The 230686-nt window shown below is 69.6% G+C and carries 206 protein-coding genes, 1 tRNA gene and 10 pseudogenes (2 of these 217 cut by a window edge); 129 read left to right on the top strand and 88 right to left on the bottom strand.

What is annotated here, in order from left to right; genetic code table 11:
• A protein-coding gene (locus OG746_RS35835) for a COG4315 family predicted lipoprotein (RefSeq protein ID WP_266722391.1) crosses the window boundary here: on the top strand, positions 1–137 show its end. 397 nt of this gene lie to the left of the window's left edge; only the last 137 of its 534 coding nucleotides appear in the window; its start codon lies off the left edge, out of view; the stop codon is at positions 135–137.
• A 59-nt stretch (positions 138–196) separates the two neighbouring features.
• Here the strand turns inward: OG746_RS35835 and OG746_RS35840 are convergent, their stop codons facing one another.
• Both OG746_RS35840 and OG746_RS35845 read right to left on the bottom strand, forming a co-directional pair.
• Complete coding sequence (locus OG746_RS35840) at positions 197–1996, bottom strand: ABC transporter ATP-binding protein (RefSeq protein ID WP_266722393.1); 1800 nt, start codon at positions 1994–1996, stop codon at positions 197–199.
• Complete coding sequence (locus tag OG746_RS35845; RefSeq protein WP_266722395.1) at positions 1993–3903, bottom strand: ABC transporter transmembrane domain-containing protein; 1911 nt, start codon at positions 3901–3903, stop codon at positions 1993–1995. The genes OG746_RS35840 and OG746_RS35845 overlap by 4 nt, the downstream gene beginning before the upstream one ends.
• Positions 3904–4093: 190 nt before the next feature.
• On the opposite strand from OG746_RS35845, the gene OG746_RS35850 reads away from it, so the two are divergent.
• Positions 4094–4855 (top strand): L,D-transpeptidase family protein, encoded by a 762-nt coding sequence (locus OG746_RS35850; RefSeq protein WP_266722397.1) that lies wholly within the window; start codon positions 4094–4096, stop codon positions 4853–4855.
• A 201-nt stretch (positions 4856–5056) separates the two neighbouring features.
• Here OG746_RS35850 and OG746_RS35855 read toward each other — a convergent pair whose 3' ends face one another.
• The 3 genes from OG746_RS35855 to OG746_RS35865 form a co-directional block, all read right to left on the bottom strand.
• On the bottom strand, positions 5057–6505 hold the full coding sequence (locus tag OG746_RS35855) for a Gfo/Idh/MocA family protein (RefSeq protein ID WP_266722399.1): 1449 nt from the start codon (positions 6503–6505) through the stop codon (positions 5057–5059).
• Between the two features lie 149 nt (positions 6506–6654).
• Complete coding sequence (locus OG746_RS35860) at positions 6655–9588, bottom strand: FAD-binding and (Fe-S)-binding domain-containing protein (RefSeq protein ID WP_266722401.1); 2934 nt, start codon at positions 9586–9588, stop codon at positions 6655–6657.
• Between the two features lie 104 nt (positions 9589–9692).
• The gene (locus tag OG746_RS35865; RefSeq protein ID WP_266722403.1) at positions 9693–10136 is read right to left on the bottom strand and encodes a MarR family winged helix-turn-helix transcriptional regulator; all 444 of its coding nucleotides are present in this window, start codon (positions 10134–10136) and stop codon (positions 9693–9695) included.
• Positions 10137–10274: 138 nt separating this feature from the next.
• Here OG746_RS35865 and OG746_RS35870 point away from each other — a divergent pair, with 138 nt between their 5' ends.
• Both OG746_RS35870 and mltG read left to right on the top strand, forming a co-directional pair.
• Entirely contained in the window at positions 10275–12089 is a 1815-nt protein-coding gene (locus tag OG746_RS35870; protein ID WP_266722405.1) for an ABC transporter ATP-binding protein, read from the top strand.
• A gap of 120 nt (positions 12090–12209) precedes the next feature.
• Positions 12210–13058 (top strand): endolytic transglycosylase MltG, encoded by an 849-nt coding sequence (gene mltG, locus OG746_RS35875; RefSeq protein ID WP_266722407.1) that lies wholly within the window; start codon positions 12210–12212, stop codon positions 13056–13058.
• A 105-nt stretch (positions 13059–13163) separates the two neighbouring features.
• On the opposite strand, the gene OG746_RS35880 is transcribed toward mltG, so the two are convergent.
• From OG746_RS35880 to OG746_RS45575, 6 genes are all read right to left on the bottom strand, one after another.
• Positions 13164–14303, bottom strand: a complete 1140-nt coding sequence (locus OG746_RS35880; RefSeq protein WP_266722409.1) for an NAD(P)-binding domain-containing protein — start codon at positions 14301–14303, stop codon at positions 13164–13166.
• An 88-nt stretch (positions 14304–14391) separates the two neighbouring features.
• Positions 14392–15561, bottom strand: a complete 1170-nt coding sequence (locus tag OG746_RS35885) for an LLM class flavin-dependent oxidoreductase (protein ID WP_266722411.1) — start codon at positions 15559–15561, stop codon at positions 14392–14394.
• A gap of 4 nt (positions 15562–15565) precedes the next feature.
• Positions 15566–16612 (bottom strand): ABC transporter substrate-binding protein, encoded by a 1047-nt coding sequence (locus OG746_RS35890; RefSeq protein ID WP_266722413.1) that lies wholly within the window; start codon positions 16610–16612, stop codon positions 15566–15568.
• Positions 16613–16714: 102 nt separating this feature from the next.
• Positions 16715–17473, bottom strand: a complete 759-nt coding sequence (locus tag OG746_RS35895; protein ID WP_266722414.1) for an ABC transporter ATP-binding protein — start codon at positions 17471–17473, stop codon at positions 16715–16717.
• A complete protein-coding gene (locus OG746_RS35900; protein ID WP_266722415.1) occupies positions 17446–18354 on the bottom strand; it encodes an ABC transporter permease in 909 nt (302 codons plus the stop codon). Before OG746_RS35900 ends, OG746_RS35895 begins: the two co-directional genes overlap by 28 nt.
• A gap of 143 nt (positions 18355–18497) precedes the next feature.
• Complete coding sequence (locus tag OG746_RS45575) at positions 18498–18581, bottom strand: putative leader peptide (protein WP_351276907.1); 84 nt, start codon at positions 18579–18581, stop codon at positions 18498–18500.
• 121 nt (positions 18582–18702) lie between these two features.
• Here OG746_RS45575 and OG746_RS35905 point away from each other — a divergent pair, with 121 nt between their 5' ends.
• Positions 18703–19125, top strand: coding sequence for a YjbQ family protein (locus OG746_RS35905; RefSeq protein WP_266722416.1), 423 nt, complete (start codon positions 18703–18705; stop codon positions 19123–19125).
• 108 nt (positions 19126–19233) lie between these two features.
• Here the strand turns inward: OG746_RS35905 and OG746_RS35910 are convergent, their stop codons facing one another.
• A complete protein-coding gene (locus OG746_RS35910) occupies positions 19234–20388 on the bottom strand; it encodes a PP2C family protein-serine/threonine phosphatase (protein ID WP_266722417.1) in 1155 nt (384 codons plus the stop codon).
• A 288-nt stretch (positions 20389–20676) separates the two neighbouring features.
• On the opposite strand from OG746_RS35910, the gene OG746_RS35915 reads away from it, so the two are divergent.
• The 3 genes from OG746_RS35915 (at position 20677) to OG746_RS35925 (ending at position 25508) form a co-directional block, all read left to right on the top strand.
• The gene (locus OG746_RS35915; RefSeq protein WP_266722418.1) at positions 20677–22278 is read left to right on the top strand and encodes an MFS transporter; all 1602 of its coding nucleotides are present in this window, start codon (positions 20677–20679) and stop codon (positions 22276–22278) included.
• Between the two features lie 84 nt (positions 22279–22362).
• Positions 22363–23976: an amidohydrolase gene (locus tag OG746_RS35920; protein WP_266722419.1), complete on the top strand. Its 1614-nt coding sequence runs from the start codon at positions 22363–22365 to the stop codon at positions 23974–23976.
• Positions 23973–25508, top strand: coding sequence for an MFS transporter (locus OG746_RS35925; RefSeq protein WP_266722420.1), 1536 nt, complete (start codon positions 23973–23975; stop codon positions 25506–25508). The genes OG746_RS35920 and OG746_RS35925 overlap by 4 nt, the downstream gene beginning before the upstream one ends.
• A gap of 178 nt (positions 25509–25686) precedes the next feature.
• Here OG746_RS35925 and nadC read toward each other — a convergent pair whose 3' ends face one another.
• Positions 25687–26562 carry a carboxylating nicotinate-nucleotide diphosphorylase gene (gene nadC, locus OG746_RS35930; RefSeq protein WP_266722421.1) on the bottom strand — a complete coding sequence of 292 codons (876 nt, stop codon included), beginning with the start codon at positions 26560–26562 and terminating at the stop codon, positions 25687–25689.
• Between the two features lie 39 nt (positions 26563–26601).
• Complete coding sequence (locus tag OG746_RS35935; RefSeq protein ID WP_266722423.1) at positions 26602–26961, bottom strand: winged helix-turn-helix transcriptional regulator; 360 nt, start codon at positions 26959–26961, stop codon at positions 26602–26604.
• A gap of 103 nt (positions 26962–27064) precedes the next feature.
• Here OG746_RS35935 and OG746_RS35940 point away from each other — a divergent pair, with 103 nt between their 5' ends.
• Complete coding sequence (locus OG746_RS35940) at positions 27065–27655, top strand: carboxymuconolactone decarboxylase family protein (protein WP_266722425.1); 591 nt, start codon at positions 27065–27067, stop codon at positions 27653–27655.
• A 126-nt stretch (positions 27656–27781) separates the two neighbouring features.
• Here the strand turns inward: OG746_RS35940 and OG746_RS35945 are convergent, their stop codons facing one another.
• Positions 27782–28441, bottom strand: a complete 660-nt coding sequence (locus OG746_RS35945) for a class I SAM-dependent methyltransferase (RefSeq protein ID WP_266722426.1) — start codon at positions 28439–28441, stop codon at positions 27782–27784.
• Between the two features lie 65 nt (positions 28442–28506).
• On the opposite strand from OG746_RS35945, the gene OG746_RS35950 reads away from it, so the two are divergent.
• The 8 genes and pseudogenes from OG746_RS35950 (at position 28507) to OG746_RS35985 (ending at position 35082) form a co-directional block, all read left to right on the top strand.
• Positions 28507–29193: a TetR/AcrR family transcriptional regulator gene (locus tag OG746_RS35950; protein WP_266722427.1), complete on the top strand. Its 687-nt coding sequence runs from the start codon at positions 28507–28509 to the stop codon at positions 29191–29193.
• 61 nt (positions 29194–29254) lie between these two features.
• Positions 29255–30072, top strand: a protein-coding gene (locus OG746_RS35955; RefSeq protein WP_443059774.1) for an IS5 family transposase whose coding sequence is annotated in 2 segments (ribosomal slippage) — positions 29255–29584 and positions 29587–30072 — 816 coding nt in all. Because the reading frame shifts where the segments join, the coding sequence is not laid out codon by codon here.
• Positions 30073–30263: 191 nt separating this feature from the next.
• Positions 30264–30500 (top strand): annotated as a pseudogene (locus OG746_RS35960) (cupin domain-containing protein); the annotation flags it as partial.
• Positions 30501–30757: 257 nt separating this feature from the next.
• Positions 30758–32938 (top strand): ATP-binding protein, encoded by a 2181-nt coding sequence (locus tag OG746_RS35965; protein ID WP_266722428.1) that lies wholly within the window; start codon positions 30758–30760, stop codon positions 32936–32938.
• A 165-nt stretch (positions 32939–33103) separates the two neighbouring features.
• Positions 33104–33538 (top strand): roadblock/LC7 domain-containing protein, encoded by a 435-nt coding sequence (locus OG746_RS35970; RefSeq protein ID WP_266722430.1) that lies wholly within the window; start codon positions 33104–33106, stop codon positions 33536–33538.
• Between the two features lie 2 nt (positions 33539–33540).
• Positions 33541–33912 (top strand): DUF742 domain-containing protein, encoded by a 372-nt coding sequence (locus tag OG746_RS35975; protein ID WP_266722432.1) that lies wholly within the window; start codon positions 33541–33543, stop codon positions 33910–33912.
• A complete protein-coding gene (locus OG746_RS35980) occupies positions 33890–34489 on the top strand; it encodes a GTP-binding protein (RefSeq protein WP_266722434.1) in 600 nt (199 codons plus the stop codon). Before OG746_RS35975 ends, OG746_RS35980 begins: the two co-directional genes overlap by 23 nt.
• Positions 34486–35082 (top strand): GAF domain-containing protein, encoded by a 597-nt coding sequence (locus tag OG746_RS35985; protein WP_266722435.1) that lies wholly within the window; start codon positions 34486–34488, stop codon positions 35080–35082. The genes OG746_RS35980 and OG746_RS35985 overlap by 4 nt, the downstream gene beginning before the upstream one ends.
• A gap of 20 nt (positions 35083–35102) precedes the next feature.
• Here OG746_RS35985 and OG746_RS35990 read toward each other — a convergent pair whose 3' ends face one another.
• A complete protein-coding gene (locus tag OG746_RS35990) occupies positions 35103–36539 on the bottom strand; it encodes an amino acid permease (protein ID WP_524540518.1) in 1437 nt (478 codons plus the stop codon).
• Positions 36540–36723: 184 nt separating this feature from the next.
• Entirely contained in the window at positions 36724–37344 is a 621-nt protein-coding gene (locus OG746_RS35995; RefSeq protein ID WP_266722436.1) for a hypothetical protein, read from the bottom strand.
• A gap of 312 nt (positions 37345–37656) precedes the next feature.
• Between OG746_RS35995 and tdh the strand changes: the two genes are divergently transcribed.
• The 8 genes from tdh (at position 37657) to OG746_RS36035 (ending at position 45127) form a co-directional block, all read left to right on the top strand.
• Positions 37657–38685 (top strand): L-threonine 3-dehydrogenase, zinc-binding type, encoded by a 1029-nt coding sequence (gene tdh / locus OG746_RS36000; RefSeq protein ID WP_266722437.1) that lies wholly within the window; start codon positions 37657–37659, stop codon positions 38683–38685.
• A gap of 72 nt (positions 38686–38757) precedes the next feature.
• Positions 38758–39948 (top strand): glycine C-acetyltransferase, encoded by a 1191-nt coding sequence (kbl, locus tag OG746_RS36005; RefSeq protein WP_266722438.1) that lies wholly within the window; start codon positions 38758–38760, stop codon positions 39946–39948.
• Positions 39949–39994: 46 nt separating this feature from the next.
• Entirely contained in the window at positions 39995–40897 is a 903-nt protein-coding gene (locus tag OG746_RS36010) for a LysR family transcriptional regulator (RefSeq protein ID WP_266722440.1), read from the top strand.
• 91 nt (positions 40898–40988) lie between these two features.
• Positions 40989–41594 carry a helix-turn-helix domain-containing protein gene (locus tag OG746_RS36015; RefSeq protein WP_266722442.1) on the top strand — a complete coding sequence of 202 codons (606 nt, stop codon included), beginning with the start codon at positions 40989–40991 and terminating at the stop codon, positions 41592–41594.
• The gene (locus tag OG746_RS36020) at positions 41591–42169 is read left to right on the top strand and encodes a GNAT family N-acetyltransferase (RefSeq protein WP_266722444.1); all 579 of its coding nucleotides are present in this window, start codon (positions 41591–41593) and stop codon (positions 42167–42169) included. The genes OG746_RS36015 and OG746_RS36020 overlap by 4 nt, the downstream gene beginning before the upstream one ends.
• A gap of 114 nt (positions 42170–42283) precedes the next feature.
• Positions 42284–43240, top strand: a complete 957-nt coding sequence (locus OG746_RS36025) for an alpha/beta fold hydrolase (RefSeq protein WP_266722446.1) — start codon at positions 42284–42286, stop codon at positions 43238–43240.
• 66 nt (positions 43241–43306) lie between these two features.
• Positions 43307–43666, top strand: a complete 360-nt coding sequence (locus OG746_RS36030) for an MmcQ/YjbR family DNA-binding protein (RefSeq protein ID WP_266722448.1) — start codon at positions 43307–43309, stop codon at positions 43664–43666.
• A 99-nt stretch (positions 43667–43765) separates the two neighbouring features.
• Positions 43766–45127 carry an MFS transporter gene (locus tag OG746_RS36035; protein WP_266722450.1) on the top strand — a complete coding sequence of 454 codons (1362 nt, stop codon included), beginning with the start codon at positions 43766–43768 and terminating at the stop codon, positions 45125–45127.
• Here the strand turns inward: OG746_RS36035 and OG746_RS36040 are convergent.
• Together OG746_RS36040 and OG746_RS36045 are read right to left on the bottom strand one after the other, a co-directional pair.
• Complete coding sequence (locus tag OG746_RS36040) at positions 45072–46121, bottom strand: transketolase family protein (RefSeq protein ID WP_266722452.1); 1050 nt, start codon at positions 46119–46121, stop codon at positions 45072–45074. The genes OG746_RS36035 and OG746_RS36040 overlap by 56 nt on opposite strands.
• Before the next feature lie 67 nt (positions 46122–46188).
• Positions 46189–46839, bottom strand: coding sequence for a thiamine pyrophosphate-binding protein (locus OG746_RS36045; RefSeq protein WP_266725638.1), 651 nt, complete (start codon positions 46837–46839; stop codon positions 46189–46191).
• 275 nt (positions 46840–47114) lie between these two features.
• Between OG746_RS36045 and OG746_RS36050 the strand changes: the two genes are divergently transcribed.
• Positions 47115–47188 (top strand) — tRNA-Pro (locus tag OG746_RS36050).
• Positions 47189–48263: 1075 nt separating this feature from the next.
• On the opposite strand, the gene OG746_RS36055 is transcribed toward OG746_RS36050, so the two are convergent.
• The 3 genes and pseudogenes from OG746_RS36055 to OG746_RS36065 form a co-directional block, all read right to left on the bottom strand.
• A complete protein-coding gene (locus tag OG746_RS36055; RefSeq protein ID WP_266722454.1) occupies positions 48264–51710 on the bottom strand; it encodes an nSTAND1 domain-containing NTPase in 3447 nt (1148 codons plus the stop codon).
• 71 nt (positions 51711–51781) lie between these two features.
• A pseudogene (locus OG746_RS36060) lies at positions 51782–52230 on the bottom strand (integrase); the annotation flags it as partial.
• Positions 52231–52404: 174 nt separating this feature from the next.
• Positions 52405–52688: pseudogene (locus OG746_RS36065) on the bottom strand (transposase); the annotation flags it as partial.
• A 97-nt stretch (positions 52689–52785) separates the two neighbouring features.
• Here OG746_RS36065 and OG746_RS36070 point away from each other — a divergent pair.
• Together OG746_RS36070 and OG746_RS36075 are read left to right on the top strand one after the other, a co-directional pair.
• A complete protein-coding gene (locus tag OG746_RS36070) occupies positions 52786–55797 on the top strand; it encodes an AfsR/SARP family transcriptional regulator (protein ID WP_266722456.1) in 3012 nt (1003 codons plus the stop codon).
• Positions 55798–55988: 191 nt separating this feature from the next.
• On the top strand, positions 55989–56594 hold the full coding sequence (locus tag OG746_RS36075) for a hypothetical protein (RefSeq protein ID WP_266725640.1): 606 nt from the start codon (positions 55989–55991) through the stop codon (positions 56592–56594).
• 254 nt (positions 56595–56848) lie between these two features.
• Here OG746_RS36075 and OG746_RS36080 read toward each other — a convergent pair whose 3' ends face one another.
• From OG746_RS36080 to OG746_RS36090, 3 genes are all read right to left on the bottom strand, one after another.
• Positions 56849–57994 (bottom strand): PP2C family protein-serine/threonine phosphatase, encoded by a 1146-nt coding sequence (locus tag OG746_RS36080; RefSeq protein ID WP_266722458.1) that lies wholly within the window; start codon positions 57992–57994, stop codon positions 56849–56851.
• 195 nt (positions 57995–58189) lie between these two features.
• Entirely contained in the window at positions 58190–58549 is a 360-nt protein-coding gene (locus OG746_RS36085) for a hypothetical protein (protein WP_266722460.1), read from the bottom strand.
• Positions 58546–59055: a nitroreductase family deazaflavin-dependent oxidoreductase gene (locus tag OG746_RS36090; protein WP_266722461.1), complete on the bottom strand. Its 510-nt coding sequence runs from the start codon at positions 59053–59055 to the stop codon at positions 58546–58548. The genes OG746_RS36085 and OG746_RS36090 overlap by 4 nt, the downstream gene beginning before the upstream one ends.
• A 155-nt stretch (positions 59056–59210) precedes the next feature.
• On the opposite strand from OG746_RS36090, the gene OG746_RS36095 reads away from it, so the two are divergent.
• The 9 genes from OG746_RS36095 to OG746_RS36135 all read left to right on the top strand — a co-directional run bounded on the left by OG746_RS36095 (position 59211) and on the right by OG746_RS36135 (position 72077).
• Complete coding sequence (locus OG746_RS36095; RefSeq protein ID WP_266722463.1) at positions 59211–60278, top strand: PP2C family protein-serine/threonine phosphatase; 1068 nt, start codon at positions 59211–59213, stop codon at positions 60276–60278.
• Positions 60279–60336: 58 nt separating this feature from the next.
• Complete coding sequence (locus OG746_RS36100) at positions 60337–60867, top strand: MarR family winged helix-turn-helix transcriptional regulator (protein WP_371591080.1); 531 nt, start codon at positions 60337–60339, stop codon at positions 60865–60867.
• A 357-nt stretch (positions 60868–61224) separates the two neighbouring features.
• On the top strand, positions 61225–61887 hold the full coding sequence (locus OG746_RS36105) for a hypothetical protein (RefSeq protein ID WP_266722465.1): 663 nt from the start codon (positions 61225–61227) through the stop codon (positions 61885–61887).
• Positions 61888–62222: 335 nt separating this feature from the next.
• Positions 62223–62372, top strand: coding sequence for a hypothetical protein (locus tag OG746_RS36110; RefSeq protein WP_266722467.1), 150 nt, complete (start codon positions 62223–62225; stop codon positions 62370–62372).
• Positions 62373–62572: 200 nt separating this feature from the next.
• The gene (locus OG746_RS36115) at positions 62573–62986 is read left to right on the top strand and encodes a hypothetical protein (RefSeq protein ID WP_266722469.1); all 414 of its coding nucleotides are present in this window, start codon (positions 62573–62575) and stop codon (positions 62984–62986) included.
• A gap of 86 nt (positions 62987–63072) precedes the next feature.
• Positions 63073–65121, top strand: a complete 2049-nt coding sequence (locus OG746_RS36120; protein ID WP_266722470.1) for a flotillin family protein — start codon at positions 63073–63075, stop codon at positions 65119–65121.
• Between the two features lie 95 nt (positions 65122–65216).
• On the top strand, positions 65217–70073 hold the full coding sequence (locus OG746_RS36125) for a DNA repair ATPase (RefSeq protein WP_266722471.1): 4857 nt from the start codon (positions 65217–65219) through the stop codon (positions 70071–70073).
• A 110-nt stretch (positions 70074–70183) separates the two neighbouring features.
• Positions 70184–71248: a PucR family transcriptional regulator gene (locus OG746_RS36130; protein WP_266722473.1), complete on the top strand. Its 1065-nt coding sequence runs from the start codon at positions 70184–70186 to the stop codon at positions 71246–71248.
• Positions 71249–71519: 271 nt separating this feature from the next.
• Positions 71520–72077: a GrpB family protein gene (locus OG746_RS36135; protein WP_266722474.1), complete on the top strand. Its 558-nt coding sequence runs from the start codon at positions 71520–71522 to the stop codon at positions 72075–72077.
• Positions 72078–72547: 470 nt separating this feature from the next.
• Here OG746_RS36135 and OG746_RS36140 read toward each other — a convergent pair whose 3' ends face one another.
• Together OG746_RS36140 and OG746_RS36145 are read right to left on the bottom strand one after the other, a co-directional pair.
• The gene (locus OG746_RS36140) at positions 72548–72886 is read right to left on the bottom strand and encodes an ArsR/SmtB family transcription factor (RefSeq protein WP_266722475.1); all 339 of its coding nucleotides are present in this window, start codon (positions 72884–72886) and stop codon (positions 72548–72550) included.
• Positions 72887–73499: 613 nt separating this feature from the next.
• Positions 73500–74951: an MFS transporter gene (locus OG746_RS36145; protein WP_266722477.1), complete on the bottom strand. Its 1452-nt coding sequence runs from the start codon at positions 74949–74951 to the stop codon at positions 73500–73502.
• A gap of 145 nt (positions 74952–75096) precedes the next feature.
• Here OG746_RS36145 and OG746_RS36150 point away from each other — a divergent pair, with 145 nt between their 5' ends.
• Positions 75097–76068, top strand: coding sequence for a LysR family transcriptional regulator (locus OG746_RS36150; protein WP_266725643.1), 972 nt, complete (start codon positions 75097–75099; stop codon positions 76066–76068).
• Positions 76069–76104: 36 nt separating this feature from the next.
• Here the strand turns inward: OG746_RS36150 and OG746_RS36155 are convergent.
• The 3 genes and pseudogenes from OG746_RS36155 to OG746_RS36165 all read right to left on the bottom strand — a co-directional run.
• A pseudogene (locus tag OG746_RS36155) lies at positions 76105–76897 on the bottom strand (transposase); the annotation flags it as partial.
• Positions 76898–76984: 87 nt separating this feature from the next.
• Positions 76985–77980, bottom strand: a complete 996-nt coding sequence (locus OG746_RS36160; RefSeq protein ID WP_266722479.1) for an ABC-2 membrane transporter-related protein — start codon at positions 77978–77980, stop codon at positions 76985–76987.
• Positions 77977–78915: an ABC transporter ATP-binding protein gene (locus OG746_RS36165; RefSeq protein ID WP_266722481.1), complete on the bottom strand. Its 939-nt coding sequence runs from the start codon at positions 78913–78915 to the stop codon at positions 77977–77979. Before OG746_RS36165 ends, OG746_RS36160 begins: the two co-directional genes overlap by 4 nt.
• Before the next feature lie 222 nt (positions 78916–79137).
• Between OG746_RS36165 and OG746_RS36170 the strand changes: the two genes are divergently transcribed.
• On the top strand, positions 79138–80427 hold the full coding sequence (locus tag OG746_RS36170; protein WP_266722483.1) for a sensor histidine kinase: 1290 nt from the start codon (positions 79138–79140) through the stop codon (positions 80425–80427).
• Entirely contained in the window at positions 80424–81134 is a 711-nt protein-coding gene (locus tag OG746_RS36175) for a response regulator (protein ID WP_266722485.1), read from the top strand. The genes OG746_RS36170 and OG746_RS36175 overlap by 4 nt, the downstream gene beginning before the upstream one ends.
• A 13-nt stretch (positions 81135–81147) precedes the next feature.
• On the opposite strand, the gene OG746_RS36180 is transcribed toward OG746_RS36175, so the two are convergent.
• Entirely contained in the window at positions 81148–81378 is a 231-nt protein-coding gene (locus OG746_RS36180; protein WP_266722487.1) for a twin-arginine translocase TatA/TatE family subunit, read from the bottom strand.
• A 2-nt stretch (positions 81379–81380) separates the two neighbouring features.
• Positions 81381–82397, bottom strand: coding sequence for a sporulation protein (locus tag OG746_RS36185; RefSeq protein WP_266722489.1), 1017 nt, complete (start codon positions 82395–82397; stop codon positions 81381–81383).
• A 389-nt stretch (positions 82398–82786) separates the two neighbouring features.
• Between OG746_RS36185 and OG746_RS36190 the strand changes: the two genes are divergently transcribed.
• From OG746_RS36190 to OG746_RS36200, 3 genes are all read left to right on the top strand, one after another.
• Positions 82787–84127, top strand: coding sequence for a hemolysin family protein (locus OG746_RS36190; protein WP_266722491.1), 1341 nt, complete (start codon positions 82787–82789; stop codon positions 84125–84127).
• Positions 84124–85152: a hemolysin family protein gene (locus tag OG746_RS36195; protein WP_266722493.1), complete on the top strand. Its 1029-nt coding sequence runs from the start codon at positions 84124–84126 to the stop codon at positions 85150–85152. Before OG746_RS36190 ends, OG746_RS36195 begins: the two co-directional genes overlap by 4 nt.
• A gap of 96 nt (positions 85153–85248) precedes the next feature.
• On the top strand, positions 85249–85704 hold the full coding sequence (locus OG746_RS36200) for a tellurite resistance TerB family protein (protein WP_266722495.1): 456 nt from the start codon (positions 85249–85251) through the stop codon (positions 85702–85704).
• Between the two features lie 52 nt (positions 85705–85756).
• Here OG746_RS36200 and OG746_RS36205 read toward each other — a convergent pair whose 3' ends face one another.
• The 3 genes from OG746_RS36205 to OG746_RS36215 all read right to left on the bottom strand — a co-directional run bounded on the left by OG746_RS36205 (position 85757) and on the right by OG746_RS36215 (position 88017).
• Positions 85757–86695: a M56 family metallopeptidase gene (locus tag OG746_RS36205; protein WP_266722497.1), complete on the bottom strand. Its 939-nt coding sequence runs from the start codon at positions 86693–86695 to the stop codon at positions 85757–85759.
• Positions 86696–86699: 4 nt separating this feature from the next.
• Positions 86700–87116 (bottom strand): BlaI/MecI/CopY family transcriptional regulator, encoded by a 417-nt coding sequence (locus tag OG746_RS36210; protein ID WP_266722499.1) that lies wholly within the window; start codon positions 87114–87116, stop codon positions 86700–86702.
• 634 nt (positions 87117–87750) lie between these two features.
• Positions 87751–88017, bottom strand: coding sequence for a GlsB/YeaQ/YmgE family stress response membrane protein (locus tag OG746_RS36215; protein WP_266725644.1), 267 nt, complete (start codon positions 88015–88017; stop codon positions 87751–87753).
• Between the two features lie 119 nt (positions 88018–88136).
• On the opposite strand from OG746_RS36215, the pseudogene OG746_RS36220 reads away from it, so the two are divergent.
• From OG746_RS36220 to OG746_RS36255, 8 genes and pseudogenes are all read left to right on the top strand, one after another.
• Positions 88137–88334, top strand: a pseudogene (locus OG746_RS36220) (TerD family protein); the annotation flags it as partial.
• A gap of 198 nt (positions 88335–88532) precedes the next feature.
• Positions 88533–89642, top strand: coding sequence for an acyltransferase family protein (locus OG746_RS36225; protein ID WP_266722500.1), 1110 nt, complete (start codon positions 88533–88535; stop codon positions 89640–89642).
• A 615-nt stretch (positions 89643–90257) separates the two neighbouring features.
• Positions 90258–91598, top strand: coding sequence for a hemolysin family protein (locus OG746_RS36230; RefSeq protein ID WP_266725646.1), 1341 nt, complete (start codon positions 90258–90260; stop codon positions 91596–91598).
• Positions 91595–92620: a hemolysin family protein gene (locus OG746_RS36235; protein ID WP_266722501.1), complete on the top strand. Its 1026-nt coding sequence runs from the start codon at positions 91595–91597 to the stop codon at positions 92618–92620. Before OG746_RS36230 ends, OG746_RS36235 begins: the two co-directional genes overlap by 4 nt.
• A gap of 95 nt (positions 92621–92715) precedes the next feature.
• Positions 92716–93639: an ion transporter gene (locus tag OG746_RS36240; RefSeq protein ID WP_266722502.1), complete on the top strand. Its 924-nt coding sequence runs from the start codon at positions 92716–92718 to the stop codon at positions 93637–93639.
• Between the two features lie 46 nt (positions 93640–93685).
• Positions 93686–93949: a GlsB/YeaQ/YmgE family stress response membrane protein gene (locus OG746_RS36245; RefSeq protein ID WP_266722503.1), complete on the top strand. Its 264-nt coding sequence runs from the start codon at positions 93686–93688 to the stop codon at positions 93947–93949.
• A 22-nt stretch (positions 93950–93971) separates the two neighbouring features.
• A complete protein-coding gene (locus tag OG746_RS36250; RefSeq protein ID WP_266722505.1) occupies positions 93972–94145 on the top strand; it encodes a TetR family transcriptional regulator in 174 nt (57 codons plus the stop codon).
• 124 nt (positions 94146–94269) lie between these two features.
• Positions 94270–94875 (top strand): response regulator transcription factor, encoded by a 606-nt coding sequence (locus tag OG746_RS36255; protein WP_266722506.1) that lies wholly within the window; start codon positions 94270–94272, stop codon positions 94873–94875.
• Between the two features lie 163 nt (positions 94876–95038).
• On the opposite strand, the gene OG746_RS36260 is transcribed toward OG746_RS36255, so the two are convergent.
• Genes OG746_RS36260 through OG746_RS36270 form a run of 3 tightly spaced genes read right to left on the bottom strand, consistent with a single transcriptional unit; the run spans position 95039 to position 98557 of the window.
• Entirely contained in the window at positions 95039–96148 is a 1110-nt protein-coding gene (locus OG746_RS36260; protein ID WP_266722507.1) for a 3-dehydroquinate synthase II, read from the bottom strand.
• Positions 96120–97001 carry a 2-amino-3,7-dideoxy-D-threo-hept-6-ulosonate synthase gene (locus tag OG746_RS36265; protein ID WP_266722508.1) on the bottom strand — a complete coding sequence of 294 codons (882 nt, stop codon included), beginning with the start codon at positions 96999–97001 and terminating at the stop codon, positions 96120–96122. The genes OG746_RS36260 and OG746_RS36265 overlap by 29 nt, the downstream gene beginning before the upstream one ends.
• A complete protein-coding gene (locus OG746_RS36270; protein ID WP_266722509.1) occupies positions 96998–98557 on the bottom strand; it encodes a class I adenylate-forming enzyme family protein in 1560 nt (519 codons plus the stop codon). The genes OG746_RS36265 and OG746_RS36270 overlap by 4 nt, the downstream gene beginning before the upstream one ends.
• A gap of 277 nt (positions 98558–98834) precedes the next feature.
• On the opposite strand from OG746_RS36270, the gene OG746_RS36275 reads away from it, so the two are divergent.
• Positions 98835–100367, top strand: coding sequence for a SagB/ThcOx family dehydrogenase (locus OG746_RS36275; RefSeq protein ID WP_266722510.1), 1533 nt, complete (start codon positions 98835–98837; stop codon positions 100365–100367).
• Between the two features lie 238 nt (positions 100368–100605).
• A complete protein-coding gene (locus tag OG746_RS36280) occupies positions 100606–100779 on the top strand; it encodes a thiazolylpeptide-type bacteriocin (RefSeq protein ID WP_266722512.1) in 174 nt (57 codons plus the stop codon).
• 97 nt (positions 100780–100876) lie between these two features.
• Here OG746_RS36280 and OG746_RS36285 read toward each other — a convergent pair whose 3' ends face one another.
• Positions 100877–101440, bottom strand: a complete 564-nt coding sequence (locus OG746_RS36285) for a hypothetical protein (RefSeq protein ID WP_266722513.1) — start codon at positions 101438–101440, stop codon at positions 100877–100879.
• A gap of 163 nt (positions 101441–101603) precedes the next feature.
• Between OG746_RS36285 and OG746_RS36290 the strand changes: the two genes are divergently transcribed.
• The 8 genes from OG746_RS36290 to OG746_RS36325 are packed head-to-tail and all read left to right on the top strand — an operon-like array spanning position 101604 to position 113786.
• Positions 101604–102725 (top strand): hypothetical protein, encoded by a 1122-nt coding sequence (locus OG746_RS36290; protein ID WP_266722515.1) that lies wholly within the window; start codon positions 101604–101606, stop codon positions 102723–102725.
• On the top strand, positions 102722–105325 hold the full coding sequence (locus OG746_RS36295) for a lantibiotic dehydratase family protein (RefSeq protein ID WP_266722516.1): 2604 nt from the start codon (positions 102722–102724) through the stop codon (positions 105323–105325). The genes OG746_RS36290 and OG746_RS36295 overlap by 4 nt, the downstream gene beginning before the upstream one ends.
• 2 nt (positions 105326–105327) lie before the next feature.
• Complete coding sequence (locus tag OG746_RS36300) at positions 105328–106989, top strand: hypothetical protein (RefSeq protein WP_266722518.1); 1662 nt, start codon at positions 105328–105330, stop codon at positions 106987–106989.
• Positions 106979–108928, top strand: coding sequence for a TOMM precursor leader peptide-binding protein (locus OG746_RS36305; protein ID WP_266722519.1), 1950 nt, complete (start codon positions 106979–106981; stop codon positions 108926–108928). Before OG746_RS36300 ends, OG746_RS36305 begins: the two co-directional genes overlap by 11 nt.
• Complete coding sequence (locus tag OG746_RS36310) at positions 108906–110438, top strand: nitroreductase family protein (protein WP_266722520.1); 1533 nt, start codon at positions 108906–108908, stop codon at positions 110436–110438. Before OG746_RS36305 ends, OG746_RS36310 begins: the two co-directional genes overlap by 23 nt.
• 14 nt (positions 110439–110452) lie before the next feature.
• A complete protein-coding gene (locus OG746_RS36315; RefSeq protein ID WP_266722522.1) occupies positions 110453–111379 on the top strand; it encodes a thiopeptide-type bacteriocin biosynthesis protein in 927 nt (308 codons plus the stop codon).
• The gene (locus OG746_RS36320; RefSeq protein WP_266722524.1) at positions 111376–112599 is read left to right on the top strand and encodes an FAD-dependent monooxygenase; all 1224 of its coding nucleotides are present in this window, start codon (positions 111376–111378) and stop codon (positions 112597–112599) included. Before OG746_RS36315 ends, OG746_RS36320 begins: the two co-directional genes overlap by 4 nt.
• The gene (locus OG746_RS36325; RefSeq protein WP_266722525.1) at positions 112596–113786 is read left to right on the top strand and encodes an FAD-dependent monooxygenase; all 1191 of its coding nucleotides are present in this window, start codon (positions 112596–112598) and stop codon (positions 113784–113786) included. The genes OG746_RS36320 and OG746_RS36325 overlap by 4 nt, the downstream gene beginning before the upstream one ends.
• A 74-nt stretch (positions 113787–113860) precedes the next feature.
• Here the strand turns inward: OG746_RS36325 and OG746_RS36330 are convergent, their stop codons facing one another.
• Both OG746_RS36330 and OG746_RS36335 read right to left on the bottom strand, forming a co-directional pair.
• On the bottom strand, positions 113861–114679 hold the full coding sequence (locus OG746_RS36330) for an ABC transporter permease (protein ID WP_443063170.1): 819 nt from the start codon (positions 114677–114679) through the stop codon (positions 113861–113863).
• Positions 114676–115665, bottom strand: coding sequence for an ABC transporter ATP-binding protein (locus OG746_RS36335; protein ID WP_266722527.1), 990 nt, complete (start codon positions 115663–115665; stop codon positions 114676–114678). Before OG746_RS36335 ends, OG746_RS36330 begins: the two co-directional genes overlap by 4 nt.
• Positions 115666–115949: 284 nt before the next feature.
• Here OG746_RS36335 and OG746_RS36340 point away from each other — a divergent pair.
• Positions 115950–116146: pseudogene (locus tag OG746_RS36340) on the top strand (transposase family protein); the annotation flags it as partial.
• Positions 116147–116175: 29 nt separating this feature from the next.
• Here OG746_RS36340 and OG746_RS36345 read toward each other — a convergent pair.
• The 7 genes from OG746_RS36345 to OG746_RS36375 all read right to left on the bottom strand — a co-directional run bounded on the left by OG746_RS36345 (position 116176) and on the right by OG746_RS36375 (position 120698).
• Entirely contained in the window at positions 116176–116604 is a 429-nt protein-coding gene (locus tag OG746_RS36345; protein ID WP_266722528.1) for an NUDIX hydrolase, read from the bottom strand.
• Positions 116605–116622: 18 nt separating this feature from the next.
• Entirely contained in the window at positions 116623–117420 is a 798-nt protein-coding gene (locus OG746_RS36350; RefSeq protein ID WP_266722530.1) for an STM4013/SEN3800 family hydrolase, read from the bottom strand.
• A 5-nt stretch (positions 117421–117425) separates the two neighbouring features.
• A complete protein-coding gene (locus tag OG746_RS36355; RefSeq protein WP_266722532.1) occupies positions 117426–117905 on the bottom strand; it encodes a hypothetical protein in 480 nt (159 codons plus the stop codon).
• Complete coding sequence (locus OG746_RS36360; RefSeq protein ID WP_266722533.1) at positions 117898–118533, bottom strand: dTMP kinase; 636 nt, start codon at positions 118531–118533, stop codon at positions 117898–117900. The genes OG746_RS36355 and OG746_RS36360 overlap by 8 nt, the downstream gene beginning before the upstream one ends.
• Complete coding sequence (locus OG746_RS36365) at positions 118530–119567, bottom strand: radical SAM protein (protein WP_266722535.1); 1038 nt, start codon at positions 119565–119567, stop codon at positions 118530–118532. Before OG746_RS36365 ends, OG746_RS36360 begins: the two co-directional genes overlap by 4 nt.
• A gap of 155 nt (positions 119568–119722) precedes the next feature.
• Complete coding sequence (locus OG746_RS36370; RefSeq protein ID WP_266722537.1) at positions 119723–120205, bottom strand: ATP-binding protein; 483 nt, start codon at positions 120203–120205, stop codon at positions 119723–119725.
• A 64-nt stretch (positions 120206–120269) separates the two neighbouring features.
• Positions 120270–120698, bottom strand: a complete 429-nt coding sequence (locus OG746_RS36375) for an ATP-binding protein (protein WP_266722539.1) — start codon at positions 120696–120698, stop codon at positions 120270–120272.
• A 219-nt stretch (positions 120699–120917) separates the two neighbouring features.
• Between OG746_RS36375 and OG746_RS36380 the strand changes: the two genes are divergently transcribed.
• Positions 120918–122213 (top strand): helix-turn-helix domain-containing protein, encoded by a 1296-nt coding sequence (locus OG746_RS36380; protein ID WP_266722541.1) that lies wholly within the window; start codon positions 120918–120920, stop codon positions 122211–122213.
• On the opposite strand, the gene cutA is transcribed toward OG746_RS36380, so the two are convergent.
• Positions 122210–122527, bottom strand: a complete 318-nt coding sequence (cutA, locus tag OG746_RS36385) for a divalent-cation tolerance protein CutA (RefSeq protein WP_266722543.1) — start codon at positions 122525–122527, stop codon at positions 122210–122212. The genes OG746_RS36380 and cutA overlap by 4 nt on opposite strands.
• A gap of 391 nt (positions 122528–122918) precedes the next feature.
• Here cutA and OG746_RS36390 point away from each other — a divergent pair, with 391 nt between their 5' ends.
• The 14 genes from OG746_RS36390 (at position 122919) to OG746_RS36455 (ending at position 137081) form a co-directional block, all read left to right on the top strand.
• Entirely contained in the window at positions 122919–123296 is a 378-nt protein-coding gene (locus OG746_RS36390) for a DUF6907 domain-containing protein (protein WP_266722545.1), read from the top strand.
• Between the two features lie 782 nt (positions 123297–124078).
• Positions 124079–124588: an ATP-binding protein gene (locus OG746_RS36395; RefSeq protein ID WP_266722547.1), complete on the top strand. Its 510-nt coding sequence runs from the start codon at positions 124079–124081 to the stop codon at positions 124586–124588.
• A gap of 1345 nt (positions 124589–125933) precedes the next feature.
• The gene (locus OG746_RS36400) at positions 125934–126503 is read left to right on the top strand and encodes a hypothetical protein (protein WP_266722549.1); all 570 of its coding nucleotides are present in this window, start codon (positions 125934–125936) and stop codon (positions 126501–126503) included.
• Positions 126504–126767: 264 nt separating this feature from the next.
• Complete coding sequence (locus OG746_RS36405) at positions 126768–127355, top strand: SAF domain-containing protein (RefSeq protein WP_266722551.1); 588 nt, start codon at positions 126768–126770, stop codon at positions 127353–127355.
• Entirely contained in the window at positions 127355–128170 is an 816-nt protein-coding gene (locus tag OG746_RS36410; protein ID WP_266722553.1) for a MinD/ParA family ATP-binding protein, read from the top strand. Before OG746_RS36405 ends, OG746_RS36410 begins: the two co-directional genes overlap by 1 nt.
• A gap of 50 nt (positions 128171–128220) precedes the next feature.
• The gene (locus OG746_RS36415; RefSeq protein ID WP_266725650.1) at positions 128221–129510 is read left to right on the top strand and encodes a TadA family conjugal transfer-associated ATPase; all 1290 of its coding nucleotides are present in this window, start codon (positions 128221–128223) and stop codon (positions 129508–129510) included.
• Complete coding sequence (locus tag OG746_RS36420) at positions 129507–130385, top strand: type II secretion system F family protein (RefSeq protein ID WP_266722555.1); 879 nt, start codon at positions 129507–129509, stop codon at positions 130383–130385. Before OG746_RS36415 ends, OG746_RS36420 begins: the two co-directional genes overlap by 4 nt.
• Positions 130382–131284, top strand: a complete 903-nt coding sequence (locus tag OG746_RS36425; protein ID WP_266722557.1) for a type II secretion system F family protein — start codon at positions 130382–130384, stop codon at positions 131282–131284. The genes OG746_RS36420 and OG746_RS36425 overlap by 4 nt, the downstream gene beginning before the upstream one ends.
• A gap of 66 nt (positions 131285–131350) precedes the next feature.
• Complete coding sequence (locus OG746_RS36430; RefSeq protein ID WP_266722559.1) at positions 131351–131548, top strand: hypothetical protein; 198 nt, start codon at positions 131351–131353, stop codon at positions 131546–131548.
• Positions 131549–131648: 100 nt separating this feature from the next.
• A complete protein-coding gene (locus tag OG746_RS36435; protein ID WP_266722561.1) occupies positions 131649–132008 on the top strand; it encodes a TadE/TadG family type IV pilus assembly protein in 360 nt (119 codons plus the stop codon).
• A 4-nt stretch (positions 132009–132012) separates the two neighbouring features.
• On the top strand, positions 132013–132447 hold the full coding sequence (locus OG746_RS36440; protein WP_266722563.1) for a TadE/TadG family type IV pilus assembly protein: 435 nt from the start codon (positions 132013–132015) through the stop codon (positions 132445–132447).
• Positions 132444–132917 carry a TadE/TadG family type IV pilus assembly protein gene (locus OG746_RS36445; protein WP_266722565.1) on the top strand — a complete coding sequence of 158 codons (474 nt, stop codon included), beginning with the start codon at positions 132444–132446 and terminating at the stop codon, positions 132915–132917. The genes OG746_RS36440 and OG746_RS36445 overlap by 4 nt, the downstream gene beginning before the upstream one ends.
• Complete coding sequence (locus OG746_RS36450) at positions 132914–135655, top strand: AfsR/SARP family transcriptional regulator (protein WP_266722567.1); 2742 nt, start codon at positions 132914–132916, stop codon at positions 135653–135655. The genes OG746_RS36445 and OG746_RS36450 overlap by 4 nt, the downstream gene beginning before the upstream one ends.
• 436 nt (positions 135656–136091) lie before the next feature.
• Positions 136092–137081 (top strand): ArsR/SmtB family transcription factor, encoded by a 990-nt coding sequence (locus tag OG746_RS36455; RefSeq protein WP_266722569.1) that lies wholly within the window; start codon positions 136092–136094, stop codon positions 137079–137081.
• A gap of 35 nt (positions 137082–137116) precedes the next feature.
• Here the strand turns inward: OG746_RS36455 and OG746_RS36460 are convergent, their stop codons facing one another.
• Complete coding sequence (locus tag OG746_RS36460; RefSeq protein WP_266722571.1) at positions 137117–137569, bottom strand: VOC family protein; 453 nt, start codon at positions 137567–137569, stop codon at positions 137117–137119.
• Between the two features lie 350 nt (positions 137570–137919).
• On the opposite strand from OG746_RS36460, the pseudogene OG746_RS36465 reads away from it, so the two are divergent.
• The 4 genes and pseudogenes from OG746_RS36465 to OG746_RS36480 form a co-directional block, all read left to right on the top strand.
• Positions 137920–138189 (top strand): annotated as a pseudogene (locus OG746_RS36465) (transposase); the annotation flags it as partial.
• A gap of 223 nt (positions 138190–138412) precedes the next feature.
• Positions 138413–138589 (top strand): hypothetical protein, encoded by a 177-nt coding sequence (locus tag OG746_RS36470; protein WP_266722573.1) that lies wholly within the window; start codon positions 138413–138415, stop codon positions 138587–138589.
• Positions 138582–138773: a hypothetical protein gene (locus tag OG746_RS36475; protein WP_266722575.1), complete on the top strand. Its 192-nt coding sequence runs from the start codon at positions 138582–138584 to the stop codon at positions 138771–138773. The genes OG746_RS36470 and OG746_RS36475 overlap by 8 nt, the downstream gene beginning before the upstream one ends.
• Positions 138770–139120, top strand: coding sequence for a hypothetical protein (locus OG746_RS36480; protein WP_266722577.1), 351 nt, complete (start codon positions 138770–138772; stop codon positions 139118–139120). The genes OG746_RS36475 and OG746_RS36480 overlap by 4 nt, the downstream gene beginning before the upstream one ends.
• Positions 139121–139220: 100 nt before the next feature.
• On the opposite strand, the gene OG746_RS36485 is transcribed toward OG746_RS36480, so the two are convergent.
• A complete protein-coding gene (locus OG746_RS36485; RefSeq protein WP_266722579.1) occupies positions 139221–139946 on the bottom strand; it encodes a transporter substrate-binding domain-containing protein in 726 nt (241 codons plus the stop codon).
• 1137 nt (positions 139947–141083) lie between these two features.
• Here OG746_RS36485 and OG746_RS36490 point away from each other — a divergent pair.
• The 5 genes and pseudogenes from OG746_RS36490 (at position 141084) to OG746_RS36510 (ending at position 145796) form a co-directional block, all read left to right on the top strand.
• Positions 141084–141377, top strand: coding sequence for a hypothetical protein (locus OG746_RS36490; protein WP_266722581.1), 294 nt, complete (start codon positions 141084–141086; stop codon positions 141375–141377).
• A 331-nt stretch (positions 141378–141708) separates the two neighbouring features.
• A pseudogene (locus OG746_RS36495) lies at positions 141709–142769 on the top strand (AAA family ATPase).
• 86 nt (positions 142770–142855) lie between these two features.
• Positions 142856–144688, top strand: coding sequence for a hypothetical protein (locus OG746_RS36500; protein WP_266722583.1), 1833 nt, complete (start codon positions 142856–142858; stop codon positions 144686–144688).
• Between the two features lie 96 nt (positions 144689–144784).
• Positions 144785–145258 carry a hypothetical protein gene (locus OG746_RS36505; protein ID WP_266722585.1) on the top strand — a complete coding sequence of 158 codons (474 nt, stop codon included), beginning with the start codon at positions 144785–144787 and terminating at the stop codon, positions 145256–145258.
• A 121-nt stretch (positions 145259–145379) separates the two neighbouring features.
• On the top strand, positions 145380–145796 hold the full coding sequence (locus OG746_RS36510; RefSeq protein ID WP_266722587.1) for a hypothetical protein: 417 nt from the start codon (positions 145380–145382) through the stop codon (positions 145794–145796).
• 542 nt (positions 145797–146338) lie between these two features.
• Here the strand turns inward: OG746_RS36510 and OG746_RS36515 are convergent.
• Positions 146339–146488, bottom strand: coding sequence for a hypothetical protein (locus OG746_RS36515; RefSeq protein ID WP_266722589.1), 150 nt, complete (start codon positions 146486–146488; stop codon positions 146339–146341).
• Between OG746_RS36515 and OG746_RS36520 the strand changes: the two genes are divergently transcribed.
• On the top strand, positions 146483–146824 hold the full coding sequence (locus OG746_RS36520) for a hypothetical protein (RefSeq protein WP_266722591.1): 342 nt from the start codon (positions 146483–146485) through the stop codon (positions 146822–146824). The two genes, OG746_RS36515 and OG746_RS36520, sit on opposite strands and share 6 nt — an antisense overlap.
• A 57-nt stretch (positions 146825–146881) precedes the next feature.
• Positions 146882–147532, top strand: coding sequence for a prepilin peptidase (locus OG746_RS36525; protein WP_266722593.1), 651 nt, complete (start codon positions 146882–146884; stop codon positions 147530–147532).
• 60 nt (positions 147533–147592) lie between these two features.
• On the opposite strand, the gene OG746_RS36530 is transcribed toward OG746_RS36525, so the two are convergent.
• Positions 147593–148234: an SMI1/KNR4 family protein gene (locus OG746_RS36530; RefSeq protein WP_266722595.1), complete on the bottom strand. Its 642-nt coding sequence runs from the start codon at positions 148232–148234 to the stop codon at positions 147593–147595.
• 516 nt (positions 148235–148750) lie between these two features.
• Here OG746_RS36530 and OG746_RS36535 point away from each other — a divergent pair.
• From OG746_RS36535 to OG746_RS36550, 4 genes are all read left to right on the top strand, one after another.
• On the top strand, positions 148751–149518 hold the full coding sequence (locus tag OG746_RS36535) for a hypothetical protein (RefSeq protein WP_266722597.1): 768 nt from the start codon (positions 148751–148753) through the stop codon (positions 149516–149518).
• A gap of 243 nt (positions 149519–149761) precedes the next feature.
• Positions 149762–150259: a MarR family winged helix-turn-helix transcriptional regulator gene (locus OG746_RS36540; protein ID WP_266722599.1), complete on the top strand. Its 498-nt coding sequence runs from the start codon at positions 149762–149764 to the stop codon at positions 150257–150259.
• On the top strand, positions 150256–150714 hold the full coding sequence (locus OG746_RS36545; protein ID WP_266722601.1) for a winged helix DNA-binding protein: 459 nt from the start codon (positions 150256–150258) through the stop codon (positions 150712–150714). Before OG746_RS36540 ends, OG746_RS36545 begins: the two co-directional genes overlap by 4 nt.
• A gap of 346 nt (positions 150715–151060) precedes the next feature.
• A complete protein-coding gene (locus OG746_RS36550) occupies positions 151061–151501 on the top strand; it encodes a hypothetical protein (RefSeq protein ID WP_266722603.1) in 441 nt (146 codons plus the stop codon).
• 93 nt (positions 151502–151594) lie between these two features.
• On the opposite strand, the gene OG746_RS36555 is transcribed toward OG746_RS36550, so the two are convergent.
• Complete coding sequence (locus tag OG746_RS36555; protein ID WP_266716961.1) at positions 151595–152683, bottom strand: IS630 family transposase; 1089 nt, start codon at positions 152681–152683, stop codon at positions 151595–151597.
• 72 nt (positions 152684–152755) lie between these two features.
• On the opposite strand from OG746_RS36555, the pseudogene OG746_RS36560 reads away from it, so the two are divergent.
• Together OG746_RS36560 and OG746_RS36565 are read left to right on the top strand one after the other, a co-directional pair.
• Positions 152756–153525 (top strand): annotated as a pseudogene (locus OG746_RS36560) (transposase family protein).
• Positions 153526–153751: 226 nt separating this feature from the next.
• The gene (locus OG746_RS36565) at positions 153752–154120 is read left to right on the top strand and encodes a hypothetical protein (RefSeq protein WP_266722605.1); all 369 of its coding nucleotides are present in this window, start codon (positions 153752–153754) and stop codon (positions 154118–154120) included.
• Between the two features lie 175 nt (positions 154121–154295).
• On the opposite strand, the gene OG746_RS36570 is transcribed toward OG746_RS36565, so the two are convergent.
• Positions 154296–155105 (bottom strand): hypothetical protein, encoded by an 810-nt coding sequence (locus OG746_RS36570; RefSeq protein WP_266722607.1) that lies wholly within the window; start codon positions 155103–155105, stop codon positions 154296–154298.
• Positions 155106–155525: 420 nt separating this feature from the next.
• Between OG746_RS36570 and OG746_RS36575 the strand changes: the two genes are divergently transcribed.
• On the top strand, positions 155526–156731 hold the full coding sequence (locus OG746_RS36575; protein WP_266722609.1) for an IS110 family RNA-guided transposase: 1206 nt from the start codon (positions 155526–155528) through the stop codon (positions 156729–156731).
• Positions 156732–156972: 241 nt separating this feature from the next.
• A complete protein-coding gene (locus OG746_RS36580; protein WP_266722611.1) occupies positions 156973–157440 on the top strand; it encodes a Pycsar system effector family protein in 468 nt (155 codons plus the stop codon).
• A 211-nt stretch (positions 157441–157651) separates the two neighbouring features.
• Here OG746_RS36580 and OG746_RS36585 read toward each other — a convergent pair whose 3' ends face one another.
• The 9 genes from OG746_RS36585 to OG746_RS36625 all read right to left on the bottom strand — a co-directional run bounded on the left by OG746_RS36585 (position 157652) and on the right by OG746_RS36625 (position 169057).
• A complete protein-coding gene (locus tag OG746_RS36585) occupies positions 157652–158467 on the bottom strand; it encodes an extensin (protein WP_266722613.1) in 816 nt (271 codons plus the stop codon).
• Positions 158464–159411, bottom strand: coding sequence for a C40 family peptidase (locus OG746_RS36590; protein ID WP_266722615.1), 948 nt, complete (start codon positions 159409–159411; stop codon positions 158464–158466). The genes OG746_RS36585 and OG746_RS36590 overlap by 4 nt, the downstream gene beginning before the upstream one ends.
• Positions 159408–160406, bottom strand: coding sequence for a replication-relaxation family protein (locus tag OG746_RS36595; RefSeq protein ID WP_266722617.1), 999 nt, complete (start codon positions 160404–160406; stop codon positions 159408–159410). The genes OG746_RS36590 and OG746_RS36595 overlap by 4 nt, the downstream gene beginning before the upstream one ends.
• Before the next feature lie 30 nt (positions 160407–160436).
• Positions 160437–162839 (bottom strand): type IV secretory system conjugative DNA transfer family protein, encoded by a 2403-nt coding sequence (locus OG746_RS36600; RefSeq protein WP_266722619.1) that lies wholly within the window; start codon positions 162837–162839, stop codon positions 160437–160439.
• A complete protein-coding gene (locus OG746_RS36605) occupies positions 162836–164689 on the bottom strand; it encodes a VirB4 family type IV secretion system protein (RefSeq protein ID WP_266722621.1) in 1854 nt (617 codons plus the stop codon). Before OG746_RS36605 ends, OG746_RS36600 begins: the two co-directional genes overlap by 4 nt.
• A gap of 1 nt (position 164690) precedes the next feature.
• A complete protein-coding gene (locus OG746_RS36610) occupies positions 164691–165593 on the bottom strand; it encodes a PrgI family protein (RefSeq protein ID WP_266722623.1) in 903 nt (300 codons plus the stop codon).
• Positions 165594–165598: 5 nt separating this feature from the next.
• Entirely contained in the window at positions 165599–167218 is a 1620-nt protein-coding gene (locus tag OG746_RS36615; RefSeq protein ID WP_266725652.1) for a TrbL/VirB6 family protein, read from the bottom strand.
• Positions 167219–167616: 398 nt separating this feature from the next.
• Positions 167617–167922 (bottom strand): pilin, encoded by a 306-nt coding sequence (locus OG746_RS36620; protein ID WP_266725654.1) that lies wholly within the window; start codon positions 167920–167922, stop codon positions 167617–167619.
• A 397-nt stretch (positions 167923–168319) separates the two neighbouring features.
• Entirely contained in the window at positions 168320–169057 is a 738-nt protein-coding gene (locus OG746_RS36625; RefSeq protein ID WP_266722625.1) for a hypothetical protein, read from the bottom strand.
• A 773-nt stretch (positions 169058–169830) separates the two neighbouring features.
• Here OG746_RS36625 and OG746_RS36630 point away from each other — a divergent pair.
• The 3 genes from OG746_RS36630 to OG746_RS36640 all read left to right on the top strand — a co-directional run bounded on the left by OG746_RS36630 (position 169831) and on the right by OG746_RS36640 (position 171775).
• Positions 169831–170556 (top strand): alpha/beta fold hydrolase, encoded by a 726-nt coding sequence (locus tag OG746_RS36630; RefSeq protein WP_266722627.1) that lies wholly within the window; start codon positions 169831–169833, stop codon positions 170554–170556.
• A gap of 130 nt (positions 170557–170686) precedes the next feature.
• A complete protein-coding gene (locus OG746_RS36635) occupies positions 170687–170812 on the top strand; it encodes a hypothetical protein (protein WP_266722629.1) in 126 nt (41 codons plus the stop codon).
• 414 nt (positions 170813–171226) lie between these two features.
• Positions 171227–171775 carry a chloramphenicol phosphotransferase CPT family protein gene (locus OG746_RS36640; protein WP_266722631.1) on the top strand — a complete coding sequence of 183 codons (549 nt, stop codon included), beginning with the start codon at positions 171227–171229 and terminating at the stop codon, positions 171773–171775.
• Between the two features lie 7 nt (positions 171776–171782).
• On the opposite strand, the gene OG746_RS36645 is transcribed toward OG746_RS36640, so the two are convergent.
• The 3 genes from OG746_RS36645 to OG746_RS36655 all read right to left on the bottom strand — a co-directional run bounded on the left by OG746_RS36645 (position 171783) and on the right by OG746_RS36655 (position 174721).
• Positions 171783–173312: an ISKra4 family transposase gene (locus OG746_RS36645; RefSeq protein ID WP_266722633.1), complete on the bottom strand. Its 1530-nt coding sequence runs from the start codon at positions 173310–173312 to the stop codon at positions 171783–171785.
• Positions 173313–173375: 63 nt separating this feature from the next.
• On the bottom strand, positions 173376–173906 hold the full coding sequence (locus OG746_RS36650; protein WP_266725803.1) for a hypothetical protein: 531 nt from the start codon (positions 173904–173906) through the stop codon (positions 173376–173378).
• The gene (locus OG746_RS36655) at positions 173828–174721 is read right to left on the bottom strand and encodes a pentapeptide repeat-containing protein (protein WP_323179731.1); all 894 of its coding nucleotides are present in this window, start codon (positions 174719–174721) and stop codon (positions 173828–173830) included. Before OG746_RS36655 ends, OG746_RS36650 begins: the two co-directional genes overlap by 79 nt.
• A 589-nt stretch (positions 174722–175310) precedes the next feature.
• Between OG746_RS36655 and OG746_RS36660 the strand changes: the two genes are divergently transcribed.
• The 7 genes from OG746_RS36660 (at position 175311) to OG746_RS36690 (ending at position 182541) form a co-directional block, all read left to right on the top strand.
• A complete protein-coding gene (locus OG746_RS36660; RefSeq protein WP_266722635.1) occupies positions 175311–176429 on the top strand; it encodes an IS630 family transposase in 1119 nt (372 codons plus the stop codon).
• A 46-nt stretch (positions 176430–176475) separates the two neighbouring features.
• A complete protein-coding gene (locus OG746_RS36665; RefSeq protein ID WP_266722637.1) occupies positions 176476–176934 on the top strand; it encodes a GNAT family N-acetyltransferase in 459 nt (152 codons plus the stop codon).
• 167 nt (positions 176935–177101) lie between these two features.
• Positions 177102–178048, top strand: a protein-coding gene (locus tag OG746_RS36670) for an IS5 family transposase (RefSeq protein ID WP_443063169.1) whose coding sequence is annotated in 2 segments (ribosomal slippage) — positions 177102–177501 and positions 177501–178048 — 948 coding nt in all. Because the reading frame shifts where the segments join, the coding sequence is not laid out codon by codon here.
• Between the two features lie 417 nt (positions 178049–178465).
• Entirely contained in the window at positions 178466–179125 is a 660-nt protein-coding gene (locus OG746_RS36675; protein ID WP_266722639.1) for a hypothetical protein, read from the top strand.
• Positions 179122–180111: a TRM11 family SAM-dependent methyltransferase gene (locus OG746_RS36680; protein WP_266722641.1), complete on the top strand. Its 990-nt coding sequence runs from the start codon at positions 179122–179124 to the stop codon at positions 180109–180111. Before OG746_RS36675 ends, OG746_RS36680 begins: the two co-directional genes overlap by 4 nt.
• A 97-nt stretch (positions 180112–180208) precedes the next feature.
• A complete protein-coding gene (locus OG746_RS36685; RefSeq protein ID WP_266722643.1) occupies positions 180209–180676 on the top strand; it encodes a helix-turn-helix domain-containing protein in 468 nt (155 codons plus the stop codon).
• Positions 180677–180867: 191 nt separating this feature from the next.
• Positions 180868–182541 carry a tyrosine-type recombinase/integrase gene (locus tag OG746_RS36690; protein ID WP_266722645.1) on the top strand — a complete coding sequence of 558 codons (1674 nt, stop codon included), beginning with the start codon at positions 180868–180870 and terminating at the stop codon, positions 182539–182541.
• A 167-nt stretch (positions 182542–182708) separates the two neighbouring features.
• Here the strand turns inward: OG746_RS36690 and OG746_RS36695 are convergent, their stop codons facing one another.
• The 6 genes from OG746_RS36695 to OG746_RS36720 form a co-directional block, all read right to left on the bottom strand.
• On the bottom strand, positions 182709–184028 hold the full coding sequence (locus tag OG746_RS36695; RefSeq protein WP_266722647.1) for a metallophosphoesterase: 1320 nt from the start codon (positions 184026–184028) through the stop codon (positions 182709–182711).
• Positions 184029–184122: 94 nt separating this feature from the next.
• A complete protein-coding gene (locus OG746_RS36700) occupies positions 184123–185271 on the bottom strand; it encodes an XdhC family protein (RefSeq protein WP_266722649.1) in 1149 nt (382 codons plus the stop codon).
• Between the two features lie 82 nt (positions 185272–185353).
• On the bottom strand, positions 185354–187549 hold the full coding sequence (locus OG746_RS36705; RefSeq protein ID WP_266722651.1) for a xanthine dehydrogenase family protein molybdopterin-binding subunit: 2196 nt from the start codon (positions 187547–187549) through the stop codon (positions 185354–185356).
• Entirely contained in the window at positions 187546–188526 is a 981-nt protein-coding gene (locus OG746_RS36710; protein ID WP_266722653.1) for an FAD binding domain-containing protein, read from the bottom strand. Before OG746_RS36710 ends, OG746_RS36705 begins: the two co-directional genes overlap by 4 nt.
• Positions 188527–188538: 12 nt before the next feature.
• Positions 188539–189177: a (2Fe-2S)-binding protein gene (locus OG746_RS36715; protein ID WP_266722655.1), complete on the bottom strand. Its 639-nt coding sequence runs from the start codon at positions 189175–189177 to the stop codon at positions 188539–188541.
• 256 nt (positions 189178–189433) lie between these two features.
• A complete protein-coding gene (locus tag OG746_RS36720; protein WP_266722657.1) occupies positions 189434–190315 on the bottom strand; it encodes a helix-turn-helix domain-containing protein in 882 nt (293 codons plus the stop codon).
• 216 nt (positions 190316–190531) lie between these two features.
• Between OG746_RS36720 and OG746_RS36725 the strand changes: the two genes are divergently transcribed.
• Positions 190532–191812 carry a multidrug effflux MFS transporter gene (locus OG746_RS36725; protein WP_266722659.1) on the top strand — a complete coding sequence of 427 codons (1281 nt, stop codon included), beginning with the start codon at positions 190532–190534 and terminating at the stop codon, positions 191810–191812.
• A gap of 33 nt (positions 191813–191845) precedes the next feature.
• Entirely contained in the window at positions 191846–192538 is a 693-nt protein-coding gene (locus OG746_RS36730; RefSeq protein ID WP_327657288.1) for an N-acetylmuramoyl-L-alanine amidase, read from the top strand.
• Positions 192539–192575: 37 nt separating this feature from the next.
• Here OG746_RS36730 and OG746_RS36735 read toward each other — a convergent pair whose 3' ends face one another.
• The 4 genes and pseudogenes from OG746_RS36735 to OG746_RS36750 all read right to left on the bottom strand — a co-directional run bounded on the left by OG746_RS36735 (position 192576) and on the right by OG746_RS36750 (position 196046).
• On the bottom strand, positions 192576–193526 hold the full coding sequence (locus tag OG746_RS36735; protein WP_266722661.1) for an aldo/keto reductase: 951 nt from the start codon (positions 193524–193526) through the stop codon (positions 192576–192578).
• A gap of 46 nt (positions 193527–193572) precedes the next feature.
• Positions 193573–194186: pseudogene (locus tag OG746_RS36740) on the bottom strand (SDR family NAD(P)-dependent oxidoreductase).
• A gap of 2 nt (positions 194187–194188) precedes the next feature.
• Positions 194189–194956, bottom strand: a complete 768-nt coding sequence (locus OG746_RS36745; RefSeq protein ID WP_266722663.1) for a glucose 1-dehydrogenase — start codon at positions 194954–194956, stop codon at positions 194189–194191.
• 73 nt (positions 194957–195029) lie between these two features.
• Positions 195030–196046, bottom strand: a complete 1017-nt coding sequence (locus OG746_RS36750; protein WP_266722665.1) for a zinc-dependent alcohol dehydrogenase family protein — start codon at positions 196044–196046, stop codon at positions 195030–195032.
• A 287-nt stretch (positions 196047–196333) separates the two neighbouring features.
• On the opposite strand from OG746_RS36750, the gene OG746_RS36755 reads away from it, so the two are divergent.
• Complete coding sequence (locus OG746_RS36755; RefSeq protein WP_266722667.1) at positions 196334–197218, top strand: helix-turn-helix transcriptional regulator; 885 nt, start codon at positions 196334–196336, stop codon at positions 197216–197218.
• 68 nt (positions 197219–197286) lie between these two features.
• On the opposite strand, the gene OG746_RS36760 is transcribed toward OG746_RS36755, so the two are convergent.
• On the bottom strand, positions 197287–198492 hold the full coding sequence (locus OG746_RS36760; protein ID WP_266722669.1) for an MFS transporter: 1206 nt from the start codon (positions 198490–198492) through the stop codon (positions 197287–197289).
• A 239-nt stretch (positions 198493–198731) separates the two neighbouring features.
• Between OG746_RS36760 and OG746_RS36765 the strand changes: the two genes are divergently transcribed.
• Together OG746_RS36765 and OG746_RS36770 are read left to right on the top strand one after the other, a co-directional pair.
• Positions 198732–199397 (top strand): SDR family NAD(P)-dependent oxidoreductase, encoded by a 666-nt coding sequence (locus tag OG746_RS36765; protein WP_266722671.1) that lies wholly within the window; start codon positions 198732–198734, stop codon positions 199395–199397.
• A gap of 64 nt (positions 199398–199461) precedes the next feature.
• Positions 199462–199929 (top strand): cyclophilin-like fold protein, encoded by a 468-nt coding sequence (locus OG746_RS36770; RefSeq protein WP_266722673.1) that lies wholly within the window; start codon positions 199462–199464, stop codon positions 199927–199929.
• A 57-nt stretch (positions 199930–199986) separates the two neighbouring features.
• On the opposite strand, the gene OG746_RS36775 is transcribed toward OG746_RS36770, so the two are convergent.
• The 6 genes from OG746_RS36775 to OG746_RS36800 form a co-directional block, all read right to left on the bottom strand.
• A complete protein-coding gene (locus tag OG746_RS36775) occupies positions 199987–200763 on the bottom strand; it encodes an IclR family transcriptional regulator (protein ID WP_266722675.1) in 777 nt (258 codons plus the stop codon).
• A gap of 108 nt (positions 200764–200871) precedes the next feature.
• Entirely contained in the window at positions 200872–202362 is a 1491-nt protein-coding gene (locus OG746_RS36780; RefSeq protein ID WP_266722677.1) for an NAD-dependent succinate-semialdehyde dehydrogenase, read from the bottom strand.
• Positions 202363–202522: 160 nt separating this feature from the next.
• A complete protein-coding gene (locus OG746_RS36785) occupies positions 202523–203206 on the bottom strand; it encodes an aspartate/glutamate racemase family protein (RefSeq protein ID WP_266722679.1) in 684 nt (227 codons plus the stop codon).
• 95 nt (positions 203207–203301) lie between these two features.
• Positions 203302–204150, bottom strand: coding sequence for a class II fructose-bisphosphate aldolase (locus tag OG746_RS36790; RefSeq protein WP_266722681.1), 849 nt, complete (start codon positions 204148–204150; stop codon positions 203302–203304).
• Entirely contained in the window at positions 204150–205598 is a 1449-nt protein-coding gene (locus OG746_RS36795) for a four-carbon acid sugar kinase family protein (RefSeq protein WP_266722683.1), read from the bottom strand. The genes OG746_RS36790 and OG746_RS36795 overlap by 1 nt, the downstream gene beginning before the upstream one ends.
• A gap of 156 nt (positions 205599–205754) precedes the next feature.
• Complete coding sequence (locus tag OG746_RS36800; RefSeq protein ID WP_266722685.1) at positions 205755–206594, bottom strand: hypothetical protein; 840 nt, start codon at positions 206592–206594, stop codon at positions 205755–205757.
• Between the two features lie 298 nt (positions 206595–206892).
• On the opposite strand from OG746_RS36800, the gene OG746_RS36805 reads away from it, so the two are divergent.
• The 10 genes from OG746_RS36805 (at position 206893) to OG746_RS36850 (ending at position 218379) form a co-directional block, all read left to right on the top strand.
• Complete coding sequence (locus tag OG746_RS36805; protein WP_266722687.1) at positions 206893–207717, top strand: SDR family NAD(P)-dependent oxidoreductase; 825 nt, start codon at positions 206893–206895, stop codon at positions 207715–207717.
• Between the two features lie 78 nt (positions 207718–207795).
• Positions 207796–209247 (top strand): aldehyde dehydrogenase family protein, encoded by a 1452-nt coding sequence (locus OG746_RS36810; protein WP_266722689.1) that lies wholly within the window; start codon positions 207796–207798, stop codon positions 209245–209247.
• 71 nt (positions 209248–209318) lie between these two features.
• Complete coding sequence (locus OG746_RS36815) at positions 209319–210110, top strand: HpcH/HpaI aldolase family protein (protein ID WP_266722691.1); 792 nt, start codon at positions 209319–209321, stop codon at positions 210108–210110.
• A gap of 39 nt (positions 210111–210149) precedes the next feature.
• A complete protein-coding gene (locus OG746_RS36820; protein ID WP_266722692.1) occupies positions 210150–211136 on the top strand; it encodes a ketopantoate reductase family protein in 987 nt (328 codons plus the stop codon).
• Between the two features lie 401 nt (positions 211137–211537).
• Positions 211538–212962, top strand: a complete 1425-nt coding sequence (locus tag OG746_RS36825; RefSeq protein WP_266722694.1) for an MFS transporter — start codon at positions 211538–211540, stop codon at positions 212960–212962.
• A gap of 18 nt (positions 212963–212980) precedes the next feature.
• The gene (locus tag OG746_RS36830; RefSeq protein WP_266722696.1) at positions 212981–214009 is read left to right on the top strand and encodes a zinc-dependent alcohol dehydrogenase family protein; all 1029 of its coding nucleotides are present in this window, start codon (positions 212981–212983) and stop codon (positions 214007–214009) included.
• Between the two features lie 62 nt (positions 214010–214071).
• Positions 214072–215571, top strand: a complete 1500-nt coding sequence (locus OG746_RS36835; RefSeq protein WP_266722698.1) for an aldehyde dehydrogenase family protein — start codon at positions 214072–214074, stop codon at positions 215569–215571.
• A 25-nt stretch (positions 215572–215596) separates the two neighbouring features.
• On the top strand, positions 215597–216469 hold the full coding sequence (locus tag OG746_RS36840; RefSeq protein WP_266722699.1) for a LysR family transcriptional regulator: 873 nt from the start codon (positions 215597–215599) through the stop codon (positions 216467–216469).
• 61 nt (positions 216470–216530) lie between these two features.
• A complete protein-coding gene (locus OG746_RS36845; protein WP_266722701.1) occupies positions 216531–217325 on the top strand; it encodes an MBL fold metallo-hydrolase in 795 nt (264 codons plus the stop codon).
• 175 nt (positions 217326–217500) lie between these two features.
• Entirely contained in the window at positions 217501–218379 is an 879-nt protein-coding gene (locus OG746_RS36850; RefSeq protein ID WP_266722703.1) for a hypothetical protein, read from the top strand.
• A 15-nt stretch (positions 218380–218394) separates the two neighbouring features.
• Here OG746_RS36850 and OG746_RS36855 read toward each other — a convergent pair whose 3' ends face one another.
• The 4 genes from OG746_RS36855 to OG746_RS36870 all read right to left on the bottom strand — a co-directional run bounded on the left by OG746_RS36855 (position 218395) and on the right by OG746_RS36870 (position 221766).
• Positions 218395–218877 (bottom strand): cupin domain-containing protein, encoded by a 483-nt coding sequence (locus OG746_RS36855; RefSeq protein ID WP_266722705.1) that lies wholly within the window; start codon positions 218875–218877, stop codon positions 218395–218397.
• A gap of 26 nt (positions 218878–218903) precedes the next feature.
• Positions 218904–219431 (bottom strand): cupin domain-containing protein, encoded by a 528-nt coding sequence (locus OG746_RS36860; RefSeq protein ID WP_266722707.1) that lies wholly within the window; start codon positions 219429–219431, stop codon positions 218904–218906.
• A gap of 72 nt (positions 219432–219503) precedes the next feature.
• The gene (locus OG746_RS36865; protein WP_266722709.1) at positions 219504–220271 is read right to left on the bottom strand and encodes a glucose 1-dehydrogenase; all 768 of its coding nucleotides are present in this window, start codon (positions 220269–220271) and stop codon (positions 219504–219506) included.
• 49 nt (positions 220272–220320) lie between these two features.
• The gene (locus tag OG746_RS36870) at positions 220321–221766 is read right to left on the bottom strand and encodes a sugar porter family MFS transporter (protein WP_266722711.1); all 1446 of its coding nucleotides are present in this window, start codon (positions 221764–221766) and stop codon (positions 220321–220323) included.
• A gap of 308 nt (positions 221767–222074) precedes the next feature.
• Here OG746_RS36870 and OG746_RS36875 point away from each other — a divergent pair, with 308 nt between their 5' ends.
• The 8 genes from OG746_RS36875 to OG746_RS36910 form a co-directional block, all read left to right on the top strand.
• Positions 222075–222470, top strand: coding sequence for a nuclear transport factor 2 family protein (locus OG746_RS36875; protein WP_266722712.1), 396 nt, complete (start codon positions 222075–222077; stop codon positions 222468–222470).
• Between the two features lie 169 nt (positions 222471–222639).
• A complete protein-coding gene (locus OG746_RS36880; RefSeq protein ID WP_266722713.1) occupies positions 222640–223722 on the top strand; it encodes a tartrate dehydrogenase in 1083 nt (360 codons plus the stop codon).
• 44 nt (positions 223723–223766) lie between these two features.
• A complete protein-coding gene (locus tag OG746_RS36885) occupies positions 223767–225173 on the top strand; it encodes an MFS transporter (RefSeq protein WP_266722714.1) in 1407 nt (468 codons plus the stop codon).
• A gap of 25 nt (positions 225174–225198) precedes the next feature.
• Entirely contained in the window at positions 225199–226680 is a 1482-nt protein-coding gene (locus OG746_RS36890; RefSeq protein ID WP_266722716.1) for an aldehyde dehydrogenase, read from the top strand.
• Between the two features lie 72 nt (positions 226681–226752).
• Entirely contained in the window at positions 226753–227505 is a 753-nt protein-coding gene (locus OG746_RS36895; RefSeq protein WP_266722718.1) for an SDR family NAD(P)-dependent oxidoreductase, read from the top strand.
• 255 nt (positions 227506–227760) lie between these two features.
• Positions 227761–228540, top strand: coding sequence for an SDR family NAD(P)-dependent oxidoreductase (locus tag OG746_RS36900; protein ID WP_266722720.1), 780 nt, complete (start codon positions 227761–227763; stop codon positions 228538–228540).
• A gap of 85 nt (positions 228541–228625) precedes the next feature.
• Entirely contained in the window at positions 228626–230047 is a 1422-nt protein-coding gene (locus OG746_RS36905) for an MmgE/PrpD family protein (RefSeq protein WP_266722721.1), read from the top strand.
• 127 nt (positions 230048–230174) lie between these two features.
• On the top strand, positions 230175–230686 hold the 5' portion of the coding sequence (locus tag OG746_RS36910; protein ID WP_266722723.1) for an MFS transporter. It continues 778 nt past the right edge of the window; the window shows 512 of its 1290 coding nt (coding positions 1–512); it begins with the start codon at positions 230175–230177; its stop codon lies off the right edge, out of view.

Here is a 230686-nt window from a genome sequence, read left to right on the forward strand (position 1 = left end):
AGGCGGGGGACACGAAGGGGCAGGGCATCGACCAGATCTGGTACGTCCTCGACTCCCACGGCAATGCGATCAAGAAGGCCGCGCCCGCGGGCGGCGGGGACGACGGCGACAACGACAGTGGTGGCTACGGCTACTGAGGCGACGCGGGGCGGGAGCCATCCCGAAGAGCGGGCTCCCGACCGCCGCCGTCGGCACATCAGCCGTGCCAGGACCGCCACAGCGCCGCGTACGCGCCGTCGGCCGCGACCAGGTCGTCGTGGCTGCCGAGTTCGCAGATCCGGCCGTCCTCGACCACGGCGATCACGTCCGCGTCGTGCGCGGTGTGCAGCCGGTGCGCGATGGCCACGACCGTGCGGCCGTCGAGCACCCGGCCGAGCGAGCGCTCCAGGTTGCGGGCCGCGCGCGGGTCGAGCAGCGAGGTCGCCTCGTCGAGGACCAGCGTGTGCGGGTCGGCCAGGACCAGCCGGGCCAGCGCGATCTGCTGCGCCTGCGCCGGGGTGAGGGCCACCCCGCCCGAGCCGACCTCCGTGTCGAGGCCGTCGGCGAGGCCACCGGCCCACCCCTCGGCGTCGACCGCACCGAGGGCGGCCCACAGCTCCGCGTCCTCTGCGCCCGTGCGGGCCAGGCGGAGGTTGTCGCGCAGGGAGCCCACGAAGACGTGGTGCTCCTGGTTGACCAGGGCCACGTGGGAGCGGACCCGCTCGGCCTCCATCCGGGAGAGTTCCGCGCCGCCCAGCGTGACCTGCCCGGTGCGCGGCGCATAGATCCCGGCGAGCAGCCGCCCGAGCGTCGACTTGCCCGCGCCCGAGGGGCCGACCAGGGCGAGCCGCGTGCCGGGCGCGACCTCCAGGGACACCTTGCGCAGTACGTCGACGCCCTCGCGGTAGCCGAAGTGCACCGCGTCGGCCTGGACATCGCGGCCGTCGGGCCGCACGGAGGCATCGCCCGCGTCCGGCTCGATGTCCCGCACACCGACGAGCCGGGCCAGCGACACCTGGGCGACCTGAAGCTCGTCGTACCAGCGCAGGATCATCCCGATCGGGTCCACCAGCATCTGCGCGATGAGGGCGCTCGTGGTCAGCTGCCCCACGCCGATCCAGCCCTGGAGGACGAAGACACCGCCGACCACCAGCACCGACAGCAGCACGAGGACGTGCACGGTGTTGATCACCGGGAAGAGCACGGAGCGCAGGTAGAGGGTGTACCGCTCCCAGGCGGTCCACTCCTTGACGCGCCGCTCCGACAGGTCGATGCGGCGGTCGCCGAGCCGGTGCGCCTCGATGGTGCGCCCGGCGTCCACGGTCTCGGCGAGCGCGGCGGCGACGGCCGCGTACCCGGCGGCCTCCGAGCGGTACGCGGACGGCGCCCGCTTGAAGTACCAGCGGCAGCCGAGCACCAGAACCGGCACCGCGATGAGCAGCGCGGGCGCCAGCGGCGGCGCGGTCACCGCGAGCCCGCCGATGAGCAGCGCCGCCCACACGACACCGATGGACAGCTGGGGCACGGCCTCCCGCATCGCGTTCGCGAGCCGGTCGATGTCCGTGGTGATCCGGGACAGCAGGTCGCCCGTTCCCGCCCGCTCCAGAACGCCGGGCGGCAGGCCCACGGACCGCACCAGGAAGTCCTCCCGCAGGTCCGCCAGCATCCGCTCGCCGAGCATCGCCCCGCGCAGCCGGACCTGCCGGATGAACACGGCCTGAACCACCAGGGCGAGCGCGAACAGGCCGATGGTGCGCGCCAGTTGGGGCCCTTCGAGGGAGTCGACGCCGCCCGGGTTCTCGGAGACGTCCTGGATCAGTCCACCCAGCAGGTACGGGCCGGCCATCGACGCGATGACGGCGACCGTGTTCACGCCGATGAGCAGGAGGAACTCGCGCCGGTGACGCTGGTACAGCTCCCGCACATAGGCGCGGACCGTGGCCGGGGCGCCGGCCGGCAGGGTGTGCGCCGTGGTGGGGGCCGCCGGGTCGTAGGCCGGGGGCGCTACGCCGATCATGCCGTCTCCTCGATGTCGATCTCGATATCGGTGTTGATGCCAACGGCTGCGCCGCCTGCGCCTGCGCCTGCGCCCGCGCCCGCCTCCGCGCCGGATCCGGTGTCCGTGCCGTCCTCGTCGGGCCGTGGCTCGGCGCCGGGGGAGGACTTCTCCTCGTCGGTCTCGCGGGTGACGACCGCGCGGTACCGGGGCTCGGTGCGCACCAGTTCACGGTGCTCGCCGACCGCCGCGACCACGCCCTCGTGGACGAACACCACGCGGTCCGCGCGGTCGAGGACCAGCGGTGACGAGGTCAGCACCACGGTCGTGCGGCCGCGCCGCAGCGCGCGCACGCCCTGGGCGATCCGGACCTCGGTGTGCGAGTCGACGGCGGACGTCGGCTCGTCGAGCACCAGCGTCTCCGGGTCGGTGACCAGCGAGCGGGCCAGCGCGAGGCGCTGGCGCTGGCCGCCGGAGAGGGACCGGCCGCGTTCGGTGATGCGGGCGGTCATCGGGTTCTCGTCCAGGGAGCCCTGGGTGAGAGCGTCCAGCACGTCGGAGCACTGGGCCGCGGCCAGCGCGTCGTCGGGTGCGACGCCTCCGGAGGCCGGTACGTCGAGGAGTTCGGCGAGGGTGCCGGAGAGCAGCACCGGGTCCTTGTCCTGGACGAGCACGGCCGTCCGCGCGACATCCAGCGGCAGTTCGTCGAGCGGCACACCGTCGAGCAGGGCGGACGGCGCCACCTCGCCCGCGTCGTCGTCGGCCGCGGAAGCGGGGTGTCCGCCGAGCCGGTCGGCGAGGCGCCCCGCCAGGTCCGGGTCGCCGCAGACCACGGCGGTGAGCCGCCCCGCGGACGCCAGCACGCCGGTCGCCGGGTCGTACAGGTCGCCGGTCGGTGCCTTGGCGTCGCGCAGCCCGCCCTCCGGTTCGGTGACGCGCTCCAGCGCCAGCACCCTGGAGGCGCGCTGCGCGGACGGCCGGGAGAACGAGTACGCCATGGCGATCTCTTCGAAGTGGCGCAGCGGGTAATTGAGGAGCATCACCCCGCTGTAGACGGTGACCAGTTCACCGACGGTGATCCGGCCCTCGCGCGCGAGGGTGACGCCGTGCCAGACGAGCACGATCGTCAGCAGGCCGGGAAGGAGGACCTGGATCGCCGAGATCAGCGCCCACATGCGCGCGCTGCGCACGGCGGCCCGGCGCACGTCCTGCGAGGCGCGGCGGTAGCGGTCGAGGAACAGCTCCTCACCGCCGATGCCGCGCAGCACGCGCAGGCCCGCGACGGTGTCCGAGGCGAGTTCGGTGGCATGGCCCGCTTTCTCCCGCTGATGGTCCGCCCGCCGGGTGGCGCGGGGGAGCAGGGGCAGCACGGCGAGCGCCAGGACCGGCATGCCGAGCGCGACGACGACACCGAGCGCGGGCTGGTAGATCAGGAGCCCCACGGCGGCGATGACGATGGTGAGCGCGGCGGCGGTGAAGCGGGAGAGCGCCTCGACGAACCAGCCGATCTTCTCCACGTCGCCGGTGGACACCGCGACGACCTCGCCCGCGGCGACCCGCCGGGTGAGGGCGGCGCCGAGCGTCGCGGTCTTGCGGGCCAGCAGCTGCTGGACACGGGCGGCGGCGGTGATCCAGTTCGTGACGGACGTGCGGTGCAGCATCGTGTCGCCGACCGCGACGCCGATGCCGAGCAGCACGATCAGCGCGCCGGCCTTGGCGAGACCGGTGCCGGAGCGGTCGACGACCGCCTGCACCGCGTAGCCGACGCCGTACGCGAGACCGGCGACGGAGACGAAGTGGATCAGGCCCCAGGCAAGGGACTTGGCCTGCCCACCGAGCTGGTTCCGGCCGAGCCAGAGCAGGAACCGGGGGCCCGAGCGTGCGTCCGGCGCACCGGGGTCCGGATACGGAAGGTCGGAGATCTGCATGACGTCCCAGGGCTCGAAGCGGGGTGGATCGAAGAAGCGGACTCAAAGGCAGCAAACCGTGAAAGGTTCGCGTCCCGCGGCGAGCCGAGGCAAACGGTTTTCCGGCGCCGGGCAAAGAATCGGGCCGGATCGACCGTCATGATCGGAGTCGATCCCGCGGTTTTTGACCGGTGGTGCGACCATGGAACGCATGCGGAGTGCGGGTGTGATCAGGGCGGGCGTCGCGATGGCGGCGTGCGGTGTCCTGCTGACGACGGTGGCCGCCTGCGGCGCCGACGGCGGCGACGGCGGCGACGGCGGGAAGAAGGCCACGGCGGGGGCGAACTCCTTGGGCGGCGAGTCCGGGGGCGCCGAGGCGCGCGCGGCGGATCTCAAGCGCATCCCAGGTGTGGGCGACCGCTACCAGAAGCAGATCCCGGCGAACGCCCGGCAGGTCGTCGCCGTGTACGGAGACGGCAAGGACGCGGCGGGCTCCACCATTGCCCTCTACACCAAGTCCGGTGACACCTGGAAGAAGCAGCGCGGCTGGTCCGGGCACAACGGCAAGAAGGGCTGGACGACGAGCCACCACGAGGGCGACAACCGCAGCCCTGTCGGTGTCTTCACGCTCAGCGACGCCGGCGGGGTCCTGGCCGACCCGGGCGCGAAGCTGCCGTACACGCAGTCCGCGTCGTTCCAGGCCCCGCACTACTGGTCGAAGTCGCACTGGCACGACTTCGACTACGTCATCGCCATCGACTACAACCGCGCCAAGGGCACCTCGCCCAACGACCCGACCCGGCCGCAGGGCCAGTCCAAGGGCGGCAGCATCTGGCTGCACATGGACCACGGCAGCGGCACCTCGGCGTGCGTGAGCCAGTCGAAGGGCGACATGGAGTACCTGCTCAAGACGCTCGACCCGAAGCAGCACCCGGTGGTCGTGATGGGCGACAAGGCCGAGCTCAAGGCGTGAGCCGCGCGGGCCCCCGCCCTGTGCTCGGGTCTGTCAGGCCTAGGGTCTGTCGTTTGGATCAGGCCGGGCTCGCGGGGTCCGGCACGCACGCTCGCGGCGTTGTCGTCGGTCGACGACGCTCCGCGTCGACTCCCTCCTCCGCCTTGCGATCGCACGCACCGGACCCCGCTCCCTGATCCGACCTGATCCAAACGACAGACCCTAGCTCGGCTTCTCCGAGTCGACACCGCCGCGCGCCTTGCGCCAGCCGCCGCGCGTGAAGTCGGGGATCTGCTGCGGCGCGCCCTTCGCCTTGATCGAGAGATGGCTCAGCGGAACCGGTGAGGTCCAGGTGGCGGCGTCGTACACGTCGAAGTCCGGGACGAGCCCGAGGCGTATCGTCTGCATCAGGCGGAACACCATGATGTAGTCCATCCCGCCGTGCCCGCCCGGCGGGTTCGAGTGCTCCTTCCACAGCCAGTGGTCCCAGTCGGCGTACTTCGCGAAGTCGCCCCAGGCGTCGTCCGTGTGGTCGGGCTCGATGTAGATCCGCTCCGGGTAGTCCTCGAAGACGCCCTTCGTTCCGCCGAGTTGATTGATCCGCGAGTACGGGTGCGGGGTGCTGACGTCGTGCTCCAGACGGATCACCCGGCCCTTCGCCGTCTGGACCAGGCTGATCGTGCGGTCCGACTCGATGTACGACTCCTTCCAACTCGGGTCGTCCTTGGGCATATTGGCCGCGCGGTACTCGGCGAGGCCCAGGGACGGTGTGCCGAAGCTGGAGATGTGGGTGACGCGGTCGCCGCGATTGACGTCCATGTAGTTCGCGACCGGACCGAAGCCGTGGTTCGGGTACAGGTCGCCGCGCAGCCGTGTGTGCCACAGCCGGCGCCACGGGCCCTCGTAGTAGTCCGGGTCGAACATGAGGCCGCGCAGGTCGTGGTTGTACGCGCCGGCGCCGTGCAGCAGCTCACCGAACTTGCCCGCGTGGGCCATCCGCAGGACGCGCATTTCATTGCGTCCGTAGCAGCAGTTCTCCAGCTGCATACAGTGTCTTCGGGTGCGCTCGGAGAGGTTCACCAGCTCCCACAGCTGGTCCAGCTGGAGCGAGATGGGACACTCGACGCCGACGTGCTTGCCGTTCAGCATCGCCGTCTTCGCCATCTCGAAGTGCCAGTCCCACGGCGTCGCCACGTAGACGAAGTCGATGTCCCCGCGCTTGCACAGGTTCTCGAAGTCGTGGTCGCCCTTGGCGTAGATGGCGGGCGCGGGCTGACCCGCTGCTGTCACCTTCGCCGCCGCCTTGGCGGTCTTCTCCTTGACCGGATCGCACAGGGCGACGACCCGGACGCCCTGGATCGCAAGGAAGAGGTCGATCATGCTGCCGCCGCGGTTGCCGAGGCCGACGATGCCGACCCGAACCGTGGAGCGCCGCTCGAACGGTACGCCGATCATGGTGTCGCCCTGCCGGGCCGGTGCCGCCGCAGTGGTGGCCTCGGCCGCCCCGGAGCCACCGGCGTCGGAAGTCTCCGCGGCCTGTGCAGTCGAGCTCGAACCCAGTGCGATGAACCCGAGTCCGGCGCCGGTGGCGCCCGCGGTGCGCAGCACCTCGCGGCGGGACCGGCCATCGGGCTCGGGGTTGTCGAGGGGGCTGCGCTCGTTGTCGTGCATCGGACCTCCAACAGGGTGGGTGCGGTGCCGGGGCAAGCGCAAGCCACCCTGCTGGGAGTGAGAGCAGGGGCGCAAGAGGTCGAATCGGACGGGTGGTTGGACTTATGTCATCGGGCTTTTGGACTCATGTGACGCGCCCTCACGCGCCCTCACACGCGGGCTGCACCGCGCCGCGTCGCCCGCTCCAGCTCGACCAGTACGGAGTAGTACGAGCGGCCCGTCGCATGGTCCATGCCGACCTCGCACATCCGGTTCGCCGACAGATGGGCGTCGTATGTGCGGGACGTGACCTCCGCGGCCTCCTTCGCCGTGGCGGACTCGGTCAGCTCCTTGTGGAGCATGCCTCGGTCGCCCGCGAAGCCGCAGCAACCCGCGTCGTCCGGCAGCACCACCTCGTCGGCGCAGGCCTCGGCCAGGGCTCTCAACTGGCCGACGTCGCCCAGGTGTTCCATGGAGCACGTCGGGTGCAGCACGGCCGAGCCGATCGTGCGCTCGATGGTGAGTCGCGGCAGCAGTTCCTCCGCGGCCCAGACCAGGGAGTCCACGATGGTCAGCTCCGCGTGCAACTCCCTGTTGTCGTCGGTGAGATACGGCACCACCTCGTGCGCGATGCCCAGCGTGCACGAGGAGGCGTCCACCACGAGGGGAAGCCGGCCGCCCCCGGTCCAGGCCCAGGCCGCCTCGACGATCCGGTTCGCCATCACCGTGTTGCCCTCGTCGTAGCCCTTGGAGTGCCAGATCGTGGCGCAGCACGTCCCGGCCACATCGTTCGGGATCCACACCGGCTTGCCCGCGCGCGCGGAGACCGCGACAACGGCCTGAGGCAGCGATACGTCGCCGGGGGTGCCGAAAATGCGGTTCACGCACGCCGGGTAGTAGACGGCCGTGGCCCCCACGCGCGCGGTACGCGGTAGCTTCCGGGCCGCCGCGGCAGGTACCTCCGGCAGCCATTCCGGCACCAGGTCCGGCCGAACGGCCTTGCGCGCGGCGCCCGTCACGGCACTCAGGAGGCGGTCACCGATCTTGTCGGCGGCCGCCACGGCGAGCCGGGCCGAGGTCTCCACGGCCTTGAAGTTCTTCGCGACGAGCGCGGCCGTCCGCTCTTCGCGCGGCGAGTGACGGGCGTGCCGGAAGGTCTTCATGAACGCCCCCGTGTCGATGCCGACCGGGCAGGCCAGCTTGCACGTGGAGTCGCCGGCGCAGGTGTCCACGGCGTCGTACCCGTAGGCGTCGATCAGCTCGTCCTCCACCGGTGAACCGGACGGCTGGCGCATCATCTCGCGGCGCAGCACGATCCGCTGACGCGGCGTGGTCGTCAAGTCCTCGCTGGGGCACGTGGGTTCGCAGAAGCCGCACTCGATGCACGGGTCGGCGATCAGCTCCACCTTTGGGATCGTCTTGAGGCCCCGCAGATGGGCCTTCGGGTCGCGGTCCAGCACGATGCGCGGCGCGAGCACCCCGTCCGGGTCGATGACCTGCTTGGTGCGCCACATCAACTCCGTTGCCTTGGAGCCCCATTCGAGCTCCAGGAAGGGGGCGATATTGCGGCCCGTCGCGTGCTCCGCCTTCAGGGAGCCGTCGAACCGGTCGACCGTGAGGCGGCAGAACTCGTCCATGAACGCCGCGTACCGCTCCACGTCCTCCGGCTTCGCCGCGTCGAACGCCAGCAGGAAGTGCAGATTGCCGTGCGCCGCGTGCCCCGCCACCGCCGCGTCGAAGCCGTGCCGTGTCTGCAGTTCGAGCAGCGCCTCGCACGCCTCCGCGAGCCGCGAGGGCGGCACCGCGAAGTCCTCCGTGATGAGCGTGGTGCCCGAAGGGCGCGAGCCGCCGACCGCCGTCACGAACGCCTTGCGCGCCTTCCAGTAGCCCCCGATGGTCTTCGCGTCCCGCGTGAACTCATTGGTCACCGAGGTCACGGGCGAGACGAGTTCGAGACCTTCGAGGGCCTTCGCCGCCGCCTTCTCGTAGGTGGCCTGGGTCTTCTCGTCCGGGGCGCGGAACTCCACCAGCAGCGCCGTCGTCTCCTTGGGCAGCTCGGCCCAGTCCTGCGGCACACCCTGCACGCTGACCGAGGCGCGCAACGTATTGCCGTCCACCAGCTCCACGGCCAGGGCGCCCGCCTCGTTGAACACCGGCACCGCCGCCGCGGCCGCGGTCAGGGAGGGGAAGAACAGCAGCGCCGTCGACACCTTCCGGTCCAACGGCAGGGTGTCGAAGACGACTTCGGAGATGAACCCGAAGGTGCCCTCCGAGCCCACCATGAGGCCGCGCATGATCTGCACCGGGGTCTCGCCGTCCAGGAAGGCGTCCAGCCGGTAGCCGTTCGTGTTCTTGATCTCGTACTTGGCGCGGATCCTGCGGGTGAGCTCGGCGTCCTCCTCGATCTCTCGCTTGATCGCCAACAGGGCCTCGCAGAGCGCCGGTTCGGCGTGCGCCAGATCCTCATTTGCGCGCGGGTCGCCCGTGTCGACGACCGTGCCGGACGGCAGCACAAAGGTGAGGGAGGAGACCATCCGGTACGAATTCCGGGTCGTGCCCGCCGTCATCCCCGACGCGTTGTTCGCCACCACTCCGCCCACCGTGCAGGCGATCGCGCTCGCCGGGTCGGGGCCGAGTACGCGCCCGTGCCGCGCAAGCGTCGCGTTCGCCCGCACGATGGTGGTGCCGGGGCCGATCCGCGCGCGCGAACCGTCGCCGAGCACCTCGATGCCCGCCCAGAACCTGCGGACGTCCACGAGGATGTCCTCGCCCTGCGCCTGCCCGTTCAGCGACGTGCCCGCCGCGCGGAAGACGACCTCGCGGCCCTTGCCGTGCGCGTAGGAGAGCACCGCCGACACGTCGTCGATGTCCTCGGCGACCACCACGACCTGCGGCACGAAGCGGTACGGGCTGGCGTCCGACGCGTAGCGCACCAGGTCCGAGATCTTGGTGAGCACCTTGTCCGCGCCGAGCAGCCGCGTCAGCTCCGAGCGCAACGGCTCGGGCGTGCCACCGGACTGCCGGTCCGCGACCCGGTCGGGCGCAGGCCCCGACGGACGGGCTCCGGGACGCAGGGCTTCCGGCTTCGGCTCCAGCAGCGGCATGGCCTCTCCTCGATCGCTATCAGTACTCCGGCGCTGTCAGTACCCCGGCAATGTCAGTACCCCGGCTCTGTCAGTGCAGCGGCACTGTCAGTGCTGCGGCGCGGTCAGCACTCCGGTGTGCGCGGGGGCTCGAACAGCGCGTTCAGCAAGACCGTCAGCTGCGCGCGCTGCTCTTTGTCCAACGGTGCCAGGATCTCCTCTGCCGCCGCGCGGCGCGCGCTGCGCAGCTCCCGCAGGGCGGCCCGGCCCTTGTCGGTGAGCTCGATGCGGATCACCCGGCGGTTCGTGGGATCCGGCGCACGGCGCACCAGATCGGCCGCCTCCAGGCCGTCCACCGTCGTCGTCACGGCGCGCGGGACCACCTCGAGCCGCTGCGCGAGATCGGCCATGCGCGGCGGCGTCTCGTAGTGCACCAGCGTGCGCAGCAGCCGGGACTGCGCGGGCGTGATCCCGACCGGCTCCAGCTGGCGCCGCTGTATCCGCTGCAGGCGGCGGGTCAGCCGCAGCAGCTGCTCGGCGAGGAAACCGTCGGCGTCCGGTGTCTTCATGCCGGGAACATTAGCAGGACCTTGTGCATTGTGAATAGAGGTAACAATGCATTATGCTCCTCGAGTCGAACTCGACTGCTGCCCCGTCGGTACCCGATGAGTGGCGCGTGCCGAGTTCCCTCTATGCCTAGGAGGCCCATGCCCCGCGACGAAATCCGCTGGACGCCGCCCCCCGATGCCGACGCATCGGGGCAGCCGCGGCAGATCCGCCGCATCCTGTCCCTGTTCCGCCCCTACCGCGGCCGCCTCGCCCTCGTCGGGCTGCTCGTCGGCGCCGCCTCGCTGGTCACGGTCGCGACACCGTTCCTGCTCAAGGAGATCCTCGACGTCGCCATCCCGCAGGGTCGCACCGGGCTGCTCAGCCTGCTCGCCCTCGGCATGATCGTCAGCGCCGTCGTGACGAGCGTCTTCGGCGTCCTGCAGACGCTGATCTCGACGACGGTCGGCCAGCGCGTCATGCACGATCTGCGCACCGCCGTCTACGGCCGGCTGCAGAGCATGTCCCTCGCCTTCTTCACCAAGACCCGCACCGGCGAGGTCCAGTCCCGCATCGCCAACGACATCGGCGGCATGCAGGCGACCGTGACCTCCACCGCGACCTCCCTCGTCTCGAACCTGACGAGCGTCGTCGCCACGGTCATCGCGATGATCGCCCTGGACTGGCGCCTGACGATCGTCTCCCTGCTCCTGCTGCCGATCTTCGTGTGGATCAGCCGCCGGGTCGGCCGCGAGCGCAAGAAGATCGCCACACAGCGCCAGAAGCAGATGGCCGCGATGGCCGCCACGGTCACCGAGTCGCTCTCCGTCAGCGGCATCCTGCTCGGCCGCACCATGGGCCGAGCCGACTCCCTCACCAAGTCCTTCGCCGACGAGTCGGACGAACTGGTCGGCCTGGAGGTCAGGTCGAACATGGCGGGGCGCTGGCGGATGGCCGTCATCAGCATCGTCATGGCCGCCATGCCCGCGGTCATCTACTGGGCGGCCGGCATCGCCCTGCACTTCGGCGGCCCCACCGTCTCCATCGGCACGCTCGTCGCGTTCGTCTCGCTGCAGCAGGGCCTGTTCCGGCCGACCGTGAGCCTGCTGCAGACCGGCGTCCAGATCCAGACCTCGCTCGCCCTGTTCCAGCGCATCTTCGAGTACCTGGACCTGCCGGTCGACATCACCGAGCGCGAGGACCCGGTCCGCCTCGACACCGTCAAGGGCGAGGTCCGCTTCGAGAACGTCGAGTTCCGCTACGACAGCGACGACGAGCGGCAGAGCGCGATCCTCGACGGCATCGACCTCACCGTCCCCGCAGGCGGCAGCCTCGCCGTGGTCGGCCCCACCGGCTCCGGCAAGTCCACGCTCAGCTATCTGGTGCCGCGGCTCTACGACGTCACGGGCGGGCGCGTGACGCTCGACGGGGTCGACGTCCGCGACCTGGACTTCGACACCCTCGCGCGCGCGATCGGCGTGGTCTCCCAGGAGACGTATCTGTTCCATGCCTCGGTGGCCGAGAACCTGCGGTTCGCCAAGCCCGACGCGACCGACGAGGAGCTGTACGCGGCGGCCCGCGCGGCCCAGATCCACGAGCACATAGCCGCTCTCCCGGACGGCTACGACACCGTGGTCGGCGAGCGCGGCCACCGCTTCTCCGGAGGCGAGAAGCAGCGCCTGGCGATCGCCCGCACCATTCTGCGGGACCCGCCGGTGCTCATCCTCGACGAGGCGACCAGTGCGCTCGACACCCGCACCGAGCACGCCGTACAGGAAGCCATCGACGCGCTCTCGGCCAACCGCACGACGCTCACGATCGCGCACCGTCTCTCCACGGTCCGCGGCGCCGAGCAGATCGTGGTCCTGGACTCCGGGCGAATAGCCGAGCGCGGCACGCACGAGGAACTGCTCGGCCAGGAGGGCCGCTACGCGGCGCTCGTGCGGCGGGACGCGCGCGTGGAAGCGGCCGCGTGACGGGAGTTGTGCCCGGGCCGCCATGACATCGGCGCGAACAGTGGGGAGAGAGTCCGTGAGGGAGTCAAGGAGGGCAGAGATATGTCAGGGATGTTCTGACGCAGGGGTTACCGTTCCGGCATGCAGACCGAGACTCCGCGACGGAGCACGACGCGAATCACGCGCCGAGGACGCGTCGCCATGACGGTGACCGGGGCCGTCGTGGCGGCAACCGCCGTCGCGGTGTCATTGGCCCTGGCGGGCGGGGACGAGTCGAACCGGGTTCTGACCATCCCGGAGGGCTGGCGTTCGGGCCAGGTGTACGAGGCCGTCGACAAGGCGCTCGACGTCCCGGCCGGCACCACGAAGAAGGCCGCGCCCAAGGCCCACCTCAAGCTTCCGGGCGACGCGGGTGGCAACGCCGAGGGCTACCTCTTCCCGGCGACGTATCCCTTGAACGACAAGTCGACCCCGCAGTCGGTCCTTTCGTACATGGTCGACACGGCGAACAAGAGGTTCGGCGGCGGCAGCGGCAGCGGTAGCGGAACGACCGCGGGCGCCGAGCGCAACGCCGTCAACCCGTACCAGCGCGTCATCATCGCGAGCATCGTGCAGGCCGAGGCGGACAACAAGGAGGACATGGACAGGGTCGCCCGCGTCATATACAACCGGCTCGATCACGACATGCCGCTGCAGATGGACTCCACCATCAACTACGCGCTCGGCCGCTCCACGTTGGACACCACCCACGACGACACGAAGATCAACAACCCGTACAACACCTACGCGCGCAAGGGGCTGCCGCCCACCCCGATCGGCAATCCGGGGGAGCAGGCGATGGAGGCGGCCACCAGCCCGGCGTCGGGTGACTGGCTGTACTTCGTGACGGTCAAGCCGGGGGACACGCGCTTCACCGCGGACCTGGGCGAGCAGGAGAAGAACGTGGCGGAGTTCAACGAGAACCAGGCGAAGGCCAAGAAGGACGGTTGACGGGCCCCGTCCTGGTGCCGGGATGCCGGGGTGCCGGCGGCGGGGGACCGCGGTGCCGAGGGGCTTGGGTGCTTAACCGGCAGGTGAGCGCCGACCCGCGTCGCCTCACACCGCGACCGACGTCCTGCGCCCCAGTAGCCGCTGAATGTCCCGGACCGCGGACCGCCCCGCGCGGTTCGCACCGATCGTGCTCGCCGACGGGCCGTAGCCGACCAGGTGGATGCGGGGATCGAGGGCCGCGCGCGTGCCCTCCATCCGGATCCCGCCGCCCGCTTCGCGCAGCTTCAGCGGCGCCAGATGCTCGATGGAGGCGCGGAACCCGGTGGCCCAGAGGATCACGTCGGCCGCCACCTCGTGCCCGTCGTCCCAGGCCACACCGGTCGGCGTGATCCGGTCGAACATGGGGTGCCGGTCGAGGACACCGTTCGCGCGGGCCGCGCGGATCGCGTCGTTCACCGGAAGCCCGGTCACCGACACCACACTCAGCGGCGCGAGCCCCTGACGTACCCGCTCCTCGACCGCCGCCACGGCGGCCCGCCCCGCCTCCTCGCCGAAGGGGCCCTCGCGGAAGACGGGCGGCCGGCGGGTGACCCAGGTTGTCGAGGCGGCGCCCGGAGCGATCTCCATCAGGTGCTGCGTCCCTGAGGCCCCGCCGCCCACCACCACGACGCGCTGACCTGCGAACTCCTCCGGCCCTTGGTACTGCGCGGTGTGCAACTGCCGCCCGCGGAAGGTCTCCTGCCCCGGATAACGCGGCCAGAACGGCCGGTCCCAGGTGCCCGTCGCATTGATCAGGGCGCGTGTCGACCACACCCCGTCGGAGGTCTCGACGAGCAGCCGACCGTCCTCCCCTTCGCGCCCTTCGCGCCCCTCGCTTTCCTCGCGCACCGACCGCACGTCGACCGGGCGCCGTACGCGCAGATCGAAGGTCTCCTCGTACGAGGTGAAGTACCCGGAGATGACCTCCGAGGAGGGTCGCGCGGGGTCGGCGCCGGTCAGTTCCATGCCGGGCAGCGCGTGCATGCCGTGCACCTTGCCGTAGGTGAGCGAGGGCCACCGGAACTGCCAGGCGCCGCCGGGGCGGGGCGCGTGGTCGAGGACGACGAAGTCCCGCTCGGGCTCGAAGCCCACGCGGCGCAGGTGATAGGCGGCGGAAAGCCCTGCCTGGCCGGCGCCGATGACGACGACGTCGACTCGGCGCGGACCATCGGCGGAGGCGGCGTCTCGTACCCCGATGTCGTTCACGTTTCTACTAACTCCATCGGAGCGCGAGATCTTCCCGCGTGCGCCGACCAGGAAACGAGCGCCCCCCGTCAGCGCTCGCCCGCGACCATCAGCGCCCGCCCGCAACCGCCAGCGGCACACCGGACCGGCGCGCGACCGGCTCCACGAGCCCGCGTGCGGCCAGTTCGGGAATGACACCCTCCCCGAACCAGTACGCCTCCTCCAGATGCGGATACCCGGACAGCACGAAGTGCTCGATGCCGAGCGCGTGGTACTCCTCGATCCGGTCGGCGACATCGGCGTGGCTGCCGACGAGCGCCGTCCCGGCGCCACCGCGCACGAGACCGATCCCGGCCCACAGATTGGGCGAGATCTCCAGGCTCTTACGCTCACCGCCGTGCAGCGCCAGCATCCGCTGCTGCCCGACCGACTCGCTGCGCCCGAGCGCGGCCTGCGCGGCGGCGACGGCCTCGGGGGAGAGGTCGTCGAGCAGCCGGTCCGCCGTGGCCCACGCGTCCCGCGCGGAGTCGCGCGAGATCGAGTGCAGCCGGATCCCGAACCGCACGGTGCGCCCCTCGTGCTCGGCGAGCGAACGGATCCAGTCGATCTTCTCCTTCACCTGCTGCGGTGGCTCGCCCCACGTCAGATACACATCGGAGTGCCGCGCCGCGACCGGCCCCGCGGCGGCCGACGAGCCACCGAAGAAGATCTCCGGCCGCGGATCCGGCGGAAGCGCCGTGTAGCCGCCGTCGACCCGGTAGTGCTCCCCGGCGAAGTCGAACGGCTCCTGCGAGCTGCCGCCCCACACGCCACGCACCACCGAAAGGAACTCGTCGGTGCGTGCATAGCGCTGATCGTGGTCGAGATGGTCGCCGAAGCGCCGCTGCTCGGCCGAGTCACCACCGGTGACGACATTGAGCAAGAGCCTTCCGTTCGTGAGGCGTTGATACGTCGACGCCATCTGCGCGGCGAGCGTCGGCGAGATCACCCCGGGCCGGAACGCCACGAGGAACTTCAGGCGCTCGGTGTGCTGGGCGAGCGCGACCGTCGTCAGCCACGCGTCCTCGCACCACGTCCCGGTCGGAGTGAGCACGGCCTTGAAGCCCAACTGCTCGGCCGCCTTGGCGATTTGAACGAGATAGTCGAGGTCGGGCGCGCGCACTCCGGAGATCGGCCCGCCCGGCGAACGCTCAAGTGCCCCGCCGCTGAAGGCGTGCCGGTCGACGAGGGTGCGTCCGTCGCCGCCGGTCGGCAGGAACCAGTGCAGATGAACGTTCATGGGTTCAGGACTCCTTGCCGTATGTGCGCGGGGCGGTGGTGGAGGGCGGCAGCTTGTCGTTGAAGCGCGTGTCGACGTACTTCGAGAAGTCGACCTTGCGCGGAATCAACTTCAACTCAGTGAAGGAGTCGGCGATTTGCTGCTCAGAGGCGATCACGTTCTTGTCGACGGCGACCGTGACGCGTGTGCCGTTCGTACGCTTCACGGCGTCGTACGCCGCCCCGTACGGCAGTCCGGTGTCCTTGGCCCACACCTTCGCCCACGCCTGCGGGTGCTTGTAGACCCAGTTCTGGGCGCGCCGCAGCCGATCGAGATAGTCCTTGATGGCGGCGGACTTCTTCTTGTCGGCGAGGGCGATGGGGGAGGCGACCTGGAAGGCGAGCCCGTTGGTGACCCCGTCGCCGTCGGTGAGCACGCGACCGAGCTTCGCGCGCAACGCCTGCGAGGTGTACGGGTCCCAGACGGCCCACGCGTCGACCTTGCCCGCGGTGAACGCGGCCAGCGCGTCGGCCGGTTGAAGGTACTTGACCTTCACGTCCTTCAGCGCGAGCCCGACCTTCTTGAGCGAGGCGACGAGCTGGTAGTGCGCCGATGACCCCTGGGCCACCGCGATCGACTTGCCCTTGAGCCCCGCAGGACTCTTCAGTTTCGAGCCCTTCGGGACAAGGATCGTGTCCCCCTTGGCGGTCCCGTGGCTGGCGGACACCACCTTGATCTTCGAGTCGGCACCGGCCGCGAAGACGGGCGGTGTGTTGCCGACGCCGCCGATGTCCACGGCCTTGGCGTTGATGGCTTCGAGGAGCGGCGGCCCCGAGGTGAACGTGGACCAGCGAATCTTGTAGTCCAGGTCGTCAAGTTCACCGGCGGCCCTGAGTACGGCCTCCGAACCACCCTTCTGGTCACCGACGTTGAGGGTGAGTGACCCCTTCCCGTCGACGCCGCCACTGCCACCGCTGCCGGTGGATGTGCTGGCGGTGGTGGCGCCGGAGCAGGCGGCGAGCAGGAGGGCGAGGGGGGTGACGAGGGCGCCGGCTATGAGAGGGCGTCGCATGACAAGTCCGTTCAAAAATAGGGGGGCGATGAGAGAAGCGCGAGAAGGGGAGCGGAGATGGGGCGCGGAGATGGGGCGTGAAGATGGGGCGTGGAGATCGGGTCAGTGGGAGGACTCGTCCACACCCAGCCGGTTCAGCAGCTCGGCGCGCAGTTCGGCGAAGCGCGGATCGGTGAGATCGCGCGGCCGCTCCAGATCGATACGGGTCTCGTGGGCTATGACACCGTCGTCCATGACCAGCACCCGATCGGCGAGCAGTACCGCCTCCTCGACATCGTGGGTCACCAACAGCACGGCGCAGCCCCGCCGTTGCCACAACTCGCCGACCAGGCGCTGGGCCTTGATCCGGGTCAGCGCGTCGAGCGCGCCGAACGGCTCGTCGAGCAGCAGCAGATCGGGCTCGCGCACGAGGGCACGGGCGAGCGAGGCACGCTGGGCCTCGCCACCGGAGAGGGTCTTGGGCCAGGCGTCCGTACGGTGCCCGAGCCCCACCTCGTCCAACGCCCGCTCGGCGACGCCGCGTTCGGGCTTGCCCGGCAGGCCGAGCAGGACGTTGCGCCACACCCGCTTCCACGGCATGAGCCGCGGCGCCTGGAACGCGACGGCCTTGCGCCGAGGTACGAGTACGGTGCCTTCGATGTCGCGGTCGAGCCCGGCGAGGATGCGCAGCAGCGTGGACTTGCCGCACCCGCTGCGCCCGAGCAGGGCGACGAACTCCCCTGGCTTTACGTCGAGTTGAAGGTCATCGATGACGGCGCGCCCGTCAAAGGAACGGGAGAGACCTTCGACGCGCACGGCGGAACCGGCACCGATGGTGGTCTCGGGGGAAGGGGTCACCGGCCGGTGAACGTCGGTCGCCATTGCAGCAGCAGCCTTTCGAGGGAACGGACGACGAAGTCGGCGAGCAGGCCGAGGAACGCGTAGACGATCAGGCAGACGACGATGACGTCGGTGCGCAGGAAGTCCCGCGCCTGCACCATCAGGAATCCGATGCCGGCGTCGGCGTTGATCTGCTCGGCGAAGACGAGCGCCAGCCACGAGATGCCGAGCGAGTACCGCAACCCGGTCATGGCGCCAGGCAGCGCGCCCGGCAGCACGACATGACGCACGAGCCCCCATCGGCTCAGCCCCAACGACTCCCCGGCCTCGATGAGTTGGGAGTCGACACCACGAATCCCGGCATACACATTCAGGTACAGCGGAAAGGACACACCAAGGGTGATGATGGCTACCTTCGGCGCCTCACCGATGCCGAACCAGATGATGAACAGCGGAATCAGCCCGACGAACGGCACGGTCCGCAGCATCTGCACACTCGCGTCGACGAGATCCTCGCCGATCCGGAAGAGACCCGACACCAGCGCGAGCCCGGTCCCGACGACGACACCACACAGCAGCCCGACGGCGACGCGCTGCAGCGAGACACCCATGGCCGCGGGCAGCGACCCGTCGGACACGAGATCCGCACCGACCCGCGCGATGGTGCCCGGCGACGCCAACACCTCGGGCGTCAACACCCCTACAGACGTGAGGACTTGCCACAGTGCGAGAAGCAGCAACGGCCCACTGGTACGGCGCAGCCAACGGGGAACGCGGGTGCGTCGGGTGGAGGAAGGGACAAGGGGAACGAGCTCGGGCGACTGGCCAACTGCTTGGCCTTCGGACGCCTTGTCGGCGGCCTGCCCGGGTTCCTCCTCGGGCGACCGGGCAGACGAAACGGGCGGGGCATGACTGGTGCTCATGGCACTCCATGGCAGGCGAGGGCACGCCTCGGCGTCAGCGGGCGCGCGTCAGCGGCGCGCCGTCACGGCCGAACACCGAAGCGGCAACGAGAAGAGGGTGAGCGCAGAAGAGTGAAGAAGCGCAGAAGAAGCGAGAAAAGGCGTCAGCAGCCGCGGCGACACGCGGCAGAGGCCACCCGCAGCAGGTCGATGTGACCGCGCGTGGTGAGCATGGCTGAACGCAACATGCGGCAGAACGTATCCAGCTGTCGACGTACGGTCAATATCGTCTCAGCGGGTGGACCATGCGTACCGGCAGCCGGTCGCCCGAGCAGGCGCTCCGCAGTTCATCCGGGCGACAATGTCCCTATGTCAGACGTCTTCACGACCCGAGTCCTGGACATCACCACAGGCTCCACCGAGCGCATCGCCGACCTCACCCGCGACTGCGAGTCCTTCCTGCGCGAGGTCGCCCAAGGCCGCGACGGCCTCCTCAACCTCTTCGTCCCGCACGCCACGGCAGGCATCGCCATCATCGAAACGGGCGCCGGCAGCGACGACGACCTCCTCGCCGCCCTCCACACCCTCCTCCCCGCGGACGACCGCTGGCAGCACAGCCACGGCTCCCCGGGCCACGGCCGCGACCACGTCCTCCCGGCGATCGTGCCGCCGCATGCGACGTTGCCGGTGGTGCGGGGTGGGCTGGAGCTGGGGACGTGGCAGTCGGTGTGTTTGGTGGATACGAACAGGGACAATCCGCGGCGGCAGGTTCGCCTGTCGTTTCTCGGGTGACGGGGGCGTCGACTGTAGGCCTGAAGTTCGGCCGTACCAAGTGCACCTGAGATCGAACGGTGCCACTGCATAGGCGTTCTCGCACAGCAGCGCGTCGGCGCCCTTCTGCTATCGGGCCCTCCGATCATCGGGATTGGGCCGGGTGACGGCCAACATCGCCGCGTCGTCCTCCTGGTGGCCGCGGGTGTGCCGGACGACGGCCGAGCGGACTTCCCGGAGCAGCTCGGCGGGGCTGGTGAAGGTGCGGCCTCGGAGGGCGGTGGCCGGATCGTAGAAGGCTCCCCGGCGGTCGCGGGCCTCGGTCACCCCGTCGGTGACGAGCAGCAGGGTGGAGCCGGGCGGGAACGGGTGCTCGACCACCTCGTCCGCCTCGGGGGCGAGGTCGCCCAGGCCGAGCGGGAGGGACCACGTCGTCGGTTCCAGTACGTCCACCCCGCCGTCGGGGGTGAGTAGCAGCGCGGACGGGTGGCCGCGGCTGACCAGCCGCAGGGTACCGGTGTCGGTGGCGACCTCGGCGAAGACGGCGGTGACGAACGTTTCTTCGGACATCAGCCCGTGGTGGGCGGTGACGCCGCGGCGCACGGTGCCGTCCAACCGGTCGGCGACGGCGGCCAGGTCGGGCTCGTGCGTGGCGATCTCCCGGAAGGAGCCGACCACCAGGGATACGGTCTGCACCATCTGGAGGCCTTTGCCCCGTACATCGCCGACCACGAACCGGACTCCGTACGGGGTCTCCTGCGCGGCGTAGAGGTCGCCGCCGATGCGTGCCTCTGTGTCCGCCGCCCGGTAGCTCGCGGCCAGTCGCAGCCCGCCCACCTCCTCGGGCGGCGTAGGCAGCGCGGCCTGCGTGGTGACCGCCGCGATCGCCCTGGCCGAGGCAAGGCGCCGGGACTGACCGGCGGCGAGGCGGTTGATGGCGACGGCCGCCACGCAGACCGTGAACTGGCCGACCAGTTCCGCCACCGAAGCCGCGGAACCCACGTCCCCCGTGTCGTACTCGAGCCAGAACTGCACCACCATGCTGAGCGCGGCCGTCGCCAACGTGGCCCGCAGTGACTGCAGCGCAGCGGCCATCAGTACGGCGATCTCGAGAAAGTCCTGCGAGGAGATCTCGTCCGGGGCGCACTGGATGAAGAGCGCGCCTGCCAGGATCAGCAGCACCGGCACCAGGTCCACACCGCGCCTGGCGTACCGGGCGAGGCGTCCCGGCTTGCCGGTTCGAGCGTCCGCGATGGCGTCGAGGTCGATGGCAGGCTCTGGCAACTTTTCACCTTATGCGTGTTTCGCGATGAAACGGATCGTATGAGACGCCGTTCGGGACTGCCAGCCGGGCGCCGGCTGCCCATCTCAGGCTGTCCGGCGACGAACACCACCGGCCGCTCATGCGCACCCCGCGACAGTCGGCACGATCCGCCGCAGTCTCCCGGACCCCGCAGTGACGAGCTCCTCGGTATATGGGGTAAGTGGCATGCATCGAGCGAAAAGCGACTTACTGTCACATAATGGTGCCCGTCTCTGGATCAAGATCTCCGCTCGTGAGAGAGGGCTGCGATGGCAACGCCGAGCGCGACACGCAAGGGGACGACGGCGGCGCTCATCGCGCTGACCGCCGCGTCCTGCCTGCAGGTCGTGGACCCCACCGCCAACAACATCGCCATCGTCGGGGCGGGCAGCGATCTGGACATGTCCAGTTCGGGCCGCGCGTTCGCCGCCAGTGTCGGAACGCTGGCGCTGGCCGCGTTCATTCTGACGACGGGTTCGCTCGGCGACCGTCTGGGCCGCCGGAAGATCATGCGGCTCGGCCTGCTCACCGCGATCGTCGGCGGGGTGATCACGGCGATCGCGCCGACCACCGGCATCTTCATTCTGGGGCGCGCCGTGACCGGCCTCGGCATCGCCGCCTCGTTCGGCCTGAGCTTCGCGCTGCTGCGCGAGGTGGCGCCCGACGCGATCCCGAAGGCCGTGGCGTTCTGGCTCGCCGGGCAGACCGCCGCCGCGCTGGTGCTCGGTGTTGTCGCCGGGTGGATGGCCGGGTTCGGCTGGCGGCTCGGCTATCTGACGATGCCGATCATCGCGCTCGTTGCCTTCGTGATGTGTCTGCGCGGGCTGCCGGAAGCCAAGTCCGACGACGTCGGGCGCTTCGACTACGTGGGTCTCGGCTCGATCGCGATCTCACTGATCGGCCTCATCTACGGCCTGTCGAACTCTTCGACCTACGGCTGGGGCGCGGCGCAGGTGCTGGTTCCGCTGATCATCGGCGTCGTGTGCATGGTGGTGTTCATCTGGTGGGAGGCGCGGGTCAGCCATCCCGCGTTCCCGGTCAAGCTGTTCAAGGACCCCGAGTTGGCCGGCTCGGTCGCCACCGGGTTCTCGTTCAACATGTGGCAGGCCGTGGTGATGATTCAGCTGTCCATGCTGTGGCAGTACGTCTACCGCTACGAACCGGTCCAGGTCAGCCTCGGCCAACTCCCCATGAACCTCGCCATGGTGGTCGGGGCCATGGTCGCGGGGCGGCTGCTGTCCAAGGGCGTGCCCGCCTCCGTGAACCTGATCGTCGGTCACGTCCTGCTGATCGGGACGATGCTGGTGTTCGGCTTCTCCACGACCACGTCGCCGTACATCTTCTTCGCGATCCCGATGATCATCGGTGGCTTCGCGCGCATGCTCAACGAGACCACCATGGGCCAGTTCTTCGTGGCGAAGCCGCCGCCCGCGCTCACCGGCGCGATGGCCTCGTCCAAGACCGCCATCGGGCAGACCAGCTTCGCGCTGGGCACCGCGCTGTCCTCGACGTTCCTGTTCGGCCAGTACGGCCGCGGCATCGCCGACGCCCTGGAGAAGGCCAACGTGGAACCGTCCCAGCAGGGCTACTACACCGGAATGATCAACCAGTACGTGTCCGGCGGTGACATGTCCGACTACGACCCGGCCCTCGTGCACAAGGCCGTCGACCAGGCCTCGAAGGTCTTCGTGGACTCCCTCAGCGGCACGATGTTCATCATCGCGGGCTTCCTCGCCTTCTTCGCCGTGATCAGCACGCTGTTCTTCGCCAAGGCGAACCGCGACCGCAAGGCCGGCCGCCTCGTCGACGGCCCGCTCACCCTGGACGGCCGCCCCGCCGCTCTCGCCGACCAGACCACCGACCGGGCCTGACCCCCACCACACATCCGCCTGCCAGGAGCCACACCGCGCGGCGCCGCACAGCCCGGACGCCGCGCTCGAACACCGGGAGCACCGATGGGGACGCCAGACCTGATCCTCGCCCACGCCACCGTTCTGACCGTCGACGCGTCCGACACGGTCGCCGAGGCCGTCGCCGTCACCGACGGAAGGATCACGGCGGTCGGCAGTACGGCCGACGTCACCGCACTCGCGGGGCCCGCCACGGAGGTGATCGACCTGGAGGGCCGCACCGTCGTGCCGGGCTTCGTCGACGCCCACAGCCATGTGTCGATGGGCGCCCCGTACATCAAGCACGCCGCCCTGCACACACCACCGGTCGGCGACACCCGCACGGTGGCCGACATCCTCCGCAAGCTCCACGAGGCCAAGGAACGCAACCAACCGGGCCCCGACGACTACATCGTCGGATGGGCCCACTACCCGGACGCGATGGACGACGGCGGGGAGCTGACCGCCGAGATCCTCGACCGCGAGTTCCCCGACCACAAGGTCGCCGTCGTCCACATCTCCGCGCACGGCGGCACCGTCAACTCCCGCGTCCTCGCCGAACTCGGCTTCACCGCCGACACCCCGGACCCCGAGGGCGGCACGATCGTGCGCCGCCCGGGCACGAACGAACCCAACGGCATCCTGTGGGAGCAGGCCTGGATCCCGCTGGTGTTCAGCCTGATGGACTACGGTCGCGAAGAGTTCGACGCCATGCTCGCCGAGTACGCGCGCTGGGGCGTGACCACCGCCCAGGACGGCGCGGCCACCCAGGCCCAGATCGCCAAGGTGCGCGGTTACGCAGAACAGGCGCCGCTCCACATCGACGTACGGTCCCTGATCATCTACTCGGACCTCGCCAAGGCCCTGGAGTCCGGGCTCGTCGACACCACCGTCGACGGGCACACCGTGCAGGGCGTCAAGCTCATCATCGACGGGTCCCCGCAGGGCCGCACCGCGTTCGTCACCGAGGAGTACAAGACCGGTGGACCGGGCGGCGAGCAGTGCTGGCACGGCCTGGCCAACATGGACCAGGCGGAGACCGACGCCGTCGTCACCAAGGCGTACGAGAACGGTGTGCAGGTCTTCGCGCACTGCAACGGCGACGCCGCCATCGACCGGCTGCTCGCCGCACACCGCGCGGCGAAAACCGCGGGGGCCACCCCGCCGGGACGCACCGTCCCCATCCACTCGCAGGTCATGCGCCGCGAACAGCTCGACGAGTACGTCGCCGAGGGCTTCGAGCCGTCGATGTTCACCATCCACACCCTCCTCTTCGGTGACACGCACATCCGCAACTTCGGCGAGGAGCGTGCCTTCGGCATCTCCCCGATGCGCTCGGCGATCGACCGGGGACTGAAACCCACGAACCACTCGGACTACCCGGTCACCCCGATCAACCCCCTTGTGTTGCTGTGGAGTTCGGTCGCGCGGACCTCCACCGGCGGTGTCGTGCTCGGCGAGAACGAGCGCGTCACACCACTGGAGGGCCTGCGCGCGCTGACCATCAACGCTGCGTACGAACACCGCACCGAGGACGACCGCGGCTCCATCGAGACCGGCAAACTCGCCGACCTCGTCGTCCTCGACGCCAATCCGCTGGAGGTCGAGGTGGACGCGATCCGCGACATCGAGGTCCTGCGCACCATCAAGCGCGGCGTCACGGTGTACGAGGGGCGGTGAGCACCTCGGCCGGCGACACGACGGTCGCCGACGGCGTCGCACGGCGCCCCGGCGCGGCGATCCTCGCCCTCACCGTGGCGGGCGTGGCGCAGGCGGCGGACGTGTCGCTGCACAACACGGCCCTCGCGTCGGCCGCCGCCGAGTTCGGGATGTCCGCGACCCAGCGTTCCGTCGCCGCGTCCGCCGCTACTCTGGCGCTCGCCGCGTCCATCCTCGCGATCGGCACCGTCGGCGATCGTTACGGCCGCCGCCTGACGCTGCTGTGGTGCGCGGGAGCGCTGGTTGTAGGCGGTCTCGTCACCGCCGCGGCGCCGGACCTCACCGTTTACCTGATCGGGCGCGTGATCACCGGCATCGGCCTGGCAGGCACCCTCGCGCTGTCCATGGCCCTGATCCGCACGGTCGCTCCCGACCGCGTCCCCAAGGCCATGTCTCTGTACTTCACCGGCCAGGTGGGCATCGCGCTGCCGCTGACGGTGATCGGTGGCGGCCTCATCGGGGCGAACTGGCGGCTCGGCTACCTGGTGGTGCCCGTCGTCGCCGCGCTCGCCCTGATCCTCAACAAGGTCTACGTGCCCCGCTCCAAGGCCGTGCACCGCCGCAAGGCCGACCCGGTGGGCCTGGTGCTCGTCGCCCTCGGCCTGACGGGCCTCATCTGGGGCGTCAGCAACGCCTCCCACGGCTGGCTGACCGCACGGGTCCTCGTCCCGGTGGTGCTCGGCGTGGTGGCCCTCGTCGCGTTCGTATGGTGGGAGATCCGCTACGACGAACCCGCCCTGCCCGTCCACCTGTTCAAGAACCGCGGCCTCGCGGGTGCCCTCGTCGCCGACGTGTCCTTCAACATGTGGCAGGCCGTCATGGCACTCCAACTGGCACTGCTGTGGCAGTACGTCTACGCGTACAGCCCGCTCGGCGTGACACTCGGCCAGCTCCCCGCGACCCTCGCCATGGTGATCGGCGCGTTCGCGGCGGGCCGGCTCGCCGCGCGCGGGCGGAGGCCCGAGAGCCTGGTGCTGCTCGGCCTCGCCGGGGTGGCGCTCGCGATGTTCCTGCTCGCGGTGGCCGGCGCCTCGACACCGTACTGGGTGTTCGCCCTCGCTCTCGTCGTCGGCGGCTTCTCGCGGATGCTCACGGAGACCGCGGCGGGCGGCTTCTACGTCGAGGTACCACCGCCCGACCTCGTGGGCGTCACGGTGGCCAGCAAACCGGCGGTCGGCCAGGCATCCTTCGCCCTCGGCTCAGCGATCAGCTCGACCCTGCTCTACGGGGGCCTGGGCCGCGGCCTGCCGGACAAGCTGGCCGACCTCGGCCTGACACCGTCGGAGCAGACCACGGTCGCCGGCTGGTTCCAGGACGGCAAGGTGCCCGAGTGGGCGAAGGGCACCGACCTCATGAAGCAGGTCGTCGCCGCTTCCACCGACACCTACATCACCGCCTACCGGACCACGATGCTCGTCTTCGCCGTCGTCTTCACCTTCCTGTTCGGACTCGCCTGGCATTTTCTGCGACGGCGCCCACCGGAGCGCCCTTGACTGCACAACGGCAATACCGCACTGAAGCTCCCCCATGGCCGTGGACAGCGGGTACTTACGCTGCGGTGGTGAAGTCGTGTTGCCATCGGACTCGGGTTTCGAGTGGGGTGGCGGACACCAACAGGGACAATCCTCGCCGGCAGGTTCGACTGTCGTTTCTCGGGTGACGAGGCAGCCGTTAAGCGCCCGTCGCGCTCGTCAGCAGCATGCTGAGGTCGAGCGCCGGTGCGCTGTGGGTGAGTGTTCCTACGGAGATCTTGTCCACTCCGGATTCGGCGATCGGCCTGAGGCGTTCGAGGGTGATCCCTCCGGATGCCTCCAGGACGACTCGTCGGCCTGGGGCGATGTCGTCCCGGGCCCGAACGACCTCTCCGATTTCGGTGACGGACATGTCGTCGAGCATGATCCAGGAAGCGCCCGCGTGGAGGGCTTCAACTGCTTGAGACACGTTCTCGACCTCGACGTCGATGAGTGTCTCGCGGCCCTCATCGGCCATGCCCGCGCGGACGGCGTCGATCGCCGGGGTGATGCCGCCGGCGGCCGCTATGTGGTTCTCCTTCAGCAGCACCATGGCCGAGAGGTCGAGCCGATGGCTGCTCACACCGCCTGACGCGGCAGCGTACTTGTCGATGGCACGCAGGCCGGGGGCTGTCTTGCGGGTGTCGAGCACTTGCACGCCCAGGTCGGCGACCACGTCGACGTATGCCTTGGCGAGGGTGGCGATGCCGCACATGCGTTGGAGAAAGTTGAGGACGGTGCGTTCGCCCGTCAGGAGGCTGCGGGTTCTGCCGCTGAGTCGGACCACTGCCTGGCCCTGGTGGGCGAAGCTCCCCTCCGGTACGAGCTCCTTCACGAAGACCTCGGTGTCGATCTGACGGAACACCTCGGAGACCGTTTGCAGGCCGCAGACGGTGCCGGGCTGCTTGGCGATGATCTCGGCCTCGTCGTGAAGTTTCGCGGGGACGGCCCAGCGGGTGGTGATGTCGTCGTTCGCGTGATCCTCTGCCAGTGCCCGGGTGACGGCTTGGCGTACCGCTGAGGCGGGGTAGTCCATAGGGTCCTCACTTGTCACGTAAGGCCGGGGCGGTGAACGTCACCGCTCCTGGTCCGTGGAACGTCCTGTTTCGAGTTCGGCGGCCCAGCGTTCCGCCCACGAGTGCAGGCCGAGCAGCTCCTCGTACGCCTCTCGCCCCAGTTTTGTGAGGCGGTAGCTCTCCTGGCCGCCGCGCTCCACCAGTTGGGCGTCCTGCAGCTCAACCAGGCGCTGGCGCAACACACTTGAGGACATGCCGTCGCACTGCTGCTGCAGTGCCCGGAAGCCCAGCGGGTCGTCGCGCAGTTCCCACAGCACCCGCAGGGTCCAGCGGCGGCCGAACAGGTCGAGTGCCGCCATCAAGGGGCGGCCTGTGGTCGAGCCGCGCACCGGGTGTCCCGGCTTCGGGGGCGAAGGCATCGTCCGAGCCTCCTCTCTGTGCAGTCCGAGAAGCCTGGCGCTTCGGTTTTAGAAACACTACGCTCCCGGTATTGCTTTGAAAAGAGAAGCGCTGGGAGGTTCCATGCCCGAACGCATCACGCCCCTGGAAGCGCCCTACGAACCGGAGACCGCGGCGCTGCTACGCCGGATGATGGCGACCGACGAGGAGCCCATCGCCCTGTTCCGTCTGTACGCGCACCACCAACAGCTTGCCGAGGCACTGCACGGCTGGGGTTCCTATCAGCTCAGTCGCCGCCTCGGCCTGGGGCTGCGCGACCGGGAAATCGTGATCGACCGCACCTGTGCCCGCTGCGGCTGCGAGTACGAATGGGGTGTGCACGTCGCACGCTTCGCGGCACGCGCCGGACTCACCGATGACCAGGTCGCGTCCTTGACCCATGGCGCGAGCGCGGATCCGTGCTGGACGGCGGAGCGCGACCGCCTGCTGCTCGACGCCACGGACGCACTCCACGACCACCACGACATCGACGACCTGCTCTGGGCGCGCCTCGACGCGGAGTTCGCCCCCGAGCAGCTCCTGGATCTGTTCATGCTGTGCGGTTGGTACCACGCCGTCAGCTACACCGCCCGGGCCACCAGACTCACTCCCGAGCCCGGGACACCGCGGTTCCACGACGTCCGCCCTGCGGGGTGCGGCCGAGGTCCCGTGTGAACCTGCAACGACGCACGGCCCCACGCACCGTCATGCTGCTCGGCGGCATCGGCATGTACCTCCTGGTCACCCGCTATGTACTCACGCTTCGGCCATCGCCTCGTTCGGCACGGGGTGATGTGTCGGTCAGCGAGGACCATGCGGCGACGCCACCTCGCTGACCAACACCTGGGGCAGCAGGTGCAAGGTGAACCAGAACGTCGGGAACGGGTTCGTGCCGGGGGTCGCGTCGGTCAGGCGCCACCCGGTGAACCTGGAACGGAGTTCGTCCGCGGTGACCCCGGAGAACCGGTCGTCGAGCACCCCGGGGCCGTAGCCGAACATCAGCAACCGTGCTCCCGGTGCGGCCCGCGCCGTGAGACCGGCCGCATAGGCGTCGCGGCGATGTGTCGGAATGCCGCAGTAGCAGCTCAGGTCGAAGAACAGGTCGTACGGGCCGGGCACGCCCGCCTCGTCAAGGCGCGTGGCGTCCCCGCACAGCACCGTGACGTCCACTTCCGCCGCGTCGGCCTTCTCCCGGGCCCGCAGGACCGCACGGTCGACCAGGTCCACGGCCGCCACCCGCCAGCCGTGCCGGGCCAGGTACACGGAGTTGGTCCCGGTGCCGCAGCCGAGTTCGAGGGCGCGGCCGGGTGGCAGCGCACCGGGTCCCTCCACCACGTCCACCAGTTCGGGCGGTGTGACGCCGCTGTCCCACGGCGGCTTGCCGTCCCGGTAGTAGTCCTCCAACGCGCGGCGCACCGCCGCCTCTTGGTCGAGCTCCGCAGCCGTTCGTGTCTCTTGCATCGCTGCCCCCGTCCAAGAAGTTAGAGTTGAACTCTAGTGCCTGACTCTAGAGATAGACTCCGGGCATGGCGGCGGTCAAGGGATCCGACACAGGTACCGGCAAACACATCGATAAGCGCATCGACAAGCGGCCCGACAAGAGGGCCGAGCGTTCGCGGCGCACCCGTGAGAAGGTCGTCGCGGCCGCGCGGGACCTCTTCGTCGCGCAGGGGTATGGGGCGACGAGTCTCCAGGAGGTCGCGGACCGCGCGGGCGTGGCCGTGCAGACGGTGTACTTCGTGTTCCGCAACAAGCGCGCGCTGTTCAAGGACGTCGTCGACACGTCCATCGCCGGTGACGTCGAACCGGTCGCGACGATGGAGCGGGACTGGTTCCGCGACGCGTGCGCCGAGCCCACCGCGGCCGGCCAACTCCGCGCCCACGTGCGGGGGGTGCGCGAAATCCTCGGCCGGGTCGCCCCGATCATGCCGCTCATCGCGGCCGCCGCGGCCACGGATCCGGAGATCGCCGCGCAGTGGCCCGCGAGCCCGGACCCGCGCTACACCGTCCAGTACGCCGCGGCCGAAGCGCTGGTCACCAAGCCCGACGCCCGCGCCGACGTCGATGTCGCCCGCGCCGCCGATCTGCTGTACGGGCTGCTCAGCCCCGAGCTGTACCTGGTCCTCGTCCGTGACCGCGGCTGGTCCCCGGACGCCTGGGAGGAATGGGCCTGCGCGGCCCTGACCGCCGACCTCTGCGCCGACCACGAGTAAAAGGCTCTAACAAAAGCTGCTGATCATGAGTGTTTCGGTCTGTCTGTCCGTAGGTCTGGTCATGGGAGAGCGTCAGTCGCGGCCATGGATCGTGTCGGACGAACTGTGGTCGATGATCGAGCCGTTGCTGCCGAAGCCGGGCCCGAAGAAGGTCGAGGGCAGACCACGGGTCCCGGACCGGCAGGCACTGTGCGGGATCCTCTTTGTGCTGCACACCGGCATCCAATGGGAGTACCTGCCCCAGGAGTTGGGCTTCGGCTCGGGCATGACCTGCTGGCGCCGGCTGGCCGCCTGGAACGAGGCGGGGGTGTGGGACGAACTGCACCTGGTGCTGCTGAAGAAGCTACGGTCGGCGGGCAAGCTGGACTGGTCCCGGGCGGTGATCGATTCCTCGCACGTGCGGGCCGCTCGGCGGGGCCCAAAAGTGGGCCGAGCCCGGTCGACCGCGCGCGGCCGGGCAGCAAGCACCACGTGCTCACCGACGGCCAGGGCATCCCGCTCGCCGTATCGCTGACCGGCGGCAACCGCAACGACGTCACTCAACTCCTGCCCCTGCTCGACAAGGTCCCCGCCGTGGCAGGCACGGTCGGACGGCCACGCAAGCGGCCGGACCTGTTGTTCGCTGACCGCGGCTACGACCACGACATCTACCGGCGCCAGGTACGACAGCGCGGCATCCGCCCGGTCATTGCCGAACGCGGTCAGCCGCACGGCACCGGACTGGGCACCTTCCGGTACGTGGTCGAGCGCACCATCGCGTGGCTGCACGGCTTCCGTCGTCTCCGCATCCGCTGGGAGCGGCGTGACGACATCCATGAAGCCTTCCTCGGGCTGGCCGCCTGCCTGATCACTCATCGGCACGTCCAACGCCTTTGTTAGCACCTCTTAGGGCCCTTCTGACGGATCTTGCTGGAGTCGCGGGGTCTGGCACGCGCATCTGCGGCGTTGTCGTCGGTTGCCAACGCTCCGCGTTGTCGCCCTCCTCCGCCTTGCAGCTGCACGCACCAGACCCCGCTCGCGGAGCCGGATGATATGCGGCCGCCCGCATCCAGCCTGATCCGTCAGAAGGACCCCAGCCGCGTTCGCACGAGGGCTATCACTGGCTGTACGTCCTCAAGGGCCGGCTGCGTCTCCTGCTCGGCAACCAGGACGTCGTCCTCACGGAGGGCGAGGCCGCCGAGTTCGACACCCACCTCCCGCACTGGTTCGGCAACGCCGACGAACGCGCCGTGGAATTCCTCAGCATCCTGGGCCCCCAGGGCGAGCGCATGCACATCAAGGCCCGCTTCCGGCCGGACGAGAGTTAGGTCCGACCGAAACGGCCCATCAAATGGCGCCGGCGAACGGGTGTGCGGGCGCAGCGCGCTCAGGTATTCGGTCGCAGGTGCGAACGCTCATACCAGAGCGGGACCTCGGCCGTCGGAGTTTGTCAACTGCCCCGCGCGTATATGCCGTTGGCGACTACCGTGTGTGCTCGCCGTGCGACGCCCGGTCGCACTGCCTGCTGTCTCTCCAGCTGCCGAGCCACCCCCTGAACTCACAGAACCGAGGACGAGGTCGCCGTATGTCCCAGCTCCGCCAGCCGGCCGCCCGCGCAGACCGCCGCGAAGGCGGTCGGCACGGCAGGCCGGCCGGGCGGGCCGCGCCACAGCCGACCGAGACCCACATACGTTCCCAACTCCTGCGCATCGCCATCCTTCCGCCGCTCGCTGTGGCCCTCGGCGCGAGCGCGGCCGTGTTGTTCGTCCTCCAGCACACGGGGGTGCGGCCCAGCGCGACGCTGTGGGCGGTGCTCGGCGGGGCCTGCCTGGTGACGGTCGCGGGCATCGTGATCGCCGCCATCGCCGCGCGGCGCACCGCGGCCGTCGTACGCGACCGGGTGCTCGCACTGCGTCAGGGCACCGCGCACCGGCAGTCCGAACTGCGCGCTCTGGTCGAGCAGTTGCGTAAGGGCGAGGCCCCGCCGCCGCGCCGCGCACCCGCCGTCGGCGCGCCCGGAGGCGACGACTTCGACCGGCTCGGCGTCGACCTCGCGCGCGGCCACGACATCGCGGTGACCGCCGTCGTCCAGGCCACCCAGCTGTCCAGCCAGGCGGGCAGCCGGCAGAAGGTCGAGGTGTTCGTGAACCTCGCCAGGCGCCTGCAGTCGCTCGTGCACCGGGAGATCAGCCTGCTCGACGAGCTGGAGAACCAGGTCGAGGACCCCGACCTGCTCAAGGGCCTCTTCCACGTCGACCACATGGCCACGCGCACCCGTCGGCACGCCGAGAACCTCGCCGTGCTCGGCGGCGCCGTCTCGCGCCGTCAGTGGAGCCACCCCGTGTCCATGACCGAGGTGATGCGCTCCGCGATCGCCGAGGTCGAGCAGTACTCGCGGGTCAAACTCGTGCCGCCGATCGACGGCACGCTGCGCGGGCACGCGGTCGCCGACTGCATTCACCTGCTGGCCGAACTCGTCGAGAACGCCACGGTGTTCTCCGCCCCGCACACCCAGGTCCTGCTCCGCGCCAACCAGGTGACGTCCGGACTCGCCATCGAGGTGGAGGACCGCGGCCTCGGCATGCCGGTCACCGAGCAGAACAAGATGAACACGCTGCTCACCGACCCCGACCAGGTCAACGTGGCCAGTCTCCTCGCCGACGGCCGCATCGGCCTGTTCGTGGTCTCGCAGCTCGCGCGGCGGCACGGCATCACGGTGCGGCTCCAGACCAATATCTACGGGGGAGTGCAGGCGGTCCTCGTGCTGCCCCAGGACCTGCTCGGCGGCGACGGCGACACGGACGGCGCGGGCGTGCGCATCCCGCACGTGCGCAAGGCCGCCGCGGCGGCGACCGCGAACAGCGTGCTCGGCGGCGAGCCCACGCCGTCGGCGAACGGCCACCGGGCGGGGCCGCCGCCGCAGTCCGCCCCGGACACCAACGGCACCCGGCCCGCACCCGCCAACGCGCCCGCCCCGGCGCCCCCTTCACCCGCACCGCTCCACGGAGCCGTCTCCGTGGTCCCCCGACAGCCGCCCACGGGAACGTCCCCTGCGGGCGCGCCGACGGGAACGCCCCTTGCGGGCATGCCCACGGGAACTCCTCCTGCGGGCACGCCCACGGGAACGCCTCCTACGGGCACGCCCACAGGAACGCCCCCTGCGGGAACGCCGATTGGCGCGCCTCCCTCCGCCCCGCCGACCGACACACCCACCACGGGCACGCCTCCCGCCGGCACCCCAACGGGCCTGCCGGCCAGGGGCGCACCCCTCAACGGCGCCAGCACTGGCATCGGCACCGGCACCGGCACGCCCACAGGAACGCCTCCCAACGGCACATCACCCGCAACACCACCCGCCCCCTCCCGCCCCGGAACCCACGCCGCCCCCCTCCCACAGCGCATCGCCGGCGACTCCCGCCCCACCCCCGCCGACGCCGTCCCCGGCATCCGCCCCGAGACCCGCGAGGCCGCGGCCCACGCCGAGCCCCCGGTCGCCCGTCCCGAAGGAGCCGTGCGAGGCACCATGGGCCGGCCCCAACTGCCGCGCCGCAGGGCCCAGGAGCACATCGCCCCGCAACTGCGCGGCGGCCCCGCACCGCGCCACGAGGACGCGACCCCGTCCGTGCACGACCCCGGCCTCATGGCCGCCTTTCAGCGCGGCATCACGCTCGCCGAGTCGGCCGAACCACGCGCCCCCGGCGACGAGGGGCCGGACGCTCAGCGGTGGGAGCCGGGCCCCGACGACCGAGGCGGCGCCCCTGCATGACGACCGTGACGCCGCACATGCGCCCGCCCCCGCCCTCGTACACGTACGCGCACGCCACCACGCACGCGTACCCACCCGAAAGCCCGCACCGCACCCGCACCCGCCCCCGCCGATCCCCCACCTCTTCGCACCACACCCAGCAGTCCACCAAGGAGTCGATCCCCCATGGCGAGCGATGTGCCGACGGGTCATGTGTCCGATCTCGACTGGCTGATGAGCGGCCTCGTCCAGCGCGTTCCCCACACCAACAGCGCCGTGCTGCTGTCCTCCGACGGGCTCGTCAAGTCCGTGCACGGGCTCGACGCCGACAGCGCCGACCACATGGCGGCCCTCGCCTCGGGCCTCTACTCGCTCGGTCGCAGCGCGGGCATCCGGTTCGCCGACGGAGGCGACGTACGGCAGGTGGTGGTGGAGCTCGACTCGGCACTGCTGTTCGTGTCGACCGCGGGCTCCGGCACCTGCCTCGCGGTCCTCGCCGGGCGCGACGCGGACGCGGCCGTGCTCGGCTATGAGATGGCCATGCTCGTCAAGAGCGTGCGCCCCTACCTGGTGACCGCACCCCGGCAGCCCTCCGCCGAGCCCACGGCGATGAGGAATTGACGGTGGCGGCCCCGCAGGACGGGCCATGGCTGGACGGCGCCGCGGGCCGGCTCGTGCGTCCGTACGCGATCAGCAACGGACGCACCCGGCCGAGTACGTCGATGGATCTGCTCACCCATGTGATGGCCACAGGGGCGACCCCCCTCGGCTACCTGGGTCCGGAACACAGCCAGGCGCTCGACCTGTGTGCGCAGCCCACATCGGTCGCGGAGATCGCCGGTCATCTGAAGCTCCCCGCAGGCGTGACCAAGGTGCTCCTCTCCGACCTCGTCGACTGCCAAGCCATCACCACCAAGCCCCCCACGTTCCACGACAACCCCACTGACCGGTCCCTACTGGAGGCAGTGCTCGATGGACTACGACGCCAGCTCTGACCCTTTCCCCACCGCACTGAAGATCTTGGTCGCGGGCGGGTTCGGGGTCGGCAAGACGACCTTCGTAGGGGCCGTCAGCGAGATCGCTCCGCTCAGCACGGAAGAACTGCTCACCACGGTCAGCGCGGATACCGACAACCTCGACGGCATCGAGAACAAGGTCGAGACGACCGTCGCGATGGACTTCGGGCGGATCACCCTGGACCCCGAGCATGTCCTCTATCTGTTCGGCACGCCGGGCCAGGAGCGCTTCTGGTTCATGTGGGACGAGCTGTCCGAGGGCGCCCTCGGAGCGGTCATCCTCGCGGACACACGCCGCCTGGAGGACTGCTTCGCCGCCGTCGACTTCTTCGAGGAGCGCGGTATGGGCTTCATCGTGGCGGTCAACGAGTTCGACGGCGGCTACCGCTACGAGGCCGAGGAGGTCCGCGCCGCCATCGACCTGGACCCGGCGGTGCCCGTCGTGCGCTGCGACGCGCGCATCTCGAGCTCCGGCATCCAGACGCTGCTCACCCTCGTACGACACCTGCTGGCGCACGCACCCGCGACCGCCACGGGGTTCGGAGCCCACACGTGACGTACGACGCGACCAGGAGGCTGCTGCTGACCCCGCAGGATCAGGAGGGCGTCGAGCGGGCCCGCCGGTTGCGAAGGCTCGACCTGGGGCAGCGCGCCGAGCCGGTGTTCGACCGCTTCGCGGACCGGCTCGCCGAGGTGACGGGCGCGCCGTACGCCATGGTCAACTTCATTGACGAGAACCGGCAGTTCTTCGCCGGGCTGCACACCCCCGACGGGGACCACCGCGGCGGCGAACTCGGCGCGGTGGCCGCCGCGGCTGCCAAATCGACGTCTACGGAAGGTGAAGTGGCGCGCTACATGGCGCGCGATCACGGTTACTGCCCACATGTAGTCGTGCGGCGCAAAGCACTCGTCCTTGAAGACGTGTGCGACTATCCGCGCTTCGCGGGCAACCCTGTAGTCGACGAAATCGGCATCCGCTCCTACTTGGGCGCGCCTTTGATCGACGAGCGCACGGGGCTCGCGCTCGGCACCGTGTGCGCGGTCGCGACCGAGCCCCGCCCGTGGGGACAGGCGGGGCTCGCGACCATCAAGTCGATGGCGGGTGAACTGATGCAACTGGTGCGGGGGCGGGGCGACCTGCTCGGTTAGGTTCTGTCGTTCGGATCAGGTCAGGCCCGCACCGCACGGGCGTCCCGGCGCTGCTTGACGTAACCGCCCGCGGCCAGCGCGACCACCAGGATCGCCGAGACGAACAGCTGGTTGCGGCCGTCGGCGGTGCTGGCCATGACCACGAAGACGCCCGCGATCGCCGCCAGGGCGAGCCACGTCAGATACGGGAAGCCCCACATCTTCACGGTGAGCAGCTCGGGCGACTCGCGCTCCAGGCGGCGGCGCATCTTCAGCTGCGCGAGGCAGATGAAGACCCAGCCGACGAGGATGGCGACACCGGTCGTGTTCATCAGCCAGGTGAACACGGTGTCGGGCCACCAGACGCCGGCGAACACCGCGAAGAAGCCGAACAGGCAGGACGTGAGCACCGCGGCCACCGGCACGCGGCGGTGCACCCGGCCCAGGAAGCGCGGGCCGAGGCCGCGCGAGACGAGCGAGTAGGCCATGCGGGACGAGCCGTAGATGTTGGCGTTCATCGCCGACAGCAGGGCGACGAGGATGACGACCTGCATGATGGTGCCGGCGGCCGGGATACCGAACTCGTTGAGGACCGTGACGTACGGGCCGTCGGTGGCGACGTTCGGGTCGTTCCACGGCACCAGGGCGACGACGAGCGCCATGGACCCTACGTAGAAGAGCGCGATGCGCCACACGGCGGTGCGCACGGCGCGTGCCACGTTCTCGCGCGGCTTGTCGGACTCGGCGGCGGCGATGGACACCGTCTCCAGGCCGCCGTACGCGAAGACGGCGGTGAGCAGTCCGGCGATCAGGCCGGAGCTGCCGGTGGGGAAGAAGCCGCCCCGGCCGGTGAGGTTCGAGGCGCCGGGGGCGTCACCGAAGACGCCGAAGATGCCCAGGATGCCGAGGACCAGGAACGCGCAGATCGCGGTGACCTTCAGGGCCGAGAAGAAGAACTCGAACTCGCCGAAGTTGCGCACGGCGGCCAGGTTGCTCAGGCAGAAGAACACCATGAAGACGGCGACCCACCCGTAGGCGGGCAGGAACGGCACCCAACCGTGCATGATCTGCCCGGCCGCCGTCGCCTCCGCGGCCACACCGCAGGTCAGCATGACCCAGTACATCCAGCCGGAGGTCGCCCCCGCCCAGGCGCCGAGTTCGCGTTCGGCGTGCACGGAGAACGAGCCGGTGGCCGGCCGCGCGGCGGACATCTCGCCGAGCATTCGCATCAGCAGCATGACCACGAACCCGGCGCCCGCGAAGAGCAGTACGACCGCGGGCCCCGCGGCGGCGATCCCGGCACCCGACCCTACGAAGAGGCCCGCGCCGATGACACCGCCGAGGGCGATCATCGAAAGGTGCCGCTGCTTGAGGCCGTGGCCGAGTTCCGTGCCGGTGGAGGCGTCCTCGACGTCGCCCGGCGTGGCGCCGACGTCGGATCCGGCTCCTGGCCGGTCCGTGACGGAGGTCCGTGTCATGGTCGTGCCTGTTCGCTATCTGAGACGGGTTGAAGTGCGGCGACAGTATGCGACCAAGTGGGATGCGATGCGTCGAGCGTCCGTTATTCGGACACTCCGTTCGTTGAGCGGATCAACCGGCCTTCAGTACGTCTTCGGTGTGCCCTCTGAAATGCCCTCAACAGGCCTTTGAACAGGGGGTTCTTCAGCGCGGCCGCTTGAACCACTGGCGCGCCGACGCCTGCGACAGCAGCACGATCAGGGTGATGGTCCCCGCGAGCGGCAGGAGGCCGCTCACGCTTTGACTCCTGCCCATGGCGGCGAGGAACAGCAGGATCTGCATGCTCGCCAGAACGACCACTGTGACGCGCACGCCGTTGCCCGCCGACCGGAAGCTCAGGGCGAAGCCGCCGATCACCAGGACCAGCACGCTGCTGCCCAGCACCTGCCCGGCGGCCTCCGCGCCCAGCAGTGCGCCCATGGCGATCGAACCGATGATGCTCAACCCCACAAGGACGAAGGCGAACACGCGCGCGACGCGCACGCTGGACGGCATCTCCGGTATCGGCGGCATTCCGAGGCCTGGCCCGTAGCCGTATCCGTGCCCGTATCCGGGTGCCTGTGCGTACCCCGGGCCTTGCCCGTAGCCGGGCGGCTGACCGTAGGCCTGTGGCTGACCGTGAGCCTGCGGCTGTCCTGGCGGGCCGAACTGCCCGTACTGGCCTTGCTGCTGACCCTGCTGTCCGTACGGGGGCTGCTGGCCCTGTTGCCCGTACTGGCCCTGTTGTCCGTACGGGTCGGGGTTCTGGGGTGGCGGTGTGGTCATCGAAACTCCGTGGATGTCCGTGGGTGGTGGATGTGTGGGCGCCGTGAAGCTGCAGAGCATAGCGAAAGCGTGTGCGAGGGCAGGGCGTTGGCCGCCTCCTGCGGGGCGGCAGGCAGGCCTGTAGGAAACCTGGGGCGCCGCTTAAGAAAACCTCGATGGACCGAACGCGCCGCGTACGGAAGAGTCTGCGGTGTCGGCGGACCGCATACGGGACGTATCCGGATGACTGCCGCAGCGCACCCCACCACCCACTCTCCCTCGCACGGGGGCCGGTTCGCCCTGCCCGCGTGCGCGACGACAGGAGTCGAACCCTTGAAGGCACTGGTCAAGGAGAAGGCCGAACCGGGTCTGTGGCTGACGGACGTCCCCGAGCCCGGCGTCGGCCCCGGGGACGTACTGATCAAGGTCCTGCGCACCGGGATCTGCGGCACCGATCTGCACATCCGCAGCTGGGACGGCTGGGCGCAGTCGACCATCAGCGCGCCGCTGGTCGTGGGCCACGAGTTCGTCGGCGAGGTCGTCGGGACCGGCCGCGACGTGAGTGACATCGCCGTGGGCGACACGGTCAGCGGCGAGGGCCACCTGGTGTGCGGCAAGTGCCGCAACTGCCTTGCCGGGCGCCGCCACTTGTGCCGCGCGACCGTCGGCCTCGGCGTCGGCCGCGACGGCGCGTTCGCCGAGTACGTGGCGCTGCCCGCGTCGAACGTGTGGGTGCACCGCGTCCCCGTCGACCTCGATGTCGCCGCGATCTTCGACCCGTTCGGCAACGCCGTGCACACCGCGCTGTCCTTCCCGCTCGTCGGCGAGGACGTACTGATCACGGGAGCAGGACCCATCGGCCTGATGGCGGCGGCCGTCGCCAAGCACGCCGGTGCCCGCAACGTCGTCGTGACCGACGTCAGCGAGGAGCGTCTGCGCCTTGCGCGGAAGGTGGGCGTGAGCCTCGCCCTGAACGTGGCGTCCTCGACCATCGCCGACGGCCAGCGCCAACTCGGCCTGCGCGAGGGCTTCGACGTGGGCCTGGAGATGTCCGGCAACCCCGTCGCCATGCGCGACATGCTCGCGAACATGACCCACGGCGGCAGGATCGCCATGCTCGGCCTGCCGTCCGAGGAGTTCGCCGTCGACTGGGCGCGGATCGTCACCTCGATGATCACCATCAAGGGCATCTACGGCCGCGAGATGTTCGAGACCTGGTACGCGATGTCGGTGCTCCTGGAGGGCGGCCTCGACCTGTCCCCGGTGATCACGGGCCGCTACGCGTACACCGACTTCGACGCGGCGTTCGAGGACGCGGCGAGCGGCAAGGGCGGCAAGGTCATCCTGGACTGGGCTGTCTGAATTTCGAGCTCGCTCGCCGTCGCCGCACCGTGGAACGCCGCCAACGCCACCTGCATCCGTAAGGAAGACCCCATGTTCGACAACGTACGCGCCGACATCCAGGCCACCCTCGACGAGATCGCCGCCGCGGGCCTGCACAAGCCCGAGCGGGTCATCGGCACCCCGCAGTCCGCCACCGTCGACGTCACCGCGGGCGGCCGCCCCGGCGAGGTGCTCAACTTCTGTGCGAACAACTACCTGGGCCTCGCCGACCACCCCGACGTGATCGCGGCGGGCCACGCGGCCCTCGACCGCTGGGGCTACGGCATGGCGTCCGTCCGCTTCATCTGCGGCACGCAGGAGGTCCACAAGGAGCTGGAGGCGCGCCTCTCGGCCTTCCTCGGCCAGGAGGACACGATCCTGTACTCCTCCTGCTTCGACGCCAACGGCGGCGTCTTCGAGACCGTGCTCGGCCCGGAGGACGCGGTCATCTCCGACGCCCTCAACCACGCGTCGATCATCGACGGCATCCGCCTGTCCAAGGCGAAGCGCTTCCGCTACGCCAACCGCGACATGGCCGACCTGGAAGCGCAGTTGAAGGCGGCGTCCGGGTCCCGCAGGAAGCTGATCGTCACGGACGGCGTCTTCTCCATGGACGGCTACGTGGCGCCGCTCGCCGACATCTGCGACCTCGCCGAGCGCTACGACGCCATGGTCATGGTCGACGACTCGCACGCGGTCGGCTTCGTCGGCCCCGGCGGCCGCGGCACCCCCGAGCTGCACGGCGTCATGGACCGCGTCGACATCATCACCGGCACCCTCGGCAAGGCCCTGGGCGGGGCCTCCGGCGGCTACGTCGCGGCGCGCGCGGAGATCGTCGCGCTGCTGCGCCAGCGTTCGCGCCCGTACCTGTTCTCCAACAGCCTCGCCCCGGTCATCGCGGCCGCCTCCCTGAAGGTCCTCGACCTCCTCGAATCGGCCGGCGACCTGCGCGAGCGCCTCGCGGCGAACACCAAGCTGTTCCGTACGCGGATGGCTGAGGAGGGCTTCGACATCCTCCCCGGCGACCACGCGATCGCCCCGGTGATGATCGGCGACGCCTCCGTCGCGGGGCGCATGGCCGAGCTCCTCCTGGAGCGCGGCGTCTACGTGATCGGCTTCTCGTACCCGGTGGTGCCGCAGGGCCAGGCGCGCATCCGCGTCCAGCTGTCGGCGGCGCACTCCACGGAGGACGTGAACCGGGCGGTGGACGCGTTCGTGGCGGCGCGCGCCGAGCTGGGCTGACGCCGCCCGTGCGGGGAGTGTCAGTCCCGTTTGGGAGAATCACCGCATGATCGAAGCGCGGCGGCTGCACATCCTCCGTGCGGTGGCCGACCACCGCACCGTCACGGCTGCGGCCGCCGCGCTGTACCTGACCCCCTCGGCGGTCTCGCAGCAGCTCACGGCCCTTGAACAGGAGACGGGCCACAAGCTGGTCGAGCGCGGCGCGCGCGGGGTCCGGCTGACGTCGGCGGGCGAGATCCTCCTCACCCACGCCAACGCGGTCCTCGCCCAGCTGGAGAAGGCCGAGGCCGAGCTGGCCGCGTACAGCAACGGCGAGGCGGGCACGGTGACGCTCGCCTCCTTCGCGACGGGCATCGGCCTCGTCGTGGGTCCCGCGCTCGCCCTTCTGGAGAAGGCCGCGCCCGGCATCCGCGTCCGCGTCCAGGACGCCGAGGGCGACGCCAGCCTGCCGATGCTGCTCGACCGGCAGATCGATGTGGCGGTCGCCGTCGACTACCGGGGCGCGCCGGGCGCCGACGACGACCGGATCACGCGCGTGCCGCTGTACGCGGAGCCGTTCGACGCGGTCCTGCCGGTCACGCACCGCCTCGCGGCCGCGGAGTGGGTGCCGGTCGCCGACCTCGCCAAGGACACGTGGATCGGCCCGTACCCCGGCAACCCCTGCCACGACGTGGTGGTCCTCGCCTGCGAACACGCCGGTTTCTCCCCGCAGTTCGAGCACTCCTCGGACGACTTCCGCGCCGTCGTCGCCCTCGCCTCCGCGGGCGCGGGCGTGGCGCTGGTCCCGCGCTCGGCCCTGCACGGCGTGGACCTGACCCAGGTGGTGGTCCGGCCGATCGACGGTGCGGCGCCAGCTCGAAAGGTCTTCGCGGCGGTACGGCACGGGGCGGAGACGCATCCGCTGATCAGGCCGGTCCTTGAGGCGCTGGGGGAGGCGGCGGAGGGCTGAGTTCGGGAACGGGGAGGGGAGCCGAGGGGGAGCCGAAGGGGGGTCCGCTCGCGTAACACGACTGTTTCATATCTGGGATACCGTGCCGAATATGAGACGCGAAAGTGGCGCGCCCCCGAGCGGCGCCGGCGACCCGACGCCGGACCCCGTGGACGCCCGACTCGGCGCCCGGCTCTCCGAGCTGCGGGCCGAACACGGCTGGTCCCTGGGCGAGTTGGCGGAGCGCAGCGGCGTGAGCCGGTCCACGCTGTCGCGGGCCGAGCGTGCCGAGATCAGCCCGACCGCCGCCCTCCTCAACCGCCTCTGCGCGGTCTACGGACGGACCATGTCGCAGCTCCTGAGCGAGGTCGAGTCGGCCCCGGCCCAGGTCGTGCGCGCCGCGGACCAGCCCGTCTGGCGCGACGGCTCGACCGGCTTCGCGCGTCGCTCCGTCTCCCCGCCACAGGCCGGGCTGCGCGGCGAGGTGGTGGAGGGCACCCTCAAGCCGTACGCCGACATCGCCTACGACCGTCCGCCCGTCCCCGGCCTCGAACAGCACATCTGGGTACTCGACGGCCTCCTCGACCTGACCGTCCAGGGCACGACACACCACCTGGAGGCGGGCGACTGCCTGCGCTTCCGCCTCTGGGGCCCGACCCACTTCCACTGCCCGGGCCCCGAACCCGTGCGCTACGCACTGGTGGTGGTGCTCCCATGACGCTCACCTGCACCCGCCTCGCACCTTCGGAATTCCCCTCCTACGTAGATGAGTTGGGGGACCTCCTTGTCGACGTCGTACATGGAGGCAGCTCACTCGGCTTCCTGCACGGACTCACGCCCTACGAAGCGGCGACCTGGTGGCGCGACTACGTAGGGCCGTCCGTGCAGCGCGGGAGTACGGCCGTGTGGGTGGCGACCGACACGGAGGGAGCGGCACCGGACCGCTGCGTCGGCACGATCTCGCTCGCCTTCACCGAGAAGCCCAACGGCCGCCACCGCGCCGAAGTGGTCAAGCTGATGGTGCACGGCAGCACCCGCGGCACCGGCCTCGGCCGCACCCTGCTGGCGACCGCGGAGCGCGCCGCGGCAGAGGCGGGCGTGACACTCCTGATCCTCGACACGGAGACCGGCAGCCCGGCCGAGAACTTCTACCGCAAGGCCGGCTGGGACGAGATCGGCGTCATCCCGGACTACGCGGCCGACCCGGCGGGGGTACTGCGGCCCACCACCCTGTTCTGCAAGCGCCTCGAACCGCTCGTGCCGCTCGTGCCGGTCGGTGATTGCCAGGAATGAGGGCCTACGGTGCGGGGGAGGTGCAGGCCAGCACACACCCCCGTCCGCACTTGCACCCGCATCGCCCCGCCCCGTCCACAGGGCCGTACGGACTGTCCGAGAGGAAGCCGCCAGATGACCGCCACAGACCCGACGTACACGACGAGCGCGCTCAGCACCGGCGACGGCGCCGCCGTGGCCACGTACACCTGGCTGCCCGAGGGCGGCAGGCCCCGCGCCTTCGTGCAGATCGCCCACGGCGCGGCCGAACACGGCCAGCGCTACGACCGCTTCGCCCGCCACCTGACCTCCCACGGCTACGGGGTCATCGCCTCAGACCACCGCGGCCACGGCGCCACCGCCCAGTCCACGGGCGGCTACGGAGTCACCGACGACGCCGATCCCGAGGCCGTTGACGCGTGGGTGTCGATCGTCGAGGACCTCAAGGCGATCGGCGACCAGGCGCGGGCCCTCTACCCGAACGTCCCGTTCGTACTGCTGGGCCACAGCCTCGGCTCGCTGCTCGCGCGCGACTACGCGCAGCGGTACGCGGACGACCTGGTGGCCCTGATCCTCTCCGGCACCTTCCGTTCGCTTCCGGGCGCGGACAACGAGGGCGACATCGCGGCGCTGGAGGCCGAGATCGAGGCGGGCGGCCGGGCCGCCATCTCGCCCTACGTGGGCAACCTCTTCTCCTCCTTCAACGACCCGTACGAGCACCGCACCGGCTTCGAATGGCTCTCGCGGGACGAGGCGGAGGTCGACAAGTACGTCGCCGACGAACGCTGCGGCTTCGACTTCTCGGCGGGCCTGTCCCTGGACTGGGTCCGCGCGGTGCGCCGCATCAACGACCCCGCGAACCTCGCCCGCATCCCGGCCGACCTGCCGATCCATGTCGCGGTCGGCACGGAGGACCCGTGCAACCAGCGCATGACGCTGGTCCACGAACTCCTGGAGGACTTCCGCTACGTGGGCGTCACCGACCTCACCTGGAAGGGCTACGAGGGCGCCCGCCACGAGATCCTCAACGAGACGAACCGGGACGAGGTGCAGGAGGACCTGGTGGCGTGGCTGGACAAGCGGGTGCCGTAACGGGCTGTCGCGCACGGAACCGGCTGTTTCGGGCGATTGTCAGTGGCGTTGGCTACGGTTCGTTGCATGCTGGACGCCGAGGATGTACGCACCGTAGCCCTGTCCCTGCCGGACACGACCGAGAAGGTCGCCTGGAGCATGCCCACGTTCCGGGTCGCGGGGAAGATGTTCGCCACTGTGCCCGAGGACGAGACATCGATAGCGGTGCGCTGCCCGAAGGAGGAGCGCGACGAGCTCGTCCTGGCCGAGCCGGACAAGTTCTGGATCGCGGACCACGAGGCGTCCTTCGCATGGGTCCGGGTCCGCCTCGCGGTCCTGGAGGACCCGGCCGAGCTGCGCGACATCCTCGCCGACTCCTGGCGCCAGGCGGCCCCGACCCGACTCCTGGACGCACACCCGGAGTTGGGCCTTCCGCGCGCGGGATAAAACCACGTGAGGCGCCGCACATCCGCGTGGCATGATCCGCTCGCGAGGGCGGGCCGTGCGCGTGCGGCTCGCCACGGGGACGGCGGACGGGGGATGCGGATGGCCGGCCGGGCGGTCGATGACGAGGACGCCGAGGTCGCCGAGGTCGACGGGGGCGCATCCCGGCGCGGCATCTGGACCCGCGACTTCGGCCTCTTCTTCACCGCGAGGGGCGTCGCCAAGCTCGGCGACAGCATGCTTCCGGTGGCGCTCGCGGCGGGCCTCCTGCAGTACGGCTACGGTGCGGGCGCGGTGGGCCTCGCCATGGCCTCCTCGGTGGCCTGCTTCGCCGGCCTGGTCATCTTCGGCGGGGTACTGGCGGACCGTTTCAACACGCGCCTGCTGATGACGGGCGCCGACCTCGCACGCCTGGTCACGCAGTCCCTGGCCGCCGTCATGTTCTTCACCGGCCACGTCGTGCTCTGGCAGATCTGCGCCATCGGCGCGATCAACGGTTTGGCCGCGGCGGTCTTCCAACCCGGCGTCGCCGGCACGGTGCCCCGCCTGGCATCCGACGTGCAGGCGGCGAACGGCGCGATACGCGTGGCGGAGTCCGGCGCACAACTGGCGGGCCCGGCGGTGGCGGGCATGCTGGTCGCGCTGGCCTCACCGGGCCTGGTCTTCGCGGCCCACGCGGGGACGTACGGGGTGAGCGCCCTGTGCCTGCTCCTGCTCCGCCTGCCACCGGTGCCACGGGACAGAGCAAAGACACACACCCGAGGCGCCCTTCGATCCCTCCACTCCTTCCGCTCCGAACTGGTGGAGGGCTGGCGGGAGTTCAGGTCACGAAGATGGCTCTGGGGAGTGATCCTGGTCTGGTGCGTGCTGATGATCGGAGCGTCGGGCCCGGCCGTCCCCCTGGTCGCCGTACAGGTCACCCAGGAGCACGGCTCGACCGCGTACGGCCTGGTGAACTCGGCGCTCGGCGCGGGCACGGTCATCGGCGGCGTACTGGCCCTGCGCGTACGCCCACGCCGGATGCTGCGCGCGGGCGGCCTGGCCCTGTTCGGCTTCGCCCTGTTCCCCGCGACGGTGGGCGCGGGCCTGGGGGTGCCGTGGATGATGGCGGGCTGCGCGGTGGCCGGGGCCGGCAGTTCGTTCTGGGGCGTGATGTGGGCGACGAGCGTCCAGACCCAGGTCCCGCGCGAGATCCTCAACCGCATCCACGCCTACGAGGTGGCCGGCTCCATCGCCATGCAGCCGGTCGGCCAGGCCCTGGCGGGCCCGGCGGCGGCTGCGTTCGGTACGCAACAGGTCCTGTTGGCGGGCGGAGTGGTCACGCTGATGGTGGCGGCGACGCTGATCTCGGTCCCGGCGATCAGCGGCCTGGTGAGAGCGGACGCGCAGCCCTCTCGCCTCTCCTTCCCTACGCCGGAGCAGCGGCAGAGGAGAGAGGGGCAGCGGCAGAGGAGCCAGGAGTAGCGACGGAGGGGCCAGGAACAGTGGCAGAAGAACCAGGAGTAGCGGCAGAAGAGCCAGGTGCAGCGGCAGAGGAGTCACGGGAGAGAAGAAACCCACTGATCCGCTCCCGCAGCGCCCCCGCGTCGAGCCCGTGCCCGGCGACATGCTCCTCTACGCTCCCGTACCGCCGCAGCTCCCGCCGCCCGACACCGAGCCCGAGCACTCGGTGCGGCACATCGGCGAGCGCGTCATTGGCGGCGCGGGTGGAGGTCCCGGCGAGGTAGGGCTCGACGATCACGACATCAGCGCTGCCACTCGCATCCACCGCCCGCCGCAGCCCAGCGTCATCAAAAGGCCGAATGGTGGTCGCGTAGAGAACACTGACATCAAGCCCTTCGGTCGCGGCAAGCACGTTGTCCAACATGGGCCCGACGGCAACGACGACTCCCCGCCGCCCTTCCCGCACGGACAAGAACCGCTCCCCATCCACAGGCAGCGCCTCCCGGTTGCTCTGCACCGACAGCCGCACGTACTCCCGCGAGTCACTCACGACATCGCCACCGGCCCCCACGGCCCGCCGCAGCAGTACCTCGGCCTCATCGGGGTGCCCCGGCACATGCACACGCCACCCGTCGAGGGTGTCGAGCAGCGCCACATCACCGGGAGCCATGTGCGTAAAGCCGCCGGAAGACACGTCGTACGACGCGCCCGCACTCACGAGCACACCCCCGACCCCTTGATGCCCGAAGTCCAACTTCACCTGCTCAAAAGGCCGTTCAACGAGAAAACTCGCGAAGGTGTGCATCACGGGCCGCATCCCGGCGAGCGCAAGCCCCGCCCCGGCCCCGACGAGCAACTGCTCCCGGATCCCGACATTGATCACCCGCTCCGGATGCCGCCGAGCGGCCCCGGCAAAGGGCGCGGCCCCGATCTCGGCGAGCACGACGGCGACGCGGGGGTCTTCGTCGAGGATCTGGGTGAGGACGGGGGCGAAGCGATCACGCATGGTGTCCACGAGAGTCTTCCTTCCAGGAGAGGGAGTAGCGAGGAGAGAGGGGAAGAGGGGGTTTTGGGGAGGGGCCTCACCCAAACTTCGGCTCGACGCGGGCGACGACGAGGTGCGGCCGCCCCGGATGCGGCGCGCTGAAGGCCTGGTGCAGCGCCTCGTGATCCCGCCCATCGACGGTCACGGTCGACCACCCGGCGGCCTCGAACCGGGCGGCGATGCCGCCGGCCCTGCCGTAGGTGGCGGACAGGTTGTCGACGACGACGGTGTGCAGTCGCTCGAGCCCGATGGCTCCGGCGTAGGCGATGGCCTCGTGATTGCTGCCCTCGTCGAGCTCGGCGTCTCCGACGAGGGTCCAGACGGCCGGCTCGCTCAGCCCCTGGGCCCGCAGCCCGAGCGCGGTCCCGACGGCGATCGGCAGCCCGTGCCCCAAGGACCCGCTCCCGATCTCCACGCCCGGCACGAGCACCCGATCGGGATGATGCCCGAGCCGCGACTCGTACGCCCCGAACCCACTCAGCCACGCCTCGGGCACGAACCCTTTGGCGACGAGCACGGCGTAGTACGCCATGGGCCCGTGCCCCTTGGACAGCAGAAACCGATCACGCCCGGCCTCCTCGATGCTCTCCGGCCCGACCCGCAGAACACGGTCGTACAGCACCCACAACACGTCGAGGGTGGAGGTGGCGGCGGGCCCGTGCTTCTCGTCCCCGGTCATGCGACTCATGAGCCGGGACAGATCCTCGTAGCGATAGCCGTGGCGCCCGACGGCTTCGGGGGCTCCGAGAGCTCCGACGGCTCCGGTGCCACTGCTGGCGATGTCATCCGCTGTGGTCGTCATGCAGGCAGCCTGCAACCTCAACTTTGCTTGAGGTCAACACCTCGGTTTGGCGGCGTGCCGGATCCCGCCCGCCCACCGGAAGGGATGCGCGACCACGGCCCCGAGTGCGGTATGGTTTCTCTGCGCGTTCGGCCAGGGGGAAACCCCAGGTCAACGAGCATCGGGACGTGGCGCAGCTTGGTAGCGCACTTGACTGGGGGTCAAGGGGTCGCAGGTTCAAATCCTGTCGTCCCGACAAGTTCGAACGATCGAACGTCGCAGGTGAAGGGCCGTTTTCGAACGGCCCTTTTTCTGTTGCTTCCACGCTCCCGGTGGGAGCGTGGCGAGTGGGAGCGGGCTCCCACTGTCCCCTTACCCGGTTACTCCCACTCTGGCCGATGCGCACATATTCGATTCCTTGCGCGCGTGTTCACATCCGAGCCCGGTTTGTGACCGGCGGCTCCCCGTCCTATGGGTGGCTTTCTGGGTATGTGCTTGCGCTCTTCGTGCTGGTGGGGGTCGCTCCCAGTGGGAGTGGGGTCGGGAGCGGCGACACCATGGCTGGAATCCGGGTTATGGGGCCATGCGAACTTTTGACCCCAGTTCCGATTTTGGGCGGGCGGTATGCGGCTTTTCGGTGGTGGCTGGTGGGGGCTGCATCGAGAGGTTGAACGCGGGTGGGAGCGGGTCGGTGAGGTTCGCGCATGTTGTGGGCTCTTGGGAGTGTGTTGTCGCTGCCGCGTCCGCTCCCATTGCGGGGTCTTCTCGCACCTGGATCTGATGGTCGACTTCATCGCCGTGGCCCACATGACGAAAACGCCTCCCGGGGCAGGGGGGCGCGCTCGTCCGCGTTTGCGAGCCGTGACACGGCGGCCGCCATCAACGCCGGCTCCGCCGTGCCCACCGGCACGCTGGTCGTTGTCGTGTCCGGCTCCCGTATCGGTGCTGGCCGCATCATCGGTCAGTGAAAGCCCCTCGTTCCCTCCGCCGGGTGTGAGTTCAAACTTGCCGACGGGCAGCGTGGACGTTATCGACATTGCTCCGCAGTTCGCCGCGGCTGGATTGTTCGGCGACGCCACTGGCGACAACGCCGCCGTCTGCGAGTACCTCGGGTTTTTCCGGTGGTTGCCGTAGAGGCCGGGCCCGTGCGCTTGCTGCCGATTCCCGCATCCATGGCAGGGGCTTCATGAAGCAGTACTCGGACCTGAAGAACCTCTTCTACGAACGTGTCTGGAACGAGTCCACCCACGGTCGCCCCGGGAAGGGCGTCGTTGTCACCGCGACCGGGATGACGGCTTCCGCCTGCAAGCCGCCTGGCAGCGGTCCCAGGTTCACTGCTTGTCCGGTAGCAGGAATGCGCGGCGCTCCTCGGGACTGAGCTCCCGGAAGGCCTTTTTGCGGGCGCGGCGGAGCAGGCTGTCGATGTCGTGCTCGGCCAAGGTCCAGATGCGTACGGTTCGGTCGCGGGAGGCGGTCGCGAGGCGTGTGCCGTCAGGGTGCCAGGCGAGGCCATTGGCCCAGTCGGCGTGGATGCCGAGTACGGCGAGCTGGGTGGCGCTGTCGGGGTCCCAGAGCCGGATGGTGCGGTCCCGGGACACGGACGCGATGGAGGTGCCGTCAGGGGACCAGGCGAGGTCCTGTACCGGTCCCTCGTGGCCGGCCATGACGGCGAGTTCGGCGCCTTGGTACGGGTCCCACAGGCGGATCGTGCGGTCGCGGGAGCCGGTGGCCAAGCGGCGGCCGTCGGGTGACCAGTGGATCTTCCAGACGTAGTCCAGGTGGCCGGGCAGGGTGGTGACGGCGGAGCCGTCGGTGGTGTCCCAGACGATGGCGGTGCGGTCCGTGCTGGACGTGGCGAGGTAGCGGCTGTCCGGTGACCAGGCCGTACCGCCGATCCAGTCCTGGTGGCCGCGCAGGATGTGGACGGTCGCTCCGGTGACGGCGTCCCAGATGCGGGCCGTGCCGTCGCGGCCGGCGGTGGTTATGCGTGTGCCATCGGGTGACCAGGTGACGTTGGACAGTTCCTCGGTGTGCCCGTTCAGGGTGATGTCATCGTCGCGGGCGTCTGCCGTCCGCACAATGGCGGCACCATCGCGCAGGGCAGTGACCAGACGGGTGCTGTCGGGGGACCAGGCCACATCGGACACTTCGCCGTCGTGTTGGTCGCGGGTCTGTCGGCCGGTGACGATGTCGTGGATGGTGAGGGAGCCGTCCTGGCAGGCAGAGGCGATGCGCGTTCCATCGGGCGACCAGGCGACGCGGAGGACCCCGTCGGCGTGGCCGCCGAGAATGCTGGTGGGTTCGGTGACGTCCCAAACAGCGGCGGTCCGGTCGCGGGAAGCGGTCGCCAACCGTTTCCCGTCGGGGGACCAGGAGATGCCGTAGATGGTGTCGGCGTGGTCGGTGAGCCGGACTTCGCCGTCGGCACCGTCGAGGCTCCATACATAGGCCGTACGGCTTGCGTCACCACCGGCGAGGCGGGTGCCGTCCGGAGACCAGGCAAGGGAGTTGATGACCTCCGGGCATTCCAGTGTTCGCTGCGTCTCCCAGGTGGTGCTGTCCCAGATCCGTACGGTCCGGTCGCCTGAGGCCGAAGCGAGCCGTCGGCCGTCCGGAGACCACCGGACCGACTCGATGTTGTTCTGGTGGTCGGTGAGCACGGTGACGATGCCTGGCGTAGTTGCGGCCCAGACCCGTACCGTGCCGTCCTCTCCGCCGCTGGCGAGGTGTCTTCCGTCGGGTGACCAGGTCACGCTCCAGATCATGTGCTGGTGTCCGCGCAGCACCGCGGATTCGCTGTACGTGTCGGCGTCCCAGATCCGCACCGCGCAGTCGCTGCCGACCGACGCGAGGCGGTTTCCGACGGGCGACCAGACGACGCCACCGACCCCCTCCTCCCGCTCACCGACCGCCCCCGTGTGGCGGAGGACGGCCTGCTCGGCCCAGGTGCTCGTGGACCAGATGAGGACGGTGGAGTCCCTGCAGCCGACAGCGAGCCTGAGCCCGTCGGGGGACCAGGCCACCGCTTGCGTCCCGGCGCCGGTGCCCTCAGGCACGATCGGTTGGTCATCACTCTCCGGGCGCCACACTCGGACGGTACCGTCGTCGCTCGCCACGGCCAGCCGTTGCGCGTCCGGTGACCAGGCCACTCCGGATGCGCCGCGTTCGAAACCGCGCAGTACCGCGAGCAGCCGTGAGGCGCCCAGAGTTGTGTGCAGTGCTTGGACCGCAGCCGGTGTGGCCGCGCATTCCTCCACTGCCGCAAGCGCGGCGAGCACAGCGAGCTCCGGGGCTGTGTCAGCGCTTTCGAGCGCCCGGACGGCTACCGCGTCCGCCGCGCGTTCCATCGTTTCTCGGTGAGCGCGCAGCGACCGCTCTACGAGTTCCTCGACCAGCGGCGTCGCGCCGAGTGTCCGCGCAGATTCGGCCATCCAGTACCGGGCGGAAGACAGCCGCTCCCCGGTGAGGAGGTAGTCGTCCTTGCACTGGGTTCGGTCCCAATCCTGCGCCCAGCGCTCCAACTCGGTGCGGCGGCGCAGGTCCTCACTGCGGGCATCGACTGCCCGGCGCAGTGGCGCCCACTGGCGGAACAGCGCCTCGTGCGCCACGTCCAGTACGCCGCCGTCGCTGGTGAGTAGGCGCCCTGCGACGAAGGCATCGGTGACTTCCTGCTCCCGAGGGGCGAGATCGTCGCGGCGGTTCCGCCGACGGGTGGCCTCATTGCCATCGACGGTGACGAATTGCAGCAGGGTGGGGATCACGGGCGCATCCGCCAGCTCGGCGGCTATCGCGTCGGCCCTCTCCGACAGGGCTCCGGCAACACCGCCGAGAGCTCGATAGGTCTCTTCGGTCACCGTCCCACCGGACCCTCCGGCGCGCAGATACAGCTCTTGGAGGGTGTAAGCGAGCAGCGGCAGAGCGTCGCCGCCTCCGCAGTCGTCGACCATGCGCGCCACGACGCCAGGAGCGAAGGTCAACCCGGCCTGCTCGGCCGGCTTCTCGATGACCTCGTGCAGCGCGTCCCGGGCGAGCGTGCCGACGATCATCGACTCACGCGCCAACTCGGGGAAGCCGGCCTCCAGGAACCCGGTGAGGAAGTCCGATCGCAAGGTGGCCACCACCCACAACCGTGGGTCGCGGCGCAGCGCGTCTCGCACGGCGGTCAGGAACGCGTCACGCGCCTCGGGCCCGGACAGGGTGAGCAACTCTTCCAGTTGATCGATTACCAGCAACGCGGGGCGCTCAGCCGGCAGTTGAGTCAATCGCTGTCGTAAGGTGCCGACCGGGTCCGCCCCGGGCGAGAACGGTGCTGCGACCACCCAGCGTCCCCGCCGCCGGGCCAGCGCCGGCAGCAGCCCAGCCCGCACCAGGGACGACTTGCCACTGCCAGAGGGTCCAACCACGGCAACGAACCGCTGTGCCCGTCTCGGCGTCACTGGGTGCAGGCGCCCGACCAGTTCGGCGATCTCCCGGTCCCGTCCGAAGAAGACCGCCGCGTCATCCTCCATGAAGGCTTCCAGTCCCGGGTACGGCGGCTGATCCCTGTCCCAGGTGCGGCGCACCGGCGACGGCCGCTCGAGGAAGTGCAGCGTGATCTGACCCCCGATGAGTACCAGCAGCGCAACGCCGATCAACGGCACCGACCAGTCCCGCAACAGCCTTAAAACCAGCGGCACATGACCCGTCTCGCCTGTCGCATAGTTCGTGGCCATACCCAGCAAGGCCCCGACCAGCATGAGCAGGACATCGAGCATGAGCTTGAGGGGACGTCGATCCATGGATCGACAAACTATCTGGCCCAGAAGGCCAGATGGCCACGTCCTCACAGCACGTGCAGGGAGCCCGCGACCCAGACGGTGGAGGCGGCGGTCTTGATGCCGAGGGTGGTGAGTTCGCCGTGGATTCGGCGGTAGCCCCAGGGCGGGTTTTCGCTGGCCAGGCGCAGGGTCAGTAGGCGGATGGAGCGCACGTGCGGGGTCGGCCTGGGCGGTGAGGTCGAGAGGCGTTCGCGTGGCGCTGTTTGAGCAGGTTGCGGTGCCATCGCAGGACGGTGTCGGGACGTACGAGCAGCCGCAGGCGGCATAGTGCCTCACGGGAGAGAGGGTGGAGGAGCGCGGCGAGGAATGCTCGGTCTGCAGGTGCGAACTCGGTTCGTTCCGGATCGAGTTGCGGTTGCAGGACGGTGATCTGGTGGCGCAGGGCGAGGATCTCGATGTTCTTGTCGCGGTCACTTGCCGGGAGCAGTCGCAGCGTGGCGAAGGCGTTGGTTACGGTCGGATAGGTCGATCGAAGCAGCACGGTCGTTCATCATGCCGGGCTGCCACGGTGCGATGACGGCTTGAGCGGCCTGCGCGGATGGGGTTCTCGGCACGCACAAGGCCAGGCGTAGGAGCATGGGCATTGATCCTTACCGACCGCTGTCGTCGGCGCGATAGCAGGGCTGAACTGCACCGACGTAATATTCGGCACTCACAGGGTCTCGTAGTCACGTGCGAGGCGGCGGTGGAGCATCAGCGAGCCGTAGGTCCGCTCGACGGTCCAGCGTTTCGGGATCGGTGTGAACCCCTGGGTCCCGGGCTTGCGTTGGACGATTTCGAGGTCGATGCCGGGGGGGGGTGCTCGATGAAGTGTTTGCGGTAGCCGCCGTCGACCCAGACCTTGCGGAGGCCGGGATGGTCGGCGGCGGCTTGCGCCAGCAAGGTGCGGCCGACGGTCGAGTCCTGCACGCTCGCCGCGGTGACCAGGACCGCCAGCAGCGTACTCACCTGCGTCTTCCTCCGGTACGTTCACTCTGAGTGCACCCGGGCCGACGCGGCGTTGGTCGGGGTTGGATCGGAACACGGGGGAGCCGCTGTGGACTTCGGGGTACTGGGCCCGCTGAGCGTGCGCTGTGCAGGGGCGCCGCTGGAACTCGGGACGCCGAAGGCGAGGGTGCTGCTGGCGGTTCTGCTGGGCAGGCCGGGCCGGCCGGTCGCGAGTGACACGCTCGCGGAGGCGCTCTGGGGCGAGACGCCACCGAAGAGTGCCGCCAAAAACGTGCAGACCTATGTGTCCCGGCTGCGGCGGTGCCTGGGGGAGCCGGAGCGCATCACCAGACAAGGGTCGGGGTATTTGCTGCGGACCGGCCGCGACGAGTTGGACGCGGCGCGCTTCGAGGATCTGGTCGGGGCGGCCCGCGCGGCGGCGGACGGTGATCCTGACCGTGCGCACCAGCTCTTCGACGAGGCGCTGGGGCTGTGGCGGGGGCCCGCGTTCGCCGGGTTCGCCGACGTCCTGGGGCTGGCCCCGGAGGCCGCCCGCCTCGATGAGCTGCGGCTGGGCGTGCTGGAGGAGCGGATCGACGTCGGGATGCGGCTCGGCCGACACCGTGAACTGCTGGGCGAGTTGACCGCCCTGACCATGAGGCATCCCCTGCGCGAGCGCCTGTGGGGGCAGCTCATGCTGGCGCTGTACCGCTGCGGGCGGCGGGCGGACGCGCTCGAGACCTATCTTCAGGTCCGCTCCGTGCTGTCCGAGGAGGCCGGTCTTGAGCCGGGTCGGTCGCTGCAGGACCTGCATCGGACCATCCTCGGCAACGAGCAGATGCCGACGTCGGAGTCGGGCCCCGCCCCGGTATCACCGGAGGCACAGCTCCTGGCCGCCGTGCGGGAACGCCGCACCACGGACAGCGCCAGGATGCTGCCGCCGGCGCTCGCGGATTTCAGCGGCCAACACGCAGAGCTGGAACAGATCGAAAGGGCGCTCCGCAACGACCGGGCCGCCCACGCGCCAGCCGCCGTGGTGGCCGTGTCGGGGCCGGGTGGTATCGGCAAGACGGCCCTCGCGGTGCAGGCCGCGCACCGCCTCAGATCCGCCTACCCAGATGGGCAGTTGTTCGCGGTACTGGACGGTGTGCGCAGCCAGCCGGCCGACCCGGCGGCAATCCTCGGCCGTTTCCTGCGCGCACTGGGGGTTCCCGCCACCGCGGTGCCGGACGACGCGGACGAGCGTACGAGCCTGTACCGGGGCATTCTCGCGGAACGCCGGGTCCTGGTGGTCGTGGACGACGCCCTCGACGAGGCACAGCTTGCCCCTCTGATGCCGGCCGGCGGCACCTGCGGGGTGATCGTCACCGGCCGGGTGCGACTGGGCGGGCTCGGTGGCGCCCACCGCATCGAACTCCGAGTGATGTCCGAAGGCGACAGTCTGGCCATGCTGCGCGCCGGCACCGCGGACCGGCTGGACTCGGCGAGCCGGGAGGAACTGTCCGATCTGGTCCGGCTGTGCGCGCGGTTGCCGCTCGCCCTTCGGATCGTCGGCGCGCTGCTGTTGTCCCGGCCGCACTGGGGCCCGGCGGATCTGGTGTCACGGCTGGCCGACGCACAGCGTCGGCTCGATATGCTCCGCTACCGCGATCTCGAGGTGCGGACCAGTTTCGGGCTGAGCTACGAAGGGCTCCGGCCGGAGGCGCGGAGACTGTTCCGGCTCCTCGGCCTCCTGGAGGCGCCCGATTTTCCGCTTTGGGCGGCGGCCGCGGCGGTCGACGGCGAACTGCTTCCCACTCAAGACCTCCTGGACGAGCTGATCGACGTCCACCTGCTCGAGGTCACCGGAACACCGAACGGCCAGGCACGGTACGGATTCCACGACCTGATCCGCGTCTACGCGAGGGAATGTGCCGAGGCCGAGGAGGAGGCGACGGCACGCGACGAGTCCGTCGTCCGTGTTCTCGGCGCCCTGCTGGCCTTCACGGACTTCACGGACCGTGAACACATGGGACAGAACATGTTCCGGCGGGAGGCGCCTCGCTGGCGGCCGGAGCGGGTCGAGGCCGCCCTGCCCCGCGCGGTGGTGCCGATGCGGCTGTTGGACCTCGAGCGCGTCTCTCTGGTGACAGGTGTCCGGCAGGCCGCGGCCCTGGGCAGGGACGAGCTCTGCTGGGAGCTGGCCGTGGGCGGACACGCATTGTTCGAGGTGGAGCGCTATTTCGACGAGTGGCAGGAATGCTACGACACGGCCATGCGGCAGGCGGACATCGCCGGAAACGTGCGGGGCCGAGCACGCCTGCTCGTCTCCATGGCCGGGCTGCTCTACACCCGACGCTGGTACGGCCCGGCGGAGAAGTCCAACTCCGAGGCCATGGCCCTGTTCGAGCAGATCGGGGACCATCAGGGGTATCTGGAGGCGCTGAGCAACGCGCCGTTCTTCCTCGTGCCCAACGGGCGTCTGGCCGAGGCCATCGCGACGGGCAGAGAGGCCTACGAGCGACTCACGGCCGGCGGCCAGGCCGCAGCGGCGCTGCACGCGTACTCGCAGGTCGGCCTCGCACACCTCCAGGCGGGCCGACCCCAGGCCGCGGCGGAGGTGCTCGCAGAGATCATCGACGAGGCGCGCAAGCACCGCATCCTGACCTTGGTCGCACGGGACACCTATTGGCTCTGCCAGACCCAGCTCGCGCTCGGCCGACTGGCGGAAGCGGCAGCCGCGGTCAGCGAACTGAGCAGACACATGCGGGACTTCGGCGCATCCGGCCCCTTCTACCTGGCTCACGCCCGGGGCTGCGTCCAGCTGGCCTGTGGTGAGTACGCCGACGCGCGCCGCCACCTCACCGAGGCCGTCGAGGTGGCGCGCGCGCTCGATGACCCGATGTTCGAGACCCGGAGCCTCATCGACCTGCTCGACCCGCGCCTGTATGACGGCCATGAGGCGCGGGCCGCGATCGGCCAGGGAGAGCACGCGGTGGAGGTGGCCCGCCGTATCGACTACCCATATCTGCTCGCCGGCGCGCTGGAACAGCTCGCCGGGCTGCACGCCTTGGCGGGCGACGGCACTGGTGCGGCGAACCTGGCCGCGGAGGCAGCCACCGTACGGGCGGACATCCGCTGAGCGAACGTGTGAGCTGTCGGTCGCGTCGTATTCCTCGCGTGTGCCGGGCGTATTCCGCGGTGCGCGAGGATCCGGCACGCACTTGAGAAGTCATCGCACGTTCGGGCTGCCGTAGACGGGCAGCTCTCGTCACCAGTGAGGTATTTGCCGTGCAAAAGCGACGTACCGTGCTCGCGGCCACTCTGATCACCATGGGGCTCGCGGTCTCGGCCTGCAACAGTGACGACGACTCGTCAGCTGCGCAGGAATCTCCTGCGGCTTCGGCGTCCGAGTCGGCTCCGGCTCCGGCCTCGTCCGAGCCTTCCAGCGCCGCCCCGGCGGCCGAGAGCGCCGACGCCGCCGCGGGTGACGCGACCGCCCCGGGCACGAAGTTGAAGGTCGGCGACAAGGCCGTCCTCCCGTTCAGGTACACGGCCGAGAAGAAGGGCACCGTCGCTGTCACCGTCACCGCGATCGACAAGGGCACCGAGGCCGACATGTCCGCCTTCGGCGCGAAGGCGAAGGGTATGACCCCGTACTTCATCAAGATGAAGGTGGAGAACGTGGGTGGCACCGATCTGTCGTACGCGTCCTTGAAGCTCGACGGAGTGCTGGAAGGCGGCGGGCCCACGGGCGTTCTGCTGATCGGTGAGGTGCCGGGCAAGTGCGACCGCGAGACGGCACCCGCCGAGTTCACCACCAAGGGTGCTTCCTACGAGACCTGCTCGCTCAGTGCCACCAAGACCGGTCCCGTCACCGGAGCCTCGTTCGACGAGGGCGACGCGTACCGCACGAGCCCGGTCGTCTGGGCCCGCTGACGAGGCGCAGCGGGCGCCGAGGCGGTAGGTCTTGTGCCCCCCCCTCGGCGTTGACGCCGCTCTCTGCCTTGCAGCTGCACCGAACCGGCCATTCCCGGGTGTGAACCGCCGGCGGCGACCGGCCGCCTGGAACGAAAGACCGCCTCGCGATCCTGGCCCGGGGCGTGCAGGCGTCGGAAGCCGTCGCGCGGCTCCCCACCGGTCCCTCGCGCGCTCGCCGTCCGTGCTGCCTGCGCAGCAGGCCCGTCCTCGGTTCACGCGCCGACCCGATCGTCGTCCGATCGGGCCGGGGTGCCCGGTCGAGGGGTGTGCAGGGTTGTGGTGAGGTGCTGGAATTCGCGCTTCTCGGCCTGCAACAGGAGCAGCAGAGCCTCGTCCCGGATGCCGTCCACGCTGGCGTGGGCGTGCTGTTCGAGGTCGGCCGCGAGGGCGTCGAGCAGAGCGGTCGCTCCGTGGCCCGCGTATGAGCGAGCTCGCTCGAGCAGCGGGAACGGGGCGCCGGCTACGTCCCGTACGCCTTCGACACCATCGGTGTGGATGAGGAGCCGTTGCGTGGACCCCACCGCGAAGGAGGTGGTGTAGACGGGGCAGCCCTGCGGCACAAGGTCGAACAGGCCCAGGGGAGGCAAGGGCGCGAGGACATCGAGGGGCCGTGCGCCCTCGTGGTCGGAGAGCAGGAGAGGCAGCGGATGTCCGCAGCACACCAACTCCCCTCGACCGCCCTTGAAGGTGAGGAGGAGTGTCTTGGCGAACCGGTCGGTGCGGTCGGCCAGCGCGTTGTCGAGGTGGCGGGCGATTTCTGCGAGGCTCGGTTCGGAGGCCGACAAGTGCCGCCACCGATCCAGCAGTTCGACGCCTGCGGCAACCGTGGCGTCGTCCTTGCCCATCAGGTCCGCGACCAGGACGCGCGTGCCGTACGGCGTCTCGCGGATGTCGCACAGGTCGGCTGCCATTGTCGTGCGGTCCGGCTGCGGCAGGCTGCGCAGCGCCACTTGCAATTCGCCCAGGCGATGTGCCTGCGTCGTCGGTGCGTCGGCCTTTTGCCGGGCAGGCGGGGGAGCGGGGAGAGCGGGGGAAGCCGGTTCGTGGGCCTGCCACCTGCGCTGCAGATAGTGGCTGATCGCCGTGAGGAGGACGATGTTGGCCAGGGTGACCATGACGACGACGGGGCGACTGTGCCAGTCGACTGCGCCCCCCACCGCGGTCCCGGCCAGTGCGAGAGCGCCGGAGATGAGTGGCTGGCGCGGTGATTGAGCCCCCGGCATGATCAACGACAAGGCGGGAATCGCGGTCAACGCCACGATGATTCCCTGTCGTTGCTGGTGGTACGTCAGGTCCAGTGCGCCCACCAGTACAACAAGCAGCACGGGGAGCAGGCGGAGCCACGTCACTTGTCGCATGGCGAGACAGTTTCGCATTGTCTGCTCCCTCCTGTGTGTGTTTGGGGCACATCGTAGAGGTGCTCTGTACAGAAAGGAGCGGGAGTCGATTAGTGCTCGAACCTGATCGCCCTGAATCCGCGACGTTCGCGCCGGCGGCACGCCGGGGAGCGCCCGTACGTGCCACGTGTCACGGACTCGCCACGGCGCTGGGAGTCAAGGCCGGGTGGCGCCCGACTCCTCCAGCATGACGCCCGCAGGGCGTTCTCCCGGGAGAGGAGGCTCCTCCTGGTCGCGCCCCACCACGACCAGGAACACGACGAGCGCGACCAGGGAGCCGAGCAATCGTGCGCCACGACGGGAACGTTCCCCCGTGCTCAACTCGCGCCAGGGGCGCACCGGATCATGGCCCTTCTGCGTCCACACCTCGCCGACCGCCTGGTCCTGGCCCGGCGTCGCGCCCGCCCGTTCCCGGGCGGAGGGTTCCCGCGGGGCGGTGTGGCGGATGGCGCGCTCGTTGTCGGCGAGGAACTTGCGCCACTCCTCGTCGGGTATGGGCGGCTCGTGCCCCGTCACGCCGGCCGCCCCTCGACCGAGCCCTCCAGGCGCACGAACGGGATCTGATGGCCCGCCCGTACGTAGGAGTCCTCGCCGCCGTCGACATCGAGCCCCATGAAAGAGCACAGCCGACGGGCGGTGCGCGGGTGGTCGAGGGCGTAGCGGGACATGATCTCGCCACCCTTGTCCGTGCTGAGGAAGCGCGCGGTGACGGCGTGGTGGCGGTTTCCCACCTGGATCGTGGTCCTGGGGGCGGCACGCAGGTTCTGGTACCAGGTGGCCCTCGGCCCGAAGCCGGAGGCCAGGATCCAGGAGTTGTGCAATGGGTCGTGGGCGACGACCTCCAGGACTACGCGACGGTCGAGGCCGCTCGACCTTCCGGTGTGGTGCAGCAGCAGGAGCCGCTTGCCCAAGAGGGGGCCCAGGCCCACCCGGTACAGGCCGATCGGCAGGCGCGCGAGCCGTCGCCGCCAGCCCCGCGGAAGTGGTGGGCGGCGCGGTGCGGGGTGCTGATGTGCCGTCATCGCAGAGCCCTTTCTGAGGCCGATGTCCGACTCGATTGGGTAACGAGACGCACGGAAGCTTCACTTAGGCGATGCAATCTTTGCATAGTCTAAAGACGGGGGGTGGTCGCCCTGTGAAGGTGACCAGGACCAGTGACGAGACATGTGGGAGCACCATGGCCGCTACGGCACGCCAGGGCAGAAAGAACTGGGTGTTGTCCTGGCTGCCCGCCGTGGTGATGGCGGTGGTCACCGTCGTGGACCTCACCGCCGGTCCTGGGGTGGGGTTCCTCCCGCTGGTGTCGCTCGGGCCCGCCTTCGCCGGGCTGATCGGCACGTGGCGGCGCACCGCGCTGATCGGCCTCGTGGCGTTGCTGCTGTGCGGGGGACTCGGGTCCTACGACGGGCTGTTCGAGACGCGGCGCGGCTACACGGCGATGGCGTCGGTCGCGGGCGTGACCCTGGCGGGGGTGATAGCGGCGAGCATGCGCGGGCGGCGCGAGGCGGAACTGGCCAGTGTGCGCTCGATCGCCGAGGTGGCACAGCGGGTGCTGCTGCGCCCTGTCCCGCGCAGCGCGGGACCGTTGCAGGTCGCCGTCTCCTACACGTCCGCGGTCGCGGAAGCGCGGATCGGCGGCGACCTGTACGAGGTCGTGGCCTCGCCGCACGGCGTGCGGGTGATCGTCGGTGACGTGCAGGGCAAGGGTCTTGCCGCCGTCGAGACGGCCGCCCTGGTCCTGGGGACCTTCCGCGAGACGGCACACGACGAGCCGGACCTCGCCGCGCTCGCCGCCCGGCTGGAACGCAGTGTGGCCAGGGAAGTGAACGGAGAGAAGTTCGTGACCGCGGTCCTCGTCGAGGTACGGGCCGAGGAACGGGCCGCCCTGGTACTGAACTGCGGGCACCCGGCCCCGATGCGCGTACGCGCCGACGGCTCCGTCGACTTCCCGCGCCCGCCCGTCTACTCGCTCCCCCTCGGCCTCGGCATACACGGGGGCGAGCCCCCTCGCGCCTACCGGATCGACTTCGCCCCCGGCGACCAACTCCTGCTCTACACCGACGGCGTCACCGAGGCCCGCGACGGGGCCGGCGCCTTTTTCCCGCTGGAGGACCGGGCCGACCTGCTCAAGGCCCCGGAGGCCGAGGATGCCCTGGAGGCGCTGCGCGAGGACGTGGTGCGGCACGCCAACGGCCCGTTGCACGACGACGCCGCCATGTTGTTGCTGCGCTACTGGGAACGGTGAGGCATGAGCACCGAGAGGCGGAAGGCCCGCCGCGATGCGAGCGGGGTAGAAATGTGGCATGACCGGGAACGCGGCTCCGAGGGAGCGCATGGACGATGTGGACGCGGTGACCCGTGCGGTGCTGACCGCGTCCCGGGTGTTGGTGGCGGTGTCCGCGCGCTCCCTCGCCGAGGTCGAGGACCGCGTGACGCTGCCACAGTTCCGCATGCTGGTGGTGCTCTCTTCGCGCGGCGCGACCAAACTCGTCGTCCTGGCGGAGCAGTTGGGGGTGGCTCCTTCCACGGCGATGCGCATGGTGGACCGGCTGATCGCAGCCGGTCTCGCGGACCGGCAGACCAACCCCGACGACCGACGCGAGAACCTGCTGAGGCTCACCGACGAAGGCCGGCGCACGGTGGAGAACGTCACCGCCCGGCGCCGTGGGGAGATCGCCTCGATCGTCGAACGGCTCGCTCCGCAGCAGCGGACGGCGCTCGTCGACGCGCTGACCGATTTCAATCACGTGGGTGGCGAACCACTGGCTCCGTCCCTCCCCGAGGATTCGGATCTGCATCCGCTCGGCTGGGGCGGAGCACCGGCGGCAGGCTGACCGGCAGTGTCCCGGGGCGCCTGTCGGCATCATCGACGGATGGGAGGTCTCTGGTCGCATGAACGGATGGTCCCTACGACACCACCAGTACACACGTTCACGGGCGTCCACCGGCCCGGTATGGTCGTTGCCCCCTGCCGATGACAGGACCGGGCCGCGTCCTGTCGTGGTGCATGCCGTGCGCGGCAGCGCCGGCCGACGGGTCACGCTCCGTGGCAAGCAGGCTGGTGTCGCCCACTGCGTAGCCGACGTGGTCGAACTGGTGCTCCTGGCCGGCGTAGCCCTGAACGTTGAGGAAGCGGCGGCCTCGTCCCTGATCGAATGGCGTGGGGGCGGCCCCGGCACATGGCGGTCGCCTTGAGATCCCGCACGTCCGCGCCCGGCTTCGCCGAGCACCTGCGGGGCCGTCTGTGGGGTCCCGCCGAGTTCATCGGGATTCCCGGGCGGCTCTTCGTCACGGGAGTGGTCGCCGGGAGCGCCGCGGCGGCGCTCGTCGTCGGGACGGCTCTTGCCGGAATGTGGGGCGGGCCCCGGGAGCTGATCACCGGCGAAGCCGGTCTGGCGGCGGTCGCGGCCCTGGCTGCGTACCTGGTGGTGCTGCGGGCCGGACGCGTACTGATCGGACTGGTCGCCGTGCTGGGGACATGCCTGGCCTTCATGGCGCCCGGCGTCGCGGCCGGTGTCGCCCTGCAGCAGCGCGGTCTTGTCGCGACGGCAGCCGTGTCCTCGGTGCAGACGGCGGCACGACACGGGCGCACCATCTGCTCGGTCACCGACACGGACGCCGCTCCCACCGGTGCCGATGTCTGGCGTGGTTGCGCGGCATCCACCGCGCCTGGGGACACCCTGCCCGTCGTGTACGACCCGCGGGGCCGGGCGCCCACCCGGGGCGTCTCCACGCCCGGGGAACTGCGCCGGTCGAGCCTTCGCCTCACCGGGCTCTCGGCCGCTTTCGTAGCAGCGTGCACGGTCGCGGTGGTCCGCTCGTTCCGGATGACGGCGGCGCCGCGCGGGACGTGAGTGGACGGGCGGCGCGTGCGGCGGACGGCGGTTCCTTGACATGGCGGACCGTCCGTACCCGTGTACCGAGGGAGACGTTCGTGGACGCCGTGCTACATGCGCTCTCGCGTGCCGACGTCATGGCCGGGAGGATCCTCTGGGTCCTGGTGCTCGGCCATGCACGGTCGCCCGTCGTGCAGGCCCAGGTGCGCCGTCCGTCGCACGGCGCTCGGCGACGACCGGCCGCGTAGCCGCGCGGTCGCGACCCTGAATCGGGGCGTCGTCGTCCTGCTCGTACGCGGCGGTACCCCTGGCGTGCGGTCGCTGTTCGGAAGGGCGCGGGCTCAACCGCGGTGATGGTCCTCGAGGTCGCCTCGATGAACCTGGTCGCCGAACTCGCGTCGAGAGTCGCCCTATTGACGGGCTGCCGGCTCAGCGCAGCCGAGTCGCTCGCCATCTGTGCGGACATCGGCGACCCGCCCTTGCGGCCCGTGGCGCCACGGTGACCTCAACCTCGGCCCCTGGAGGCCTCGTTGAGTGCCCGCCCTCCGTTCCCGCCGTCGTGCAGGTGCGTGTCGACCGGCATCAACGCGTCGTAAAGACTGCCGGGTTCCGGCAATGCGCCAGGTGTCAAGGAAGCGTCAGGATGGCGAAGGGAAGGAACGGGGGCCACACCCGGTGGCGCGGCGAGTGAGGAGGACGGGGGATGGGGGAACTCCTCGCTGTCGCCGCCGGGTTCCCGGCCGTGGTGTTCAGTGCGGCACTCGGTGTGGCGGCGGGATTCTGGCTGCTGGTCCTGCTGGGACGGGCCGAGCCGTCCGCGTTCGACGGGGACATGGACCTGCGGGCCGTGGGTCTTGGGGGAGTGTCCGTAGCCGTCGCGGTGTCGCTGGTGACCGTCGTCGCGTGGGTTGCCAGCATGGTCGGCTCAGTGGCCCTGGGGCGGCTCGGTCTTGCCGTAACCGCGCAGATCCCGCTTGAAGCCGTGCTGCCGGTGGGCTCGCTGGGTGCCGGTTGGTGGGTGGCGCGTCGCGTCATCCGCGCGGCGGACGGTCGTGCGCCGGACGAACCCGGGAACGGGCCGTGCCCGACCGACGGTCCCGGCGCGGCCGACCGCTAGCACCGCCCCCTGGACCCCTGTCGGCCCGCTGCGCGTACTCAACAAGCTGAGGCCTCAACAGGCTCTCGATCCAAAGGACTTCTTCTATGGATGCCACCACCGTGGGCATCGGCGTGTCCGTCGTCGCTGTCCTGCTGCTCGCCGCCGTACTGCTGCTGGTCTTCACCCGGTTGTTCCGGAAGGTGGAGCAGGGCAAGGCGCTGATCGTCTCCAAGATGCGCAAGGTGGACGTGACGTTCACCGGGCAGGTCGTGCTGCCGGTGCTGCACAAGGCCGAGGTGATGGACATCTCGGTGAAGGCCATCGAGATCACACGGACCGGCCGGGACGGGCTGATCTGCCGGGACAACATCCGCGCCGACATCCGGATCTCGTTCTTCGTGAAGGTCAACAAGACCGTCGAGGACGTCATCCGCGTTGCCCAGGCCGTCGGCACCGTGCGGGCCAGCGACCGGGACACCCTGCAGGAACTGTTCCACGCGAAGTTCTCCGAGGCCCTCAAGACGGTCGGCAAGCAGCTGGACTTCACCGACCTGTACACCAAGCGCGAGGAACTGCGGTTCCGGATCATCGAGGTCATCGGAGTCGACCTGAGCGGCTACCACCTCGAGGACGCGGCGATCGACTACCTGGAGCAGACGCCGCTGAACCAGCTCGACCCGCACAACGTCCTCGACGCGCAGGGCATCCGGAAGATCACCGAGTTGACCGCGATCGAGCACGTGCGCACCAACGAGTTCCAGCGCACGGAGGAGAAGGAGATCACCCGGCAGGACGTCGACGCCCGCGAGACCATCCTGGAGCTCGAACGCCGACGGGCCGACGCCGAGATCAAGCAGAAGCGCGAGATCGACACGGTTCGGGCCCGCGAGGAGGCGGAGACCGCGCGGGTGGTGGAGGAGGAGCGGCTGCGTTCCCAGGGCGCGTTCCTGGCCACCGAGGAGAAGCTCGGGGTGCAGCGCGAGAACCAGACCCGTGAGGTGGCCGTCGCGCAGAAGAACCGTGAGCGCGTCATCGCCGTCGAGAGCGAGCGGATCGAGAAGGACCGACTCCTGGAGGTCATCGCGCGGGAGCGGGAGACGCAGCTGTCGAAGATCGCCGCCGACAAGGAGGTCGAGGCGGAGAAGCGGGAGATCGCCGAGGTGGTGCGCGAGCGTGTGGCCGTGGACCGGACGGTCGCCGAGCAGGAGGAGTCCATCAAGAAGCTGCGGGCCGTCGAGGAGGCCGAGCGCGGCCGGCAGGCCGTCATCATCGCGGCGGAGGCCGAGGCGCAGGAGCGGCTGGTCAAGGACATCAAGGCCGCGGAGGCCGCCGAGCAGGCGGCCACGCACCGCGCGGCGGAGCAACTGACTTTGGCCCAAGCTGAGTTGAAGTCTGCTGACCTGCAGGCGCAGGCCAAGCGGAAGCTGGCCGACGGCTTCCAGGCGGAGGCCGCGGCCCCGGGCCTCGCCGATGTGCAGGTGCGCGACAAGGAGGCCGAGGTCATCGAGAAGGCAGGTCGTGCGGAGGCGGAGGCCACCGAGGCGCGGATGCGTGCGGAGGCGGAGGGTGCCCGCGCCAAGGCGCTGGCCGAGGCGACCGCGATCGGCGAGAAGCTCAAGGCGGAGGCCGAGGGTATCAACCAGAAGGCCGTCGCGATGGCCGCCCTGGACGAGGCCTCGCGCGGGCACGAGGAGTACCGGCTGCGGCTGCAGGCCGAGAAGGAGATCCGGCTCGCCGGTATCGACGTGCAGCGGCAGGTCGCCGAGGCGCAGGCCACGGTGCTTGCGACCGGCCTGGAGAACGCCGACATCAACATCGTCGGCGGGGAGTCCGTCTTCTTCGACCGGCTCGTGAACTCCATCGCGCTCGGTAAGGGTATCGACGGGTTCGTTCAACATTCGGACGTGGCGCAGCAGTTGGCGAAGCCGTGGCTGGACGGCACGGCGAGCTTCACCGAGGACCTGACGGCCGTCCTCGGCTCGGTCTCCTCGGCCGACGTGCAGCACCTCACCGTCTCCGCGCTGCTGATGAAGCTCATGAAGGGCGGAGGCGGCGAGCAGGCCGGTCCGCTGCGTGAACTCCTCGACAAGGCGGGACAGTTGGGCATTGCGGATCTTCCGTTGACACAGTTGAACGGCAGCGCGCACACCTGACCGCCGCCCCGAGATCGGCCGGGGCCCCGCACGGGGGTCGGAGGCCCCGGCCGCTTCACTGACCACAGTCCACCGGTACGAGAGGGATTCCGCCCATGGAAACGGGTCTGGACGCAGGCACGTACGACGTCCTGCGCGACCGGCTCGCCGGACAGGCCCGGCAGCTGTCCGAGCGTGCCGCCGAGCTGAACGAGCGGCGCACGGCGGCCTTCGGCGCCACCGGCTTCGCCCTCACCGGCACGGAGCACCTGCGCACCGAGCGGCCCGCCGTGGCCGGCGACATCGTCGCGGTCGGCGACGTCCTGCTGTTCGGCCGTACGACACCGCTCGGCGACGGCGAGCCGAGCGCCGTGGCCGACGTGTTCACACTGCACGACCGGCGCAGCCTGGCGGCGCTGCCGGAGCCGGCGGTGCCCGGCCTGCTCGACGACCCCGGCTTCGTACGAGAATTCGCGGCCCTGCACCGCTACTACCGCGCCGCCACCCTGCTGCAACTGCGCTTCCTGGACGGCAAGTTGCTGGCCGTCTTCCAGACCGGCGAGAAGGCCGACGACATCCGGGTGCTGCGCTGGACGCTCGACGTCGACGGCCGAGCCACGTTCCTCGACGCGCGCGGCGACCGCGACCACGTCCTGCCGCCCGCGTACGACATCGCGTGGACCGCGGCCACCCGCGACGACCACGTTCCCGGCCGTCACCCGCACATCGCCGTGCCCGGCGGCGAGATCTACGTCGACACGCTCGGCGGCACCCTCACCGTCAAGACCGAGAACGACACCGAGACCGGCGAGGGTGTCTACAGCGAACCGGTCGACGAGCCGCTGCAGTCGCTGGCCGAAGCCGACCTCGCGCACGCCCGCGTCGGCCCCCTGATCCTGCTGCGCGTGCGCCCCTACAAGGAGAGCGACGACCGCTACCTCGTCTTCAACACCCTCACTGGACGCACCGTCCGCCTCGACGGCATCGGCCAGGCCTGCCGCACCCTGCCCGAGGACCAGGGCATCGTCTTCCCCGGCGGATACTGCCTGGCCACAGGCGAGGCCAGGACCTTCGACGCGCTCGACGTGGGCGGACTGGCCTACGAGCGCACCGTCCGCTCACCCAACGGCGAGGACGTCCTCCACGTCTTCCACGCGCCAGGCGCCCGCCGCGGCCTGCTGCTCGCGTACAACGTCATCCGCAAGGAGTTCGCCACGCCGATTCCCTGCCAGGGGTTCGCGTTGTTCGACGACGGCGCCCTCTTCGTGCTGCGCTCCGCCGCCGGGGCGGGCGCCGCCGTGGAACCGGCCCGCGTGCACCCGCTGCAACGCTGGGACTCCCCGTACGTCTCCGATTCCCACGCCGCCGCGCGCCCGGCCGGCGAGGGGCCGCTGGCGCGCGTGGGCAACGCCGACCTGGTGCGGGGCATCTCCGACTGCCTGGCCGTGGCCCGCACCGTCGCCGCCACCGTCGAAGAGCCGACGGCTGCCGCCTACCGGGAGCTCGCCGCGGGGTGCGCCCGTGCCGCCGACCGCCACCACTGGCTTGGCGACACCGAACTCGGCGCTCTGGGAAGCCCGTTGGCCGCCGTGCGCGCGACGGCCGAGCAGATGCTCACCGAGTTCGAGGCCGTACGCGACCTCACCCGGCAAGCGAACGACACGCTCGCCGAGTCCGCCGAACACATCGCCGGGCTCGTCCGGCGCATCCGCGGCGAAGTGCCGCGCTCCGCACCCGAGTGGGTCGAGCGCATCACCGAACTGCGGCACTCCCAGGGCCGGTTGGTGTCACTGAAGGAATCGCGGTACATCGACGCCGCACGCCTCGACACGCTCGTCGAGGGCCTGGCCGGTGACATCGCCGCCGCGGGCCGGCGCGCCGTCACCTTCCTCGCCCGCCCGGACGCCTTCGCTACCCACCACCACACCATCGAGGAACTGGCCGGACAGGCCGAAACCCTGGCCACCGTCGCCGAGTTCACCGCACCACAGGAGCGCCTGTACGCGCTGGACGAGCAGCTGCGGACGGTCACCGAGGTCGTCGCCGGCCTCGACGTTGCCGACGCCACCGTCCGCGCCGCCGTCCTGGAGCACATCGCCGAGGCGCTGGCCGGCGTCAACAGGGCCCGAGCCGTCCTCGACACGCGCCGCCGTGCACTGGCCGAACGCGAGGGCCGCGCCGAGTTCGCCGCAGAGTTCGCGCTGCTCGGCCAGTCCGTCACCGGAGCCCTCGCCGCGGCCACCACCCCTGGAGCCTGCGACGACCAGCTGGCCCGCCTGCTGCTCCAACTGGAGGACCTCCAGGGCCGGTTCGCCGAGTCCGACGCCTTCCTCGACGACCTCGACACCCGGCGCACCGAGATCCACGAAGCGTTCACCGCCCGCAAACAGAGCCTCACCGACGAACGCGCCCACCGCACCGACCGCCTCGCCGAGTCGGCCGGACGTGTCCTCGACTCCGTCACCCGCCGCGCCGCGACGCTCACGACGGCCGAGGACATCCACACCTACTTCGCCGCCGACCCGCTGGTCGCCAAGGTCGACCGCGTCATCGCCGAACTGCGCGAGCTCGGCGACCAGGTGCGGGCCGACGAACTCACCGGCCGGCTCACCGGCGCACGCCAGGAGGCCGCCCGCACCCTGCGCGACCGTACCGAGCTGTACGCGGACGGCGGTGACACGCTGCGCCTCGGCCGGCACCGCTTCGCCGTCAACACCCAGCCCCTCGACCTGACCCTCGTCCCTCACGGCGACGGCATGGCCTTCGCGGTCACCGGCACCGACTTCCGCGCCCCGGTCACCGACCCGGACTTCGCCGCCACCCGCCCCTACTGGGACCAGCACCTCGCCTCCGAGAACCGTGCCGTCTACCGGGCCGAGCACCTCGCCGCCCGCCTGCTCGCCGACCGCGGCGCCGAAGCCCTGCTCGCCGCGGACGACCTGCCCGCACTCGTGCGCACCGCGGCCGAGGACGCGTACGACGAGGGGTACGAGCGCGGCGTCCACGACCACGACGCCACACTCCTCCTCACCGCGCTGCTCCGGCTGCACACGACCGCCGGACTGCTGCGACACACCCCGGCGGCCCGCGCCACGGCCCAGCTCTTCTGGTGTCACCACGTGCCGGATGAGGAGCGGGAGCTGCTGACCCGCCGCGCCACCTCGCTGGCCCGTGCCCGCGACACCTTCGGACTCGCCCCCGCCATCGACGACTTCCGAGCCGAGCTCGCCGCCCGCATGGACGGCGACCCGGCCGCCGCCGCGTACCTCTTCGACGAACTCAGCAGCGCACCCGCCGGGTTCGTCCTCTCCTCGCGCACCTGGGTCTTCCTCGAAAAGTTCCGCCACACCGTGGACAGTTCGGCCTACGAGGACGATCTGGCCGCCATCACGGACGTCCCGGCCCGCCGCCAGCTCGTCGAGGCGTGGCTGACCGCGTACGCCGCCTCGGCGGGAGAGGGTGCCGACGACCTGCCCGAGGCCGTGGCCGCGGAGCTCTGCCCGGGGCTCGAACGGCACGAGAACCCGGCCGGCCTCACCGCCACCGTCGAGGGCCTGCTCGGTACCCACCCGCGCATCGACGCGGGCCGCCTCACCTTCCGGCTCGACGAACTCCTCGCCCGCACCGCCGAGTTCCGCACGCACACCGTGCCCGGCTTCCGCGCCCACCAGCGGCTGCGGACCGAGCTGGCAGCCACCGAACGCGAGCGGCTGCGCCTGGACGAGCACTGCCCGCGCGTCCTGCCCACGTTCGTCCGCAGCCGCCTCGTCGACGAGGTGTACCTGCCGCTCATCGGCGACAACCTCAGCAAACAACTCGGCACGGCGGGCGGCCTGTTGCTGCTCGTCTCGCCGCCCGGCTACGGCAAGACGACCCTGATGGAGTACGTCGCCGACCGGCTCGGCATGATCCTCGTCAAGGCCGACGGACCGGCCCTCGGCCACACCGTCACCTCCCTCGACCCCGCCGACGCCCCGAACGCCACCGCGCGCCAGGAGATCGACAAGGTCAACTTCGCCCTCGAAGCGGGCAACAACGTGCTGCTGTACCTCGACGACATCCAGCACACCTCGCCCGAACTCCTGCAGAAGTTCATCGCCCTGTGCGACGCGCAACGCCGCATGGACGGCGTGTGGAACGGCACCCCGCGCACATACGACCTGCGCGGCAAGCGCTTCGCCGTGTGCATGGCCGGCAACCCGTACACCGAGTCCGGCGCCCGCTTCCGCATCCCCGACATGCTCGCCAACCGCGCCGACGTATGGAACCTCGGCGACGTCCTCACCGGCAAGGAGGACGCCTTCGCCGCCTCCTTCGTCGAAAACGCGCTCACCGCCAACCCCCACCTCGCACCGCTCGCCGCCCGCGAACGCACCGACCTCGACCTGTTGCTCCGCCTCGCCCAGCACGACCCCACGGCACGCCCCGAACAGCTCACCCACCCCTACGCACCCGCCGAATGCGACCGCGTCGTTACCGTCCTGCGCCACCTGCTGGCGGCCCGCGCCACCGTCCTCGCGGTCAACGTCGCCTACATCGCCTCCGCCGCCCAGGACCCGGCCACCCGCACCGAACCGCCCTTCCGGCTCCAGGGCTCCTACCGCGACATGAACAAGATCGCCGCCCGGATCGACCCCGCCATGAACTACACCGAACTCGCCGCCCTCGTCGACGACCACTACCTCAACGAAGCCCAGACCCTCACCACCGGAGCCGAGGCCAACCTCCTCAAACTCGCCGCACTGCGCGGCACCATCACCCCCGGCCAGGCCGCCCGCTGGGACGAGATCAAGGCGGCACATGTGCGCACCCGCACCCTCGGCGGCCCCGAGGGCGACCCGGCGGCCCGCGCCGTGGCCGCCCTCGGCCTGCTCGCCGACCGGGTGGCGGCCGTGGAATCCGCCATCACCCGCGCCACCGACCCACGACACGCCTCCGTCCACCCGGCCGCCCGCCACGCCCAGCGACCGTGACCAGCCGCCCACTGCCGGAACCCGGCAACCGGGAACAGTCCCAGTGGGATGCGCGGGCCACCCGTGCGCTAAGAATGCGTCAAGCGCACATCACCATCACGGGGGCGAGCATGACGACGACAGCCCGGGACATACCCGAGGAGTACCTGACCGGGCACGCCGCCATCGTCGCCGAGGCCTCCGCGACCGGCCGGCGGCTGACCCGCGACGAGCTCGAGTCACGTCGCCTCCTCGGCGAGCGCGCCGCGGACGCCGGCCTCGGACTGCGCGCGCTCATCGGAGCCCAGCTGACGACGCTGTGCACGGGCGAACTGGACCGCGGCGCCGGGGCCCAGGCCGTCCTCGCTGCGAGCGCCCAGGCCGTGGACGCGTTCATCGAGGGCTACGAGCGCGCCCAGCGCGACACCCTGCGCCAGGAGGAGGCGGCCCGCCGCGAGTTCATCGACGACCTGCTCTACGGGCGCAGCGACCTCGGTCAACTCGCCGAGCGCGCCGAACGGTTCGGGTTGCGGCTCTCCCTCGCGCACGCGGTCGCCGTGGCCGTCGGCCGGGAAGCGTACGAGGAGGGGGACCCGGTGCCGCGCGCCGTGGAACGCGCCATGATCGGCCGGTTCGGCGATCGCGACGTCCTGCTCACGACGAAGGACGGCCGCCTGATCTGCGTGGCGCCCGGCGACCTGGGCGAGGTCCTCACCTACTTCGCCAAGCAGGCGCACGCGGCCACCGACGGCGGGCAGGTGGCCATCGGCCGCGCCCAGGCGGGTCCGGGCGGTGTCGCCCACTCCTACGAAGAGGCGCTGAACGTCCTCGACCTGGCCGAGCGCCTCGAACTCGACGAACCGGTGCTGCGCGCCGCTGACCTGCTCGTCTTCCCGGTTCTCACCCGTGACCGGCAGGCGATGGCCGACCTCGTCGTCAGCGCGCTCGGCCCGCTGCGCCGGGCCCGCGGCGGGGCCCGGCCCCTCCTGGACACCCTCACCGCCTACTTCGACTCCGGCTGCGTCGCCGCCGAGGCCGCCCGCCGGCTGTCACTGAGCGTGCGCGCGTTCACATACCGGCTCCAACGCATCCACGACCTCACCGGCGCGGACCCCGCCGACCCCGTGCACCGCTACACGCTCCAGACCGCCGTCATCGGCGCCCGTCTCCTGGACTGGCCGAACCAGGAACTGTGACGCATCCGGGGCTGCGGTACACGGGCGGCATGCGGAGATCCGGCTGTGTGCCATCGTGCTGAGCCGCGCCGCGTCGACCGGGCGCCGCGCCAGGAGTTCGATTGGGTTCGACATGATGCCGGCCCTGCCCCTGCGTCGGACCCGGCAGGCCCTGACGACCACGGGCAGGTGCCTGGATGATTGAGCCCAAGGGCTCGTAGCTGAAGGCCGCCTGCGAGTTCGTATGGACCGCGGGGGACAGACCGTCATTCCGCTGAGCTGTAATGGAGTCATGGGCGATCAGACTGAGTTGATAGGCGGCCAGGAGAAGCGCGAGATCCGGGTTGTCGCCTACGACCCGGCATGGCCGGTCGCGTTCGAGCGGGAACGGCGACGCATCGTCGACGCGGTGGGCCCGGTGGTCCGGCGGGTCGACCACGTCGGTTCGACGGCCGTGCCCGGGCTGGTCGCCAAGCCCATCATCGACATCGACCTGAGTGTGCCGGACGCCGATGGCGAGGACGCCTATCTTCCGGCCTTGGAGAGGGTCGGATACGTCCTGCGCGTGCGCCAGCCCGGGCACCGCATGGTGCGCACCCCTGACCTGGGCGTCCAGGTGCACATCTGCACGGCCGGAAGCGAGTGGGAGCGCCGTCACCTGCTGTTCCGCGACTGGCTGCGGAGGGACGCGGCCGACCGTGCGGCCTACGCCCGGCACAAGCAGCACCTGGCCGAGCAGGACTGGCCCGACATGAACGCCTATGCGGCGGCCAAGGGCTCGCTGATCGCCGAGATCAGCGAGCGGGCCGAAGCCTGGGCGAGAGCCACAGGCTGGACGCCAGGCGCTTGAGCCCGGGAACCGAACTTGCCTTGCTGAAGCCCCCTCGGTGGCGTCGCATGCCGCTGCCATCGCCCGCCCGGCACATGCAAGACGTGCCCGTTTCATCTTGGAGGCCAGCGGGGAGCACGCGACGCATGCTTCAGCGACTCGGTAGACGTCTCGGGCGGGGCCCGGTTGGGGAATGGCCTTGAGTCTCCAGCGACTGGATACAGCAGAGTGGGTGATACGGACGTTACGCGTGCTGCGGGTGCTGAGCTCGTCCCCGGGCTATCTGCCTTGGTGCCATCGTGTCGAAGACCTCGGCCACGCCTTCGTCGGCCAGGCCTCCCGAACCACTGCAGAAACTCATCGGGATCACATGGGGTCGAGGTGGCCTCGTGCTTGCCGTGCTGTTCGGTGACTGCGGCCGCCGGTCACAGATTTGAGCTGCCCAGGTGCTCGGCCAAGTCGCGGAGCGTCCACTCGCCGCCAGGTTCTCTTCACGGCCGGGGATGAAGGGGCGAGTCGCTGGCGTCCGCAGCAATGACGGCTTCGATGAGGCCGGGAAATCTGCGGTCCAGGTCTTCCCTGCGCAGGCGCATGTACAGGCCGTTTCCTGCACTGCGCTGGTACACCAGGCCCGCTTCGCGCAGCACCCGCCAGTGCCGGGTGCGGCTGGACTTGCCCACGGGCAGGTCGAAGGATGCGCACAGCCGCTCCTGCTCCGGCTGCTTCGCAAGTTCAGCGATGACCCGGCGCCGGTTGTCGTCGGCGAGCGCCAGCAGAATCGGCCCCACCTCCAGGCCCTCGGTGCGCGGGTGCGCCAACTCGTCTGCCATAGCTCCACCCCTCGACAAGGTACGCCTCTGTGCGTACCTTCACGGAGGTACGCCACTCTGCGTACCTTACCCCTGGGGGAGTTGTGCCCGCATCAACGTCACCACCCCGCCGGTCTCTGTCACGCCTGCGCGAATGCATTCGCAGACTCCTGCTCGTCGAGCACTCGCCCTTCATGACCCTCTGACCTGAGTGACGCCTGACATCGTGGCCGAGCACACGCGAACGGCCACTGCCGGGCTGAGGACACACGTACCGTGGGCCTGACGTTTCCTCTCCAGAACCGTGTCCGGCCTTGAGCCTGTCGCCACGGTGCGTACCCGCCGTGAGAGCCGCAAGAGGGTGTTCCTCGCCGTTCCCCCTGAGGCGCTGCTCCCCACGGGGCGGCAGGGCGACGATGCACGGCTCACAGAGCGGGAGCGAAAGGTGCTCGACCTGACCGCCTGCGCAGCATCTTCGGTAAACTCGGCGCCGTCTCGCGGAGCGATGCGGTCAACAAGGGCCGCGCCGCGTCACTGCTCTCCGGGAGACGACCCGAGCACTTCTTCCAGTCCGCTTCCTTCTGGTTCGCTTCCGGCCGGCCCGGCTGTCTCTCTTGGTCGGGCCGGCCGTCAGTCAGGCGGACTTTTGAGCGGGGCGGCCGATGTAGGCGGCCACCACACCGGCTCCGGCAAGCAGTACGACGCCGGCCACCACGAGTGCGATCCGGGTACCGGAACTGACCGACGTCCCGCCACCGATCACCGCGCCGAGCACGGCGACACCCAGCACGGCGCCGGTCTGACGCGCCGAGTTCAGCGCGCCGGAGGCGATACCGGACTGCTCCTTGGCGACCGAGCCCACGATCGCGGTCATCAGTGGCGGGATCGCGAAGGAGACGCCGAAGCCCAGAACCAGCAGGCCGATGCACATCGTGATGAGCCCGAGAGTGGAGTCCGCGGTGGAGGCGGACTGGATCAGTACGCCGACACCCATGAGCAGGAAGCCGGCGATGGCGGGCTTGCGGGCGCCGATCCGGCCCACGAGCCGGCCCGTGAAGATCGGGTTGAACGCGGTCGGCAGGGTGAGCGGCAGGAAGGCGAGGCCGGTGGTGAAGGCCGAGTAGCCGTGCGCCTCTTGGAAGAAGAGGGAGAGGACGAAGAGCACGCCCGAGAGCCCGAAGTTCACCAGGAGTCCGGCAAAGAGCCCCGCGGACAGGGTCCGGTTGCGGAACATGGCCAGCGGCAGCATCGGGGCGCTGGTCTCGGTCTCCTTGCGCCGCTCGGCGAGCAGGAAGAGCGCACCGGCGACCACGAACACCGCGAATCCGCCGAGCACCTGGGGCGAGCCCCAGCCCTCGGGTTCGCTCTCGATGAGGCCGTACGTCAGACCGGCGAGCGCCAGGACGGCGCTGACCTGGCCGGGCAGGTCGATGCCCTTGGACGCCTTGGGGACGCTGACCGGGGCGTACTTCATCGTGAGGACGATGCTGATGAGCGCGACCGGGACGTTGAGCAGGAAGATGGCCTGCCAGCCGAGCGTGTCGGTGAAGACTCCGCCGACCAGCGGCCCGGCCGCCAGCGCGGTGCCGCTGATCGCGGCCCAGGCGCCCATGGCCCGAGCGCGGGCCGCCGGGTCGGTGTAGGCGTGCGCGATGATCGCGAGCGACGTCGGCAGGAGCAGGGCCCCGGCCACACCGAGCAGGGCGCGCAGGGCGATCAGGGCTTCCATGGAGCCGACCGCGGCCGATGCTCCGGAGAGGATCGCGAACAGCCACAGGCCGGTGAGGAAAACCTTGCGGCCGCCGTAGCGGTCGGACAGCGCGCCGGCGGTGAGCAGCAGGGCTGCGAAGGTGAGCGTGTATCCGTTGGAGACCCACTGCAGTCCGCTGAGCGAACCGGACAGGTCTTCACCGATGGCCGGCAGTGCCACCGTGACCACGGTGGTGTCCAGCATGACCATGAAGTAGCCGAGCGAGAGTCCAAGAAGCAGGAGCCCCTTCGACTTCGATGCGGCGGAGGCTGTGCCGGGCGGGGCCCCGGGAGACGGCCGGGAGGTGTCGATCGGGCGGGTTGACTGGCTTGACATGGCTGTCCTCCCAGGAAGGTACGGGGAGATACCGGGATGAATGCCGCTGCAGGCAGCACGACATATCGCCGGGACCGGTTGTGAGCAGGGGGCGATAGTTGGAATCCTGGCAGTGCGCGGTCAGTTGCAGAAGCGGGCGCTTCCGATGGCGAGCATCGGCGGAGCCGATCGACCCTCGACGGAGCGGATCGGAAAGGCAGGGCCTGTGGAACTGCGTCACCTGCGGACGTTCCGGACTGTGGCGCGCACGCTCAACTTCACCCGCGCAGCGGCAGAGCTGAACTACGCGCAGTCGAGTGTTACCGAGCAGATCCAGGCCCTGGAGTCCGAGCTCTCGGTCAAGCTCTTCGACCGCACGAGCCGCAAGCTGACGCTGACCCCGGCCGGCGAACGGCTCGTCGACTACGCGGACCAGATGCTGCTCCTCGTGCAGGAGGCGCGCACCGCTGTCGAGGACGAGGGTCAGGAACCCGGTGGCCAGCTGATGGTCGGCGGCCTGGAGACACTCTGCGCGCACCGGCTGCCGGCGATCCTCGCCCGCTACCGCCAGAACCACCCGCGCGTTCAAGTGACGCTGCGCGAGGGTGGCCGCGGTGAGCTCTACGAATGGGTCCGGCGCGGCGAGATCGATGTCGCGCTCACCTTCGGCCAGGCACCCGACGACAAGCCCTTCGTGAGCGAGAGCCTTGCCACGGACCGGCTGATGGTGGTCATGCCCATTGGCCACCGACTCGCCTCGTACGCCCAGGTCGGTGGCGGTGACCTGCGCGGAGAGTCATTCCTCGCCACTCCACAGGGCTGTGGATTCCGGGAGATGCTCGACAGCTTGATCCACACACTCGGCGTGGATGCACCGGTCATCGACACCCAAGTCGCGAGCATGGCCGCGCTCGGCCAGTGCGCAGCTGCGGGCATGGGCAGCGCCCTGCTGCCCGAGATCGCCGCGGCCGGACCCGCCGCTCGGGGCGAGGTGGCCGCGATCCCGCTGACGGGAAGCGCCTCGCAGACCGCAGTCACGATGACCTGGCTTCGCCGAGCTGAACTACGACCCAGCGTCGCGGCGTTCCTCGATACCGCGCGCTCGGCCTTCAGGGAAATGGCCTCCGAGCGAGCCTGACCGGGGAGTGTCAAGTTAACGGCCCTGTCCCGCGGCGGGCTTCAAGAGTGGGGCGAAGTCCCTGACACAAGTGGCCAGTTCGGTCATCTCGATGCAGAAGGCGATGAGTTTGGCCAAGAGGTCGTGTTGCCCGGCCTTGAGGTTGGCGGGCCCGGTGAGCAGCATCCGGGCGAGCCGGCGGGCGGAGATGTGGCTGCGGTCGGCGTCCGCGCGGCCTTGGTGGATGTACTTGTGCAGGAGATTGAGGCAGCCCGTGAAGCCGAGTGCCTTGATCTCTTCGAAGAGATGCAGGACGGGGATGGCGGGGGCCTCGGCCCGGCGTTTGCACAGGTGCTCACGGTAGGGATCGGCCAAGCTGGGCACGGTACTTGGGGACGCGGAGTATCCGCTCGGGCCGATCGGCGCGCGTAGCGTCTGACGGTGTTCAGGGCCAGTTGCAGACGGCGGGCACATTCGAGCAGGCCCACGCCCTGGTCGAGCAGGGTGTCGGCCGTGCGGTCGGGCAGCACGTCGATCCGCTCGTGGGTCTCGGCGTCGATCACGACGGTGGCATAACGGTGCCGCCGGCGCAGCGCGAAGTCGTCGACGCCGATCACACGGGGTATTCGTCCGGTGGGCAGGGGATGCGCAACAGGGTGCGCAGAGCGAGCGGTGCGGCGCTGGAATCGCTCCAGTACCCCGGGCGCCTGCGGTCGGCGCGCTGTAGTCCGCGTTCGGGTGCGACGGCTGCTGTGTCCCACCCGCGGCTGCCGCCACACCTTCCGCGAAGGATCCGCTCGCCCTACTCGATCACATCCTCGATGGTCAGCGGCGATAGTCCCGAAAACATCACATCCACAAGCTCGTTGACATCCAGCACGTGACTGTCCACGACCCTGCCAACTCTGCGTCACCGCCGAAGGTGAGACAGGGCCGTTCATTGGACACTCACCTTCAGCAGCCGCTTTCGCGTCCACCAGACGCCCAGCACACCGAGTCCGACGGCGAGGCCGAGGAAGACGCCGATCTCTGCCCACTGCAGGGGCCAGAAGTTGTCGGCGGCCTGGTAGGTGACGCGTTGGTGGTAGCCGGCCTTGGCCAGGGCGTCGATGCATGACTTGATCGATTCGCAGTGGGTGTATGCGGGTGGCATGGCGTGGGCCGGGTGGCCGGTGGCGTCGAGGGTCTGCTCGGCGGTGACCCAGACGTCGGGCTTGCCGGTGTCGATGTGGGAGACGGAGTCGAGGAGGTAGTTCGCCATGCGGTCGTGGGTGAAGGGGACGGTGATGGTGGTGGCGGGGGCCAGGTGCTCGCGGATCCACATCGGCATGGACAACAGGGCCGCGGTGTATGTCGCCAGCGTGGCGGCCATGGCGGGGAGTGTGCGGCGGATGACGATGCCGAAGAGGACGCCGAGGGCGAAGGCGAAGGCGGCGTAGCCGAGCGGGACGATGCCGCGGGCGCTGAAGATCGCCGGGTCGATGCGGGGGACGAAGTTGTCCGTGTTGTCGGATCCGCCCGCGGCGACCGCCTGGTCGACGGGGCTGCTCCACCAGGTGACCGCGAGGCTGATCAGCGCGGTGGCGGCGACCGCGGTCAGACCGGTGAGGGTGAGTTTGGTGACCAGCCAGCGGGTGCGGGTGACGCCCTGGTTCCAGGCGAGGCGGTGGGTGCCCGTCTCCAGTTCGCGGGAGACGAGCGGGGCGCCCCAGAACATGCCGATGAGGGCGGGCACGAGGAGGACGGTCACGCCGCCGACGAAGTAGAGGGTGGTGTCGGTGGGGGAGAGCTGCTGGACGAGGCCGCGGCCGGCGGTGGTGTGCAGGCCGGCCAGGTGGGGGCCGGTCGCGGCGAGGAGGGCGGCGAGGGCGGCCAGCGCGGCGATGACCGCCGTTGCCTGCGTGCGCAGTTGGCGCCAGGTCAGCCAGATCATCGGTGGGTCTCCAGGTCGGCGGCGGGGCGGGAGCCCGGTTCGGTGGTGGGGGGCGTCCGACTGCCGATGTAGGCCAGGACGATGTCTTCGAGGGGGAGCGGGCCGGCTGTCCAGGAGTCATCGCCGGCGGGCGGCGTCGTGGCGCGTACGACGAGGGTGGTCCGTGCGTCGGTGCGGGATGTCGAGACGACGTGGTGTCCGGCCGGTAGGTCGGCCGCGGTGTCGGCCGGGCCGGTGAGCCGGTGGTGACCGGCCAGCAAGTCGTCGATGTCGGCGCTGACTTGGACCCGTGAGTCCACGAGCACGATCACGTGGTCGCAGACCCGCTCCACGTCGGAGACGAGGTGGGAGGAGAGTAGGACGGTCATCTCCTGTCCGGCGATCGCGTCCGTGAGGTCGTCGAGGAACTCGCGGCGGGCCAGCGGGTCCAGGGCGGCGACGGGCTCGTCGAGGACGAGGAGTTCGGGGCGTTTGGCGAGGCCGAGAGTGAGGGCGAGCTGGGCGCGCTGCCCGCCGGACAGGCGTCCGGCCCGCCGGCCGGGGTCGAGGCCGATGCGGCGGATCCGGTCGCGGGCCAGGGTGGCGTCCCAGCTGGGGTTGAGGCGGGCGCCGACCTCGAGGTGGTCGGCGACGGTCAGGCCCGCGTACGTGGGGGTGTCCTGGGCGACGAAACCGACCTTGGCGAGTTGCGCCGGGCCGGTGGCCGGGCGGCCGCCGCAGACCTCGATGGTGCCTGTGGTCGGGGCGAGCATGCCGGAGGCGAGGTTCAACAGGGTTGATTTTCCAGCCCCGTTGGGGCCTACCAGGCCGACGATGCGGCCCGCGGGGACATCCAGGCTGCAGTCCGACAGTGCCCATTGCTGTCGGTATTTCTTGCCCAGGCCCCGGGCTCTCAGCGCGACAGGTGCGGCAGGCGGGTCGGTCGTGGGGGTCATGCGGCAGCCTCCTCGGCGGGCCGATCCGTGTGACCGGCACCGCTGGACGCTATGAGCGGACGGCGGATGAGCGCGTCCGGCGCTCGGACCCTTTCCGCTCCTGCGCGCGGAGGACCCCGGCCGGCGTCCTCCGTCAGATGTAGACGAGCGAAGTACGCGAGCGCGCGACCACGGTCTGAAGGGAGGACGCCGCCGGCCTGTGCTGCCTGTGACAATCGGTGGGTGACGAACGCATCGGCGGCGGACCGCCTGCGGGACGGGTTCGCGGCGCTGCGGCGGCCGACGGGTCCCTTGCCCCGGCCCACCAGACGTGACCTGATCCTCGACGGGGCCTTCGCCCTGTTCGCCGTGATCGCCGCGGTCAACTCCGGCCTGAGCGTCGGCATGGACCGCACGTACAAGATCGTCGATGGCACGGTGCGCCTGGTCGAGGGGTCCGGGAACTACGTCGGCGCGCTGGCGCCGATGCTTCTGTGCTCCCTGCCGCTGGCCCTGCGCCGCCGTTACCCGCTGGCCGTGCTCTGGGTGGTGATCGCCGCGGTGCTGATGGCGCCGGGCAGCGAAGCGCGGATGATCCTCTACGCCACGCTGGTCGCGACGTACTCCGCCGTCATGCACAGCCCGTACCGGATCCTGACCCTGGCGAGCGTCGCCGTGGCGCTGCTCGTCCTGAACGGCGCCAGGACGCCGGACGTGCCCACCATCCAGAATGAGTACGTGCCGCTGCTCATCCTGCTGCCGCTCACCATCGTCGCGGACGGCATGCGGCAGTGGCGGCTGCGTGCCGACGCGCGCCAGGAACGCATGGCGGCGCTGGAGCGCGAGCGGGCCGAGGAGTTGCGCCGCGCCGCCGAGCGCGAGCGGGCCCGGATCGCCCGCGAACTGCACGACGTGGTCACCCACAACGTCTCCATGATGGTCATCCAGGCCGGCGCCGCGCGGAAGGTCATGGACGCCGAGCCCGAGATGGCCCGCGAGGCACTCCTGGCCGTGGAAGCGGGCGGCCGCTCGGCCATGGCCGAGCTGCGGCACACCATGGGACTGCTCACCATGAACGCCGCCGACGATCCCTCCGATCCCGCTGTTCCTGCGGGCCGCACGGCGCCCGCCGAGGGGCTTGCCCCGCAACCCGGCCTGGACCAACTCGACGCGCTCGTCGGGCGGGTGCGCGAGGCGGGCCTGAGCGTCGAGATGACGGCGACCGGCACCCGCCGCCCGGTCTCCTCCGGCATCGGCCTCGCCGTCTACCGCGTGGTCCAGGAGGCGCTGACCAACACCACGAAGCACGCACGGGGCGCGACGGCGACCGTGACGCTCGCCTACGAGCCCGACGCCCTGCGCATAGACGTCACCGACACCGGCGGCACACCGGGTGCGGACGCTGCCGGCGGGGGTCATGGGCTGATGGGACTGCGGGAGAGAATCTCGGTCTACGGCGGAACACTCGACGCCGGACCGAGACCTGACGGCGGCTTCCGGATCGCCGCCACGATCCCCCTGGAGGCATTGTGACGCACCACCCGCTGCGTGTCGTGGTCGCCGACGACCAGGCGCTCGTCCGCACCGGCTTCCGCATGATCCTCAAGGCCGACGGCATCGACGTGGTCGCCGAGGCGGCTCACGGCGCCGAGGCGGTGGACGCCGTGCTCCGCACTCGCCCTGACGTGGTCCTCATGGACATCCGGATGCCCGAACTCGACGGTCTGGAGGCCACCCGCCGCATCCTGCGCGAGTTCCCTGACGCGGCCACGGCACCCCGTGTGATCATGCTGACCACCTTCGACCTCGACGACCTCGTCTACGAGGCGCTGTCGGCCGGCGCCAGCGGTTTCCTCCTCAAGGACGTCACCCCGGAACACCTCGTCGCCGCCGTCCGCCTCGTCCGCACCGGCGACGCACTCCTCGCCCCGGCCATCACCCGCCGCCTCGTCGAACGCCATGCCCGCCAGGCACCCGAGGCGGAGCCCACCGCGCCGCATCCCGGCCTGTCCGCCCTGACCCCGCGCGAACTCGACGTCCTGCGCCTGCTCGCCCAGGGCCTGAGCAACTCCGAACTCGCCGCCCGCCTCCACCTGTCCGAGACCACCGTCAAGACGCACGTCTCCCGCATCCTCGCCAAGCTCCAGCTCCGCGACCGTGTGCAGGCGGTGGTGACGGCCTACGAGACGGGACTGGTCTCGGCCGGACCGAGTCCTACGGGCGAGGCGCGCCAGGGCTGACAGGAGGGCGGTGTCACTGACGCGGTGTCCCCTGATCGTCCCGTGGCGGGATCGTCTCCCCCGGGACGACGCGGGGTGCCGGAGCATCGGTGCTCTGTCCGTCCTGCTCCTTCAAGGCCCTGGCCTCCGCCTTGAGGATGCGGGCCGACTTGCCCGCGCTGCGGGTGAGTTCGGGCAGTTTCTTCACGCCGACCACGATGGCGATCACGATCAGGATGACGGCTATCTCGCTGAGTCCGAACATGGTCAGTCCTCGCCGCCCTCGTCCTCGTCGTCCCCTTCGAAGAAGTCCCCGACCTCGTCGACGACCTCGGCGGCCACCATGCCCCCGACGACGCCGACCGCGAGTCCTGCCGCGCCCGCCGCGACGGTCGTGCCCATGCCGGGGCCGGAGCGGTGGCCGCTGTCGTGGTGGTGGTGATCGTCGTGGTGGCCGTAGCCGTGCCCGTGGCCGTAGTCCTGTCCGTATCCGGCGTGCGTGCCGTACGCCGAGCGGTGCTCGACGAGTTGGCGGACCCAGCCGTCGACGAGCGCGTTCCAGTCCTGGTGGTGGATGGCGTCGTGGCCGACGGTGAAGCGGGTGACCGCGTCGTGTCCGTCGGAGAAGAGGCCGCCGCGCTTGTCGGCCTCCAGGACCACCTCCATGCCGGCGGGGGTGGCGAGGAAGGTCAGTTCGATCTCATTGACCGCGTGGGCATACTGCGGGGCAGGTGCCAGCTCGATCTCTTGGTAGAAGGGGAGCTGCTGGCCGGTGCCGCCGATGTGGCCGTATTCGAGGTCGGCGGACTTGAAGCCGAAGCCGAGCTGCCCAAAGGCTTCGAGGATCGCCTCCTGTGCCGGCAGCGGGCCGACGGCCAGCTGGTCCAGGTCGCCCTTGTCCTTGGCGCCGGCCACCGACAGCTCGGTGCGCACGCCCAGGACGATGCCGAGCCCCTGCCCGTACAGCTCGGTGATCGGTGTCTCCCACGGCAGCGTCACCGTGAACGGCACGCTGTGCTCGGCGCCCGCCACCAGACGGAAGCCGCCGCCGACCACGAACCGGTCGAAGGTGACGGCGCCGTGGCTCTCGCCGTCCTCGTGCTCGGCCTCGACGCGTGCGACGAGTTCCAGCGTGATGTGCTCGATGTCGAAGTCGCCGGTTCCGCCCTTGAGGTGGACCTGGCCGGAGAGGGATCCGCCGGGCGCGCAGGCCCCGGGGGTGAGGACAGTGTCGACGGTCGGGCCGCCCACGCCGAGTGAGCCGAGCAGTCGCTTGAACACCATCGAGGCGTTCACTCCCTTTGTACGTACGAGGGTCATGAGGGTTACGCGGGTGGTGCCGGTGCCGGGAACATCCGTGCCGGCTTCCACGTTCTACAGTCGCGTAGAAGCATAAGGGTGGCGAGGTCGCCGCGGGTGCCGTCGCCGGTCCGGCGACGGGAACGTCCGAAAAGGATCGCTCCCGAGGTCTCGACACTCGCTTGACGAGCTTGTTTTGCTGTGCTTTTACCGTGGTGGTACGGGGTCCGTCCCCGCCGATAAACATCAGGATCACTCGATCCTCCGAACGAGAAGGAGCCACAGCCCGCGATGGGTGAGCCTCCCAGTAGCCGGCCTCGTGCCGCTGCACCCAGACCGCTCGACGTGACCGATCAGCGGGCGGAGGTGGAGTGGTGACCGAGGTCCTGCTGCTCGTTCTCGCGCTGCTTCTCACGCTCGCCTGTGCCCTGTTCGTGGCGGCCGAGTTCTCGCTGACCACCGTGGAACGTGCCGACCTGGAGCGTGCGGCGCAGGCGGGGGAGCGGGGTGCGGACGGCGCCCTGAAGGCGGTCCGCACTCTGACGTTCCAGCTGTCCGGGGCCCAGTTGGGCATCACCGTCACCTCTCTGGTGATCGGCATGCTTGCCGAGCCGTCGCTGGCCGCGCTGCTGCGCGGACCGCTGGAGGCGATCGGTCTCGGCGGCGCCGCCTCGTCGGTGGCGAGTGTGCTCGGTGTCGTCCTGTCCACGGTGATCCTCATGGTGGTCGGCGAGCTGGTGCCGAAGAACTGGGCGATCTCCCGCCCGGTGGCCGTGGCCAAGGTGGTGGCCGGTCCGCAGCGCGGGTTCACTGCCGCGTTCGGGCCGTTCATCCGGCACCTGAACAACACGGCGAACCGCTTCGTGCGCCGCTTCGGCCTGGAGCCCGCCGAGGAGCTGGCGTCCGCGCGCAGCCCGGAGGAGCTCGTTGCGCTCGCCCGGCACTCCGCCGCCGAAGGGGCGCTGGAGGCCGACTCGGCCGAATTGTTCGTGCGCACCCTGCACTTGAGCGAGCTGACCGCGGAGAACGTCATGACGCCCCGCGTCGATGTCCAGGCCCTGGAGGCGCACGCGACGGCCGTCGATGCCGCCAACCTCACCTATGTCACCGGGCTTTCGCGCTTCCCTGTTTACCGGGACAGCCTCGATGAGGTCGTCGGCACCGTCCACATTCGCGACGTCCTCGCGCTGCCCCCGGAGAGGCGACAGCTCACCCAGGTCACCGAGCTGGCCACCGCGCCCCTGCTGGTCCCCGACAGCCTTCCCGCCGACCGGCTCTTGGAGCGGCTGCGCGAGACCCGCACCATGGCCGTCGTCATCGACGAGTACGGCGGGACAGCGGGCGTGGCGACCGTCGAGGACATCGTGGAGGAGGTCGTCGGCGAGGTGCGTGACGAGCACGACCCGGTCGAGACGCCCGACCTGCAGCCCGCCCCGGCGGGCCCGGACGGGCGCGCCGCGTGGGAGGCCGACGGCGGTGTCCGCATCGACCAGCTCACCGCGATAGGGCTGACGGCGCCCGAAGGCCCGTACGAGACCGTGGCGGGACTCATCGCCACGTACCTGACACGCATCCCGATCCAGGGTGACAGCGTCGATCTGGATGGCTGGGAGCTGACCGTCCTGGACATCGAGCACCACCGCGCCGACCGCGTCCGCATCACCGAACCGGCGCCCGCCGCCGAGCCGGCCGAGTTGATGGAGGAGGCCCGATGACCGCCCTGCAACTCGCCATCGGCGTACTGACGCTGCTCACCAACGCCTTCTTCGTCGGCGCGGAGTTCTCCCTGATCTCTGTGCGCCGCAGCCAGATCGAACCGCGTGCCCAGGAGGGCAGCAAGCGGGCCCGCTCCACGCTGTGGGCCCTGGAACACATCAGCGCCATGCTGGCCACCGCCCAACTGGGCATCACGGTCTCGTCGTTGGTGCTCGGCGCCGTCGCCGAACCCGCCATCGCCCATCTGCTGGAGCCTGGCTTCGAGGCGGCACACGTGCCGCACGCCCTGGTCCACCCGATCTCCTTCGTGATCGCCCTGACCGCGGCGACGTACGCCCACATGCTGCTCGGCGAGATGGTGCCCAAGAACATCGCGCTCGCCGCGCCCGTGCGCACCGCCCTGCTGCTCGGCCCGCTCTTGGTCGCCCTCACCCGCGCCCTCAAGCCGGTGATCTTCGGCATCAACGCCTTCGCCAACACACTGCTGAGGTCGCTGCGCGTCGAGCCGAAGGACGAGGTCGAGTCCGTCTTCACTGATGACCAACTCGCCCGCATGGTGCTCGACTCCAGCGAGGCGGGCCTCCTCTCGCCCGCCGACGGTGAACGGCTGCGAGACGCCCTGGAGCTGGGCACCCGCCCGGTCGGCGAGATCGTGGTGCCCGCGCAGAAGATGCGTACGGTCACGGACGCCACCACCCCCGCCGAACTGGAACGGGCCGCCGCCGACGCCGGGTTCTCCCGCTTCCCGGTCACCGGCGCGGACGGGGAGCTGCTCGGCTATCTCCACATCAAGGACACCCTCGGCATCGCCGACCGTGACCTGCCCTTCCCCCGCACGGGCCTGCACCCGCTCACCCGGGTCCGCCTCGACACCCCGCTCGACGACACCCTCACCGCGCTACGCGCGCAGGGCAGTCACCTCGCCGCGGTCACCGGCGACAAGGGGACGGTGATCGGATTCGTGACGATGGAGGACGTGTTGACCGAACTCGTGGGGCCCGCCGCACCGGCCACGATCGGGTGAGCGGTAAGTGGGGCGGAACTCTGGGCGTCTGCCGTAAATTTCTACATTGCTGTAGAAGTTGAAGCTCGGTAGGACACCTCAACCGTAGGAGTACGCGTGGCCCTGTGGGACCGCATCAAGGAATCCGCGTCGACGATGCAGACGCAGCTCGTGGCGAAGAAGAACGACCTCAAGTCCGGTGCGTTCCGCGATGCTTCGATGGCGATGTGCGCGCTGGTCGCCGCGGCCGACGGCACGATCGATCCGTCCGAGCGGCGTCGCGTGGCGGAGCTCATCACGAGCAACGAGGTACTGCAGAACTTCGACGCCGCCGACCTCCAGCGGCGCTTCGACGACAACCTGAACAAGCTCACCGCCGACTTCGACTTCGGCAAGGTCAGCGTGTTGCAGGAGGTCGCCAAGGCGAAGAAGAAGGAGGCCGAGGCGCGCGCCGTGATCCAGATCGGCATCGTCATCGGTGGCGCGGACGGCGACTTCGACAAGACGGAGCAGGGCGTCGTGCGCGAGGCGTGCCAGATGCTGGGGCTGCCGCCGCAGGAGTTCGACCTGTAGTCCTCCGGGCCGGCCGGGCCCAGGGCGGCGGGCGCTGCCGCCTTGGGCCTGGTCACATCGGCGTCGCCGCGTGGAGGACGGTCGCCAGGGTCAGCGCGGAGTTCGCCGAGGCCATGGCGGAGGCCGCCGTTCCGGCTCCGGCCGTCCACGTGGCGAGTCCCACGGTGGTGAACACCCTCGGTCGTACGGATGCACGTGGCGGCCCCGCGAGCAGCGCCGCCACCCGGCGGGGTACGGGGCCCGGCGCGGCGAGGGAGGCGAAGACCGGCTCGCGCACCGCGCCACCGGACAGCGCCACCGTGCCGATGGCCCGTGCGACCGTCCTGCGGTCTCCCACCCGCGTAGCGGCCTCCTCGTCGGCCCACCGCTCCGCCGTATAGGCCACGGCCGAACTCAGCGGACGCAGAAACGGGTTGGCGCGAGCGGCGAGACGCACCGCGAGCAGATGGCGGTGGTGTCGGGCCGTCAGGTGACTGCGCTCGTGCGCGAACACCGCCCGCCGCTCGGCGGAGCGTAGCCGGTCGAGCAGCGCGGTGCTGACGACGACCCGTCCGCGTGTCGACCGGCTACCGGGCAGGGCATACGCGTACGGCTGGGCGTCGGGCAGCACCACGACCTCGGTGTCCGGCAGGCCGGCGAGTGCCTCGTGAGCGCGGCGGCGCAGTGCGAAGTGCCGCCACAGCGTGCGCCCGCACGCGGCGACGACGGCGGCCAGCGCCGGGATGGCCGCCTTGCCGGCGATCTGGTCCTGCGGCACGGCGGCCCGCACCTCGGGGTCCGACCAGCCGTCCGGCAGGGGATTGCCCGGCAGTTGAGCCGTGCCGACCACCATCAGGAGTGTCAGGCACAGCGTGCTGCAGACCGCCATCACGGCGGCCACGCAGGTCAGGAGCCGGGTCGCGGTGCGAGGAGGGAGCCGGTGGGTGGCGAGCCGGGCCACCGGCCACGCCGTTAACGGCAGGACGAGCGGCAGGAAGACGAAGACGCCCACGGGCTCAGACCGCGCCTTCCCCGTCGGCCTTGTCGGCGTGGTCCTCTTCGTCGACGCGACGCAGCAGGTCGCGCAGCACCTGCTCGTCGCCCTCGGGCAGGGACGTGAGGAAGCTGGCCAGCACCGCTTCCCGGTCCGGCTCGGCGTCCAGCACCTTGCGCATCTTCAGGGCGGCGAGCCCGGCCTCGTCGGACGTGGGTGTCCACAAGAACGACCGGCCCTCCCGTCGGCGGGCGACCGCATCCTTGGCGTGCAGCCGGGCCAGGATCGTCATCACCGTGGTGTACGCGAGATCGCCGCCGACCCGGTCGCGCACCCACCCCGCGGTCGCCGGGGCATCGGCCGCGTGCAACGCGGCCAGGACTTGTGTCTCCAGCTCGCCTTGGGCGCGTCGCTGGGGCCGACGGTCTGAGTCCGGCACGCTGCTCCTCCTGGTCGCCGCGGTGGCTGGGTGTGCTCATCATCGTGGCTCATGAGCCTGGATTTCCCCAGCGCCGCCAATCTTCTACATCAATGTAGATTCAAGGGTGGGGAGCCGACAGGCCTACGCACGTCGACTGCGGTTGCCCCTCTTCTCTGTTTCGACTTGCGGCTGGGGGCGGGAGTGCGGGGACGTCAAGGTGGATTCATGCGGGCGGAGCGGGTGTCGGTCTTCGGCGAGTTGCTGGAACAGGCGCTGGCCGCGCCGGAGTTCGCAGCCGTGTCGGGGGAGCGCCGGGAGCGTCTGCACGAAGACGCCCTGAGGGAGCGCGAGTTGATTGCCTCGCGGGCCGCAGCCGAGTACGCCGAATACATCCGTGCCCGTGGTCCGGTCCGTGGTCCGGTCCGTGGTCCGGCCGGTGGGTCGGCCTCCTCTCGTGCGCGGGACGCATCGTGTGCGTCGTCGCCGAGGCGGCCCGGCATCGCGCGGCCCCGGGTGCGGCAGATGTTCCGGCCCGGGGCGGTGCCCGGGGTTCGAGAGGCGATGTGGCGCGGGCCCGCGAGGTGTGGCGTGCGGCGCTGATGGACCGTGGGGTCCTGCCCTTTCTGCGGGCCCGTCTGTGGGAACGCGGTTGTCAGTCCCGCGAGTTGCCGAACAGGAGTCGGTAGCCGATGAGCAGGACGAGCGAGCCGCCGATCGCCGCGCCCCACGTGGGGAGGTCGAAGAAGTCCTTCTTGATGGGTCGGTCGAGAAAGCGGGCCGACAGCCAGCCGCCCACGAACGCGCCCGCGACGCCTATCAAGGTGGTGCCGATCAGTCCACCCGGATCACGGCCGGGCAGCAGGACCTTGGCGATGACTCCGGCGATGAGGCCCAGGATGATCCAGCTGACGATTCCCATGTCGTACGTCTCTCCGCTCGTGCTCATGTGTTGCTTGGTTGCGCAACTCTATAGTTGTGAGGGGCGACGGCTTTGAGGCGCGGGCGTCGGTTGCATGAAGAGCCCGGCGCAGGCTGTGTGCCTACTGCCGACTTGTCGACGAGACCACCGGGCAGGGGCTCGCCCGCTGCACGCTCACGGGCGGCGGCAGCCAAACGGGCCAGTTCATGGCGAAGGTTCAACGTGCCGACGAAGGCCGGGAGTTGGCGGCGGTCGGTGAGCCCGCCGTCGGGCGCACGGTCCAGGACCTGGTGCCCGACGGCGGCCGCCACCTGTGAGTGGCCCTTACACCTGTGACCCGCGTCATGCTAGGACGTGTTCGGTTTACGGGCTGTCCATGAGGTGGATACGGTGCGGAGAATGTTCGGCAGCTACTCCACTCCCGTAAACACTGTGAGACGAGAATTTCGACTTGCGGGTTCCATCGCGTTGAAGCGAACGGAGGGGTGGGTGTGAGCGAGTCATCGTCGGCATCGATGGCACATCAGACGGCTGCCCCGTCCGTCCAGCGCCCTGCGGCAGCCGAACGGCAGGCGCCTTCGGGCAAGCCCGGCAAGGCGCGGGACGCGTTCTTCGACAACGCCAAGTATCTGGCGATCGTCCTGGTCGCGATGGGCCACTCTTGGGAGCCGCTGCGCGGCGACAGTCGAGCGGCCTCCGCCCTCTACGTCACGGTGTACGCCTTCCACATGCCGGCGTTCATCGTGATCTCCGGCTACTTCTCGCGCTCGTTCGACGCGAGCCCCGGCCGACTGAAGCGGCTGATCACGGGTGTGGCGGTGCCGTATGTGGTGTTCGAGGTCGTCTACACGCTCTTCAAGCGTTACGCCGGTGACGATCCGGGCTACGACTTCAGCCTCCTCGATCCCTGGTACCTGACCTGGTTCCTGATCGCCCTCTTCATCTGGCGGCTTACCACACCGCTGTGGAAGGTGATTCGCTGGCCACTGCCGTTGGCGCTCGCCATCGCGGCACTGGCCGCGGTCTCTCCGGACATCGGCGACGACCTGGACCTGCAGCGCGTTCTGCAGTTCCTGCCGTTCTTCGTGCTGGGCCTGTGCCTGAAGCCGGAACACTTCCACCTGGTGCGCCGTAAGAATGCGCGGATCCTGGCGGTGCCGGTGTTCGCGAGCGCGCTGCTGTTCGCGTACTGGGCGGCACCGCGGATGAACGCCGCCTGGTTCTACCGGCGCGACAGCGCCCAGGAGCTGGGTGCGCCCGGCTGGAGCGGCGCCGTGATGACGCTCGCCATGTTCGGCTGCTCGGTGATCCTCGTCGCGTGCTTCTTCGCGTGGGTGCCGGGCCGCAAGCTGTGGTTCACGGCGCTCGGCGCCGGCACGCTGTACGGCTACCTCTTGCACGGCTTCCTCGCCAAGGGTTCCCGCTTCTGGGACTGGTACGAGGTGGACTGGGTGCACACACCGTGGGGTGAGGTCGCGGTGACACTGATCGCGATGTCCGTCATCACCGTGCTCTGTACGCCACCAGTGCAGCGCGCCTTCCGGTTCGTGATGGAACCGAAAATGGAGTGGGCGTTCAAGCCCTCTCCGAGGGGCGACGTCGGAAAGCAGCGTAGAGCGGGATGAAGTCCCGGACCGGACGTCCTGTCGTCCTCGAGTGCACTCCCGCCGACGCCGGCGCGGACCGTCGACTCATCCAAGCCCTGGACGCCGACGGGCACAGTGTGGGGCGACTGGACTTTCAGGTCTGCCGTCCCTGCGGCCGCGGGCACATAACGAACATCGCCGTCGAGCGGCAGGGCGAGGGGATAGGGCGGGAGGTCGTGCACCTGGCGCTTGCCTCGTATCCGGATGCATATGAATACGGTTGGTCGACCTCGCGCCAGTCACGCCAGGGACGCGCCTTCTTCCTGGCCATGGCGGAGGAGACTGGAGTCGCCTTCCTGCCGAGAGCGGGCCGCTGTACGCACATGGGGCGCACTCGATCGCGCGTGGGCCTGCTGCGTCTGGTGTCTCCCGGAGCCGAGTGGCGCGTGGTATGCCCGCAACGGACTGATCAGGAACACCGGGGCGAGAGTGGCCGTTGTTCCGGTTAAGGTAAAGGGAAAGTAAAGCGCGAAGGAGCTGCCAGGTGTCCGCCAGATCGACGGACTCTGCGGGGCACAGGCCCCGGCCATCCCGCCGAGCACAGCGCTTCGTGAGCGTGAGCACGGCAGCGAGTGAGCGGGGTGGTGCGGCGTGCTGAGTGCCGTGCTCGGCTTGCTCGCGGTCCTCGTGCTGACCGCCGGCACCGGATATTTCGTCGCCCAGGAGTTCGCCTACGTTGCCGCCGACCGGCTCGCCCTCGCACGCGAGGCGGAGGCGGGCGACAAGAAGGCCGCCAAGGCGCTGACGGTCCTGGAGCGACTCTCCTTCATGCTGTCGGGTGCCCAGCTCGGCATCACGGTGACCGGCCTGGTCGTCGGCTTCCTCGCCGAACCCTCCGTTTCCGCCCTCCTCAAGCCCGCCCTGTCCGGCCTCGGTATCCCGGACGCCGCGGTCACCGGCATCTCGGTGGTCCTGGCCTTCGTGGTCGCCACGGTCGTACAGATGGTCCTGGGCGAGCTGGCACCGAAGAACCTCGCGCTCGCCGTCCCGGAGCGCCTCGCGAAGTCGCTGGCCGGCTCCACCGTCGTGTATCTGAAGATCGTCGGCCCCGTCGTCCACCTCTTCGACAGCGCCGCGAACAAGCTGCTGCGCAAGGTCGGCATCGAGCCGGTCGAGGAGCTGCACCACGGCGCCACCCTGGAGGAACTCAGCCACCTCATCGGCGAATCCCATGAGCAGGGCGAACTGCCCCGCGAGGCCGCCGAACTCCTTGACCACGCACTCGCCTTCAACGAGCGCACGCTCGGCGAGGTCATGGTCCCGCGCGCGGACGCCGTCTTCGTCCGCAAGGACGCGACCGCCACCGAGGCCGTCGACCTGATCGCCAAGCACGGTCACTCCACCTACCCGGTCATGGGCGACCACCCCGACGACGTCGCCGGCGTCCTCGGCGTACGCGAACTGACCCGATTGCCGCAGGCCGCGTACGAGACGACCACCGCCGCCACGCTCGCCCGCCGGCCTCTCCTCCTGCCCGACACCCTCCAGCTCCCCGCCGCGGTCGACCGGATGCGCGCGGCCGACGACGAGTTCGCCGTCGTCCTCGACGAGCACGGTGGGCTCGCGGGCATCGTCACGTACGAGGACATCGCCGAAGAGCTCGTCGGCGACATCGCCGACGAGACCGACCAGGAACTCCGGCTCGCCGCCCCGGACGCGGACGGCGCGGGCTGGCTCGTGGACGCCGGTCGCCGCCTGGACGAGATCGCCGAGGCCACCGGCATCGACCTGCCTGGGGAAGCCGACTACGACACCGCGGCCGGCCTCATCGTGGACCGCCTCGGCCGCTTCCCCGCGATCGGCGACCACCTCACGGTCTACCTGGCCGACGGCGACCGCGCCGTCATCGAGGTGCGCACCCTCGACCGCCACGTCCCCGAACTGATCCACCTGGCCCGCAGACCCGCCGCCACCGACCGGGAGCCGCAGTCATGAGCCTCCCCATGGCCCTGTTCATCACGGTCCTGCTCCTCATCGGCAGCGGCTTCTTCGTCGCCGCCGAGTTCGCCCTCGTAGCCGCCAAACGGCATCGGATGGAAAAGGCCGTCGAGGCCGGACAGCGCGGCGCCAAGGCGGCCCTCGCCGGCATGCGGGAACTCTCGCTCATGCTCGCCGGCGCCCAACTCGGCATCACCCTGTGCACCTTGGGGCTCGGCGCCATCTCCAAGCCCGCCATCTCGCACGAACTGGACCCGCTGCTGCACGGCTGGGGGCTGCCCTCCGGCCTCAGCTACGGCATCTCGTTCGCCTTCGCGATGATCGTGGTGGTGTTCCTGCACATGGTCGTCGGCGAGATGGCCCCCAAGTCGTGGGCGATCGCGCACCCGGAGCGCTCGGCGATGCTCCTGGCGCCGCCGTTCCGCGCGGTGGTCAAGGCGGTGCGCCCGCTGATCTGGCTGCTGAACAAAGTCAGCAACGCGCTGGTGCGCATGTGCAAGGTCACCCCGCGCGACGAACTCACCGAGGTCCACAACCGCGAGCAACTCACCCACCTGGTAACCGAATCCGAGCGCCTCGGCCTGATCAGCAAGGACGACTCCGAGCTGATCACCAGCTCCCTCGTGGAGCCATTGATGCCCGTCGGCGAGCTACAGATCCCAGTGCACCGGATCATCTCGGTGTCGGCCGACGCGGACACGGACACGATCCTGGCCGCGGCCGCGGCCGCCGCCCGCGACCGCAACCGCCTCCTGGTGCGCGACGACGCCCTGGTCGTCGGCTCGGTCCACGCCCGCGACGCGCTGATCTCCCGGGCCCGAGGCCGAACGGCAACCGCCCGGGAACTCGCCCGTCCTGTACCGGAGTTGAGCGAAACAGACACGGTCGGCCACACCATCGAGGAACTGCGCCGGCGCCGCGCCTCGCTGGCCGTCGTCTGCGACGACACCGGCCGCCTGACGGGCCTCGTCGTCCTGGACGACCTGCTGGCCCGACTGACCCACCCGCGGACAGCGTAGGCGGGGGAGTCTCGGACGGCTGCGAGGCTCCTGACCGGCCCGTTCGCTCGCTACGTGCCCCGGCCACCCGTCGGGGCACGTAAGATCCAATTCCCGTGAGCAGCAACACGATTCACTTACCCGGGCCGCCCCGACGCGAGGCACTGGCCGCCCGCTGTCGTGCCGTCACCGACGCCCGCTGGTTCGCCGTCACCGTCTTCGCCCTGATCCTCGCCAACGCCGCCGTGCTCGGTGTCGAGACGTACAACGGCGTCCTCGACCGCTTCGACGACGAACTGAAACTGGTCGAGCACGCCTTCCTGGCGATCTTCACCGGGGAGATTCTGCTGCGCATGGGCGCGCACGCGGACCGCCCACGCGACTTCTGGCGCGACCCGTGGAACCTGTTCGACCTGGCCGTCGTGGCCTGCGCCTTCCTGCCCGTCGTACGCGAGAACGCCACGGTGTTGCGACTGCTGCGGCTCGCCCGAGTCCTGCGCGCGGCCCGCTTCCTGCCCCAACTGCGCATCGTGCTCGTCGCCGTGGGACGCAGCCTGCCCGGCACCGTCAGCTTCCTGCTCGTGGGCGGACTGCTGCTGTACGTGTACGCGATGGTGGGCTGGGTCTTCTTCGCCGAGGCCGACCCCGAGCACTTCGGCTCCATCGGCCGCGCGGTCCTCACCCTGTTCCTGCTGATGACCCTCGACGGGCTCGGCGACGCGCTCCGGGCGGGCCTGGAGATCTCCCGCTGGAGCATCGTCTACTACGCCTCCTACGTTCTCATCGCCTCCTTCGTCCTGGTGAACGTCCTCATCGGCGTGGTCATCACGTCCCTCGACGAGGCGCGCGCCATGGAGGAGCCCGAGGAGTCGAACGCCCCGGAAACAGAACCGCTGTCCTCGTCCGAGGCAGACGTACGCACCCGCATCGCCACTGCGCGCAGGGCTCTGGACGACCTGGAAGCGAGCCTGACGAGCCTCCCGTCGCCTCGTTCAACCGAAACGACCAGGACTGCGTCCGCCCCGCCGGGAAACCCGTAATCCGACATGTGCGTCGAGGAACCAATCCAACGGGAGACATAACGACATGGAGATCTCCGGCATCTTCACCGCGATCGTGATCGGCATCGCCATCGGCATTCTGGGCCGCCTGGCCATCCCCGGCCGCCAGCGGATCGGCGTCCTGTGGACGATCCTGGTCGGTATCGCCGCCGCTCTCGTCGGCACGGCAATCGCCGGTGCCTTCGACGTCGCCGACACCAAGGGCATCGACTGGATCGAACTGGTCATCCAGATCGGTCTGGCCGTTGTGGGGGTCGTGGGCATGGAGCGGCTCAAGGGGCGTCGCTGAGCAGGCGGCGTGGGCCCGTGCCGTGGCGGCAGCGGCCGGCCTGTCCCCGGCTCTGGTGACCCGACACTTCGGCTCCAAGCAGGGGCTGCGGGAAGCCCGTCCTGCATGGGCTTCCTCGTACCGCGCCGCGCGAGCGCATGTCCGCACCCAGCAACACCGCCACCGAGGCCCCGAGCAAATGGCAAGCAAAATGTGACGGCTCCGACCTCAAATCTCCCTCAAAAATCCATGTGCATCACACAAGTGTTTTTAGAGTGGCCTGTGAGGCGCCTGTACGGGATTGACCGTTCGGTAGGTGCGCGGCATAAACGGGGAGCAGCATGACGAGTCGTATCGCTATTGCCGGAAAGTGTCTTCTCGCGGTGGAGCTGATGGCTGAATCACTTAGCTGCGAAGAGGGACTTGAGGTAGTGACCGTCGCCAGTAACTACCAACAGCTGATGCAAGAGGTCGAGCGTAAGAACGCTGACGTCGTCTTGATCGACCCGGACAGGGACTATGGGGACTGCGTCGCTGCGGTGGGGAGAATACGTAAGACGCGTCCCGCCTGCGGAGTGGCCCTCGTGGTGGACGCTCCGACGCGGACATTCGTCAACCAGGCACTGAGGGCCGGGGCGTTGAGCGTCGTTCCCAAGGGCGCCGGGCTGCGAAGACTTGTCGAGTCGGTGAGAGGCGTCGCCTCGGGGCAGCTCGTCATGGACCCGCAACTGCTGCTCGCCATGGGCCGGCCGGGCGGCCCGTTGAGTGACCGAGAGGCTGATGTGCTGCGCATGACAGCAGCGGGGGCGTCCGTGAAGGAGATGGCTGGTGAGCTCTATCTTTCCGCAGGAACGATTCGTAATCTCGCCTCCGCCGCCATCAAGAAGCTGGAAGCCAGAAATCGCTACGACGCCGTACGCATAGCGAACGAACGATGCTTGATCTGACCGCCTGGCAGATCACCTGGACTTGCGCCGAGTTCCCGGGGCGGACAACATCGCCTCCGGAAACTCGGCTTCTCACTGAGTATTTTCAGCGTGTCCACTGATCGGGTAGAGGCGCTGGAGGGCGCAGGCCGTCCTCACGCTCGAGCGGCAACCCTGCAAGAGCTCACTGTTCGCGGCAGAACTCGTCTATCGGATAGCCGACATGCCGGTCGGCCGTCGGCAGATGCCCCAGGATCGTGTCCCCGGGCCGCAGTTCAGTGCTGTTGAGTACCGCGCCACCGGGGCCGAGGACTCTGACATGCCAGTCGTCCTGGAGGATGAGGTTCACCATCTGCCCGTTGGGAGCGACAGCGTCCACGGAGATCAGGGGTCGGGTCTCGATCTTTACGCGGCCCACGCTCACCACGCGGGTGCGCCCCTCTGTGTCCACCGCCAACACCTTGCTGCCCGCGACGAGTTCACTCAGGTAGTGCGTTCGGCCGTGGTCCGACACCGTGTAGGAGTGGATCGCCCCCGCGTTGACCCGGAAGGGGCGTGTCGGCATGTACGGGAGCGGGTGGGTCTCACTGACGCAGAGGACCATGCCCTTCGAGTGCGAGCCGACGAGGATGCCCTCGTCCTTCCCGAGGTAGCTGCAGGTGTCGACGCAGGCTCGCTCACCCATGCCGATGTGGGCGGTCGCCGTGACCTCCAGTTCGACGAGCGAGATCTCACCGGACGTCGTACCGGCGGCCCGCCGCAGAGCGGTCGCGTCACCTACGGCGCGCGCGGGCATCAGCACGCCGTCCGAACCCAGTTCGAGTACGCCGTAGATGATCTCGGCCTCCGTCACGTCGGCGGCCATGGTCACGATGGTGCCGTCGCAGCCGGCCGCCGCCGCGATCACGATCTCCAGCGGAATCTTCGTGGGATCGCGGAAGTCGAGCAGGCTCCACTGCTCGGTCCTGGCCGACTGGCAGGCCAGCTCCAGGCTGTCCGCGTCGACGATCTCCACGTACCGGCCGAACTCGATCGCGGGGTACGCCTGCGCCAGCTTCGCCCGGTCGTCGGTGCCGCCGGCCACGAGGACCAGGTCGGCGCCCTCGAAGCCGTCGGTCGGCTCGCCCGCGTCGTGGACGAGGACGCGGCGGACCGTGGGCGGCAGATCCGCCAGTGCCGTCATGTCGGAGGAGACGACGGCGTCGATGCGTTGGTGGACGGCCTCTTCGAGAACGGCCGGCGTGAGATCGCCCGCCTTGCGTACGTCAAGCCAGCACAGTTTGCTGTCCGTCACGCTGGTGCCCCCTCGTCATGTGGTCGAAATGTTCGGTGGATACGGCGGGTTCGCCGGCCGGCATGCCCGCCAGGACGGGGCGCCCGTGCACGAGCCGCGCCACCCGGCCGGCCATCCTCTGCGGGTCCGCGGACTGGAAGACGCTGCGCCCCATGGCGACGCCCAGTGCACCGCCCGCGACGACCTCCCCGACGAAGTCGAGGACTCCCTCCTCCGTGGCCCGCGGCGGACCGCCGGCGATGAGGACCGGGACGGGGCAGGCGGCAGTCAGTGCCATCAGGTCGGGCAGTGAACCCGGGAAGGTCGTCTTGATCAGGTCGGCGCCCAGGTCCGCGGCGATCGTGACCGCGTGGGCCACGAGCTCCGGGTCGTGCGGATCCGGGATCCGGGGACCGCGGGGATACACCATGGCCATGAGTGGCAGATTCCAGCGGTCGCAGGCATCGGAGACCCGGCCGAGATCCGCGATCTGGCGGCGCTCATCGTCGGAGCCCAGGTTGACGTGCACGCTCACCGCGTCCGCCCCCAGGCGCAGCGCCTCTTCCACCTCCGTGACCAGGTACTTGGCGTCCGGGTCCGGAGCCTGCCCGGTGCTCGCGTTCAGATGGATGATCAGCGACATCTCGGCGAAGCGCTCCGGACGGATGTGCCGCAGGCTGCCCTTGTGCAGGACGATCGCGTCGACTCCGCCCGCGGCGAGCTGCTGCGCGAGCAGATCGAGGGAGCTGTTCCTCGGCACCACCGGGCCGTCGCTGATGGAGTGGTCCAGAGGCGTGATCATCAATCCGGTCGTGGTGTGGTGATGCAGCCGTCGCAAGCGCAACGACCGCGCGAAGTGCCCTTGAGGGATCATTGCGCTTCCTTTTGGCCTCTGAGGTGTGCGTAGTCAGGTTTCCCGGAGGGGGTGAGCGGTATTTCCGCCCACCGGTGAAATGCGTCCGGGACGTGCGCCGCCGTGAGTTCGGCGGCAATGTGGGAGCGCAGTTCGTCGTCAGAGAATCGGGCGCTCCCGCGCAATTCAACTGCTGCTTCAAGGCGTTCGATGAACTCCGCGCCGCGCGTTCCGTACACGACGGCGTTCGCCACGTCCGGGTGATTCAGCAGAACCTCCTGAACCGCCGCCGGATGGACCTTTATGCCGTGGACCTTGACGACGTCGCCGATCCGGCCCACCAGGTGCAGATACCCGTACTTGTCCCAGTGGCCGAGGTCTCCGGTACGCAGCCAGTCGCCCGCCGCGGTGAGGGCGGCACGGTCTCCTTCGCCGAGATATCCGTCCATGAGTGTGGGCGAGCGGACGCAGATCTCTCCGGTCGCGCCTCGTTCGACCGGCTCCTGGGAGTCGGGGCGCCAGATCTCCATCTCCACCCAGGGGAACGGACGGCCGACACTCGGCAGCAACTCAGGCTCATAGTGGTCGAGCGGGATGAGCGTGCACATCCCGCCGGCCTCGGTGCTGCCGTACAGCTGGACGAGTGTGTCGCCAAAGACCTGTGAGGCCTTGGCCGTTCGAGAGGGCGCGGCGGCTGTGCCGCTGTAGAGGACCTGGCGAAGGAACGGGAAGGAAGCCCGGTCGATCCCCGGGCTGTCGATGAGCTGGTACAGGTGTGGCACCGCGAGGTACGTGTCCGTCACCCGGTGCTCGGCGAGTGCGTGCAGCACGTCGTGCACATCGAAGCCGTTGTGCAGAACGATCGAGCCACCTGCGGCCAGCGCCGCGTCGGCCATCGTCGCTGTGGCGTGGCTGATCGGCGTCACCAGCAGCAGCGTGGGCCGGTGCTCGGGCGGCAGCGATCCGAACGACAGGTTGACGAGGCGCCCCCGCACGCCGAACGACCGGCGTACGAGCTTGGGGCTTCCGGTGGTGCCACTGGTGAGGTCGACGACGGCCGGGTTCTCCGGGACGAAGGGCGCGGCCGTCGGCAGATCCGTGCCGCCGCTCGTCGTGGCCGCGTGGTCGAGGATGAGCAGGACGGTGCCTGCCCGGCCGTTGCACAACACCTGGCCACGCGGGGAGTTGGGCTCGTCGGCCAGTACCACGCGCGCGCCGGTCGTTTGCAGCAGCCGGGCCTGCTCGGCTGCGGGCAGCTCGTCCTCGTCGCTGCGCGCATTCATCGACCGGATGTGGATGACGGCGGCGCCCAGCAGATGGGCGGCGTACCGTGCGGCAAGCATGGCGGGGGAGTTGGGTTCGGTGAGAACGGCCACCGTGTCGGTGGGGCCGACCCCGGCACCGGCGAGGGATACCGCGGCATCGGTGATGAGCCGGTGGAATTCCGCGGCGGTGAGATCGCCGTCCCAGGAGTACACGGCGGTCTTCGCCGGATCGGCTTCGAGGTGCCCCAGGATCCGCAGAACATAGTTCGGCGTCTGTTGGCTGCTTTCGCTCAGCACCTGTCCCACAGACATCCCCGCCCCATCCTTCTTGTTTCTTCCTGGATTCCCTCCAGTGGGGTGATCAGAGATAATGCTGGGAGCTTCGTGGGTGGTCCGCAAGCGTCGGACGGTCGAGGATGACAAACATCATCGCCCCCGAAACAAAGGTAATTCGCGGGGCGCGTGGAGAAGTCCCGGAAGTCTGATGACCAATGTCATCGAGTCTCTGATCTGCATCATCAACTCCTTGCGGGCGGACCGCGGAAGGGCAGGACCATGGCGGATCGGTCACTGTGATGCGGAGGTTGGTATGCGGCCTGGTACCCCATGGCCCGAAGTCGAGTGCGTCGAGTACTCCGTGGGCTTCCGGGACGACGTCCGGGTTGAATTCGATGCCGCGTCGGTCAGCCTCGCCACGCCGGCGAGCACCTTCGCCGTGCGTCTCCCCGCGGGGGGCACGCGTGACGCGCTCGCCGCGCTTGCCGGAGGGCTGGTCCCGCTGGGGGAGACCCTCGACGGGTTCGAGCCCGCCGAACGCGAGCGCTTCCAGCGCCTGTTGGCCCGTCTCGGCCGGCTGGTCGAGTTCGGTGTGGCCGTCGGCGGCCGCGAACTGATCCGGTTCCAGCAGACCGGGCAGGACACTGATCCGGCCACCACGGTGGTGGGGCCGGACGACGTCGTGCGGCTGTCCCGGTTCGCCCTGTGCCGCAGCAGGTCCGGAACGTTGGTGCTGGAGTCGCCGCTGGCGTCGGCGCGGGCGTTGCTGGTCCACCGGACGGCCCGGACCCTTGTCTCCTCGCTGGCCGCCGGCCGACGCGTTGGTGATCTTGCTGAGCAGGATGGCGGCGATCTCGCACTGCCAGAAGTGTGCGCGCTGTTGGGCGTGCTGGTCGGCGCCGGACTCGTCGAATGCCGTTCCGCAGGAGAGGAGTTTGAGACCGAGGAGAACTCGACCTTGCGGCAGTGGGACTTCCACGACCTGCTCTTCCACTCGCGCATCCGCAGCGGCCGCCACGACGCCCCGTTGGGCGGCACGTTCCCGCACCGGGGGGAGATCGCTCCCCGGCCCGCGGTCAAAGCCGTGCCCGACGGCCCCTCCATCGAGCTGTACCGTCCAGCCCTGGAAGAGATCACGGGGCGAGACCCCGGGCTGACGGCGGCGCTCGAAGGGCGCAGGTCGTTCCGCAGCTACGGAGAACAGCCGCTCACCGCCGAGCAGATCGGCGAGTTCCTCTACCGGGTCGGCAGGGTCAGGACGCGGTTCGTCCCCGCGCCCGACGATGAACCAGGTGGTGAGATCGTCTCGCGGCCCTACCCCACCGGAGGGTCGTCCTTCGAGCTGGAGCTGTACCTGACCGTTCAGCGCTGTGACGGCATCGACCCGGGCATCTACTACTACGACCCCGTCGCGCACCGGCTCGTGCTGGTGAACGACGCCCACCAGGACCGCCGGGCCATGCTGGAAGTGGCGTCCGTCTCGACGGCCAGAGAGGCCGACCCCGACCTCCTGATCACGATGACGTCCCGCTTCCAGCGCCTGTCCTGGAAGTACAGCGGCATGGCGTACGCGACGACCCTGCGGCACACCGGCGTGCTGTACCAGACCATGTATCTCGTGGCGACTGCCATGGGCCTGGCGCCCTGCGGGCTGGGCATCGGGAACTCGGACATGTCGGCGCGCGTCCTGGGCCTGGACTATCTCCAGGAATCGTCCGTGGGCGATTTCATCCTGGGTAGCCGGCCGCCGGGCGACCCCGGGATCTGGGACCGGGAGCAGGGCTGGGAGTGGGTCAACGACCCGGAGTGGGCTGCCTGGGCGGGTTCGAAGCTGAGGCGTGCCTGACGGCTTGCCGCTTGCGTGAATGATGCCTCCACCGAATCGGTGGAGGCATTTTTCTGTCGAGTGCGCAAAATTGACACCGATGGAATCTGTCATTCCCTTTCGGTTGCGTGATATCGGTAATTGTGGATGTGACAAGTGTCAATTGAAGCGCTTTTAGGGTGGCCTTGGCGCTGGAAAATCGAAATAGTTTCCCTATGTGGTCAACCGGCCGCATCCGAAAGATACTGAGGAGTTCTCTATGAACACCGTCGTCAACTCTGCCGACATCGAGCAGGTCTTCGACTCCTTCGACGTGACCGAGCTGGAGGTCCTCGAGGTGTCGCAGGGCGTCGCCCTTCCCGAGATGGGCGCCTCCGGCGGCACCAGCGGCACCTCGTCCTCCTCGTCGACCTGCTCCTCGTCGACCTGCTGACGAAGGTCGGCCGGCTGATCCAGTAGGACGGACGGCGGTGCCCGCTCCCGCGAAGGGGGCGGTCACCGCCGTCGTCGGGGCAACGATTGCCCGCGGTTCAGCCCTTGCGGGCGACGTGCAACGCGGTCGTCCACAGGACAAGGGCGGCGCCGAAACCCAGCAGGACGCGGCCGCGCTCGGCGTCACCACCGCCGAGCGCCACCGCACCGACCAGCGCGAGTGCCATCAGCAGCCCGCCGGTCCACCAGTACTGCGGCTGGGCGAAGGTCCGCGCGAGCGGCAGGAAATGTGCCCCGACGACGAGGCACACGGCCGCGGGAATGTACACCCACTGGCCGAAGTGGCCCAGGATGAACACGGCGGCGACGATCGCCACGGTCTGCCCGATGTTGACCCTGCCGAACACCCGGAAGCTGTTGGCGGCCACCCGGCGGCTGCGTCGTGGTCCTGGCGACATCCCGAACCGGATCGTGAGCACCACCGCTGCGACAGCCAGAACTACGGCCACGGCTGCTATGCCGACCAATGCCGACCCCGGCACCCGCGGTGCGATACCGGAGACTCCCAGGATTTCCCATATCGACGCGAAAACGGACATGATAACCGCGCCCTGCAAAGGTCGGTTCTCGCTCAATTTTCGCCTGTCGGGTTCGTTGATCACCTGGGCATTCTATCCACCGCTCGCTCGCGAAACGCGGCACAGGTGTCACGAAGTGCGTGACGGATGTCAGTAGTTGAGTGGCCGTCTCTTTCTGGCCGCATTCGATTCTTGAAAGATGAGTGCCATGAGAGCCCATGCGCCAACAGACCGTAGCGACGCCCCCGTGACAGGCCGGCCCACCGGGGTCCGGCTGTTCACCCGGGCACCCGTGACACTGGCGTGGCTCTCCGCGTCGGTGGTGCCCGTCGCCCGTTCCGTACAGGAGAGCGGCGGCGCCGTCGTACGGCTGCGGCGAGGTTGGCTGCACGGCCCGCACGTGGATGTCATCGGGCGCGGGGCGCTCGGGCAGGAGCTCCCCTGGTCGTCCGTGGCGCAGCGGATGGACGCCGGCCCGCTGCCCGCGGACCGGGCGCTGAACGAGGCGAAGTACCTGGAGCAGGCTCGGGAGTTCGGCCGGCTGGAAGCGGTCGCGCCGCCGTACCTCCCGATGCGCGAGCACGGTGACGTCGAATTCCTCGGCCCCGACGAAGGGGTCGTGCGCGATCCCCTGCTGCGGGACCTGCGCGAGGCGGAGATCGTGCACGGCGTGCTGTGCCCGCCGCTTATGAACACCATCGACGAGGTGGCGAAGGACCGCTCCCTGGCCACCCCGCGGCTTGCGGAGGCATTCCTCGCGCTCGGCGACTCCTACTTCCTGGGCCTCGCCCACGGTGCCTTCTCGTTCCGCTCGCATGCCGAGGCCTTCTTTGCCTGGGCAGCCCCCAGCAAGGACATGCGCCCCGTGTTCGCCGCACGGCTGGCCAAGGAGGCTCCCGTGCTGCGCGCGCTGGTGGAGCAGCGCCTCGCCGGGCGCGTCGGCCCCGCGGCCGCCGAGTGGCGTACCGCGTTCGCCTACTCCACGGGCACGCTGGACAGCGCGGTGATGGACGGCCGGCTGACTCCGGCGATGCTGGACGCGGTCAACTCGGCCGTCGACAACACCGGCACGGGACCGCCCACCGCGCCGGAGGTCGTACCGCAGGGAACCCACCCCGATACCGCGTTCCACCGCGCCGCGGTGGAATCCGGGGTGATCGACGATCCGACGCCGTGGTTCGCCGCGTACCGCCTGCTGATCAACCTCTTCTACCAGCAACTGCCGCTGCTCGCCGTCTCCCCGATCCAGCGCTATTACATGTGCTACGCGCTCGCCGAGACCATCGACGAGGTGCTCGGCGAGACCTGGCAGGAGCGCCTGGACAAGGGCCGGGTGCGGTGGGAACAGACCCAGGGGGCGGCCCGATGACCACGCTGGAGACACCACCCCTCAGGGCACCGGAGCCGACGAACAGCAGCCCGCAGAAGGAACCCCTGTGGCTTCTGCGCATCAACCCACTCAGCCGCGTCCGCCTCGCCGACCACGAACTCCGCGGCCTGTTGGCCCGGCTCGAACAGGCGGAGCGGGACGTACGGTTCGCTGCCGACCGGTGCTCCGAGGAGCTGTACGCCCTCATCGGGGAGACCACCGAAGACACCGTGCGCGGACAGCTCATCGCCGCGCGCCGGGCGATCCACAACGACCGCCCCCTCAGGAACACCCTGCCGGGCATCCCTTCCGTGGCCGAGTGGTGCCGCGCGACGGAGGATCGGCGGCAAGTCCGCGAGGAGGCGGCCCGCCAGTACGAGCCGGCGGCCGACCGGGAGCGTCAGCGGATCGCCGACGTGTTGGGCGACGAACACCTGCGCAGCTCGCTGGCCCTCGTCTCTCCCGAGGTGTACCAGGAGTCCGAGCGCTACCGCGCAGCCGTCGCCGGCCCCGGGCGGCTCTCCGCCCGCAGCCGCAAGTCGGAGCGCGGCCTGCTCCAGTACGTCACGCGGGCCATGGTGCGCACCAGCCCCCTGGCCCGCTTCACCGCAGTAGGTATCGCCGTACCGGGGCCCGGCGGTGTCGACCCTGGGTCGGTGGAGTTCGGGGCGGCGGAGGCCTTCCCCAGCCTGGACCGAGTCATGGTCAACTACGTGCTCGGCGGGCTGCCCGCAGCCACCGGGTCCGAACTCCTGGGCGCCTGGGTGTCGCTGGCGCCGACCTCGGCACTCGATGAGGGCCGGGAAACGCTGTACTTCCTGCGCCCCGCCGAGTCCGGCTTCCAACGCCTGTCAGCCCCGGTCAAGGGCATCGTCAGCGCCCTCGTGGACGCCACGGTCATGGGACCCCGACCCGTGCGCTCCGTGGTGGCACACCTCGTTGAACAGACCGGGTGCACGGCGCAGGCCGCGGCCAAGGCCGTGCTCCAGGGCGTTCACCAAGGCATCCTGTGCACGTACAACGAACCGGAGGACGGCGCCGCGGACCTGGAACGGCTGCTGTCCCGGCCCGGGGCGCCGGGAGCCGAGCTGCTCGACGACGTACGGTCGCGGCTGCCCCGTCTGAGCAGTGGACCCGTCGAGGAGCGACGGCGCGAACTCGACGCGATCGAGGCCGACTTCGCGCAGCTCGGCCAGCTGGCGCGCCGCCCGGCCCGGGTCACGATCGAGGAGGATTTCGTCCTTCCGCCCACGACCGTCGACTCCAGCCGTTGGCGCCGCCCGCTCGCCGACCTCGGGCCGACGGTGGAACTGCTGTCCGTCTTCGACTGGCTGCACGACGTGCGCATCCTGACGACGGCCGCCTTCGTGCAGCGTTTCGGCCCCGGGGCTAGCGTCCCCCTCGCCGAGCACGCCGCATCCATGGTCCAGGAGATCTCCCGGCGCGCGGCCTTGATGGCGCAGTCGTACGCGAGCGGTGACAACGGCGTGCTCGACGGCCTCGGCACCGCCGACGGCAGCCTCCAGCAGCTGTTCGCTCTGCGCCGCAGGATCATCGAGGAGACTCAGTCCCGCATCACGCAGGCGGTCGACTCGGGCGCGTCCGACGTCTGCCTGACCGCGCTGGAGGCGGCCGAACTCACCGCAGGCCTGCCCGAGCGGATCCGCCGGGACCCCATGAGCTACGGGGTGCTGGTGCAGGCCGCGGGCGACCGGCTTGTCTTCAACGACGGCCTGCCCGGGCACGGAATGCTGTACTCCCGGTTCCTCGACGCCGACCGCAGCCTGTCCGGCGAGGCGATCCCGTACCTGGCCGACCGGCTGACCGAGCGGTACGCGTGGGACGGTGCGCGGGTGGTGGAGGAGCGCGGGCTGCACCGTCTCAACGTGAACGCGCACCCGCACATCCTGCCGGAGGGCATGGAACCCGACGACTGGTTCGCGCTCCGTCTGGTGCACGACACCGCGTCGGACACGCTCCGCATCGAGGATGCGGAGGGCCGCAGGACCCGTGTCCTGCCCCTCGGCACGGGCCACCCCGGACTGTTCCCGCCGCCGCTGTCACTGGCGACGTCGTTGACCACCGGGGGACGCCTCAACAACGACCTCCTCAACGGCTGGTTCGAGGCCCGGTCCCATGACCGGCAGCACACGCTGGTGTGCCCGCGGCTCTCCGTCGGCGACGTGCTGTTGTCCCGGCGCCGCTGGTACGGCGGCGCGGACCTGACCGCGGCCCTGGGAACCGGACCCGCCGAACACGACCGGCTGCTGGCCCTGACTGCGTGGCGTGCTCGGCACGGCGTCCCCGAAGAGGTCGTGCTCAAGACGACGTTCGGAGTCGACTCGCCCCGAACCCTCGACCCGGCCGACGTCCTGCCGCGCAGGCTCCAGCACAAGCCGCAGTACGTGGACCTCGCGAGCGCCCTGAGCACCAGGGTCCTGCCGAAGATGCTGGACCGACGTGCGACGACGGACGAGTCGGTCGACTACCTCGAGGAGGCGCTCCCCTCGGTCGTCGAAGGCACCCACGCGCACGAGTGGGTCGTGGAGATCGGACGCCGGCCGGGCGGCCCGTTCCACTACGAGGGAGAGAACCGATGAGGATGAGGGCAAGACCGTATCTGCACTGCGCGCCGGTGCCGGGCGGGGTCTACTTCAGCGGGGCACGGACCCAGTTCGTCCTCAAGGGCTGGGACCACCTGTTCAAGCTGGCGGACATTTGCGTGCCCCTCCTTGAACGAGGCACGACCGAGGACGACCTGGTGGCCGCCCTCGGAACTGAGCGGGCCAGGCCCGTCGTGCGCCATCTGACCGGGGGGCTGCGCGACCACGGAATGCTGCTCGACGAGGACGTCCTGCGCGGCGACCGTACGAGCACGGCCGACCGGGACCGGTATGCGGGCACGCTCGCCTACGTGGAGTCCGTGTGCGCGGACCCGTACACCGCGTTCGCCGCGATCCGCGCGGCCCATGTGGTCCTCATCGGCCCCGCCACCGCGGTACGTCCCGCGGCCCGTGGACTGGACCGCGCCGGCGTCGGCCAGGTGCTCGCCCCGGACGGTACCGGCCTCGCGGCGTGCGAGGGCGCGGACGTCGTAATGTGGTGCGGCTCCGGTGAATCCGCTCCCGGGTGGGTATCCGAGGGCGTACCCATCGTGCCGGTTCTCCTCGACGACCACGTGCTGCAGGTAGGCCCCGTCATCCGGCATGCCGCCCAGGCCCCGCTGCTCGGCGCCTTTCATCGCAGGGTGCTCGACTGGGCACAGGGGGAGGAACTCGGCCCCGCCGCGCGGCCGGTGGCCGACGCGATGGCCGGGGCGATCGCGGGACAGCTGGTGCTCGACGTCCTCGCGGGGCTCGACGAGGGCGGTGCCGCCCACGTGGTGCACGGCACCGAACTCGTCGCGGAGCGCGTCCTGCTGCACAGCGCCGACCCGGTGGACGGGCTCCGGACCCTGGACGCCGTACATGCCGACCCACTTCCCGACCCCGATGAGGCCATCGAGTGGGTCAACACGCTCACTGCCCGCTGGAAAGGCCTGTTCGCCGCGACTCCGGCAGAACAGACACTCCCTCAAATGCCTCTTGCCGTAAGGGACATGGCACTGCGCACCGGTAGCGTCGGCCGGACCACTGTCTGGGCCTTCGACCAGCGCTCCGCGACGGTGGGCGCCGCCCTGGAAGTCCTGCGGAACATGCCCACCGTGACGCAGGGAGCGACAGGCGCCGCCGGTGCGACCGAGGAGCGCTGGCTCCTCGACGGAGTCCTCCGGCTGCTCGCCGGTGAAGCGGAGTCCGTGCACACGGACATCGAGGAGAGCGAGGAGACGGCCCGGATCCGCCGCATCCTCAAGGAGTGGCAACCGGCTCCGCTGACCACCAGCCTGCTCCACGTGCCCGGCCTCGACTGGCGCCTCGCCCGCGTCGAAATCACCGACAGCGGCGAGCCGTTGGGAGCATCCTGGGCCCCTGACGCGGACACCGCCACCCGCGAGGCCCTGAGTACGGCACTTGCCCGTGCGCAGGTGGAGGCCGCCCGCGGAAGCGGAGCCGATGTGCCCCAGCTGGTCACGGATTCGGTCAGCGCCGCGGACGAGGAGCAGATCGGCTCGCTCCGCGAGCAAGCCCTCAGGCTCGGCGCCGAGCGGGGCGTCTCCTACGAGGGCCGGCGGGCGCGGACCGACCCGGTCCTCGGCGAGATCCCCTTCTGGTCCGGCCCCGTCCGTGCCCGACAGCTCACGCAGGAGCCCCGCCATGCAGGATGAACAGCAGTACGGACCCGGGTTCCAAGGGGCTGCCCGACCCTGGGGAGAGGCCCTGCGACGGCTCGGCAGCTCGGCAGACGCGAAGGTGGTCGCCAACCGCGGCTGGGATCTGGCCTGGGAGCGACTCCACTGGGAGAAGGCCGCCGCCAACGGCGAGGAACTCGTGTCGGTACGGGTGTACGACGACGAGGTCATCATTGGGCCCCGATGGGTGCCGGGCACCGACTCCGGCTGCGCGAGCTGCGCCGAGGTACGCGAACGCAACACCGCTGAGCACCCCCTGGCGACCACGCTGGACGCACCCCGCGCGGTCCCCCGCGCGGTCCAGCCCATGCTGCCCCTCCTGCTCGACGCGGCCGTGGACAATCTCGCCGAACACCCTTTGTCGCCGGGCGAGTTGTACGCCGTGGGCGCTCGGTACGTGCGCCGGCACCGCATCCCGCGCAGCTTCTTCTGCCCGGCCTGCGCCGACCACGGGTCAGTCCTGGAGGACAGTCGGCGCCCTGAGCCCCTGAAGCTGCCGGCCGAACCCCTCTCGTCCACGGACCCCACTCGCGGGGCCGGCGGCGCGCACCTCATCGAGCCCGGCACCCTCCGCGGACGCCTCCTGGACGCCAGGTTCGGGCCCGTCCAGGCCATCATGCGCGAGTCGAACGTGCCCTTCGCCATGAGCATGTGCCTGGCACCGGACGCCGCCGCCCCGGGCCACGGCCGGGCCGGGACGTTCGCCGAGGCCGACCCCGTCGGCATCATCGAGACCTACGAACGGCTCGGCAGCTTCCCCTTCGACACCCCGCTGCTCCTCGAGCGCTCCCACCGCGAGGTGGCCGACCGCGCCCTCGACCCGACCACGCTCGGGCAGCACACCGAGAAGCAACTGGCCCACCCCAGCTGCCAGGTGCTCCCGTACACGCCGGACACCCCCATGGACTGGGTGTGGGGACACGACCTCGCCTCCGGCGATCCGCTGCTCGTGCCCGCCGAGGCGGGCTTCTACCAGTACGAACAGCGCTTCAAACTGTCCCGGCACGCGGCCCGCGCGGCCCGCGTCGAGGCAAGGAGGGCTCGCGCCGCGGGACACCCGCCCCAACCCGGCACGCTGCGCAAGTACTTCCACGACTCGTCGAGCGGTTGCGCGGCCGGGTCGAGCCTCGCGGAGGCCGCGCTGCACTCCCTGCTCGAACTCGCCGAACGGGACGCCTTCCTGCTCTCCTGGCACCGCCGGCAGCCGCTGCCCCGGATCGCGAACGACTCGATCTCGGACCCGGAGAACCGGAGTCTGATCGACCTGATCCAGACGCGCGGCTTCGACGTCCACATCCTGGTGGCCCGGCAGGACATCGACCTGCCGATCGTGTGGGTGCTCGTGGTGAACCGGAAGAACCCCTTTCCGGCCTCGTACTCCTCCGGCGGCTCGGGCGCCAACCCGGACACCGCGATCCGTGGGGCCCTGCGCGAGGTCGCCCAGCTCGTCACCAACAAGGTTCAGTGGAACCGGGGCGAGGCCGAGGAGACGCTCGACGACCCCTGGAAACTGGTGGAGCTCGAACAGCATCCGCAGCTGTACACACTGCCGGAGAAGCTGTCCCGCGTCACCGAAGTGCTCGGCGGACCGCGGACCACGACGCAGGACGCGTTCCCCGGCTGGCCCGACACGCTGCGCCGGGCCTCCGGCGGCACCGTGCGCGGAGCCCTCGACCACGTCCGCGCGCTGTACGCCGCCGCGGGCCTGGACCGGATCGTCCTCGTGAACCAGACCACGCGCGAACACACCGACACCGGCGTGTCCGTCGCCAAGGCCGTCGTGCCGGGCATCCTGCCGATGTGCTTCGGGCACGCGCAGCAGCGTCTGATGAATCTTCCCCGCCTGGCGGCAGCGCTCGCCGGCACATCGCAGGAGAACCGGGAAATCCCTTATGACCCGCACCCGTTCCCATGAGCCGACGCAGGTCAGGCGGGCGCCCGTCGACCTGCCGGCCCCGTTCGGCGACAACAACATCGAACGCGAGCCGCTCTGGTACGCATTCGGCGCGGGCGATGACGAACCGGCCGTGCCGCCCTGGACCTGGGTGGACCAGCCGCCGATGACCGCGCACACGCACCCGCCGGACCCGTCGTGCGTTCGCGGCGGGGCGCGCGCCGAACTGCCCGGGGAAACCCATGAGTTCCTCGACCGTGCGGCCTTCCCACACGGTCGGGTGGCCGTCGCGGACCCCGACGAAGCGCTGATGCGGGCGCTCGTCGCGACCTTCGGCGTGCAATGGGCCGACCCCGACAACGTCTACAACCCGCACCGCGGTTACGCCTCCCCCCGCTGCCTCTACCCCGTCCAGGTCTTCGTGGACGACGGGGAACGCTGGAGCCTGCTCGAACCCGAGCGGCACACCCTGACCGCGCTCACCTCGGGCAGCCACCGCGGACGGCAGCGCCGGATCGCACTGACCGGCCGATACACCCGCATCCCTCGCGGCTACAAGTGGTTCCGTGGCTCCCTGGTGAATCTGGAACTTGGGATCGTGCTGCGTTCACTGGCGTTGTCCCTCGAACTGTTCGGGCTTTCCGCCAGGATGGTGCTGCCGCACGAGGGCTCCGCCGCGCTTCTGGAAGAACTCGGTCTGACGCCGAGCTGGGAATGGTCCCTGCCGGCGGTCATCGAGATCGGTCCCCGATCCACGGCCCCTGCCCCGTCATGCCACGTCTCGAAGCCGGAGGAGCAGCCCGAGGAGCCCGCGCTCCGTGACCTGGTGCGCGTCAACCGCACCCAAGCCTTCGGCGACGCCCCAAGTCCTGTGCCCTCCGCGATTCCGACACATGCGCTGCCCCCTCCTGGCACGCCGTCATGGGCCGAGCTGATGTGGCGGCGCAACTCGGGCCGGATGCCTCGCGGGCTGCTCGGAATGAGCGGACGGCGCACCCGCACGACCGCGGGATCCGTCGAGGACGCCATCGGGTGGCTCGGCGTCCCGCCGCCGGGGCGGGCCCTCGCGGCCGTGTCGGATCTGATCGCTCTCACGGTCGTCACCCAGGATGTGTCCGGCTACGAGGACGGCATCCACCGGGTGCGCTCGGGCAAGGCCGTCACGCTGTCCGCCGACCGGACTGCGGCGGCCCGCCTGGAGGCGGAGTACGGATACGGGCTGAGCACGGACGCGGGCTGCGACATCCGCAATGCCTCGGCGATCTGGTTCATGTCCGTGAAGCCGCGCGAGCTCTTCGCGCGCCTCGGTGCCAACGGCTGGAGCGCGGCCCAGTACTGGTGCGGCTGGGCCCTGCACGGACTGTGCCTGTCCACCACGGCGTACGGCATGTTCGCGCGTCCGGTCCGGGCGTTCAACGAGATACCCGCGCAGCGGATCCTCCAGCTGGATCCCGACGAGATGATCGCGCTCGCCGCGGTGGTCGGCGCGCCCCGGTACGCGACCCATGCGCTGCTGGACATCAGAGTCTGACAGAGGAGAACGCCTTGCCACAGCAGACAGCGGCCGAGCAGGTGACCACGGGGACCGGTACGGCCTGGTCCGCCTGGCACCTGCACCTGGCCTCGAACGCACAGTCATTGCTCGACCGTGTGGTGCAGCATGTGATCGCCCCGGTGGTGCAGACCCTCGACGGCGCGCCCTGGTTCTTCATCCGGTACTGGGAGGCGGGCCCCCACCTCCGGCTCCGCATCGGCGACCTGAGCCCCGCGGAGCACGACCGGGTGGAGGCGCTGCTGCGTGAACTGCTCGCCACCGCGGGCCGGCCGGCGGAGGGCGAGGTAGTCCTCAAAGAGGAGGCGTACCGAGCCGAGGCCGGACTGCTCGCTCGCGGGGAGTACGGCAGCGACCACGCCGTTGTCGCGCTCCGGCCGCCGGGCGTGCACCGTGCCGTCTACGAGCCGGAGACCGAACGGTACGGCGGCCCCACCCTGATGCCCGCAGCCGAGCGGTTGTTCCAGCGGTCGAGCGAGCTGGTGGTCGCGCTGCTGCCCCACGTGTCGACGCCACAGACCCGCTCCGCGCTCGCACTGCGTGCCACCGTCTCCGCGGCCGCCGCCCTCGGCGACGGAGCCGAACAGGCCCTGTTCTACGCCCACAGCCTGACGGCCTGGCGGGCCTGGGCGGCCGGCCTCGGCAGCACTCCCGCCGAACTCGACCGGCTGTGCCACATCCCCGAGGGAACCGCCAAGCCCGTCGACCCGGACCAGCACGGGCCCTTCGTCAACTGGCATGCGGCCCTGACCGACTTGGTCCGGGAAATCCGCGTCACAACAGAACACGTGCCCGGGCAGATCGTCGTCTCGCACGTGCACATGCTCCACAACCGTCTCGGCCGCACACTCTTCGACGAGCTGCGCACCTACGCGTGGCTGGAGCGCGCCTTCCCCGTCCACCAGGAAGTGCGGACATGACCGGCCGCCCGCGTATCGCCGTGGTGGGATCCGGCATCGGCGGCCTGACGCTGGCAGCGGCCCTCGCCGAGTCCGGTACACCCTGCGAGGTATTCGAGCAGACCCGCGCGATGGCCGAGATCGGCGCCGGGGTGCAGCTGGCTCCCAACGCCGCCTGTCACCTCCAGCGTCTCGGCATCGGAGCGGCACTCACCCAACACGCCGTCCCCATCGAAGAGATGCACATGTACGGCCGCCGGGGCGACCTGATCACGAGCACACCGTTCGGCGCCGCGTGCGAAAGGCTGTACGGGGCGCCCTACTACGCCGTGCACCGCGCCGACCTTCAAGGGGCGCTGCTCCGGCTGGTCGGCCCCGAACCGCTGCGACTCGGGCACCGGTTGACGAGTGTCGCCGCCGACGGCGACGAGCAGGTCCTCACCTTCGAGAACGGCTCCACGCACCGCGCCGACCTCGTGGTGGGTGCGGACGGCATCCACTCCGTGATCCGAGAAGAACTCGTCCGGGACGCACCCGTCTTCTCCGGCCTCGGCGTCTTCCGCGGACTGATTCCGGTCGACCGGCTGCCCGACGCGGCACGGGAACCGCTGATCAGGATGTGGCTCGGTCCCGGCCGGCACCTCGTCTGCTACCCGGTGTCCGGTGGCCGCCTGTTGAGCTTCGCGGCGATCGCCCCGCTCGCCGCGGCGACGGCGGAGTCCTGGTCCGCGCAGGGCGACCCCGCCGCGCTCATCGACGCCTTCGACGGGTGGAGCGGCCTCGTGCCCGACATCACCCGCGCTGCGGACACCGTCCGCCGGTGGGCGCTGTACGACAGGCCGGTCCTGCACACCTGGTCGGCGGGCCGCCTCACCGTGCTCGGCGACGCCGCCCACCCCATGCTCCCGTTCATGGCGCAGGGCGCGAACCAGGCCGTCGAGGATGCGGTGGAACTGGCCTCGCTGCTCGCAGGCGCCGGCACCGACGAGATTCCGCAGCGGCTGCGCACCTACGAGCAGGCCCGGGCCCCGCGCGCGGCGGCGATCCAACAGGGATCACGCGGCCACTCGGAGACGATGCACCTGCCCGACGGACCGCGGCAGCGTGAACGGGACCAGGCGCTGCGGCACGCCGCGGGCATTACCGGCCTGCGCGAGCGAGCCTGGCTATACGGCCACGAGGCCGGCGCTCGGCCCTCGCAGCGCGCGGCAACAGCAGAGGAAAGGGAATCAGCGTCATGACGGACACCAGCCTGCGGGTCGCCGTGGTCGGGGCGGGAGTGTCGGGACTCGCGCTCGCCATCCTGCTCCGCCGCCGCGGCGTGCGCTGCGACGTCTACGAGAAGTCAGCAGCGCTCGGCGCGGCGGGCGCGGGGATCCAACTGTCCCCGAACGGGGCCCGCATACTCCACGAGCTCGGTGCCGAAGCGGCGCTGCGCCGCAAGGGCATCACGGCGCAGGCCATCGAGACGCGCCGCTGGAGCGACGGCACGCTGCTGTCGCGTGCCCCGTACGGAGACGCCTGTGTCGAACGGTTCGGGGCGCCGTACCACCTCGTGCACCGAGCCGACCTGCAGGCCTGCCTCATGGAGCTGCTGCCACATGGCGGCTTGTCCCTGGGGCGGGCGGTGGACAGCGTCGTGGACCACGAGAGCCACGCCGAACTGCGTTTCACGGACGGCGGATCAGTGACGGCCGACGTGGTGGTCGGCGCCGATGGAGTGCACTCCGCGGTACGCTCCGCCGTGCTGGACGACCGGCCGGTCCACGCGGGTTACTCGGTGTACAGGGGACTCGTATCAGCCTCCTCCGTACCCTCTTTCACGACCGACCCGCGGGTCATGTTCTGGTTCGGGCCGGGTCGCCACGTCACCTACTACCCTGTCTCGTCCGGACGGACGGTTCACTTCAGCGCGGTGTGCGCCGACCCGCACTCAGGCACAGGCCCAGGCAGGGCTCCCGCCGACACCGAAGGGCTCATGGCCGAGTTCGAGGGGTGGCACGAGGATGTCCGGCGGGTGCTGAGCACCGCGGACTCGGTGACGCGTTGGGACCTCTTCGACCGGGACCTGTCCCACCGGTACGTCACCGGACGGGTCGCCCTGTCCGGCGACGCGGCGCACCCCATGCTGCCCTTTCTCTCCCAGGGCGCGAGTCAGGCCCTGGAGGACGCCGTCGTCCTGGCGGACGTCCTCACCCGGCACGGTGACGACGTGCCGGGCGCCCTGCGCGCGTACGAAGCCGTTCGGATGCCCCGTACCGCCGAGGTGCACCGGCAGTCACGCCTGCGGGCCGATTCCTTCCACCTCCCGGACGGTCCTCAACAGGCGGCCCGCGACGCCGAGTTGACACACCACCAGGACCTCTCTCACCTCGACTGGCTCTACCGGGCCGACCTTCGTCCGGCACCGGCCCTCGCCGGGCGCTGACAGGTCCGCTGATCAGGCACGAACGACAGGGCGGGGCCACCCGGAGGCGGCCCCGCCGTCCGTGCGTCCGCGGCTCACTCTGGCCGCGGATCCCAGCGGAACCGCCGTACGGCCACGACCGCGCCCAGCACGCCCCACGCCGCCAGCACCGCAAGCTGCTTCCAGCCGTAACCGCCGGACGCCCCGGTCATCGCTGCCAGCAGGGCCTCGTTGAAGGGCCTGACCGGTAGCAGCCCGGCGACGGTGTTCAGCGTGCCGGCGTGGATGGGGAAGTAGCTTCCCGAGATGAACACCAGTGGGAACTGGATGAACTGCACCAGGGCGGGCGCCGATTCGGCACTCCTTACCAGTGAGGCGACGCCGGCCCCGAGGGCGCAGAAGCTCGCGGCGCCCAGCACCAGGATGAGGGCGAGCTCCGCCCAGTGGGCGGGCAGCGGGACACCGTAGAGCCTGCCCACCCCGATGACCAGCACGATATCGATGACGCTGACCAGCACACAGTGAGCCAGCAGTCCGACGAAGTAGATCCAGGCCGGAAGCGGGGTCGTGCGCAGCCGCTTGAGCATCCCGGTCTGCCGCCGGGTCGACAGCACGATGGCCAACTGGCCGTAGCAGGCTCCTAGTACGGAGACCGCTGCGATCGTCGGTGTGTAGTACTCCATCCCGGACAGGCCGAAGTAGAAGTCGGACTTCTCGGTGCCGCCGAACACCGCGCCGAAGATGGTGACGACGAGCACCGGCAGCAAGAACGTGAAGACCGTGGCCTGCGGATTGCGCCAGAAGGAAAGCTGCTCGTAACGGATCTGATGCATCACGAGGCGTGCGCGCCCGCGGCCCGCTGGGCCCGCAGGAAGGGAGGTGGCGGCCGCGGGAGCCGACGTCGAGACGGTCATGTGCGGCTCCGGTTCCGTCGGCGCCGACGCGCGCCGGACTGCTGAGGCTCTCCGACTCCACCGACCTTGTCGGCTTCGCTGTTCTCGAAGGAGCGGGTGATGTCGAGGTAGACGTCCTCCAGCGAAGGCCGCTCGACGGACAGTCGCTCGAGCGTCGTGCCTTGGCTCAGTGCCCATCCGGTCAAGGAGTGCAACAGGGCGGTAGGTTCTGGCACTTCGATGTGCACCAGGCCGTCCTTCACCGTCAGGCCCCTCGACACCGGCAGGTCCGCAAGTTCCGTGGCTTCCGGCAGTTCGAAACGAATCCTGGCGAGTGCACGGTCCCTCCCGCCGAGTTTGGCCGGCGTGCCCGACTCGACGATCCGGCCGTCCGCGATCACGGCCACGGAGTCGGCGAGCGCCTGCACCTCGTCCATGTAGTGCGTCGTCAGCACGATGGTGGTGCCGGAGTCCCGCAGTTCCCGTACCAGCTCCCAGGCGCTGCGCCGCGCACTCGGGTCGAAGCCCGTGGTGGGCTCGTCGAGAAACAGCAGCCGCGGGTCTCCGACCACGCCGAGTGCCAGGTCCAGACGCCGCTTCTGCCCGCCGGACAGGTCTTTGACCCTGGCACCCCGCCTCTCCTGCAGACCGACCAGTTCGATGACCTGGTCGACGTCCCGGGGCGCCCGGTAATACCCGGCATCTCGCGCGATTGTCTCGCGCACGGAGAGATACGGTTCGACGGGGTTGTCCTGCAGGACCACCCCGACCCGCTCCCGCAACTCACCACTGGCCTCGGGGGCCTGGGGGTCCACGCCGAGCACCTCCACCCGGCCCGTGTCCCGGCCGCGGAAACCCTCCAGAATCTCCAGGGTGGTCGTCTTGCCCGCGCCGTTGGGACCCAACAGTGCGAAGATCTCGCCCTCAGCCACGGCGAAGTCGATGCCGCGCAGTACATCGCTACTTCCGTAGGCCTTCCGCAGGCCTTCCACCACGACCGCCGTCACCGTGGCTGCTCTCGTTCGTCCATGTCGTTGCTCCTCCGTACCTGCTCCGAACGCCTCCGCGTGGGCCGCGGGCGGCTTCCGACGCTAGGGCGACGACGCGGCCGGAAAGGGGCCGTCTGGAACGGTCGGTGACGTGCGTCATGAAAAGGAGGACAGTTGTCAATCGCGAAGTCGGGTTGGGGGAGAGGCGCTGAGAGGACTCAGGTCCGATCCTCCTCGGTTCGTGATGACTCGATCGTGGTTCTGATCGTTGAGCGGGACACCCGCTACGCCTCAAGCGCTGTGCCGATAAGGCGTATCAAGGCGCGGCCTGCAACGTCCGAATCCCGTTCAAGCGACGGCAACGTCGCCACAACACCACCCACGCCAAGATCCGATGCGTCGGCGAGCAGCCATGGCCACGCTCAAGTGCTGGCGCCTCCTGCGCAAACTGCGCTGCAGCACCAAGCGCATCACCGTGAGCGTCAAGGCCGTCATCTCGCAGCCGCGGCAGGATGAAAACTCCTCACCTCAGCTGGTGCGCCTCACCGTGAGGAGGAGTGTGAGGGGGCCGGCTGGTAGCAGGAAGCGTCCGTGTTCGGCTGCGTCGAGGGCGGAGTTGAGCGGCCACCAGTCGAGTTTGAAGTCCTGCTCGGTGTCGGTGAGTTGCTGTGGTCCGAGGTGCAGGTTCTGGGCGAGGAAGAGGTGGATGCGGGCGGTTGAGGCCAGTGTCATGGCGTAGTTGCCCAGGGCGGTCCAGGACGATGCGGTGACGCCGGCCTCTTCTTTGAGTTCACGCTTTGCGCAGGTGAGTGCGTCTTCGCCGTCTTCGCGTCGTCCTCCGGGGAGGAACAGGAAGTCGCCGCCGTGGCCGGGGAAGGGGGCGCTGAGGATGGCGACTTTGCCGGTGTTGTCGAGGGCTGCGACGACGGATGCGTCGCGGGCGGGTGCATCGCTCATGGGCGGTGAGCGTAGCGGTCACGCTGTGAGCCAGGCGGCGAACGGCACGGTGGTGACGGTGGGGTGGGCGATGCCGCGGCCGTGGAAGCCGTCCTCGCCGTATGCGTCCCCGTGGTCGGCGCACAGGATGATCAGCCAGGGGCGGGTGGCGGTGAGGCGGTCGATGAGGCGTCCGAGGTGTGCGTCGGCGTAGGCCAGGGCGGCCTGTTGCGAGGCCGCTGTGTCGGCGTGTTCGTCGAGGTAGTGGCCGTGTGGGACGTGGGTTGCCGAGATGTTCACGAACAAGTAGAGCGGGTGCTCGGCGTATTGGGCGGCGAGGTCGAGGGCCGTGTCGACTTGGTGGCGGGTGGAGTCGGGCTCGGGCGAGCCGAACTCGGGGCGCCAGTGGTCTTCGTCGAACAGGTCGGGCAGCACGTTGCCGAGCGGGGTCTCGCGTGAGAAGTAGGTGACGCCGCCGACGCATACGGTGCGGTATCCGTGGGCGTTGAGGCCGCACAGGAGGTTGGGGGCGTCGAAGACGAAGGTTTGCTTGTCGACTTCTTTGAAGGCGGGCGGTCGGCATTCCCACAGCCGGGGTGGCTGCTGTGGGGAGGGCAGCTTGGGCAGGAATCCGGAGAAGAAGGCGATGTGCGCGGGGAGGGTGAAGGTGCCGGGTGTCCAGCGCCGTTCCCAGGTCCCGTTCGGCAGGAGGCGGGCCAGGTGCGGCGTCCGGCCCTGCGTGAGTGCCGTGGTAGCGACGTCGTAGCGCAGTGAGTCGAGGGTGACGAAGAGGATCGGCGTGCCGGTGCCGATGATTTCGGCGGCGTTGATGTGCACGCAGATCAGGCCTTTCCCCGATACTCGATCGTTCCGCGGGCGGCGTCGTTGACGGGGATCGGGACGCGGTCCTGTGCGATGAGGTCTCGGATGGCGGCGAGTCCGGATTCCTCGGTGAGTGGCTTGCCGTCGGCGTCGAACAGCGCGACGGTGACCTCGGCGGAGGGGGTCGTGCTGATGTGTGCGCTCGGAACGGAACCCAAGTCAGCTGTCACCAGGCCGAGTTCGTCGGGCTCGGTTGGTTCCTGCAGGGCGGTGACGAGGCACTTGTAGTGCAGTGCGTTGATGGCGCCGCGGGCGAAGCGCGTCGCGTACTGGGCGCTGATCGCCTCTCCGTCGTGGGCGACGACGACATGGGAGGCCTTCTGGGTGACTACGAGGCAGGCGCCGAGCCACCAGGCGACGCCGGCATGGATCTGGCTGGGGTGGTGGCCCGTGGCACAGCCGTCGCGGATGACGGCTTTGGCGTCGATCGGGTTAAGCACGGGTGCGCTCCAGGGTGTGCAGGATCTCGTGGGCGACTTGGTCGGGCGTCTTGTCGTCGGTGTCGATCCAGATGGCGCTCGGGTCCTGGGATGCGACAGCTTCGAAGTTGAAGAGGACCTGGTCGAGGCGGCCGGGCACGGTGAGCAGGTCGGTGTCGTCTTGTTTGAGGTCGCTCTTGGTGCGCATGCGGGCCTGCAGGGTCTCTGTGCGGCAGCGCAGGTAGAAGGTGTGGGTGGGCTGGACGATGTAGGGCAGGAACGGGGCGGCGAGTTGGCGGACCTGCTCGACGGGGATGCCGTGGGCGGCGGCATGGCAGGCGAGGACGGAGGACTGGTAGCGGTCGGCAATGACCGGGGTGGCGCTGCGGGCCGTGCGGACGCAGTCGGAGGAGTGCAGCAGGCCGGAGAGGTAGAAGCACAGCTGGGGCAGCGGTGCGAGGTGGCTGTTGGCGGCCTTTGACCAGTCGTTGTGGGGCCGGGGGAGAGTGTGCAGGCTCATGGCCTGGAGCCGGTGGGTGAGGAGATTTTCCAGCGTGGACTTCCCCATGCCTGAGGGGCCTTCCAGGGCGATGAACGGATGCTCGGTGTCGCCGTAGGTGCGTGGCGTATACGCGAGAGGCAGGTTCACAGGGTTCCTTCCGTGAAGGCGGTGACGTGTTGGGCGACGGCGGTTGCCAGAGCATGTGGATCGTCAAGGTGCTCGCGTAGGTCCATGCGCAGGTCGTCGCGGAGCAGGCAGGGCTGGAGGCCGCCGCCGTGGTCGACGCGCAGAGCCCAGAACCCCTCGATGCACTGGGAGCGCACAGGGCAGGTTCCGCACTGGCCGACGTGATGTCGGCCGAGATCGCGGTGGATGACGTCGATCTCGATCCCGTCGACGCGGAAGACACGCCGTCCTTGCCCGACGCCGGCGATTTCCGTGTGCTCGTCGCTGGTGAGTGTGCGCAGGTAGCGGATCGCGTCGTCCGCGGAGACGGCAGCGTCGGCGTGCTGGCTGTTGAAGCCGGTGTCGACGAGTTCAATGAGCTGCACCGGCATCCGCCGTTCCAGCGCATAGTCGAGGATCGCTGCGATTTCGTGCTGGTTCTGGCGTTGCAGCAGGGTGTTCAGCTCGACGCGGGGCATGACCTCGCGGGCCGCCTCGATGCCGTCGAGGACGGCGCCGATGCCGTGCGGAACCCGCGCGATCTCCATCAGCGACTCGTCGGAGAAGTAGTGCAGCGACACCTTCACCTTGTCGAGTGGTGCGCCTGCCAGCCATGCCTGGTTGCGTCGTACCAGCAGACCGTTGGTGATCAGCGTGTATGAGGAATCCGGTGCGGACCGGGGGAGCTGTTCCAGGACGGGGCGTGCCCAGCGGGAGAGGAGGGGCTCGCCACCGGTGAAGTAGACGCGCTTGAGGCCGGCGTCCATGAGACCGGTGATGGTCTTCACGTACGCGGACGCGTCGAACTTCCGCTCGCGCGGCTTGTTGCTGCGATCGCGGTGAGCCTCGGGGGGCGGTACATCCCCTTCGTTGTGGCAGAACCAGCACAGGGCATTGCAGTGCGGCGTGAAGGAGACCCGCAGTTGACCTCGGAGCGCGGCGAAGTTGCGCAGCGCGGTGAAGTCGGCCTCACCGCCGGGATGCCCGGGCGAGGAGAGACGCAAGGGAATGGACATGGACGAGACCTCCGGGGGAATGGTGAATCGGGCTTGGTCGTCACCGAGTTGGATGCGGGCAGGGCTGGGCCACGCCCTCGTATATGGGGCGGGCGCAGGTGAGCAGGCTGATTCTCGATAGACGCGACAACAGGGGAGGAACCGACGGGGAGCGATCACATGTGCTGACTCGTCCCGACGGCAGGGATGTCCTCGACGGATACGAGACACCAGGCCACGGAACCGTCCGGACTGAATCCCCACGTGCCGTCCAACTCACCGATCAACGCGTCGACGAGAAACAAGCCCCGGCCCGACTCGGCGTATTCGCGGGCGGCTTGGGGAGACGGGACGGTCGCCGGCGTGGCGTCGTCCACCTCGATGCGGACGACCCCGGGCTCAGGGCTGCAGCTGCGGTACGTGACCGGTCTGTCGGCCCTGCTGTGCAGGAGCGCATTGGTCATCAGCTCCGACACGATCACCGCAAGAAGCTCGACGCGGTGCCTCGGCATGCGGCACGAGCCCGTAAGCCACTGCGTGCTCTCGAGACGTATGGCGCGCACCTCTTCAGGGGCAGGGCTGACGGTCCGCTCGACCGAGGTCGGCCACGGCAGTTCTGCCGATGCGGCCTTGGGTGCCGTGCTGGTCTGTGCAGGCATGCTGGTGCCTCCCCAAACATGGGTCGAACGGGAACACCCGCGCGAGCACCGCGCGCCGAGATCCCTATACGGGCACATGGACGCGGACCGTTTTGCCGCCCCCATCGCGCAGGAACCAGGACAGCGCGCCGCCCAGGGCGTGGATGACGTCGAGCCCTCTTCCGCATTCGCTCTCGTCGTCGGCGCCCCCGCGTTCGCGGAAGCGGGAGAGGCCCGGGACGGGATCCGACACTTCGATGAGGAGCGCGCAGTCCTCCAGGACAGCGAGACGGACGTTCATCATGTGGCCGGCCATGCGGCCGTGGCTGATGGCGTTGGTGGCGAGTTCAGATGCTATGAGCGTTGCGTCCTGCTGATCCCCGGACCACCGCCACATCACCAGCTGGCGCCGGGCGTGGAGCCGCACCAGCGGCACCACCTGGTCCACCATCGTGTAGTCCATGGACCACTCGGCCACCACGGGGGCCGTGGCGACTGGTTCACCAGTAGACACGATCACGGTGTCTCCCTCATCGGGTGTGGCCCGGCCACTGTCGACGAGGAAGTCCCCAGCGCCCACAGCGAATCCACTAGATCGTCTGGCCGGTTCACAACACCATGCCGACAGGAGCGGTTTCTGGCTTCCCGCTGGGAGGTACCCCCATCATGGGTAGGCTTCTCGATCACTTCCTCGAAAGACTGAGGCTCACCAGCAGGCGCGATGGGGCACCTCATGAGCGAGTACCAACCAGCGACGGCCTTACCCGAAGAGACCTTGCAGCTCCCGGAGCTGCGGGCAGCGATCAAGGCACACAACTTCGGCGAGGTGTTCCGCCTGGCCAAGGCCCACGCCGGGATCAGCTACTCCAAGTTGGCGGCCGAGTGCGACATCAAGCCGGAACGCGTGGGGTCCCTCGCAAGGGGAATCGGTAGCGTCACTACCTTCGACAAGATTGCCGCCATCGCGGATGCTCTGCGCATTCCAGGGCATCTGCTGGGACTCGCCGACCGGTCGTGGGAGGCGAAGAACACAGCCCGAGATGGAGCAACGGCATTGCGACGCAGGGAGTTTGTAAAAAAGGCATCCGGGTCGATAGCGGCAGCGAGCCTCATCGCCCTGACTCCGCTGGAAACCGGGGGACGGCTCGGGGCGAGCGATGTCGAGCAACTACGGCGTCGGACGGCCCGGCTGCGCCGACTCGACGACGTGCTCGGTGGAGGCGACACCTTCAAGCTCTACCTAGGCGAGTTCCACGCGACACGGGGGCTCCTGCGCGATTCCAGCTACAGCGAAGCCACCGGGCGGGCTCTACGCTCCGTGCTCGCCGAACAGGCACAGCAGGCTGGCTGGGCTGCCTTCGACGCCGGACGCCACCCGGAGGCGCAGGGACTCTACGAGGCCAGCCATAGCGCGGCACAGGCCGCCGGCGACGTCGCACTCGAAGGTAACGCGCTCGCCTTCCTCGCCTACCAGCACTCGTCGACCGACCGGGCCAAGGCAGTCGCCACAGCGATCGAGTCGTGCCGGACAGCGGGGCCGGGCTCACCGGCTGGAGTCCGCGCCCTGCTCCACGAGCGCCTGGCGTGGGCACAGGCAGTCGCAGGGAACCCACGCGAGACAGAGGCGGCCCTGCACACGGCCGAAGCCGCCCTGCGGGAACCGGACGGCAGCCCAGTCCCCGACTGGGCTGCCTGGGTCGACACTGATGAGGTAGAGATCATGAAGGGCCGGTGCTGGACGGAACTCCGCCGCCCGCTGCGTTCGGTCCCTGTCCTCGAAGCCGTCCTGGCGCGCTTCAACGACACCCACGCCCGAGACAAAGCCCTCTACACGTCGTGGCTCGCCGAGTCCTACCTGTCCGCGAGCGAGGTCGAGGCCGCCGCCGTGACCGCAAGCCGCGTGCTCGACTTGTCCGCCGGTGTCGCATCGGTACGCCCCCGGCAGCGGCTCGCACCCACGCTGTCGGCGTTGGCGCAGCACCGAGGCTCACCGGAAGTCGATGACCTACTGGAGCGGGTACGGGCCTAACCGAGGTTCTTGTCGACCCAGCCCCGAAAGTCCTCCGACGATTCGGCGAAGACAACCGCGTTCAACTCGGGCCGCTCCCACGGGTGATGCGCAAGAACGAACTCCTCCAGTTCGGAGTACCGGTCAGCGCGCGTCTTGAAGAGGACTCGGTACTCCTCGCCGGTGCCGAACTCCCCGTTGTGCCAGAACGCGGAGACGACCGGGCCGATAACCTGCGCGCCCGCGGCAAGCCGACTGCTGACGACGGCTTTGACGAGGACAACTGCCTCATCCTGGGTAGCCGTTGCGGTGGCGACCTGAAGATAGTTCGTCATGCGCCAAGCCTAGGCACGACACGGGCCAGCGGGTAGAGCGCACCCGGTCACTCGGGGCGCGCGGACAGCTCTCGCACGACGATGAAGTGCCTCGGTGGCACGTTCGGCCTGTGGGGCCCGTCCAAGGCCTGGCAGTACGTCACCCCTTCCCGATCGTGTAGCACACCGGCCTTCCAGGCCGATGCCGCAGGCCGTGCATGTACCGCCAAATCCCATCGGGACCCTGAATTCGTCATCAGATGTTTTCATGGCGCGGACCGTAGATGTCCCGGCCCGGTACCGTCTCGTGCTGCTTTGGGCGGACCACCGGATTACGCCGACGGTGGGAGGCGGACGGCACCCCGCAGGCAGCATCAGCAGCAACAGCGAATCAGAATCAGATACTGCACTCATGATGCACAGTGCCCATGAAGAAAAGGCCCCCTTTCGCTGTCCCAACTGGTGCGCGTCCCACAATGACGAGGAGAGGCGTACCGGCGAGGAGATCGACGACATCCTCCACATGGCGAAGACCGCCGATGTGCTGCCCGACCCGGACGATGCCCGCGGCACTCCGTCGTGGGACGGCTTCACGGTCACCCTCTGCGCCGAGACCAACGAGGACGGTTCTCCGCGCCCAGGCCGGCTTGAGATCGTCATCGACCAGGCTCACTACTACGTCAAAACACCTCACGCTGCCCGTAGGCTCGAAGACGACCTGGAGTCCGTGCTGCATGCCGTGCGGGACTGGCGCGGAATCATGGAAGTCGAGCAGTCACTGGCGCACTGACGAGCCTCTGCTTACGTCGAGCCCCACGTCCGGTCTTGGCCCAAACCCGCGACGGCATCGCGGATGCGAGATCGGACACGACGCCGGCCCCTCCACCGTCCCAGCGTTCCTGTCGCCTTGTCGGGGTCGGTGTGGGCGGTCCATCCGCAGTCCAGCCCGTCGAAGACCTCGACCCAGCCGACTTCGGCCTCACGGCTCCGGTTGAGGGTGCCCGCGTTCTAGACGAACGCGCTGTTGGCGAGCGTGGCCGCCTCCGCCCGCGCCCGTACGCGCGCACCGTTCCAGTAGGCCAACCGGAGTTCGGGGGTGCGCGCGAGTCGGCGCCCCTTGTCCGCTGCTCGGAGGGCGTGGGTGCTCGTCCGGGTTCGGAGGCTGGCTGGCGTGCACTGCCGCAGTCGTACCGTGGCGCAGTCTCATCGGCTGTGACGCGGGTTCGGAGATGGGTCGGCGCCGCCCAGAGTGAGCCACGGGGTGGCTGGTGAACGGCAACGCGGAAGGGACCGGATAGCCGCCGGTCGTGGCCCAACAGCCCATGTACTCAAAGCTCTTGTACGAGGGCGGTTCCGCTCTTGTTCGGCCCGACGGTGTGGTGGTCGCGTTCCATTCGCGATCAGTCAGAGGGGCCTGCTCATGGCGCCACTTGTACTCACCACACTCATGCTCTGCACCGCGTTCGCCAAGGCCGGACCGTATGCCCTGGCCGATGTGCGGCTGTGCTTCACAGCGGGCAACGGACGCCATCGCCGGGGTGGCGCCCGGCACGCCGCGCGGGGAGGCCGTCGATGAACGGCAAGCCACCGCTGCCGCGCCGCGTGGGACGCCGACCGGTGACCGTATGCCAGTGGACCGACCACACTCCCAACGTCACTGCCCTGGCCCGGACTGCCCTTCGACAAGTTCTGTTGCCGCTGAAGTTCGGCGAGGAGCAGGTTGACGATGTCGTGCTCGCCGTCTCCGAACTCGTCGCCAATGCCACCGAACACGCGCCGGGGCCCTACGCCCTCCGGCTGCGCCGTACGAGCGGCGAGTACGTCTGTGAGGTCGAGGACACGGACCTGCACATGCCCCAGTTGCCTGTCTTCCCTGCTGCCGCGCCCTTCGGGCCCGTTCCCGACGCGCGGGGCGGCGGCATCGATGCGCTGCTGGCGGTGCTCGGCGAACGCGGGCGGGGGCTGCACATCGTCGATGAACTGACCCGTGGGGCCTGGGGCTTCACCGCGCGGGGAGCGGTGAAGGTGGCGTGGGCGGCCTTTCCCTGTCCAGTGCCGCGCATTTGGTCGCGGTGTCCGTAGGAGACAGTCGCAGTGAGCGGGGATGCTGCATACGGCTGTGTTCGTCCAGCGGGACTCCGAGGGGCGACTGCAGTGGGCTTTCGGCTGCGGGGCGGGTTCCGTTTGTTGCCCCTCCGCAACCTCGCCCCCAGGTATGGAGTTGGCGGAGTGACACGGTCGAGGCCCGATGAAGACGGGGCGCTGAGGAAGTGCAGTGCGCCCTGGCGCTTGCGTCACCCGTTGGGGTGAACGGACTCCACTGATAGGCGTGTTGACCTGGACTTACGCGGCAACCCGGAACCGGCGCCGCCGGATCCGGGTTTGCGGCCGATCGCCGGGGGGATGAAGCGGGTCACGCCAGAGAAAGCGAAGAGTAACCGTCCATAGCAATGGGTGACTTCGTGCTGGTGAGATCGGGGGGCCTCGGCATGGGGAATGCACTGCGGGCTGGGCTACTTGGGGCGAGCGCGGCCGCCATAACGCTGTTGGTGAGCGGGTGCGGGGGCGGTGTCGATCACGCGCCGAAGGGCCCGAAGGGTGGGACGGCGAAGCCTTCGGTATCGGTACCGGCCACCGCCACCGACGGTGGAGCGAACGCCGAGGAACGGGGAGCGCTACGTGCGTACGAAGCGATGTGGAAGGACGCGGCGGCGGCGTCGAGGACTGCGGACGAGCATCACCCACGGCTGAATGATCACGCGCAGGGTGGAGCGCTCGGGTTGCTGCGACTGACACAGCGAGAGACTCGCAAGGCAGGGAAAGTTGCGACTGGTGGGGCCGAGGTCGCTCCCAAGGTTGTCGACAGCCGCGATGGAGTCGTCGAAATCAATGACTGTGTGGACAGCACGTCCTGGGCCACGCAACGCAAGGGCAAGAGTTCCGAGGGTGCAGAGCCGGGAGGGCACCACTTCACCGAGGCCACTGTGAAGATGACCAAGCGCGGCTGGAAAGTCTCGGAACTTACGTGGCGGGGCGTGGGCACGTGTTGATCTGGAACGCGGCATCAAAATCGACGCGAACTCTACGGGTCTGTGTGGTGGGCGTACTCATCGTCGTCGGCTGTGCAGGGGTCTCTTGGGCGGGTGGAGATGGCAGCACAGACTTCCTCGCACCGACGGTAGGGATGGAGTGCGCGTCGCCGCGGTGCGACATGGCCGCGAAGACGGAGGGAAGGCGGGGCGCTCCTCCATCGCGCAACCAACGGGGCAGCAGTCGCGGTAGTGGCGCGGCTCGGCATGCGGGAGACGGCGGCAACGCGGGCACGGGTGGGAATTCGCCTGGTGGCGGTGGAAGTGCGATGGCGCCCGATGGGCCGCCGACGGTCGATTCCACGGGTTGTGAGTACTTGGTGGAAGGAGGGCTGTGCGTGTTGCCGCTGTTCGGGGCCGAGGACGCGGACGCCGAGCTGGCGGGCAAGGGTGGCGGAGAGAAGGGCGGCGGGGAGAAGATTCCCGTGGAGGTGGTTGCGCGGCAGGCGGTCGGCGAGTTGGTGATGCCGGAGCCGGTGATCCGGACGAGTCCGGATGAGAAGCGGGCGCAGCTGGTGCGGGTGCCGACGTGGTTGTGGATCGACAAGGGTGTGTGGGAGCCGGTCTCGAAGACGGTGAAGGTGCCGGGGGTTTCGGTGACGGCGACCGCGACACCTGTCGAGACGATATGGGAGACGGGGGACGGGGCGTCCGTGGTGTGCGAGGGGCCGGGGACGCCGTACGCGAAGAAGTTCGCGGCCGATGCGTCGTCGCCGGACTGTGGTCACACCTATCGAAGGTCGTCGGCGGGCCAGCCGGACGACGCCTACACGCTGACGGCCACGATCGTGTGGGACGTGCACTGGCACGGCGGCGGTCAGCAGGGTGCGGTGCCCGGGCTGCAGACGCAGGCTGAGGTGCCGTTGCGGGTAGCCGAGGCCCAGGCGCTGGTCACGGACGGGGCCTGAGCGGGGCGGGACGCGGCGACAGCCGCCGGTTCGTGCGCCGGGCGTGGCCCGGGCGGCGAGAAGCAGGGCCCGTTCTGAGGGCCTGAGAGCCAGTCAATTCTTGATCATGTGGGGTGCGTTGTGGGTACTTCCTTGTCTTCTTCCGGGTCGGTGAACGGGGCCGGAGATGTGTGGGCTCGGCTTCGGTCGCAGTCGCGCGGTGGGCGGGCGGCGCCGCCGGGTGGGGATCCGGTTCGGGTGCGTTCGCGGGTGAGGCCGGGGCTGGTGGCGGTCGCGGTGGCCGGGATGCTGGCGTGCGGGGCGGTGTTTGCGTGGATTCTCTCCACGTCGGGCGAGCGGGCTGCGGTGTTGTCTGTGGTGCGGCCGGTGGCGGCGGGTGAGGTGATTCGGGCGGACGATCTGGGGGTGGTCCGGCTGGGGTTCGATGACGCCTCGCAGGTGGTTCCGGCAGGACAGCGGGGCGCGGTGGTGGGGCGGCGGGCGGTGCTTCCGCTGGCGGCCGGGACGTTGCTGGGGCCGGGGCAGGCGGGGCGTGCGGCGGCGTTTCCGCCGAGTGGCAAGGCGCAGATCGTGGTGGCGGTGGAGGCGGAGATGCTTCCCGACGGGTTGAGTGCCGGGCAGCGGGTCGCGCTGGTACCGGGAGTGCCGCCTGGTGGCCGCGTCGCGGAAGAGGAGGAGAAGCAGGCGGCGGACCCGCTGGTGGGGGTGGTGAACGCGGTCAGTCGCCCGCAGGCGGCCTCGGACAAGGGGGCGGTCACGGTGCTGGTGGATTCGGCGGCGGTGCGGGACGCGGCGCGGATCACCGATCCGCGGATCGCGGTGCTCGGTCCTGCCGTGACGGAGGTGCCGTGATGCGCAGACTCGTCGCGGTGGGGTCACTGAGCGGGGCGCCGGGGGTGACGGCATTGACACTGTCGCTGGCCGCCGCGTGGCCGACAGCGCAGGGAGGGGCGCAGCCGGTGGTGGTCGAGGCCGACGTGTCGGGTGGTGATCTCGCGACACGGTTCGGACTTCCTGAGAATGAGGGCTTGTTGATGCTCGCGGCCGGGGCGCGGCGGGACTCGGTCGGCAAGGAGTTGGAGGCCTGCGTGCTTCAGGCGCCCGGCGGGCTGCGGGTGGTGGTGGCGCCGTCGGGTGCGGAGCAGGCCGCGTCGTGTGTCGCGGAGATCGCCTCGTGCCTGCATGCGCTGCGGGGCGGTGAGACGGACGAAGGCGTGGTGCTGCTCGATCTGGGGCGGCTGACGGAGGGGCCCTCGCGTCACCTGGCGCGGGCCGCGGACCGGCTGGTGATCGTGTGCCGGGGGCGGGCCGAACCGCTGGTGCATGTCGCGGTGCGCGGGGAGTGGCTGGCCGAAGTCCCTGCGGAGCTGGTCGTGATGGGCCCCTGTTCGTACCCCCAGGTGGAGATCGCCGAGGCGTTGAAGGTGCGTCGTGAGCGGGTGCATCTGCTGGGCTGGGACGCGCGGGTGGCAGCTGCCCTGGACGGACGGGGGCGGGTGGGGCGCAGACGGTGGCGGCGCTCGCCGCTGACCGCCGGGGCGCGCGCACTGGCGGCGCGCCTGGTGGGCGCGGACGAGGGCGTGGCGGGGAAGGTCGGGGGTGAGCTGGCGCAGCTCGCCGGCCGTGCCTGGCCCAGCACTGCGTCGGCTGTGAGGGAGGAGCGGTGAGGCGGCAGGAGGCGTTGAGCGTGGTGGATGAGCAGGTCGCCGTCGAGGCGATGCGGGAGTCGGTGGGTCGCTCCCTGGCCGGGTTCGCGCATACGCGCACGGAGTCCGGGCTGCCCGTGCAGAACACCGCCGAACGGCGCTCGCTGGCCCGGCGGCTCCTGGGCGACGAGCTGACCGCCTACAACCAGACCCGCCTCACCTCGGGGCGCACCGTACTGGATGACGGTGCGCGCGAGCGGATCGAACGCGCGGTGATGGAGGCGCTGTTCGGGCTGGGTCCGCTGGAGGAGCTGCTGGCCGACGAGCAGGTGGAGAACATTCAGATCAACGGCGCGGACCAGGTCTTCGTCCGCTACGCGGATGGTCGTGAGGAACGGCGGGGCGCGGTGGCGGCCTCCGATGCGGAACTCGTCGACCTGGTACGCCAGATTGCGGCCCGGGCGGGGCTGGAGGAGCGCCGTTTTGACCGGGGCTCCCCGGCGCTGAACGTGGCGCTGCCGGACGGCTCCCGCATGTTCGCGGTGATGGGTGTCTCGCACCGGGTGGGGCTGACGATCCGCAAGCACCGCTACAAGCAGGTCACCATGAAGGATCTGGTCGCCCGCCTTGAGGTGTGTGACGAGGCGATGGCCGACTTCCTGACGGCCGCCGTGCGGGACCGGAAGAACATCATGATCGGCGGTGGCACGAACGTCGGCAAGACCACCGTCGCCCGGGCGTTGATCTCCGCGATCCCGCCGGGGGAGCGTCTGGTCACCATCGAGGACACCTTCGAGCTCGGCCTGCACGAGAACCTGGAGGCTCACCCGAATGTGATGGCGCTGCAGGCCCGAGAGGCGAACCTGGAAGGTCAAGGCGCCATCGACCAGGCGGACTTGGTGCGCTGTGGGCTGCGCATGTCGCCGGACCGGGTCATCGTCGGCGAGGTCCGTGGCTCCGAGATGGTCCCGATGTGCAACGCGATGTCGCAGGGCAACGACGGATCTCTGTCCACCATCCACGCCTCCACCTCGGCGGGGGTGTTCACCAAGCTCGCCGCGTACGCGGCGCAGTCGCCCGAGCGGCTGTCGCTGGAGGCCACCAACCTGCTGATCGCCTCCGCGCTGCACTTCGTGGTGCACCTGGGCTGGGACCGCGCCGGCCGTCGCACGATCGACTCGGTGCGCGAGGTCGTCGGAGCAGATGGCGGCCAGGTCATCTCCAACGAGATCTACCGGCCGGGCCCCGACGGCCGCGCCGTGGCCGGCGCGCCGCTGCGTACCGAAACCCTGGACGGCCTGGTCAACGCGGGACTCGATGTCGCGCTGCTGCGCAGTGAGAGGTGGAGGAGCGCCGGATGATGACGACACGAATGCTGTGGGGCCTGGCTCTGGGCATCGGATTCGCCTGCTCCATGGGCCTGTTCGCCTACGGACTGCGCGCACCGGCCGCGCGGAGCACCGCATCATGGCGCGGGCGGCTTCCGGCCTCGCTGAGCGGGCGCCGGCTGCTGTTCGCCGGCGCGGGCGCACTCGCCGTCGCCCTGCTCACCGGCTGGCCGGTCGGCGGACTGCTCGCCCTGGTCGGGGCGTTGACGCTGCCGCGGCTGCTGGGCGGGGACAGGCAGGCAGGAGCCCGCACCGAGGTACTGGAGGCCCTGGCCACCTGGGCGGAGATGCTGCGCGACACCCTGTCGGCCGCGGCCGGCCTGGAGCAGGCGATCCTCGCCACCGTGCCCGTCGCCCCACCCGCACTGAAGGAACCGGCCGAGGCGATGGCAGCGCGGATCAACGACGGGCAGTCGCTCGGGGACGCGCTGCGCGCCTTCGCCGACGACATCGATGACCCGGTCGCCGACATGGTCGTCGCGGCCCTGGCCATGGCCGCCGAACGCCAGGCACGCCAACTCGCGCCGCTGCTCGGTACGTTGGCACTCGCGACACGGGAACAGGTGACCATGCGGCTGCGGACCGAAGCCGGCCGGACCCGGGTACGTACCTCGGTACGCGTCATCACCGTCACCACCCTCGGCATGGCGGGCGGCCTGGTCGTCTTCAACCGGCCCTACCTGCAGCCGTACGGAACGACCGTGGGGCAGCTGGTGCTCGCCGTGATCGGGACGCTGTTCGGCCTGGGCCTGTGGTGGCTGGCGAAGACCGCGGCACTGCCGCAGGAACCGCGAGTCCTCAAAGCCGCCACCGCGGCCGGAACGGCCGGGGAGGTGAACGGCCGGTGACCGGCATCCTGCTCGGCATCGGCTTCGGCGCCTTCATGGCCCTGGCCGTCTACGGCCTGCATCCACCGCGGCCGTCCCTGGCACAGCGAGTGGCCGCGCTTCGCCAACCGCTGCCCGTACCCCTGCCGTCCATGGCCAGGGCGGGAGGACGGGGTGGCTGGGCGGCGCGCGCCGGACGCGGTGCCGTCCCCGCACTCACAGCGATCGGCCTGCCCGGCAGCTCCCTTGGACGGGATCTGCGGCTCGCGGAGGTGGAGGCGGAGCACTTCCTGGCGGAGAAGGCCGCGGCCGGACTCGTCGGCGTGATCGCGCCCGGAGCGGCGATGGCGGCCTTGTGGGCACTCACCGGGACGGGTCCCGGCTGGCAGGCTTCCGCCGCGGGATCTCTGGCGGTCGGCGCCGTGCTGTTCTTCACCCCGGACCTGGGCGTACGCGCGACCGCGCGGCGGCGCCGCGACGAACTGCGGCACACGCTGTCGGTCTTCCTCAACCTCACCGTCGTCGCCCTGGCCGGCGGCGCCGGAGTGCACCAGGCCCTGGGGGATGCCGGCGCCTCCGTGCACGGCTGGGCCGCCGCCCAACTGCGGCGCGCACTGACCGCCGCCGAGGTCTCCCGCACCAACGTCTGGCACGAGATCGGCGAACTCGGCCGCCACAGCGACGTACGCGAACTCACCGAACTCGCCGCGACGGTCTCCCTCGCGGGCAGTGAAGGAGCCAAGATCCGGGCCTCGTTGGAGGCGAAGGCGAGCGCGATGCGCACCCGCCGCCTCACCGAGAACGACGGCGCCGCACAGGCCGCGACGGAACGGATGTCACTGCCGGTCGTCGTCCTGTTCACCGCGTTTCTGATCTTCATCGGGTTCCCGGCGATGCACAAAGTCCTCGCCGGCTTCTGACACCCGTACGACCCGCAACACTCCCCGGGCCCTCACGGCCCACGGGGACACATCAGGAGGTTCGTCATGCAGATGCACACCATCCCCGCCACGGCCCGGCGCTGGGGCCACTGGATCAAAGAGAAGAACAAGAAGGGCGGAGACGCCGGGATGACCACCGAAGCCGTCATCGTCATCGCCCTGATGGCCATCCTGGCCATGACCGTCGTCGGGATCATCGCGGCGAAGGTCACCGCCAAGGCCAACGGAATCGACCTTGGATAGCTGGCCACGAGCCCGAACCCGAAGCTGGGCCCGGGCATCGGCTCGGATTCGGGGCCGGTTCCGGTCGCTGTCCGGCGGGGCGGCGGCCGACCGGGGCTCGGTGACCACCGAACTGGTGGTGGCCATGCCGCTGTTGGCGACGCTGCTGTTGCTGATCGTGCAGTTCGCGCTGGCCGCGCACGCCCAGCACATCGCTCAGACGGCCGCCTCGCGCGCCCTGGCAGCCGCCCGCGCCGAGGACTCGACCGCCGCCGCGGGCAGCGCGCGGGCCTCGTCCACCCTCGAACTGCTGGGCGGAAGGGTGCTGCAGCATCCGGCCGTGGACGTGCGGCGCGGCGCCGCACAGGTCACCGTGAGCGTGCACGGCGGCGTGGCCGCCGTCGTACCGGGCCTCGATCTGCAGGTGACAGGGCATGCGGCCGGGCCGGTCGAACGCTGGTCGTCACCGGCGGGGGAGTGAGCGAATGCGTCGACGCCGACTGTCCGCCGTAGCGGCGCGGGCACGCGACGAGCGGGGCTCGGTCTCCACCGAACTCGTCCTGCTCACACCGCTGTTGATTCTCATCCTGCTCATCGCCGTCGACTTCGGACGGCTCGCCGGAGCCCGCCTCGATGCAGACGAAGCCGCCCACCAGGCCGCCCGCGCCGCCTCCCTGGCCCGATCCGGACCGCAAGGGAACACCGAGGCGCAGTCGGCCGCAACGGCCAGCCTCAACGGAGCCGGCTCGTCCTGCCGCAACCCGCACATCGCCGCGATCACCGGCGGCTTCCAGCCCGGCAGCGTGGTGACGGTACGCGTCACCTGCCACGTCGACCCGGACACCCCCGGTCTGCCGGACCACACCATCGCCGCACGGGCCACCTCCGTCGTCGATCTCTACCGAGGAGTACGCGGATGAGGCGGCACCACAAGCGGCAGGTACGGATGCCAGCGGCGATGCGGGCTGATGACGGACAGATCACCGCGATGGTGGTGGTCATGGCCGCGGCACTGATCCTGTTCGCCGGGCTCGTCATCGACGGCGGACTTGCCCTCGCGGGCAAGGTGCGGGCCGCCGACACCGCACAGGAAGCGGCCCGCTCCGCCTGCCAGATGGTCGACCTCGACCACCTGCGCGCCACCCAGGAAATGCGTCTGGACACGGGCCCGGCACGCACCGCCGCACTGGCCCGGGCCACGGCGGCCGGGGACAGCGCCCGGGTCCGCGTCACCGGCGACCAGGCCACCGTCTCCGTCACACACCACCAGCCCACCCAAGTCCTCTCCCTGGTCGGCATCGGCACCCTCACCACACACGCCCAGGCCACCGCCCGCATCGAACGCGGCACCACCACACCCTGGGACGAGGCCGACGGAGGGACACCGTGACCCGCACGTCCCGCGAGATCACAACACCCCACGGACGGCGGACACTTCGGGGCGCGGCTGTCGTCATCGTGCGGCTGCTGGTGAGCGCCGCCGCCCTGACGATTGCCGTGGCCGGCATCCCGTACGCGCTGCTCCTGAGCGTCGGCGCACCCTGGCCCGAACAAGTCCACTCGCTGGACGACCTCGCCGGTCACCTGGGCCAGCCCGTCAGCGACACCTTCATCCTGCACCTGCTGGCCTACACCGCCTGGACGTTCTGGGCCTACGCCATGGCCATCCTGGCCCGCGAGACACTTGGTGTGGTGCGCCACTTCCCAGAGCTCGTACGGGAAACGGGTGCGCTGCGCCTTCACGCAGCAGCCCTGCCGGCCCACCGGGCCGCCGCCGCGCTGCTGGTCGGCACTCTGCTGCTGGCGCTCGTCGGACTGTGGCGCCTGCCCACCGCCCACGCGGCCACCACCACTGGCGGCCCGCTCCCACTGCAACGAGTCGTGGCCACGGCGCCACAGCACCCAGCGGCACCATCCGCCCAGGAGGGCGAGCGCCACCGCGGCGAGCCGAAAGTACCCGCGTACGTGCAATACACCGTGGAACCCGGAGACACCCTGTGGGACATCGCGGCCGCGCACCTGGGCGACCCGGTCAAGTGGCCACGGATCTACCAACTCAGCTGCACCATCCGCCAGTCGAACGGGGAACTACTCTCCGACCCCGACCTCATCAGACCAGGCTGGGAGCTACGCATCCCAGCCGCCCACGACCGCACACCACCGCACGAACCGGACGGCCCGAAGCCCGACAGGCCCGCGCCGAAGCCGGAACCGGCTCCAACCCCTTCAACGCCCCCGTCACCGGAGACGGCCACACCGCACCAACAGGCAGCACCACCGACGAAACCTGCACGACACCCTGAGCAGCGGCCGGAATCCGACACACGTGCCAGTGCGCAGCGGCCAGTGACCATCGGCGTCGGCGGCGCCTCCTTCATCGGCATCACCACCGCGGCCGGCATCACCGCAGCCCTCGCCTTCGCACGCCGCCGCGCGGCCCGACACCGCGAACCCACCCTCGGCCACGACGAAGTGACGAGCGAACCGGCCCTCGACACTGCCGTCCAACGCGCCCACCACGGCACCCTGTCCGCGCGATCCGCTCGCCACGACACGGATGACGATCTGCCCCGCATGCCGCAGCCCGCTGAGCCCCTGCCTGCGGGCACGGTCTCCATCGCCGAATGTGCTGGCCGCGAGGTGTTGGTCGACGCCCTGTCCGTCCCCGGCGGAGTGCACCTCACCGGCCCGGGCGCCGAGGACGCCACCCGGGCTCTGACGATCGCCATCGCCACCGCCGCTCAACGCCTACGGCCCGGGCTGGCCGCCGTACGACTCCTCATCCCTGCCGCGACACTTGCCCGGCTCCTGCCTGCCGGCCCGCGAGGCTTCGCCGCGGGGTGGAGCGTCACCGACGACTTCGGCACCGCGGTCGATGCCGCCGAACACGCTCTCCTGGAACACGCGCGCCACGAACAGGGCGTATCGGGAAGTGAGTTGGTCCATGACGAGGCCACCGCCTCGGCTATGTCCGTCTTCCTGGCCGACGTCACAGCCCTCGGCAACGAGCAGGGTCCACGACTGGCAGCGCTCGCGGCGCGCGCCGCCCCGGGGCGCCTGGCGGTCCTCACCCTCGGCAGCGCTTCTCGCACATCCACGGCGGTACATGTCCAGGAAGACGGATCCGCCCACGGAGACATTCCGGCACTGTCCAGCGCGACCCTGTTCACCCTCGCACCCACCCCGGCTGCCGAACTGCTCACCACACTGCTCGCCGCCCACGGACAACAGGTCCAGGCAGCCGACACCGATCCGCCGGCCCCCGCCCAGAACGCGCCGCCCGCTACGACGAAGGCGCCCAGGCCATCGGCCGCACCCACAGTGCAGGACAACACCCTCCAAGGCCGACAAGAGCCAGACACTACGAGCCGCCCCGTTCACCTGCGCCTCTTCGGAGGATTCGCCCTCACGATCCGCGGTGAAGAATGCGTCCTGGCCGACGCGCGAAAAGAAGGAACCCGCGAATACCTCTCCCTGCTCGCCGCCCACCCGGGCGGACTGCACGCCGAGGAAATCGCCGACAAGATGAACCTCAGCGGCAGCCCGGAGGAGAGAAACCCGCGGATCGCCAACCTGCGCCGCGCCGCCCGCCGCCTCCTGCGGGACGCCACCGGCACCAAAAGCCCGGCCTTTGTTGTCCTGAGCGGGGATCGTCAGCGTCTTGACCCGCAGTTGGTCGCCACGGACACCTCGGCCTTCATCGACGCGCTGCGGCAAGCGGCAGCCGAGACGACGACGTACGCACGCGCCGACGCCCTGCGCCGCGCGGCCGAGACCTACCGCGGTCCGCTGTGCGACGGCGCCGATTACCTGTGGGTCGAGGGCCCACGCCTGGCTTTGCACCGGCAGGCCGTGGACGCGCTGATGCTCCTCGCCGACCACATGGCGCAGCACTCCGCCGACCCCGAACCGGCGCTCGCCCTCCTCAACCAGGCCGCCGACTTCGACCCCACCAACGAGCGCGTCTACCGGCGCATCATCAAACTTCAGCGCGCCGTCGGCCGCGACGACGCGGCCCACCGCACGCTCGCGCTCCTCACCCACCGCCTCGCAGACATCGACGAGCACCCCGAGCCAGCCACCACCGCACTACTGCACGACGCCCCACAGGCGACGGTCGCCCGATAGGCGTGGCCTCCCTAACGGGTACGCTTCGGGACCCTGACCCACCACGCCACCAGTTGACCCATACCGAGGGCAAGACCGACCTACGTTGGTGTTCCCGGTGCTGGATTTTCGCTGGTTGTGGTGTTCTTCAGGTGGGTCTGTCGGACGCTGATTGGTCTTGAGCCCGTTCGTCGGCGCGTCCGGACCGGACATGCGGGTAGTCGTCGAGGGCCTGATGCCAGGCGGATGTCCGCGGCACTGACGATCTGGATTTTCGGATCTGTAGGGCGGTACGGGCCCTGGCATCGGCGCCCGGCTTGCCTCGTCGGACGCTACGGGTGGACTTGGACGTAGCGGCTGTTCGCCGCGGCAAGTTCAGCGCTTCGAGCCGCGCGTCGCTGCACGGAGCCGGGCCGCGCTCGATCGGCTGAGTCGTGTCGGCGGTAGCCTGCTCGACGTGCCGCAGAAGTATGTCGAGTTCCGCCTTGCTTCGGAGGACATCTCCACCGTCCGATTCGGCATGTCGCCAGGGCATGAGATCGTCCACGCGGTGCGGACCCTCAGCCGACCGCAGGAGCAGCCGCTGCAGTGGGGATGGCTGCGCGCCGTTCGCGACGATGTCCCGCGGGAGTCCCTCGAGTTGCTGCGCCTCGTCGTGGGCGAAACCGGGTACGCACCCGATCTGTTCACGTCGGCCGCGTCGTGGGATCTCACGCCTGCGGACGAGATCGAGCGGCTGCGACAGGCGCCGCTCGAGCCGATCTCGGTCGACCTGCGCAAGCGCGCGGTCCGCAGCGCCGGCGTCGCGCGGGCCGCGCTCGAGAGGATGGCGGCCGATCCCGCGAGGATCCGCGCCATGATCGTGCGCCACGTCGAGGCGCTCTGGGAGGCCGCACTCGCGCCCTACTGGGCGCAGATCGAACGCATCCTTCACGCGGACATCGGCTCTCGGGTGCGACGGATGACCGCGGACGGTCTGGCCGGGATGGCGGCCGATCTCGGCGAAGCCGTCGAGTGGAGCGCCGACACCGGCTTCGACACCGTGCGCGTGCGGATGGAACGACACGAGGAGATCGTCGACTGCCAGGGGCGGGGCCTCGTGCTCGTGCCGTCGTTCTTCGGGCGCCACTGCGCGGTGCTCACGGAGCCGCCCGCGCAGCCGACGCTGTTCTACCCCGCGCTCGGTGTGTCCGAGGTGTGGCATCGTGCCGATTCGACGGACGCGCTGGCGGGCCTGCTCGGGGAGAGCCGCGCCGCGGTGCTCGTCGCGCTCGGCGCGCCGCTGTCCACGACGGAGACAGCAGGAGAGGCCGGCATCGCGGCTTCCACCGCATCCCACCACCTCGATGCCCTGCGCGCCGCCGGGCTCATCGCGTCCCGGCGTGCCGGGCGGCGCGTGCTGCACGCGCGCACGCCGCTCGGCGATGCGCTCGTCCACCGCGTCTGACGCGGCGGACGAGCGCATCCGGGGCCGGCGCCGGGTCACCGACCGGGAACGAGGTCCGGTCCCGCGCCGTGCTCGGCGACGTACGCCTCCGGACCCTGCTCGCTGGCCTGGGGCTCCATGTAGAGGAACTCGATGACGTTGCCGTCCGGGTCCTCGAGGGAGCGCCCGTACATGAACCCGTGGTCCTGCGCGGCGCGCGGCTCACGGCCGCCCGCGGTGACACCGGCGTCGACGGTCCTGTCGACGTGGTCCCGCGAGTCGCGCGAGAACGACAGCAGCACCTGGGCGACCGTGTGCGGGTCGGCGATCTGCTTGTCGGTGAACTGCGAGAAGTGCCCGTGGGTGAGCACCATGAAGCTCGTGTTCTCGTCCCAGACGACACACGCGGCGTTCTCGTCGGTGAACATCGGGTTGATGGCGCACCCGAGCGCCGTGTAGAAGGCCTTGCTGCGCTCGAGGTCGGTTGTGGTGATGTTGACGAAGATCATGAGGTCTCCTCATATCGCATGGACGGGTCCTGCGGTTGCTGAGCTCAGCCTGGCGCCAGGGTCGTGGGCATCCAATCGATTCGACGTGGGTCGAAAGGTCATGGTGCCGGGTGTGTTAATCGCGAGCGTCGACCGGGATTGCTGGCCGCCGCGAAGGCGGGCGGCAGGTCGGCCGGCAGAACCGACCGCCTCAGTGGAGGGCGCCCGCCGCCATCGCATGAAACGGTCGCCCGGCCGAGCCGCGAAGCTGCCGGTGGGCGGCACGCCGGCTGCTGGTTCGATGACCGCCGACCGGGGCGTTTCCACTGCTGTGTGGGCCGCGCCGCCGTTCCGCTTCAACATGTAGCGGGTTGGTTACGGCAAGCCTGAACGTCCACAAAGCCGCCGACCTGCGAAAGTTCGCCCGAGGCCGGGAGTGGCTGACCATCTACGACCTCCCGCCCTACGCACCCGACCTCAACCCCGTTGAAGGGATCTGGTCACTGCTGCGACCAGACTGGCTCTCCAGCGTCGCCTTCAGCACAACCGAACACCTCATCCAGCGCATCCGACGCGGCTTACGGCACATCCAGTACCGCAGCGACCTCATAGACGGCTGCCTTGCCGAGACCGGTCTGACCACCCGATCCAGCGGATTCGGTACCGACACCGCCGTGGTCATGCCGTGGTGGTTGTGGGCCCTCGTGGGGGCTGTCTTCGGCGTGCTGCTTGTGGCCATCGTCAAGAACATCCGTGACGCGGGCCGGCTGGCGAAGGCGAACCGATGAAGCTGCGCCTGAAGTACCGGCTGAAGTTGATGGGGCGCATCCGGACCCGCCGAAGCAGCTCAAGGTCCGAGAGATTGTGGTCTACCTCGCCCTCGCCGTCGTCATCTACGGCGCCATGGGGCTCATCATTGGCGACTGGCAGATGGCGATCGTCCTGGGGATCAGTGTCACCGGGTCTCAGGTCATCTACCAGTGGTGGTGGCGCCGCACCGGCCAGCCCGAGTACGAAGACGTGGACGGTGAAGATGAGTAGGTACCTGCGCCGCCTCGTGCGAATAGTCCTCGCTGTGGTCGGCCTCTTCGCCGTCTGCTGGGTCGGCCGCGCCCTGGGGGACGGGGATACCGGCATCCAAGCGGTGATCACCGCCCTCGCCCTCCAAGCCGTTCACCACTTCCGTGCCTGGCGCGCCGAACGGCCGGAAGGTCGAAGACGATGATCAATACGGTGCTCGTCCGGAGCATGTACGCGCTGTTCTTCGGCGGCATGTTCGCCTACGTCGCTCAGGGCCTCTTCCATGACGGTTGGGTGTCGGCGGCTTTCGGTGCCGTCACCGTCGCCGTCTGCGCTGTCTGGAACCTGCGCCGTGCCACGGTGCAGCGCGACCGGCGCCTCGGCCGCACCGGCACATGTATCAGTCGGTTCCTGCTCACCCGTACCGGCCTGGTGGTCGTCCTCGTCGTACTGGCGCTGTGTGCGGCGCTCGTCATCGCGGTCGGCGACGACGACTGCCCCTCGATGGACTCCGCTGGTAAGTGCCGCATGCCCCGGCACATGAACTGGTAGCCGCACAGGCAAGAGCCGTGGGCGGGGTACATGGGACGGCGTCACTGAGCCCACGGCGCAGACCCCAAGTGGCGCAGGGTGGCGTGGCTTCCAGGCTCCGTCAAACTGCGGTGGGGGCAGCGAGCGTCGGGTCTTGGCCGGAGTGGCGCAGCGCCTTGGAGACGAAACCGGACGCCACCAGCTCGGTCACGAGCTCGTTGAGGAACCGTGTGGTCTTCGGGCTTCGCCCCCTTGTGGTGCCCACGGCCTGCCGGATCGTCATGAACGCGGGCTCCAGCAGACGCAGTTCGGCCGTCTGGGAAACGTGCACGGTCAGTGGTTGGCGGATGCCGGCCGCTACGTCCAGGTCCTCGGCATGGAAGATGTCGACCCCCTCGTCACCGCGTACCACGGTGGCGTGGTGCAGGGTGCGACTCAGGTAGAGGTCGTACGCGGACCCCTTCTTGACGCCGATGCGTACTCCGTCGCGGTCGACGTCGGCGGCAGAGGTGAATGCTGCGTCCACTGGTGCCGCGTACACCCCCTCGATGTGCACGTACGGCGTGCTGAATGCGACGTCCTTCTCGCGGTCTGGATCGACGGCCAGGAAGCACAGGTCGGCGTGACCCTCGGACATCGCGGCGTATGACTTGCGGGCCGCATCGAAGCAGCTGAACTGCACGGGCAGTTCCAGACGTGCGGCAACCTCGCGGGCGAGCTCGACAGTGACTCCGGACGGCTCGTCTGGAGTGCCCTGGGCGAGGACTGGATTGCCGAGGTCGATGGAGGCGCGCAGCACCCCGGTGGGGGCGAGGTCGCGGGCAATCTCTGCATCTGTGGGCGTCATGCTCCGAGCCTAGGCGGCAGTTGCTCGATCGTTCGAGGTCGAAGGTTCAAGGGTCGGTAAGGAAGATCGCGTCTGCGTTCCGCATGAGTGCGCCTTGTTGAAGCCCTTGAGGGCCCGGCTCAGCCCACCGCTCAATCCGGGTTCCCGTCCCTTCCGCCGTCGACCTACACGTATGTGGAGCGGGCGTGGTTCATGGCGTCCAGCCAATAGGCGGGTGGGACGCCGCCGGTGCCCGCCGGGCTCCAGGGTCAGATGTCGTGGCAAACACCGGTGAAGGGCTCGTCTTCGCGCCGGCCCGACGCCGGGGTGCTGGGTGCTCCTGGCTTGATTGAGTTCGGATCAGTGGACCTTGCAGGCCCGTCGAGAGTCGAAGTCCTGCAGTACGTCGAGTCCCTCGTCCTTCCATGGGGCTCGAACCCGGCGTCCTGCTTGCACAGGAGCACCCTGCGGGGCACGTACCGGCTGGTCACGGCCCGGTCTGCCATGGCGGGCCGGGCCAGCCTGCATATCGGTGGATGAACCTGTCCCGATCTACTCCCCACACCCCTCCGCCTCTCGCTTCGTGTCTCACTTTCCGCTCACTTCCCCTGCAGCTTCCGCTCCACCTCCTCTCCCTTCCTCTTCCCCCTTCCCCTTCTCCTCTCTTCCTCCTCCTTCCTCTTCTCCTCCTGTACCGGCCGGCCCCCAGGAGGTCTGGGAGGCCTGGAGGCGGCACGAGGCGGAGCCGCAGGTGCCGCCGTGCCGGGCCGCCGTGCCGGGCCGCCGTGCCGGGCCGCCGTGCCGGGCCGCCGTGCCGGGCCGCCGTGCCGGGCCGCCGTGCCGGGCCGCCGTGCCGGGCCGGTTGGTTCGGACGTGTGCTCGAATTGCGGGTTTGCCGGCGCCCGCAGGCCGCCTGGCAATCGGTCGCCCCGCGTGCCGCGCACGACGCAAAGCGTCGCCGCTTCCCGAATTCCCCGGAATTCCGGTCGTGAATTCACGAGAATTCCAGCATTATCAAGCCGGAATCCCGCTTCAGGTCGGGCCCGAGTCGAGCTATATTTAAATTGTTCCCGAAAAGGCGGGAACGGGAAATGCGAAAGCGGCCCGGCGGGGGAATTTCCGAACGGGTGGCCGAATTCAGAAAAAGGGGTGATTCGGTTGGACGGGCGGAAAGTGAACGCGGTCGAGCTGCGGCAGGCGGACGCGTTGCACTGGATCGAGTTCGAAACGCTGGTGTGCCAGGACGCCTGGGAGGAGCTCGGGTTCGGCAGGTTCGGTGAACCGGTCACGTTCGCCGGGACGTTGATGGAGGTCGAGAACGGCCACACGATGGGGCGGGCCTGGTCCCGGATCCGGGTGAGCGTCACCGCCCCCAACACCCGCCGCAGGACCGACATCGAGTCGGTGCTCGGCGCGCACGTCACGGTCACCCTGACCGACCTCGACGGCTGACATTTAGGCCCGGCACGGGCCCGCCGCACACCCGGCGGGCCCACCCGGCCCCAGCCGTTCGACCGCCGCCCGAGCGCGGCACCCCCCTGAGTCAGACCCTGCACCGAGACCGCATGAGGCCGGTGCCACGGCACCCCCATGCCCGAACCGGCCGCCACCACGACGGCGCGGCGGGTGGCAGGAACCCCCACCGAATTTCTCCTTTACCCAGTGAGAGGAAGGCTTCGCCATGGCCACACCCACCCCGCCGCCATCGCCTCAACCCGCCCCGCCCGCCGCCCTGTTGCCCACCGCTCCGGGTAAGGCCCGCCCCGGTGAACTACGGGCCCGGGTGGCCGCGATCCTGGCCGTGAGCCCGCAGGGCCGTTACACGGTCACCGAGCTGGCCAAGCAGCTGGGGCACTCCGGGGGAGCGGTCGGCAACGCCTGCGAGACGCTGGTCACCCGGGGCGAGGCCGAACGGGTCGGCCACAAACCCCGCACCTACCAGGCGACTTCGACCACCGGGCCGCCGCCCAGCCGACCTCCAACCCCACCCCGCCCTCGGCGGCGGTGCCCCGCCCGCGCCCCGCACCCGCACCTGCGTCGGGCGGGCGCCCGGCCCCGATCACCCGCCCGAACGGGCAGACGTATCACCCGAGGGCGCTGGAGAACCTGCCCGATGTCGAGGCCCTGCAACGCCTGCGCGAGGCGAGCGTCCCGGTGTTGTTGTACGGGCCGCCGGGCACGGGCAAGACCTCCCTGATCGAGGCGGCCTTCCCCGACCTGATCACGGTGGCGGGCGACGGGGACACCACGGTCGGGGACCTGGTCGGCGAGTACACCCAAACCGATGCGGGCGGCTACGAGTTCATCTACGGACCCCTGGTGGCCGCGATGATGGAGGGTCGCGCCCTCCTCCTGGATGACGCCACCCTGATCTCCCCGAAGGTCCTGGCCGCCCTCTACCCGGCCCTGGACGGGCGCCGCCAGATCCAGGTCAAGGCGCACAAGGGCGAGACGATCGAGGCGGCCGACGGCTTCTACGTGATCGCCGGACACAACCCCGGCGTGCACGGCGCGGTCCTCACCGAGGCGCTCGCCTCACGGTTCAGCATGCAGATCCAGGTGGCCTCCGACTACGACCTCGCCAAAGCCCTGAAGATCAACGCGACGGCGGTACGGATCGCCCGCAACATCGCCACCCGGCAGGCGGGCGGCGAACTCGGCTGGGCCCCGCAACTACGCGAACTGATCGCCTTCCAGAAGATCGCCGACGTACTCGGCGCGGACGTCGCCTTCGCCAACCTGGTCGGCATCGCACCCCTCGAGGACCGGGACACGGTCGCCGAGATCGTCACCAAGGCCATCGGCCGCCCCATCACCGCCCTCGCCCTGGGCCGCCAACTCTGATCGCCCCCGGCCGGGCCGGGCACCCCTCACACCGCCCGGCCCCTGCGCACCCCGAACTCGCCTCCCCTGGAAGGGAATGACACGCCATGCCCGCATCGACGACGCTCCTGAACAGTCACCTCCAGCACACCCCGCCCGCCGTGACCGACGACGAACTGGCCGCTGCCTGCTGGGAGGACGACGGCGGCCCCGCCGCCCTGCCCCGGCGCGGCCCGCAGGCCGGGCACTGGCTGCGGATCTCGGCCGCGCTGACCGAGCGGCTGCCCGAACTCGCCGACCGCGACGACGTGATCGTCACCTGCGAACCGGGCACCCGCTCCGGCGCCCCGGCCGCCTTCATGCCCACCCTGGCCGCCCTGGAGATCGACGCCGCCCTCTTCGCCCCGCACCCCGCACACACCATCGACCCCCTCGAACCCGGCGACGAGGAGAACTACCCGGCCGCCTGGGGTGCCTTCGTCCACGAGGCCGCCCACGCCGCCCACTCCCACTGGTCCACCCCACCCGAACTGCGCGGCACCGCCCTGGGCGCCGCCTCCGCCCTGCTGGAGGAATCCCGCGCCGAGGCCGCCCACCTCAGGCGCCGCCCGCATGACCGACGCTGGCTGCGCGCCGCCGTCCACGCCCTGATCCTGGATGAGTTCACCACCCAGGCCCCGGCCGCAGGTGATGTGTGGCAGGCCGCGCACGCCGCTGGTCTCCTCCTCGCCCGCCGCGACGCAGGCATCCTCGATGAGGCGGAGACCGACCCGGTCGCCCACCTCCTCACCGCCCGCCTCGGCCGCGACCTCCTGGCCACCCTCGCCGACATCTGGAGTGCCGCACACACTACGGCCGACGACGACGAACAGGCGATGCTCGCCCACGGCCGCGCCTGGTGTGATGCCCTCACCGCCGACCCCGACCGGCCCGCCCCCACCCCACCATTGCAAGCTGCCCCGGACACCGAACTCGCCGAAGCGATCAGCCAGTCCGTCGACGCCGTACACGCCACCGAACACGCCGCCACCCAGGCCCGTGAGCAGGCGAGCGCCGCCCAGCGCGCCCGCACCCAAGCCCGCACGTCCCAGGCCGAACACGCCCGCACCTCGGCCGCGTTGGCCAAGAAGATCTTCGCCCCCGGCGCCCGCCCCTTCGACCCGCACGACCCCGACGGGCCCGCCTGGTCCCCGCTGCGCGGCACCCGCACCCCCACCACCCAAGAGAAGGCGGCAGCAGGGCGTCTGGCCCGGGGCCTGCGGGCCGCTTCCTACCGTGAACGCACCCAGACGACGGTGGCCTCGCAGGCCCCGCCGGGACGGCTGAACATGCGTCAGGCCCTGGCCCGCGATGCCCAGCGGGCGGCCGGGGCCACCCCGACCGCGACCCCGTTCACCCGCACCGTGCACCACCACACCCCGACCCCGCCGCTGCGGGTCGGCATCGCGGTCGACGTTTCCGGCTCCATGGGCGAGGCCGAAGGACCGATCGCCTCGGCCGCCTGGATCGTGGCCCGCGCCACCTCCCTGAGCGACCCCGACTCGCGCGCCGCGACCATCGCGTACGACTGCTGCCTGACCGCGATCACCGCACCGGGCCGCACCCCGGCCCAGGTGCCGCGCTTCCACGCGAACGGCTTCGGCCACAACCTCGCCGAAGCCCTCGACGCCCTGGACGCCGCCCTCGGCCTCAGCCGCCCGGGCGCCGGACGCCTGGTGGTCATCGCCTCCGACGGCGCCTACGCCGAAGACGAACACACCGCCGCCACCACCCGCATCCAGGCCCTGCGCGCCAGCGGCTGCGCGGCCCTCTGGCTCGCCTTCGAACCCGACCCCACCCCCTGCCCTGGCACCACCCTCCTCCAACTCACCGACCCCGCCCAGGCCGCCGCCCAGATCAGTACCGCCGCCCAGGCCGCCCTCGCCACCACCCACACCTGACACACCCACACCCGGCGGGACACACCACGCCCCGCCGGGCCCCACCCCCAACCGAACAACACACCAACCTGCACCGCACCGAACGGAGAACACGTCATGACCAGCATCGCCGAACGCGCCCAGGCCGCCGCCGTCTACATCCGCCACAACACCGCCCTCAGCCCGCACGGCCAGTACCGGGGCGCCGAACACGCCCGCACCGCCGTCCGCCTCGCCGCCGCCCTCGGCCTGCCCCTCGACCAGATCACCACCACCCCCGACCACCTGCGCCGCCGCACAACGATCGGCGAGCCGGTCCTCGCGACCGCCGCCTGCCCCGAGTCCGGCGACACGTACACCTTCCTGGCCCGCTTCCCCCTGTACGACGAGGACGCCTTCGAACTCCTCGGCCCCTGCCCCGAATGCGCCGCCCCGGTACCCCTCGCCGAGATCCGCCACCTCGCCGACCTCGGCACCCACCTCACCCGCACCCTCACCCGCGAAGACTGCGACCGCCAGAACGCCCTGCCACCCACTTTCGACGACGACCCCGCACACACCGACACCTGCCGCTTCGGCGCCTGCACCTGACACACCCCCACGGCGGGCGCGGCACCCACACACCGCGCCCGCCACCGGGACCCGCGAACACACCACACCAACTTCGACCACCCACACATCGCCCCGCCAGAAAACAAGGAGAGACACCACCATGCGCATCACCGACCGCGACATCCTCACCATGATCCTCAACACCACGGCCACCGACTCCGCAACGGACTGGCACCTCATCGGCGACACCCTCTACGCCCCGGGTTCCCCGACGAATCCCCAACTCGTCATCAGCGCCGCGATCCTGCGGACCGACCGCACCAACACCGCCTTCGCCCTCACGCTCCACGTCCTGCACCACGAACACGGCGAACTGGACCGCACCCGCCTCGACTTCGACCAGGACGGCGACCCCTTCGAGATCGTCATCCTCAACCACACCAACGGCACCGCCCGACCAGGGTCGAGGCTGGCCACCTGGTGGCAGCAGGCTGAGGCATACGTACACCTGTGGCAGCACACCCCAGGAACGCCGCCCAGCCCGGCTAGCGGCCCCGCGAGTGAGTTCGCGCGCTGAACGTTCCGTGCAGGGCTGGTCGTGCCCACCCAGCCCTGGGCCACCGCACCAATGACCGCCAGCCCGCCCTCACCCCACGCACACGCCCGCACGCGCAACTCGTCACGGCCGAAGGGAGGGGCCCGGCAGTCGCCTACCTCAACGCTCCGTCCCCAGGGCCTGCCCGCCGAGGGGCCCTGCGGGCTGCGCGGCGAAGGCCGACGCCACGTCGCGGTTCGCCTCGTGATGTCGCGGCCATAAGACCGTCAACCGCGAGGCCTTCGGCTGAAGTCGGGAGCCTCCCGCTGGAGCCGTTGGGATCACCCGATGTGGTGGTCGTGCTGACGGCTGCGGTCGGCGGCCGGGTGACGTGGACACAATCGCAGTGAGTCCTCCCTCCGCGGTGTTCTCGTCCCGCCGGGGCCGCACATGAAGGACAGGAAGGAGCAGACAACTGAACCTGCGTACCACCCCGCCAGCGCATCCAGGAAGCGAACCTGCGTCGGCGTCCGCGCCTTCGCCGACGCCGAGCGTGCCGACTCCCTGGCCATGCCACGCCGACATCACTGCTGCGCACGGAGGCCGGGATGACGCGCTCCGCCGTTCACCGACCGTACCGACGCGACGTTCATCGACTGCTCCTCGCGGCCCGCGACCGTCTCCGGGCAGGGGAAGACGATGACCGCGTAAGCCTCGCCGCTGTCCTGGTGCAAGCTGCTGACAGTTTCGATGACGCCGACCCACTGCAGGCGCCGGCGTCGTGGATCGTCCGTGAGGCGGCGGCCCTCCTGTTGCGGCATGCGGATCCCGACGGGCCGACGCGGCTGACGGACCCGGACCTGCTGTGCCATCTCTCAGTCTTGGACGGCCTCGCTGTAAAGGCGCTCGTGCCGCTGCTCGACGACGTGACCACCACGCTTTCAGTGCGCCCGGTCATCGAACTGGCCCTGCCGGAACCATCTCAGAGAGACGCGACGGAACAGGGCTACGTGGAGCGCGGCGAGTCCGACCCTGACCGGTCGGGGGTGCAGCGTGGACGAGCAGGGTGAAGCGTCGGTAATCGGCCTGCGGTGCACCTCGCCGGTGACTGGGAAGCGGAGGTCGGCATGCTCGTGATCCTGGCAGGCGTGTACAGCCTCATCGCCGGGCTAGCGGTGCCCAGGGCGGTGGACTTCGCCACCGGCGGATCCAGCTCTGCGCAGTCGCCTGCACGGCGGGGGCCGGGCTATGGCCTGGGGAGCGGCGCGGTGTTGTGCGGGGTGTGTGCCAGTACGGCGTACACGGTCGGCTGGCGCCCGGAGTTGGTGCTCTGGCTGGTGGTCGCTTGGCTACTCGTCGTGCTGGCGTGCGTCGATCTGGCGGTGCGCAGGCTGCCCGACGTGATCACGTTGCCGTTGGCGGCCCTGGTCGTTGCCGGCCTCGCGCTGGCCTCCCAACTCCCGCGGACTGGTGGCTCGTTCGGTGCCGCCATACTGGGCGGTGCCCTGTTGGTGGGCAGCTACTTCCTGCTGTTTCTGGCCGTGCCGGACGGGATCGGGTTCGGTGATGTGAAGACCGCGCTGACGACCGGCGCCATCGCGGGCTGGTATGGCTGGCACCCCTTCGTGGTCGGGGCGTTGACGGCGCCACTGCTGGGTGTGGGGTACGTGCTGGTGGTGCGGATGCGCCGTGCCGCCCAGGGCGCGGTGGCGTTCGCGTATGGCCCGTTCCTGGCCCTCGGGGCGTGGGTCGCGGTGCTGGTCGGGGCGGTCAGATAGTCGGTGATTGTCACGCGCACTACGCGGTAGCGCCGGTTCGTGGGCTTTGCCCCGCATGTCTCACCTGGCAAGCGGCCGCCACAATGCCCGCTCATCAGGATCAGTGGGTGTACCCCACGTCAGCGCTCCGTCGATCAACCCTGGCTTCGCGCCGGTGGCCAAGGACGGCACTTCGAAGATGTCGGCCATCTCCTCCAAGTAGCACGACAGTGACTCGAACTCCACAGCCCGCTCGGCGTACTTGCTCCACGACCACAGCTTCCCGGTTTCCGCATCCAGACAGAGGCCGAAGAGGCGATCTGTGTCTGAGCAGAACGGGACCCACGAAGCGCGCCACAGCAGAAACTCCTCACCTGGCTCACTGCGACGGTTATTCAACTCGTCCTCATGCTGCTGCATCTCCAGCATGCTCCGGTACTTTCGGATCACCGAATCGAACTTCATCGGCGCCCAGTTACCCAACAAGAACCGCACCCACGGGCCGGGCAGCACTCCCGGACAGTGGCGCCACAAGGCCCTGAGCCCCGCCGGGATACGCACGCCCAGTTCCTGCTGCAGGGCATCGATCTCTGCATCGGACGCTCCGGGAAGGAGCTTGTCCGTGGTCGCCGGAGCGTGCTGATGCAGCCACGACTGACTGGATACGGCGCCAGGCGTCAGCGACCTGGCGTTCCTCCATGGCTTGCGCATGCTGTATGTCATCACTCACGACCGACACGCTACCCAGCCATTAGCAGCGACACCGATCAATCAGGACGTGTGCACCCAGGAGTTCGTTGGTCGGGTGCGTGGAGTTCCCGGCCGGTGCGGGTTCGAGATCGATGCTCTCGTTGTGGGGCGCGGGGCCCTCAACTGTCGATTCGTGGGTCGTGACCCGGGCAGTGTCCTTGTCGGCCGCCACGAGTTGGGTGATCACCAGCACCCGGATCCGTCGACTGTGACCAGTAGCAACATCGTGGCTTGAAGAGGTGCGGGCATTCTTGCGTCTCAGGGCAGGGGCAGAAACGGCCGACTCCGGGGCCACTTGGAGTGGCCTCGCTGTGTGCTGTTGCTGCGGCGCCGGCTCACTTGGCTGCCTCGATCCGCTTGGTGACGTGCGCCTGTCGGTCGATTCCTGGGAGGTGCGGAAGGGGCCGGCGGTACGCTCGATGCCCGCGTTCCCGACCTGGTCGGCGGCGCGGACGGGGGACGGCCGGCGAGCACTCAGGGAGCGGTGCGGTGGATGTACTGACGTTGGTGTCCGCGTTCGTGGCGCTGGTCGGCGCTGCCACGACGGCGGTGCTCGGCTACTGGACGCAGCGACGCCTGCGTCTTGTCGAACAGCGGAACCTGATGGACTCCTATGGGGCCTCGCTGGCCTGGGCCGCATACGATCTGCAGTCCAGGTTGTACAACATCCTGCGCGGCCATGAGACCGATCGCTCGCAGGGCCCGCATCACGGATTCGTGAGCTCCTTTCATGTGCAAGGCACGCCGAAGCAGCGGGAGTTTGTGCGCCGGAGCACTGTGTTCGTGCTCGCCGAGTACCTGGGGTGGGTGGAGATTCTCCGGCAGGACATCCAGTTCCTCGACCTCGGACAGTCACGGGCCAATCGGAACGCCGTAGAGATCATCTCGTCCATCAGTACAGCTCTGAACCGAACTGTTTCTGCGGGCGACGACATACTGCGTCTCTGGCGCGCCGAGCAACGGGCCATCGGAGAACTGATGGTGCATTCGCATGGAGAGCCAGGACGTCGCAAGTGCCTGGGCTACGCCGAGTTCTGCGAGAAGCTCGAGGGTGATGACGTGTTCCGCCGGTGGTTCACTCCGCTCCTCGAGGACATCGACCGGCTCGCTGAGGACACCGCGCAGGCTGCACCCCGTCTCGCGGAGCTCCAGCAGAAACTCATCAACCTCATCGACGTGCTGGATCCGAAGGCAGAGCGATTCCCGCAGTTTCGTCAGCGGACCAGCGCGGACCTGAGTGCCGGAAGGGGCGCCTGAAATGCTTGCTCCAGGAGCCCGGTGCGGCCCCGGCCTGCCGGAGCTTCTGTTTGTCCTAGTCGGTCACTTTGTGTGAGCGGGCTCGGTCGCAACGCATCCGAGGTGTCACTGCACTCCTGAGTACATGACGAGGGCGAGGCAGACCCGTTGGAGGTGTTCCGCCGGTGCGTTGCTGCGCTGAGCGCGGCGTCCCGTCCCGGAAAATAGTAGCCATAGACATAGTAGCTGTGTACTCTATTTTGTATGAGCAAGGGTTCATCGCCGGGCCCCACGCCCGGCTACCTGGTATGGCGGCTCGCCAACAAGTGGCGTGTCGCGGTCGATCGCGCGGTGGCTCCGCTGGGTCTCACCCACGCGCAGTACGTACTGGTTGCGTCACTGCACGGCATGCAGCGCACCGGCGGGCGGCCCAGTCAGCGCCAACTCGCCGACCACACCGGCCTGGAGGCGTTGTACGTCTCGAAGCTGGCGCGCGCCCTGGAGTCGGCCGACCTGATCGAGCGCACCCGCGATCCGCGCGACCCACGCGCCGTGCAGCTCGCGCTCACCGGGCAAGGGCAGGCTGTCACGCGGCAGGCCATCACGGTGGTCCAGGAACTGCTTCAGCAGCTACTGGAGCCGCTCGGCGGCCTCGACGCCCCGCGCACGCGCGCGTTCACCGACGAGCTGACGACCCTGCTCGACGCACCTCTCGCTCCAGCCGTACCGAACGACCAGAGCACTCAGAGGAGAACACCATGACCACCACCACATCCATCGCCACCGCGCCCGCTGTCGACGCCCGCGGCCTCGCCCTGGCGCACTATGCCGCCCGCGGCGTACTGGAGCATGTCCTGGCCCGGCACGGCGCCACGTTCCAGCAGCAGGTCACCCTGCGCACCGCCATCACCGCCGCGACCCCGCAGACGCCGGACGACCTCATCACCCAGGTCCAGGGCTCCCTCAAGGCCGATCCGGCCGACATCCGCGCCACCCTCGACGAACTGCTGGCCAAGCAACTGCTCGTCGCCGACGGAGCGCACCTGCGCCCCACGGACGCGGGGCGCGAGCTGCTCGCCGCCACCGGCGCGGAGACCGCCCCCATCTCCGCCCGCATCTGGGGCGGGATCCCCACCGAGGACCTGGCCGCCGCCGGCCGCGTTCTCGCCCGGGTCACAGAGCGCGCCAACGCGGAGCTTGCGGCGCTGACCGCCTGACCTCCCGATCAGCCCTGTAACTGGGCCTGATTACAGGGTGGTTCGATTACGGTCCTTGATCCGGATCATGTAGGCGTGGAGATTCCGGCACGGCATGCGAAGCCGTCGCATCCGCCATGAGCGCGCAGCAATCCGAGGTCAACGCTCGCCAGTCCGCTCGTAAGGAAGGCTGAGACGCCGCAGCGGCGGAGCCGGCCGCCGGCGAAGCGTGCCGGATCGCGTATCAGGCATCCCGCGAGCAGCAGATCAAGGCGGCACAACCGCCACGCAAGCATCCCTGAAGAAAGAACAGCACAACATCAACCCCGCGAATACCCGGTGGTCAAAACGCTAGATTTGCTGTTGGGTGCCCTCATCGATCGGGCATTCAGCAGTGTTGATCGGTGAGGAAATTCTGGTGGCCTTTCGTTACATCCCTTCGGTCGTACTGTTCCTCGTGGCGGCCGCTTCTGCGGCTGTCTATCTGATCCTCATGGTCAGGTGGATGCCGACCCGATCCTTCAAAATCAAAGCAGCCACCACTCCCGCGGTCATGGCGGTGATGTCTGTCCTCACCTACCTGGGCGGGGGATACAGGGTTAATGATGTGCTGATCCTCTGCACGCTCGTCCTGTTGACGATCCCGCTCGGATTTCTGGGGCACCAACAGGAAGTTGCCGCATGGGCACTCCGCGAGGAGAACGGAGAGGGTGAAACCAACGACTTCCCTCAGAGCGCGTTGGTGCAAACGGCAATCGCGGGCTTCGCGGCCATCGTCGTGTTTGTCTGGATCAGGCAGTCGGTTTAGAACGGCCTCACACTGAGGGTCTTCCAACCTGGCTGTCGGGTTGGGTTGTTGAGCTGACACACCGGCGAAGCCCCTGGTAGACGGGTTCACGACCTAGTGACCTGAGTCGTTAATGCGTGTGCAGTACGCGGCGAGGGTGTCGAGGATGTCGTCGGCGGTCTTCGTCCAGATGAACGGCTTGGGGTTCTTGTTCCACTCGTTGATCCAGCCGCGGATGTCCCGTTCGAGTTCGACGACGCTGCGGTGGGCCGAGCGGCGGAGTTTGCGGCAGGTCAGCTCGGCGAACCAGCGCTCGACGAGGTTGAGCCAGGACGCAGAGGTGGGGGTGAAGTGCAGGTGGAACCGGGGATGCCGCAGTAGCCACTTCTTGACCGGCTCGGTCTTGTGAGTGGCGTAGTTGTCCAGGACCAGGTGAAGGTCGAGGTCCTTGGGGACGGCGGCGTCGATGACCTTCAGGAAACGGAGGAACTCCTGGTGGCGGTGGCGGCGGTAATGCTGGGCTATGACCGACCCGGAGACGATGTCCAGGGCGGCGAACAGACTGGTCGTGCCGTGCCGGACGTAGTCGTGCGTCATCTTCGCCGGCACCGTCGGCGCCATCGGTAACACGGGCTGGGTTCGGTCCAGGGCCTGGATCTGCGACTTCTCGTCCACCGCCAGGACCAGGGCGTTCTCCGGTGGAGAGAGGTAAATGCCCACCACGTCACGGACCTTGGTCACAAACTGCGGGTCGGTCGACAGCTTCCACGTCTCCACGATGTGCGGCTTGAGGCCGAACGCCCGCCAGATCCGCGAGACAGCCGACTGCGACATCCCCGCCGCTTCGGCCATCGACCGCGTCGACCAGTGCGAATCACCCGCCGGCGGGGCCTGGTCAAGGGTTCTGGCCACCAGGGCTTCGACCTGCTCGTCCGTGATCTTCCGAGGCGCCCCCGAACGCGGCTGGTCCACCAGGGCATCCAGTCGGTCAGCGGTAAAACGTGCCCGCCACTTGCGCACCGTCTCCCGCGAGACGCCAAGGTCCTTCGCGACCTGCGCGTTCGGTCGTCCTTCCGCGCACGCCAGCACGACCCTCGACCGTAGCACCAGCGCCTGAGACGCGGTCTGCTTGCGCAACCAGCCCCGCAGCACGCGGCGTTCGTGGTCGGAGAGCTCCAGTGGCAACGGCGTCGGACCAGGCATTACCCCACCCTACAACCGCCCATGAACTTACGACTCAGGACACTAGATTTCCCGACCCACCAGAGACTTCCTGTGCTTGTCTACCCGTGCGGGCTGGATGTCTCCAGCTGTTCCCTGCGGTTCCTCGCCGCCAAGTTGCGCGAGCACCGTCGCCAGATCGGGAGCCGCCGGCGTCGACTGAGTGCCAACAGGCAGGCCCTGCTCGCGCTGGCGCATCTGCGGAACGGGACGACCTACGCCCAACTCGCGGCAGGTTTCCAGGTCGGGTCGAGCGCGGTCTACCGATACGTGACCGAAGCAGTCAACCTGCTCGCGACGCTCGCGCCGACCCTGACCGAGGCCGTCCGAGCGGCATCTGCCAAGGCGTACGTCCTGTTGGATGGGACGCTCCTACCCATCGACCGGGTGGCTGCCGGCCGGCCGTTCTACTCCGGCAAGCACCGCCGGCACGGGATGAACGTGAAGGTCCTCGCGGACCCGTTCGGCCGACTGCTGTGGGCATCGCCCGCATTGCCCGGCTCGGTCCACGAGGTTCGGGCGGCTCGGCAGCACGGCATCATCGACGCCCTCAACCAAGCGCAGATCGCCTGCTGGGCGGACAAGGGCTATCGCGGCGCCGACGGCACGGTCCGTGTCCCACACTGGGGCCGATAGGAGACGCTCTCCGCAGGCCAACAACCGGTGAACCGGTCCCACGCGAAGATCCGGGCTCCGTCGAGCAGGCCATGGCCACCCTGAAGACCTGGCGGCTTCTGCGCAAGATCCGCAGTCCCACGACCCGCATCAGCAGCCTGGTTCGGGCCGTCCTCGCCCAACACTGCACCGCCTCGATCGCAGGTTGAAGACGCAGCCAATGGAGCTGACCGCCGTGGAAGACTGAGAACTATGCGAAGACGGATGGCACGAGGAGCAGCATCCTGGGTGGGCCCGTTGGTGTTGCTGGCCGTCGGCTGCTCGACGTCCACGTCATCCCAGCCGGATTCTCCATCCTCCTCGGCTAGCCGGCCGGACGCTCCTAGCAGTCCGCATGCAACCTGCACTGACACGGCGCCAGTCTCTTCCGGCTCTGTGCCGACCGCCGTGCATGACTTCGACAAGAAGCGCAGATGGTACGGCGCTGACGACCTGTGGGTGGCCAAACCCGACCTTCTGAATCATGCGGATGAACGCGACGAGAGGTACCGCACGAAATACCCTTCGATAACGCTGGACGCCCAGGGGCACGTGACTGCCCAGAAAGGCGCCCCGCACGTCGATGTCGCACGACTGGACCAACCCGGCTCCGCGCGCGGTAGTACTGGTGGATTTGCCACCACCAACGGTGATCGGCAGTGGTGGCCGACGGTCATCAGCTTCCCCGGGCCCGGCTGTTGGAAGGTGACCGAAACCCTCGGCTCCACCAAAGTCCGCTTCACCATGCACATCGCACCACGCTGAGCGAGTCCAGGCTCAGGCCGGGTCGGCAGGCCACCCGGACGCCACCTCACCTCGGTTGCAGGCGCTGCCGAAGCCCGCATTCGCGTCCCGACCCGCTCAATCTGAGGCACTGTGAACGGAGTTGACGGCGGGGTGAGACCTTGGGGCCCCTCCCCGCCGTGTGCCGTGTGGACTGTTACGCGCCGGAGTCGGTGGCTGATGTGGACGGTCGGGCGAGGCGGTAGGTGCGCGGCCTGTCGCTGATCTGTTCAGCGATGTGCTGCTTGGTCAGTGTGACCAGGGCGTTGGCGATGGCGCCCGAGGACTTCTCGATGATGCGGCTGATCCGGGTGGCGGTGAACGCCTCTTCCGGGTGGGTCCGCAGGTGCTCGATCACCATCTGGCGCAGTCCGCCGGGCGCCAGCCGTCGCTTGCCGTCCGCTGCGGCGGGCGGGGCCGGGGCGTGATCGGGCACCGTCCGCCCCGGCGTTTCCGTGGCAGAGGTCTCCTTGCCGGGTTGTGGTGCGCTGCCTTCGTGGGAGTCGCCGTTCACCGGCCTGTTCTCGTGGGTGTCGAGCTCCGCTTCCGAGCTCGAAAGCGCCACGGCACCCTGGGTGTTGGCCGGGTGAGTGGGGCCCTCGGCCGGTACGGGGTCCAGTCCGGGGCTCTGGTCCTGGGGTGCGGGATCCTCGGCCGCTGATTCGTCGGGCGCTGCGGGGGTGGAGTGCCAGCGGTCGGGTGTGCGGCCGGTGCCGGAGTGGCCGCCCCGCTTGCGGGCCGCCAGTCCGGCTTCTTCCAGGAGGGTCAGGGCTTTGCCGGTGGTGGAGCGGCCGAGTCCGGCGGCGAGGGAGAGTTCGGCGGTGGTGGCTCCGTGGGGGCGGGTGGCGAGTTCGGCGTGGACGGCGGCGGGTGCGCCGGTCAGCGCGGGCAGCGGTTGGGGTGCGGGTGTCGGGGTCGGGTGCAGTACGTGCACCGAGGCGGTGGTTTGGGTTTGGGTGTCGGACATGGTGGGGCCCTCAACTTCCGGCAATTCGATATTGGTTGGGTGAGGTCCCCGGCCGGGGTGCGGTGCGTGTGGCATCGCGGTGTCCGATGGGGCGCGTGCGCTGCGCGGAGATCCCGATCGGAGCCGGTCCGATGCCGGAGGGTTCACCGATCGTGAACCGCTCGGCAGCGGGCCGGTTCGACCATGGACGCTCCATAGGGTGTTGGCTGTCAAGCACAGTCGGGAAAGACTCTGTGCTGGTCAACGAGGCCGGGTGTGGCTCATGGACGCGTGTCGTGCGTGGCTCGTGCAGAGTGGCCGCCCGGCCTCGGTGGGGGTCCTGGTCTGCTGATTGAGATGTGCGTTCCGGTCGCTGTCTATGGAGCTGACGACGGGATTCCCGAACAGCGGCACGAGTCCTGGCGCAAAGAGGAGTCGGGCATGACGCAACGGCACGACGTGATCTGGGTCGGCATCGACATCGGGAAGAAGCACCACTGGATGGCCGCCGTCACCGGCGAGGGCACCCTCGCCTGGTCCCGGCAGGTCCGCAACGACGAGGGCGCCCTGCTGGATGCCATCGACCGGGCCCTCGGCCTCGCGGACGAGGTCCGCTGGGCCGTGGACATGCGGAACACAATGGCGGCACTGCTGCTGGCGTTGCTGGCCGTTCGCGGGCAGCGGGCCAGCTACGTCGCCGGCCGCACCGTCCACCACATGGCCGCGACCTACCGCGGGGAGGCCAAGACCGATGCCCGCGACGCGTTCGTGATCGCGGAGACGGCACGGCTGCGCCGGGACCTGGGCACCATAGCCGTCCCGGAACAACTGGTCAGCTGCCTCTCGCTGCTGACCGCGCATCGCGGCGATCTCATCGCCGACCGGGTGCGCATGCTCAACCGCATGCGCTGCGTGCTGTCCGGATACTTCCCCGTGCTGGAGGCGGCGTTCGACTACGCCAACCGCCGGGGCGCCCTGGTGCTCCTCACCGGCTATCAGACCCCGCAGGCCCTGCGCCGCTGCGGCGCCCGGCGGCTGGCCGCATGGCTGGCCCGGCGGAAGGTACGGGGCGCGCAGGCCGTCGCGGAGCAGGCCCTGGACGCAGCGGGCCGCCAGCACATCATGCTCACAGAGCAGGAGGTCGCCGCTCAGATCGTGGCCGACATCGCCACCCAGATCCTGCAGCTGGACGAGCGGCTGAAACAGCTCAATGCGCAGATCCGGGAGGTCTTCCATCGGCATCCGCAGGCCAAGGTGATCGAATCCATGCCGGGGATGGGCCCGTTGCTGGGGGCCGAGCTGATCGCCGCGACCGGGGATCTCACCGCCTACCCGGACGCGGGCCACCTCGCGTCCGCGGCCGGCCTGGTACCGGTGCCGCGCGACTCGGGTCAGCGCACGGGAAATCTGCACCGGCCGGTGCGTTACAGCCGCCGTCTGCGCAGAGTCTTCTACCTCTCCGCGCAGACCAGCATGGTGCGAGCAGGCCCGAACCAGCAGTACTACCGAAAGAAGCGAGCCGAGGGCCGCAACCACGTCCAGGCCGTCATGGCTCTCGCCAGACGACGCACCGACGTGCTGTGGGCCCTGCTGCGCGACAACCGACTCTTCACCCCGGAGCCGCCGATCCGCCTCCACGGCAGTTGACTTCGCCATTGAGACTCTGCTCGTGCCGGGAGTCGAGCGACGTAGCTGATCGGCCCGGTTGCTGGCTGGATCTGGATCGGTGCCGGCTGCGAGAGCGGTGGTGTGGGGCGCAAGCGCCATGGGTTGCAGTGGCCGAACTGACCCTGCGTGGCCCCTTGTTGTCGGCTCCGGCGTATCCTCCGGCGCATACGGCCCATGAGGCACAGGGGAATCGTCCGAAGTAGCGGGAGACGACGCGCTGATGGCAACCACCGCACCTGCTCCATCACACGACAGGACGCAGGATCGTATAGCGGCGACGCTCACGTCCCTGCAGAGCGATCTGGCCCGCGCCGAGGGCAAGGCGAGCTTGCTGCTGGCCCTGTCCGGAGCTGTCCTTGTTGCGCTGGTCTCGACGGTCAAGGACCTGCATCTGCCGGCGCCGGCCGTCGTGATCGGGGCCGTCGGCGGCGCAGCGCTATTGGCCTCGACGGTGCTGCTCCTGCTTGCGGTGCGGCCGGATCTCGGTGGGCCGGGCTGGCCGAGTTGGTCCCGGCTGACCCGCGAGGAGCTCAACGACTGTCTGGCGATGGGCTATCGCGTGGAGCACCTGCGCTACATGGCCGCACTCGCCCGACGGAAGTTCCTGCTGCTCCGGGTGGCGGTCGACTGCCTGCTGGGTGGGCTGGGCCTGTTGGCGGCAGCGGTCGTGCTCTCCCGGGCATTGTGAGCTCGGCGGAGGGCGGCGCTGCCCGGTAAGTCCGGCAGGCGTGCGTGTGGCGGCAGGGAGTCTCAAGCGGATCGTGCCTGCGGGCCGATGGTGCACAGATTGTCCATATGTGGCATCTGGTCGGTTGCGATGGCGCAGGCCTGGCTCGCGCTGGGGACCGAGCGGCCTCGAGCGGGAGATCCGATCGATGCGTGAACCGGGTTGGTGATGGTCATGCGGGCGGTGGTGGCGTCTCTGGTTGGCGGGTCGCGAGGTGGGCGTGGATCTGTCGGGCCCGGTCTGGGCCGATGTGCAGTTCGGTGCGCAGTCTCCACACGCTTGCCGGCCGTCCGGTTGTGGTGCGGGCGGTGGTGTCCAACGCTGCGGCGCGGGCCCACAGATCGGCGTCTGTCGTGCCGTCCGAGCTGGGGTGGGCCGGCGGTACTGGAGGCGGTGGCACGGGCGTGTCGACGGTGCTGTTGTCCGTAACGGCGGTTGCTCCGGTATTGGTGTGTGGCGAGAGAGCGCGGGGGAGCGCCGCTTCGGCTATCGAGGATGGCGGGGGCGTGTTCGGTTCGGGACGCGGGGCCGCTGTGGTGTCGGTCGGGGTGGGCAGGTTGGCGATGATGCGGCGGTAGGCCGCGATCGTTTCGGTGAGGAGGATCAGGAGCAACGCCGGGGTGAGGTGCAGAAGCACTGCTGCCGGATCTGCCCGACGGGGCCAGCCGATCTGTCCGTCGGGCCAGAGGGATTCCCAGCTGTTCATCAGTGCCGCGGCCGATCCTGCCGACCAGCGCAGGGCTGTTGACCATCCGGGTGGGCGGATGCCCCAGGCGGCGAGGCGGGCGTCGGCGTACAGGACGACGGCGAGTGCGGCGCCGAGCATGGGGTCGAGGAGGATCGCGATCGGGAGCGGGACGCCTCGGGAGCGGGCGAAGAGGGTGACGTTGACGGTGGTGAAGACCAGCGCGAGGGCTCCGACCGCGCACAGCGTTCGGGTCATGGTGCGCAGCAGGCGGATGGCCTCGTGTTGGTCGGGTGGGTTCACCGGCCGCCTCCCGTACCGGTGTTGGTGGCGGAGGGGCGGGTGGCGCCCTGGAAGGTGGGGGAGTTGGTGTTGGCGCTGGTTTCGCGGACGACGGCGCCGGGGTGTGGGGCGTCGATGGCGCGGTTGTTGCCGGTGTAGATGGCGACGTGGGTGATGTTGTTGCGGTGGGGGCCGTAGAAGAGGAGGTCGCCGGGGGCGAGTGGGGGTGGGTTGGGCAGGGGTGGGCCTGCGGTGTGCTGGGCCTGGGCGACGCGGGGGAGTTGGATGCCGGCGGCGCGGTAGGCGGCTTGGGTGAGGCCGGAGCAGTCGAAGCCGCCTTCGGCGGGGCCGTCGCCGCCCCAGACGTAGGGCTGGCCGAGTTGGGCGCGGGCGTAGGTGACGGCCTTGGCGGCAGAGCTGTTGGGGGCGGGGGTGGCGGCTGCGTATTGTGCGGCGGTCTTGAGGACTTTGTCGACGTACCAGTCGGCGTGGTTGTAGTGCCAGATCGCGCGGCGGAGGTTTTTGCCGTTCTTCGCGCCGTTGGCGCACAGGAGGCGGGCGGCGGCGTAGACGGCGTCGACCGGGTCCCACGGTGTTGGTGGCTTCTTCCCGCCGGGTGGGACCGGGTACGCGTAGGCCGGAAACGTGGTCGGCATGAACTGCATTGGGCCCTGGGCTCCTGCGGAGGAGCGCATGGTGGGGTGGCGGCCGTGGTTGGTTTCGACCTTGCCGATGGCCGCGAGGATCGTCCAGGACAGGCCGGGGCATTCCGGTGCCGCGCGCTGGTAGAGGGCGAGGTAGGCGGGTGGGATGTCGGCGAGGGCCTGTTTGCTCGGGGAGGCCGATGCACCGTTGCCGGGCAGCATCGAGGTGAGGGCTGCGGCGGCGGTGAGGGCGGCGAGCAGGGTCAGGGTGAGGAGGGCGCAGCTGATTCCGGCGGCGGCTTTGCCGGTGCCGCTGGTCATGGTGTGTCGGTGGGTGGGCGGGGTGGTGTGGGGCGCCAGGGCAGGGTGGTGTGGCGGCCGGGGGCCGGGAGGGTGGTTTCGGGGGTGCCTGCGGGGCTCAGGTCGGGCCAGTGGGTGGCGAGTTGGGGGAGTGTGAGGCGGTCGGTGGGTGCGGTTGTGGTGGTGAGGGGGAGCCAGGCGGGGGCGGTGGGGGTGAAGAGTCCGGTGTTGGTGGTGGCGAGGGGCAGTTCGAGGCGGTCGGTGGTGTCGGCGAGTCGTTGGCGGAGGGCGGTTTCGCGGCGGGTGGTGGAGGTGTGGATGAGGAGGGGTGTGCGGGTGCCGGTGGTGGCGGCGAGGGCGGCGTAGCCGGGGAGTTTGGCTTCGACGCGGGCGAGGTTGTAGCTGCCGGTGTCGTATTCGAGGAAGAACGGCAACAGCCACCCGGGGCCGGTGGCTCCGGTGTTGTTGGTGTGGTGGGCGTAGGCGTCGGGGTGGATCCAGTCGCCCCACAGGCGGGTGGCGGAACGTTCGGACAGCCAGAGCTGCAAGAAGCCTTCTGTGGTGGCCAGTTGGGTGAGGAGGGTGTTGACGCCGAGGGTGTGTTCGAGGGTGGGGGAGAAGGCGATGCGGGCGGTGTGGTCTTTGCGCCAGCCGGTGGCGGGGAGGTCGACGCCGGCGCGGGCGGCGAGGAGTTCGGCTCCGGCTTTGCCGAGGGTGTAGTGCTCGGGGGCGGAGCCGTGGGTGCGCAGGGGGCGGAAGGAGTCGACGACGTTCAGGTGGTAGAGCTCGCGCAGGCGGCGGTTGGTGGTGCGGGAGCTGGTGAAGGCGAGGGCGTGGATGTGGTGGGTGGTGAGGACCTTGTGTTCGTGGAGCATTTCGATGAGCCACAGGTCGCGGGCGGTGAGGCGGGTGGCGAGGTGGGCGAGGTCGGTGCGGGCGCGTGCGGGTGGGGTGGGTCGTCTGCGGCGTATGGCGGCGCGGGGGACGTAGCCGGGGTTGGGGGTGGATGCGGGCATGGCGGTGAACTCCTCGGCCGGGGTGGGTGGTTAGAGGGGGAGGTGGGTGGAGTGGGAGGGGGTGGCGCCGACGCGGGCGGAGGCGGCGGCGCGCAGGGTGTCGGAGCGGCCGTCGGCCGGGGCGGGGAGGGGGCGGGTGGTGAGGGTGAAGGCGGCTGTTTCGGCGCCGTGGGACAGGAGGTGGGCGGCGGCTTGGTAGGGGCCGAGGTGGGCGAGGTCGTGGGCCGCCAACGTGGGGAGGGTGTGGCGTTCGAGGAGGCCGGCGTCTTCGGGGGAGGCGTTGAAGAAGACTTTGTTGCGGGCGTTGGCGGAGATGCCTTCGCGCAGATCGCGGGGGAGCTGGGCGAGGTTTTGGTGGGCGAGGGTCATGGCGAGGCGGTAGCCGCGGGCCTCGGCGAGCATGTCTTCGAGGGGGTAGGGGAGGTTGAGGAAGTTGTGGGCCTCGTCGACGTACAGTCCGGCGTCGATGCGGGTGTGCTCGGCTTGGCGGGCGCGGGCGGAGGCGGCCTGCCAGGTCTTGGCGACGATGAAGGAGCCGAGCAGGCGGGAGGTTTCCTCGCCGAGGGCTCCTTTGGGGAGGCGGGCGAGGAGGATGCCGCCGTCGAGGATGTCGGGGAGGTGGAAGGTGGATTCTCCGGAGGCGATGGCGGCGCGGGCGAAGGGGCGCAGCAGGAAGGCGCGGAGTTTGTTCATGACGGGGCCGATGACGGCGGCGCGGGAGGGTTCGGACAGGGACTCGTACCAGGTCCAGAACCCTTTGAGGACGGGGTCCTTGATGGTGGGGATCATGCGGAGCCGGTAGGCGGGCTCGCCGAGGAGGCGGGGGACGTCGGCGAGGGTGACGAGGCGGTGGGTGAGTTGGGCGTGGCGGAGCAGGGTGAGGCAGGCGGCGCGCATGACGTCGTCGGTGCGGGGTCCCCAGAACGCGGTGAAGATGCGGCGGAAGATGCCGGTGATGTTGTCGACGACGACGTCGATGTCGGCGCCGTCGAGCACGTTGAGGCAGGGCGGGGTGTGGGGGTCGTCGGGGTCGATGACGACCAATTTGTCGGCGCAGGCGGCGGGGAGGCGGTGCAGGAGGTCGGTGACGAGGTCGCCCTTGGGGTCGATGACGATGGCGCCGCGCCCGGCGTGGACGTCGTCGAGGACGAGGTGGGTGATGAGGGTGGACTTGCCGGAGCCGGTGGCGCCCATGAGGTGCAGGTGCTGGCGGGCGTCGGTGACGGCGAGGCCGACGCCGCGGCGGGTGCCGGTATCGGATGCGCCCAGCGGTTTGATGCTGGGTCCGGGTTGGGGGATGGCCGGGGGTGGGGCGATGGAGCGGGCTCCGGCGCGGGCGAGGCCGGGGGCGTCCGGGTCGGTGGGCAGGTGGGCGAGGGCGGCGAGTTCGGGCACGGACAGCAGGTCCGCCCGGTGGGGGAAGGTGCGGGCGGCGAGGACGGGGTGGGGGTGGTGCAGGCGGTGGCGGTTGAGCCAGTTGCGGGCGCTGTAGAGGGCGAAGGCGGAGGCGAGGGCGTGCGCGCGGCCGCGCAGCCGGGCCTCGGGGTTGGTGGTCTTCGCCGGCAGGGTGCAGGCGTAGCGCAGGGCGACTTCCCATTGGGGGCCGGTGAGTTTGGAGACGGTGTCGCGGACCTCGACGCCGTGCGAGGGGTCCGGTTTGGCGGCGGTGGTGCGCTGCGGGGCGTGTGTGAACAGTCGGAACAGGGCGGGCAGCCGTGAGGGGGTGTGTCCGGCCTTGAGGCGGCGGGCCGCGCGTCGGGCGGAGCGGAGTCGGCGGCCGGTGGCGGGGCGGGCCAGGACCTGGACGAGTGCTCTCTCGTTCTCGTCCAGGCCGGTGGCGGCCTGGAGCAGGGCGCGCAGCGGGTCGCTCTTGTGGTCGGTGCGCAGGGGCAGGACCTCGGGGCGGGCCAGCCGCAGCACCCCCGCCGTGCACAAGTCCCCTTCGGGGATGAGTGGTTGGGCGGCGTCGGTGAGGGTGGTGTGGGCGCCGGGCCAGGCGGCTTCCACCGCGCGGCGCACCAGTGTGGTGGGCAGGCTGCCGGGCAGCCACACCCGTACGGTCAGGCCGTCGCTGGTCCAGGCGTATTCGAAGGCGAGGTGCGGCTGCCCGTGGAGCAGGCGCTGGTACCAGGGGCGCAGCAGCCCGGACAGCTGCGCCCACAGCACCTGGCCGCCGCGCTCGGGAACGGTAGGCGGGGCGAGGATCGTCACCAGGTGTGCCCCCTGGGCGAGCGCGTGTTGGCGACGGCGGTGCACGATCCGGCGCAGGGCCAGCATCCCGCCCGCCCCGAGGACGACTGTCGGGGCGATCCAGGGCCAGGCAGTGGTCAGGAAGGCGGTGCCCCCGTCGATTGCGGGAGCCCACAAGGCGCCGGGGTTGGTGAGGAAGGTGCGGAGCAGGCCGCCGGTGCTGTCGGCGGCGGTCGGGTTCACAGCGTGAGTCCGCTCAGGTCGGGCAGCCCGTACGGATCCCCGCTGTCGCTGTCGACGGGTGTGGTGTCCTCGCCGGTCTGGAGTTCTGCCGGGTCGGTGGTGATGAGGGTGTGTTCGTGCTCGGAGGCCAGGGGGCTGAAGGAGACCTTGGTGCGGCCGGCCAGCAGCAGGGCGCAGCCGCGCGGGGCGGCGAGAAGGTGGTGGCGTTCGCCCTGGGAGAGGTGGAAGGCTCCTGCGATCTGGCCGATCGCCTGCGGGGCCTGGCGCATGAGGAGTTGGGTGGCGGCGTTGGAGACGATGGCGCGTCCGAGGTCACAGGCGAGGACGTCGTCGGCGTCCTGGGTGACCAGCGCCAGGCCGGTCCAGTGTTTGCGGGCGGCCTTGGCCATCCGGAACAGGAAGCGGGCCCCTGAACCCTCGCGCATCAGCGTCCACGCCTCGTCGACCACGACGAGGCGGCGGCGCAGGGTGCGGGTGTGGGCGACCTGGCGCCAGATCACGTCCAGGGCGAGCAGCATGCCCGCCGCCTTCAGCTCTTCGGGAATGTCACGCAGGGCGAAGACGACGAGGTGTCCGGTGGGGCGGGTGGTGGTGGCGCCGCAGAACAGCTGGCGGTGCGAGCCGGTCACGTACGGGGCCAGGCGCATCGCGAGGTCGGCGGCGGCCGGCTCGGAAAGGGCGGTCAGTTGGGCGGCGAGGTCGGCGAGCAGCGGGGCGGGCCGGGTCCAGGTGTGCGGATCGCTGGTGATGCCGGCCTGCTGGTAGGTGGCCAGGACGGCCCGGTCCAGGACGGCGCGTTCGCCGGCGGCCAGGTCGCCGCCGAGCAGCACGCTGAGGAAGGTGTGCAGGAACAGCACCCGCCGGGTCAGTAGGTCGTCGCCCTCCGCGGAGGCGGTGGCGGTGGTGGGGAGGTCGAAGGGGTTGAGGCGGACGGTCGGGTCGCCGAGGCGGATGACGGTGCCGCCGACCGATTCGGCGAGGCGCAGGTATTCGTCCTCCGGGTCGACGACCATCGCCTCGACGCCGGTGAACAGCAGCCGCAGCAGCTCCAGTTTGGTCAGGTACGACTTGCCGGCGCCGGAGCGGGCCAGGGTGATGGAGTTGTAGTTGTCCTGCGCGAAGCGGTCCCACATCACCAGCGACCCGGACGTGGTGTTGATCCCGTACAGGACGCCGCCGGGCGCCATCGCCGACTCGCAGGGCAGGTCGGCGGAGGCGAACGGGAAACAGGCCGCCAGCGCTTCGGTGTCGAAGGTGCGCCGCACCTTCAGGGTGTCCAGGCCGAGCGGCAGCGTGGCCAGCCAGCCCGGCAGCGCCCGGTAGGTGGCCGGAGCGGTGGAAACGAGCAACGACTCGGCGATCGCCCGGACTTGCGCGGCCTCGTCGGCCAGCTGGCCCTCGCTGGTGCCGTAGACGGTCATGTACAGGCCGAGGCGGAAGAGTTTCCCCTCGCCGCGGGCGATCCGGTAGGCGAGGTGGGCGGCGTCCTGGGCGGCGGCCTCGGTGTCCGGGTCGTCGAGGCGACCGTGATCCAGGGTGTGGCGGCGGGAGGACTCCAGGCGGGCCCGCTGCTTCTTCAGCTGGACGGCGGCCCGGGCGGAGGGGACCGGCTCGATGTGCAGGGCGACATCCAGGCGGCCGGGGTAGGTGAGCAGCGGGTCGAGCCAGCCGGGCAGCACCTCGGCCGGATAGCCGGTGACCACCAGGGTGGTGGCCAGCAGGTCCCCGACCGCGAGCGTGCGGGCGTGCACCTCGATCGCGTCCGGGCCCAGCTGTGCGAACTCCTGTCGTACGGAGACGAGTTCGCCGGGCGGCGGCGGGGTGGTGGTGCGGCGGAAGGGGAATGGCATTTCAGGCACCTGCCAGGGGATATGTGTCGGGGGCGGCGGCCAGGCGCAGGGTGTGCGCGGCCTGGTCGGCATCGAGCGGGGTGAGGGTGAGGTCGGCGGCCTCCAGGGCGCGGGCCGCCTCGGTCAGCCGGTGGCCGGCCCGGCCCGCCTGGGCGGGCGAGGCCTCCCGGGCGATGATCAGGACCTGCCGGGTGAGCAGGTCCCGGTCGGCCGCGAGCTGGTCGAGGAAGGCGGCGTGGGCGCGGGCCGCCTGCTCCAGAGCCGGGTGCGGCAGCTGCGGGGCGCAGGTGGTCAACTCGTCGACGAGCGGGCCCACATCGAGGCGGTGGGCGCGCACCAGCAGCTGGGTGGGGCCGGTCAGCGAGTTCAGCCAGCGGGCGAACGCCTCGGTCAGCGCCTGCTGCTCGCCGCCGGTGCGCAGATGGAAGTTGACCGTGGAACAGGCGGCCACGGCCGCGCGGCCGTCCGCGCCGAGATCCAGCACACCGGACTCACCGATGGCCCGGCAGGGGAGGTTCAGCGGCGTGGGGGCGGGGGTGTGCTGGGTGCGCCAGGCGGCCGGTGTGGTGGCGGGTAGGGGTGGGATGCCTTCGGGGGCGGGGACGCGGCGTTTGGGTGCGCGGTGGAAGCGGAGGGCGGCCAGCAGCATCCGGTCCATGCCGATGCCGTCCCTGCGGCCGACGGCGACCACCGTGACGGTGAGGGCGATCGGCGTGATCAGGGCGAGGTAGGCGAGCGGGGCCATCACGGGGCGGGCGGCCCAGTAGCCGCCGTACAGGACGAGCGCGGTGACGGCCAGGATCAGGGTCTGGCGGGCCGTCAGGGGGCCGAGGATCTGATCGCTCTTGGCGACGTCGGCGGGGATCTTGGCGGGGGAGACGTACTCCTCGTCGGGCGAGGGCATCGAGGTCACCTCCGAGGTGAGGGGGCGGCGGGCGGTTCCAGGGGGAGCCGCAACTGCATCGGCTGGATGGGGCGTTGGCGTACGCGGGCGGCCGGGACCGGCAGGGCCAGTTGCCGGGCACGGACCGGGGCGGACCCGGCACGCGATCGGCCCGGCGACGGTGCGGGCGTGGCTGTGGCCGTGGGTGCGTGTGCGGGCGTCGCGGTCGGTGGTGCTGGGCGGGGGACGCGGTCGGCGCGGACGGGAAGCCAGGTCTGGGTCGCCCTGCCGGGATGGGCCGGAACCCGGGAGGCAGGGACGGGCAGGACCAGTTGGCGGGAGCGGGTGGCCTGGGCGGGGTGGGGCACGTGGGGCACGGGGTGGGGCGAGCGTGGGGCTGCGGCGAGGGTGCGGGAAGGTGGCGCGGCGGGGGCCGATGTGGCGGCGCCGCTACTGCTGCCCGGCGTACCCACAGGAGTCGCCGGGGGCGTGGGGCTCGGGCCCGGTGCGTGGGGCGCACCGCCCGGGCCAGCGCCTCCTCCAGGCCCGCGCGGTGGCCCGCCAACTCCCGGCCCAGGGCTGGGGTTTCCTGGTGCGGCAGGCCGGTTGCCGCCTCGCCGGGGGCCGCGCCCTCCCGGCCCACCGCGCGGCGGCCTGCCACCCGGGCCACCGGCACCGCCCGGTCGGCCACGGGGCCCGGGCGGGCGCCTGCCGCCCCGACCGCCGGCCCCGGGGCGGCCCTGACCGCCGCCGCGCATGAGTGCACTCCCGGCGCCGGGGGCCACGGAGTTGAGCAGCTGCAATAGGGCGACGTTCTTGAAGAGCCGCAGCACGCCCCCGCCCTGCGGCGCGGTGATCGGCGTACCGCGCAGAATGACCTGCGTGCACCAGCCGGGAATCTTGAACAGCACCCAGAACAGGGCCAGTCCGGCCAGCCGGGTGCCCAGCTCGCTCGGCTTCGTGATGCCCAGCACCAACGTGTCGGGGGCGAACAACAGCTTCAGGGACAGGATGAACGCGATGGACTGCGCGACCTGGATGATCAGACACCCGGACAGTCCCCGCCACCACAGCCGGGCGATGCCGTCGGTGAGCGGGTGCGCGTGGCAGGACAGCGCGAGGGGAGCGGCCACGGCGAGGATCGCGATGACCGCGACCCGCACGATGTAGCCGAACAGCACGGCGAGGGCCATCACCAGCAACAGCAGGGCGAACAGCACGAGATAGAGCTGGCCGCGGGCGATGAACAACGGGTAGATCATCTTCGCCAGGCCCTTGCCGACGTCACTGGTGTCGGAGCCCATCACCGCGCGGGCCAGCGCATTGGCCAGCGCGATCGCCTTGCTCATCACCAGCAGCGAGGACGACGCCGCGACCATGCCCAGCAGCAGCCGCGGGGCGATCTGTTTGAGCGCGTAGCGGCTCTGCACGGTCTCGTAGCCCATCACCGTGACACCGCCGGCCAGGAAGAACAGCACGTACATGGTGATCGCGGCGGCCAGCGAGCCCTGCCACAGCCGCTTCACCGACGCCTGTTTGGTGACGTCCGGGGTGGACAGCAGGGTGTTGCCCAGCAGTTCACGGACGGGCTTCATCATCGCCTCGACCACGGAGCCCAGCAGCGCGGTGACGGCATCGATGACCATGCCGGGCACGTCGAAGAAGCTGGAGAAGCCGGTGCCCTTGTCGCAGTCGCTCGCATCGCCGTCCGCCTCACAGGCAGACGGAGCGGGACCCGGGGCCGGCTCGCGTGGCGACGGTTCGTGCGGCCTGGGGGAGTGATGCCCCGGGGCTGGAGCAGGCCCCGGCGACGGACTGGGACGCGGCGGGCTCGAATCGGCACCTGGGGGCGCCGGGGGAGCGGGCCCTGGAGCGGGCGCGGGGCCCGGTTCGGGTGGCGCCATCGGCGCGGCGGCCGCACCTGCGACGACTGCGGCCGCTGCGACGGGTGAACCGGCTGTCAGGGTGAGAGCGACGATGATGAGCGTGGCCACGAGGAGTCGGCCGGTACGGCGGCGTGTGTGACGGCGGGTGAGGGACATGGTCAGGCCCCCACGATCTCTTTGAGGACCGTGACCAGGACGGGCGCGAGGATGGCCAGCCCGTAGCCGATCGCGGCGGCCTTCAACGCCCGCTTGGACGACTCGACTTCCCCCGGATCCCCGCCGGCCATCAGGTAGCGCAGCCCGCCGAAAGTGAGGAAGAGGGTGGCGAGCCCGGCGAGGATACCGATGATCCAATTCCGCAGATTGTTGATGACCGTCGGCACATCCGCGACGGCCCACGTGGCCGGGGGACTCGACAGCAGCGCCAGCACGGTGACGGCGGCCACGAACAGGACCCGGGCCATGCCCCGGACGACCCGCCGGGAGACCGGCCGACGTACCCAGACCCGCAGCGTCTGCGGCACAGATGCGAGCACGGACACACACCTCCAACAAGGCGACGACGGCCAAGACCGCAGTGAGAGACGAACCAAGGAGCCAGGCGATGAAGCAGCCCGGGGTGGTGCACAACAGCGGCTCGTCGCCGGGGCCGGGCAGGCCCGCATCAGCGCTTCACCTCCTTCACGAGGAAAGGTGAGCCGCGAAACGCGGGGAGGGGCGGGATCGGGTGTCAGCACGAGACGCCGTGCCCGAACCCCGGCAACGAGCGGGGTGGCGAGTGCATCCGCGGCGCCGACGGTGCGACGGATGCGCTCACCTATCAAGGAGAAAACCGCGACCGGACCGTGCCACCGGCGCGCTTCAGTCCCCCTGGGTTCGCAGTGCCGCGGCGAGCCGCTCCTCGGCCGCCGCGCGGTGTCGGAACGCCGAGCGCACACTTACGCCCACCGCACTCGCCGCCTTCGCCATCGGCCGCTTCTCCAGGCGTGTCTGCGTGACGAGTTCGCCCTCCAGCTCGCTCAACACCCCGGCGGCGACGGCCCGTTCCACGACCGCGATCACCTCGGCCATGCCGCCGGTACCGTAGAGCGGGGCGCCCACGGTGTTCTCCTCCAGCGACACCACCGGTGCGCGGCGGGAGCGCTGCGCGGCGTACAGGAGGCGGTGGGCGGCCCGGTCCCCGGCCCGCACCAACCGCAACCCCACCTGCGCCTCCCGCCCCGACAGGCCCACGAGCTCGAGGGCCACCGCGGCCAGCGCCTCCTGCTCGACCTCGCAGACCTCCAGCTCCGCCAGGCGCGGCAGCCGGCCCACCGCGCGCCGCAGCCCCGGCAGCGCGAAGGCCACCGCGACGGTGTCCCACGGCGCCCCCTGCCGCGCCCGGCGCCGCAACACCTCCGCCCACACCCGAGCGCGGACCGACTCGGTGCAACTGGGGTGCACCAGCCGGGAACGGACCGCGGCCAACGGCCACATCCCACCCGCCGACGCACCGGCGAACAGCGCGGCCGGCAGCACCAGCGGCAGCGGCTCACAGGACAGCCGCTGGAAGACGGCCTCCACCTCCTCCAGCGGCGACAGGCGACGGACCGCTCGCACGGACGGAACGACAGAACGAGTACGGGTGCGGGTGGAGTGCACGGCGGGCTCCTAGCCTCGATGCGCGGCGAAACCGGACACCGCTCATCGCGCCAGCCACCCCCGCCACGCCCGCACCAACAGAGCGCCACACCCCCGCAGTTGTCCTGCCGCAGGCCTGCCAGGGTCCCGTCCACGCCGTGGCAGATCAGCCGTTGACCAGTACCTTTACTCGCGTATCGACGTCACAGGAAACCGCCGAAAATACTTCTGACACCGCGACGCCCGGCTGCGCTCCGCCTCGCGGCGTGGTGTCAGCCCGGACGCGGTATCCGCATGGCAGATCACACGCTGACCTGCGTTTTCCTCGACCGGCCCGCGGTCCCGCGTCCGAGAGACAGGGGCGGGGTCTACTCATGTCACAGGGACTCGTTGTGCCAGGACAGGAGTTGATCCAACTCGGCCACAGCCAAGACGCTTTCCCAGTCTGTTGCACAGATCAGGGAGATGTCCGGGCCCGTTCACGTGCGTTGGCGTTCGCCTGGTCTTCGGTTGGGGTTCGGGACACGGCTTCCTCTGAACGGGGCCGGACGCGGGATGAGACGGAAGCTGAGACGGCGGCCAGTGGCTGTCTGAGGTCGTCCCGCTGGTCAGGCAGGTGCGACAGAAACGTACGGTGGCGTGTGTTTGCCCATGATCTCGAGTCGAGGAGCGCTGTGCCGAACCCCGCTGCCGCAGAGCCTGTTGTTCTCCACCACCTTGCGCAGGGCCAGGGCCAGGGCCAGGGGGAGGGGGTGGTGCTGGTCCACGGTGTGGGCGGCTCCCTCGCCACGAGTTGGGGCAGTCTGCCGGAACACCTCGCTGAGCATCATCACGTCGTTACCGTCGACAATCCCGGCTCAGGTCTCAGCCCTCTGCCCAACAGTCCACTCAACCTGGACTACCTCGCTGACAACATCGCCATGACGGCCGAGCATGCTGGTCTTGAACGCTACGGCGTCGTGGGCTACTCGATGGGCAGCTCGATCGCGGTGCGGCACGCCATCCGTCACCCCGAGCGCACCGCCACGCTGGCGCTGGTCGCCGGGTTCGCCAGGCCGGACGACCGACTGCGTCTGGCACTGCGCAATTGGCGCGCTCTGATGAACGGGGATCCGCAGGTACTCGGGCGCTATCTCATGCAGCTTTCCTGTGGACCATCCAGCCTGTCCGGGCTGAACGATGACGACATCGACCGGATCGCCAGGGAAACCGGCACCGGACTCCAGCCGGGTACCCGCCGACACATCGACCTTGCTCTGGGAATCGACGTCCGCGCCGACCTTCCGAACCTTGACCTGCCCACTCTGGTCGTCGCCGCATCCCAGGACATACTCGTCGCGCCCAGCCACTCGGACGAACTCGCCGATGGAATCCAGGGAAGCCGCCTGGTCCATGTACAGGCCGGTCATGACGCTCCGTCTGAACAGCCGGCAGCCATCGCCGCCCACATCCGTGCCCTTGTCAGTGGGAACTCTTGAGTCAGGGCGCAGTTGGACCCGCTGCCTGACCTCTACATCGAGGAGGTGGCACCGGGGGCGGTGTAGTTGACGGGACCGTCGAACTGGGCCGAGGGGCCCCTGACGGTGGCCGGCCGGCGACAATCGCCCCATGCGTGCACTCCTGACCGCCGGCACACCACTCGCGTGGACCGTGACCGAGATCGCGTGGCCCGCCGTCGCCCCGGACCAGGTGCTGGTGGAGGTCGCCACCGCAGGGCTGAGAACCTGCTCCTGAAGGTGGTATGGCTGCTCGCCGAGCGTCCAAGCGGACGGTCAACCTGGGGGCGGGCTTGCCACTCGGGGGATACCCCTGGGTGGGCCGATCAGAGGCTCGACTGCTGTCACAAACCATTCCGGGAGCCGGACCGCCTCACCTTCTGAATGACAGCGGATTGTGACAACGAATCGGCGATCCGGGCAGCTCCCGGTGGCCGTTTCCGATCTTGCTCCGGGGGAGGAACGTTTATGAGAAGCCTTTTGGTCCTGCGGGAGCGGTATGCCGCCCAGGCCGTGTTGTTCCGCGATCTCGTCGAGCCCCCGGTGCACGCATCTACTTGTCTTTGGGTGTGGCTCTCCCTGAGTGAGGGGCATGCAGTCCGTATTTGGTAGGTATCTCGTTCGGGTTGGACGGCCGTGTGATCATGTCCACATGACTGGTCGGATCATCTTCCTCAACGGGACGTCCAGTTCGGGGAAGTCGAGCATCGCCCGGGAGTTGCTCGACATCCTGGACGACGGCGTTTTCTCCTATTTGGCGGTCGACAGTTTCAACGCCATGCGTACGAAGCGGGACCTCGCGCAGGAAGACCTCGACGCTGCTCTGCGCCGGACGAGGATGGGCTTCCATCGTTCGATCGCGGCCATGGCTGAGGTGGGCAACGATGTCGTCGTCGATCATGTACTGAGCGAGCCGTGGCGGCTGATCGACTGCCTGAGCGTGCTGCCCCCAGAGGATGTGCTGTTCGTCGGTGTCCGCTGCTCACTGGAAGAACTCGTCCGCAGAGAAAAGGCCCGTGGTGATCGTCTTTCGGGTCTTGCGGCGATGCAGTACGACTTGGTCCATGAGCATGGTGATTACGACGTCGAATGCGACACCGGCACGGCCGATCCGCGCGAATGCGCCGAGTTGATCAAAAAGTTCCTCTCTGATCGGCCAACGCCCACCGCCTTCACTCGTCTTCGCTCGCGATATCTCTGATGACCGTTCAGGCCGTCAGGCAGTATTCGGCCTGGTCGGAGCCTGAATTGAGTCGTTGGTGTTCGGCCTGGACATGGAAGTTCCAGTACGCCGGGAAGTCGTTGTTACTGATGATGGCGCGGAGGATGAGGAGGGCCTCGGCGCCCGGGACGCTCCATCTGCTGCCAGTAATGTCGAGTCTGTCGGCGACGAGGTGGCGGGCTGCGCCTTCGATGACACCGCTTGCGATCGGCCAGCCGGCGGCGAGAGCCTGGTCGTAGTGGACGAAGTCGGCGTTTTTGTCGAGGTATTGGCAGGCTTTGTCGGCAGCCGTACGTTGATCCCCTGTCAGTTTGCGGTGGTCGGCCTCGGCGCGGATCTCGTCGGCGGCCTGTTGGGCGGATCCGCGAAGGATGCGGGCGGCCTTGACGGCGATCCAGTCCTCGGCGTCCGCATCGGCGGGGGCGTGGAAGCAGCGGGAGGCGGCCCAGAGTTTCTCGATCACATGCACCAGGTCGAGGACAATGTGGATGTTCACGCCGCGGCGCTTGGCCTCGGCCTGGATCAGGTCGAGTTGGTGGCGGGCGCCGTCGACGAGTACCACCCAGCTCCTGCGGTGCTGCGGGTCACGGGCCTGGGCCTGGTCGAAGGCGGCGGCGATGATGTACTCGGGATCGTGCTCGACCGATCCGGTCAGCCATTTGGCCTGCGCTTTCGGCCCGGGACGCGGGACGCGGAGGGTGCTGCGGCCGCCCGGTGGGGCGATGACATCGTGCGGGCGGCGCACTGCCGGGTCGGCGTCGTAGACGGCGGCCAGGGTCGCCATGCGTTTCCGGTTGCCCTTCTCGCCGATGGCCAGGCGGGTGCGGAAGGTTCGCTGCGCGCGCTCGGCCGCCTTGCGGGTGGCTTCGCGCAGGTGGCCCGGGCGCATGACGATGCCCTTGCCGTCCACGGACAGCACCAGCAGCGTCGCCGCGCTCGCCGGCATGGGGGTGCGGGCGGCATAGAACGCGGCCACGTCCACCGCCGCGGCCCGCACAAGATGTTCGACCTGGCGTTTGCCCACCACCTTCCCGCAGGATCGGGTGATCGCCTCCATCGCGGTGTCGTAAGAACCGCGCACTGCCTCGAGTACCGCCAGCCTGCGCACCCCGAGGCTGTGCCGCTCGTTGGGCAGGCCGAGTACTGCATCGGCCGGATAGCAGTTGGGTCGGCCTGGCGACCTGAGCGCGCACCGGGTCACCCTCACTGTTCCGACGACGGTGGCCAGTTCGCGGTTATGCCCGCGCTCCAGGCGGGTGCGTCCGTCGCTGAGGGCCGCACGCGAGCACGGGCCCAACGCGCTCAGCTCTGCTTCCTCGCGGCTCGCGCGCAGATCAAGGTGGGCCTGCAGCAGTAGCCGGGCCAGTTCCCGGCCCCGCATCGCGGCCATCTCCTCCACCTCCTGATGGGGCAGGGCCAGCGTGGACGGGCCGGAGAGATCGCAGGTCAGCTGAGTGAAGAAAGAAACCGCGCGGGCAAACGGGTCAGCCATCGCGGCATGCTCGTAGTCTTCCATCGGGCTCTCGTTCCGGGGCATCGAATGGTTTCGTCACCCTCGACGCTAGGGGCGAGAGCCCTCTTACTCACCGGCGCGAGACGGCACCGCGGAGTCGTTGCCCCGCCCCGGCGCACGCCCCCGCGGCGTCACATCCCGCGAAGCAAACAAACCTGGCGACACCTCGGCGATCCAGCCCCGACCACTCAGCCGCTTCAGTTTCGAACGGAACCCCTCCACCTTGCTCTTGTCCGTCGACAAACCCAGCACGGAGCACAGCTGATGTGCCCGCATCGGATGCACCGCATCGGCGAGCGCCTCCACGATGTCCACATACGCACCCGGCAGCGCATCCACCCCGACCTGGTCCGTCCACTGCGGCACCAGTCGCACCCCGACCGGCGAGCCGGCTTCGAATCGGTCCGCCTCCACCATCGGCTCCTCAGACGACCTCGTGTCGTGCTCGGGCTCCGTCTCCTCATCCGGCCTGGTGACCGGATCGTCCCCGGACAGGATCTCCGTCATCGTGTCCCGGGTTATCTCCAACCGGGAGACCACGTCTTCCTGCTCGGCCAGCTGCCCCGCCAACTCCTCGATTCGACCACGCAGTTCCACGATCCGCTCTCGCGCGCGAGACTCCCGCCGCTCCAACTCTTCCAGCCACGACACCATCGCCGCCCCCAAGAACCCGAGCCCTGGACACGACGATCCGGCAAACCACCGCGATCAGCAACGACCGAGTTCAAAAGGGTCACCGGAGAAGAGCTGCACCCCTTGTCTTTCACGGTGAGGCCGAGGACCTGTGCCAGTGCTGGTGCCATGTCCAGGAGTTGATAGGTGCTGATCGTTGCGCCCTTCAAGGCTTCGAGCCCGGAAGCGATACTCAGCCCGGCTGCCTCTCGCAGGTCGACCTTCGTCATCTTGGCGTTGTCGAAGTGCGCTCGGTCCAGGGTTGAGCCGGGGAAGGTGACGTTGGTGAGCACGGCTCCGCCGAAGTCGACGTCGCGCAGGAGGCAGTCCACGAACGCGACGTTCTTCAGCTTGGCCAGGCGGGCGTTCACCGAGTCGAACTTGCAGTTGTAGAAAGTGACGCGGTTCATGTGGGAGCCGGGGAGTTCCGTGCCGGCTAGGACCACCTCGTTACACTCGCTGTCCATCCAGGTGGTCTCTGCGAGGTCGGTCCCCACCATGCGCACGGTATGGAGCCAGATGTCATCGAACTGGGAGCGCCGGTAGCGGCCACGCGTCAAAGTCACCGCGGAGAACGCGGACTCGGTGAATCCAGAGCCGCCGCCATCCACGTCCTCGAAACCGCAGTCCTCGAAATGGAGCCACTCGTAGGTGCCCTCTCTTTCCATTACCCCGGTGAACGGCGTAAGGCGGTGCGCGTACGGAAGCTTGGCGAGTTCGCGGGGAGATCTGGCTCGCATCAGGTTCTCCAGGAGGTACGGGCCGATCAACGGCCCGGGGCAGGGGGGACTCGCCCAGGCGTCATCAGCATGGTTGAGGGCAAGAAGGGAGCTCCCTGTCTATCGCGGCTCGCGGGACTTTACCCAATCGCCGAGATCCGAAAATCTGCTGCCTGAATAGCTGGCGTCACGCGGAAGATGGGCAGGCGTAAGGGAAATATGCCGCATAGCGCATCCGGACTGGGCGCCGGGACCTGAGAGCAGGGAGCACCGTGTGTGTCCGCGGAACCCTAACGGTAGCCAACTACCCTTGCTCAGGTGGATGTTGGGGCCATCCCTGAGGGAGTGGTGGGCGTCACTCGTCCCGCGCGGCGAGTTCCGTGACATTCATTTTGCGCTCGGCATACTCATCGCCCGTTCTCGCGGATTGGCTGACGTCCGTTCTGGACGAACCTCGCGCTGGGCTCGCCCCCCAAGAGTGATTACACAGGGCTACACGTTCGTCCGCCGTAGCTAGTGCTGTGACCGCGTAGGTTCACCGGTTCTGGTCCGCGTCCAGGCCGGGGCCGATTGGATGGGGCGGACATCACATACCGTGTGTGGAGACGTGATGGCGGAGCCGGTCAAAGTTCGCCGACTGACGGATCAAGAGGGGCAGCGCCTGCAGCAGATCGTGCGGCGAGGCAGTACCAGTTCCGTGCGCTACCGGCGCGCGATGATGCTGCTGGCTTCGGCCGGCGGGAATCGGGTCCCGGTCATCGCACAGCTGGTCGCGGCCGATGAGGACACAGTCCGGGACGTCATTCACCGCTTCAACGAGATCGGCCTGGCATGCCTGGACCCTCGGTGGGCGGGAGGTCGTCCCCGCCTGCTGAACACTGACGACGAGGACTTCGTCGTCGCGACGGCCACCACACGCCCGGCCAAGCTCGGCCAGCCGTTCACCCGCTGGTCGAGCCGCAAACTCTGCACCTACCTGCGAAGGGTTCACGGCCGGGTGATCCGTATAGGCCGCGAGGCCCTGCGCTGCCTACTGGTCCGACGCGGCATCACCTTCCAGCGCACCAAGACGTGGAAGGAGTCCACCGACCCCGAGCGCGACACCAAACTGGACCGCATCGAGTACGTCCTGGATCACCTAACCGATCGTGTTTTCGCGTTCGACGAGTTCGGGCCGCTCGGTATCCGCCCCACCGCAGGCTCCTGCTGGGCACGACAGAGTCGGCCCGACCGGATTCCGGCGACCTATCACCGCACTCATGGAGTGACCTACTTTCACGGCTGCTACTCGGTCGGCGACGACACGCTGTGGGGCGTGAACCGTCGCCACAAGGGCGCCGCTCAGTCCCTGGCCGCGCTGAAGTCGATCCGTGCCGCCCGGCCCGACGGCGCCCCCATCTACGTGATCATGGACAACCTGTCCGCGCACAAGGGCACCAAGATCCGCGCTTGGGCGAAGAAGCACCGGGTGGAGCTGTGCTTCACCCCTACCAATGCCTCGTGGGCCAACCCGATCGAGGCGCACTTCGGACCCTTGCGGCAGTTCATCCTGGCGAACTCCAACCATCCCAACCACGCTGTGCAGACCTGGGCCCTGCACCGCTACCTGCGCTGGCGCAACACCGACGCCCGCCACCCGGACATCCTGGCGGCCCAGCGCAGGGAACGCGCCCGCATCCGCAGTGAGAAGGGCATCCGGTGGGGCCGCCCCGCCGCGCGAGCGGCGTGATCAATCCAGGTGCAACCCGTGAGCCCTGCCTCATAGCCTCGGCCCCATGACTGACCATGCTTTCGTCCCCGACGACTTCGTCGTCCCCACGGACCTCATCACCCCACAGTTCCGTCTGGAGCCTCTGGGACCCCAGCACAACGCCGCCGACCACGCCGCCTGGACCAGCAGCATCGAGCACATCCGTGCGACCCCTGGCTTCCAGGACCGAGGATGGCCTCCTGCCGACGGGATGGCCCTGGACGCGAACCTCGCCGACCTGCAGAGTCACGCGGACGACTTCGCTCAGCGCCGCGGATTCACCTACACCGTCATCGAGACCGCCAGCGGCGAGGTGATCGGTTGCGTCTACATCTATCCCTCCCGCAGCGACGACCACGACACCGACGTCCGCTCCTGGGTCCGTGCCGACAGAGCCGAGTTGGACGCGCCCTTGCATGCGGCCATCACGACCTGGCTGTCCACGAACTGGCCCCTCGGAACTCTCAACTATCAGCCCCGCTGACCAACATGTGGTCCCGCAGCGACCACCCATACCGACCGCTGCGGGACACCTGGCCTTCGAATGGCCCGACTGCGGGATGGAATGCCTTCCCGGTCACAGCACTAGGTCGTTTCTGATGGCTCTTGCTGGGTGGGTGGATCAGTGCGGGTGCTGGGCATGCGGGTCGTATGGTGCGACGCCATGAACTGACGGACGCGCAGTGGCAGAAGATCGAGTCGCTGTTGCCGGGAAACGGTGCCCCGGGTGGGCAGTGGGCGGATCACCGCCGAGTCATCAACGGCGTACTGTTCCGGGCCCGTACCGGGGTGCCGTGGCCGGATCTGCCCGAGCGGTACGGGCCGTGGCAGACCGTCTATGAGCGCCATCGCCGCTGGTCGGCCGACGGAACCTGGCAGCGGATCCTGACAGAGCTGCAGATCGAGGCCGCCGCGAGCGACCCGGACGGTGCCCTGGCCCGCACGGCGGCGAAGGAGGCCGAGTGGGCGGTGAACATCGACTCCACGTCCTGCCGGGCTCATCAGCATGCGGCCGGGGCCCGGCACCGGCCGCCGGGTGACTTCCCGCAAAAGGGGGCGGGGCGCGTGTGGAGGCCGATGGACGCGAGGCACTGGGACGTTCCCGGGGCGGACTGACCAGCAAGGTCCATTTCCTGGCCGATGACCGGGCCCGCCCGCTGGTCTGGCAGACCTCGCCCGGCCAGCGGGGCGACAACCCCATGCTCGTCCCGGTACTGGAGTGCCTGCGGATCGCCCGGCGCGGGCCGGGGCGGCCCCGCACCCGCCCGGACCGGCTCCGCGGAGACAAGGCCTACTCCAGCCGCGACACCCGCGCCTACCTGCGCGGACGGCACATCAAGGTGACCATCGCCCAACCCGAGGACCAACGCAGCAACCGTCTGCGGCGGGGCCGGGCCGGCGGCCGGCCTCCGGCCTTCGACACAGGCCAGTACCGCCGCCGCAGTGCCGCCGAACGGTGCGTCAGCAAGTGGAAGCAGTTCCGTGCGGTCGCCAGCCGTTACGACAAGCGCGACTACATCTTCAACGGCACCCTGGCCGTCGCAGCAGTCGTCATCTGGCTCCGCGACACCGTCCAAGAGCCATCAGAAACGCCCTAGACGAGAGCAGGGCCGAGTATGGGCTCCGCGTGGCGGACGCGTCGGGGCGGACTGGCTTCCGGGCCAGTCGGCGGTGGCAGGGGCGCGGCCGGTGTGCCGATCACGACCGAACAGCACGTCGACGACGTCCTGGCTCTGCCCGTCAATTCTGTTTCACTTGCCGTGTCTTGTCGGTGCCCCGCCGGGAGTGGTTGAACACCAGCCGACTGTTACAGACGGCAGGCGGCGTGCAGGCGTGCGCTTGCTATCTACCGCTGCCTATGGACAAAGTCATGCCCGGAAAGGGAGTTGTGGGTGTGGCCGGAGGCGTAGTGGGCGGATGCCACTTGGTGACATGGGTTGGCACGATCACCCCTGCTTTTTCTCCTTGATGGGTGTCAGCACGTTTCGGCGCCCGGCCCGTTCAGCGCGCCTGTCATGACCGACTCCCGCCCACGTACGTCCCCCAAGACGTCGCTGCCCATCACCCTCTGGCTCCCCACCCCCGACGACCTGGCCGCCCTGCCCATTCCGACGGCCGTTCTGCCGACCTGGGCGATCGAGAAGATCCACGCCGAGTTCACCCGCCGCCCTGGCCGCCCGTCCACCGGACTCCTGCGCCTGGCCATCAACGACAGCGCCCCCGGCATGGACGCCCGCATCCCCTGCACCACCCACGCTGGCGCATGCGACGGTGATACCGCGCCTGGCGAACCTGACCTCGCTCCGGTGATCCTCGCTGAACTCCACCCGGACTCCCTGCCCGCCCCCGACGCCCCGCTCACCGGCAGCGCCATGCCCGGGTCGCTGGACGACGGCTGGCCCGGCTTCTTCCACCGCGCCCACCGCCTGCTGAACGGCGATGGCCTCCTCCTGGTCGCCGCCCGCCAGCACCGCGACCACGACCAACTCCACAACCCGCTTGGTCTGTTGATCGCCACGGCCCGCACCGCCGGATTCCGCTACCTGCAGCACATCGTCGTCATCCACGCCCACGCCGACGGCGACCACCTCACCCCCATCCCGCCCGACCCCGACATCCCCGATGTCGTCCACTCCGACCTCCTGGTCCTCGACACCGCCCGGAGCCGACCGTGACCCACACCCCCACGCCCCGCTCCTCGGTGTGGGCCACCGCCCCCACCTCCGCGCCCGCCCAGCGCAAGGGCCGCTACGTCCCCGGCTCCGCCGCCCACCCCGCCAAGATGCTGCCCGCCCTCGCCGCCCACGCCATCGCCACCTACACCAAGCCCGGCGACCTGGTGCTGGATCCGATGTGCGGGATCGGCACCACCCTCGTCGAGGCCGTCCACCTCGGCCGCCACGCCCTCGGCGTCGAGTACGAACCCCGCTGGGCTCACCTCGCGGCCGAAAATCTCCGCCACGCCGACACCCACGGCGCGACCGGCAGTGGCGAGGTCTACTGCGCGGACGCCCGCCAGCTCACCACTCACATCCCCGCCTGCTTCCAGGGATTGGTCGACCTGGTGGTCACCTCACCCCCGTACGGGGCGAGCGTGCACGGCCAGGTCCGATCCACCCGCGAGTCCGGCGAGCGTGGTGTCACCAAGACGGACTGGCACTACAGCCACGACCCCGACAACCTTGCCCACGTCGGCCTCGAAACCCTCCTGACCGCGTTCACCGACATCCTCATCCAATGCCGCCACATGCTCCGCCCCGGCGGCCACGCCGTCATCACCACTCGCCCCTGGCGCGAACGCGGCGAACTCATCGACCTGCCCTCGGCCGTCCTCGCCGCCGCCGAACACGCCGGCCTGACACCGGTCGAACGCAACGTCGCCCTCCTCGCCGGCATCCGCGACGGCCACCTCATCGCCCGCCCCTCCTTCTTCCAGATGAAGAACATCGGCGACGCCCGCCGCACCGGCCTGCCCCTCGCCCTCATTGCCCACGAGGACGCCCTCGTCGTCCGCCGCCCCGCAGCACCCGCCCCCGCCACGGGACGTGACACCCCGCCCGCACCGCCGCCCGACGGTCCCTGTCCGCGGCGCAAGCCGGCCACCCCCGCGAACGTCCGTACCCGCACCTGTGTCCCGACGGCCCGCCGTGCCCACCCCTGACCCGGCCCTGCCCGCGCCTTCGATCGGTGCCCTGTGTGCGGGTGTGCGGCCCGCGCTGCCGGACCGGCCATCGCATCGAGCACGCCAGAAGGCGATCATGACCGACCAGGACACTCCCACACCGGCCGACACGTCCACCGGCCACAGCCAACCGCCCCCACCTGCCCCGGAGCTGGAGCAACTCCTCTCCCTCACCCCCGACGCAGTCACACCCACCATCCCGCCCCCGACCCGCGCACGTCCATCCCCGCCCTCCGGCCCGCACCACGCCACCCGCGCGGCCGGCACCCCACCCACCGAACCGGCCACCACCCACACCCCGGACCACACCTCCACCCGCGAACATCGCGACGAACGAAGCGTGCCCGCCCGGGACGTGCGGCTGTTCACCGCGGACCAGGCAGCCGACCTGCTGCAGATCCCGGCGTCCTGGCTGCGCAAGAAGGCCGCCGCCGGACAGATCGCACACACCCGCATCGGCCGCCATCTGCGTTTCTGCCGGGCCGACTTGGAACAGCTGATCAACAACGGGCGGCGCAGCGCGGGCCGCCGCCCGTTGCGGTGACCGTTCGCACACACGACCCGCCCCCGACCCGCTACCGCTCTGCCGGGCGGCCGAGCCTGGATGGTCGCCCGGCCGGTGGTCGCCCATACCGCGGTGCCCACCGCCGGGAGCCCTCCCCGCCCGCGCGGGTGCCGTGGCGCACGCACCGCATGCACCATGGCACCCGCCACACCCGCATAGGAGCCCCGCTCATGGCCTGGGTCGAACGACGCGGCAGCCGCTACCGCGTCCGCTACTGGACTCCCGAGGGACACGCCGCCACCGCTGGTGTCTTCGCCACCCGCGACGCTGCCAAGGACCACGCCGCCACCCTCACCACCCCACCCGTGCCCCCAACTCCCCACCCGGCAACCCACGAACCGACCACGCCACACCTCCTCGGCACACCGACACCCCCACACGAGCATCAGGTCCCGCCGCTCCACGCGGTCCCGCCGGGCACACCGGCGCCCTCACCCCTGCCAGGACAGCAACCTCCCACCGGATCAGAGCCCGGCACACCGCCCTGGCACACCGGCCTGGCACCGCACCCCACACCTGCACCGCTGCTGCTCCCGACACAGCCACCGCCGCTGGCGACACCCCCATCACCGGCCGCACGCCGCGATCCCGCCCCGCAGCCGCCCGCACATCCGGCGCAGCCTCCGCGTGGCCTGTCCACCCCCATGACCAACCGCCACCCCACTCCAACAGGAACTTCATCCGCCCACCTTGAGCCGACCGTCCTGACTCCCACGCGCGTCATCACCACCCCCCACCCGGACGCCTACGCGTCACCCGAACCCGAGAGCGGGGTCGGTACCCCCGGACCGCTCACCACCGTGCCCACACCCCACAACCACCCCACCCACCACGGCCCCGTCCACGAGGTCCTGCTCACCGACTGGGTCCAACTCTGGTGGCTCACCCTCGAGATCGGACCCAACACCACCAGCCACTACCGCAGCCTGCTGAAGAACCACATCCTGCCCCGCTGGGGCGCCATGCCCATGCACCTCATCGCCCCCAGCGACGTCACTCTCTGGCTCAAAGCCCTCAACGAGCGCTACGCCCGCGCCACCGTCACCTCCATCGGCAAACTCCTCGCCCTCGTCCTCGCGGCCGCCGTCACCGAACGCCACCTCGCCGCCAACCCGGTCCACCTTCCACGCCGCCGCGGCCGCGAACGCGACCACCAGCAGGAGGACCAGATGTGGGCCACCGAACACGAAGTCATCACCCTCGCCCGCCGCATCACCCACCTCGCCGGCCCCACCCAAGGCCTCCTCATCATCACCGCCGCCTACACCGGAATGCGCTGGGGCGAACTCGCCGCCCTCACTCGCGCCGCCCACAACCACAGCGCAGCCACCCTCACCGTCCACCGCGACACAGGCAATCTCCTCGAAGTCGACGGCCGACACTCCTACGGCCCGCCCAAAACTGCCGCCTCCGTCCGAACCGTCACCCTTCCCCCCTTCCTGAACGCCCTGCTCCAGCAAGACCAGGCCCGCCACACCCACCAGATCCTCTTCACCAGCCTGCGCGGCAACAACCTGCGCCGCTCCACCTTCTCCCGCCGCCTATGGGCCCCCGCCACCCGCGGCACCACCCTCCCCGACGGCACCGTCTGGCCCCCGCTCAAACCCGGCCTGACCTTCCACAACCTCCGCCACACCCACAAGACCTGGCTCATCGAGGACCACATCCCTGACGTCGCCCAGGCCCGACGCCTTGGCCACACCCTCAAAGGCATCGATGACGTCTACGCCCACGTCGCCGACAGCGTCGATGCCCGCCTCCTCACCGCCCTTGAAACCCGCTGGCACCGCTCCCTCACCCAACACGCCCTCCCCGACAGCCCTCTCGGCCAGAGCACCTCATGACCCACCCCACTGCCGACCCAATCCCGCTGGGCCGCAATGCCTTGAAGGTGCCGTGCCGCATCGTCAATCCGCCTGGGGCACTGCCGACGATGCCCACCAATGCGCGAAGTCGAGCACACGGCGGCCTGGTCGATGAGGTCATTCGGAACACCATGATGAGACCGCGCTCACGCCTTGGAAGCCAGTTCGACGACCGTGATGTCGGACGGTGCGCCCACGCGGACCGGTGGGCCCCAGGCGCCCGCGCCCCGGCTGACGTAGAGCTGGGTGTCGCCGTAGCGTTCGAGGCCCGCGACGGTCGGGTTGGCCAGTTCCGCGACGTAGTTGACGGGCCACAGCTGGCCGCCGTGGGTGTGGCCGGAGAGCTGGAGGTCCACGCCGTGGCGGACGGCGTCGTCGATGACGATGGGCTGGTGGGCGAGGAGGACGGAGGCGCGGGAGCGGTCGCGGTCGCCGAGTGCCCTGGCGAAGTCGGGGCCGTCGCCGCGGTCGGTGCCGGCCACGTCGTTGACGCCGGCGAGGTCGAAGGCGGGCAGTTCCGTGCGGGCGTTCTCCAAGGGGCGCAGGCCCAGGTCCCGGACCTTGTCGACCCACTGATCGGCGCCGACGAAGTACTCATGGTTGCCGGTGACGAAGAACGAGCCGTGGCGTGCGCGCAGTTGGGCGAGCGGTTCCACGGCGGTGCCGAGGTCGGCGACGCTGCCGTCGACCAGGTCGCCGACGACGGCGATGAGGTCGGGCTGCGTACGGTTGATCGTGTCGACGACGTGCTGGGCGAAGTCGCGGCCCAGGATCGGGCCGAGGTGCATGTCGCTGACGACGGCGATCCGGTAACCATGCGCGGCGCGCGGCAGATTGGCCAGCGGGACCGTCAACCGCTTGACCTTGGGGCCCGTGAGCGCGCTGTGAGTGCCGTAGCCGACGGTGCCGAGGGCTGCGGCCGCTGCGGTGCCGCCGATGACCCGGGAGACGAAGAGGCGGCGGGAGGGGCTGGCCGGTTCGGGAGGTGCGGGCGCTTCGGGCTCCGGCACGTTCGACGCGCGGGGGGCTGCGAGGGCTGTCGAGCCTGCGGGCTCGGGCCCGGGCGGAACGGGGGCAGCCCCTCCGGACGCCCTGGCCGACACCGCTTGCGGTTCGTCGACGTGGACCTCCTCGGCGCCGACCTTCACGGCCGCGTCGGCCTCCGTCGCGGCCGAGGGCTTCCGGCGTAGCAGCAGACGGACGATCTCGCCCAGGAGAAGTGCCAAGAGCAGGTACAGAAACAGGACCAGCCACAGGTAGCCGGGCCAGGCCATGATCTGGCGCACACGAAATGGCGCGATCGCGCCCACGGTTTGGGCGCCCGCAGTCAGCAGTGGACCGGCGATCAGAAGGCAGGTGCCCACACGACGCAGGACAGACCCAGGACGTGTCGTGTCCCGTACGAGACGCAGCCACACGTAGACGTGGAGTGCGCTGAACACTATGAGGAAGATGACGGCGAACACGGCTCTGCGTGGTCCTTTCTCCGGGGGTGTCCAATGGTTGGCGGACACGACCCAGCGGTGGCTTGGCCGGTGTGGGCCGGGAGCCGTGGTCTTTCTATGTCGCCGGCGGCAACCGGGCCGGTGCTGGGTCAACGGGCCGATGGATGGGACCAGTTCCCTGTGAAAGTGGAAGCCCCGTGGAGCCGTTGGTGTGGGCGATGATCTCGGCTGTGATGGAGATCGCCGTTTCCTCCGGCGTGCGTGCGCCGAGATCGAGGCCGATCGGCGAGTGCAGGGCGGCGAGTTGTGCGTCCGTGACGCCCGCCTCGCGCAGGAGTTCCAGGCGTTGGGTGTGGGTGCGTCGAGAGCCCATCGCGCCCACGTAAGCGAGGGGGAGTTCGAGGGCGCGCGTCAGCAGCGGGATGTCGAACTTCGCGTCGTGGGTGAGGACACAGACTGCCGTGCGGGAGTCGACGACGGTCCGTTCCAGGTAACGGTGGGGCCAGTCGACGACTACCTCGGTCGCGTCGGGGAAGCGGGCGTTCGTGGCAAAGACGGCTCGCGCGTCGCAGACCGTGACGTCATAGCCGAGGAAGACGCCGGCCCGACTGAGAGCCGCGGCGAAGTCGACGGCGCCGAAGATCAGCATGCGCGGGCGGGGAGCCCGTACATGGACGAGGACGGACAGCCCCTCGGGGCAGGTGTCCGCGTCGCCGCCGACCGAGGCCGCCGCGGTTCGCCCCGACCGCAGGAGAGCCTCGGCATGCGCGCTCACGGCCCGGTCCACCGGGCCGCCCCCGTCAAGGGCTTCGCGGAGCGTCCGGTCGCCGTCGACAACAGACAGCGTGCACCCGAGCAGCGCCTCGGGCCCGTCGATGACCTGCGCTGTCGCCACCGGTCGACCGCGCACGGCCTCCTCCAGGGCATGGGCGAGATGGGGTTCGGCAGCGGGGTCGACACGTCGGATCACTACGTCCAGTTCGCCGCCGCAGGTCAGCCCGACCGCGAAGGCGTCGTCGTCGGAGTAGCCAAAGCGGACCCGTCGCGCACGGCCCTGATCCTCGAGGACCTGCAGGCACATCTCGTGAACCGCGCCCTCGACACAGCCGCCGGAGATGCTGCCGACCGCCTTGCCGTCCGCGTCCACCGCGACCGAGGTGCCGACGGGTAGAGGCGCGCTTCCCGTGACGCCGACGACGGTGGCGAGGGCGAAGGGGCGATTCTCGCGGCACCAATGGTGCAGTGTGTCCGCGATGTTCATCATGTGCGGTGGATCTTCCGTGTGCGAGAAGGCGAAGGGGGTCGGCCTGGGTGCCCCGGACAAGCGGCCCGAGGTACCCGTGGTGTCACAGCAATGCTTCTGCCGTGATGGGGAGTTGGCGAACCCGGCGACCAGTGGCGTTGAACACCGCGTTGGCGATGGCGGGGGCCACGCCCACCATGACGACCTCGCCGAGCCCCTTGACACCGAGCGGATCCGCCTCGCGGTCCTCGCCGTCCAGATAGATGGCCTTGAGGTCGGGGACGTCGGCGTGCACCGGCACCAGATAGTCCGCCAGGTTGGCGTTCGCGATGCGGCCGTCGCGGTGGTCGGTGGCAGTGTGCTCCAGCAGGGCCTGCCCGATGCCGCCCACCATGCCGCCGAAGGCCTGGCTCTCGGCGAGCTTGGGGCTGATGATGCGTCCCGCGTCGTACACGCCGAGCACTCGGCGCACCCGCACCAGGCCCAGGGTGGCGTCGACGGCCACCTCGGCGAACGTCGCGTTGTAGGCATGCATGGAGTGCCGTTCCGTGCCCGGCGCCCCGGCGTACGAGCCGTCGGCTTCGAGATGCCCGAGGTCGTTGCGCGAGAGCAGCTGCCGGTACGTCTCGCCGCGGGCCGGGTCACCCTTCACGTGCAGGCGCCCACTGCGCACCACGACGTCCTCGGCGTTCACGCCGTGGAGAGGCGAGTCCTCGTCCTCGATCGCGAGCTCGACGGCCCGTCGGCGGACCTTGTCGCAGCCGTCGAGGACGGCGGAGCCGACGCTGGCCATGGTTTGCGAGCCACCGTGCGGTGGGGTCGGCGGGAAGAGGGAGTCGCCGATACGGACGGTCACGTTGCGGACGGTCAGACCGAGTGCATCGGCGGCGACCTGTGTCTGGGATGTATAGGTCCCCGGGCCCATGTCACTGGCCGCGGTCTCGACGATCGCCGTGCCGTCGGCGGCCAGGCGGACATGGGCCTCGGCGGCGCCGCGCGCGGTGTGATAGACGCCCGCGGCCATGCCCATGCCGATCAGCCAGTCGCCCTCGCGCCGTGCGCGCGGCTTGGCCGAGCGTCGCTCCCAGCCGAACTCGCGGGCGCCCACCGTGTAGCACTCGCGCAGTCGGCGCGTCGACCAGGGCAGCCCGGACGACTCGTCCTCGTCGGGCTCGTTGCGCTGACGCAGTTCGATTGGATCGATGCCGAGCCGGTCGGCGAGTTCGTCGACCGCCGACTCGATCACGTACGACGCCGTCGCGGGACCTGGGCCACGCATCCAGATCGGCGTGTTCACATCCAACGGAACGGTCCGGTAGGCCTGACTCACGTTGCTCGTGCTGTACAGCATCCGGCCGGGGTCCAGGACCCCCTCGGTGAACGTCTCGTACGACGACGTCTCGTGTTCCAACTCGTGGGCCATCGCGGTGAGCCGACCTCGGCGGTCGGCGCCGAGACGCAGGCGGTACTCGTACTCGGGCCGGAAGCCCGTACCGAAGAACTGCTGCTTGCGGGTCAGGACCAGCTTGACGGGACGCTTCACGACCCGTGCCGCGAGCGCGGCGGCCACCGTGTGCGGCCAGCAGCGCAGGCCACTGCCGAACCCGCCGCCGACGAACGGGGAGATGACCCGCACCGACTTGAACGGCACGTCGAACACCGTGGACAGCTCGGTCTGGGTACCGACCACCCATTGGGTCTTGTCCCAGACGGTGAGCTTGTCGCCCTTCCAGCGGGCGATGGTGGCGTGCAGCTCCATCGCGTTGTGGTGGTTGCGAGCCAGGCGGTACGTCAGGTCGAGACGCACATCCGCCTTGCGGAGACCCGAGTCCACATCACCGCGCGAGTACTCCGTGGGCTTGTCCGGCTCGCCCTTGCTCAGCTCGGTCGTGGGATGTTCGGCGTCGTAGCGGACCTTGACGAGGCTCGCGGCGTGCTGGGCCACCTCCAGGGAGGTGGCCACGACGACGGCCACGGGCTGCCCGTGGAAGCGGACCTTGTCGTCCTGGAAGACCCGCAAGCGGGCGCCCGGCGGGTTGTTGGAGGCCTTGTTGTCCTTGTACGGGAGCTTGGGCGCGTTCCCGTGGTGGATCACGGCGAGGACGCCACGCTGGGCCTCGGCATCACTTGTGTCGATCGACGTGATCCGGCCCCGACCGATCGAGGCATCCACCATGACGGCGTGCACGACTCCGGCCACCTCGTGCTCGGCGGAATACTTCGCCCGGCCGGTGACCTTCAACCGGCCGTCCACACGCGAGAGCGGTGCTCCGACGGCTGCCTGCGGCTGGGGGCTCATGCCATGTCTCCTACGGTGCGCAGCTGGCGTTCGACGGTCCGCCGGAGCAGGTCGACCTTGAAGCGGTTGTGCTTCAACGGCCGGGCGCCCTCGGCGGAGCCGGCGGCGGCCTCGGACCACAGCCGGTCCGAAGGGCGCTCACCGGTCAGGGCGCGCTCGACGGCGCGTAGCCGCCAAGGAACGGTGCCGACGCCGCCGGCCGCGACCCTGGCCTCGCGGATGACTCCGTCGCTGACGTGCAGGGCGACGGCCGCCGAGGTGAGGGCGAACTCGTACGACTGCCGGTCGCGGACCTTGAGGTATCCGGACTTGAGCGGGCGGGGGAGCGCGGGAAGCTCGACCGCGGTGATCAGCTCGCCGTGCCTGAGCGCATGCTCACGGTTCGGCGTGTTGCCCGGACGGAGCAGGAAGTCGAGGAACGGGACGGTGCGTTCGCCGTCGGGACCGAGCAGATGGACCTGAGCGTCCAGGGCCGCGAAGGCGACGGCCACGTCCGAGGGATGGGTGGCGACGCAGCTCTCGGACGTGCCGAGAATCGCGTGCGCGCGGTTCACGCCCCCGCGCGCCGCACACCCCGAGCCCGGCTCCCGCTTGTTGCAGTCGGCGGTGACATCGCGGAAGTACGTGCAGCGGGTGCGCTGCATGATGTTGCCGCCGATGGTGGCCATGTTGCGCAGCTGGGCCGACGCGCTCAGCTCCAGCGCCTCGGACACGACCGGGAAGAGGCTGCGCACCTTCGAGTGCGCGGCGGCCTCGCTCATCGTCACCAGGGCACCGATGCGGAGGCCTCCGCGCTTGGTGACGTTGAACTCGCGCAGCGGCAGCCTGCTGATGTCGACGAGTGTGTCGGGCCGTTCGACGGTCTCGCGCATGAGGTCGACGAGTGTGGTGCCACCGGCGATGTAGCGGCCGCCACGACGCCCGGCGCCGACAGCCTCACGGGCGTCGTTCGCCTGTGTGTAGGTGAAGGGATGCATAGGGGTCGTGTCTCACTTCCGGCCGGCGGTCTGCTCGACCGCGCGCACGATCTTCGGGTAACAGCCGCAGCGGCAGATGTTGCCGCTCATCCACTCGCGGATCTCGTCAGGGGAGCCCGTGTGGCCCTCCTCGATGCAGCCGACGCCGGACATGATCTGGCCGGGTGTGCAGTAGCCGCACTGGAAGGCGTCCTCGTCGATGAAGGCCTGCTGCAGCGGGTGGAGCTTGTCCTCGGTGCTGATGCCTTCGATGGTGGTGACCTCGGCGCCGTCGAGGCGAACGGCCAGCGTGAGACAGGAGTTGACGCGCCGTCCGTCGACGAGGACCGTGCAGGCCCCGCAAGCGCCCGCGTTGCAGCCCTTCTTCGAACCGGTGAGCTCCAAGTGCTCGCGCAGCAGGTCGAGCAGCGACGTGCGGTTGTCGACGGTGAACGTGTGTCGGCGGCCGTTGACGCTCAGGGCGACTCGGCTCGTGGGGGCGGCCGTCGCGGCCGCCGCTTCGGGTTCGGAGAGGATGCTCCCTCCGATGACGCCCCCCGCGATCGCGACACCGCCCACGGCCGTGGTCGTGGCGATGAACGTACGTCGCGTCGGCGCCGGGCTTGCTTCGTTCGGCGGGGGTGGGGCGGAGTCGGAAAGCTCGGTAGACATAGGAAGTCTTTCGCTCGCGATGGGAGACGGGGAAGCTGCCGGTGATTCCGCGACGCTTTCCGAACCGACCGTTACCGACGAAGGATCTCGTGGATTCCTGCTACTTGATGTTCATCGGCCGGGGGAGGCGAATTGCGGGCCTCCTCGACGTCTTCGCGTTTCAGGTCGCACCGCACTCGCGGAGATCACTTGCGGATATCCACGCTGCGATCGTACGACGGTCGGCGGAGGATTCGAGGATTTCAAGGGTGCCCTGTCAGTACACCTCTCGGCGGAACTCCGGGAGCTCGGAGGCGGCCCAAGAGGCGAGCAGCCGCAGGTTTTCCCTTGTTGGAGAGCCGGGCTCGGCGCTGTAGACGGTGAGGTTGAGACCGGGGTCGGCGGCCAGGTCAAGTCCTTCGTACGCCAAGGCCAGTTCGCCGACGACAGGGTGGCGGAAGTGCTTCACGCCCGTGCCGTGGTGGCGCACATCGTGCGCGCCCCATCGCCTGCGGAACTCGTCGCTGCACGTGGACAGTTCACCCACCAGATCGTGCAGCTCCTTGTCGTACGGGTTGCGTCCCGCCTCGGTCCGCAGAATGGCGACGGTGATGTCGGCCATCAGCTCCCAGTCCACGTAGAAATTGTGGGCCCTTTCGTCGAGGAACCCGAAACGGGCGAAGTTCGACGGGCATCGCGAGTTGTCGTACATGTCGCAGAGAAAGGCCCGCGCGAGATGATTCGAGGCGAGTAGATCCATTCGGCCGTTGCGGATGAATGCGGGGCCCTCGGTGATCGAGTCGAGCATCCATTGCAGTCCAGGGCGTGGCGTCCAGCGCTTGGTGGCGCGTCGTCTGGGCCGTGTCAGAGCGGTCATGCCCCCGGCCGCCTGCGCCAAATTGAACAGGTGGGCTCGCTCCGCGTCGTCCAGCTGCAACGCGCGGGCGACGCCTGCGAGCACAGCGGCGGACGCCCCGGCCAGGTTCCCCCGCTCCAGCCGTGAGTAGTACTCCGTGCTCACATCGGCCAGTGCGGCGACCTCGCTGCGGCGCAGTCCCGGCACCCGGCGGTTGGGCCCTGCGGGCAGTCCGGCTTGTTCAGGAGTGATCTTGGCTCGCCGCGAGACGAGGAACTCGCGGACTTCCGTTCGATTGTCCACGTGACGACCGTAAGTGCGTGATGCTCGCCGTGGGGTGCCCTGTGAGTACCCCTCCCAGCAGGGTCCCCCAGCTGTCCCACTGGGGAGACAGGGGCCCTGGCAGTACACCCCTCAGGAGGGACTCCCGCACGCGCGCCTACCGAGGTTTGCTGGTCGTGCAAGAAGTCGTCTGGACCTCACGGATCAACCGTGACGTCACCCCCCGGAAGGAAGCGCGTGAGCGCCACCCCTGACCGGCCCGCCACACGCACACGTGCCGTGGGCCGGCCCCTGGCAATCGTTCTGTGTCTGCTGACGGTCTTCGGACCGATCTCCATGGATCTGTACCTGCCTGTCCTGCCTGCTCTCACCGACGAGTTGGGGGCGGCCACCTCCACGGCGCAACTCACCGTCACCGCTTGCCTGTTCGGCCTCGCGCTCGGTCAGACCATCGCCGGCCCGTTGTCGGACCGGTTCGGTCGTCGGCGGCCGCTGCTCATCGGCGTGGTGGCGTACGTGCTCACATCCGTGCTGTGCGCGGTCAGCCCGACCGTCGAGACACTGGTCGCCGCGCGGTTCGTTCAGGGGCTTGCCGGAGCGGTGGGCATCGTCATCGCTCAGGCGGCCGGGCGGGACCTCTACGCGGGCAAGCAACTCGTGCGGTACTACGGCCGGCTGACCGTGATCGCGGGTCTCGCGGCCATCATCGGCCCGGTGTTCGGTGGGCAGCTGGCCGCCGTCACCGACTGGCGCGGCATTTTCCTGTTCCTGTCGGCGGTCGGCGCTGCGATCCTGGTCGCGGTTCTGGTCGTCCTCCGTGAAACCCTGCCGCGGCACAACCGCGTCGCGGGCGGGTTCGCGCAGACCGGTCGCGCCTACCGGAAGCTGCTCGCCGACCGGGCGTTCCTCGGCGCGGTGCTCGTCATCGGCTTTCTGAACGCTGCCATCTTCGCGTACCTCAGTGGCGCGACGTATGTGCTCCAGGGCTTTTACGGACTCTCCCCGCAGGGCTACTCCCTCGCGTTCGGTCTGAACTCGCTCGGGTTCATGGTGTGCGGCTTCGTCGCCGGACGGACGGCGGAACGGTGGTCGGAACGAGGCACGCTGGTCACTGGTCTGACGGTGTGCCTGCTCGGTGCGGGAGGACTACTCCTCACCGCCCTCCTGCACCTTCCTCTTCCCGCCGTGGTGGTCTCGCTGTTGCTGATGGTGAGCGGCGTGGCCACCGCGACTCCGCCCGCGACGGCCCTCGCCCTGGCCGGTTACCCGGACGTCGCGGGCACGGCCTCGTCGCTCTTGGGACTCGCCCAGTTCGCCCTCGGAGGCCTCGTGGCACCGCTCGCAGGGGCCGGGGGGCCGGACACCGCCGTACCGCTCGGGTGTGTCACCGTCACCTCCACCGCACTCGCCGCGACGGCCTACGCCACGATGATCCGCCGCTCCACTGCGGCGTCCTCGGCCGGCCCGGACACACCAACGAATGACGCCAGGAAGCAGCCGGCGCAGACGGCTTCCTGACACCTTCATGCGCACACCCGACGAGGCGGCACCGTGAATCGACATCCAGAACCCGACTCCGTATCCCGGGCGGAGAGTGCGTCCCGACGGCCGCGGCCACTGCTCCTGGCGGTGGCCGCACTGGCCGCCGCCGTCGGCATCACCACGGCCGCGGTCACCGCCGGCGATCCTCCGGGCAGCGCCCCCAGCGGTGTGGAGAGGGACAACCGGCCCGGTGCGGTGGACGCGGCATCGGCTCAGTGGCTCGCCGCCTCACCGGCCAACTATCGGGTCGCCGACCGCCCGGACGACTACCGCGTCGACCGCATCGTCGTCCATGTGACGCAGTCCCGCTTCGCGGACGCCGTTCACGCCTTCCGTGACCCCGCACATCAGGCCGCCGCCCACTATGTGGTGCGAGCATCCGACGGCCACATCGCCCAGACCGTCCGCGAGGCGGATGTGGCTTACCACGCGGGCAACAGGGAGTGGAACGAGCGCAGCGTCGGCGTCGAACACGAAGGGTATGTCGACGACCCGCAGCGCTGGTTCACCGACGCCGCCTACGAAGCCTCCGCGGAGCTCGTCGCCGGGATCGCCGAGCGGCACGGCATCCCGGTCGACCGCGAGCACATCGTCGGCCACAGCGAGGTCCCCGGCGCGACCCACACGGATCCGGGCCGCTACTGGGACTGGGACCGGTATTTGCGACTGGTCCGGGATGCGCAGGAACGGCTCACCGCCTGAACCCCTCGTCGGTGTGCCGCTACCAAGCCTGGCCTGGTCAGGGCACCCGGTGCCCGGCTGCGCTGATCAGGCCGTACCACTCGGCACGGGTGAGTGGGATGTCAGAGCCCGCTGCGGCCTCGGCGACACGTTCCGGGGTGGTCGTGCCGAGGACGACCTGCATGGCTGCCGGGTGCCGGGTGATCCACGCCGTGGCGATCGCGATCGGGGTCGCGCCGTACTTCGCGGTGAGTCGGTCCAACAGCTCATTGAGCTCCGGGTAGTCCTCGGAGCCGAAGAAGACGCCGTCCTGGAAGCCCTTCTGGAACGGAGACCAAGCCTGCAGCGTGATTCCGCTGATGCGGCAGTAGTCGACGATGCCGCCGCCGTCGCGGGTGAGGGAGTCGGGCTCGCCGACCATGTTCGAGGCCAGCCCCTGAGCCACGATCGTGGAGTGTGTCACCGAGAGCTGGACCTGGTTGGCCACCAACGGCTGCCGCACGGCGGTCTTGAGCAGGTCGATCTGGCGCGGGGTGTGGTTGGAGACACCGAACGCCCGGACCTTGCCGGAGGATTCGAGGTCGTCGAAGGCCCGTGCCACCTCTTCGGGTTCGACGAGGGCGTCGGGCCGGTGCAGGAGCAGCACGTCGATGTAGTCCGTGTTGAGCGCGCGCAGCGAGTCCTCGACGGAGGAGACGATGTGTGTGTAGGACGAGTCGTAGTGCCACTCCGCGTCCACGATCCCGGTCTTCGTCTGCAGCGTGATCTGCTCACGCTCCGCCGCGGAGAGCCCGAGCGCCTCGCCGAAGCGGCGCTCGCACCAGTGCGTGCCGCCGCCGGGGTGCTTGAACCCGTACAGATCGGCGTGGTCGAAGAAGTCGATCCCCGCCTCGCGCGCGGTGGTGTAGAGGTCGCGGATCTGGTCGTCGGTCTTGTCGGAGATCCGCATCATCCCGCTGATGACGTTCGGGGCGCGGCCGTCGTTCGTGCCGAAGGGCACGGTCCTCATGGTGTTCTCTCTCTGTTGCTTGTTTCGATACGGGGTGGGGTGTCGCCTACTGCGCGGTGAAGCCGCCGTCGACGGGCAGCGCCACTCCGGTGACGTAGCCAGCGCCATCGCTGCACAGTCACAGCACTGCGCCGGCGATCTCCTCGGGCCCGCCGACGCGGGCCATCGGGGTCACGGCGAGCGTGGCGTCCACGTCGAGTTCGCCCGCGGTGCTCATGCGCTCGACCATCGGGGTAGCGATCGTGCCGGGGCACACGGCGTTGACGCGGATGCCGAGCGGCGCGTACTCGAGGCCCAGACACCGCGCAGGTTGACCGCGACGACCGAGTCGAAGGACGTGGCGGGTTCGTCGGCCGCTCCGGAGGGAGGGAGCATGATGCCGGCGTTGTTGAAGGCCATGTCGAGGCGGCCGAACGCCTCGACGGTCGCGGCGACGGCATCGGCGACCTGCTGCTCATCGGACACATCGCATTCCAGGGCGAGCATGCGGTAGCCGTCGCGGGTTAACTCCTCGCCGAGGCGCTCCACGGCGTCACGGTTGATGTCCGCCAGCGCGACCGCGGCACCTGCCTCGGCGAAGGCACGAGCCGTGGCCGCACCCATGCCGGCGCTGGCGCCGGTGACGAACGCGACCTGCCCACTGAAGTCGTATTGCACCATCGTCACAGGCCGACGGTCTGACCGCCGTCGACGACCATCGCGTGGCCCGTGGCGAAGGCCCCCAGGTCGGAGCAGAGCCACAGCACGGCGGAGGCGATCTCCTCGGGGCGCCCCATGCGTCCGACCGGCTCCTGGGCGATCACACGGGCCCGGCCCTCCGGAGTGCCGCCCGAGAACCGGTCCATCATCGGGGTCTCGATGATGCCCGGACAGACCGCGTTGACCCGGATCCCGTCGGCGGCGTAGTCCAGCGCCGTCGACTTCGTCAGTCCGATGACGGCGTGCTTCACCGCGGCGTAGGCGGCCTGCCCGCGGATACCGATCACGCCCGCGCCCGAGGAGGTGTTCACGATCGACCCGCCGCCGGTCTGCAGCATCAGCGGAATCTGCGCCTTCATGCACAGGAACACACCCCGCAGGTCGACGTCGAGAAGGCGGTCGAACTCTGCTTCCGTGATGTCCGCGAGCGGCGCGGGCGGCTGCTCGATGCCGGCGTTGTTGAAGGCGATGTCGAGGCGGCCGAACTCCTCCATTGTCTGCTGCAGCGCCGCGGCGATGTCCGCGGAGTTCGTGGCGTCGCACTTGACGGACAGGACGCGTCCGCCATGCGTGGCGACCTGGCGTGCCGTCTCGGCGTTGCCCTCCTCGTCGATGCCGGTGACGACCACGTGGGCGCCTTCCTCGGCGAACGCGACTGCCGTGGCGCGGCCGATGCCACTGCCGGCGCCGGAGATGAAGGCGACCTTGTCCTTGAAGCGCTGTGCGGTCACGATCTGTCACTTGCCTTTCTCGGCGGAGAGAGGAGGGCCATGCCGGGCGGCATGACCCTGGTGCGGTGGCCGCTCAGGGGGTGAGGAGGGTCTTGACGGCGCGCCGCTCATCCATGGCCCGGTAGCCCTCGGCGACCTCCTCCAGCGGCAGGGTGAGGTCGAAGACCTTGCCTGGGTCGATCCGTCCGGTCAGGACGCGGTCGATGAGGTCGGGCAGGTAGCGGCGTACGGGGGCGGGACCGCCGCGCAGGCCGACGTGGGAGAAGAACAGTTCCTGGCCGTCGACGGCGACCTCGTGCGGCACGCCGACGAAGCCGACGTTGCCGCCGGGCCGGGCCGCGCGCAGAGCCTGCTGCATGGACTGTTCGGTGCCCACGCACTCGAGCACGGAGTCGGCGCCGATGCCGTCGGTGAGGTCCTTGATGCGGGCGACGCCCTCGTCGCCGCGTTCGGTGACGATGTCGGTGGCGCCGAATTCCAAAGCCAGCTTCTGCCTGCTCTCGTGTCGGCTCATGGCGATGATCCGCTCGGCGCCCATTTCCTTGGCGGCGATGACACCACACAGGCCGACAGCCCCGTCGCCGACGACGACGGCCGTGGAGCCGGACTCGACCTCGGCGGCGTCGGCGGCCCACCAGCCGGTGCCCATGACGTCGGAGACGGCGAGCAGGCCGGCCCAGTGCTTCTCGTCCGGCACCTCGTCGGTGGCGACGAGGGTGCCGTGGGCGTTGGGGATGCGTACGTAGTCGGCCTGGCAGGTGGACATGAACTCGCGGTGCAGGCAGCTCGACTGGAAGCCGTTGCGGCAGTTCGCGCAGGTGTTGTCGGAGGTGGCGAAGGAGCCGACCACGAACTGTCCGGGCCGTACGTGGGTGACCTCGCTGCCGACCTCTTCCACGAAGCCGACGTACTCGTGCCCCATCGGGTGCGGGTCGCCGATGGGCTCCGCGCCGCGGTAGGGCCACAGGTCCGACCCGCATACGCACGTCACGGCGGTACGGATGATGGCGTCGGTGGGGTGGAGGAGCTTCGGGTCGTCGAGCGTCTCGAAGCGGACGTCGCCGGGGGCGTGGATCACTGCTCCGCGCATGAGGTGGGTCCTTACGTGCTGAGAGCGGGCCGCGCGTATCGGCTCCGCCGCTGTGTTCGTCGTCCTGAGGTGACACATCAATTTCCGCGGGGCCCTTGTACCGGCCCCTTGAGATGTCACGTCTTCCAGGTAACCGCGATTTCGGGCGGGCTGCGAGTCACTGTTGAGGGGGGTACTGGCAGGGCACCCTTCAGAGTGGCGCTGGGGGATTCGGAGAGGCGTCGCTGCGAATGGGGGTACTCCGAGGGCCTCCTTCGACGACGTTTGCTCGGGCTACCGTGGAAAGCGTGGATAACCGTGCAGAGGTCCGTGAATTCCTCACTTCCAGACGTGCCCAGGTCACCCCCAAAGACGTCGGCCTGCCGGCCGGAACGAACCGGCGGGTGAGCGGACTGCGGCGCAGCGAGGTGGCCACGCTCGCCGGGGTGAGCGTGGAGTACTACACCCGCCTGGAACGCGGAGGGATCAGCGGAGCATCACCGGAGGTGCTCGACGCGATCGCCAGGGCCCTGCGTCTGGATGACGCCGAGCGGGCCCACTTGTTCGACCTCGCGCACGCCGCCAGCCCGGTCGCCAGGCCGCCGCGGCGGCGCAGCGCAAAGGGCTGGACGCCGCACGAGAGCCTCCAATGGGCATTGGACGCCGTGATCGCCGGGCCGGCGTTCGTCCGTAACGGGCGCATGGACCTCCTCGCGGCAAACCAGCTCGCGCGGGCGTTCTACATGGAGGTCTACGACATGCCCGTCCAGCCGCCCAACATCGCGCGGCACGTCTTCCTGGACGAGCGGGCCAGTGAGTTCTACCCGGACTGGGACGCCTTCGCGGAAGTCACCATCTCCATCCTGCGCACCGAGGCGGGCCGAGACCCTCACAACAAGGAGCTCCACGATCTGATCGGCGAACTCTGCACTCGCAGCGAGGAGTTCCGCCGTCGATGGGGTGCTCACAACGTCCGCCACCACGGTGCCGGCTTCAAGACCTTCCGGCATCCTGTCGTCGGCGAGGTGACGCTGGCGTTCGAGGGCCTGGAAATGGCCGCCGAGCCGGGTCTGACCCTGACCATCTACACCGCGGAGCCGGGCTCCGCCTCCGAGGAGCGGCTGCGTCTGCTCTCCTCCTGGTCTGCGGACGAGTGCCGGACGGAGACGCAGGAGGAACAGCATCGCTCCTGACGCTGATGATGTGGTGGAGGGCGGGACCGCAGTCGCGGTCCCGCCCTCCACCACATCATCAGGGGCGCTCAGCGACGGTCGCGGGCGGCGAGGATCGTGAGCGGGAGGAAGTAGAGAGCGGAGATGGCCGTGCCGACCACGACGGGGCCCGTCGCACCGAGCGCCGACTCAAGGGCGAACCCCGCGACCCACGAGCCCACCGCAGTACCGAAGTTGAACGCGGAGGTGCTCAGCGCGGACGCGAGTGTTGGCGCCTGACCCGCATAACCGACGGCCTTGCCGATCAGGACGGGGTTCGTGGACATGCCGAACAGTCCGAGCAGCGCCACCAGCACCACGGTCACGACCAGGTGGTGTGAGAAGAGCGCGAGCGCGCCGAGCACGAGGAACGTCATGCCCGCGGAGGTGAACAGCAGCTGGTAGGGGCGGTGCGAGCCGACGCGCCCACCCAGATAGGAGCCGATCAGCGCGCCGACCCCGTAGGCGACGAGCACGAGCGGCACCGCGGTCGTCGCCAGCCCCGTGTTGGTGACAAGGAGCGGCGAGATGAAGCTGTACGCGGCCAGGGAGGAGCCACACACGATGGCGCAGCAAGCCAGCGTGAGCCAGACACGACCTTCCCGCAGACTGCTCAGCTCAGCGCGCACGGAGGGCAGCGGGCCGGACGTCGGGTCTGGTGCCACTTGCCGGTAGACCACGAGCGCGCCGAGCGCGGCGAGGAGGGCGAGCGCCCAGAAGGGGCCGCGCCAGCCGACGGTCTGTCCCGCGAAGGCGCCCAGCGGAACCCCCAGCACGTTGGCGAGCATTCCGCCGCCCAGGACGATGCCCAGGGCGCGTGAACTGGCCGCAGGCCCGGCCGCCTTGGCCGCGACGACGGCCGCGACAGCCCAGAAGGCGCCGGTGGCGAGGGCCGTGAGGAACCGCGCGCCGAGCACCACAGCGTAGTTCGAGGTCAACGCGACGATGACGTGCCCGACGGCGAAGACGAGCAGCGCAAGGCTCAGTGTCAGGCGCCGGGGAAGCTTGAGCGTGAGGACGGCCATCAACGGGGTGCCGACGATCATGCCGATCGCGAACACGGTGATCATCAAGCCCGCGCCGGCGACGGTGATGTCCAGATCGCGGGCGATCTCGGGAAGAAGGCCCGCGACGACGAACTCTGTCGTCCCCATGAGAAAGGTGCCTGCGGCCAGCAGGTAGATCACCAGCGGCAGGCGTGTTCGGGAAGGTGTGGGCGCGGGAGCGGGCGTGGGCGGACTCGTGACGGTCGTCATGGTGGTGGAGCAGAACTTTCTGATCAGTGCGGTGGAAGAAGCGGCGGACACGGCGGCCGCGACGGCAGTCGGGTGTGTCCTTGTACAGGACACCAGTCCTGCCGCAACTGAGGGAGTCCCGGTCGGAGGGGGTACTGAGAGGGACTCCCCAGGCGCAAGATCGCTGCTTAGCGTGGAAGACCTGAGTGGACGGTGGCCACGCCCCGGCCGCGCACCAGGAACACACCAGGAGAGATGTCATGACGACCATCGCCATCATCGGCGCCGGCCCCGGGCTCGGTGCTGCCGTGGCCCGCCGCTTCGGCCGCGAGGGATTCTCCGTCGCGCTGATCTCACGTACGAAGGAGAACGTCGAGGCCCTTGCCTCCGGCCTGTCCGCCGAGGGCATCGAGGCCCGTGGATACACCGCCGACGTGCAGGACCGCTCCGCTCTTGCCGGCGCGCTCGCGGCGGCCGCCGAAGACCTCGGCCCGATCGACGTGCTCCAGTACAGCCCGGTCCCGCGCCGGGACTTCCTGCGTCCCGTTCTGGAGACGACGGCCGACGACCTCGGCGCCGCCGCCGAGTTCTCGATCCTCGGCCCGGCCGTCGCGGTGGGGCAGGTGCTGCCTGCCATGACGGAGCAGGGGCGAGGCACGATCCTGCTGGTGAACGGAGGGAGCGCGGCCCGCCCCAACGGCAACGTGGCCGGAACCTCGGTCGCCTTCGCCGGTGAATCCGCGTACGGCCAGCTGCTCCATGAAGCCCTCGCGGAGCGGAACATCCACGTCGGACAGCTGATCATCCCCGGAGCCATCGGCGGCGGCGACCCCCTGTACGCCCCCGAGGCGCTGGCGGACCGGCTGTGGACGATCCACGTCGAGCGCGGCCCGTTCCGTACGACCGTCGGCACCGGTTCGGTCTGACACCGTGCGCATACCTGAGAAGCGGCCATCAGTGGGTGGTCGATGGCGGGGCGTGTCCCTGGCGATGTCAGCGGCCCTGTGCTTCACCCTCGCGTCGTGCACGAACGACACGAACGGGCAAGCAGCAGAACCGAGTTCACGGACAACCACGTCCTCCACGAGCGCCGTGCAGGGGCACGCCACGCCCATCCACATCAAGATCGGCGATCGAACGGTGTCGGCGACGGTCCGGGACACCCCGACTGGAGCGGCCCTCCTCAAGCAACTGCCACGCACGCTGAAGTTCGAGGACCTCAACGGCGCGGAGAAGGTCGCAAAGCTCCCGAAGGAGCTGCCGATGAAGGGCATGCCGGAAGGTGACAACCCGAAAGTCGGCGACCTCGGCTACTACGCGCCGTGGGGAAACCTCGTCCTCTACTACGGGGACGTGGACTACTGGGACGGCATCGCCCGCATCGGACGCATCGATTCCTCGGATCTGGCCGCGATCTCCGGCCAGTCGGGCGACTTCACCGCAACAGTCGCGCGTTGACGTCCGGCGGCGGAGTGCTGCGCGAGCGGGCGTTGGCCCTCCCGCGCGCCGGATGCATCAGCTGTCCTGACTCTCCATCAGGCGCTCCGAGATGGTCGTCGCCGCCTGCTTGATGGCCTTGACGGCGTGCTCGACGTCCACGTCCCGCCGTTCCTTCTCGTCCCAGGCCGTGCCCACACTGCCCAGCGCCGTCTTCTGGTCGGTGAGGATCGGTGCCGCGACGCCGTAGACGCCGGGGTTGAACTCCCCGACGGTCAAGGAGTATCCGTCCTTCTTGATCTTGCCAAGGTTGGCCCGGAAGGTGCTCCAGTCGCTCCCCAGGCCGGCGTTCTCGATCTCGTCGCGCTGGCGTGGGTAGATGGCCTTCAGGCGGTGATGGGGGAGATGCGCCAGGATGACCTTCGAGATGGCGCCTTGGAACAGTGGGCGCCGCTGTCCGCGGCTGAACCGGTTCTCCGGGCTGTCCGGGGCGCGGCACTCGCCGACGCAGAGCACCGAATCCCGGTACACGGTGCAGAGGAGGGCCGAGTGTCCGATCGTGTCCACCAGGTCCTCGAGGACGCCGTGACTGGCGAGTAGCAGCGGGTCCGTCTGGCGCATCTGCAGATCCATCTCGATGATCCGCGGGCCGAGGGTGTACAGGCCGCTGGTGACGGCGTTGAGCAGCCCTGCCTCGTGCAGGGTCTTGATGTAGCGATACCCCGTCGACCTCGAGGTCTCAAGAGCCTCGAGGATCTCGGCTGTCGACCACACCGGCTGTTTCTCGCTGAACAGCTCCAGGATGTGGAGCATCTTGGCCAGGCTCGCGCTGCCCTGAGTCGCTGTCTCTGTCACCACTGGACAATATCCCGCGATGTGGGATAGCGTCAAATTTTCGGTCCGGGCCCGCACCGTACAGGGTGCCGGTTCAGGCCCGGGGCGTTCTCGTCATGGACCGCCACGTCACACCCGCGGGACCGCCAGGTACTTGTATTCGAGGAACTCCTCGATGCCTACACGGCCGCCCTCGCGGCCGAGCCCCGAGGCCTTGATGCCGCCGAAGGGTGCAGCGGGGTTGGACACGATGCCGGTGTTCAGGCCGACCATGCCGACCTCCAGGGCCTCGCTCACCCTGAAGCCGCGGTCCACGTCCTGCGTGAACAGGTAGCCGGCCAGGCCCCACGGGGTGTCATTGGCCATGCGGATGACCTCCTCTTCCGTGTCGAACGGAATGACGGGAGCCACCGGGCCGAAGATCTCCGTGGTCAGGAGGTCCGACTGCACCGAAACGTCCGAAAGGACGGTGGGGGAGTAGAAGTAGCCCGCACGGTCCGGCCGGTTGCCGCCGCAGACGACCTTCGCGCCCTTGTCGACGGCGTCGTCGACGAGTTCCTGCACCTTCCGCAGGGCCTTCTCCTCCACGAGGGGCCCGACTTCGGTGCCCGGCTCCAGGCCGTCGCTCACTGCCAGCGAGTCCAGTCGGGCTGCGAGGCGGCGGGCGAACTCCTCGGCGACGGGCCGCTGGGCGAAGATCCGGTTTGCGGCGGTGCAGGCCTCGCCCATGTTGCGCATCTTGGCTGCGAACGCCCCTTCGACGGCGCGGTCGAGGTCTGCGTCCTCGAAGACGATGAGGGGTGCGTTGCCGCCGAGTTCCATCGACGAGCGCATGACGTGCTGGGACGCCTGCTCGAGGAGGCGTACTCCAACCTCGGTGGATCCGGTGAAGCTGATCTTGCGGGCGATGCCGCTCGACATCCACGGGGAGACCACCGAGGACGCCTTGGTCGTACACACGATGTTGAGGACACCTGCGGGCAGTCCGGCCTCGATCAGGATGTCCGCGAGCGCCAGGGACGACAGCGGGGTGAGTGCGGCGGGCTTGAACACGATCGTGCAGCCCGCCGCGATGGCCGGCCCGATCTTGCGGGTGCCCATGGCGAGCGGAAAGTTCCACGGCGTCACGAGCACACAGGGGCCGACGGGTTCGCGCGAGACGAGGATGCGGTTCTTTCCATCGCCAGTCGTCGTTGCGTCGCCGCCGATGCGGACGGCTTCCTCGGAGAACCAGCGGAAGAACTCGGCGGCGTACGCGACTTCGCCCTTGGCCTCGGCGAGCGGCTTGCCCATCTCCGTCGTCATGATGAGGGCGAGCTGGTCCTGTCGCGCCATCAGGAGGTCGTATGCGCGGCGCAGGATCTCACCGCGCTCACGGGGGGCCGTCCTGGCCCAGTCGTTCTGTACCCGGCCCGCGGTTTCGATCGCACGCAGGGCGTCATCGGGACCGCCATCGGCCACGGTCGCGATGACTTCCTCGGTGGCCGGGTTGACGACGTCGAAGCGGGCGCCGGACGCGGCGTCGCCCCACTGGCCGTCGATGAAGACGCCGGTGTTGACCTTGGCGATTGCCTCACGTGCCTGCTCGGAGCTGCCGGGGGCGCTGACGTTGCTGGGCATGACAGTCCTTCAGTTCCCTTGGTGTGTCGGTCTCTGGACGGTGGAAGCCGGGGCGCTGGCCGTGGTCGTGCTCGGGCGGCCGTTGTCCCGGACGGACAAGCGGGAGCCGATACGCCGCAGCACAGGGCCATGTGAGCCCTGTGCTGCGGTACGGACAGGTTCAGGCCGTCTGCTTCTCCAGCACACGCACCGCGTCCTCTGCCCCACTGCGCGGGCTGCAGAGCACCGGCTTGCCGACTGCCTCGGCGATCACGGGGGCCAGCCGCGCCATGGACGCCTGGGCCAGCACGATCGCGTCGACCTCCGCGGCGAGCTTTCGGGCCCCGTCGAGCACCATCGCGTCGTGGCGGTCGCGGTCACCGGACATGAGTACGGAGAAGGCTCCCTCGGAAAGAGCCTCCTTCACGGTGATGTCGCGACCGGCCGCCTGGGCCTTCTCCTTGACGAGGGCGCAGGTCGGCGGCAGCGTCGTGGGGACCGTCGCCAGGACGCCGATGGTGTCCGCGGTCTCGACCGCCGACGCGGTCATCGCGTCGTCGATCTTGACGATCGGGACGGAGACCAGGCGTCGGGCCACGTCGATGGCCGGGCCGAGGGAGGAGCAGGCGGAGAAGATGACATCGGCTCCCGCGTTCTCCGCGGCCTGCGCCAGGTGCACCATGCGCTGGGTGCTGGCGGGCGAGACCTCACCGTCGTGCATGACGGTCGCGAGCACGTCGCTGTCGACGAAGTGCATGACCTTGGCATTCGGTGCGAGTTCGGCGAGGTAGTCGTTGATGACCGGCTCGACGTTGACGAACACGAGGCTCGTGTGCAGGACGGCGATCTTGGGGGTGGTGGACATGGTGGCTCCTTATGACGGGGTGTGGTGCATCGGCCCGGGTACCGAGAGCGGCACGAGGGCGCGGTACAGGTGGGTGCTGAGGTCGGGGGTTTCCCTCAACGGCGCGGGCTCAGACGGCCGATGACCTCCAGGGCGGCGTCCCGGACCGCATCGCGGCCCGCCGCCCACACGGACACGACGTCGGAACCGGGCAGCGCCGACGGGAGGGTCGTGTGGACGGCCTCCAGGTAGGCGCGGCGCAGTTCGGCGTTGACGTTGACCTTGGCGACGCCGCGGGCGAGGGCGCCCTGTAGCTCCTCGACGGGCAGACCGCTGGCGCCGTGCAGGACGAGCGGGACCGGTACGGCCTCGTGGAGGGCGGCGAGCCGCTCCAGGTCCAGGTGGACGCGGTCCTTGGTGAAGCCGTGGACGTTGCCGACGGCGACGGCGAGTGCGTCCACGCCCGTCGCGGCCACGAATTCGGCCGCCTGTCGCGGATCGGTCATCGTCGCGGACTGCGCGACGGCGTCGGTGGAGACGTCCTCGTCGCCCGGCAGGGCTCCGAGTTCGGCCTCCACCCAGGCTCCGTGGTCGCGAGCCCGCCGGGCCGCTTCCTTCGTCAATGCGATGTTCTCAGTGAACGGCAGGTGGGAACCGTCGACCATGACCGAGGTGTAGCCCGCCTCCAGGCAGGCGGTGATCTCGTCCAGGTCCCGGCTGTGATCGAGGTGCACACCGAGGTGGGCGTCGGAGCGGCCGGCCGCGTCCAGCGCCAGCCGCATCAGGGCGTCGCGCCCCGCATGCTTGAAGGGGCTGGAACCCGCCTGGATCAGGACCGGCCGGTCCGCGGTCTCGGCGGCGGCCGTGATGCCCTGGACCGTCTCCAGGTTGTAGGCGACGAACCCGGGCAGGGCGTGACCGGCGGCCGCGGCCTCCTTCAGGGCATCGGTTCCGTGCAGCAGCATCAGGTGCTCCTCAGCAGGTCGAGGGCGTCGGCGAGGGCGTCGGTGCCCCCGACGTTGCCGGCGAAGACGATGTAGGGGATGCCGGCGGCGGGGCCGTCCACCGGTTCCCAGAGCGAGACGATGCCGGGCAGCAGGGTGCCCCGGGCCCAGGCGCGGCGGATCTCCAGGCCCTGGGTGGCGGTGTCGCTGGAGGTGATCCCGCCCTTCGCGATGACGAAGGCGGGCCGCCGGGCGGCGTTGACCTGGCGCACGGCCTCCACGAGTGCGGCGGAGACCCGGCGGGAGATCGACAGACTGTCCTCCGCGTCGGCACCGGTCACCAGCGTGCGGGAGGTGCTGATCACGGCGTCGGCCGAATCCAGCGCGCCGGCGGCCGCGGCCGCGACCTCGGCGATGTGGGAGTCCCGGCGTTCCTCGTCGAGCAGGAGGGCCACGTCCAGCTCGTACTCGGCGATTCCGCCGCGCTCGCGCAGCCGGTCCAGCTGCTGTGTGGTGAGCGTGACATGGGACCCGACGACGATGAGACCGTGCGGCGCGTCCCCGTGCAGCGGGTGCAGCTGCGCCGGGGTGAGCGGTGCCCGAGCCGCCTGTCCCGAGCGGGCCCTGACGAAGGATGGGCCGACCCGGTACACCAGTCTTGTGCCGCTCTCCTCCGCCTGGACGAGGGCCAGGGCGAGCACCCGAAGGTCGTCGTCGCACACCGCGTCGACCACGGCCGGGCGTCCGTCGCGCAGCGAGGACAGCAGCCGCGCCGTGTGCTCCGGTCCTCCACGGCGCAGGTCGTCGAGGGTGACGCGCAGGACCTGGTCCGCGGGCACGCGTCCGCCGGTCTTCTCCTCGACCCACTCCGGCAGCTTCGAGCTGCGGTAGCCGAAGGTGGCGTCGCGGGCGAACTCGCTCTCGCCTACGGGGAGCAGCCCGTCGGCCGTCCGCATCCAGTGGCCGGAGTCGACCGTCAGTCGTCCCGCCTCGATGTAGGCGGGAACCAGTACCACTCCATCCGGAGTACCGGCGCCCAGATGTGTCAGCGTCTCGGCGAGGACATCGGTCTCCAGCGGGAAGTGGCCGCGCAGTGTCGAGTCACTGCGGCTGGCCAGGACATACGTCGTGCCCTCGGCCGCCGCCGCCACGTGCAGGGCGCGGACCACCTCGCGGTTGCGGGCGGCGGCGTCCTCGGGGGAGAGGCTGCGGGTGTTGGTGAGGACGAAGAAGGCGGCGCTGTCCTGGCGCAACGCCCAGCGCAGGTCGTCCACCGTCCAGGACGTCAGGACGGGTACATCGGCGACCGTCTGGGTGCCGGTCGGATCGTCGTCGAGGACGATGAGTCGCGAGCCGCCGGAGATGCGGGCGGCCACTTCCGCGGCGCTCACCTCGCGGACCGGCGGGAGCGCGTCAAGCACGTCGGCCTCGGGAACGGGCCGCGTCTGGGCATGGAGGGGTGGGGGCATGGTGAATCCCTGACCTGCTGCGAGTGGTTGAGGTGATGTCAGTGGGCGTCACGAATTGACGGAACCCCGGCGTGGCAGGCGTCGCGGGGTCCGGCCCAGTGGGTGACTCCCGCGGGGCAACGCGGAGCCGTGGCTGCGTGTTGCCCCGCGATGGGTTCAGAACGTGTGCAGCACCATGCGCAGGAACTCGGCCGGCTCCGTGGCCTCGACCGCCACCGGGCCTTCGTTGGCCAGGAATTCGTACCCGGTCTCCGGCCCGTACTCGCTGCCCCCGGCGGTCACCCTGCCCTTGGTCTGGAACAGGATCTCGATGGAGTCGAACCGGCCCGCCCGGTAGACCGCGCCGGCGTCGAGGCGTACGAACCCGATGCGCAGGTCGCGTTCCGTGAAGCGGCCCAGCCACTTCTCCTCGACGCCCGCGTCGTCGCTCTTCTGCCAGTCGTAGGCCTCCGGGTCCATCGCGATGACATCGGTGTAGCGCGGAGCCGCGAACCGGAGCGCGCCGCCCGTGGCGTGCTCGAAGATCGCTTCGGAGCCGTCCTTGCTCTGGGCCACGCCGTTGTCGTCGGTGTAGTGGTACAGGCCCTTCTTGAACTCGCCGAGCTTGTTCAGTTCGGCGTTCACCGCTTCGCGCCGCGCGACGCTCAGGTAGCCCTGGCCGCTCGCGCCGCCGCACTGCAGCACCATGGTGCGCAGGCCTTCGGCGCGCTCCTGAGGGCCGTAGTGGATGCTCTCAGGGAAGTATCCGACCCAGCCTTCCTTGAGCACCTCGGTCTCGGTGTAGGGCAGGTCGCCCTGGATGACGTAGCGGATCTGGTCGAAGTTGTGCCGGTGGCGCGGGGTCCGCCAGCCGCCGCCGCCCGTGAGGCCCATGTTGAGGTCGAAGTTGTTCGGCGAGTCGTCCTCGCCGAACAGCAGGTGCTTCTGGTCGAGCTTCCCCTCACGCATGGTTCCGACCTGCTCGGTGTCGGTGTCGGATGCCTTGCCTACACGCATCTGAAGCTCCTTCGAAGAATCCATCACTGAGTCAATGTCGCCCGGCGGCGAGAGCCGATGAGTCGGGGCGCTGGGCCGGCCCGGTGTCGTCCTGCGGTGGAGCAGGGAGGGTCGCCGTTTCCATTGACGATATCCCACATGGCGGGATACTGTCCATGGGTCATCAGGGGTTACTACCCCGGTGCTCACGGGTGAGGCTCACGCGAATACGCGGCGCCACCCGCTTATCAGCCCTGCATTCGCAGCCACTTTCCCCGCCGCATTCCGATCGCGAAGCGCGACGCCAGGAGGACTGACCATGACGACAACACCCTTGACCCACGCCCCACATGACTCCGGAGTGCCGGCGTCGGCGCGGGACTTCAGCGTGGCGGAGCGGGTGGTGATCGTGACCGGCGCCGCCCAGGGCATCGGCCGGGAGCTGGCGCGCCAGTTCGCCGCGGCCGGAGCCTTCGCCGTGGTGGCCGACCTCGACCTCGGCAAGGCGGAGACCGTCGTCAAGGAGATTCACGAGACCGGCGGGACCGGCCTGGCCGTCCAGGTCGACGTGGCTGACGAGTCATCGGTGACAGCCATGGTCGACACCGTCATGGACCGGTGGGGCCGGATCGACGTACTGATCAACAACGCGTCGGTCTTCGCGACCATCGAGAAGGGCCCGTTCGACGAGATCCCCCTCGCGCAGTGGGAGCAGGTGCTGAAGGTCAACGTCACCGGGACCTACTTGTGCGTGCGGGCGGTGGCTGCACACATGCGTACGGCCGGCTTCGGCCGCATCGTCAACGTCTCGTCCGACGCGGTGACCCGAGGCACCGTCAACTACCTGCACTACGTCACGTCCAAGTCGGCGATCATCGGCATGACCAACTCGCTGGCGCGTGAACTGGGCAGCCACGGGGTCACCGTCAACTGCGTGCGCCCGGGCTCCGTCGCCACGGAAGTCGAGCGCACCGTGAACCCCACCGTCGAGGTCCGCCAACGCGCGGCGTCACTGCAGTGCATCCCGCGCGGGATGGTGCCCACCGACCTCGTCGGCGTCATGTTCTTCCTGGCCACACCGGCGTCCGCGTTCATCACCGGACAGACGATCGCCTGCGACGGCGGCTACACCCACAGCAGCTGAGCCGAATGGTCGGCCCGTAACCGGGCCCCGGCCACACACCAACAGACAAGCAACACACAGGTCGAGGAGGCCCCTCTCATGAGGCAGTACCCGCACCTCTACATCGACGGTCAGTGGACCGAACCGATCGAGCCCCGCGAAGTCGAGCTCATCGATCCGACCCGCGAGGAGGCCTTCGCCCGAGTGGCTCTGGGCAGCGCCGCGGACGCGGAGCGGGCCGTCGCCGCGGCGCGCCGCGCGTTCGACAGCTTCTCCGCCACGTCGGTGGACGAGCGGATCGCACTGATCGACCGCGTCGTCGACGCCTACGAGTCGCGCATCGACGAGTTCTCCGAGCTGATCGCCCGCGAAGTCGGCATTCCCGTGGCCAATCGAGCTCAGGTCACCGGCCCGGCCCAGCACATGCGCGTGGCCCGCGACCTCCTGCGCGAGTACCCCTTCGAGTCGCGGATCGGCGGTGCCGTCGTCCGCCGCGAACCGATCGGCGTGTGCGCGCTGATCTCACCGTGGAACTGGCCGGTCCAGACCGGCGTCATCAAGCTGATCTACGCGCTGGCCGCCGGATGCACGGTCGTGGCCAAGCCCAGCATCAACTCCGCAGCCAGCGGCGCGCTTTTGGCCCAGGTCCTGCACGAGGCGGGCGTACCCGCGGGCGTCGTCAACCTGGTCAACGGCAGGGGCCGCGACGTGGGCGACACCTTCTCCCGTCACCCGGACGTCGACATGGTCTCCTTCACCGGATCCACCGGGGCCGGCCGACAGGTCGGGGCCGCCGCCGCGGACACGGTGAAGCGCCTCTGCCTCGAACTCGGCGGCAAGTCCGCCAACATCGTGCTGCCCGACGCAGACCTGGAGCAGGCCGCGCGCTGGAACATCCAGCGCTGCTTCTTCAACGCCGGCCAGTCCTGCCACGCCCCCAGCCGCATGCTGGTGCACGAGAGTCAGATCGAGCAGGTGGTGCCCTTCCTGGTCGACGAGGCCCGCCGCTTCCGCCTGGGCGATCCGCTGGAGAGTTCGACGACCATGGGTCCGGTCGTCAGCGCCGGTCAGTTCAAGTCGATCAGGGACCACATCCAGAGTGGCCTCGACGAGGGCGCCCGGCTCGTCACCGGCGGCCTGGAGCGCCCCGACGGCCTCGACCGCGGGTACTTCGTGCAGCCCACGGTGTTCACCGGAGTCACCCCGGACATGACGATCGCCCGGGAAGAGGTCTTCGGACCCGTCCTGGCCGTCCTGCCCTACGGCACCGAGGCCGAGGCCCTGAGCATCGCCAACGACTCGGTCTACGGGCTCGGCGGCTTCGTCTTCGGCGGCGACCGCACGCGCGCCCGCCGCGTGGCGAACGGACTGCGCGCCGGACGCGTCAGCTACAACGGCGCGGCAACGGACTCGTACACGCCTATGGGCGGCTACAAGCAGTCCGGCATCGGCCGCTCCATGGGCCGCTTCGGGCTCGAGGAGTATCTCGAGGTCAAGTCCGTGTACGGGTTCGAGGACGAGGCGCAGGAACTGCCGCCGCTCTTCGGCTGAGACATCCACTGCCACCGCCCGGGCCTCCGCGCCGGCCGAGGCACCCCCAGTCAGTCAGGAACCTTCCGAACATGAGCAACGAAGCCAGCCCTCTTCTGCGCAATCCCGCCAAGGAAAAGCTGTTGCGTGGCGAGACGGTGTACTCGATGACCGCACGCCTCGTGCGCACCGTCGACATCGCCGCGATCGCCCACTCCGCGGGGTTCGACTCCATCTACATCGACATGGAGCACAGTCCTTTCCCCCTGGATGCCGCGAGCCAGATCTGCATGGCCTGCAACCACTTGGGTGTCACCCCGCTCGTCCGCGTCCCGGGCCTGGACCCGTCCTTCATCGGCCGGGTCATGGACTCCGGGGCCATGGGCATCATCGTGCCCGGGGTGAACTCAGCCGACGAGGTGCGTGCCGCAGTCCGGGCCGTCAAGCACGCACCTCTGGGCGAGCGCTCCCTCGCGGGTTCCCCGCCCCAACTGCACTTCCGCTCGTACCCCGCCGACCAGACCATCCGCGCGCTCGACGAGACCTCCATGGTGGTGGCCCAGATCGAGACACGCGCAGGCCTGGACGCGGTGGAGGCGATTGCCGCCGTCGAGGGCGTGGACGTCCTCCTCGTCGGCGCGAACGACCTCAGTCTCGAGCTGGGCATCCCGGGGCAGATGGACCACCCCGAGCTGCACAAGGCGTACCTGCGCATCATCGAAGCCTGCCGCGTGTACGGAAAGACCGCTGGCGTCGGCGGCCTCGGCGGACGCCCGGACCTGATCCGCCAGTACCTGGACCTCGGTGCCGGCTATGTCTCCACCGGCAACGACATCTCCTTCCTCAGCGCTGCCGCGGCCCAAAAGCGCCGGCAGTTCGACTGACCGGCCCACCCATCACGTAAGCAGAGAGCGAGAGCACACATGAAGATCTGCGTATACGGCGCGGGAGCCGTGGGCGGACACATCGCCGGACGACTCGGCGCGGCCGGGGCCGATGTCTCGGTCATCGCCCGTGGCCGACACCTGGCGGCGATCCAACAGGACGGGCTGCGGGTGGAGACCCGCGACGGCGAACTTGTCTCGCACCCGGTGGCCACCGACCGGCCCGGCGATCTGGAGCCGCAGGACATCGTCATCGTCACCGTCAAGGCGCCCGCCCTTCCGGCCATCGCCGAGCACGTCGGTGCGCTGCTGAAGAAGGACGGCCTCGCGCTGTTCGTCATGAACGGCGTGCCCTGGTGGTACTTCCACGCACACGGCGGGCCCCTGGACGGCACCCGCCTTCAGCGCCTCGACCCCGAGCGGGCGCTGTGGGACCACGTCGGCCCCGAGCGGGCCGTGGGCGCTGTGGCCTACACGGCGTGCAGCGTGCCCGCACCGGGAGTGATCCGGGCCGAGAACGCACGCAACCGCCTGCTCGTCGGACGCCCCGACGGCGGATCCGACTCCAGGCTCGACGCGCTCGCGTCGCTGCTGACCCCCACCGGCCTGGAAACCTCCGTCACGCCGAAGATCCGCGACGCGATCTGGGCCAAGCTGACCATGAACCTGATCGGAGGCTCGCTGGCCGTCCTCAGCGCCTCACCCATGAAGGACGTGCTCGACAAGCCCGCCGTCGCGGGCACCGCCAAGGCCATGGCGGCCGAGGCCGCCGCCGTCGCCCGCGCCCTGGGGTGCGAGCCGGGAGACCCGGAGGAGGGGCTGGCCAAGCTGGCGAAGTCCGGCCACCTCCAGAGCATCGCGCAGGACCTGCTGGCCGGACGGCCCATGGAGATCGACGCCATGTTCCGGGTCCCCCTCGACCTGGCGGAACGGGCGCAGGTACCGACACCCAACCTCGACCTGGTGATCGACCTGGCCACCCAGCGTGCCCGCGCCGCAGGCCTGTATCACGACACCAACAGCTGACAGATCCGACCTCGTACGAGCATCGCCCCGAGCGCCCCGTAACCGGATGGCAACCCTCTCGAACCATTGACGAAGTCCCACAATGCTGGATACCGTCAATTTGTCGCCGCGGGGAGTCGTGCGCCGTCGCCGCTGAGTCGCTGACACGTCGCGTCGATGTGTCACAGCAAAACTGGCAGGTCATCCGGGTAGAGACGGTCCACTCGTACGAAGAGGCGTCGTCCCACAAACACACCGTCGTGTTCGCGTTGTTGTGCACCGAGCACCGAGCCAAAGGCAAGACGCATGATCGGACAATGTCGATCGAACCCATGCGGGCATAGCGATACCCTCCTGTTCGCCCTTCCTGCCGGTTCCTGTGATGTCACCACCCGCCCGGTACGGCCGGGAGGTGTCGGCTGATGGATACGCGCATCAATGCGGGCCGCCGACTCGACAGTCTTCCGATAGGGAAGTTCCACAGGCGCCTGGCGCTGCTGGTCGGCCTGGGCCTGTTCTGCGACTCCTTCGACAACACACTCTCGGCCGGTGTGCTGGCATCGATGCTGGACTCCGGCTTCTCGACGCTCGGCCTCAACTCGCTCTTCCTGTCGGTCACGTTCGCCGGCCTCGCGATCGGAGCGGCCTTCGCGGGCTGGCTCGGAGACCGGATCGGACGTGCCTTCGCCTTCCAGTTCAGCCTGGCGCTCTTCGGAATCCTCGCGCTGTGCGCGGCGCTGTCGCCCTCCATGGAGGTGCTCATCGTTCTGCGGGGCCTGATGAGCATCGGCCTCGGTGCCGAGTACGTCATCTGCTACGGAATGATCACCGAGTTCATTCCGCCGGGCCGCCGCGGGCGCTACCTGGGCCTGCTCGGCATTTTCGGCGGAGTCGGTGTCTCCATGTCGTCGATCCTCGGCTGGGTGGTCATTCCCGCGCTGACCTGGCGCGGCATGTTCGTCATCGGTGGCCTGTTCGCACTGGGCGCCTGGTGGCTGCGCCGAGGGCTGCCGGAGTCCCCGCAATGGCTGGAGTCGCGCGGCCGGCACGAGGAAGCCGAGGCCGTGATCCGGCGGATCGAAAGGGAGTCCGGCATCCCGAGCCGGGAGACCGCCCCGACTCCGGTCACGCACGGCGCGGTTGGCTCGGTGGAGGAGAAGGCCGAGTGGGTGCCGATCACGGTGCTGTTCTCGCGGCCTGTCATCCGGCGCACCCTGATGGCTCTGATCCTCACCGTCACCTGCCTGTTCGGCTCCTACGTCGTCACCGGCTGGATGCCCACGTTCTTCGTGGAGCAGGGGATGACCGTGTCGAAGTCCCTGGGATTCAACGCGGCCATCATGTCCGGCTACGTGGCGGGCCCGCTGGTGTGCATGTTCATCGTGGACCGCCTCGGTCGGCGCACCAGCATCATGCTGTTCGGAGTGCTCTCGGCGGTCTTCGCCGGCCTCTACCCGTTCATGACGGCTCCTGCGCTGGTCATCGCCGTCGGCTTCGTCCTGGTTGCCACGGTGGCGTCGTTCCTGACACTGGGCCTCGGCACGACCCCCGAGTTCTTCCCGACCGCCTTCCGTTTCCGCGGCGGCGGCTTCTCCCAGACCGTCGGCCGCATCGGCCTGATCTTCTCCCCCTTCGTCGTCCTGTGGCTGTTCAACAGCTCCGGGGTCCTCGGGGTGATCCTGGCCGTCTGCGGCATGTACGTCGTCGTGACCGTGCTCAACGGCGTGGCCGGTGTGGACACGTCCCGTGACGCGCTGGAGCAGATCGCCCCCGGCGGTGATGACACCGATGATGTGTCGCCGGCCGTCATTCCCGCGGCGCCCCAGACCACGCCGCCCACCTCCTGACCATCAAGGAACGTAGACATGCAAGCAGTTGTATTCCTGGGCGAGGGCAAGCTCGACCTCCGTGAGGTTCCCGACCCGGTGCCGGGACCGGACGAAGTCGTCCTTCGTATCAAGGCGTCCGGCATGTGCGGCAGCGACCTCCACCACCTCCACGGCCCGCACCGCACCGGAGTGGAGCTGGTGATCGAGGGCCACGAGCCGTGCGGAGTCGTCGAGTCGGTCGGCGACGCCGTACGCCCCAGCGAGGCCAAGGTGGGCGACCGGGTCATGGTCCACCACTACGACGGGTGCCGCACCTGTCGCTACTGCCGCTCCGGCTGGACGCAGTACTGTCCGAACGCCCGCACGGTGTACGGCGGTCTCGACGGTGACGGCGGCCACGCGGACTTCATGAAGGTGCCGGCGCACACGCTCATCCGGCTGCCCGACGAGCTGTCGTTCAAGACCGGCGCGGCCATCTCGTGCGGCACCGGGACGGCCTTCGGAGCCATCAAGCGGGTCGGCCTGTCAGCAGACGAGACCGTCGCCGTCTTCGGACAGGGGCCGGTGGGTCTGAGCGTCACCATGCTGGCCAAGGCCTTCGGTGCCCGGGTCATCGCCGTCGACGTCGAGCCCTCGCGCCTGGAGATGGCGAAGAAGTTCGGCGCCGACCATGTCATCGACGCGACGCAGCAGGACTCCGTGGCCGCTGTCCGCGCCCTGACCCGGGACGGCGCGGGCGCGGACAAGTCCATCGAGTGCAGCGCCAATTCCGCCGTGCGGCGTCAGTCGGTCCAGGCGCTGCGTCAGTGGGGCACCGCCTGCATGGTGGGTGTCTTCGGCACCATCGAGCTGGACAGCCAGGAACTCATCCAGCTGCAGAAGACGGTCGTGGGCTCGCTGACCTTCAGCAAGAATCTCCAGGAGGAGTGCGCCCAGTTCGTGGCCGAGCGAGGCCTGGACGTGGAGTCGCTGTTCACCGACGAGTTCCGCCTCGACGAGGCAGAGCGGGCTTACGAGTTGTTCGACCGACGCGAGATCGGCAAGGGCGTCTTCGTCTTCGACTGACGTCGGACGTCGGACGTCGAAGTCCAACGACGCAGCATCGAAGGCCATGTGAGAGGTAAGCAGTGACCACATTCCAGCAGAGCGCCGCCCCGGGCGAGCAGGCCCAGGCCTTCGTGGCCCGCGCCGCGCACCAGCACTTCATCGACGGCGAAAGCGTCCCGGCCGAGTCCGGACAGACACTGACCACCATCAACCCCTCGACGGGTGAGGACCTGGCGCGGCTCGCCGCCGGCGGCCAGGCGGACGTCGATCGCGCGGTCCTCGCAGCACGCCGTGCGTTCAACGGCCAGTGGAGTACCTGGACTCCCTACGGGCGCCAGGCGCTCCTGACCCGGATCGGCCAGATCCTCGACGAGCGGTTCGAGGAACTGATCCAGATCGAGGCCCTGGACATGGGCGCCCCGGTCTCCAGGCTGCGGGGCAGCAAGCCGGCCTTGCTGAAGATGGTGTCGTTCTTCGCCGCCCAGGCGGCCAACATCAGCGGTGAGACGCTGATGAACGGCATCCCCGGCAACGTCACCACGATGACGTTGAAGGCCCCGGTCGGGGTCGTCGGCGGCATCATCCCCTGGAACGGCCCCCTCAACGGCCAGTTCTGGATCATCGGTGCCGTCCTGGCCAGCGGATGCACCGCAGTGCTGAAGCCCTCCGAGGAAGCCTCTCTGTCGGTGCTGCGGGTGGCGGAGATCCTGCACGAAGCCGGTGTCCCGGCAGGAGTCATCAACGTCGTCACCGGCCTGGGCAAGGAAGCCGGCCACGCCCTCGCGGCCCACCCGGACGTCGACCGCATCGCCTTCACGGGGTCGACCCAGACCGGCCGCAGCATCATCGAGGCGTCCACCGCGAACATCAAGAAGTTGCAACTCGAACTCGGCGGCAAGTCGGCGGACATCGTGTGTGCGGACGCCGACCTGGACAAGGCGGTACCGGGCGCCGCCATGGGTGTGTTCGCCAACTCCGGCCAGATCTGCTTCGCCGGCACGCGAGTACTCGTCCAGCGCTCCATCGTCGACGAGTTCACCGAACGACTGCTGGCGTTCACCGACACGCTGCGCATCGGGTCCAGTCTGGACGACACCGCCACCCTGGGCCCGCTGGTCTCCCAGGCGCAGCTGGACAAGGTGCTGTCCTACATCGATGTCGGCCGAACGGATGGAGCCCAACTGCTCCGCGGGGGAGAGCGGTTGGCAGGCGAGCTGAAGAACGGCTACTTCGTGCAGCCGACCATCTTTGGTGATGTCACCAACGACATGCGCATCGCCCGTGAAGAGATCTTCGGCCCCGTCCTGTCGATCCTGCCGTTCGACGACGTGGACGAGGCCATCGCCATCGCCAACGACAGCGAGTACGGCCTCGGGGGAGCGGTGTGGTCGCAGAGCCTGTCTACCGCCCTCAGCGTGGTCCGCGGCGTACACACCGGAACGATGTGGGTGAACTGCTACGGCCACATCGACCCACTGGTCGGATTCGGCGGCACCAAGATGAGCGGCTACGGCTCCAAGGGGAGCGCCGCACACATGGACAACTACCTCTACACCAAGAGTGTCTACATCGAGCTGTAACGGCTGCCTCGGACAGGAACGGCTCATGGACGCACGGCAACTCGAATACTTCCTGGCCGTGGTCGACCACGGCAGCTTCAATCGCGCGGCGGCCTCCCTGCATCTGGCGCAGCCGTCGCTCTCCCAGGCGATCCGCAACCTGGAACGTGAACTGGACACCCTGCTGTTCCATCGCATTGGCCGACGCATCGAACTGACAGAGTCCGGACGGGCGATGATCGCGCCCGCCCGGCAGGTTCTGCGGGACATGGAGACCGCACGGGCTACGGTGGAATCGGTGAAAGGGCTGCGCACCGGACGGCTGGAGATCGCGAGCATGCCCTCGCCCGCGGTCCAGCCGCTGTCCGCGATGATCGGCGCCTATCAGCGTCACCATCCCGCCATGCAGGTCGACGTCCGCGCCGTACCCACCGCCGATGCGGTGGTCGAGCACGTACGCACGGGAGCGGTGGAGATCGGCCTTGCGGGCACGGCCACGGAGTTGCACTCGCCGGACGTGGAGGTACATGCCGTCGCCCGACAGCGGTTCGTCGTGCTGGCCCCGCCCGACGGGCCATTGCCACCGGGCCGGGCGGTGGCCCTGGAGGATCTGGCCGGCCTGACGGCGATCGTCGCCCCGCGGGGCACCAGGGCCCGGCAACTCTTTGACGAACTGCAAGAACGTGGTGTGCCCGTGCGCTACGGGGTGGAGGCCGGGCACCGTGAGGCCATCCTGTCGCTGGTGCTCCAGGGCACCGGGATCGCCGTATTGACCGAGGCTTGGGCGGACCTGGCACGCAAGGCAGGCGCGCTCGTCCTGGACCTGGAGCCGCCGGAGTACCTGCATGTCTCTCTGGTGTGCAGGAGCGCACCGCTCACCCCGGGGGCCCAGTCGTTCCTGGACTGCGTACTGAAGTAGAACTCCCGACGAAACGGGCCATCACCACCCTCCGGGCACATCGACAAGCGGGAGCAGTGAGATGAAGGTCGGAAACCTCGAGATCGTGCCGATCGTCGACGGCACTTCCCACGAGCCCATCGAGAACGCGGTGTCGCACCCGGACGGCAAGATCTGGGACTGCGTGGACCACCCCACCGATGAGAACGGGCGCATCCGTCTGGACATCGGCTCCTTCCTCGTCCGGATCAAGAACCGGACCGTCCTGATCGACGCGGGTGGCGGTGTGTTCGCGGACGAGGGAACACGGACCGGTGCGCTGCTCGACAACCTCCGTCGTGCCGGAGTTGATCCGACGGATGTCACGGACGTCTGCTTCACTCACATGCACTGGGACCACGTCGGCTGGTCGACGACCGATGGTGACATCACTTTCCCGAACGCGACGTACCGGATGCACGAGAGCGACTGGGCCTACTTCATGACCGGCCCGACCGCTGTGCCGAAGATCCGCGACCTGCTCATGCCGATCGAGTCACGAGTCGAGCCCATCGATGCCGAGGCCGAGCTGCTTCCCGGCCTCATCGCGCGCCCCGCACCCGGTCACACACCCGGCACGACCATCTACGTGATCCACGACCAGGGCGAGCGAGCCCTTCTGCTCGGCGACACTCTCCACACCGTGGGTGAGCTGACCGAGCCCGAGTGGATGGGCATGTGGGACGTCGACCCTGTCGCGGCCGGCATCATGCGTCAGCGCATCGCCGATGAGCTGGCTGACTCCGGCGATCCCTTTGCGCCGGCCCACTTCCCGGAGCTGGCCTTCGGCCGGCTGGTCACCCTCGATGGGCTCCGCAAATTCTCCTGGGCGTCGTAGTCTTCGTTGCCCGTCTGAACAGCAACTCGCCTCTGGGCAAGGGCCGGTAGCGTAGTGCTCTTCGGGCTGCTCGGCTCCGGAGTCCCAGAGGCGACTGCCCATGAATCTCCGCCCCTTGACGGCTGGTTCCGATGACGCGATACACGCTGTGTGGCGGCTTCCCGCCGCTGATGCGATGCGCGGCCACCGAGCCCTTTGGTGGACCATCGGCCCCGCCGGTGAGCTTGCTGTCCTACTGGTCCACCGGCGATATCTGAACCGCTCCCGCTATATCAAGGGGTGGGTCGGGTGGAGGCCGCAGCTCCCGTTCACGGGGGAGCTGGTCACCATCATCGGACAGGAGCAGCGGCGCATCCTGGTGAAGGACATTCGGATGTGGCCCAGCCACTTGGCCCTGCTCTCGGATCGCCGATTACTGCTGGTGAAGGGGCGTACGTCCCGCAGCGAGCCCGAGGGAGCCTGGGCCTCCAACGCGGTGGTGTTCTCGCCGTCCGGAACGCCTGAGGCCGAGTTCTGTGTCGGTGACGACATTCCAGCCCTGGTCACCGACGCCCACGGAGGTATCTGGACGGCTTACGGGGACGAGGGCATCTACGGCGGCCACCCCGAGTCGGGAGCGGGCCTCGCAGGATGGGACACCCAGGGCCGGGCCTCCTGGGCTCCTCAGCGCAGACTGCCCGACCACCCACTGGAAGGCTGCACCGCGGCGACCGAGAACGAACACGTATGGCTCGTCTGGTACTCCGGCAACGGCAAAGTCGGCACCTACCTGACGCGGATCACTCCGTCCACCGGTGATGTCGCCAGCTACCGCAGCCCCGTTTCCGACCCCGACGGGCTCGCGATCCGCGGCAACAGGGCAGTTCTTACCAGCCGTCACCACAACAAGCGGTCCGTCGACCTCATACGTGCCGAACTCGACGGCGCCACCTGGACCGTCACCAGCCGCCGTCGGCTACGTGTGCCCGGCCGGGTCGTCATGAAGTGCGGGCAAGGCCGTGACGGTTCCCTTTGGCTCCGCACGGGTGACACCTGGCTGCGCATCGAAGTGTGAAGAACGTCAGCGCTCCTACCCGCTCTTGGTGAGGGGAAAGGAGGTGTACACGAACGTTGCCGGCCGGGGGCGCAGGTTTCGCAGGTCGTGCATGCTGTCCCGCAGGACGACCGAGTCTCCGACGCCGAGTGTCACTTCGCCGTCCTCCAGCAGCACGACCAGCTCACCGCTGAGCATCGTGATCACATGCAGAGAGGGGTCCGTGTGCAGGTCCGGTGCCGCGGGCCCGTCGCCGTTTGCGGCCGGCACCGTGAGGATTCGGACCACGGCTCCTTCTGCTGGGGCGTCTGGGCCCAACGTCCACTCGGGCTCCGGGTGATCGTCCGGCCCGGCGGGAATGTCCCGCTGCTGCCACACCTCCTGGAGCAGGATCCCGTTGGGGAGCCGGGTGCGGGGCACGGCTTGCTCGTCGGCGACGACCGTGGAGGCGCCGGTGGCGTTGAGACCCACGATCACGCGACGCGCAGAGGTGGGCAGGTCGGGGTCCTCGCGCTGCATGGTGTCTTCCCTTTCTGGTCGCGCGGTCAGCGGATCACGCTGATGTGAACTGCCGAGACCACGACGGGCTCGTCGGTCCGATTCCGCCAGGCGTGCTTGGTGCCGCGCTGAACGATGGTGTCTCCCTGCCGCATGGTCGTCTCGCCCGCGTCGAGCAGCACGCACGCCTCCCCGGAGATGACCGTGACGATGTCGATGGTGTCCGTGGTGTGCATGCCGGGTGCGTCCGTCGGATCCACCGCGTCGGCGGCGCCCGACTCTGCCAGGATGCGCGCGTAGCCCCCTTCGTAGTCCCATTCACTGTCAGGGGCGAAGGCTGTGATGACGTAGTTGTAGCCGGCGGGCGGCGGCGGGATGACCGCGGCGTCGCCGGGGCCGTTCGTAGCCATCACCGGAGTGGGCACCTGGGTGGCCTGCCACAGGTGGTTCCGGGTGTAGCCATCCGCGACAAGGCGGTCGGTCGTCGGACCGTCGCTGACGAAGGTCGATCTGCCGTCGTCATCAAGTCCGGTGACGATCAGACGCGACTGAAATTCACGGTGCTCTCCAGCCATGCTGGTGTTCCTTCCAAGTGGTGATGTGCTCGGCCGTGGGATGTGTGCGTTGGTGAGATGTGCGTTGGGGTGTCAGATGCCGACTGTCTGACCACCATCGATGACCATCGCGTGGCCGGTCGCGAACCCGCCGAGGTCGGACGAGAGCCAGAGCACGGCGGAAGCGATCTCCTCGGGGCTGCCCATCCTGCCGACGGGCTCCTGGCCGATCACTCGGGCGCGGCCCTCGGGGGTGCCGCCGGAAAACCTGTTCATCATGGGCGTTTCGATGATGCCCGGGCAGATCGCGTTGACCCTGACGCCCTGTGCGGCGTAGTCCAGCGCCGCCGACTTCGTCAGGCCGATCAGCCCGTGCTTGGCGGCGACGTACGCGGCCTGCCCTCGGATCCCGACCACGCCGGCGCCGGACGACGTGTTGACGATGGAGCCGCCGCCGTTGTCGAGCATGGCGGGGATCTCGTACTTCATGCACAAGAACGCGCTGCGCAGGTCGATGTCGAGCAGCTGCGACCACTCTTCCTCCGCGATGTCGACGAGAGGCGCCGGGGGCTGCTCGATCCCGGCGTTGTTGAACGCGATGTCGAGGCGGCCGAATTCGCGGACCGTCTGCTCGACAGCAGCCCGGATCTCGCTGGAAGACGTGACGTCGCACTTGACGGTGAGCACCCGGCCGCCGTGCTCGGCGGCGAGTCGGGCGGTCTCTTCGTTGCCGGCCGAGTCGATGTCGGCCACGACCACATCAGCACCCTCGGCGGCGAAGGCCCTCGCCGTGGCACGGCCGATGCCGCTACCGGCGCCGGTCACGAAGGCGACCTTGCCGGCGAACCTCTGTGCAGTCATTCTCTCTCTCGCTTTCTGTCATGAACCAGGGGTGTGGAAGGTGTCGAGGTCAGAGCAGGGGGCGTTCGGTGACCGTGCCGCTGTAGCGGTCGCGCAGTTCACCCTCGAGCTCCTCCAAGGTGCGTCCCTTGGTCTCCGGGACACAGCGATACGCGAAGAGCGTCGCCAGCATGTTGAGCACCATGAACCCGGAGAACACCGCCACCGAGCCGTACCGCTCGGCGAGGATCGGGAACAGGAAGGAGATGAGCGAGTTGGCGACCCACAGTCCGCCGAGCGAAGCGCCCATGGCGAACCCGCGGATCGGCAGCGGGAACAGCTCAGAGAGCACCAGGAAGCCCGTGGTGGCCAGGAAGGTCAGCATGAACGCCGTGACCAGCAGCATGAAAAGCAGGATCAGGTACGAGCGCAGGCTCGAGTCCGGCAGCAGATAGGTGATGAGGAGCCCCAGATGGGAGGCGGCCACACCGCCGAATCCGAGCAGCATCATCCTGCGGCGCCCCATCACACCGAGAACCCACATGCCCACCACCGTGAAGACGATCATCGAGATTCCGACGGTGACGGAGGCGAGCAGCGATGCGGACCGGGTGAGGCCGGAACTCTGCAGCACGGTCGGCGCGTAGTACATGACCACGTTGATGCCAGTAGTCTGTTGGGCCATCGCCAAGACGATGCCGACCAGGATCAACCGCTTCATCCACGGTTCACGGCGAAGGGCGGCGAGGACGGAGGCCTTGCCCTTGGCCGCGTCCGCTGTGACGACCGCCGTGATCTGCTCGTACTCGGCCTCGACCCGGTCGGCGAGGTGTGCCCGCTGCAGCGTGTGGCGCGCCTTCGACCACATCTGCTTGCTCGCGTACCAGCGAGGTGTGTCCGGCAGCGGCGACATGCCGAGGAGAAGTGCGACGGCCGGAATGAGAGCGACGCCCACCATGTAGCGCCACACGACAGGGTCGTTGATCAGATTGGCGAGTACCGCGTTGGCGACGAATGCCAGGAACAGGCCGATCGTCAGCATGAGTTGGTTCATCGTGACGATGCGGCCCCGCTGTGAAGCCGGCGCCATCTCGGCGAGATACAGCGGTACGACGACGGAGGCGACACCGACGGCGTAGCCGAGCGCGATGCGGGCCCCGATCAGGATGGCGACGCTGGGAGCCAACGCGCATGCGATCGTGCTGACGACGAAGATCACGCTGGCGATCACCAGTGACTTCTTGCGTCCCACCCGGTCGGCGACGGGTCCGCCCAGAAGCGCGCCTGCCGTCGCGCCGGGGAAGAGCAGCGAAGTGACCACCAGCCCCTCGGTGACCGCGGTCAGCTGAAAGTCCTCGCGGAGATACACGAGTGCGCCCGAGATCACCCCGGTGTCGAACCCGAAGAGAAGGCCGCCCAGGCTGGCGATCGCCGTCAGCCGGAACAAGAAGGTCCTCGGGTCCTCACGACCGCTTGGGCGGGGCAGGACGCGCGTGGACGGTGGATTGTCAGACATGCAGTCTCCCTGGAGGTCGTCCCGTAACCGCAGGTGATGGCTGGTGTGTGTGCCGACGGGCGGGCGCCGCAGCGCGTGGTGCCGCAGTCGGCGATACGAGGGGGCGTCGAGCACGTGGTGCCCGAGCGTCGCTGAAATCCGCACCATCTGGTGTTTCACGCCGGCGGCTCTAGTGTGACGGCGCACACACTTCTCGGATGCGTCCTGGACAATATCCTGCAATGTGAGATTCAGTCAATGAAACCCGGGTGGCCTTGTTGAATCACCGGCAGCCCGGCCACGTTCCCGAGGCAAGGGTCTGAATCACCATGCACGCAAGCACTGAGACACTCAGGCTGCTCACCGAGTACTACGCCGCGATGGAGGCGAACCGCCCCCATGAGTTCGGCTCGTACTACGCGGAGGACATGACGCTCACGTTCGGGAACAGCCCCGAGGTCAAGGGGCGAGAAAACGTCGTCTCGGCCTTCCGTGACGCCCTTGACGATGTCGCATCGCTCGGACACGACCTCGTGAACGTGTGGGAGGAAGAGGGCGGGGTGGTCTTCTTCGAGTCCATCGGCCGTTGGACACTCCACAGCGGGGTCGTGATCGAGATCAAGGCGGCCTCCAAGATCACCATCGTTGACGGCAAGTTCGTCGACCAGCGCATTTACGTGGACAACGCTCCCGTATCCGAGGCGCTTGAGCGAGAGCGCGCTTAGCTGTCCCACCTGCTGCGCCCCAAGGGCCATCGCATCCATCGATAGGCGCTGCCTCCAAGCCGGGAAGCGAACCGGTCTTGGACACACTCGCGACGTCAGCCGTTCAATCACCTGTAACACGACCTGGCTGAAACGCCGGGCTACTGGTTCGACTGGACGGAGCCATCTCGTGACCACTCTCCGCACCTTCCGCATCGCGGCGATTCCCGCGGACGGCATCGGCAAGGAGGTCGTGGCCGCCGGACGCCAGGTGCTCGATGCGCTCGCCGCGGACAGCGCCGGAGCGTTTGCCTTCGACTGGCAGGAGTTCGACTGGGGCTGCGAGTACTACGCCCGTACGGGCAAGATGATGGCCGACGACGGCCTCGACCAGCTCAAGGACTTCGACGCCATCTACTTCGGCGCGGTCGGCTGGCCTAGCGTCCCCGACGACATCAGCCTGTGGGGCCTGCGCCTGAAGATCTGCCAGAACTTCGACCAGTGGGCCAACGTCCGCCCGGTGCACTTCCTGCCCGGTGTGGTCAGCCCGCTGCGCAAGGCCGACGACACCGAACTCGACTGGGTCGTCGTCCGCGAGAACAGCGAGGGCGAGTACGCGGGTCTCGGCGGCCGCAACCTCTCCGGGCGCGGTCCCGGCGGTGAAGTGGCCGTCCAGTCCTCGCTGTTCACCGAGGTGGGCTGCGAGCGCATCATCCGCTTCGCCTTCGACCTGGCCCGCACTCGCAGCCGCCGCAAGGTCTCCTCGGTGACCAAGTCCAATGCCCAGCAGTACGGGATGGTGCTGTGGGACGACGTGTTCAAGCGGGTGGCCGCCGAGTACCCGGACGTGGAGACGGAGAGTGTGCTGGTCGATGCCATGTCGGCGAAGTTCGTGCTCAAGCCCGAGGACCTGTCGGTCGTCGTCGCCTCGAACCTCAACGCCGACATCCTCTCCGACCTCGGCAGCGCCCTTGCCGGCAGTCTCGGCCTCGCGGCCAGTGCCAACCTCAATCCCGAGCGGCGTTTCCCGAGCATGTTCGAGCCGGTGCACGGCTCGGCCCCCGACATCGCGGGGCAGGGCCTGGCCAACCCGATCGGCGCGGTGGGCAGTGCGGCGTTGATGCTGGAGCACTTCGGCCTGCCCGACCAGGCGGCCCGCCTGAACAAGGCGATCGAGACCGTCACGGGCGCTGGAACCCTCACCCGCGACGTCGGCGGCACCGCCACCACCGACGAAGTCACCAAAAACCTGATCGACGCCCTCAGCCCCTAAACCACCCCCAACTCCCGGCACGGGACCCCGACTAGGAGCAGCCGATGACGTCCGCCTCCGCACCACCAGAGCCGCACAGCACCACCGTCGGCAAGAAGCCCCTGAAGTCGATGGAAGTCCGCACGGTCGCCAGCGGCACCCTCGGTTCCGCCCTGGAGTACTTCGACTTCGCTACCTACGGGATCCTGTCCGCGACGGTCTTCCCGCAGCTGTTCTTCCACCAGCTGGGGTCGACCGGCGGCCTGCTCGCCTCGTTCGCCACCTTCGGAGTGGGGGTCGCGGCACGACCGCTCGGAGCGGTTCTCTTCGGGCACCTCGGTGACCGGATCGGCCGCAAGCCGATCCTCTTCGTCACCCTCGCGCTGATGGGCGCCTCGTCCATCCTGATCGGCTTCCTGCCGACAGGCAGGGGAGTCGGCATCGCCGTCCTTCTCGTCGCGCTCCGCTTCGTGCAGGGGGTGTCGCTCGGGGGCGAGGCGACCGGCGGCCAGATCCTGTCGGTGGAGAGCTGCGACAGAAGCCGCCGCGGCCTCATGGGCAGTTTCGTGGTGATCGGGTCTCCGCTGAGCCAGGTGCTGGGCAACGTCGTCATCGCTGTGCTGAGCGCGTCATTGACCGAGGAACAGTTCCTGGCCTGGGGGTGGCGGGTCCCGTTCATCGGGAGCATCGTGATCGTCGCGACCGCGGTGTTCATCCGTCTCAAGCTGGAAGAGACGCCGGCTTTCGCGGACAATAAGGACGCTGAGATCGCGACGCCCGCCGAGGGCAGCTCCCGCGGCGCCGGCATCCGCGTGCTCAAGACGCATCCACGCCAGGTGATCGGACTGATGCTCGCCTGGGCAGGTACGACGCTGAGCTTCTATCTGATCGCGGTTTACGGGCTCAGCTATCTGCCCTCCGCGACCGGCATGTCTGCCCAGACGGCGACGGTCATCATGGTGGTCGCGAACGGCCTCTCCGCCGGCTTCGCGATCGCCGGAGGGTACGTATGTGACCGCATCGGGCGGCGCCGCGTCTGGCACATCGGCCTCGGCGGATGCTTCGTCGGCATCGTTCTTTTCTTCACCGCCGCGACCCCCAACCCGGTCGTCACCGGAGCCATCGTCGCCCTCGTGATGTGCTCCATCCAGTTCCTCAGCGGCGCCCAACCCGCCCTGTTCGCCGAGCAGTTCCCCACGCAGGTCCGATTCACCGGCATGGCGCTCGCCTACACCGGAGCCAACGTGTTGTTCGCGGCCCCGGCACCGTTCGTCGCCGCCGGCCTGACGGCCCTCGGCGGCAGCAAGCTCGTCATGACCGTGAACCTTCTCGTGCTGGTGGTGTCCGCCGTCGCCGTCTCGACGTGCCGCGAGGGCGGACACCGCGACCTGGGTTCGGACACGGAAGCTGTGCGACCGTCCGGCCGGCGCGAGACCTCACCCGCAATGACCGCCAGCAACACCCCGCAGTAGTGAACCGCCAGTAAGGACACGCAACATGAAGCAGTACCTGCACTACATCGACGGCGCCTGGGTGCAGCCGGACAGCGGCGCCTGGATCGACTCGACGGACCCCTACCGCGGCGAGACCTGGGCCCGCATCGCCCGCGGCAACGCAACCGACGCGGAGCGCGCGGTCACCGCGGCCCACCGCGCCATGACGCAGGGGCCGTGGTCCACCGTGACCGCCTCCGAACGAGGCAGGGTGCTGCGCCGTATCGGAGACGCCATCACCGAGCACGCCCAGACCCTGATCGAGACCGAGGTGCGCGACAACGGCAAGTTGCTCGCGGAGGTCACCGGCCAGATGAAGGCCGTGGCCGACTGCTGGTACTACTACGCGGGTCTCGCCGACAAGATCGAAGGCTCTTCGATCCCGCTGGAGAAGGCCGACTCGGTCGCCTTCACACGCCGTGAACCGGTCGGTGTCGTCGCCGCGCTCACCGCGTGGAACTCCCCGCTGTGGTTCGCCACCGTGAAGGCCGCGCCGGCCATGGCCGCCGGCTGTGCCGTCGTCGTCAAGCCTTCGGAGTACGCCTCCGCCAGCACACTGGAACTCGCCGGCCTGTTCGCCGAAGCGGGCGTGCCCGACGGGGTGTTCAACGTCGTCACCGGCCTGGGCCCGGACGTGGGCGCGCCCCTCGTGGAGCACCCCGATGTAGCCAAGATCGCCTTCACGGGCTCCGACACCACCGGCGCGAAGCTCTACGAGACGGCCGCGCGCAACGTCAAGCGGGTCTCGCTGGAACTGGGCGGCAAGTCCCCGAACATCGTCTTCGAGGACGCCGACCTCGACCTGGCCGCGGTCGGCGTCGTCTCGGGGATCTTCGGCGCGGGCGGACAGATGTGTGCCGCGGGCTCCCGTCTCCTCGTCCACTCCTCCATCAAGGAGAAGTTCCTCGCCAAGATCGTCGAACTGGCCAAGGGAATCCGGCTCGGCGACCCCATGGACCCGGCCACGAACGTGGGCCCGATCTCCACCCCCGCCCAGTACGAGAAGGTCCTCCACTACATCGACGTGGCCAAGCAGGACGGCGCCCGCCGCATCCTCGGCGGCAGTCCCGCCACCGGACCCGGCCTGACCGGGGGCCAGTTCGTCGAGCCCACGATCTTCACGGATGTCACCAACGACATGCGGATCGCCCAGGAAGAGGTCTTCGGGCCGATCCTGGCCGTCCTCGACTTCGACGACGAGGGAGAAGCGGTCCGCATCGCCAACGACATCCCGTACGGCCTGGTCGCCGGGGTATGGACGCGCGGCATCGGCCGGGCCATGCGCATGTCCAAGGCGCTCAAGGCGGGCAGCGTGTGGGTCAACACCTACCGGACGTACAGCTACATGGTGCCCTTCGGCGGCATGAAGCGTTCCGGACTCGGGCGTGAACACGGCATCGAGGCCGTGGACGCGTACCTGGAGACCAAGAGCATCGTCCTGTCCACGAACGACGACGCCCCGGCCAACGCGTTCGTCATGCGCTGACCTCACCGCCGTGCCCCTGCCCACGACCGGCAGGCCGCCCCCTCTCACACATCTACTGGATGGAGCAGAAGCATGAGCAGCGCACCGATACCGGACGATGCCGCGCGCGGCCGACTGCGCGGACGCCGCATCGCGGTGACCGGCGCGGCATCCGGCATCGGCCGGGCCACCGCCCTCCTCTTCGCGCAAGAAGGCGCCTCCCTCGCCCTCCTGGACCGGGACCCGGGCGGCCTGAAGGAGACCGCCCAGGAGACCGGTGGGTCCGCCTTCGAGGTGGACATCACCGCGGAGGACGAGGTGGCGGCCGCCGCCGAGCGCGCGGCCGTGGAGCTGGGAGGTATCGACGGCGTGGTGAACGCCGCCGGCATCATGTTCCGCGGCCTGGCCGCCGACGTACCGGCGGCCGACTGGCGCCGCGTCCTGGAAGTGAACCTGACCGGCACGTACGTCGTGACCCGCAGCTTCCTGCCCTGGCTGACCCGGGAGGCCGCCGCCAGCGTCGTGAACATCGCCTCGGGGCAGGGCCTGCTGCCCAACTCCCCGGGCTACACGGCGTACGCCGCGTCCAAGGGCGGGATCGTGGCCCTGACCAAGGCGCTGGCGGCCGAACTGGCCCCGCGGATCCGGGTGAACTGCATCGCCCCGGGCATGGTGGACACGGCCATGGCCGACGGCCACCGGGACGCCGCCGCGTCCACCTACGCGCTGCAGCGCATCGCCGACCCGACCGAGATCGCGGCCTCTCTCCTCTTCCTCACGAGCACCGATGCCTCCTACGTCACCGGCTCGGTGTTGGGCGTCGACGGAGGCCGCGCGTTCCACTGAGAACCTGGCCTGCCGCCGCTCGGCGGCGGCAGGCTCCCGCCGCCGTACACACCCGGCGGCAAGGCGACAACCAGATGCCGCGTCACCGACACATCTACGTGTGACGTCATTGGGGCCCCGAAGTCGGCGTACGACTCCGCCCCGCCGCAGCACACCCTCACCCCACCCAGGACCGCGGCACCCAGATGGGCCGGCCTGTTGTCCTGCCGTGTGGCCCAAGTTCGCTTTCCCACACCTAAGTTGAGGAGTACACCCATGTCTGGACGGCTCGACGGCAAGGTCGCGATCATCACCGGAGCGGCGCGCGGCCAGGGCCTCGCCGCGACCCGCATCTTCCAGGCGGAGGGCGCCAAGGTCGCCATGCTGGACCTCGACGGCGAGAAGGCCGCCGCGGCGGCAGGGGAGCTCGGCGTGCCCGGGCTGCTTCCGCTGGCCTGCGACGTCGCCGACGCGGCGAGTGTCCGCACGGCGGTGGCGCGCGTCATGGAGGAGTTCGGCCGGATCGACGTCCTCTACAACAACGCCGGCGCGAACTTCCGCAAGCCCGGACCGCGCGACGACTCCCAGGACGGTCCCACGATCGACCTCACCGAGGAGCTGTTCGACAAGTCCATCGCAGTCAACCTCAAGAGCGTCTTCCTGATGGGGAAGTACGCGCTGCCGCACATGATCCAGGGTGGCGGCGGATCGGTCATCAACATTGCTTCCCTGGCCGGGCACTGGATCGGCGCTCCCAACCACGCCTACACCGCCGCCAAGGCGGGCGTGATCGGCATGACCCGGGCCGTGGCCCAGACCTACGGCGTCAACGGAATTCGCGCCAACGTCATCACGCCCGGCCTGGTCCAGACCGAACTCGTGGCGAACATCCTCGCCGATGAGGCCTGGCGGGAGAGCTACGAGCAGGGCACCCCGCTGCGCAAGCTGGGCGAGCCCGAGGACATCGCGCGCGTCGCCCTCTTCCTCGCCTCGGAGGACTCGGCGTTCATGACCGGCTCGGTGCTGACCGCCGACGCGGGCTACATGGTCCGGTAGTCCGCCAATCGGCCCCCTCACGGTGTGTCGGCCCGGGTGCGGCCGGGTCGGCACACCCCCGTACACATCGAACCGGAGGAGACACATGACGCACTCCACGAGCGTCTCGGACCACCCCGCCGAACTGTCCGGCGTTCTGGCCGAGTTCGCAGCAGAAGCCGCGTACGAGAAGCTGCCGCAGCCCGCCGTCGACGGTGCCAAGAAGTCGCTCCTCGACACGCTCGGCGTGATCCTTGCCGCCAGTGGGACCGAGCCCGCGGCGCGCGCCGCCGTCGACGTCGTCAGGGATGCCGGTGGGCAGCCGCAGGCGACCGTCCTCGGCCACGGCTTCCGGACGTCGGCGGTCATGGCGGCCTTCGCCAACGGCGCTATGGCGCACTGCCTCAACTTCGACGACCAGACACCGTGGGGCCAGCACTCCGCCACCTCCATCATCCCCGCCGCCCTCGCCGTCGTTGAACGGCAGGGCGGGATCTCCGGCAAGGACCTGATCGCGGCCGTCGCGGTCGGCCAGGACCTCTTCACCCGGCTTCGGCGACACGTCGGCTGGCGTCAGGACTGGAACCTGTCGTCCGTCATCGGTGTCCTCGCCGCCACCGCCACGGCCGGACGGCTACTGAACCTCCCACCCGACCGGCTCGCCCACGCCTTCAGCTTCGGTGCCATCCAGTCAGGCGGCTTCATGGACATGGTGAGCGGCCCCGGCAGCGAACTCGGCGGCATGTACGCCGGGTTCTCCGCCAAGGGCGGTGTACTCGCCGCCCTCCTCGCGCAGCGGGGAGCCAAGGGCACCGACACCCTCTTCGAGGGGAAGAACGGCTTCTTCGCCACCTACTTCGGCGGCAGCTACGACCGGGAGAAGATCCTCGACAACCTCGGTGGCGAGTACTACGGAGCCGCCACGCTCTACAAGCCATGGGCGGCCGTCGGCACCGCGCACAGCCACATCCACGCGACGCTGGAGGCCATGGCCCGCCACGGTCTGAACAGCGACGACATCCAGGAACTTCGCGTCTACGCCGGCGACTGCCATGAGGGACTGTGCGCACCGTTGGACGCGCGGCGGGCGCCTGCGACGCTCATGGACGCCCGGTTCAGCCTGCCGTTCCTGGTGGCCATGGCAGCCGTGCACGGCGACCTCAAGGCCGGCGATCTCACGCAAGCGGCGCTGAAGGACGACCGAGTCCTCAAGCTCGCACGCAAGGTCGTGACTGTGTCCGATCCGGCCCTCGACTGGAAGGACGAACTCCCCAGCGGACGCGTCGAGATCGTCACCAGGGACGGCCGCCGCGTCGAGCAGAGCGGTGAGGACACACCTGGCTCCGCCACCAGGCCCTTGGCCTGGACCGACATCAACGCGAAGTTCGCGGACTGCGCCGCCTTGGCCGCCGTACCGCCGTCGCCTGAGCAGATCGTCGCGACCCAGCGGGCAGCGGCAGACCTCGAATCGGCCGACGACGCGGCACACCTGATCCGGTCTCTCACCGATACCCCGAACGGGCACTGAGCCTTCCCGGTAGCCCTTCGCCCCTCGTGAATGTCCTCGACAACAACGAAGTTGGACGGATCTCATGACCACAGGCGACACAACACCCACCCCTCCAGGTGTCGATGGCCCAGGCGTCATCCGCAGGGTGAAGCGATCCGTTCTGCCGATCGCGTTCCTGCTCTACATGTTCAGCTACATGGACCGCTCCACCATCAGCTACGCGGAGCTGACGATGTCGAAGGACCTCGGCATCGGGCTTGCCACCTACGCGGCGGCAGCTTCCGTGTTCTTCATCGTGTACGTGCTCCTGGAAGTACCGAGCAACATCATCATGGCGAAGGTCGGAGCCCGCGCCTGGCTCTCGCGCATCGCCGTCACCTGGGGACTCGTCACCCTGCTCACCGGCTTCATCGCCAACACGACCCACCTGTACATCGCCCGGGTCGCCCTGGGCATCGCGGAGGCGGGACTCTTCCCGGGCCTCGTCCTCTATCTCACCTACTGGTTCCTCAGCCAGGACCGCAGCCGCGCACTGGCCGGCATGGTGTTCGCCATGCCCGTCGGACTCATCGTCGGCAGTGTGAGCGCCGGCCTGATCCTGGACCACGTCGACTGGTTCGGGCTCGCCTCGTGGCGGTGGCTGTTCGTCCTGCAGGG

Source organism: Streptomyces sp. NBC_01016 (genome assembly GCF_026341035.1).
Lineage (GTDB): Bacteria > Actinomycetota > Actinomycetes > Streptomycetales > Streptomycetaceae > Streptomyces.

Excerpts from the sequence above, each read along its gene's own strand:
- OG746_RS35840 (WP_266722393.1), bottom strand. The coding sequence starts at position 1,996 with ATGATCGGCGTAGCGCCCCCGGCCTACGACCCGGCGGCCCCCACCACG.
- OG746_RS35845 (WP_266722395.1), bottom strand. The coding sequence starts at position 3,903 with ATGCAGATCTCCGACCTTCCGTATCCGGACCCCGGTGCGCCGGACGCA.
- OG746_RS35850 (WP_266722397.1), top strand. The coding sequence starts at position 4,094 with ATGCGGAGTGCGGGTGTGATCAGGGCGGGCGTCGCGATGGCGGCGTGC.
- OG746_RS35855 (WP_266722399.1), bottom strand. The coding sequence starts at position 6,505 with ATGCACGACAACGAGCGCAGCCCCCTCGACAACCCCGAGCCCGATGGC.
- OG746_RS35860 (WP_266722401.1), bottom strand. The coding sequence starts at position 9,588 with ATGCCGCTGCTGGAGCCGAAGCCGGAAGCCCTGCGTCCCGGAGCCCGT.
- OG746_RS35865 (WP_266722403.1), bottom strand. The coding sequence starts at position 10,136 with ATGAAGACACCGGACGCCGACGGTTTCCTCGCCGAGCAGCTGCTGCGG.
- OG746_RS35870 (WP_266722405.1), top strand. The coding sequence starts at position 10,275 with ATGCCCCGCGACGAAATCCGCTGGACGCCGCCCCCCGATGCCGACGCA.
- mltG (WP_266722407.1), top strand. The coding sequence starts at position 12,210 with ATGCAGACCGAGACTCCGCGACGGAGCACGACGCGAATCACGCGCCGA.
- OG746_RS35885 (WP_266722411.1), bottom strand. The coding sequence starts at position 15,561 with ATGAACGTTCATCTGCACTGGTTCCTGCCGACCGGCGGCGACGGACGC.
- OG746_RS35890 (WP_266722413.1), bottom strand. The coding sequence starts at position 16,612 with ATGCGACGCCCTCTCATAGCCGGCGCCCTCGTCACCCCCCTCGCCCTC.
- OG746_RS35895 (WP_266722414.1), bottom strand. The coding sequence starts at position 17,473 with ATGGCGACCGACGTTCACCGGCCGGTGACCCCTTCCCCCGAGACCACC.
- OG746_RS35900 (WP_266722415.1), bottom strand. The coding sequence starts at position 18,354 with ATGAGCACCAGTCATGCCCCGCCCGTTTCGTCTGCCCGGTCGCCCGAG.
- OG746_RS45575 (WP_351276907.1), bottom strand. The coding sequence starts at position 18,581 with ATGTTGCGTTCAGCCATGCTCACCACGCGCGGTCACATCGACCTGCTG.
- OG746_RS35905 (WP_266722416.1), top strand. The coding sequence starts at position 18,703 with ATGTCAGACGTCTTCACGACCCGAGTCCTGGACATCACCACAGGCTCC.
- OG746_RS35915 (WP_266722418.1), top strand. The coding sequence starts at position 20,677 with ATGGCAACGCCGAGCGCGACACGCAAGGGGACGACGGCGGCGCTCATC.
- OG746_RS35920 (WP_266722419.1), top strand. The coding sequence starts at position 22,363 with ATGGGGACGCCAGACCTGATCCTCGCCCACGCCACCGTTCTGACCGTC.
- nadC (WP_266722421.1), bottom strand. The coding sequence starts at position 26,562 with ATGGACTACCCCGCCTCAGCGGTACGCCAAGCCGTCACCCGGGCACTG.
- OG746_RS35935 (WP_266722423.1), bottom strand. The coding sequence starts at position 26,961 with ATGCCTTCGCCCCCGAAGCCGGGACACCCGGTGCGCGGCTCGACCACA.
- OG746_RS35940 (WP_266722425.1), top strand. The coding sequence starts at position 27,065 with ATGCCCGAACGCATCACGCCCCTGGAAGCGCCCTACGAACCGGAGACC.
- OG746_RS35945 (WP_266722426.1), bottom strand. The coding sequence starts at position 28,441 with ATGCAAGAGACACGAACGGCTGCGGAGCTCGACCAAGAGGCGGCGGTG.
- OG746_RS35950 (WP_266722427.1), top strand. The coding sequence starts at position 28,507 with ATGGCGGCGGTCAAGGGATCCGACACAGGTACCGGCAAACACATCGAT.
- OG746_RS35965 (WP_266722428.1), top strand. The coding sequence starts at position 30,758 with ATGTCCCAGCTCCGCCAGCCGGCCGCCCGCGCAGACCGCCGCGAAGGC.
- OG746_RS35970 (WP_266722430.1), top strand. The coding sequence starts at position 33,104 with ATGGCGAGCGATGTGCCGACGGGTCATGTGTCCGATCTCGACTGGCTG.
- OG746_RS35980 (WP_266722434.1), top strand. The coding sequence starts at position 33,890 with ATGGACTACGACGCCAGCTCTGACCCTTTCCCCACCGCACTGAAGATC.
- OG746_RS35990 (WP_524540518.1), bottom strand. The coding sequence starts at position 36,539 with ATGACACGGACCTCCGTCACGGACCGGCCAGGAGCCGGATCCGACGTC.
- OG746_RS35995 (WP_266722436.1), bottom strand. The coding sequence starts at position 37,344 with ATGACCACACCGCCACCCCAGAACCCCGACCCGTACGGACAACAGGGC.
- kbl (WP_266722438.1), top strand. The coding sequence starts at position 38,758 with ATGTTCGACAACGTACGCGCCGACATCCAGGCCACCCTCGACGAGATC.
- OG746_RS36010 (WP_266722440.1), top strand. The coding sequence starts at position 39,995 with ATGATCGAAGCGCGGCGGCTGCACATCCTCCGTGCGGTGGCCGACCAC.
- OG746_RS36015 (WP_266722442.1), top strand. The coding sequence starts at position 40,989 with ATGAGACGCGAAAGTGGCGCGCCCCCGAGCGGCGCCGGCGACCCGACG.
- OG746_RS36020 (WP_266722444.1), top strand. The coding sequence starts at position 41,591 with ATGACGCTCACCTGCACCCGCCTCGCACCTTCGGAATTCCCCTCCTAC.
- OG746_RS36025 (WP_266722446.1), top strand. The coding sequence starts at position 42,284 with ATGACCGCCACAGACCCGACGTACACGACGAGCGCGCTCAGCACCGGC.
- OG746_RS36030 (WP_266722448.1), top strand. The coding sequence starts at position 43,307 with ATGCTGGACGCCGAGGATGTACGCACCGTAGCCCTGTCCCTGCCGGAC.
- OG746_RS36035 (WP_266722450.1), top strand. The coding sequence starts at position 43,766 with ATGGCCGGCCGGGCGGTCGATGACGAGGACGCCGAGGTCGCCGAGGTC.
- OG746_RS36045 (WP_266725638.1), bottom strand. The coding sequence starts at position 46,839 with ATGAGTCGCATGACCGGGGACGAGAAGCACGGGCCCGCCGCCACCTCC.
- OG746_RS36055 (WP_266722454.1), bottom strand. The coding sequence starts at position 51,710 with ATGGATCGACGTCCCCTCAAGCTCATGCTCGATGTCCTGCTCATGCTG.
- OG746_RS36075 (WP_266725640.1), top strand. The coding sequence starts at position 55,989 with ATGGGGCTCGCGGTCTCGGCCTGCAACAGTGACGACGACTCGTCAGCT.
- OG746_RS36080 (WP_266722458.1), bottom strand. The coding sequence starts at position 57,994 with ATGCGACAAGTGACGTGGCTCCGCCTGCTCCCCGTGCTGCTTGTTGTA.
- OG746_RS36090 (WP_266722461.1), bottom strand. The coding sequence starts at position 59,055 with ATGACGGCACATCAGCACCCCGCACCGCGCCGCCCACCACTTCCGCGG.
- OG746_RS36095 (WP_266722463.1), top strand. The coding sequence starts at position 59,211 with ATGGCCGCTACGGCACGCCAGGGCAGAAAGAACTGGGTGTTGTCCTGG.
- OG746_RS36100 (WP_371591080.1), top strand. The coding sequence starts at position 60,337 with ATGACCGGGAACGCGGCTCCGAGGGAGCGCATGGACGATGTGGACGCG.
- OG746_RS36110 (WP_266722467.1), top strand. The coding sequence starts at position 62,223 with ATGGTCCTCGAGGTCGCCTCGATGAACCTGGTCGCCGAACTCGCGTCG.
- OG746_RS36115 (WP_266722469.1), top strand. The coding sequence starts at position 62,573 with ATGGGGGAACTCCTCGCTGTCGCCGCCGGGTTCCCGGCCGTGGTGTTC.
- OG746_RS36120 (WP_266722470.1), top strand. The coding sequence starts at position 63,073 with ATGGATGCCACCACCGTGGGCATCGGCGTGTCCGTCGTCGCTGTCCTG.
- OG746_RS36125 (WP_266722471.1), top strand. The coding sequence starts at position 65,217 with ATGGAAACGGGTCTGGACGCAGGCACGTACGACGTCCTGCGCGACCGG.
- OG746_RS36130 (WP_266722473.1), top strand. The coding sequence starts at position 70,184 with ATGACGACGACAGCCCGGGACATACCCGAGGAGTACCTGACCGGGCAC.
- OG746_RS36135 (WP_266722474.1), top strand. The coding sequence starts at position 71,520 with ATGGGCGATCAGACTGAGTTGATAGGCGGCCAGGAGAAGCGCGAGATC.
- OG746_RS36140 (WP_266722475.1), bottom strand. The coding sequence starts at position 72,886 with ATGGCAGACGAGTTGGCGCACCCGCGCACCGAGGGCCTGGAGGTGGGG.
- OG746_RS36145 (WP_266722477.1), bottom strand. The coding sequence starts at position 74,951 with ATGTCAAGCCAGTCAACCCGCCCGATCGACACCTCCCGGCCGTCTCCC.
- OG746_RS36150 (WP_266725643.1), top strand. The coding sequence starts at position 75,097 with ATGGCGAGCATCGGCGGAGCCGATCGACCCTCGACGGAGCGGATCGGA.
- OG746_RS36160 (WP_266722479.1), bottom strand. The coding sequence starts at position 77,980 with ATGATCTGGCTGACCTGGCGCCAACTGCGCACGCAGGCAACGGCGGTC.
- OG746_RS36165 (WP_266722481.1), bottom strand. The coding sequence starts at position 78,915 with ATGACCCCCACGACCGACCCGCCTGCCGCACCTGTCGCGCTGAGAGCC.
- OG746_RS36180 (WP_266722487.1), bottom strand. The coding sequence starts at position 81,378 with ATGTTCGGACTCAGCGAGATAGCCGTCATCCTGATCGTGATCGCCATC.
- OG746_RS36185 (WP_266722489.1), bottom strand. The coding sequence starts at position 82,397 with ATGGTGTTCAAGCGACTGCTCGGCTCACTCGGCGTGGGCGGCCCGACC.
- OG746_RS36195 (WP_266722493.1), top strand. The coding sequence starts at position 84,124 with ATGACCGCCCTGCAACTCGCCATCGGCGTACTGACGCTGCTCACCAAC.
- OG746_RS36215 (WP_266725644.1), bottom strand. The coding sequence starts at position 88,017 with ATGGGAATCGTCAGCTGGATCATCCTGGGCCTCATCGCCGGAGTCATC.
- OG746_RS36225 (WP_266722500.1), top strand. The coding sequence starts at position 88,533 with ATGGCACATCAGACGGCTGCCCCGTCCGTCCAGCGCCCTGCGGCAGCC.
- OG746_RS36235 (WP_266722501.1), top strand. The coding sequence starts at position 91,595 with ATGAGCCTCCCCATGGCCCTGTTCATCACGGTCCTGCTCCTCATCGGC.
- OG746_RS36245 (WP_266722503.1), top strand. The coding sequence starts at position 93,686 with ATGGAGATCTCCGGCATCTTCACCGCGATCGTGATCGGCATCGCCATC.
- OG746_RS36255 (WP_266722506.1), top strand. The coding sequence starts at position 94,270 with ATGACGAGTCGTATCGCTATTGCCGGAAAGTGTCTTCTCGCGGTGGAG.
- OG746_RS36265 (WP_266722508.1), bottom strand. The coding sequence starts at position 97,001 with ATGATCCCTCAAGGGCACTTCGCGCGGTCGTTGCGCTTGCGACGGCTG.
- OG746_RS36270 (WP_266722509.1), bottom strand. The coding sequence starts at position 98,557 with ATGTCTGTGGGACAGGTGCTGAGCGAAAGCAGCCAACAGACGCCGAAC.
- OG746_RS36275 (WP_266722510.1), top strand. The coding sequence starts at position 98,835 with ATGCGGCCTGGTACCCCATGGCCCGAAGTCGAGTGCGTCGAGTACTCC.
- OG746_RS36280 (WP_266722512.1), top strand. The coding sequence starts at position 100,606 with ATGAACACCGTCGTCAACTCTGCCGACATCGAGCAGGTCTTCGACTCC.
- OG746_RS36295 (WP_266722516.1), top strand. The coding sequence starts at position 102,722 with ATGACCACGCTGGAGACACCACCCCTCAGGGCACCGGAGCCGACGAAC.
- OG746_RS36300 (WP_266722518.1), top strand. The coding sequence starts at position 105,328 with ATGAGGGCAAGACCGTATCTGCACTGCGCGCCGGTGCCGGGCGGGGTC.
- OG746_RS36305 (WP_266722519.1), top strand. The coding sequence starts at position 106,979 with ATGCAGGATGAACAGCAGTACGGACCCGGGTTCCAAGGGGCTGCCCGA.
- OG746_RS36310 (WP_266722520.1), top strand. The coding sequence starts at position 108,906 with ATGACCCGCACCCGTTCCCATGAGCCGACGCAGGTCAGGCGGGCGCCC.
- OG746_RS36320 (WP_266722524.1), top strand. The coding sequence starts at position 111,376 with ATGACCGGCCGCCCGCGTATCGCCGTGGTGGGATCCGGCATCGGCGGC.
- OG746_RS36325 (WP_266722525.1), top strand. The coding sequence starts at position 112,596 with ATGACGGACACCAGCCTGCGGGTCGCCGTGGTCGGGGCGGGAGTGTCG.
- OG746_RS36330 (WP_443063170.1), bottom strand. The coding sequence starts at position 114,679 with ATGACCGTCTCGACGTCGGCTCCCGCGGCCGCCACCTCCCTTCCTGCG.
- OG746_RS36345 (WP_266722528.1), bottom strand. The coding sequence starts at position 116,604 with ATGAGCGATGCACCCGCCCGCGACGCATCCGTCGTCGCAGCCCTCGAC.
- OG746_RS36365 (WP_266722535.1), bottom strand. The coding sequence starts at position 119,567 with ATGTCCATTCCCTTGCGTCTCTCCTCGCCCGGGCATCCCGGCGGTGAG.
- OG746_RS36370 (WP_266722537.1), bottom strand. The coding sequence starts at position 120,205 with ATGCCTGCACAGACCAGCACGGCACCCAAGGCCGCATCGGCAGAACTG.
- OG746_RS36380 (WP_266722541.1), top strand. The coding sequence starts at position 120,918 with ATGAGCGAGTACCAACCAGCGACGGCCTTACCCGAAGAGACCTTGCAG.
- cutA (WP_266722543.1), bottom strand. The coding sequence starts at position 122,527 with ATGACGAACTATCTTCAGGTCGCCACCGCAACGGCTACCCAGGATGAG.
- OG746_RS36390 (WP_266722545.1), top strand. The coding sequence starts at position 122,919 with ATGATGCACAGTGCCCATGAAGAAAAGGCCCCCTTTCGCTGTCCCAAC.
- OG746_RS36395 (WP_266722547.1), top strand. The coding sequence starts at position 124,079 with ATGAACGGCAAGCCACCGCTGCCGCGCCGCGTGGGACGCCGACCGGTG.
- OG746_RS36410 (WP_266722553.1), top strand. The coding sequence starts at position 127,355 with ATGCGCAGACTCGTCGCGGTGGGGTCACTGAGCGGGGCGCCGGGGGTG.
- OG746_RS36415 (WP_266725650.1), top strand. The coding sequence starts at position 128,221 with ATGCGGGAGTCGGTGGGTCGCTCCCTGGCCGGGTTCGCGCATACGCGC.
- OG746_RS36420 (WP_266722555.1), top strand. The coding sequence starts at position 129,507 with ATGATGACGACACGAATGCTGTGGGGCCTGGCTCTGGGCATCGGATTC.
- OG746_RS36430 (WP_266722559.1), top strand. The coding sequence starts at position 131,351 with ATGCAGATGCACACCATCCCCGCCACGGCCCGGCGCTGGGGCCACTGG.
- OG746_RS36440 (WP_266722563.1), top strand. The coding sequence starts at position 132,013 with ATGCGTCGACGCCGACTGTCCGCCGTAGCGGCGCGGGCACGCGACGAG.
- OG746_RS36445 (WP_266722565.1), top strand. The coding sequence starts at position 132,444 with ATGAGGCGGCACCACAAGCGGCAGGTACGGATGCCAGCGGCGATGCGG.
- OG746_RS36460 (WP_266722571.1), bottom strand. The coding sequence starts at position 137,569 with ATGATCTTCGTCAACATCACCACAACCGACCTCGAGCGCAGCAAGGCC.
- OG746_RS36475 (WP_266722575.1), top strand. The coding sequence starts at position 138,582 with ATGAGTAGGTACCTGCGCCGCCTCGTGCGAATAGTCCTCGCTGTGGTC.
- OG746_RS36480 (WP_266722577.1), top strand. The coding sequence starts at position 138,770 with ATGATCAATACGGTGCTCGTCCGGAGCATGTACGCGCTGTTCTTCGGC.
- OG746_RS36485 (WP_266722579.1), bottom strand. The coding sequence starts at position 139,946 with ATGACGCCCACAGATGCAGAGATTGCCCGCGACCTCGCCCCCACCGGG.
- OG746_RS36500 (WP_266722583.1), top strand. The coding sequence starts at position 142,856 with ATGCCCGCATCGACGACGCTCCTGAACAGTCACCTCCAGCACACCCCG.
- OG746_RS36505 (WP_266722585.1), top strand. The coding sequence starts at position 144,785 with ATGACCAGCATCGCCGAACGCGCCCAGGCCGCCGCCGTCTACATCCGC.
- OG746_RS36510 (WP_266722587.1), top strand. The coding sequence starts at position 145,380 with ATGCGCATCACCGACCGCGACATCCTCACCATGATCCTCAACACCACG.
- OG746_RS36525 (WP_266722593.1), top strand. The coding sequence starts at position 146,882 with ATGCTCGTGATCCTGGCAGGCGTGTACAGCCTCATCGCCGGGCTAGCG.
- OG746_RS36530 (WP_266722595.1), bottom strand. The coding sequence starts at position 148,234 with ATGACATACAGCATGCGCAAGCCATGGAGGAACGCCAGGTCGCTGACG.
- OG746_RS36540 (WP_266722599.1), top strand. The coding sequence starts at position 149,762 with ATGAGCAAGGGTTCATCGCCGGGCCCCACGCCCGGCTACCTGGTATGG.
- OG746_RS36545 (WP_266722601.1), top strand. The coding sequence starts at position 150,256 with ATGACCACCACCACATCCATCGCCACCGCGCCCGCTGTCGACGCCCGC.
- OG746_RS36555 (WP_266716961.1), bottom strand. The coding sequence starts at position 152,683 with ATGCCTGGTCCGACGCCGTTGCCACTGGAGCTCTCCGACCACGAACGC.
- OG746_RS36570 (WP_266722607.1), bottom strand. The coding sequence starts at position 155,105 with ATGTCCGACACCCAAACCCAAACCACCGCCTCGGTGCACGTACTGCAC.
- OG746_RS36575 (WP_266722609.1), top strand. The coding sequence starts at position 155,526 with ATGACGCAACGGCACGACGTGATCTGGGTCGGCATCGACATCGGGAAG.
- OG746_RS36580 (WP_266722611.1), top strand. The coding sequence starts at position 156,973 with ATGGCAACCACCGCACCTGCTCCATCACACGACAGGACGCAGGATCGT.
- OG746_RS36590 (WP_266722615.1), bottom strand. The coding sequence starts at position 159,411 with ATGACCAGCGGCACCGGCAAAGCCGCCGCCGGAATCAGCTGCGCCCTC.
- OG746_RS36595 (WP_266722617.1), bottom strand. The coding sequence starts at position 160,406 with ATGCCCGCATCCACCCCCAACCCCGGCTACGTCCCCCGCGCCGCCATA.
- OG746_RS36605 (WP_266722621.1), bottom strand. The coding sequence starts at position 164,689 with ATGCCATTCCCCTTCCGCCGCACCACCACCCCGCCGCCGCCCGGCGAA.
- OG746_RS36610 (WP_266722623.1), bottom strand. The coding sequence starts at position 165,593 with ATGCCCTCGCCCGACGAGGAGTACGTCTCCCCCGCCAAGATCCCCGCC.
- OG746_RS36615 (WP_266725652.1), bottom strand. The coding sequence starts at position 167,218 with ATGGTCATCGATGCCGTCACCGCGCTGCTGGGCTCCGTGGTCGAGGCG.
- OG746_RS36620 (WP_266725654.1), bottom strand. The coding sequence starts at position 167,922 with ATGGCCCGGGTCCTGTTCGTGGCCGCCGTCACCGTGCTGGCGCTGCTG.
- OG746_RS36635 (WP_266722629.1), top strand. The coding sequence starts at position 170,687 with ATGCGTGCACTCCTGACCGCCGGCACACCACTCGCGTGGACCGTGACC.
- OG746_RS36640 (WP_266722631.1), top strand. The coding sequence starts at position 171,227 with ATGACTGGTCGGATCATCTTCCTCAACGGGACGTCCAGTTCGGGGAAG.
- OG746_RS36645 (WP_266722633.1), bottom strand. The coding sequence starts at position 173,312 with ATGGAAGACTACGAGCATGCCGCGATGGCTGACCCGTTTGCCCGCGCG.
- OG746_RS36655 (WP_323179731.1), bottom strand. The coding sequence starts at position 174,721 with ATGCGAGCCAGATCTCCCCGCGAACTCGCCAAGCTTCCGTACGCGCAC.
- OG746_RS36660 (WP_266722635.1), top strand. The coding sequence starts at position 175,311 with ATGGCGGAGCCGGTCAAAGTTCGCCGACTGACGGATCAAGAGGGGCAG.
- OG746_RS36665 (WP_266722637.1), top strand. The coding sequence starts at position 176,476 with ATGACTGACCATGCTTTCGTCCCCGACGACTTCGTCGTCCCCACGGAC.
- OG746_RS36675 (WP_266722639.1), top strand. The coding sequence starts at position 178,466 with ATGACCGACTCCCGCCCACGTACGTCCCCCAAGACGTCGCTGCCCATC.
- OG746_RS36685 (WP_266722643.1), top strand. The coding sequence starts at position 180,209 with ATGACCGACCAGGACACTCCCACACCGGCCGACACGTCCACCGGCCAC.
- OG746_RS36690 (WP_266722645.1), top strand. The coding sequence starts at position 180,868 with ATGGCCTGGGTCGAACGACGCGGCAGCCGCTACCGCGTCCGCTACTGG.
- OG746_RS36700 (WP_266722649.1), bottom strand. The coding sequence starts at position 185,271 with ATGATGAACATCGCGGACACACTGCACCATTGGTGCCGCGAGAATCGC.
- OG746_RS36705 (WP_266722651.1), bottom strand. The coding sequence starts at position 187,549 with ATGAGCCCCCAGCCGCAGGCAGCCGTCGGAGCACCGCTCTCGCGTGTG.
- OG746_RS36710 (WP_266722653.1), bottom strand. The coding sequence starts at position 188,526 with ATGCATCCCTTCACCTACACACAGGCGAACGACGCCCGTGAGGCTGTC.
- OG746_RS36715 (WP_266722655.1), bottom strand. The coding sequence starts at position 189,177 with ATGTCTACCGAGCTTTCCGACTCCGCCCCACCCCCGCCGAACGAAGCA.
- OG746_RS36735 (WP_266722661.1), bottom strand. The coding sequence starts at position 193,526 with ATGAGGACCGTGCCCTTCGGCACGAACGACGGCCGCGCCCCGAACGTC.
- OG746_RS36750 (WP_266722665.1), bottom strand. The coding sequence starts at position 196,046 with ATGCGCGGAGCAGTGATCCACGCCCCCGGCGACGTCCGCTTCGAGACG.
- OG746_RS36760 (WP_266722669.1), bottom strand. The coding sequence starts at position 198,492 with ATGACGACCGTCACGAGTCCGCCCACGCCCGCTCCCGCGCCCACACCT.
- OG746_RS36765 (WP_266722671.1), top strand. The coding sequence starts at position 198,732 with ATGACGACCATCGCCATCATCGGCGCCGGCCCCGGGCTCGGTGCTGCC.
- OG746_RS36770 (WP_266722673.1), top strand. The coding sequence starts at position 199,462 with ATGTCAGCGGCCCTGTGCTTCACCCTCGCGTCGTGCACGAACGACACG.
- OG746_RS36780 (WP_266722677.1), bottom strand. The coding sequence starts at position 202,362 with ATGCCCAGCAACGTCAGCGCCCCCGGCAGCTCCGAGCAGGCACGTGAG.
- OG746_RS36785 (WP_266722679.1), bottom strand. The coding sequence starts at position 203,206 with ATGTCCACCACCCCCAAGATCGCCGTCCTGCACACGAGCCTCGTGTTC.
- OG746_RS36790 (WP_266722681.1), bottom strand. The coding sequence starts at position 204,150 with ATGCTGCTGCACGGAACCGATGCCCTGAAGGAGGCCGCGGCCGCCGGT.
- OG746_RS36795 (WP_266722683.1), bottom strand. The coding sequence starts at position 205,598 with ATGCCCCCACCCCTCCATGCCCAGACGCGGCCCGTTCCCGAGGCCGAC.
- OG746_RS36800 (WP_266722685.1), bottom strand. The coding sequence starts at position 206,594 with ATGCGTGTAGGCAAGGCATCCGACACCGACACCGAGCAGGTCGGAACC.
- OG746_RS36805 (WP_266722687.1), top strand. The coding sequence starts at position 206,893 with ATGACGACAACACCCTTGACCCACGCCCCACATGACTCCGGAGTGCCG.
- OG746_RS36810 (WP_266722689.1), top strand. The coding sequence starts at position 207,796 with ATGAGGCAGTACCCGCACCTCTACATCGACGGTCAGTGGACCGAACCG.
- OG746_RS36815 (WP_266722691.1), top strand. The coding sequence starts at position 209,319 with ATGAGCAACGAAGCCAGCCCTCTTCTGCGCAATCCCGCCAAGGAAAAG.
- OG746_RS36820 (WP_266722692.1), top strand. The coding sequence starts at position 210,150 with ATGAAGATCTGCGTATACGGCGCGGGAGCCGTGGGCGGACACATCGCC.
- OG746_RS36825 (WP_266722694.1), top strand. The coding sequence starts at position 211,538 with ATGGATACGCGCATCAATGCGGGCCGCCGACTCGACAGTCTTCCGATA.
- OG746_RS36830 (WP_266722696.1), top strand. The coding sequence starts at position 212,981 with ATGCAAGCAGTTGTATTCCTGGGCGAGGGCAAGCTCGACCTCCGTGAG.
- OG746_RS36840 (WP_266722699.1), top strand. The coding sequence starts at position 215,597 with ATGGACGCACGGCAACTCGAATACTTCCTGGCCGTGGTCGACCACGGC.
- OG746_RS36845 (WP_266722701.1), top strand. The coding sequence starts at position 216,531 with ATGAAGGTCGGAAACCTCGAGATCGTGCCGATCGTCGACGGCACTTCC.
- OG746_RS36850 (WP_266722703.1), top strand. The coding sequence starts at position 217,501 with ATGCGCGGCCACCGAGCCCTTTGGTGGACCATCGGCCCCGCCGGTGAG.
- OG746_RS36855 (WP_266722705.1), bottom strand. The coding sequence starts at position 218,877 with ATGCAGCGCGAGGACCCCGACCTGCCCACCTCTGCGCGTCGCGTGATC.
- OG746_RS36860 (WP_266722707.1), bottom strand. The coding sequence starts at position 219,431 with ATGGCTGGAGAGCACCGTGAATTTCAGTCGCGTCTGATCGTCACCGGA.
- OG746_RS36865 (WP_266722709.1), bottom strand. The coding sequence starts at position 220,271 with ATGACTGCACAGAGGTTCGCCGGCAAGGTCGCCTTCGTGACCGGCGCC.
- OG746_RS36870 (WP_266722711.1), bottom strand. The coding sequence starts at position 221,766 with ATGTCTGACAATCCACCGTCCACGCGCGTCCTGCCCCGCCCAAGCGGT.
- OG746_RS36875 (WP_266722712.1), top strand. The coding sequence starts at position 222,075 with ATGCACGCAAGCACTGAGACACTCAGGCTGCTCACCGAGTACTACGCC.
- OG746_RS36885 (WP_266722714.1), top strand. The coding sequence starts at position 223,767 with ATGACGTCCGCCTCCGCACCACCAGAGCCGCACAGCACCACCGTCGGC.
- OG746_RS36890 (WP_266722716.1), top strand. The coding sequence starts at position 225,199 with ATGAAGCAGTACCTGCACTACATCGACGGCGCCTGGGTGCAGCCGGAC.
- OG746_RS36895 (WP_266722718.1), top strand. The coding sequence starts at position 226,753 with ATGAGCAGCGCACCGATACCGGACGATGCCGCGCGCGGCCGACTGCGC.
- OG746_RS36900 (WP_266722720.1), top strand. The coding sequence starts at position 227,761 with ATGTCTGGACGGCTCGACGGCAAGGTCGCGATCATCACCGGAGCGGCG.
- OG746_RS36905 (WP_266722721.1), top strand. The coding sequence starts at position 228,626 with ATGACGCACTCCACGAGCGTCTCGGACCACCCCGCCGAACTGTCCGGC.